Here is a 203,256-nt window from a genome sequence, read left to right as displayed (position 1 = left end):
GTGACGATAGCGACGGTGTAACACCTGTAAACATTCCGAACACAGAAGTTAAGCCCGTCCACGCCTAGAGTACTTGTCTGGAGACGGACTGGGAGGGTAGGTAGTCGCGGGGTTTTTTTTATTCCTTTGAACCTATGAACTAGGTTCTTTTTTTATTTCCTTGTCTTGTATTATGTCTTTATCTGGTTGTATGTTACTTTACTTAAATAACTCTTGATATTTTTTATATGTTTTATTCTATTTGATTTGAATTTTTATATAATTAAATAATATGTTTATATTTTTTTATATATTTTTGATATATAAATAAATTTTTGTGTTATAATAAGTCGAATATTCATTTAAAATGTCGATATTAAAGGGTAAGTTAATGAAATTTAAGAAGAAGTATTTATTAATTTTTATAGCAATTATTTTTATTTGTTTTTATTTTGTTTTTTCAAATTTTAAATATGAGTCAAATGTTTTTCCAAATGGGATAAGCATAAATGGTGTTGATTGTTCCGGACTTACAGTAAACGAAGCAGAGAAAAAAATAACCAAAGAATGGAATAATAAAGAATTTATTGTTAAATCATCAAATACTGCTTTTAAATTTGATGTTCCAAGAACTTGGTCGACAAAAGAAATATTATCCCCAAATGAACAAGTTACAAAGTTTATGGAAGAAGAATTAATTTCATCTAAATCAAATGAACAAGTATTCGGTAAAATAAGCGATTTTGGTTTTACATATGATATAGAAGATGATTTAAATAATATACTAAATAAAAGTAAATTTGAATTTTTCTTAATAAAAATTGGTTTATTTAACGATAATATTAGAATTAATATGAGTATAAGTAAAACACCTGATGAGTTTAATAAAAAAATAAGTTCTCTTGATATTTATAATTTGTCAGGAAAAGTAACAAAAACAAAAAATGCTTATATAAACTTGGAGAGTGCTAACTTTGATATAGTAAAAGAAGTTTATGGTAATAATATTGATAAAGAATTACTTACAAACGAAATAGTAAATTATATTTCAAGCGGTAAATTTTCCATGAACTTTATTCCTGAAGACTTTTATGTTAAACCTGATATTTTATCTACAGATAAAGAGCTTTTAGAAAAGCAAAGTTATTTAAGAGAATTAGACATACCATCAATTACATATAAAATGTACTGCGGAAATGTAGAAGTAAATAAAGTTGATATATTAAAAATGTATGGTATAAGCGAAGATAATTTATATGATGATTTTACTCTTGGTGAATTAAAAGTTGATGAAGAAAGTGTTAAAAATTTTGTTCATAAACTTGCTCAGAAATATGATACTGCTTGGTCTGATCATACTTTTAATTCCACAAAGCAAGGAAAAATAACCGTAAGCGGTGGGGATTATGGTTACTTTATAGATGAAGATAAAGAAATAGAAAAATTAATATCTGAATTAAAGAATAAAAAAGATATAACAAGAGAACCTAAATATTCTCAAGAGGGATATAAAAATGCTAACGACATTGGAGATAGTTATGTTGAAATTGATTTAACATATCAAACATTGTGGTTATATAAAGATGGAAAACTTATTATTTCAATGCCGGTTGTAACAGGAAATATATATGCAGGATACGATACACCTCCTGGTGTTTATATATTAAAATACAAAACAATGCATGTTACTTTAAAAGGGCAAAACGCAGATGGAAGTGATTATGCTTCTCCTGTAACTTATTGGATGCCGTTTAACGGAGGTATCGGAATGCATGATGCTAACTGGAGAAGTACATTCGGTGGAGAAATATATAAAGGTGGAGGAAGTCATGGATGTGTAAACATGCCGCCAAGTAAAGCCGGAATTGTTTATGATAATATTGAGGCTGGATATCCAATTGTAGTTCATTATTAATTTTAAAAGAGGTATTTTAAAATACCTCTTTTTTTGTTATAAATAAAGTACAGTAATAAAAAATTGTTTTATTAAAATAAAAAGGAAAAGAAAAATGAATCGTACGGAAAAATTTATACAACTTTATACTAAACTTGAACAAATCGCAGTATTAGAATATGGATTTCCAAAGGATGGAAAAAGCATTACAAGATTAATGAATTTGAAATGTTATAAAGATATAAGAAGGGAACTTGCATATTGTAAGGAAATAAGAAATATTTTACAGCATAATCCTAAAATAAATAATGAGTATGCTATTGAGCCAAATGAAGCAATTTTAGCCTTGTTAGAAAGTATTATAAAAAAAATAGAATCACCAAAAAAAGTTGTTGATTTTTATAAACCCATTGGTAAAATAATAAGTGCAAATATTGGTAATAATATAATGGAATATATGAGAAAAATGGAGCAAAACCAAATTAGTTATATACCTATTCTTAATGATAAAGGCATTGTTAGAGGAGTATTTGGAGAAAGTACGGTTTTCCAATGTGTATTGGATGAAGGTATAAATGAAATAAATGAAAATACAAAATTTTATCATATAAAGAAATATTTAAGTTTGGATAATACTATAACAGGTAGCTTTATTTTTACAAATGAAAATACGTTAATGATTGAATTGGAAGATATACTTTATAAAGCATATAAAAGTAATAAAAGAATAGGTATTATATTTATTACAAAAAACGGGAAAGAAAACGAAAGGCTTACAGGGTTAATTACTCCATATGACATAATAGGTAATTAATAGGAAAATGAGATGGAATATACTTTTACTCAACAACTTGTAAATATATGTGAAATTATAGGTATAATTGCATTTGCAATCTCTGGTGCAATGGTGGCTATTGAAAAGGATTTGGATATTTTTGGAGTAGTTGTTCTTGGGGTAACGACGGCTTTAGGTGGGGGAGTTATCAGAGATTTAATACTTGCGATAAATCCACCTACAATGTTTATAAGCAGTAATTATGCTGCACTGGCTGCAATATCGTCGCTTGTAATATTTATTTTTTCATATTTCAACTATAAATATATCCAAAAAAATAGAAAAGTATTTGAAAATGCTTTAAATTTTTTTGATAGTATAGGTTTAGGTGTGTTTGTTGTTCTTGGGGTAAACACGGCAATGTATAGTGGATATAGTGATAATAATTTTCTTATTATGTTTATAGGTGTAATAACAGGTATAGGAGGAGGAATACTCAGAGATATAATGGTTAAAGATATTCCTTTTATTCTTAGAAAACGAATATATGCTCTTGCAGCGATACTGGGAGGCGGTGTGTATATCGTTCTATTAAAAAATGGAATTAATTCGAATTTTTCATTGATCATAGGTATATTTATTACAATTTTAATTAGAGTTTTATCAAAAAAATACGAATGGTCACTTCCAAGGGTAAAAAAATAAAAGGTAAGAAATTAATCTTACCTTTTTTATTTTTGTTCAACAATTTCAAATCCTTGACTTTCAAATTGTTTTATAGTTTTTTCTAAAGATATTTTACTAACATTACTTCCATTAGTTATAAAAATATTTGCATTAGCTAGTTGTTTCATATTATCTTTTGTAAATGTAACTTCTATAGTTTCATATACTACTTTATTTTCTTCTTTTATGTCATAGGTTAGCCCTTCAATTGATTCAAATTGTTTTTTTAATATATCATTTTGATTATATAAACTTTCTATTTGCTTATCTGAATAATTAGAAATATCTATTGATGTTACTTGTTTGATTTTGTCTATTGTATCCCCCTTTGCATGTAAAGTTGCTTGTATTTCTACTCCAGCGGCATAATCACATTTTAATATTACCGTTTGTTCTTTTCCTCCGCAGCCTGTTAAAGAAAATAAAGATAAAATCAATGTACATACAAGAATAGCTTTAAATATTTTTTTCATAATTTCCCTCCGTAATATTTTGTTAAATTAATAATACAATACTTGTAAACGTTTTGCAATAAAAATATTATTTATTTATTGACAAAACTGATTATACTGTATATACTGTATATATACAGAAAACAAAGAAAGGATGAATGCTTTGGATATAATTATAAGTAATATAGACGATAAACCAATATATGAGCAAATATACATACAAATAAAAAATATGATTGTATCCGGTAAATTAAAAGAAGGTGATTCTCTTCCTTCTATAAGAAATTTAGCAAAAGATTTAAGAATAAGTGTCATAACCACCAAAAGAGCTTATGAAGAACTGGAAAAAGATGGATACATTTATACGGTTAAGGCAAAAGGTTCATTTGTAAATGAAAAGAACATAAAACTAATTAAGGAAGAAAACCTAAAAAAGATTGAATTTCATATTAAAGAGATATTGGATTTGGCAAAAATAAATGAATTAAAAATAGAAGACATTTACGAGATGTTTGATATTATTTTGGAGGAGAATGATGAACGCAATTGAAGTAAAAAATTTGACAAAAAGGTATAGTGATTTTACTCTTGATAAAATAAGTTTTACACTTCCAATGGGATGTATAATGGGGCTTATCGGAGAAAACGGAGCCGGGAAAAGTACGACAATAAAATTACTTCTTGATGCAATTACAAGAGATGATGGAGAAATATTTATTTTAGGTAAGAATAATAAAGATAATTTTAAAGCAACCAAAGAAGATATTGGCGTTGTTCTTGATGAAGCTCACTTTCCTGAAAGTATTAACCCAAAACAGGTTAATTCCATTATGAAAAACACATATAAAAATTGGGATGAAAATACATTTTTTAATTATATGAAACAGTTTGAGTTGCCTTTAAAGAAATCTTTTAAAGATTTTTCAAGGGGAATGAGAATGAAACTTATGATTGCTGTTGCATTGAGTCATGATGCAAAATTACTTATTTTAGACGAAGCAACAAGTGGTCTTGATCCAATAGTAAGGGATGAAATTTTAGAACTTTTTTATGAATTTACAAGAAGGGAAGACCACTCAATTTTAATTTCTTCACATATTGTTTCTGACCTTGAAAAGCTTTGTGATTATATAGCTTTTATTCATAAAGGTAAAATGTTATTTGTAGAGGAAAAAGATGTGCTTCTTGATAATTACAGAATATTAAAATGTTCAAAAGATGATTTTGAAAATGTTGATTCAGACTGTATTGTTGGACTAAGGAAATCTCCTTATGGAGTAGAGGCTTTAGTTTTAAAAGAAAAAATTAATCCTGTATTTAATTTAGAAAAGCCAACCATTGAAGATATTATTGTTTTTATGGCAAAGGAGGAAAAATAAGATGAAAGGTTTACTTTTAAAAGATATGTATGAACTTATAAAACAATGTAAATTTATTTTACTTTTTTGTGTAGTATATGTTTTTTTATCTTATACAGAAAGCGGATATTTTTTCTTAGCTTTTTCAATAATATTCTTCTCTTTACTGCCAACTACAATTATGGCGCTAGATGAGAGAAGTAAATGGGAAAGTTATGCGATAACAATGCCTTATACAAGAAAAGAAATGGTATTAAGCAAATATATATTGTCATTAGGCGGTGTAATATTTATGTCTGTTTTATATGAATTTGTAAATATTATTATTTATTTTATAAATTCAAGTTATGCAATGAGTATTGTAGATTCTTTTAATATTATACTTCCATTTTGTCTTATGGCAATAATAATAAGTTCAGTTAATCTTCCGATTAATTTTAAATTTGGTGCAGAAAAGGGAAGACTTGGAACTATTTTGATTTGTGTTGTTATTGGTGTAATTGGTGGAGGACTTTTTTCTCAGTCATCAGGCAGTGTTGAATTAATAAATTATTTTATGAATATACCTTCTTTTGTGTATTTAGTTTTAATCGCTCTTTTATGGATAGTATCATATTTTGTTTCGGTTAAAATATATGAAAAGAGAGCTTTATAAGAGATACTTTGGGGTATCTCTTTTTTTAATTTAATTAATTTTATGTTATAAATTTATGTGAGAAGAATGATATAATTTTTATTAATTAAAAATAGGAGGGGTATTATATGAAAAAATATATTGCCTTATTAAGAGGTGTTAATGTAAGCGGAAAAAATAAAGTGCCAATGGCAATGTTAAGAAAATATTTTGAAGAAATTGGATTTGAAGATGTAAAAACTTATTTAAATAGTGGTAATGTGATTTTTTTAAGTAATGAAGATAGCACAAAAAAGCTTAGTGAACAAATTGAGGTAATGATTAAAAATCAATTTAATTTGGATATTCCTGTTTTAGTTTTATCAAAAGAAGATCTTGTTGATATTTTACAAAATATGCCTGAATGGTGGGGAAATGATAATAAAGATATTTATGATAATTTAATTTTTATTATTCCACCTATGACTTTTAATGATGTTTATGAAAAGATTGGACAGCCTAAGAGAGAATTAGAAAAAATTCAAAATTATAAAAATGTTATTTTTTGGTCTTTTGTTCGTAATGATTATCAAAAGACAAACTGGTGGTCTAAAACAGCAAGTGGAGATATTAGCAAAAAACTAACTATAAGGACAGCAAATACTGTTAGAAAAATTGTTGGTATTTAATATGTTTAATTAAGAAATATAGATAACATATTTTATATAAGTTCATTAAATTTATTAGTATTCCAATATATTTCTTCTATTTCACTATAAAAATGTATTTATATAAAAAAATTAAAAATAATCAAATAATTTTATATTAATTGTGAGAGTTTACTAAATTTTATGATATATAACTTTTCTTATTCAAGTTTTTCTTATTCAAATTTTTATTATTTTAATTAAAAATACAAATAAAATTCAATTATATATCCCCCATTTTTCATCAAAAACGGGTGTACTCAAGAAAAAATAATTATGCTAAAATATATTTAATAGTAACTTATGAAAAAGTACAAAAAAGAATGTCTAAATATATCTTATCTTTTATTGATTTTAAGGAGAAAAGTTTGCTGTCAATTTTTAAATAGATTTTAGGAATAATAATTGACTCCAATAAACGAACAATAAGCGACAAACATTAATGATTTACGTTAAACATTTGTCGTTATTATGAAAATATGATAATAACGTCTATTTTATAAAAAGTCTGTAATTAAAAAAATATTTTATAATCATGTAAAGTATGCTTTTAACCGTGGCTTTATAAAATAAACTATTTATAATGTAAATGTTAATGTAAATGTTTTAATAACATAAAAGATAAATAGTTAAATAAAGAAGGGGGGCTGTTTTAATTGAAAAAAAAATACATTTGGAAAAGAGTAGAATTAATTTTTTTCACTTTAGTTTTTATGCTAACAATTGTATTTCAATTTAATACAAATGTTTATGCAGCTGAAAGTCCGGATATTACTGAGTTTGCAACAGTTGAGCAGTTGAGGAGTTTTAATACTGATGATACTGATGGTTCGGTTAATCCTGCTAAAGTATATTTTGGGAATAATAATCAGCAGTGGTGGATAGCAGGAAGCCAAAGTAATGATAGTATAACATTATTTGCTGCAAGTATGATGGAACAAGGTGTTGTGTTTGAATCTGAGGTAACAGACTGGGATAAGAAAGACTATGATCCAAATTGGAACTGTGAATATCCAGAGGGAAGTAATATTGAAAAAGTCAATCCAAATCATTACGGTGGGAGTCCCATAAGAAACAAGTTAGAAAATTTATTGACATCCTATTTTACAAATGAAGAGCAAAAATTTATGAAAAGTACGACCATTTATACTTTAGATAGTTATAATAGTAGAGCATATTCTACAACAGATATATTGTATCTTCCATATGGTAATCAGAATTTTGGTAGAGATCATATAAATGTAGGAACAAATGGTACATACTCAGACGTATTAAATACAGGTCTTCGTATTGATATAAATTATTGTGGAACTGAAATTTTCTGGTTACGTGCTCCAAGTTCTACTTTACCATATAAATCAACTGTAATGTATGGATATATTTCTTATGTATCGGATTGGGCTGTTGAATACGCATGTGGATTAGCTCCTGCTTTTAAATTAGATTTGTCATCTGCACTTTTTGCATCTTGTGCAATGCCTGCAACATCTAATGGAGCCATGACACTATCTGATACTGATGGTGATGGTGCCTTTACAATTAGATATCAAGGAAATGTAGGTACTGCAACACTCAGCGGAGAATATAAAAGTGTTTCAGTAAGTGGTATTACAAATGATAATACCTATCTTGTTGTGCAAAACAGTGAAGGGGCATGGGCAAAAAAAGTATCTAATAATGACTTATTGTTTGCAAGTGAAATTTCTGATTCTCTATCTTCATTTGAAAACTGCAAGGTTTGGTTAGAAACCACATCAGATAGAATAACCTATGCAAATTTGGCGGGTTATAATAAAAGAGATATTAATGTAAAATTCAAAACTGGAGTTAGTATGAATATTACATCCAATAATGGTTCTCAAACAGGTGTATGGGGTAGTATCGAGCCTATCGAAGTTACAGTAAATGACGGCTATTATCTACCGGATGATTATATTGATAAAATTATGGCTTTAAATGTATTAGAGGCATTACAAATAACAAAAACAGATAATGGCTTTATTATTCAAGGTACTCCAAATAGTGACGTATATCTTTCTTTACCTGAAGCAACTGCGTATATTGATGGAAATACTATTATAAATCCTCCAACTAATTTAACTGCTGTTTATGGACAAAAACTGTCGGATATTAATTTACCGGATGGCTGGACATGGTCAGATGAAGATACCGCGGTTTCTGTAGGAGAAAAGACATATCTTGCTCGTTTTGATGTTTCAGCTTATGAAGATGAATATGGCTTTGCAAATGTGGAAGGATATAATGCACAAGGGCATTATGTAGAACGTAATTTAACAGTTAATATTGCTAAAGCTGATAGTAAGATTACAATTAAAAACCAGAGTCTTGATAAAGAATTTGATGGAAATGCTGTAAATACTCCTGATATAGATAAAATAGGAAGCAGTAAAGATTATACAATTAGATGGTTTGAAAAAGATAATAATTCTTGGATTCAAATTGAATCTGCTCCTATTGACGCAGGGAATTATAAGGTTATTGCAAGTGTAGAGGCTGATGATAACTATAGTGGTGCTTCTGATGAGCTTGAATTTAACATTAGTAAATTATCAAACGAATGGGTAGATAATTTATCTATTACTGGTTGGACATATGGAGAGCAAGGGAATACTCCTAAAGCCGTTTCAAAATATGGTGCTGTTAAGTTTACATACAGTGACAAAAAAGACGGTACATATAAAGAAACAATTCCAATTAATGCAGGAACATGGTATGTTAAGGCTGAAGTAGAAGAAAATAAAAATTACATGGGATTAGAAGCAATTAAATTCTTTGAAATTAAAAAAGCCGTTCCCAAATATGAAGTTCCAAATCAAATAACTATTGAAAAAGGAAAATCTCTTTCAACTATAAAACTTCCTGAAGGTTTTTCATGGAAAGATGAAAATCAGATAGCTGATAGATCAGGGGTACATGCTTTTAAAGCCATTTTTATACCATCTGATACTCAAAATTATGAAGTTGTGGAAACAGATATTATCGTAAATGTTGTTGAAAAAAATGTACCACCAAGTGATACAGATAAAACCAATAATACTAATCAATCTGATACATCTGAAAAAGTATCAACAAGTGATAATACAAATGTTTTTGTTTGGTATGCATTACTTATAGTATCTGTAATTGGAATTTTATCATTAGTTTTATTTAGTAAAAGAAAACAACGTTAAATAGAAAAATAATATTTTATATTTTAATAGAAAATAAATGTAAATAAAATAGTTATATTGTATATATAAAACTATTGCAAATTTAAGATTTAATATAATTGATACGAAAATAAATACTCCTGTATAAAACAGTAATTATGCAGGAGTATTTTTATAAAAATTAAAATAATTAGCACTCATCTCTTGACAGTGCTAACAAAAAGTGATATATTATACTTGAACAAAGAGGAGAACCTCAGAAAGATTCAAACCCCATAGTTCAAAAAAACTAGTGACATAGATAGAATGTCTAAGAAAAGGAGGAATGACTTATGATGTTACCTAGTATTTTTGGAGAAAACTTATTTGATGATTTAATGGACTTGTCTTTGGATAGAGATTTCTTTGGTGGTAAAAATCCACTATACAAACAAGAAACAAATTTAATGAAAACTGATGTTAAAGAAAATGAAGATAATTATGAAGTAGATATTGACTTACCTGGATTTAGTAAAGATGAAATTTCAGCTCATTTGAAAGATGGTTATTTAACAGTAAGCGCAAGCAAAGATGTAAATAATGATGAAAAAGACGAAAACGGAAAATATATAAGAAAAGAACGTTATAGTGGTTCTTGTTCAAGAAGTTTTTATATAGGAACTGAAATTAAAGAAGATGAAATTAAAGCTAAATACGAAAATGGTATTTTGAAATTAAATGTTCCTAAGAAAGATCAAAAACAAGTTGAAGAAAAGAAAACTATAGCGATTGAAGGTTAATTGAAAAGGGCTACCGTTTAGGTAGCCTTATTTTTTTGTAAAAGATGTAATGCCGAAGCATATTATTGCTATGCTGAGTAATATAATACTATCATTTGCTGATATTTCTTTTAATATGTTTAAAACAAGAACGCCTATTCCAAGGGCTAACCCTACGCATTTTGCTGTTAAGTTAATCATTTCTGAAAAGTCTGATTTGTTTAAGTTTTTAAAATCTAACTTTTTTTGCTCTAAACCTAAAAAATCATTTGTATCCATATCAAGAATTTCGCAAAGGAGAGGTATTATTGAAATGTCAGGATATGATAAATTCCTTTCCCACTTTGACACAGCTTTATCTGTAATATTTAATTTTTTTGCAAGTTCTTGCTGTGTCATGTTTTTTTCTTTTCTTTTTTGTTTTATTTTTTCACCTATATTTGAATTCATATTTTTCTCCTTGACCAATTATTATAGATATATTTTAATTCATTATAAATAAATAGTCTATCTACTTATAAGAGAAAAAGGTAAACCGACAGTTTACATAAAAAAAGACAAAATATAATTTATATTTTGTCTTTTAATTTATTATTATTCCCAAATCTTATCTTGTTCTCTTCTAAGTTTAACAAGTAAAGAATCTTCATCCAAGATGACATCATCATAAGTTATAATTTCACCTTTTTTAACATCTTTTGCCATTTTTGTGTTTTTATTTATAAGACCTATTGGAAGTGCATTTAGTTCTTTTGCAACTTCTCTTTTATCAATTGTTCCGTAAGTAGAAAAACCTCCTATACCGTCTATTGATTCTCCTTTTTTAAGATCTTTTTTTGCAACTGTTATAGCTTCACATACAAGACCATCCATAGGAACGATTGTTGGTGCTTTATCTAAAACTGCTCTTGCTATTGTAAGTGGTGTTTCCATTCCGCATAAGTGATAAGGTCTGTATAATACGTAATTTGGACCATCTCCGATTCTTAAGTATTGCATTTCGTGATGTATAAACTCAAGATCTGATGAAACTATTACAAATACACCAGGGGCAATACCATTTACCCATTCTACAACACCGTAATTGTTTAAAATACCGCCTTCTTCTTTTAAACAAAGAACTTTATCTAAGTTTTTAATGTCGCATTTTGGGCCATGTCCACCTCTAACATCTGGAACAAGTCCTGTAGAGTTTGCCATACAGCAAAGTTCAACCATGTTTTTTGTTCCGTCAGAGAAAGAACATTGCATTTTAGGGCTTACGCCTCTGCTTATTGCATAATCTCTTATACTGTCAGGTGTGCAGCTGTGATCAACTTCATTATTTTTCCCTTTTCCTATTACTTTTATATCAAAGCCCAAAGCTTCACTAAAGTCAAACATTTCTTTAACTGCTCCGGGTTCGTCTCCTGCACTTCCTGTATAAATTACACCTGCTTTGTCCGCTTTTCTTTTTAAAATAGGACCAACAACAACATCTGCTTCAACATCAAGCATTACAATGTTTTTACCATTGTTTATTGTATCAATTGCAATTTCTGCTCCAATATCAGTAAAACCTGTTGCATCAACAACGCAGTCTGTTGCTTCAACAAAAGAAGCAATTTGTTTATCTTCACTTACTACAATTTTACCTTTTTTGATAGCATCATTTGCTTGTGATAAATTGTTTGTAATGACATAATCATTTTCTGTAATATTTGATTTTGAAAATGCATGTAAAACTTTATTTACGTCTATGTCACATACAACGCTTGGTGTCATTCCTTTCATTTTGTATAACTGGCTTATTAAACCTCTTCCCATTTGTCCGGCACCTATTATGCCGACTTTAATAGGATTATTTTTTTCATGTAAATCTTTTAATCTGTAATTCATGCCTAGCATAGATAATTTTCCTCTTTCCTTCTATATTAAATATGTTCATCCCCTCAAATGTACATATTTTAAAACAGAACAATTATAGCACTATAATATTTAAAATTATATATTTTTAATTAAATTCTAATTTTAATATGACAGGTATATACAAACTTCTTTTTTATTAAGTTTTATTATTTTCTAAAAGGAAAAGGTGAACAAGTGTTAAGTGGATTAGTTAAAAATAAAGGGTTAATTTTAATATGTTTATTAATTTTTAATTTTTCGATTCCTTTTGGTATAAAGAGTCAAATAGAGGAGAAGACTAACGGTACGACTGTTTTTAAAGACATTATAAAAAAAACTGTTGTAGTAATGAATGATGAATCAAACAGCAATGAAGAAACAGGAAGTATTTATGGTTTTACGAAAAATATTCTATCTCTTACAGTGCCTTGTCTATCTTTGAATGATATAGGGTATGAAGAAGTTGAAGTAGATAAAGATAAAGAAGAAACATCAAATAGTAGCGAGCTTAAGATTGCAAATAAAAAGATGAATGATGATAAAACCGTAAGTAAAGTTAATGATGGGAAACCTCTTGTTTTAATATATCATACTCATGCTACAGAATCTTTTAAAGACAAAACTTCAAAAGGAACTTATCGTTCAAGAGAAAATGACGAAAACATGATAAGTGTAGGGGAGGAAATGGCAGAAGTTTTAGAAAAAGAATATGGTATTATTTGTATTCATGATACTTCTTTACATGATTATCCAAGTTATAATGCAGCGTACGATAATTCTCTTGAGAGTGCAGAGAAAATATTAAAAGAAAATCCAAGTATAAAATACGTTTTTGATATACATAGAGACGGACTTCCTTCTTCTAATAATAATGAAAAATATAATGGGAAGGTTGGAAGTAAGTCTGCTGCAAAAGTTATGACTGTTCTCGGGATGAATCACAAAAATTCTAGTAAAAATTTAAGTTTTGCAAATAAAATAAATAAACAGTTTAGCAGTATGTATCCTGATATTAATCTTGGAATAATAAAAAGAGAACCATATAGATACAATCAGTGGCTTAGTCCAAACAGTCTGCTTTTTGAAATAGGGAGTAATTTAAATAATTTGGAAGAAGCAAAATATTCGGCAAAGCTTCTTGGAAGAGTAGTTGGAGAGGTTATAAAAGAGGATATGAAATAATATGTATAAACGAAATATTTCTTTTAAAACAATGATTTTTTTTCTTGTTTTGATAATTATAGCAGGAATATATATGTTCTTTTATCTGAAAAATATGTATTATGATAGTTTTAAAGAACATGAAACAAGTGTTTTTCTTGATCAAAACAGCGCTGAAGATAGCAATAATGAAAGTAATATTATTAATATTTTTGGATATGAATTAAATATTGATGACTTTAAGATTTTCACAAAATAGGATTGTGGGAATCTTTTTTTATTTTAAATTTAAATTAAATTTGGTTGACATAAACTTTATATATCAGTATAATTATACTGATAAAAAATTACTGATATAAGGAGGAAAATCATATAAAATGGATAGGAATTCTGTTTCAAAACAAGCTCTCCAACGATTACCTTCTTATTTAAATTATCTTAATTGGGCAAAGAGAGAAAATATAAAAAATATATCTTCTCCTACAATTGCAGATGATTTGAGATTAAACGAAGTTCAAGTCAGAAAAGATTTGGCGGCAATAAGTTCTACCGGAGGTAAACCAAGGCTTGGCTATGACGTTGATACGTTAATAGGAGATATAAAAAATTTCCTTGGTTATGATGAAACGGATAAAGCCGTATTAATAGGGGCAGGACAGCTTGGAAGAGCGCTTCTTTCTTATAACGGATATGCGGATTATGGACTTGAAATTGTTGCTGCTTTCGATGTAAATAAGGACATTATTGGTAAGAGATTTAAAGGTAAACCAATTTATCATGTAAACAAGCTGTATGATGTATGCAAAAAAAATAACATTCATATCGGTATAATAACAGTATCGGCAAATGAAGCTCAAGATGTATGTGATATGCTTGTTGAATGTGGGATTTTAGCTATATGGAATTTTGCTCCATCTCATTTGGTAGTTCCTGATAATATTCTTGTTCAGCATGAAAATACAGCTGCTTCTTTAGCACTGTTATCTATGCATTTACGTGAAAAAATGGATAAAGATAAATAAATAATATTGTAAAGTTTTTGATATTATTATATAATCAAAATATAAATAAAACCTTTATTTATAGGGGTTTAAATAATTAAGTTTATAAAAGTTTGGTAATATATACCAGCTTATATATAAGTTCATAGCTTTGCCTTTTGCTATGATTAAAGTTTAAATTTAGGAGGAAAAAAAATGGCAAATAAAGTAGTTATAGCAGGTGCTTGTCGTACTGCAATCGGTACAATGGGCGGTACATTAAGCACTACACCTGCTGCAAAATTAGGTTCAATTGTAATAAAAGAAGCTTTAAAGAGAGCTAATGTTCCAGCTGATCAAGTTGATCAAGTATATATGGGTTGTGTTATCCAAGCTGGTTTAGGTCAAAACGTAGCAAGACAAGCTTCAATCAATGCTGGTTTACCAATTGAAGTTCCAGCTGTTACTGTAAACGTAGTTTGCGGTTCTGGTCTTAACTGTGTAAACATGGCTGCACAAATGATTAAAGCAGGGGATGCTGATATCGTTGTTGCAGGTGGTATGGAAAACATGTCAATGGCTCCATATGCAGTAATGAATGGTCGTTATGGTTACAGAATGAACAATGGTACTTTAGTTGATACAATGGTAAATGATGCTTTATGGGATGCATTTAACCAATATCATATGGGTATTACAGCTGAAAACATTGCTGAACAATGGAATTTATCAAGAGAAGAATTAGACGAATTTGCTGCTAATTCTCAACAAAAAGCTGTAGCTGCTCAAGAAGCAGGTGCTTTCGATGATGAAATCGTACCTGTAGAAGTTAAAAAGAAAAAAGAAACAATTATCTTCAACAAAGACGAAGGTCCTCGTCCAGGAACAACAGCTGAAGGTATTGCAAGACTTCGTCCTGCATTCAAACCAGACGGTGTTGTAACAGCTGGTAACGCTTCAGGTATCAATGACGGTGCTGCTGCTGTTGTTGTAATGAGCGAAGAAAAAGCTAAAGAACTTGGTGTTAAACCAATGGCTACATGGGTAGCAGGTGCTTTAGGTGGTGTTGATCCTACAATCATGGGTATCGGTCCTGTTGCTGCTACAAAGAAAGTTTTAGCTAAAACTGGTATGAGTGTTGATGATTTCGATATTATCGAAGCAAACGAAGCTTTCGCTTCTCAATCAATCGCTGTTGGTAAAGAATTAGGATTTGACTTAAATAAATTAAATCCAAACGGTGGTGCTATCGCTCTTGGTCACCCAGTAGGTGCTTCAGGTTGTCGTATCCTTGTAACACTATTACATGAAATGCAAAAAGCTGATGCTAAAAAAGGTTTAGCAACACTTTGTATCGGTGGTGGTATGGGTTGTGCTACTATCGTTGAAAGAGACTAATTTATTGATTAAATTAAGGAGATTATAAAAATGGGTTTTGTTAGATATGAACAAGATGGTTTTGTAGGTATAGTTACTATTGACCGTCCAAAAGCTTTAAATGCTTTAAACGAAGAAGTTTTAAAAGATTTAGAAGCTACTTTTGATGCTATTGATTTAGATAACACAAGAGCAGTTATCGTAACAGGTGAAGGTAAATCTTTCGTAGCAGGTGCTGATATTGCATCTATGAGCACAATGACTGCTGAAGAAGGTGAAGCATTCGGTAAATTCGGTAATGACATCTTCAGAAAAATTGAAACTTTCCCAATTCCTGTAATCGCTGCTATTAACGGTTTTGCTTTAGGTGGCGGAAACGAACTTGCTATGAGTTGTGATATCAGAATTTGTTCTGATAAAGCATTATTTGGTCAACCTGAAGTAGGACTTGGTATTACTCCTGGATTTGGCGGAACACAAAGACTTGCAAGAATTATCGGCGTTGGCATGGCTAAAGAATTAGTATATGCTGGATACAACATTAAAGCCGATAAAGCTTTGGAAATCGGCCTTGTAAATGCTGTTTATGCTCCTGAAGAATTAATGGAACAAGCTAAAAAATTAGCAGGTAAAATTGCTAAACAAGCTCCTATTGCTGTAAGAAATTGTAAAAAAGCAATGAACGAAGGTTTACAAGTAGATATGGATCAAGCTATCGTAATCGAAGAAAAATTATTCGGAGATTGCTTCAATAGTGAAGACCAAAAAGCAGGCATGAAAGCATTCTTAGAAAAAGGAAAAGCTGAATTCCAAAACAAATAGTGTTTTAATTTAAGTAAATATAGTCCGGATTTTTCCGGACTTAAAAAAATAATTTGGAGGATAATAATGAAAGTAGGTATTATTGGTGCTGGAGCTATGGGTTCTGGTATAGCTCAAGCTTTTGCACAAACAGAAGGTTATGAAGTTTGTTTATGTGATATCAATGAAGAATTCGCTGCAAACGGTAAAAAAAGAATTGAAGCAGGATTTGCTAAAAGAGTAGCAAAAGGCAAAATGGAACAAGCTAAAGCTGATGAAATTTTAGCTAAAATTACAACAGGTGTTAAAGATATCTGTGGTGACTGCGATTTAATCGTAGAAGCTGTTCTTGAAGTTATGTCTATCAAACAAGAAACATTCCAAGAATTAGATAAAATTTGTAAAGAAGATTGTATCTTTGCTACAAACACTTCTTCTTTATCAGTTACAGAAATCGGTGCTAAAGTAAACAGACCACTTATCGGTATGCATTTCTTTAACCCAGCTCCTGTAATGAAATTAGTAGAAGTTATCGCAGGTTTAAATACTCCTGTAGAAATTGTAGACAAAATTAAAGCAATTTCTAAAGAAATCGGTAAAACTCCAGTAGAAGTTGCTGAAGCTCCAGGATTCGTTGTAAACAGAATTTTAATTCCAATGATTAACGAAGCTGTTGCTATTTATGCAGAAGGCGTTGCCAGCGTTGAAGGTATCGACGCAGCTATGAAACTTGGTGCTAACCACCCAATGGGACCTTTAGCATTAGGTGACTTAATCGGTCTTGACGTTTGTTTAGCTATTATGAACGTTTTATATGATGAAACTGGCGACCCTAAATATCGTCCACACACATTACTTAAGAAAATGGTTCGTGGCGGCAAGTTAGGTCAAAAATCTGGTCACGGATTTTATGATTATAAATAGGAGGATTCAAAACAAATGGATTTTACATTAAGTAAAGAGCATGAAATGGCGAGATCTCTATTCAGAGAATTTGCTGAAACAGAAGTAAAACCTCTAGCTCAAGAGGTAGATGAAACAGAAGTATTCCCAAGAGAAACTGTTGAAAAAATGCAAAAATTAGGATTCTTAGGAATTCCTATGCCAAAAGAATACGGCGGACAAGGTTGTGATTCTTTAACATATGCAATCTGTGTTGAAGAATTATCTAGAGTATGTGGTACAACAGGCGTTATCGTTTCTGCACATACATCTTTAGGTGCTGAACCAATTAAAAAATTCGGTACACCAGAACAAAAAGAAAAATTCTTAAGACCACTTATCAGTGGTGAAAAACTTGGTGCTTTTGGTTTAACAGAACCAAACGCTGGTACAGATGCTTCAGGTCAACAAACAAAAGCTGTTTTAGACGGAGATGAATATGTACTTAACGGTTCTAAAATCTTTATCACAAACGGTAAAGAAGCTGATACATATGTAATCTTTGCTATGACAGATAAATCAAAAGGAAATCACGGTATTTCTGCATTCATCGTAGAAAAAGGAACACCTGGATTTACATTTGGTACTAAAGAAAAGAAAATGGGTATCAGAGGTTCTTCTACATATGAATTAATCTTTACAGACTGCAGAATTCCAAAAGAAAATCTTCTTGGTCAAGAAGGTAAGGGATTTGCTATTGCTATGCAAACACTTGATGGCGGTAGAATTGGTATCGCTTCTCAAGCTCTTGGTTTAGCTCAAGGTGCTTTAGATTCTACAATTGAATTCGTTAAAGAAAGAAAACAATTCGGTAGACCTATCGCTAAATTCCAAAATACTCAATTCCAACTTGCTGATATGGCAACAAAAGTTGAAGCTGCTAGATTATTAGTTTACAAAGCTGCAAGAGCTAAAGATAATCAAAAGAGATTCTCTTTCGAAGCTGCTCAAGCTAAATTATATGCTGCAGAAGTTGCTATGGAAGTTACAACAAAAGCTGTTCAACTTCACGGTGGATATGGTTACACAAGAGAATATGATGTTGAACGTATGATGAGAGATGCTAAGATTACTGAAATTTACGAAGGAACTTCAGAAGTTCAAAGAATGGTAATCTCAGGTAACTTATTAAAATAATAGGAAAAGGAGATAATTATAGTGAAAATCGTAGTTTGCGCTAAGCAAGTTCCAGATACAAACGAAGTTAGAATAGATCAAAAAACAGGTACTCTAATCAGAGAAGGCGTACCTGCTATTATGAACCCAGACGATAAAGCTGGTCTAGAAGCTGCACTTCAAATTAAAGATAAAACAGGTGCAGAAGTAACTGTTATAACAATGGGTTTACCAGCTGCAGAAGAAATTTTAAGAGAAGCTATGGCTATGGGTGCTGATAAAGGTGTATTAGTAACAGATAGACCATTCGGTGGTGCTGATACTCTTGCAACATCTAATACATTAGCTGCTGCTTTAAAAACAATGGAATATGACCTAATCATCACAGGTAGACAAGCTATCGATGGTGATACAGCTCAAGTAGGTCCTCAAATTGCTGAACATTTAGGAATTCCAAACATTTCTTATGTTCAAAAAGTTGTTGAAGTAACAGATGACAGCATCACTGTTGAAAGACAATATGATGATGGTTATCATGTAGAAAAAGCTCAAATGCCTTGCCTAATCACAGCTCTTGGCGATTTAAACAAACCAAGATATATGACACCGGGCGGAATCTTTGATGCATTTAAAGAAGACATCCAAATTATTACAAGAAAAGATGTTGATATCGCTGATGAAAAAATCGGTAAAGCTGGTTCTCCTACAAATGTTGCTAAATCATTCCCTAAACCTGTTAAAGCTGCAGGTGAAAAAGTTGAATTAGATGCTGATGCTTCAGCTGATTACATTTTAGGAAAATTAAAAGAAAAACATATTATCTAATTAATTAGGAAAGGAAATTGAAATAATGAGTTTTGAAGAATATAAAGGCGTATTTGTCTTCGCACAACAAGTTGATGGTGTTATCAACAATGTTGCGCTTGAATTAACAAGTGAAGCTACAAAGCTTGCTGCTGCTTTAAACACAGAAGTTACAGCTGTTCTTTTAGGAAAAGATGTAAAAGGATTAGCTGATGAATTAGCAGCTTATGGTGCTGATAGAGTTTTAGTTGTAGATGATCCTGCATTAGAAACATATACAACAGAACCATATGCACATGCTATGGATGAAATTATTAAACAATATAAACCAGATATCGTTCTTTACGGTGCTACTGCAATCGGTAGAGATTTAGCTCCTAGAGTTTCTGCAAGAGTTGCTACAGGTCTTACAGCTGACTGTACAGTTCTTGAAATCGGTGAATTTAAAAATGCTTTAGGTAACGTAAACAAAGGTTATGAAGGTAAAATGTTCTTAAATGCAACAAGACCTGCATTTGGTGGTAACTTAATGGCTACAATCGTATGTCCTGACAACAAACCTCAAATGGCTACAGTAAGACCTGGCGTTATGCAAAAAATTGAACCTAAAGAAGGTGCTAAAGCTAACGTAGAAGAAGTTAAAGTTGACTTTACTAAAAACAACAAATATGTAGAAGTACTAGATGTTGTTAAAGCTGTAAAAGACAAAGTTGATATTTCTGAAGCTAAAATCTTAGTATCAGGTGGTCGTGGTGTAGGTAGTGCTGAAAACTTCAAATTATTAGAAGATTTAGCTGATGCTATCGGTGGTGAAGTTTCTGCTTCAAGAGCTTGCGTTGACGCTGGTTGGGTTCCAAAAGATATCCAAGTAGGTCAAACAGGTAAAACTGTTCGTCCACAAGTTTACTTTGCTATTGGTATTTCAGGTGCTATCCAACATGCTGCTGGTATGGAAGAATCTGATATTATCATTGCAATCAACAAAGATGAATCTGCTCCAATCTTCAGCATTGCTGATTATGGTGTAGTAGGCGATTTAAACAAAATCGTTCCATTATTAACAGAAGCTATTAAGAATGCTTAATATAATCATAAAATCTAACTAGTAAAAAGGAGTGTATTATTACACTCCTTTTTTTATGAATAAAACCACGTAATATATACGTGGTTTTTATTTAGTTATTAAATTTTTCTTTAAATCTGTTTTCGTATTCAATAATCAGTTCTTCTCTAAATTGAGGAGCAGCAATATTTATAAGATTTTTTGCTCTTGTTCTTAATGTTTCACCTTTTAAATGGGCAATCCCGTATTCGGTGACAATATAATCTACATCAGTTCTTGATGTGGTTACAGCACTTCCTTTTTGAAGAAACGGAACAATTTTTGAAATTGTGCCGTTTCTCGCGGTTGCAGGAAATGCAATTATGGATTTTCCGCCTTTTGAAAAAGCAGAACCTCTTACAAAGTCAACCTGTCCTCCAATTCCGCTAAACTGTTTTAATCCTATTGCTTCAGCACAAACTTGTCCCATTAAATCAACTTCCAATGCTGAGTTGATGGAAATCATATTATCATTTTGTCCTATTACAATTGGATTATTTACATATTCAATATCCATCATGTTTATAATAGGATTATCGTGAACAAAATCATATAATTTTTGAGTTCCCATTAAAAATGCAACAACCATTTTATTCTTATGTAAAGTTTTCTTTTTACATGTTATTACACCTTTTTCGTATAAGTCAACTACACCATCAGAAATCATTTCTGAATGTATGCCTAAATCTTTTTTATTTGTAAGAAATTTTAACACTGCATCAGGAATAGCACCTATGCCAAGTTGAAGTGTATCTCCGTCATTAATTAATTTTGCACAATTTTCTCCTATTTTCATTTCAACATCTGTTATTTTAGGATTTGGAAGTTCTGGAATTTGTTCATCGTGTTCAACTAAAATGTCAATATCACTAATATGCAAGAAATTATCTCCTAAAGTTCTTGGCATCTTTTTGTTTACTTGTGCAATTGTTAATTTTGCAGCTTGTGCTGTTGGTTTTGTGTAGTCACATGATGTCCCAAGGGAACAAAATCCATCTTTATCAGGAGGAGAAACAGTAACTAAAGCAACATCAACAGGTAGGGAAGATCTGAAAAGAGTAGGAATTTGATAAAAAAAGCATGGTGTGAAATCTCCTCTTCCTTCATAAACAGCATCTCTTGTATTCCCTCCAAGAAAGAAAGCATTTAATTTAAAGTGTTCTTTCATTTCTTCTTTTGCATAAAGAGAATGTCCCATAGGAACAAGTTGAACAATTTCAACATTCTTATATGCTTTATAATTTTCTACCATTTTATCTACAATATAAATAGGTTCTCCTACCGCATGGGCAATAACTACTCTATCGTTTGATTTTATATAATTTACAGCTTCCTCAGCGGTCTTTAATTTACTTTTATATAGTTTATTTATATCCATCTTTTACTCCTTTCCTCTTATTTTGATTAAGGTAAAAGAAAAATATAAGTTATTCTTTTATATTTGCAATATTTTTTGCAAGTTCTTTTTTCATATTTAAATTACCTTGTCTTGCTATCATGATTCTTTGAGCTTGAGGTGAGCCTGCTCCGTGTAGGGACTCTGTTCTGTAACCTACTGCTGCTGTTCCAAGTGTTAGATTTTCTATAAGTCTTAAAATTTTTAGTCTGTCTTTTGTAGGTATATTAGCTACACCTTTTAAATATTTTTCTACGTATTTTCCTACAACAGGACTTTCTAAATCTTTTTGTGAAGGAGCTGTAACCATTATTCCTCCTGCAATGTCTTCTGCAAGTCTTGAAATTTCATAAGGATATCTTGTTACATTTTGTTTACATACATTTGCAAGAAGTAAATCAATCATATAATTTCCGGACATTGTTTCATACCCTTGAGAAGAGCAAGCTATTCCGCAGCTGTATAAAGTTTCATTTAGGTGTGTCATTTCAATTAATTTATCTTTTATGTGAGAAGCTTTTGCTGCTCCGTTATATTCTGCAACCACTGCTGCTGCACCTATAAGAACATCTCCTACACCAACTTTACATCCTCCGTAAGATTGTCTGTGATAACCTGCAAATCTTTCAACAAGCATTCCTGAAAAATCATATTCTCCATTTAAAAATATTCTTTCATTTGGAACAAAAACATTATCAAAAATAACAAGAGCTTCCATTCCTCCAAATTCTGCATTTCCTACATCCATATCAGAATCTTCAAGTTTTCTGGTGTCACAAGATTGTCTGCCTACAATCATTAAAATACCTTCAGTATCTGTTGGAACCGCAAAGGAAATAGCATAGTCTTTGTCTTGTTCTGTCATATTTATCGTAGGCATAACCAAAACTTCATGAGAGTTAACCATTCCTGTTTGATGCGCTTTTGCACCTCTTACAACAACTCCGTCTTCTCTTCTTTCAACGACTCTTAAATATAAATCCGGATCTTCTTGTTTAGAAGGAGGAAGTCCTCTGTCTCCCTTAGGGTCTGTCATTGCACCGTCAATAACGAGGTCATTGTTTTGGCAATATCTTAAGAACTTTTTAAAGTTTTCATGATAATTTGTTCCATGTGCTTTATCTGTTTCGTAAGTTGTACTATATACTGCATTGAATGCATCCATTCCTACACATCTTTGGAAGCATGATGCTGTTTTTTGTCCGCATAGTCTTTGCATTTTGACTTTTTTAATTAAATCATCTGTGCTTTGATGAATATGTGTAAATCTATTTATTTTTCTGCCGTCTTCTAATGTTACTGTCATTAAATCTTCATATTCCGGCATTTGTGCTAAGTCATAAGTAGCTCTTACTGAATTCAATGAAGGTCGTAAAATTGGATTGTCTACTGGATTTTCAATTTTTTCTCCAAACATATATACTTGTAAATTTAATTTTCGTATACTTTCGATATATTCTTTACCTGTCATTAAAGCCATAATATATACCTTCCTTTCGAATGTTTTATGTTAGGGTAGTTGGGTTTTATAATATATAATGCAAATATCGTGCCAATAATTTCATCTTAAAATAGGTATATTTTAATGAAATTTATATTTTTGTTGCAAAAATGCAATGCAAAAATACAAAAAAAAAGGCGCTGGGCCTTTTAATTTGCAGGTGAGAATTTTATTTCCGTTGAAAGATTGTCTACTGTATCAAAGGTATATCCTTGTTTTTTTAGTTGTTTTATTACGTTATCAAGTCCTTTGGGTAAACTTTTATTTCTGTCAAATACATGAATTAAAACAACTGTTTCTTCATTCCATTTTGCTTGTTTTATTATGATATTATATTGTTTTGTTGAAACTTTTGATATTGTATCATTAGGGAATGCATTCCAATCTACATAATCATATCCGTATTCTTTTGACAGTTTTATTATATTTTTGATTACTTTTTTCCCTCCATAAGAGAATGATACTGTATTGTTTGTTCCTCCAGGAAATCTAAAAATTCTACAATCATATCCTGTTATGTCTTTAAAGTTTTTTCTGTTTTTTTCTAAATCTTCAATAAAAGCTTTGGGATTTTTATAAATTTTTTTGTAATCATGAGAATAAGTGTGTAGAGCAAGAAGGTGTCCGTCGTTTACTATTTCTTTAATTATTTTTTCATCTTCTTTACCTTTTGCAGCATTAAAGAAAAAGGTCGCTTTTACATCATTTTTCTCTAATACGTCTAATACTTCCTTTGTCATTTGTGTAGGGCCGTCATCAAATGTTAAATAAATTTTTTTTAACTTTATTTTTTGTATGCTGTCGCTATTAATGCTACCTATTGTTAATATATGAAAAGGGATGTTTTTCATTTTAGAAAATGTTTTTGATAGTGATATTCTTTTTGTATTTGCAAAAGCTATTATTTTTTTATCATTATTACTTTTTATTATTTTGATTTTATTACCTTTATCTATAAATCCTATGCATTCATTTCTTTCGTTTGTTAATATACTTTCTTTTACAATAATATAGTTTGAATTTTTATTTCTTTTATAATTTATAGGATTAGAAGAACTTTTGCTTATTGAAGTTATTTCATTTTTATTTTGTAAAATTTTGCATACTTTGTTATAATTATTACTATACGATATATTTAAAATCCACAAAATGAAAAGGACATATATAATAATAAAAAAATATATTAAATTGTTTTTTTTCGTTAGTTTTATTAATAAATTTTTCATACTTGTATTATTATATCAAAAAATAAAATAAATAAAATATTAAAATTATAAAAGTATAGAGGGGAAAATATTTATGATTAAAGCAGCAATATTTGATTTAGACGGAACAATAATAGATACTCTTGAAGATTTGGCAAATGCAGGTAACTATGTGTTAAAACAAAACGGATTTGAAGTGCATGATAAAGAAAAATACAGATTTTTTGTTGGAAGCGGCATAAGGAATTTATGTATAAGAATGTTACCGGAAGAAAAGAAAAGCGATGAAGAATTAATAAATAAAATATTTAATGATTTTAATTCATATTATGGTAAACATTATATGGATAATACAAAGGCATATGATGGTGTTGAAAATATGCTTAAAAAACTTGTAGATATGAACATAAAAGTAGGAGTTCTTACAAATAAAGGTCATGAATTTACTGTTCCTATGCTAAAAAAAGTTTATGGAGATTTCCCATTTAGTGTGATTTTAGGTAAGACTGATAAATTCCCAGTTAAACCAAGCAAAGAATGTATTGATTATGTAATGAATAAATTAGAAGTAAGTGGTGAAGAATGCATTTATATTGGAGACAGCAATGTTGATATGCAAACAGCAATAAACGGAAATATTAGTGAAATAATTGGTGTAAGCTGGGGCTTTAGACCTGTTGAAGAACTTAAACAAGCCGGGGCAAAATATATTGTAGATAGCCCAGAAGAAATTATTGATATAGTAAATAAATTAAATAATTAATAATATAAAAGGAGAAGAAATATGATAAAAGCAGCAGTATTTGATTTTGATGGAACGTTAATGGATACTTTGGTGGATACTGCAAACAGTATTAATCATGTATTAAAAGCTCATGGATTCGATGAAGTTCCAATTGAACAATATAAGGATGTATTTGGAGGAAGCTGTTATGATATGATAAACATGGTTACTCCAAAATCAATGAACGACCCACAACTTTTACATGAAATGGATGTTGAAGTACAATATTATTATTCAAAACATTTTAATGAAAATTGTAAACCTTATAAAAATATAAGACATGCATTAAGAGGACTTAGAAAAAAGAATATAGACTTATGTGTTATAACAAATAAGCCTTCAAGATTATTGGTTCCTTTATTAAACGAATTTTTTGAAGATATTGAATTTAAACATATTATAGCAGCAGATTCAGGATTTCCTTTAAAACCAAATCCTGCATCTTGTAATCAATTGATGCAAACACTTGATATTCATCATGATGAAGTTGTGTTTATAGGAGACAGCGAAGTTGATATCCAAATTGCAAAAAATGCGAGAGCATTTTCTATTGGTTGTGGTTGGGGATTCAGAGGTGGTGAATCATTGATTAAGGCTGGTGCCGACTATGTTATTCATGAACCTATGCATGTATTGGAAGTAGTAAATATTCTTAATAAGAGAAGTCTTAAAAATATTATGGATGAAGCTAAATTGATACTAAAAATATTAAAATAGTTTTTAATTTGATAATTTTTAAAGGTTATTTTAAGAATTGTAATTATAATGATTATTAATTGATAATTAGTATTAATTACCGAGATTTATAAAAATATAATATTTTTTACAAGGGTGTAATTTTTATAATTGGCACCCTTTTAGTTTGGAGAGATATATATAATAAAATTTTATTATACACTAAAATTTATTTTATAAATAATGCAATATATTTGATTATAAATTGTATGTAAATGAAAAAATTAATGATATAATTTAGAAAAATGTCTTAGGAATATTATGGAAACAAAAGTTTATGATTTAACAAATAATGACAATTTAATAGATATTTTTAATGAAGCAGCCAGAGTAATAAATAACGGAGGAACCGTTGTTTTCCCAACGGAAACTGTATATGGTCTTGGCGCAAATGCTTATGATGATGAAGCAGTAAAAAAGATATTTAAAGCAAAAAACAGACCTATGGATAATCCATTAATAGTCCATATTAGTGATTTTGGTATGCTTGAGGGATTAGTTAGAGAGGTAAGCGATGATGCAAAAAAACTAATGGATAAATTTTTCCCGGGTCCTCTTACTTTAATTATGAAAAAATCAGATAATATTCCAAACAGCGTATCAAATAACTTGGATACAGTCGGAATAAGAATGCCAAGTGACAAAGAAGCAAATGCTTTTATAAAAGCTTGTAATACTCCGATAGCAGCACCAAGTGCAAATATATCAAAAAGACCAAGTATAACTAATAAAAAATATTTGGTAGAGGAACTTAGTGGTAAAGTAGATATGATTCTATGTTCAAAGGAATCTCAAATAGGTTTGGAATCTACGGTTTTAGATGTTTCGACTGATAAAGTAAAATTACTTAGACCGGGAAAAATAAGTGCAAAAGAAATTGAAGAGGTAATAAACAAAAAAGTTTATGGATACAGCAAAGAAGATGCACTTCTTCCAAAATCTCCGGGAATGAAATATGAACATTATAAACCTAAAACAAAGGTGGTTGTTTTAAGCGGTGAAGATAAATCTATTATTAATTATCTAAATAATTTAAAAGAAGAACATATAGGATTTTTAGGATTAAATAATATTTTAGGTAAAATTGAAAATGATAAAGTATTCCTAAAATCTTTGGGAAAAGATATTGTTGATGCAAGCAAAAATTTATATTTTCTTTTAAGGGAAATGGATAAAGAAAATTTAAATGTGATTTATGCTCAAGCTATGGATACGGAAGGTATAGGGCTTGCGTATATGAATAGACTTCTTAAGTCTGCATCCGGAGATATAATAAATCTATAAATAGTTAATAACTGCTTTGCAGTTTAAATAAATTAATTTTAAAGGAGAAAAATTATGAAAATAGTTATTGCAAGTGATCATGGTGGTTATGAATTAAAACAATTCTTAATCGACACATTTAAAAAGGAAGGTTATGATTTTGTAGATTACGGAACAGATTCTGCAGATAGTGTTGACTATCCTGACTATGCAATTAAAGTTGGCGAAGCTGTTGCAGCAGGAGAATTTGATAGAGGTATTTTAATTTGTGGTACAGGTATTGGTATCAGCATTGCTGCTAATAAAGTAAAAGGTATCAGAGCTGCTCATTGTACAGATACATTCTCTGCTAAAATGTGTAAACAACACAACAATGCAAACATCATTGTATTAGGCGGAAGAATTACAGGTCCTGAACTTGCTGCTGAAATCCTTAGAGCTTATTTAGATGAAAAAGAATTTTTAGGCGGAAGACACGAAAACAGAATTAACAAAATTAAAGCATACGAAGAAAAAGTATACAAATAATAAAAGGAAAAAATAATGGAAAATAATCAAAGACCTTCGTGGGATGAATATTTTATGGATATGTTGGAAGTTGTAAAAACTCGTTCAACTTGTATAAGAAGACAAGTTGGAGCAATAATAGTAAAAGACCATAAAATTATTTCTACCGGTTATAACGGAGCTCCAAAAGGTCTTAAGCATTGTACAAAAGATACTTGCATAAGACTTAAAAACAATATAAAAAGCGGAGAAAGACATGAGCTTTGCAGGGCTACCCATGCAGAACAAAATGCTATTATTTCTGCGGCAACCATGGGAGTAAGTGTGGAAGGAGCAGATATTTATATAACTGATTCTCCTTGTATTCTCTGTTCAAAAATGTTAATAAATGCAGGTATTAAAAGAATTGTATATAAAGGTAATTATCCTGATGAATTTAGTATGGAATTATTAAAGGAAGCAGGAGTTGAGGTTGTTAAATATGACGGAAAATAATAAAAATAATGATATCTCAAGTATTGCAAAAGCTTTGGCGATATTTTTTCAGCTGGGCATTACTATTGTTGTAACAATAGTTTTATGTTTGTTTTTTGGAAAATTCTTAGATACAAAGTTTCAAACGGGTAATATTTGGACGTTAATATTTTTATTTCTTGGTATATTGGCAGCCATTAGGAATATGTATTATATTCTTAAAAATGTAATGAAAAAATAAAAAAATATGGTGGTTTGCTTTTGCAAACCACCATATAAGCAATACGAATAATAATGAATGAGGCTTAAAATGAATAAGGAAAATAACGAGAATTTTACCATTGAAGATTTACTAAAAGAGCAAATTCAAATAAGTATATTTACTTTGATTTTAAATTTTATTTTTATAATTTTTGTATTGCTTTTTAAATTAGATAAGAGTATAATTCTTGGAATAATATCAGGATGTCTTGTTGCTTTAATATTTCATTGGATGTTATTCAATGATTTAAGAACGGCAATAAAGATGGATAAGGACAGTGCCGTAAATTATGCCAATTTACATGCTGCCATAAGAAAAGTACTCTTGATATTGGTATTAGTTTTTCTTGTTGCTAATAAGTGGATAAAAGTAAATGTAATAGGACTAATAATAGGGTTATTATCTTTTAGAGCCGTGTTATATGTTTATAATCTTATTAGTTTAAAAAACAAGTAATAAAAAAATGGAGAAGAGAAAATGAATGTAAGTATTAGTACTGTTGATAATATTTTTAATATCGGCAAAATACCTATATCTAATACAATTATTTGGACTGTAATTATTTTAGCTTTAACCTTCGTTTTTTTAATGTATTTAGCAAAAGGTCTTGAAATTAGACCTAATTCTAAAAAACAAGTTATTGCTGAATATATGGTAAGTGCTTGCAGAGATTTTGTAAGCAGTACTATGGGTAAGAAAAACATTGGTTTTACACCATACTTTTTTGCCTTGGCTGCTTTCTTGCTTGTTGCAAACTTAAGTAGTTTTGTATTCCTTGGGATAGTAAGACCTCCTACTGCGGATTTGGCTACAACACTTACACTTGGAATTATAACTTTTGTATTAACTCAATATTATGGATTAAAAACAAAAGGTATAAAAAAATACTTGAAGGATTTTACAGAACCGGTATTTTTCTTTTTACCTATAAATATTATTGGTGAAATCGCAAATCCTGTTTCACTTGGTTTCCGTTTATTCGGTAACATTACAGGTGGACTTATAATATTATCATTGGTATATTCTATATTTGTCGGTTCCGCAAAAGTTGCAATGTTTGTTTTCTTTACATCATTGATTTTATGTCTATACTTATGTTTTGGGAAAGCAAACAAATTTACGGAAAATAAGATTGTTAGAATTGTTGCCATATTATTACTTATACCATCATTCTTTGTAGCATTCTGTCACGGTTATTTTGACTGGTTTGCCGGAATACTTCAAACATTTATATTCTGTATGTTATCGATGGTATTCATTTCATCCGCAATGGATGAAGAATAATTTGCCTTTACCCGATTTTTAATCGGATAAAATATAAAAATAGAAAAATGCTTTTTTATTCAAGGAGGAAATAATAATGAATATTTCAGGAAGTGATTTAATTTTAGCATGTTCAGCAATAGGTGCCGGTCTTGCCATGATAGGTGCATTAGGTACAGGGGTTGGACAAGGTAATGCAACAGGTAAAGCTTGTGAATCAGTTGCAAGACAACCAGAAGCAGAAGGAACAATATTAAAAACATTATTAACAGGTTGTGCTGTTGCGGAAACATCAGCTATTTATTGTTTGGTTGTCGCTTTAATTTTATTATTTGTTAAACCTTTTAGCTAAAAAAGACAACGATAATAAAGGTAAGGTGGTGATTATATGCTAGCTGGATCATTAATAAACTTTTCAACTGAAATGCTTTATCAAATGTTAATTCAGGGTGCAATATTTTTACTATTCTTTATTTTGGTAAAGAAATTCTTTTATGATAAAGTCGTAGATGTTATTGATAAAAGACAAAGTATTATAACCGAAGAATTTGACAAAGCGGAAAATGAAAATTTAAAAGCAAACGCTTTAAAACAAGAATATGAAAAGAAAGTAAAAAGTATCAATGAAGAAGCTTTAGCTATTACTAACGAGGCTACCAAAGAAGCTAAAGAAATAAAAGAAAATATTATTTCTCAGGCAAATGAGGAAGCTAGAAAGATTAAAGCTAAATCTAAAAAAGATATTGAAAGTGCAAGAGAACTTGCAATGAAAGAAATGAAAGATAATATTATTGATATTTCTTTAGATATAACGAATAAAGTTATAGATGCAAAACTTGATAAAGATGCTGATGAAGCATTGATTAAAAAAGCTATTGCAAGTTTGGATGAGGTGCATTATGAGTAATGCTGCTTACAGATATGCTTATTCTTTATCATCTTTATGTATAGAAGAAAACATAATAGATACTGTATATGATAAATTTACATCATTTTATGATTCATTATTAAGTAACGAAGAACTTTATAACGTTCTTTCAAACGAAACAATAATGAAAGAAGATAAAAAAAGTATCATTAACAATATTCTTAGTGATGAAGATAATAAAATACTTAAAAACTTTTTTAATATTTTAGTTGATAAGGATAGGATTTGCGAAATCAAAATGATATATCTTAATTTTAAGAAAATGTACTTAGAATATAAAGGTATTTTAGATGTTGAGGTTGTAAGTGCAAATCCGTTAAGTGATGAATTAAAAGAAAGTTTAAAAAATAAGTTATCAAAAAAACTTGATAAAACAATTATCTTAAATGAAAAAATAGATAAAGATATCATTGGGGGTATCGTACTATTTATTAATGGAAAAATGATTGATTTATCAGTAAAAAATGAACTTAATCAAATAAAAAGACAGTTAAAAGAAACAAAGATAGTTTAAGAAGGGAAATAAAAATGAATTTAAAACCCGAAGAAATCAGTAGAATTATAAAAGACCAAATTAAAAACTATGACCAAAAAATAGAAACTACTTCAGTAGGTACTATCTTAAGTGTTGGTGATGGTATCGCCAGAGTTCATGGTTTAGATGGCGCAATGATGGGTGAACTTATTTTGTTCCCTGGTGATGTTTATGGTATGGTTTTAAACCTTGAAGAAGACAATGTTGGTTGTGTTCTGCTTGGTGATGATACAAATATCGTAGAGGGAGACACTGTAAAATGTACAGGTAAAATTATGAGTGTACCTGTAGGAGAAGGTGTTATCGGAAGAGTTGTAAATGCTCTTGGTGAACCTATTGACGGTAAAGGAAATATCATAGCTGAAGAATACAGAAGAGCCGATGTAAAAGCCAGCGGTGTAATTGAAAGAAAAAAAGTAAGTGTACCGCTACAAACAGGTTATAAAGCCATTGACTCTTTAATTCCAATCGGAAGAGGACAAAGAGAACTTATCATTGGTGATAGACAAACAGGTAAAACTGCTTTAGCAGTTGATACAATTTTAAATCAAAAAGATGAAGACGTAATTTGTGTATATGTTGCTATCGGACAAAAAGCAAGTACAGTAGCGCAAATTGTAGGAACACTTGAAGAATACGGTGCAATGGATTATACAACAGTAGTATGTGCCACAGCCAGTGAAATGGCACCGCTTCAATATCTTTCTCCTTATTCAGGATGTGCAATTGCAGAATATTTTATGGATAAAGGAAAAGATGTATTAATAGTTTACGATGATTTAAGTAAACATGCGGTGGCTTATCGTTCAATGACATTACTACTTCGTAGACCACCTGGAAGGGAAGCTTATCCAGGGGATGTATTCTATTTGCATTCAAGACTTTTGGAAAGAGCTGCAAGACTTGAAAAAGGCGGTTCAATAACTGCTCTTCCTATTATTGAAACACAAGCAGGGGATATTTCAGCATATATTCCAACTAACGTAATTTCAATTACAGACGGACAAATATTCCTTGAAAGTGAACTTTTCCATGCCGGTGTAAGACCTGCTGTAAACCCTGGTATTTCAGTTTCAAGGGTTGGGGGAGATGCACAAATTACAACAATGAAAAAAGTTGGCGGACCTCTTAGAATAGAGTATGCACAATACAGAGAACTTGCTTCATTCGCACAATTCGGTTCTGATCTTGATAAGTCAACAAAGGCAAGTCTTGAAAAAGGGAAGAGAATTGTTGAAATGTTAAAGCAAGAGCAATATTCTCCTATGAAAGTAGAAGAACAAATACTTGTTATTTATGCTATTACAAATAACTTTGCAAGAGATGTTAAAGTTGATGATATCAAAGACTTTGAAAAAGGATTAGTTGAATATGCACATACAAATGCAGCTAGTACTTTAGAAAAATTAAAAGTTGCAAAAGGATTTGATGATCAATTAACTGAAGAATTGACAAAATTAATTAACGACTATAAAGATATTTTTCTAACTGGTCGAATATAAAGGAGCTATGAGTTATGGCTGAAAATATGGCAGACATTAAAAGAAGAATAAAAAGTGTGTCAAGTACAAAGCAAATAACTAAAGCAATGGAACTTGTTGCAAGTTCAAAACTTAGAAAAGCAAAAGAAAGAGCTATAAGCAGAAGTCATTATACAGATGCAACATATCAACTTCTTCTTAGAATAGCAAAATATACTTCTCACATAAACAATTTATATTTTAATGTAAGAGATGATGCTCATAAAATAATATATATTGTTTTAAGCGGTGATAAAGGGCTTGCCGGCGGTTTTAACTCTAATGTTATTAAAGAAACTGTAAGTCAAATAGGCGATAAAAAAGAAGATGCATATATTTTTGCACTTGGTGCAAAGGGTGCCGACTATTTTAAGAAAAACGGTTATGATGTTGTAGGTGAATATATTGGAATAAGCGATGACCCTAACTACGGTGTTGCTAAAAAGATTATCGGTACAGTAATTAATCTTTACAGCAGCAATAAAGATGTCAGAGGGGTAAGAATGATTTATTCTAAATTCAACTCAGTTGTATCTCAAGGTGTATTAAGTGCAAAAGTTCTTCCTATATCAAGAAAAGCGAAGAACAGCGACGGCACTGATGTTAAAAGTGAATTAGTCATAGAGCCGGGTGGAGAGGAATTATTGGAAGAATTAGTTCCTCAATATATAACAAGTCTTCTTTATGGTGCCATGATTGAAAATCATGCTGGTGAAGAAGCATCAAGAAGAATGGCAATGAGTGCAGCTACAGACAATGCAAACGAGCTTTTAGATGAACTTGAAATAAGATACAATTCAGCCAGACAGTCAAGTATTACAAATGAACTTATAGAAATAGTTTCAGGTGCAGAAGCCTTGAAGTAAAGGAGAAAAACAATGAATGATGAAAATTTACATTTAGAAATTGCAACTCCTACAAGGACTTTTTATAAAGATTATGTAGAGAAATTTACTTTTAGAGCTACAAGCGGAGAAATGACAGTGCTGCGTAATCACGTGCCTACAATGACTGTTGCTGATATTGGAATAATGCATATAACAAATTTAGAAGGTGAAAGGCAAGAGGCGACATTGTTTGGAGGAACTGTTTTAATAGAAAACAATAAAATCCTTGTTGTAACAGACGATGCTTTATGGCCTGAAGAAGTTGACGTAAAAAGAGCTGAAGAAGCTAGAAGAAGAGCTGAAGAAAAACTTCATTCAAGCAAATATAACCGTCAAGAATTTGTTCATGCAGAACATAAGTTAAAGAAAGCTTTAGTAAGAATAGATTTAGCAAATACGTATGAAGGTATTTCTAGACATAAGAAATATTAGTCACATGAATTAAAGGAGACAAAAAAGTCCTATGGAAAATATAAAAGGAAAAATAGTCCAAGTTGTAGGACCGGTTGTTGATGTTCAGTTTAACGACGGAGAATTACCTAAATTAAACGAAGCTATCAAAATTGATAATCACGGTGAAGAATTAATCATCGAAGTTAGCGAACATATCGGGGACAATACAGTAAGATGTATTGCTATGGATACAACTGACGGGCTAATCAGAGGAATGGAAGCTACTGCTACCGGTAATCCTATTATGGTTCCGGTAGGAGAAAAAACATTAGGCAGAATGGTTAATGTTTTAGGACAACCAATAGATGGAAAAGAAATGGATATGGATGGAGTTAAACTTTCTCCAATTCATAGAGATCCACCATCTTTTGAACAACAACAAACTGTTCCTGAAGTATTTGAAACAGGAATTAAAGTTGTAGACTTAATTTGTCCTTACACAAAGGGTGGTAAAATCGGTTTATTCGGTGGTGCCGGAGTTGGTAAAACTGTATTAATCCAAGAACTTATCAGTAATATTGCCACAGAACATGGTGGTCTTTCTGTTTTTGCCGGTGTAGGTGAAAGAACAAGAGAAGGAAACGACCTATATTATGAAATGAAAGATTCAGGAGTTTTGGAAAAAACTTCATTATGCTTTGGTCAGATGAATGAGCCTCCTGGAGCAAGAATGAGAGTTGCTTTAACAGGGCTTACTATGGCAGAATATTTTAGAGATGAAGAAAATCAAGATGTACTTTTATTCATTGATAACATCTTTAGATTTACTCAAGCCGGTAGTGAAGTTTCTGCTTTACTTGGTAGAATGCCTTCAGCCGTAGGTTATCAACCAACACTTGCTACAGAAATGGGTGCATTACAAGAAAGAATCACATCTACAAAGAATGGTTCAATTACATCGGTTCAAGCGGTATACGTACCTGCCGATGACTTAACAGACCCTGCTCCTGCAACAACATTCGCTCACTTGGATGCTACAACTGTACTTTCAAGAGCAATCAGTGAAAAAGGTATTTATCCTGCTGTTGACCCTCTTGAATCAACAAGTAGAATTTTGGATCCAAAAGTAGTTGGTGAAGAACATTATCAAATTGCAAGAGGAGTTCAAGAAATACTTCAAAGATACAAAGAACTTCAAGATATCATTGCAATTTTAGGTATGGAAGAATTAAGCGAAGAAGATAAACTTATTGTTGGAAGAGCAAGAAAAATTGAAAGATTCTTATCTCAACCATTCCATGTTGCTGAACAATTTACAGGTTTACAAGGAGCATATGTTCCTATTTCAGAAACTCTTAGAGGCTTTAAAGAAATCTTACAAGGTAAACATGATGATTTACCTGAAGCTGCATTTTTACTTGTTGGAACAATTGATGATGCAGTTAAAAAAGCAAAAGAAATTGAAGAAACTGAATAATAAAAAAAAATACATTTATGATTTTCATAAATGTATTTTTTTATTGCAATAAATAAAAAAGCCTTAAGAATATCTTAAGGCTTAAATTTCAAAAATGGTGATCCGTCAGGGGATCGAACCCTGGACACCCTGATTAAGAGTCAGGTGCTCTGCCAGCTGAGCTAACGGACCATTTATCATGCTTTATTATTATAATAAAGTATGATAAAAAAGTCAATAATTTACAAATATAAAATATTTAAAAGAGGAAGAGCTAAATATTTTTTTTCCTATAATATTGTAACCTAAGATTAAATAAAGTTTTAAAATTGTTAAATTAGATTTTTCAGTTTTTTTATGACCGTGAAATGTTTTGCTTCGAATGAAGTTTTTTTACCAAGTTTAAGGATGTTTTTCTTATGCATGAATGTAGTATATTTAATATATATCAGATTTTTCATTGTTTGTTAAATTTATTTTTATTTTGTATATGCAAAAGTCCTATGTTTTATAACATAGAACTTTTGTTTTATAATGTTTTTCTGTATTCTTTAACGATATCCATAAACTCTTTTACTCTTTGTCCGTCTACTTAATTTTCGAATTTACCGTCAACTTTGAATGTTGTTGCAACAACAGCACCATCTGCATGTTTTAGTTGTTCAATTATATTATTTTTGTTACATCCTGTATTACATAAAACTGTTGTATCAGGTACTGCATTTTTAACTTTCATTAATGTTTGCGTATCTGTTGGAGAGCCTGCCGTAAGTCCAGAAACGCAAAGTGCATCAGGTTTATGGTTAAATACGGTAGATTTTGCTATTGACTCAATAGGTCTTTCAGCTAAATATACAGCTGCTTCCGGAACAATATTATAAAGAAGTTTAACGTTTTCTGCGCCGATTTTATATTGGTGTCTTACAGTTTTCCCCTGCATTTGTGTTCCAAAGCCCAAAGTCAGAAGCATAAACACCGCTTATGATTTCTCTTATAAACTTAGCGCCGACAGATACTGCTAAATCAAGAGATGCAATGGGATCCCATAAACAGTTCACACCATAAGGTATTTTTATATCAGGCATTAATCTTCCTATTATGTAAGCCATAGCCGCTACAGTGGGAGTTTCTACTTTTGTTAAATATGGTAAACTGAATTCATTTGAGAACATTACACCGTCTACTCCTCCATCTTGTAGTGCTAAAAATTCTCTTCTGGCTTTTTCGATTACTTTTTCCATTCCTCCTTCTTTATCAAATCCGGGATCTGATGGAAGTGCAGGTAAATGGCACATTGCAATAATAGGTTTTTCTACATTAAAGATTTCTTTTGTCCAACTCATTTTATTTCCTCCTTAGTATTTAATTGGATTAAAGTTTTATTTGCATATATTTTAAGAAGAGTATTCTTCTAATGCGTTTATATAATTTTCACTTGAAAAAACATATCTTCCTACAACGGCTGTATCTATATCAAGATCTTTTATTTTTTCTATTGTTTCTTTTGATAGTCCTCCGTCTACCCATATCTTTACGTGAGAAGGTAGGACTTCCTTTGCTTCTTTTATTTTTTCGATTACAGGTTCATAAAAAGTCACTCCTTTATTATCAGGCTCTGCAGTCATTAAAATTATATAATTTATATCATTTAAAAAAGGTTTTAAATAACTTATAGGTGTAGATATGTTTAATGCAAAACCTATATTTTCAAATTTGCATTTTTTTGCAAGATTGATAAATTCCAAAGGGTATAATAAAGGTTCTATATGGCAGCTTATAGATTTTATATTTAATTTTGACAAATTTTCAACAAATTGAAGAGGTTCTTTTACAACAAGGTGTGTATCAATCTCTTTTTCAGGTGCATATTTTGATATTAATTTTGCCATTTTTATTCCAAATGTTATGTTTGGGCTAAAACTACTGTCTTCAATGTCAAGATGAAGTAAAGGCCATTCTTTTAATTTATCAAGTTCTTCTTTTATATTTAATGTGTTAGAAGAGGCTATTGAAGGATTTAATTTCATTTTCTTTCTCCTTTCCTATTTCTTGAGTAGAATATAACACATCATGAGAATAAATGCAATAGTTTGATACAAAAAATATTAAAATTTATCATTTTGTATCATAAATATTACTTTAAGTAATTATATATGTAAATTGATAAGCTTTTAAATAAAGGGTTTTATGGGTTGAAAAGAAAATCATTTAATGATATAATTTGAGAAAATAATATAAAATAATAAAGTAGGTAAGATTATGATACAAATTGAAAGATTTGATAGGATATTGGAAATAGTGGATCAGAGAGGTTATGTTAGCGTAAATGAGCTTGAAAAAATTCTCGATGTTTCCAGAGCAACTATTTACAGAGATTTGAAAGACTTGAATATTCAAGGGAAATTAAATGTAACAAGAGGAGGGGTAAGTAAAATTAATCAAGGCAGTAGTTTTGAAATGCCATATTATGAAAAGAAATCACATAATACAGAAGAAAAAATAAGAATTGCCAAAACAGCTTTGGGTTTTATTAATACAAATCAAACTATTTTTATGGATTCAAGCACGACTGTAACTGAAATGACATCTTTTATGAATGATTATAAAGATATTCAGGTTATTACAAATGATTTAAAAATTGCTTCCAATTTATCAGGTGCTAAAAATATGCAAGTTATAATTGCAGGCGGCGTTTTACGACATGGTTTTTATACTGTTTCCGGTTTTTTAACAGAGCAAAACTTAAATTCTCTTAGGGTAGATATATCATTTATGAGTTTTGATGCAATAAGTTTGGATGGGGGATGCATGATAACAAATATGGAAGAAGTTTCCATAAAAAATCTGGGAATAAAAAAAGCAAGACAGAAAATTTTGTTATGTGATCATTCAAAATTTGAAAAAAATGCTTTTGCTTCTGTTTGTGGATTAAAAGACATTGATATAATAATAACAGGAAAAGAGCTTGATGAAAATATATATAAAGAATATATTGAGAATGAAATTAATATTATAAGGGTTTAAAAAAGTGCCTTATGGCGCTTTTTTAATATATCTCATCAATGATTATTTTTGCACATTCTTCAAGTTTTCCTCTGTCTAATGCAAATTTGAATACACTGTAACGTTCTCTTATTTTATGACAGTTTAACATGCTTTCATAAAATAGATTTTTATCTATTCCGATATCTTTTGGTAAAACCGGATTTCCCATTATTTTTAACATATTTTCTATATCTTCTGGAGTATAAACATTTTCCATTATATTGTTAGGTATTATATCTTTTAATAAATAAAACATTTTTGAAACAATTGGAGTGGCAATTCCTACTTTTATTCCATGTAGCTCAGGAAATCTATTATTTTTTATAAAATCTACTTCCCAATAATGTGAAAGCATATGTTCTGCTCCTGATGCAGGACGAGAAACACCAACAAGTCCCATTGCAACTCCTGTAAGTGTAAGGGCTTCAATTAAGTATTTTATTGCATTTTCATCTCTGTCTTTTAATTTATCAGCGCTGTTAATTGTTTTTTGAACAGCTTCTTTTGTTAATTGAATACAGGTTTCGCAGTAGTATTCATCGTTTATTTCTTTTGATAATTCCCAGTCCATTAAAGCAGTTATTTTACCTATTATATCTCCATATCCGGCTCTTATAAGTTTCATTGGAGCATTTTTCATTATGTTTATATCTCCTATGATTGCATAAGCTAAAGTTGCATTAAAAGATATTTTCATTCCGTTACATATAAGAGGAGCGCCGTCTGATGCATAACCGTCCATTGAAGGAGCCGTGCATATAATTATATATGGAATACCTGTTTTTACGGATAAAAATTTACCAATATCGTTTATGGTTCCGCTTCCTATGGCTATAATAATTTTTGTATCGTTGTCCATTTCCATAAAAAGTCTGCCAACAACTTTTTCATCAGGGATTAATATTTCTTCTCCTGTTTCAATTACAAAGTTTTTATAATTATAATTGTTTTTATCTAGTTCATTTAACGTTTCTTTTCCTGCGGCGTTAAATGTATTTGTATCACTAAAAACAAATATCTTATTATCTTTAAAAGGTGATATTATTCTATCAAGTTCTTTTATTGCATTTTCTTTTATACATATATCGTGTATGTTCAAAGTATGGTGTTTTCCACATTTACAATCAAAACTTAGGTTTGACATTTCATTTATACTCATTTCTAATATATCTTTCATTTTAATCTCCTTTTTATTTTCTATGGTATACTTCCATTTCGTATCTTGTTTTGTATGCGTTTGATTTTGCTTCGACATATTCGATTGGTTCATTTGTTATTGTATAAGTTGTTGATTTTAATAAACTTATTGGATCATTTAATTTAATGTCTAAATGCATTGCATCGTATTCATCAGCTTTAATTATTACTAGTTCCTGTTTTCCCTTATAAGGTATTATGCCTATATTTGATAATGTTTTATATAAAGATGCATTTGTAAAATCTTCTTTCATTAAATATTTTGCATATTTTTTTAATAAGTAAGATGTTGTAAGGGAGAATAATTCATTGTCTATATATCTTTGTCTTTCCAGTTTAAAAACTTCATCACCTTCATTTATATTTAATTTTTTTGCAATATATTCATCAGCTTTCCATATGTTTTGAAATAAAACTTTACTTTTTATTTCCTTGCCTTGAAGTTTTGCATCACTGTAAAAACCTAATGTTGAAGTAAGTTGATGGTCTATATAAGGGCTATTGCCTAAATAGAAAGTACCTTTTCGCTCTCGTTTTTCTATTAATCCTTCTTCTTCAATAAGTTTTAATGCAGATTTTATTGTAGGCCTGCTGACGTTATATTTTTCACAAAGTTCTCTTTCGCTTGGTAATATTGAATAATATCCTAAGTTTTTAAAGTCTGTTATTAATTCTTCTTTTATTTTTTTATATAAAGGTTCTTTGCTCATTTTACCTCCTTTATATACCCAGTGGATATATTATAATTATATATTATATCAAGAAATAAAAAAAGTCAATAAAAAAAGTATATCCAGTGGATATACTTTTAATTATTTTATATTATTGGTTTTTTCATATATATATCTATATCTGTCACATAGTTTACTTTCTAAAAATTTGTTTTCAAATTCTTCAACATTTTTACAATTTTCGGCCATTTTTTCTATTTTTTCAAATAAAAAATCAGTAAATTTTTTTATTTTGCTATTATAGCAATGATTAAATATTAAATTTTTTCTTGCATCAATGGTCGCTTTTATATATGTATCCATCTCATCACTCCTTTAATATTTATATACATATGTTATCATTTCTTTTTGTAATTTAATTGTATGTTATCTGATAATTAAAAATTATTATTGTGAGATTTTATTATTGTTATAAAATTATATGACTTTTTATATTAAAGATTTGTCTTTTTTTGATATAATAAACCTATAAATTTTTAAGGAGATAAAGTTGAATAATTTTGTTGATTATTTTGAAGAAAATGAAATAAGTGAATTAAGCAGCATTAATTTTGAAAATCCCGAAATTGGTTTTGATGTGGATTTTAAAATAAATGACCATATAGAAATTATTGATGTAAATGATAAAATGTTAACCATAGAATTTACAAGAAGTCTTATTGAATTGGACCTTGATGAATTGTTCCTTGAAATAAGCGTTTTGATTACATTTAAGGTTAAGAAAGAATTTGATAATACAATTGTTTTTCTATCTAAAATAAAACAAGAGGATTTGAAAAAAGTGATACTCGAAAATGAGGATTTCTTTTTAAGCTGTTCAATTTGTACAGTTTCTCTTTTAATTTCTCAAATTTTGTCTGCATTTGGTCGAATTCCACCAATTACGCCGCCTTTATTTATAAAAGAATAAATTTTAATATTGTCTAAATTTTCAAAAAACTATTGACAATTCTTTTAAAAGGTAGTATCATCAAAACAACATTAATATAGAAAACCGTAGAGAAAGAGTAGTAGACAAGATAAGAATGATTTACAGAGAGTTATAAGACGGTGAGATTATAGCATGATTTCCTTGTTGAATGGACTTTTGAGGGTGGCTTTGAAATGAAAAAAGTATGGGCCATCGGGCACCCGACCCGTTATCATAAAGGGCGTATATGATGGTATACGAATTTGAGTGGGCATATTATATATGTCAATTTGAGTGGCAACGCGGATATTTCGCCTCAAGCAAAATTGCTTGAGGCTTTTTCTATATTAAAAATAAAAATTTTTAATAAAGAGAGGAAAGACAAATGAACATGAAAAAAGTATTAATGGTCGGACTAAGTTTAATGTGTATGGCAGGAGTGCTTGCAGGATGTGGTAATTCATCAGGATCAAGTGACGGAAATTATGAAATAGGTATTTTACAATTTGCAAATCACGGTTCTTTGGATAACTGCAGAGAAGGTTTTTTACAAGGTTTAAAAGAAGAAGGAATTGAAGAAGGAAAGAATTTAACAGTTACATATAAAAACTCAGGTTCAGATATGGCAACTGATAATCAAATTGCATCAAGTTTTGCTTCAAAAGATTATGATCTTATTTGTGCAATAGCAACACCAAGTGCACAAAGTGCATATAACGCAACTAAAGATAAGGATATTCCCGTTGTTTACACAGCTGTTACATCTCCAAAACTTGCTGGATTTGTAGACGATAATAATAAAAATGTTGGAAATATAACAGGTACATCTGATTTGATTTTGGCAGACGAACAATTAAAATTAATAAAAGATATGATGCCTGATGTTAAAAATGTAGGAATTCTTTACAGTACAAGTGAAGTTAATTCACAGTCAGGTATTGAAGCATATGAAAATGCAGCTTCAAAATATGGAATAACTATTGTTACACAAGGTATAAGCTCTTCTGCTGATATTCCTATGGCAACAGACAGTTTACTTAAAAAAGTTGATTGTATAACAAATTTAACTGATAATACTGTTGTAAGCAATCTTCCAACAATTTTAGATAAAGCAAACAAAGCGAAAATTCCAGTTTTCGGTTCTGAAGTTGAACAAATAAAAAATGGTTGTATTGCTTGTGTTGGTATTGATTATGTAAAACTTGGAAACCAAACAGGAAAAATGGCTGCAAAAATATTAAAAGGTGAAGCTACGGCAAAAGATATGGAATTTGAAACATTTAATGCTGGCGAAATTGTTATAAATACAAAAGTTGCATCTGATCTTGGAATAACAATTCCTGATAGTGTAAAATCAAGTGCTTCACAAACTTTTGATAGTGTTGCTTCTGAAGAATAATAATAATTTAATTGCCATATATAAGTTTTCTTATATATGGCAAACTATAAAAGTTTATAAATATAAGATTAATATTTAATTTCATATTTATACATTTTAAGAAAAGAGGAGAGTGTTTTGGATTTATTACTTAGTATTTTTGAACAGGGCTTTATATATGCAATAATGGGGCTTGGTGTATATATTACATATAAAATTTTGGATTTTCCGGATTTGTCCGTTGACGGAACTTTTCCCCTTGGGGCTGCAATTACTGCGGTGCTTATTACAATGGGAGTTAATCCTTATGTAACTTTAATAATTTCTCTACTTGGGGGAGCTTTAGCCGGAGTGCTTACGGGTATAATACACGTAAAGTTTAAAGTAAGGGACTTGCTTTCAGGTATTATTATGATGACAGCTTTATATACTATAAATTTACGAATAGCCGGTGGAGTGGCAAATGTTCCTATTTTTAATTATAAAACTATTTTTGATAATGATTTTATAAACGGTATTTTCCCTGATTCCATATCGCAGTTTAAAACAGTTATAGTAGTTTTTATTATACTTTTAATTGCTAAATTATTACTTGATTTATATTTAAAAACAAAATCAGGATATTTATTAAGAGCAGTAGGGGATAATGAAAAAATAGTTACTTCTCTTGCAAAAGACAGTGGAATAACAAAGATAATTGGGCTTGCTCTTGCAAATGGGCTTGTTGCTCTTGCTGGAAGTGTAATGTGTCAGCAACAAAGATTTTTTGAAATTACAATGGGAACGGGAACAATCGTTATAGGTCTTGCAAGCGTAATTATAGGTATGAATGTTTTTAAAACAAATAAGTTAAAAGCAACTACCGCAGTTGTTTTAGGTTCTGTTATTTATAAGGCATGTGTTGCAATAGCTATTGAATGTGGACTTGAAGCTTCTGATTTGAAACTTGTAACGGCTGTTTTATTCTTTGTTATTTTAGTATTCAGCATGGATAGGAAGAAGAAGGTGAAATCATGATAAAACTTGAACATATAGATAAGTATTTTAATATTGGAACAATAAATGAAATATGTTTATTTAAAGATTTTAATTTAAACATAAATGATGGTGATTTTATTTCTGTTATAGGAAGTAACGGTTCAGGAAAAACTACGGTATTAAACTTAATATGTGGAAGTTTAGAACCTGAAAATGGTAAAATTATATTAGATAATGAAGATATAACAAAACAAAAAGAATATATAAGAAGTAGAAAAATAGGAAGAGTATATCAAGATCCGTCAATGGGAACTTGTCCAAGCATGACTATACTTGAAAATATGTCCTTAGCTGATAATAAAGGAAAATCTTATGGGCTTGGAATGGGGACAAATAAGAAGAGAGTAAATTATTATAAAGATCTTTTGTCTAGATTAAACCTTGGACTTGAAAATATGCTAGATACGAAAGTTGGTGCATTATCAGGAGGGCAAAGACAGGCAATGGCTCTTTTAATGACAACAATGTCAGATATAAAATTCTTAATTTTAGATGAGCATACAGCTGCGCTTGATCCTAAAACTGCTGAACTTATAATGAAATTTACAGATGAGATTGTAAAAGAAAAGAAGATAACTACAATAATGGTAACTCATAATCTTCGTTTTGCTACTGAATATGGAAATAGAATTTTAATGATGCATAAAGGTAATGTGATTATTGATAAAGCAGGGGAAGAAAAAGAAAATATAGATATAGATGATCTTCTTTCTAAATTTAATGAAATAAGCATTGAACTTGGAAATTCAATATAAAAAAAGACCTTATATAAGGTCTTTTTTTATATTTCATCTTTTTTTGTTAAACACATTTTTACAGAATGTTTCCAGCCTGCATATAATTCTTTTCTTTTCTCTTCTGTTATTTCACTATTAAAAAGTTTGCTTGTTTTTCTTACTTCTTTTAATTCTTTTTCACTATTCCATACTCCTGTTGCAAGTCCAGCAAGGAATGCTGCTCCCATTGCTGTAGATTCTATGCAGTTTGGTTTGTTTACAGGGCAGTTTAGTATATCTGATTGGAACTGCATTATAAAGTCGTTTTGACAAGCACCTCCGTCAACCATAAGTTCTTTTAGAGGAATCTTACTGTCATCTTCTATTGCATCAAGGAGATCTTTTGTTTGATAACAGATGCTTTCAAGAGCTGCTCTTACAATATGCGCTTTTTTTGCTCCTCTTGTAATTCCGGTTATAATTCCTTTTGCATACATATCCCAATAAGGAGCTCCAAGACCTGTAAATGCAGGCACTATATATACACCATTAGTATCATTTACACTTGTTGCGATTTGATATGTTTCTGCTGCTGTTTGAATCATACCAAGTTCATCTCTTAGCCACTGAACAACAGCTCCTCCAATAAATACGCTTCCTTCAAGGGCATAAGTGATTTTTCCGTCAATACCATAAGCGATAGTTGTTAAAAGTCCGTTATGAGATTTTATTGGTTCTTCTCCTGTATTCATAAGTAGGAATAGTCCTGTACCGTATGTATTTTTTGCTTCTCCTATATTGTAGCATCCTTGACCGAATAGGGCAGATTGTTGATCTCCTGCAACGCCTGCAATAGGAATTTCTTTTCCTAAAATTTCTTTATCCATATATCCAATTATCCCACTGCTATTAACAACTTCAGGTAAGATATTTTTAGGAATATCTAAAGCTTCCATTATTTTTTCATCCCATTTTAGATTATGGATATCATAAAGCATTGTTCTTGATGCATTTGTGTAGTCTGTTGCATGTACTTTTCCTTTTGTTAGATTGTATATAAGCCATGTATCAATGGTTCCAAAAAGAATTTTCCCTTCTTCGGCTTTCTTTCTTGCTCCCTCGACATTATCTAAAATCCATTTAATTTTTGTTGCAGAGAAATAAGCATCAATCTTAAGTCCTGTTGTATTTATTATATGTTGTTCAAGACCTTTTTCTCTTAGGTCTTCGCATATATCTGCAGTTCTTCTGCACTGCCATACTATTGCGTTATATATTGGGTATCCTGTATCTTTATCCCATAAAACAGTGGTTTCTCTTTGATTAGTTATACCGACTCCTTTAATATCATCAATATTTATATTAGCTTTTTGAACACATTGTTTTATGGTAAACAATTGTGTCATCCATATTTCCATTGCGTCATGCTCAACATATCCTGCCTTTGGATAAATTTGTTTGAATTCTCTTTGTTCAACACTGACTATGTCTGCGTTTTCATCAAATAAAATCGTTCTACAGCTTGTTGTACCTTGGTCGATTGCCAATATATATTTTTTCATAGGCTCACCTCTTTATGTTTATATATACTATTATACTTCATTATGTATACGTTTAGCAATATAATAATTTTATGTAAATAGTTTGTAAATATAATATTAAGATATTTATTTTAATGATATAATATAAAATAATATGATTAAAGGTAATATAAAATGGATATATATAAATTTTTTGATAAGAACAAAAATTATACAAAATTAGAAGAAAGAATTATTGATTATTTTTATGATAATATAGATTCTATTTTTTTTATGACAATTGGTGAAATTTCAAAAGATTTAAACATTTCTCAAGCAACGATTTCTAGATTTGTTAGGCATGCTGGATATTCAAATTTTAAATCTTTAAAGAATGCAATTTTAAGTAATCTGGGAAAAAAGACACCCGGGGAAAAAATTAGAGTATCTATAGACAAAAATATTGATGATCCGATATCTTCTTTTTATTTATATCAACAGAATTGCATTAATAAAACTTTTGATATGCTTGATTTAAATGTAATTGATAATATTTCACAAAGTATTATTGATTCTAAAAATATCTTTTTATATGGTAAAGGTGCTGCAAAAAGTTTATGTGATTTATTAAAATTTAGATTAAAACGATTTGGGAAAAATGTAATTATAATGAATTCAAGCGGCTCGGAAATGTTTGAAGATTTAATTAATATTAGAAAAGATGATTTAGTTATAATTTTTTCCTTTGAAAATTTATCAAAAGAAGTTGAAGTTATTTTATCTTATGCAAAGAAGGTTTACTTTAAAACTGCAATTTTTACCAGAAGAAAACATGATAAGTTATTAGATTGCGTTGACTTTGTTGTAAATGTGTATAGAGGACAACCTAATGAATATCATTCAATGGCTGCTCCTGTTATTCTTTTAGATAGCTTGGTAATTTTAACGGCATATAAAATGGGAGAAGATGTTATAAATAAATTGGAAGAACTTCATTGCTTAAAAGATTATTATATAGATAAAATACCAAGATAAGTATTTCATACTTATCTTGGCGATACTAAAACATCAACATAATTTCCACCCATAGAATAGATTTTCTTTAAACATTTTTTTAATAATGTTGCACTCTCAACTTGTATATCTATACTTTCAGAAATATTAATTGAATATTTATTATTTTTTATTGAATATTTTAATTGTTCAATAGTATTAATATCATCAAATATACTGTTATAAATACAACCATATTGAGTTGCTTGATGAGTATCACTTCCTGCTATATAATTGATATTTAGTTTTTCACTTAATTCTTTTGTTTTATTTATTGTGTAGTCTTTATTTAAAGCAATATCTTTTCCATTTAAGTCTATAAAATCAAGTTGATTTAATAATTTAAGGGGTAGAGATGGTATATTGCTTCCTTTTCTGTAAGGGTGAGCTGCTCCTATAATTATATTATAAGATTTAAGAAGAGATATTAAATTTTCAAAAGTGAGGAAATTATCTTTATTCATATTTGGTTTTAATTTTTTGTTTAATTTTAAAATCGTTTCAAAATCTGAAATTGCTAAAATATGTCCTGATTCTTTTATGTCTATTTCCATTCCGCAAAATATTTTTAAATTATCATATATAAATGTATCATTGTCTTTTTTGCATATATGGGAAATAAAATTATATAAAGAATCAAATTCAAGTGTATTGAAATGTTCTGTTAAGCAGATTGCATCTAAATTACTATTTTTTGCTTGTTGAAAAAGCCACTTTGTATATTCTTGTGAAAAGGGTAATTTTTTTGCAAGTTTACCGTGAGTATGTATATCTAAATTCATTTTTTCTCCTTATAAAATAATTAGCTTTGAAAATAAAATACAAACGAATATCCATAAAACAGAAATTATAATAAAATTAATGTCCATTTTAGTTATGCATAATGAAGATAGTTTTAATTTCTTTACATTTTCATTATTCATAGAGTATCTATAACCTTTTATTTCTAAAGCTTCAACTGTTGTTCTTGATTTTTTTGCCATATTAAGCATTAATGGGTAAAATGATAAAATAATTATTTTTATTTGATAAATTAAATATTTTATTTTTCCAATTAGAGTGTTGTTTTGAGGTGGGTTTCCTCTAAGTTTATAAGATAGAAGAATATTTTGAAATTCTTCCATAAGTATAGGTAAAATTCTATATCCAAAAGAAATACTAAAAGAAAGAGTTTCCGGAAATTTAAACCATAAAAGTCCATTTGCAAGCCTATCTGGATCTAAGCCCGAAAAAACTGTTATTGAAGCAAGGGAAACGATTGCTATTTTTAATGTCATTATTAATAATGGGATAATCGTTGTTGTATTTCCACCAAAAAATAAAGCAACAAAAAATAAATATCCTGTTTGAGAAAATACACCAAGGCAAAATAAAAATAAAACTAAAGGTGCGATTTTAGCTAATTTTGTTGTTATGACAACCAAAATAAAAATGCCAAGCAGAATAATTATATTGTTTAAAAACCAAGGTACTATTCCAAAGAAACAATACCAACATAATAAAACTCTTGGATCTAGTTTCGCTATTTTTGTATCATCGTTTCCATATGCGTTTTTTAGAACTTGATTTCTTATATAATCAATAGATATTTTATCTAAAATATTTTCTGATAGTTTGTTTTTCATTTATGCATTACCTCCAAAAGCATTGCAAAATTCATTTATTGTATAACAATTGGATTGTTTGTCAAGCATTTTTGCCATAGAATATATTTGTGGCGGATTTATTCCCATAATATCTGTTACAATGTTATTGGAAAATACTTTATCTTTATTGCCGTCATCTATAATTTGTCCACTTGATAACACAATTATTCTATCTGCCCAGTCACATACAAGTTGCATATCGTGTGTGGCAATAATAACAGTATGAGTGATATCTTTAATATCATTTAATGTTTTCATTATTTCTTTCCTTGTAGCAATATCTAAATTTGCTGTAGGTTCGTCGAGCAATAAAATTGAAGGGTTTAACGCTATTCCTATTGCCAGTGAAGCTCTTCGCATTTGTCCACCTGATAGCATTCTGCCATCTTTGTCTTTTATTTCATTTAAATTAAATCTTTTAAGTAGTTCAATGGTTTTTTGTTTATAATTATCAATATTTCTTGATTTAAGAGCAAAGCTTATATCTTCCTCTATTGAATCTTTAATAAACATTTGTTCAGGGTTTTGGTATACCAGTGAAATTTTTTTTGATAAGTCTTTATAAGGGATATCTTTTATATTTTCTCCATCTATTAAAATATTTCCATTATCTTGTTTTATAAGCCCCATTATAAGCTTCATTATCGTTGATTTTCCAGCTCCATTAGAGCCAATTAAAGCAACTTTTTCATCTTTTTTAATGTTTAAATTCATATATTTCATTATATTGTTTCTTTTACCTTTTACAGCTCTATATGATACATCTATATTTATAAACGAGATAACATCTTTTTTTTCTTTGATTTCATGAAAATTATTTTTATTATTAAATTTATATTTGTAATTTTTAAAGAAATCTAAACCTTCCTCTAATGTTGTTGGAAGTTTTTTTGTATTATTTTTTATTATATTGTTATCAATTAATTTTTTTGCTGCAATGGTGATTTGTGGAGGGAAGATGTTATTATCTTGTAGCTTATATACATCTCTTAGTGCTTCTTTAGCATTTTTTTTCCATAAGATTTCCCCGTCTTTCATCAAAATTGCATTTTTACAATATTGTGCAATAAATTCTGTATGGTGTTCTATTACAATTATTGTCTTATTATATTTTTCATTTAGCATTTTTAATGTATCATATATTTTCTTTGCATTTTGAGGGTCAAGCTGAGCAATTGGCTCATCTAAGATTAAAATATTTGGACTAAGAGAAATTGTTCCAGCCAAGGCAAGAAGATGTTTCTGCCCTCCTGAAAGTTGCCAAATATAATCATTCATATTTTTTTCAAGACCACATAACTTTACTGCTTTTTTACCTTTTTCTTCATAATCTTCATATGCATAATTTAAACATGCATATGATGCTTCATCTAAAACAGTTGGTCTAACTATTTGATTTTCAAAGTCTTGATATACATATCCTACTTTACATGCAAGTTGTCCGATATCTGCCTCTTTTGTATTTGTTTTATCTATAAAAATATCTCCTGTTATATCACCATCGATAAAGTGAGGTATTAATCCATTTAATGTTTTACAAAAAGTTGATTTCCCGCAACCATTGTTACCAATGATTGCAAGGAAATCACCATCTTCAATATTTAGATTAATATTTTTTAATGTAGGTGTTTTTGCAGCAGGATATGTAAATGTTAAATTTTTAATTTCTATCATATCCTTTATTTAACCTCTGTATTTTTCTTTTTCTTCATTGCGAAAAGAGTAATAATTGAAATAATAAAAGCAACGATTATTCCTATAAATATTGAATTTGTATTTCCTGCCCATTCAGCTTCCCATTCAATTAATGCCATGCCGTTTTCTGCAAGAAATTCACTGATAATTGCAAGAATAAAGAATCCTATAGATGATAAAATAATTTTTGGAGAAATGCCTTCAAAAGAAGTTTGAGGATTTCTAGGTCTCATTCCAAGAAGAGGTTCTATTTTTCCATAAAGTTTAGGAGCTAGGAAAATTGTAGGTAACATACAAAATAGTATTCCTGAGAATAGAACGTCATTTAAAAATGCAAATCCTTCTGTAAAGAAGACACTTTCTGGAAGCCCCGCAACAGCTTCAAACTCTTCTATTGCAAATTGAACTTTTAAAATATCAATACAACATCCCATGAATTGTTGTATTATTACACCTGATATTGCAGCTATTGCAACCATTTTTTTGTTTTTGGGATCTTTTACCATTCTTCCTGCAATATAAATACCTATTGCTAGTGTTATAAATTTTTCAAGTTCACCTATTCCTCCAAATTGTCCAAGCATTATTTCACTAAAAACAATTTCTCCTGTTGCTGCACCAAGAGCAACTGGTAAAGGTGAAAAAAGCATTGCCAATGTTAATGGAATAAATAAGAAATATTCAACAGAAATTTCTATTATACCTATTTGAAATGAAGGTATTAGTTCTGTAAATAAAGTGGCAATCCCATATAATGCCATTGATAAAATAAAAATCATTAAATTTTGTGTTTGTTTGTTCATTTTTTTGTTTTCCTCCAAAATATATAAATCTAAAATTATTATAAATATTTTATGTAAAATAATCTTTCTTTTAACGGTAAAAAGAAAGTAAATTTTCATTATGTGTTGATATGAAAAAAATATTTCATAATCCTGTAAAAAAAAAGCACATAAAATGTGCTTTTTTTTATTATTATAATTATTCTGCAAAAGTTTCAAGGGCAAGAGTTATCATATCGTTTAGTTTTGTTTCTCTTTCTTTACTTGATAAGATAGTATCGGTATAAATAAAATGATCACTTACCGTAAAAATTCCAAGAGCTTTTTTATTTAAGGCTGCTGCAACACTATATAAGCCTGCTGCTTCCATTTCCACTCCGAGAATTCCAAGCTCTTTCCATTTCTTCCAACCGTCACTGCCTTGTGCATAGAAGTTGTCGCTTGAAAGAATATTTCCTACCTTTACATCAATATTAAGTTCTTTTGCTTTATTGTAAGTTTTAATAAGCAAATCAAAATCAGCAAGGGGAGCGAAAGTTCCGTCTAAGTGGAACTGAGAAGCAAAGTTTGAATTTGTACTTGCACCTTGTGCTATTAATACATCGTTAACTTTTACATCTTCGCTGTATCCTCCGCAGCTTCCTATTCTTACTATATTTTCAACTCCGTAAAAACTATATAATTCATGAGAATAAATTGATATTGAAGGTATACCCATTCCTGAACCCATTACGGAGATGTTTTTACCTTTATATTGTCCACTATAACCTAGCATTCCTCTTACATTTGTTACTTCTCTTGCATTTTCCAAAAAGTTTTTTGCAATATATTTTGCTCTTAGAGGATCTCCCGGCATTAAAACCGTTTTATAAAAGTCGCCGTCTTTTGCGTTAATATGAGGTGTTGTCATTTTTTATTCCTCCTAAATTCTGTAAACTTCTTTTACTCCGTTAATATTTTTAAGTTTTCTGAATAAATCTTCTAACTCTTTAGTATTATGAACATTTAAACTTATGTTTACAACGGAGCCATATTTTTTGTCTGATGAAGCAGAGAAGCTAGACATATTAAATCCTTCGTTACTTATTATTGTCGAAATTTCGGCGGACAAACCTATTCTGTCATGGGCAGTTATTCTTATATCGGCTTCAAAGGTTTTGTTTTCCTTTAATTCTTCCGTATTCCAAGATACGTTTATAAGTCTTTCTTTGTTGATTGAATTACTTACGTTTATACAATCCGCTCTGTGAATAGATACCCCTCTGTTTTTGGTTATATATCCTACTATATTGTCTCCCGGTACGGGATTGCAGCAATTTGAGAAAAATACGGCAAGATCTGTATACCCTTGAACATTGATTGCATTGCTGTTTTTGCTTTTTTTGTTCTTTACAAGTTTAATTTCTTTTTCTTTTTCTTCGTTTTCAAATTCATCTTTGAAATGTTCTTTTATTCTTTGGAAGACCATTCCGCTTTTAAGTCCGCCGTATCCAATAGCTGAATACAAGTCATCCCAAGTATTTACATTAAAACGTTTTTTTACGAATTCCAAATGACCGTTTGTAGCAATTGTATTAAGAGAGTATCCATCTTTTTTAACTTCTTTTTCAAGGGCTTCTTTTCCTCTAATGATGTTTTCTTCTCTGTCTGCCTTTTTAAAGAAAGATTTTATTTTTGTTTTTGCGTGAGAACTTTTTACGATATTAAGCCAGTCTCTGCTTGGACCTTTAGAGTTTGGAGAAGTTATTATGTTTACTATATCTCCATTTTGAAGTTTATATGTTAAAGGTACCATTTTTCCGTTTACCTTTGCTCCTACACACTGATTTCCTATATCTGAATGGATTCTGTATGCAAAGTCAATAGGGCAGGCTCCGCTTGGGAGCTGAATAACCTTTGAATTTGGAGTAAAAACGAAAACTTCATCTGTAAATAAGTCAAATTTTATTCCTTCCATAAATTCATCGGAGTTTTCGACTTCATTTTCCATTTCCATTAATTCTCTTATCCAAATGAGTCTTTTTTCAAAACTGTCTTCTTTTTTATTTGTTGTTCCTTCTTTGTATTTCCAGTGAGCAGCGATACCGTATTCTGCCGTTCTGTGCATTTCATATGTTCTTATTTGTATTTCGAAAGGTTCGGAGCCTTTTGTGAATACAGTTGTATGCAAAGATTGATACATATTTGGTTTTGGCATTGCTATATAATCTTTAAATCTTCCGGGCATTGGGTTCCATAGTGTATGAGCCATACCAAGAACTCCGTAACAGTCTTTTACTGTTTTAACTAAAACCCTTATGGCAAATAAATCGTATATTTCTTCAAAGGCTTTTCCTTTTTTCATTTTTCTGTAAATTGAATAAAAATGTTTAGGTCTTCCTTCTATTTTTGCTTCGATGTCGGATTCTTTTAAAACCTTGCCTAACATATATTTAACATTATCTATAAAAGCTTCTCTTTCTTCTCTTTTTAATGCAACTTTTCTTGCTATGTCATGATAAGCTTCAGGGTCAAGGTAAAGAAGAGCCAAGTCTTCAAGTTCCCATTTTATTTTAGAGATACCAAGACGATGGGCAATAGGTGCATAAATATCAAGAGTTTCTCTTGCTTTTTGTTTTTGTTTATCCGGTCTCATGGCTGATAGAGTACGCATATTATGAAGTCTATCGGCTAATTTTATTATAACGACCCTTATATCGTTAGCCATTGCTATAACCATTTTCCTTAGATTTTCGGCTTCTCTTTGTTCTTTTGTTATAAATTGAAGTTTGCCTATTTTTGTAACTCCGTCAACTAAATTTGCTATTGTTTGATTAAAGTTTGTTTTTATCATTTCATAACTTGCAGGAGTATCTTCTATAACATCGTGGAGAATTGCCGCACAAATGGTATCCGTATCCATGTGTAAATCCGTTAAAATAAAAGCTACTTCAAGAGGGTGAGATATATAAGGTTCCCCTGAGTATCTTGTTTGATTTTTATGTGCATCTTTTGCAAGCAAATAAGCTCTTTCTATGATTTCAAAATTTGCATCTTTTGAATATTCTCTTATACTGTTTTCAAGTTTTCTAAGAAGTTCCATAGGCATCCTCCCAACCGACTAAACATTACATGTTTAGTCCTTATTTGTATCTTTTATAATAACACAAAGTGAGCATCTGTTCAACTTTATTTAATGTAAAATAAACATGCAGATTAAATATTTATTTAGTATATAATTGATTTTAAAGGGTATATTTGGTAATATAAATTATTATAGCTTTTTATTTAAGGAGAGTGTGATAGATGAGTAAAAAACCATATTATATTTCAACAGCAATCGCCTATACATCAGGTAAACCTCATATTGGAAATACTTATGAAATTGTATTGGCGGATAGTATAGCAAGATATAAAAGAATGACTGGGTACGATGTTTATTTTCAAACAGGAACAGATGAACACGGTCAAAAAATAGAAACAAAGGCGAATGAAGCCGGAATTTCTCCAAAAGAATTTGTAGATAATGTATCAGGCGAAATTCATAGAATTTGGGATATTATGAATACAAGTTATGATAAATTTATCAGAACAACAGACCCTTATCATGAAAAGAAAGTTCAACAAATATTTAAAAAATTATATGAAAAAGGGGATATATATAAAGGCGTATATGAAGGAATGTACTGTGAACCATGCGAATCTTTCTTTACAGAAAGTCAGCTTGTTGACGGAAAATGTCCTGACTGTGGAAGAGAAGTTACTTATGAAAAAGAAGAAGCTTATTTCTTCAAATTAAGCAAATATGCTGACAGATTAATGGAATATATAGATTCACACCCTGAATTTATTCAACCTGAATCAAGAAAAAATGAAATGGTTAATAACTTCTTAAAACCTGGACTTAAAGATTTATGTGTATCAAGAACAAGTTTTAAATGGGGTATACCTGTTGATTTTGATGAAGGTCATATTGTATATGTTTGGATTGATGCTCTTTCAAACTATATTACATTCCTTGGATATGATGTTGATGGAAATCATGAAGATACATTTAAGAAATACTGGCCTGCAGATGTTCATTTAATTGGTAAAGATATTTTAAGATTCCATACAATATACTGGCCTATAATGCTTATGGCTCTTGATATCCCTCTTCCAAAACAAATTTTTGGACATCCTTGGTTACTTCTTGGTGAAGGTAAAATGAGTAAATCAAAAGGTAATGTTATTTATGCTGATGACCTTGTAGATGTATTTGGTGTTGACAGTGTAAGATATTATCTTTTAAGAGAAATGCCTTTTGCTCAAGACGGTACACTAACTTACGAACAACTTATTGACAGAGTTAACGGAGAACTTGTAAATATATTAGGTAACCTTGTAAACAGAACTTTAGCAATGAGTAAAAAATACTTTGATGGTAAAGTTACAAATCCTAATGTTAAAGAAGATGTTGATGATGATTTAATTAAACACGTTACAGATACACCAAGACTTGTTGAAGAAAAAATGAATGAATTAAAAGTTGCTGATGCAATTAATTTAATTATTGCTCTTGCAAGAAGAAGTAATAAATATATTGATGAAACAATGCCTTGGGTACTTGCTAAAGATGAAAGCAAAGCAGACAGATTAAAAACTGTTTTATATAATCTTTTAGAATCAATAAGAGTTATCGGTATTTTAATTACACCTTTCTTGCCTCAAACAGGTGAAAATATCATTAAAATGTTAAATACAAAAAATGATTCTTATGAAAGTGTGTTAAGTTTTAGTGGTTTAGAAGAAGACATAGTTTTAAATGAATCATTTGTATTATTTAACAGACTTGATCCAAAAGAAATTATGAAACAAGTTGGTAAAGAAGAAAAACAAGAAAAGAAAAAAGATAAAAAAGAAAATAAAAAAGCAAAGAAAGAAGAACAAGAAAATACAGAAATTACCATTGATGATTTTGCAAAAGTTAAGTTAAAAACGGGAAAAATAGTAAGTGCAAGAAAACATCCTAATGCTGATAAATTATTGGTATTTGAAGTAATGGTTGGAGAAGAAAAAAGACAGATTGTTTCAGGTATTGCCAAATTCTTTACCCCTGAAGAAGTTGTAGGTAAAAATGTTGTAGTAGTAGCAAACTTAAAACCTGCAAAACTTAGAGGTGAAGTTTCTGAGGGAATGTTACTTCTTGCGGAAGATAAAGACGGAAAGCTTACTTTTGTATCTCCTGAAGAAGATATTGAAAGTGGATTAGAGGTTAGATAATTTATATGGCTTATAAAGATTATACTTTACAAGATTTTGTTAATAAAACGTACAGCAAAGACCCTGCTCCCGGAGGGGGCGGGGTCTGTTCCTTATGTGGCTCTTTAGGTGTGGCATTGTCGGGAATGGTTTCTAATTTTACGACAGGAAAGAAAAAGTATGCACAGTATGAAGAGGATATTCAAAAAATAATAAAAGATGCAAAGAGACTTCAAGAACGATTTTTATCTTTAATAGATGAAGATGAAGAGAATTTTATACCTTTGTCAAAAGCATATGGTTTAAAAGCAGAAAGTGATGAAGAAAAGAAATTTAAAGATGATGAAATTTCAAGATGTTCCGTTATTGCATGTAAGGTACCAATAGAGATTATAGATATTTCCTATGAAGCAATATTACTTCATAAAGAACTTTTAACAAAAGGTTCTGTGTTGTTAATAAGTGATGTTGGAGTAGGAGTTGAATGCTTAAGAACAGCTTTAAAAGGTGCTTACTTGAATGTATTGATAAACATGAAAACAATAAAAGATTCTTCTTTTATAGAAAAAAATTTGAAAGAATGTAAAGATAAAGTTGATAATGGCATAATCTTGTGTGATGAAATATATAATAAGGTTTTGGATAGACTAAATATAGGAGAATAAATATGACAAAGAAATTACTTGGCAGTAAGGTTGTAAATGAAATTATAATAAACAGCAAAAAAGAATGTAATGAGTTAAAGGAACAAGGAATAAATCCTCAAATAGCAGTTATTAGGGTTGGAAATAATTCTAGTGATATTTCATATGAAAAAAGTATAATGAATTTCATGGAAAAAGCTGACATATCCGTAAAATCAATAGTATTAGATGAGAATATTAAGGAAGAAGAATTCATTAATATATTAAAGGAAGTAAACGAAGATGAAAGTATAAATGCAATTTTGGTATTTAGACCTCTTCCTGATCAGATTGATGAAGATAAAATAAAATATATAATTTCTCCAAGTAAAGATATTGACTGTTTCTCTCCTGTAAATATGGCAAAACTTTTTATTTCAGATACAAGTGGTTTTTATCCTTGTACACCTCTTGGAGTTATGGAAATGTTAGATTATTACAGAATAAATCCAGAAGGGAAAGAAGTTGTAATCGTAGGTAGAAGTCTTGTTGTAGGAAAACCTTTAAGTATGATGCTTTTAGACAGACATGCTACTCTTACGATTTGTCATTCAAGAACAAAAAACTTAAAAGAAGTATGTAAAAAAGCTGATATTTTAATTGTTGCTGTTGGAAGAGCAAATATGGTAGATAAAGAATATATTAAAAAAGATGCTGTTGTTATAGATGTAGGAATTAATTTTTATGATGGTAAATTGACAGGTGATGTTGATTATGAAAGTGCAAGTGAAGTTGCAGGTATGATTACTCCTGTTCCAGGCGGAGTAGGAAGTGTAACAACGGCTTGTCTTGTTAAAAATGTTTTAAAAGCATGTAAACAAAAAAACGGATAATTTATCCGTTTTTTTTATCTTGAATATTTTTTTCTTTTTCTTACAAATGTAGATGGATCCATATTTAAACTTGCCGCTGCCTGTCTTACATTTTTATATTTTTCATAAGCCTTATTTATATATGCAAGTTCAATTTGTTCTATAAGTTCTTTTAAATTGTCTGTTTTAGGAAGTTTAAAATCTTTTATAATGTCTTTATTATATTTAGGAAAGTTTAAATCTTTTGTCGTTACTACATTATCAGAAAGTATTAATCCTCTTTCTACTACATTTCTTAGTTCTCTTATGTTTCCTTTCCATTCCTGTTCTTTTAAAAATTCAAGTGCTTCCTTTGAAAATGATTTGTTAAAGCCATATTTTTTATTAAATGTATCTTTAAATAAATTTATAAGAGGTATAATATCTTCTTTTCTTTCTTTTAAAGGCGGAATATATATAGGAAAAACCATTAGTCTATAATATAAATCTTTTCTAAATAGTTTCTTTTCCACAAGTTGTTCAAGGTCTGCATTAGTTGCGGCTATTATTCTAACATTAACTTTTATGGATTTTGTTCCCCCGACTCTTTCTATTTCTCTTTCTTGAATAACTCTTAAAAGTTTCACTTGTAATGAAAGAGGAAGTTCTCCAACTTCATCTAAAAACACTGTTCCGTTATTAGCCGCCTCAAATATTCCTGCTTTTCCTTTTTTGTCTGCTCCTGTAAATGATCCTTTCTCATATCCAAAAAGTTCACTTTCCGCAAGAGATGGGGATATAGCACCACAGTTGACTTTTATAAAAGGTTCATTTTTTCTGTTACTGTTATTTAAAATATAATTTGCAAAAAGTTCTTTACCTACTCCTGTTTGTCCAATAAGCATTACCGTTGTGTCAAGGTCTGCAACTTTTTTTGCAATATTTAAAACTTGCTTTGAATTTTCATCAACACAAATAATCTTTTCATTTTCTTTAAAATCAGTTGATTCTATATTTTTATTTTCGTTTTTTAAGAAGCTGTTTTTTTCTACTTCTTTTTTTAATTTGTAAATTTCCGTTAAATCTCTTACGTTTGTTACAACCATTATTATATTACCCTTTTTGTCAAAAACAGGGGAGCTTGTTATTAGCGCTTTTTTCCCAGTTTTAAATTCTTGTTGAAGGGTTATTGGTTCTTTTTTTTGAAGAGCCAAGACCGAACCTGATATGGATATGACATTATTTTTTATAAGGTCAATCATGTTTTTACCTAAAACTTCTTCTTTTTTTAAGCCTGTAATTACCTCATAAGATTTATTTACTTTTATTGTATTTGCTTTATTATCTGTTATATAAATACCGTCAAATGAGTTTTCTATTATTGCATCAAGTCTTTCATTTGCTTCTTGGAGATTATTAAAGATATTATTTTCCATTTTACACCTCGTATATAATTGTATTTTACTATGCATGTTGCAAGAATGCAACAACCTGGTTTATTAATATAAGGAAAAAATATATTTGAAAAAAATATAATTGTTTTATATAATTTTATAGAGGTAGAGTTATGTTAAAAGATGATAAGATAATAGAAATAGAAAAAGTTTTAAATGATAAAGTTCGTCCTTATTTAAAAAATCACGGCGGTAATGTTGTTATAAAGGAATATAAAGAAGGAATACTGAAAGTAAAATTAATAGGTCAATGTGCAAACTGTGTAAGTGCAAAGACAACAAATGAAGAACTTATAAAATATAACTTATTAAAAGAAATACCAAGCATAAAAGATGTAATTCTTGTTGAGGGAGTAAATGACGAACTTCTTGATTTTGCAAAAAATTTTCTAAAAGGGAAATAAAATGAACGTATATTTAAAATACTGTGGCGGCTGCAATGAAACATATAACAGGGTTAGTGAAGTTGAAAAATTAAAAAAGGAATTCCCTGATTTATGTTTTTATTATGATGATAATCACATTTGTGATATTGCGTTTATTGTATGCGGATGTAATAATGCCTGCGTTTGTATGGATAAAATAAAAATTGAAAATAAATATATTTTAAAGGATAAGGAAGATTTTTATAAAATAAAATCTATTTTATTAAATAAATCACAAAGGAATTGATTATGGGTGAACTTAGAAAAATACCAGGTGTAGGGAAGAAAACAGAAGAAGATTTAATAATGTTAGGGTATAAAAATATTGAGTCCTTAAAAGGAGAAGATCCTGAAAAAATATATTTAAAGGAATGTGAACAAAAAGGCTGTAAAGTTGACAGGTGTCAGCTTTATGTATATAGATGTGCTGTGTATTATGCGAACGAAGGAGAAGATAGAGAGAATAAAAAGTGGTGGGATTTTAAAGATAAATAATACTAGTATTTGACATATTATGTTGTCAGTGGTAAAATATTGTGAAATCAAAATAATACAAATAAGCTAGGGGAGCCTATGGGCTGAGAGAACTATTCGTGTTTACCCTTACTACTTGATCCGGGTTATGCCGGCGTAAGGAAGCTAAATATTTTCTTAACCCCTCCTATGTTTATAAAAGGAGGTATTTTTATGTAAATTTTTGTATCATCTACACCTGACGGTTATATGCCAACAACAATAGGATATATAACTTTAGCAGTTTTACTTATTGCGGCATTGGTTATAGGTGTATATTTATCAAAATCAAATAAGAAAGAAAAACAAAAAAGTATCAGTACAAAAAAAATGGTTTTTTGTGCAATGATTATTGCTCTTGGAACAGTAGCATCAATGCTTAAAGTATATGAGTTTCCATTTGGAGGTTCCGTAACTTTATGTAGTATGTTATTTGTATGCTTGGCGGGTTATTTTTTTGGTCCTGCAACAGGTATTTTAACAGGTGCTGCATATGGTATTTTGCAACTGATTATTGAACCTTACATAGTTTTTCCTTTGCAGGTTATCGTTGATTATTTACTTGCTTTTGGGGCTCTTGGTTTATCCGGAATATTTTATAAATCAAAAAACGGTTTGTTAAAGGGATATATAGTTGGTGTTATCGGAAGATATATTTTTGCAGTCCTTTCAGGTTTTATATTTTTTGCTGAATATGCTTGGGCAGGCTGGTCGCCACTTGCTTATTCTTTGGTATATAACGGAATATATATAGGAGCTGAAGCAATTCTTACAATTATTGTAATTTCAATACCGGCTGTAAAAAAAGGATTTGAAAGAGTTAAAAATAATATTTAAGGAAGAAGTGTTTTACTTCTTCTTTTTTATTATTAAGGAGTGCTTTTTGAACTTTGTAGTATATTTATAATTTAGTTTTTAGTGTTATAATTATTTTAATATAGTTTGGAGGAATGTTATGAGTATAGGACAAAGAATAGCACGTGAAAGAAGAAATCTTAATTTGACACAAGAACAGCTTTCAGAAAAACTTGGAGTATCAAGACAAACAGTTTCAAAATGGGAGCAGGATATTATTTTAGTTGGGACAAATAAGCTTATAGAACTTTGTGATATACTTGAGGTAAGTATAGATTATTTATTAACAGGTGAAGAAAAAAATAATAAGCTTGAAGTAAAAAACGGAGAAAAAGGGCTTGAAATAGACTGGACTAAAGTTTATCCTATTTTAACTAAATATCAAGATGAAATAGATATGGATTACTATTTGTCTCATTTTGAGAATATGATAAAAGAAGCAATGAAAAAATATGATTATTCTCTTGAAGATGCTGTGCTCGTTTTAAAAGATGTGTTTTATAAAGCATTTTTAAATATTGAAAAAAAAGAAAAGGACTGTTAAACAGTCCTTTTTTATTCATCATATATTGGAGTAACTAAAGGTTTTCCGTCCTTGTTTAGTAAAGGGGTAAGTCCACTTGCTGTTCCGTCGAAATGGAATAAATAATTTACTCCTGTTTCTCTGTCAACCCAAATTTCATTACCTTTTATTGTTCCTTCACTATGAACTTTTATGAATCTTTTTTTCATTGTTATTTATTGCTTCTTCTCCAGATGTTCATTTTTTCTGCTTCTTTAATAAGTTCTTCTCTGAAGTCAGGATGAGCAACACTGATTAAAGCTTCAGCTTTTTGCCATGTAGAAAGTCCTTTTAAGTTTACTTTACCATATTCTGTTACAACATAGTGAGTATTTGCTCTTGTATCTGTAACTACTGAACCAGGGTGAAGTGTTGGTAAGATACGAGATTTTAATTCACCTTGTTTGTTTTTGAATGTAGAAGATAAGCAGATAAAGCTTTTACCTCCTTTTGATAAGTAAGCACCAAGAACGAAGTCAAGTTGTCCGCCTGCTCCAGAAATTTGTTTTGTTCCTGAAGATTCAGAGCTTACTTGTCCGAATAAGTCAATATCAACAGCATTGTTGATTGAGATGAAGTTATCATGTTCAGAGATAACTCTTACATCGTTTGTATAATCAACAGGAACTGACATACATTCTGGGTTGTCATTTAAGTAATCATATAATTTTTTTGTACCTGCTGCGAATGCATATGTTTGACGGAATCTGTTTAAGTTCTTTTTAGAACCATTGATTTTGCCTGCGTTTGCAATATCAACAAAACCGTCTACAAACATTTCTGTATGAACACCAAGGTCTTTTAAGTCTGATTCTGCGATTAAAGAACCAACTGCGTTTGGCATTCCACCGATACCAAGTTGTAAACAAGCTCCATTAGGGATTTCTTCAACGATTAGTTTTGCAACTGTTTTATCAACGTCTGTTGCAGCTCCACCGCCACCCATTTCAGCCATTGGAGGGTTGTCTCCTTCGATAATCATATCTACATTTGAGATGTGAACTGCAGATTCAAATCCTCCTAAACATCTTGGTACATTTTCGTTTACTTCAACAATAATTTTTTTTGCTGTTTCGCATACAGCCATTAAGTGTGAAGCACTTGGTCCAAAACTAAAGTATCCATGGTTATCCATTGGAGAAACTTGCATAACAGCAACATCTGCTCCTGGAGTATTTCCATCTCTATAGTATCTTGGAAGTTCTGAGTAACGAATTGGAGAATAGAATGAAAATCCTTTTGCTACAGCTTTTCTTTCAATTCCTCCCATATGCCAAGAGTTCCATGTGAAATGATCTTTTGCATCTTCCAATTTGAAGATTTCAGGTTCCCACATTAAGATACCGCCTCTTACGTTTACGTCTTTTAAGTTAGGCATTAATTTTGCTAATTCTTTGTCGAATGCAACAGGAGTTGTTGCTGTCCAACCGTAATCAATCCAATCGCCTGATTTTACTGTTTTTGCTGCTTGTTCAGCACTTACTAATTTTTGTTCATATTCTTTTTTATAATCCATATTAGTATCCTCTCGTTTATTTGAATTATTTATATTTTATCATTAATAACTATTAAGGGTCAATAGCTTAAAGTTTTAAATCAGTAAAAAATTACTTATTTTTTTCTCATTTTATTTCTTATTCTTATATCTGAACTGATAAAATGTAAATATTTAAAATTACTTACTATCCTTGAATATATTCTTGATTTGTATTTATCGCTTATTTCATTGAGATTAAGATTTGTTGTTATTATCATTTTTTTATTGTAAGTGATTCTATAATCAATTAATTTTAATATTTCATTGTTAACATATTCACTTTGGGTTTCTATTCCAAGGTCATCAAGAATTAATAAATCTGCATTTAATATATTTTGTTTATGTTCTTCTAAAGATGGATTAGAGAAATTTTTTATTGCATCTTCAAATTCTCTTGCAGTTAAACAAACAACACTATATCCTTTTTTTAATAAAACCTTTCCTGTTGCAGCTGCAAGAAAAGTCTTTCCACTTCCAACTTTACCTGACATTAGTAAACCTATGTTATTATTACTGTCATTAAATTCATTTATAAACCTTAAAGATTGTTGTTTATTTTTTAAAATATTTTCCCTTGGTGATATTTCTCCTTTTTTTGATTCATTAGTAAATAGATTTTCATTAAATTCTTCAAAGCTTCCCTTTCTAAAAAGTAAAGGGTGAGGTTTTACATTAAAATGTAAAAATTCTTTTAAGCAATCACACATATGTCCGTTTATATATCCTGTATCTTTGCATTTATTACAGTCGTATTTTACCTCCAAGAAATTTTCATCAAAACCCTTTTTTATTAATTCTTCTCTTAATTGATTATTTAGTTTTGTTTCTTTTTCTTTGTATTTTTCACTACTTAGATTACCAAGACAAGCGCTTATTCCAAGTTCGTTAATTTCGTTAAGGATTTTCTTTATTTCAGGATAATTTTGTTTTACATAATCTATTTTTCTTTCTAATTCTTTTTCTTTTAAATGTCTTTTATTGTTAAAATCAATCATTTTTTTTTCGTTAATATTCATGATTAATCCTCACTCATCATTTTTATAATATCTTCTTCATTATAATATTCATAATCAAGATCTGCTTGTATCGTTTCTTTTGTACTTGAAGGTTTATTATATTGTTTATTGCTGTTTTGAGGTTTTGTGTTTTTATCTTTGTTTATATACATGCTATAAATTACACTATCAACATATTTAAAGCTTGGTTTGTTTGTTGCAATGGTTTCGTCACAGGCTTTTAAAATTTGTTCCATACTTAATTTATATTCATCAAGCCATTTATCCACAAGATTTTCTTCAGGTTTTGTAATAAATGTTCCTCTTGTATTAAGTCCAAGATATTTAAATATTTTTTGATATTCTTGATATCTTTTATCGCTTTTGTTAAATTCCATTGCGGCTTCGTCAAAGGTTTTTATTCCTTTTGAGTGGAAGTCCATTGCCACTGCATTCCAATATTTTCTTTGTTTTATTTTCCTTTTAATAAGACATGTATTTACTATTAATTTAACGGTTTCTGTACTAAAAGAATAATCTTCCATCCAGTCAGAGAACATTTCCATTTCTTGATGTGATATCGGTCTTCCAAGTCCACCTTCCTCAATGGAAGCTTCAAATTCTTTACTAAGTTCGTCAAATAAACTTTGTTTTTTGGTGTTATATTCTATTGTTTCGCTGTAAGAACCGTTTTTCTTGAATTTTTCAGGAGTAAATATCATAGTAGATATATTTTTATATTGAATTACATAGTTTCTTTTATCTGTATGAATAAAAGTTAAAACTTGTTTTTCATGCCAATATTTAAACGCTTTTACTACATCACCTTCACTCATTCCAAGAGTGTTTGCGATTTTTTTATTTGAAGGCATTTCAGATATTGGGTTTTGTGTACATTTTAGTCCATATAAATATACTTTGACATAATCTCCTCTTGCCATTGGCATAAAGTGGTTTATAAAAATATTTTCTACTATTGTTACACCTATATCATCGTTGTTGTTTATAAATTCAAATCTATTCATTTAAAATTTCTCCAAAATAAAGTAAAACAATTATAGCATATTTTGTAACTTTAGTGTAGAATATAATATGTATTTTAATTTTACGAGGTAGTAAATGATTAGTAATTTAAAAGTTAGCGATAAGGTATTCGATAATTTTATTTTAAAGAGCGTTATGCTTAGAAAGACAAGAACAGGTAAAGATTATCTTGATATAATCCTTAAAGATAAAAGCGGTGAAATTGCCGCAAAATTATGGAATGTGGAAGAAGGTCAAAAGGATAGTTTTAAAGCCGGTGATGTTGTAAAAGTAAGCGGTGAAGTAGACAGCTTTGGTTCAAATCCTCAAGTTAAGATTGAACATATTGAAAAAGTTAAATTGAACGATGAAGAAATGAATAAGCTTGTTGAAGCCGCACCTTTTAATGCTGATAAGATGTTTGAAGAAATTATTTTAACTATAAATAATTTCAAAAATAAGGATATTAAACTTATCACAAAGACTTTAATTGATAAGTATGAATACAAATTTAAAACATATCCTGCGGCAAAATCTTTTCATCATGCAATGAAAAGTGGACTATTATTTCATACTTTCACAATGCTTACAAATGCAAAAAAACTTAGTGCTACATATACATTTTTAAATACGGATTTGCTTTTTGCAGGCGTTATACTTCATGATATATGTAAAACAGAAGAAATGGAATGTAATGATTTGGGAGTTGTTGAAAGTTATACAAAAGACGGACAACTTCTTGGACATATAATTCAGTGCATTTGTGAAATAGATAATGTAAGCAGAAACTTAAATATTGAAAGCGAAGTTCCGCTTTTGCTTAAACATATGGTTCTTTCACATCATTATCATCCTGAGTTTGGTTCTCCTAAATACCCTATGATACCGGAAGCAGAAATGCTTCATTATCTTGATATTTTGGATTCGAGAATGAATCAAATGCAGACAGCTTTTAATGCAACAAAAGAAAATGAATTCTCAAGCAGAGTAAGAATGCTTGATAACAGAAACATATATCACTATAATATAGAAAATACGGAGGAAAAATAATATGAGTGTACAGATGGCAGCTTCTCTCGTAATATTTTTTATTGGATATTTCGGGATGCTTGCAATTAAGGTTTGGGGTTTTTCAAAAAATAATAAAAAGTTGGGGAAAATGGTTTATGCAGCTCCGAAAGGGTTGGGTAACACCGATTTTAAATGGCAGCTTTTATATGTTGTTATAATAATAGCAGCTATCTTGATATTGGATATGCTTAAAATTTTAAATGCTACGATATTCTTCTATTGTATGGGACTTATAGGTGTTTATTTTGGTTTTGCCACATATTCTTTATTCATGTGTATATTGGGTGGAAGAGGATTGTATGAATATGGCATAAGAACAATGACTGGTGCATTGGTTTATGAAAAAATAGATTCTTATGCTGTAGAACACAGAAAAAATCATAAAGGTTTGTCTATAAAGGCAAAACCGAAATCAGGTATTTTTAATGCAACACAGATTATGTTTATCGATTATGATGACAGAGAAAATATGGAAAAAATATTGAGGGCTAATGTCGGGGTTAAAGGTAAAGCTGCTCATTATTACGGAGTTACTCCAAATAAGAAAAAAAGAGGAAAAAGAAGAAAATAACATTATAAAACCATGTCTATTAGGCATGGTTTTAATTTATTTTAAAAATATATTCTTTAATTTAAAAGAATATAGCTTTTTAAAAATCTGTATGATATAATTTAAAAGTTATACGGGAAATATTTATAAATTTTTAGGAAATATTTTAAAGAGGTAAATTATGTTTAAAGAAGATACAATTGCTGCTATTGCAACTCCTTCAGGTTATGGTGGGGTTTCCATAATCAGAATAAGTGGCAGTAATGCTTTTAATGTTATTAATAAAATATTTAAGATGAAAAATAAATCTATTTTTGACGTTGATAAAAACACCATAAATTATGGGCATATAATAGATTCAAAAACAAATGAAGTCGTTGACGAAGTTTTGGTGTCAAAAATGTGTGCGCCACATTCTTTTACGGCAGAAGATGTAATTGAAATAAACTGTCATGGGGGAATGAGCGTGACTTCAAGAGTTTTAGCATTGGTTTTGGAAAACGGAGCAAGACTTGCCGAAGCAGGAGAGTTTACAAAGAGAGCTTTCTTAAATGGTAGAATAGACTTGGTTCAAGCTGAGGCAATAAGTGATTTGATTATGGCTAAAACAAACAGTTTTGCAAAAAGTGCCATGAATTCTTTAAAAGGGGATTTATCGGAAAAAATAGATGAAATAAAGGCAGATATTACAAATATGCTTGCAAGGCTTGAAGTAACAATTCAATATCCTGAATATGATGAAGAAGATTTAACGGATAATGAAATTGTTGATTTAATAGAAAAAATGTCTTTTAAACTAAAGAAAATTATATCAACTTTTGAAAAAGGCGAAATTCTTAAAGAGGGGATAAAAGTTGCCATAATAGGAAAACCAAATGTAGGGAAATCTCAACTTTTGAATGCCCTTATAAACGAAAATAAAGCAATTGTAACAGACGAGGCAGGAACAACAAGGGATATCGTTGATGAAGTTGTAAATATAAAAGGTGTCCCTGTTAAATTTATTGATACCGCAGGAATAAGAAATGCCGATAATAAAGTTGAGCAAATAGGAATAGATAAGTCTATATCAATGCTTGAAGATAGTAATATAATTTTATTTTGCATAGATTCTTCCCGTGCTTTAGATAGTGAAGATATAGAAATAATAAAAATGCTTCCTGAAAATAAAGATATAATTGTTGTTTTAAACAAAATGGATTTAGATGTAAATAACGAAACAATAAATGCTTTTGAAAATTATAAAACAATAGAAATATCTGCGCTAAAACAAGAGGGGATAGAAAAAATCGAAAAAGCAATTTATGATATAGCCAAAGTAAATGATAATGACGAAGTTGGAGAAATCCTTGTAAGTAACGTAAGACATAAAAATCTTTTACTTGGAGCAAAAGAAGATTTTGATCATGCCATAGAGATGGTTCACTCCGGATTAGAAGTGGATTTGGTTGAAATAGATATAAATGCTGCTCTTTCAAAATTGGGAGAAATTACTGGAGAAACCACAAGTGAAGATATTATAGATGAAATATTTAAGAATTTCTGTTTAGGAAAGTAGAGGTAAATATGAGTTTTTTAGCTGGAGAATATGAAGTAATAGTTATCGGTGCCGGTCATGCAGGATGTGAAGCTGCTCTTGCAAGTGCAAGAAAAGGAAGCAAGACTCTTCTTTTAACATTAAATTTAGAAGCTCTTGCTATGATGCCTTGTAACCCTTCAATAGGTGGTACGGGGAAAGGACATTTGGTAAGAGAAATAGATGCCTTAGGCGGTGAAATGGGTAAAAATATAGATAAAACTTTTATCCAAATCAAAACTTTAAATACTGCAAAAGGTGTAGCCGTACAGTCTTTGAGGGCACAAGCCGATAAAAAAAGATATCAGGAAGAAATGAAATTTGTTATAGAAAATACTGATAATCTTGATTTGAAACAGCAAGAAGCCGTTGATATTTTAACAGAAGACGGAAAAGTAAAAGGTATTGTTACAAATACAGGTGCAATTTATTATACAAAAGCAATTGTTCTTTGTTCAGGAACATACTTAAAAGGAAGAATAATCATAGGTGATGTAAGTTATTCTGGAGGACCTAACGGTATATTTGCGGCAAATAAGTTAAGTGACAGCTTGAAAAATTTAGGTTTTAAACTCTTAAGATTAAAAACAGGAACTCCTGCCAGAGTAAATAGAAGAAGTATTGATTTTTCAAAAATGGAAATTCAATATGGAGATAAAGAAATAACACCTTTTTCTTTTGAGAATGAAGGCAAAGATATTGAATTTGATGAACAACCTTGTTATCTTGCTTATACTAACAAAAATACACATGATGTAATAAAAGCAAACCTTCATCGTTCTCCTTTATACAGTGGAAACATAAAAGGTGTAGGTCCAAGATACTGTCCAAGTATCGAAGATAAAATCGTTAGATTTGCAGATAAAGAAAAACATCAGCTATTTGTAGAGCCTGAAGGGTTAAATACAAATGAAATGTATCTTCAAGGGATGAGTTCTTCTTTACCTGAAGATGTTCAAGTTGCTTTTTTAAGAACTATTAAAGGACTTGAAAATGTTGAGATAATGAGAGTTGCTTATGCAATAGAATATGATGCAATAGAACCTACGCAAATAAGCCTTTCTCTTGAAAGTAAAGTACTTGAAGGTTTCTTTACAGCCGGACAAATAAACGGTACAAGCGGATATGAAGAAGCTGCGGCACAAGGTATAATAGCAGGAATAAATGCTTCTAATTATGTTCAGGAAAAAGAACCTTTAGTTCTTGACAGAGCAAGTAGTTATATAGGTGTATTGATTGATGATATTACAACAAAGGGAACAAAAGAACCTTACAGAATGTTTACCTCAAGGGTTGAATATAGATTATTATTAAGACAAGATAATGCGGATTTAAGGCTTACTCCTTATGGTTATGAACAAGGTCTTATAAGTGAAGAAAGATATAATAATTTAATAAAATATAAAAATGCCGTTGAAGGTGAAAAAGAGAGATTAAAAGGAATTAAAATAACTCCTAACAAGGAAAATAATCAAAAACTCGTTGAAATTGGAACAACTCCATTAAGAAATGCCGTTACTTTATATGATTTGATTAAAAGACCTGATCTTTCATATAAGGATACGATTGTTTTTGATGAAAACAGACCGGCTCTTTCTAAGAGAATTTGTGAGCAGGTAGAGATTCAAATAAAATATGAAGATTATATTTTAAAACAACAGGCAAGCATTGAAAAATTCAAATCGATGGAAAAGAAATTATTGCCTGATGATATAGATTATAATGAAATAAAGAATTTAAGATTGGAAGCAAGACAAAAGCTTGAAGATATAAGACCAAAAAATTTAGGTCAGGCTTCAAGGATATCAGGAGTTTCTCCTGCTGATATAAATGTGCTTTTAATCGAGCTTGCAAAAAATACCAAAAGGGGAGAATAAAGTGTCAGATAAAAATATAAAAGAAATTAATATAGAATCAATCAAAGCAAATAAAGAGCAACCAAGAAAATATTTTGATGAAGAAAGTATAAACGAACTTGCCGAATCAATAAAAAGTTTAGGTATAATTCAGCCTATTACCGTAAGAGAAAGTGAAGATGGTTTATATGAGGTTGTAAGCGGAGAAAGAAGATTAAGAGCCGCTAAGATTGCAGGATTAGAGAATATTCCTTGCATTATTGCTAATATAAACAATGAAGAAAATGATTTAATAGCTTTAATTGAAAACATTCAAAGAGAAGACTTGAATTTTTATGAAGAAGCATTAAGTTATAAAAAGATAATGAGCGAATATGGTATCAGTCAAGAGGCATTATCAAAAAAAATAGGGAAAAAACAGTCTACAATATCAAATTTAGTAAGACTTTTAAACCTTGATGAAGAGGTTTTGGAAATAATAATAAAAAACAATCTTACTCAGCGTCATGCAAGATGTCTTTTATCTCTTCCTGATAGAAAAATGAGAGTAAAGGCTGCAAAGGAAATGGCTAAAAAAGATTTAAATGTTAAAAATTCAGAGCTTTTGGTTGAAAGATTAAAACAGGAAGTTATTGTTAATTCTTCAAAGACAAACGTAAAGAATATTTTTAATTATAAAATATACACAAATACCATAAAACAGGCTTATAAAAGTATTTTTAATACAGGGCTTGACTGTGATTATAAAGAAAAAGATTATGATGACAGAATTGAAGTTGTCATAACAATTCCTAAAAAATAAAGCATACTCAGTATGCTTTTTTTAGTTAATAAAAATTTAATTTTCACTTAATTTTTTGTTTATTGCCTGTTATGTCGAAATTTGATATAATCACTTCACTGAATATGAAAGAGGCATTTGCTATGAAAATGAGAATTAATAAAAAATATGTTTTTTTTGGAATAATAGCATTAATTTGTTTAATTGGAGTGTTTAAAATTTTTATAAGTCCATTATCTTTAAAAGATAAGAGTGTTGAAGTTGAAGTTAAACATGCATATAATCCTGAAAGTAATATAAAATATGTTGTTTTCGGGGATAAAAAAGATGTTTTAATAGATAGGAAGAATTTGGATACAAATAAGATAGGGGATTATGAAATTATATATAAGTATAAAAATAAAGATTATCCCGTTACAATAAGTGTCGTTGACACAACACCTCCTTCTTTTAATGTAAAAGAAATTACCATAGAAAACAGAGTAAAATTAGACCCAAAAGAATTGGTGAAAGATGTAAAAGATGCAAGTAAAACAACCGTATCCTTTAAAGAAGATTATAATTTTGATGATGTAGGAGATTATGAGGTAGAGGTTGTTGTGAGTGATGTTTACGAAAACAGTACAAGTAAAAATACTATCGTTCATGTAATTGAAGATAATAAAGGACCTGAGATTAAAAATGTATCTGCAATTGATGTAGTTGTGGGCGGGGATGAAAGTTGGGAAAAGGATGTTATTATAAAAGATGATCATGATCCAAACCCTAAACTTATTTTGGAAAAAGGAGATTTTAATCCTAACAAAGAAGGCAAATATTTTGTTACATATAAAGCTGTTGACAGGGCAGGAAATATTAGCATTGTAAAAAGAGAAGTTAATGTTGTAAAAGCTATTGGAACAACGAGTGAAAGCGAGGAAAAAATAGTATACTTGACTTTTGATGACGGACCTTCTTCCAATACTAAGAAAATACTTGATATACTTGATAAATATGATGCAAAGGCAACTTTTTTCGTAACAGGAAACAATAAACAATATAATTATTTAATAAAAACAGCTCATGATAAAGGTCATACTATAGGGCTTCATACATATACTCATGACTATGCAAAAGTATATAAATCAAAGTACTCATATTTTGATGATTTACATAAACTTGAAAACATGTTAAAAGGCATTATCGGTTATTCTCCTAAATATATAAGATTTCCCGGAGGGTCATCCAATACTATAAGCAGTGCCTATAAAAAAGGTATAATGACTTATTTAACAAAAGAAGTTCAAAACAGAGGGTATCAATATTATGATTGGAACTGTGATTCTACAGATGCCTCCGGAAATAATGTAGAGGTAAAGATTCTTGTAAAAAATGCAACCAATTGTAGTGAAAACAATATTAATATACTTTTTCATGATACAGATGCAAAAGATACGACTGTTGAAGCTCTTCCTAAAATAATTAAGTACTACAAACAAAGAGGGTATGTATTTAGGGCTATTGATAATAACTCTTTTGCTCCACATCATGGTGTCAACAATTAAAGAACACGTTTTTGCCGTGTTCTTTTTGTTTTTATATTTAATAAAATAATGGTTGACTTTTGATTGGTTTTGATTTATTATAAGAGCATAAAAAGAACAATTTTTCAAATATTGAACAAATGTAAAAATAAATTGAATAGAAATTAATTTCAACGGAAAGGAATGAGAAGAATTTTGAAAAAGGTTTCTGATGATACTAAGTTAATGGTAAAAGTATGCGATTTGTATTACAACAACGACATGAAACAAGAAGAAATTGCTTCCAAACTTTCAATATCAAGAGCGACAATATCAAGAATTTTAAAAAATGCAAAAAGTGAAGGTATTGTCAAGATAGAAGTTATAAATCCTTTGAAAAATGATTATTACAAATTAGAAAAACAATTAGAAGAAAAGTTTAACTTAAAAGAAGTCATAATTGCAGAAGATGTTACCGATGCTTCATATGAAAGGGATGCACTTGGTAAAGCTTGTGCTGAATTTTTACAAAGGGTTTTAAAAGATGGGGAAATTGTTGGGTTATCAATGGGAAAAACAATAAAGACTATAGCACAATATGTTCATCAAGATAAACCAAGAGATATTTCTTTTGTTCCTCTACTTGGAGGTATGGGACAAGTTGGTATTGAACTTCATTGTAATCAAATTGTAATCGATTTTTTTAGAGCTTTTGGAGGAGAATATCATCTTCTTCATGCACCGGCAATGATAGCGGATCCAAATTTAATGCTTAGTTTAAAAAATGATATTCATATAAAACAAGTATTTGATTTGTTGGATAAAATTACAACCGCAGTTGTTGGTATAGGTACGGCTGTTCCCGGTTCGACAATGATGGAAACGGGGTATTACAAAAAAGAAGACATTGTTGAAATGAAAAATAGCGGAATTGTGGGAGATATATGTCTTCAAATGTATGATATAGAAGGTAATACAAATTATTCGTACAATAATGATATATTCGGTATAAATTTAGAGTCATTAAAGAAAGTAAAGAGAGTTGTTGGGATAAGTGCAGGGGAAGAGAAAGTTAAGGCAATAAAAGGAGCTTTGAACGGAAAGATTGTAAATGTTCTCGTAACAAATTCAAGCACTGCAAAATTATTGCTTGAAGATTAAATCGGAGGAATATTATGTGGAAGATTTTTGCTGTAGCTTTTGTTCTTATGGTTTTTAATTCAATTTTAACTTATAAACAAGCTAAAGATTTTACTATATCATTTAATGAGATTCGAAAATATGGAAATGTAAGCGTAGGCAAAGATAAGCAATATTTTATATATGGAGTAATTTTGATTTTGGCTTGCGACAACAACGGTTATGTTACAAAAGGTAAAATCATGAAAGGGTTTAGTGTTTTTGCCAGATTTAAAGATTTCGATGTATTAAATGGACAGTCCATTTATGACTTAAAAGAAGAAGAAGAGGAGAAAATGAAAAAAATTAGAAGTAAGAGAAGAAAGAAAAAAGGAAGCTCTTTACTTCAGGCTGTAAATGGTTTAATAGGTGTTTTAGAAAAGAATAAAACTAACAATGATGAAATTGAGTTGCAGGAAGAAATAAAAAAAGTTGTTGAGTAAATTGTATGTTAAGACAACTGTTGTCTTTCATAAATAAAAAATATAGAAAGGAGAATTTTTTATGGAATTCTTGACAAAACTTGCAGAAGGTTTTATCGGACTATTTAACGCAGGAGGTGAGACTTTTGTTGGATGGGTTACAGGTATCATACCTACTCTTATCGTTTTAATTACAGCTATTAATGCTTTAATTAAAATTATCGGTGAAGAAAGAGTGGATAAAGCTATGAAAGTATTATCTAAGAGTTTTATAACAAGATATACTTTAATGCCTGTTTTAGCTATGTTTTTCTTATGTAATCCAATGGCGTATTCATTTGGTCGTTTCTTAAAAGAAGAACATAAAGTTGCATTTTACGATTCTACGGTTTCATTCTGTCATCCAATAACAGGTTTATTCCCTCATGCAAATGCCGGTGAATTATTTGTTTACTTAGGTATTGCAAATGGTATTACAGCATTAGGTTTAAGTACTACACCACTTGCTTTAAGATATTTCTTGGTTGGTGTTGTTGTAATCTTAATCAGAGGTGTTGTTACTGAAAGATTATATGCAATTATGAGTAATAAGAAAAGTGCAGATGCGTAGAAAGGGGAAAAGATATGAGTAATTATAAAGCAGTTAAGATCGAAAAAGGTTCTCAAGGTTGGGGTGGACCGTTAATTATAAAACCAACTGAAAAGAAAAATAAAATTGCCAGTGTTACAGGTGGTGGAATTCATCCCCTTGCACAATACATTGCAGACTTAACAGGTGCAGAAGCTATTGATGCTTTCTCTACAGGTGTGCCTGATGAAGAAATGGCTGTAGTTATCGTTGATTGTGGCGGTACTGCAAGATGTGGTGTTTATCCTAAAAAAGGCGTTTATACAATTAACCTTAACGCTGTAGGAGCTGCTGGACCACTTGCACAATATATTAAAGAAGAAATATATGTATCAGACGTTAAAGAAAATAACGTAACATTATATGAAGGTGAAGTTAGTGATGAAGAACCTTCAGCTGTTACACAAGAAGTTAAACCATCATCTAGTCAAAATAACGGACCAGAACAAAAAGGTTTAGTTGGAGTTATTGCAAAAATAGGTAAAGCCGTTGGTGGAGTTGTAAATAAATTCTTCGCAGCAGGTAGAGATGCTATTGATACTACAATAAGAAATATTTTACCATTTATGGCATTCGTTAGTATGCTTCTTGGTATAATTTCTGCATCGGGTATTGGTGATGTAATAGCAAAAGCTATAAGTCCTCTTGCTGGTTCTCTTCCAGGAATGATTGTTTTATCAATAATCTGTGCGATTCCATTCTTATCACCTGTTCTTGGACCAGGGGCAGTTATTGCTCAAGTAGTAGGTGTATTAGTTGGTGCTGAAATTGCAAAAGGAACTATTCCTCCAACATATGCATTACCAGCATTATTTGCTATAGATGCTCAAGTTGGTGCTGACTTCGTTCCTGTTGGATTATCTTTAGGGGAAGCTGAACCTTCTACAGTTGAAATCGGGGTTCCTGCAATGTTATTCTCTAGACTTATTACAGGACCTATTGCGGTTATAATCGCATACTTCTGTTCATTTGGATTATATTAATAGACATAAAAAATTTTAAACGTAAGGAAAGTACATAATATGAATTATATATCAAAAATAACCGGATTTGGCGACATGGCTTTAGATTTTTTACAAGAAAATATGCTTATACTGTTTAATGATGATGCTCCAGTTGAACTTGCGGAATTATCTATTTTACATGAAAAGCAAGAATTAACAAGGGATGTTTGTGTGGGTGACATTATTTCTCTTGGTGAAGATGATTATCTTGTTACTGCCGTAGGCTCAGAAGCGAAAGAAACATTAAAAATGTTGGGACATTGTTGTTTGGTATTTGGAGGTAAAGACAGCGTAGAACTTCCCGGACAAATCCAATTAAAAGGTGAAAAACTTCCAGATTTAAAGGTGGGAGATTACATTAAAATACAATTTTTAGGAGGAAACGAATAATGTTAAGAATGAATTACAAATTAGCAGAGCTAGAAGAAAAAAATGCTCCTATTATGACCAGTATAATAGGAGCAGGACAAATGGGCAGGGGCATGACCAGTCAAATGATCAGGATGAAAGGTATGAAGCCCGCAATTGTTGCTGACATTAATATAGATAATGTCATTGCCGCATTTGAAAACTCTGGATTAACCAAAGATGATTATATTATAACAAATAAATTAAGCGAAGCCAATGCATATCTTGAAAAAGGTAAATATATTGCAACAGAAAATTCAGAGCTTGGTGCAAAAGCAAACCTTATTCAAGCTGCTGTTGATGCTACAGGGGTTCCTGAAGTAGGGGCAAGAGTTGCAATTGATGCTATAAACGAAGGTAAACATATTTGTATGTTAAATGTTGAAACTGATGTTGTTATTGGACCTATGCTTAAAAAATTAGCTGATAATGCAGGTGTAATTTATACAGGCAGTGCAGGGGATGAACCTGGTGCGGTTAAAGAATTATATGATTTTGCAACAGCTGCCGGATTTGATGTAAGAGTTATTGGTAAAGGTAAAAACAATAAAATCGACTATGATGCAAATCCTACAACATTAGCTGAATATGCAGCTAAGAGAGGCGTTAGTCCTAAGATGCAAACAGCATTTACAGACGGAACAAAAACAATGGTAGAACTTACAGCTATGGCTAATGCAACAGGATTTATCCCTGATATCAGAGGAGGTCATGGACCTGAAGCTGAAGTAAATGATTTACCTAATTTGTTTAGACCTACTGAAGAAGGTGGTATTCTTCAAAATGGATACGGAAAAGTTGAATGGGTAAATGGTATTGCTCCTGGTGTATTTGTAATCATTTCAAGCGATCTTCCTTTTGTTAAACATGAAATGAATTACCTAAGCATGGGCGAAGGTCCTAACTGGGTATTATATAGACCTTATCATTTATGTTCTTTGGAAACACCTCTAACAGTAGCAAAAGCAGTTGTTGACAATACTTCAACATTAGTTCCTATGGACGGTGGATTAGTTTGTGAAACAGTAGCAGTTGCTAAAAAAGATTTAAAAGCAGGCGAAATGCTTGACGGTATTGGTGGATATACTGTATATGGTGTTGTTGATACACACGAAAATATGCTTAAAGATAACGGAGTTCCTTTGGGAGTTATTACAAAGAATACAAAACTTCTTAAAGATGTTAAAAAAGGACAAACAATCACATATGATATGGTTGATTTAGATGATAATTCATTAATTGTACAGCTTAGAAAACTACAAGATAGATTTTTCGGATAAAATAATATAACATTTTGATTTAAATAAACCCAAATATGAGATTTAATTCATATTTGGGTTTATTATTTTAATTATATTAAAAACATAATAAATAATGTTATTAATATAAGTATATAATGAATACAGTAATAAATGATATATATTTTAATAAAATATGATTAAGAGCATTGTATATATTTTAATTTGTATTTATGGCTTTGTAAGTTTTATTTGAAGGAGAATATATATAACTAACAATCCATTAACCTATGTATTATTTATTTTGTTTAAATGGTTTTATATGGAGCTTAAATTATTAATGTTCTATAAAATAAGATATAATAAAATATATGGAATTTATTTAAATAAAATAAAAAGCGGTTTTATTATAAAACCGCTTTTTTGTAATATATCATTTGTTATTGTAATCTGTTAAATAATGCAAGAACAGCATCATATTGAGGGAAATCTGTAGGAAGTATAATAGCATATCCGTTTGCAACTGTAACATTTTCTGTTATTTCGCTTCCAAGAGATTCCATTGTTAATTTACCATCTTTTTTAGCATTTTTATATGCATTTGAATCTTTATCAAATGTATATAATTCTAAAGTTTTATCATCGGCTGTAAATTTAAATCCCGCAGTTGCACCTACAAGTTCGTACATTGTTTCTTCTTCTGTTCCTTCAATGCCAAGGTTTTTAAGTTCAGCTTTGAATTCTTCTACTGTGATTTTAGGTTCACTTGTTTGTGTTTCCTCTGTATTGTTTGTTTTTCCTCCGCATGCAACAAAAGAAACAGCCATAAGAGCAACAATTAATAATGCTAATAATTTTTTTAGTTTCATAATTTATTCCCTCCTTGAAACTTATATTATAAGTTAATGATATCACAAAGGAAGAGAAAAAATATAAAAAAAAGACCTTGAGGTCTAACATAAAAGGATGGTGCCGAAGACCGGAGTCGAACCGGTACGATCGGTAAGGATCGCAGGATTTTAAGTCCTGTGCGTCTGCCAATTTCGCCACTTCGGCTTAAGATAAAATGGAGGCGGCACCCAGACTCGAACTGGGGATACGGGTGTTGCAGACCCTTGCCTTACCACTTGGCTATGCCGCCTAAAAAAAATGGAGCGAAAGACGAGATTCGAACTCGCGACCCTCGCCTTGGCAAGGCGATGCTCTACCACTGAGCCACTTTCGCTTAAGATGGTGCCCAAGGGCGGGATCGAACCACCGACACGCGGATTTTCAGTCCGCTGCTCTACCGACTGAGCTACCTGGGCATAAAATGGCGACTCGGAAGGGACTCGAACCCTCGACCTCTAGCGTGACAGGCTAGCATTCTAACCAGCTGAACTACCGAGCCGCATTATTAATATTAATTTTTTTAATGGTGGTCGCAATAGGGCTCGAACCTATGACCCCCTGCTTGTAAGGCAGGTGCTCTCCCAGCTGAGCTATGCGACCATTTTTTTTCAGCACTTTTTCAGTGCTGATTTATTATATAACAATGCAAAGATTATGTCAAGTAAAAATTAACATTTTTTTATTTTATTTTTTCAAAAGTTTTTTCGTCATAATATATAACATTAAAACCCTTTATTTTAGCAGTATTTATGCTTTCTTTATAATTTGATGGAATGGATAAAACACTCTTATTTCCATCTGAAATATATTTTTTATCAGGATTTTTTTTATAATAATCAAAATACCAGTACATATCTTGGTGTTGTCCTTTATTTGCTATGGCTCTGCTTATATAATAAGGATTAAAGTCATTTTTTATTGGGTTTGTAAAATAAGGTTTTTCCGGTGCTGCAAGAACTGCGCTTTCTATATTGTATGAAATGTCTTTATATGTTCCGCTTTTTACAGCTTTTAATCCGTTTTTGTTTGGTTTGTCACCATAGGGATAAGCTAAATAAACAGTCTTGTTTTTATTTGTGTTGTTATAAACCAAATTATTTACTTTTCCTATTTCTTTTGTTATTTCGCTGTTACTTAGTTCATTCATATTATAATGACTATAAGTATGATTTCCTATTTCGTATCCTAATTCTTGTAAAACTCTGAATTTATCCTTATAAGAGCCTTCTGATTTGCTATTATGGTAAGCATCATATTCAAAAGGATTATTTGTTATATATAAAACTCCTCCGCTTCCAAAATCCGGATGTTCTGCTTTAAAATTTTCAAGAATCCCTATAAGTGTATCATCATTTACTACAAGTTTTCCCTCTTTATTTTTTACTAAGGAAAAACAGCTTTTTAATCCATCATCAAAAGTTAGCAAAATAGGGGTTTTCCCAGCAGGAATATCTATATCATTGCTTAAATACTCTTTCATGGAAATTAAAACATATCCGTTTTGATACATATATTCCAAATCTTCCCTAAATTCTTTTTTGCTTCTGTGCCATGGATAGTGATTCTTTTTATCATCTATACTGTGATACATAATAACTAAAATATCACCGGCTTCGTTTGGTTTAATATTTTTATAGTCAATATCTGTCTTTGATACATCCTCTTTTATTTCTACTTCGTTTTGAGTATTTATATAAGCTGAAAATTTATTTATATTAAAAGATACTAACGCGATAATAAAACAAAGAAGTACTAAAATTATAATGTAATACCTTTGTTTTTTTATAAACATATTTAGATTGGTAATCTTTTTTCTAAAATCATCATTATGTTTATTTTTATTTGACAATTGTTTTTACCTCTCTTTTTATTTGTTACATTAAAATATATGTTAAGTAGAAAAAAATATTTTCTAATTTTAAGATGTTTTTTGCTTTTTAACAAGTTATATGTTTTATAACGGCATATATAACCATTATGGTTTATTTGTTGTTTTTATTTTGTTACTTGTTAATAATATTATAACATTAAGTTGTTTTAAATAGAAATAAAAGTAAAATATAAATTATAATATTGACAAAACATAATTACCATGTTAATATAAAAGCGTAAAGACAGGACTATGTTTATAAAGTTGTTTTTACATTTAAGGGTAGACGGTTAAATACTTAAAGTTTAAGGAGGATTTTTATAATGAAACAAAAATATAACCCTTTGATGTTCCAATGTAGTGAAAGTTTAGATATGAGCAAATATATTGTTGCTACATATTATATGAGAGGTAAAGGAAATAATCCTATGGAACTTGACCTTGCCAAATTTGCAGAATCAATAGCTGCAGAACAAGCAACAGGTACATGGATTGATGTTCCTTTTGAAACAGATGACATTGTTGAAAGACATGCTGCAAAAGTTATTGGTATTTATGAAACACCTGCTTATGACAGAGAACTTCCTGACGGAATACAATACAGAGATATGATAGTTAGACTTGCTTTCCCTTGGGAAAACATAGGAACTAACTTCCCAATGATTTTTACAACTGCAATAGGTAATATTTCTGCTGCAAGATTAAAGCTTGTAGACCTTGAATTCCCTAAAGAATATACAGACCATTTCCAAGGCCCAAAATTTGGTATAAAAGGCGTAAGAGAAATTCTTGATATTCCTGAAAGACCACTTACTTGTGCAATGATTAAACCTGATACAGGTTGGACTCCTGAACAAGGTGCAATAATGGCAGGAGATGCTTATGTTGGCGGTATTGACGTAATAAAAGATGATGAACTTCTTGTTGCGGATCCTGCATGGTGCCCTATTGAAAAAAGAGTTAAAGCAATAACAGAAGCAGGTCTAAAAGCTTATGAACAAACAGGTGAAAAACATTTATATACTGTTAACTTAACAGAAGACAGCTTTAAGATTAAAGACCTTGCATACAGAGCTTTAGATGCAGGTGCAAATGCTTTAATGATTAATACATATACAGCAGGTTTCTCAGCTCTTAGAATGTTAGCTGAAGACCCTAATATTCAAGTTCCTATTATGTCACATCCTGACTATGCTGCAGCACAATCTTACTCTCCTGATACAGGTGTTGCCGTAGCATTACTTTGGGGTAAACTTGTAAGACTTGCCGGAGCTGATATGGCAATAACAACAAACTATTATGGTAAGATTCCTGTACTTAGAGATTCATACTTAAGAACTTGTAGAGATCTTAAGATGAAATTCCATAATATTAAAGATTGTCTTCCTGCACCAAGCGGAGGAATGTATCAAGGTGTTGTTCCAGAAACAATTTATGAAGTTGGTACTGATGTTATGATTGCAGCAGGTGGTGCTGTTCATGGACACAGAAACGGTGCTACAGCAGGTGCAAGATCTCTAAGACAAGCAATTGATGCTGCTATGGCTGGTATTCCATTAAGAGAATATGCAAAAGATAAACCGGATCTTCAAATCGCTCTTGATGATTGGGGATGTGGTGAAAAAGAAGATTTATTTGATATGAAAAAATAAACTTTTGAGTTTATAACATAACGTCATGTTTTCCTCTTAAAAAAGAATATAATTATTACCCCCAACTATCGTTGGGGGTTGTTTTTTTATTATTAAAAAAGTATTTTAATTGTCAAGTGAAAAACCTTGACAATGTCTTTTCCTTTTGTTATAATCCTTTAGTCAGTATAAGGAGAGTAGTATGGAAAAATATTTTAAGATGTCGTATTTAATAGATATATATGCATCTCTTCTTACTCAAAAACAGTATAAAGTGCTTGAATATTATTACAGTGATGATATATCACTAAGTGAAATTGCAAGTATTTTGAATATCTCTAGACAAGGTGTTTATGATACTTTAAAAAGGGCAGAAAAAATAATATCTGATTATGATGATAAATTACAGTTATTAAATAAATATGAACAAAACATTAAAATGCTTGAAAAAGCAGAAGCTTTGATTGATAATAAAGAGGCTTTATCTTTAATAGAGAAGGTAAAGGAAAACCTATAAGGAGGTTTCTATGTTTCAGGCTTTAGGTGATAAATTACAAGAAACTTTTAAAAAGTTAAGAGGAAAAGGAAAACTTACAGAAAAAGATATCGATGCAGCTTTAAGAGAAATAAGAATGTCCTTACTTGAAGCTGATGTAAACTATAAAGTAGTAAAAACATTTGCAAAAAATTTAAAAGAAAAATGTATGGGGGAAGAGGTTTTAAAATCTTTGACTCCGGGACAACAAGTTATTAAGATAGTTAACAATGAACTTATCGATTTGCTTGGAGGGGAAAGCAGAGATATAAACTTTTCATCCACTCCTCCGACTGTTATCATGGTTGTCGGGGTACAAGGTAGTGGTAAAACTACAAGTATCGGTAAAATGGGTAACTATTTTAAAAATAAAAAGAATAAAAAAGTTGTGTTTGTAGCTTGTGATATTCATAGAGCCGCAGCGGTAGATCAACTTAAAATTCTTGGTGAAGGTCTTGATATTGAAGTATTTTCACTTGATAGTAAAGATGCAGGAAAGATTGCAAAAAAAGGTGTTGAATATGCAAAAAGTAAAGGCGCCGATATTGTAATCGTGGATACGGCAGGTAGACAACATGTTGACAGTGAAATGATGGAAGAAGCCGTAAAGGTTAAAAAAGTTATTAATCCTGACGAAACACTATTTGTAATAGACTCTTTAATGGGACAACAAGCCGTAGATGCAGCAAAAGCTTTCGATGAAAATCTTGAAATTACAGGTTTCATTCTTTCAAAACTTGACTCTGATGCAAGAGGCGGTGCGGCACTTAGTGTTACTTATATAACAAATAAGCCTATTAAGTTTTCTGCATTTGGTGAAAAAATGGAAGACTTTGAACCTTTCCATCCTGATAGAGTAGCTTCAAGAATTCTTGGTATGGGTGACGTTCTTTCTTTGATAGAAAAAGCGGAAAGCGTATATAATGAAGAAGAAGCTAAGAAGATGGAAGCAAAATTAAGAAAGAACTCTTTTACTTTGGAAGATTTCCTTGATCAAATGGAAAGCATGAGTAAAATGGGTGGAATTGAAAGTATACTATCTATGCTTCCGGGTGCAGGAAAGCTTAAGAATTTATCAATAGATGAAAGAGAGCTTGTAAGACAAAAGGCAATAATACAGTCAATGACAATAAAGGAAAGACAAAATCCAAGTATCATCAATGCCAGCAGAAGAAAGAGAATAGCTGCTGGAAGCGGTACAAAAGTAAGTGATGTAAATAAACTTTTAACGGGATTTGAACAAAGTAAAAAAATGATGAAACAGCTTAATTCAGGTAAGATGAGATTACCTAAGATGAAATTCCCGTTTATGTAACAAGTCAAAAAAGAAATTTAATTTCTTTAATATAAAAATATAATTATTAAAATAAAAGGAGAAAAAACATGGCAGTAAAAATCAGATTAAAAAGAATGGGTTCAAAAAAACAACCATACTACAGAATCGTAGTAGCAGATGAAAGAACAGCAAGAGATGGTAAAAGCATCGACTTAATTGGTAGATATAAACCAGTTGGAGAAAAAAGCATTGAAATTAATGCTGAAAAAGCTCAAGAATGGTTAAACAAAGGTGCTAAACCAACTGATACTGTTGCTAAGTTATTCAAACAAAACGGTATTATAAAATAATAGGAGACCAATATGGTTGAATTAATTGAAACAATTGCAAAAGCTTTGGTTGACAGTCCCGAAGAAGTTTGTGTAAAACAAATTGAAAAGGAACATTTAACAGTAATTAAGCTTAAAGTTGCTAAAGATGACATGGGTAAAGTTATCGGAAAGCAAGGTAGAATTGCGAAAGCAATAAGAAATGTTTTAAAAGCTGCTGCAATAAAAGCTGATAAAAGGGTTGTTTTAGATATTGAAGAATAAAAATAAGAACTCAAACTATTATTGTTTGGGTTCTTATTTATATTCTTTTTTTATCCATTCCATTATTACTTTTACTATGTATTCTTGTTCTTCTTGATTAAGTTGTTTATTTTTTTGTATATGGTGCCATTTATATAAACAATTTCTGCAGCATGTTGCTGTAGCATGCTGAGCGATGAATACAGGGTGGTTTTTAGTTGGTGTTTGTTTTCCATCGTTTTTTATGTACTGTGGTGCTATTCTTTTTTCTATGAAGTCAAAAGCATGGCTTTTAATTGTATTTATACCTTTTTTATCAATATATTCTATATCTTTCTTCTTTAAATGAAAACTGCTTCTAAATTTAGATTTTGATAAAGCATTTAATTTATCTTGAATGTATTTTTCGTTCATTATAAGTTCCTTTTATAATATTTATTAGATATATTTATGTTATACAAGTCATTATATGTTTTGTCAATATTGTAGCTATTTTTTTAATTTATTTATTGGGGGATAAAATTTTATGATATAATAAAAATAATTAAAAGGAGGTACGAAAATGAATTTTAGATTTGGGCATACAAGCATAAGAGTCTTTGATTTAGATAAGAGCTTGGAGTTTTACGTAGGAGCTCTTGGAATGAAGGAAACAAGAAGAAAAGATTATCCTGGAGATTTTTGTTTAGTATTTTTGGAAGATGTTAACAAAACTTGTGAAGTTGAACTAACATATAATTATGATCCTGAAAAACCATATGAAATCGGAAACGGATTTGCTCACCTTGCATTTTATGTTGAAGATTTAGAAGCTGCGCACGATGAACTTGCCAAAAAAGGATACAAGGTAACAGATTTTTACGGATTAAAAGGAAATAAACCAAATTATTTCTTTGTTACAGATCCTGACGGTTATGATATAGAAATTATCAGAGAGAAAAAATAATTTAAAAATTTAAAGAGGTAAATTTTTATTTATCTCTTCTTTTTTTATTATTAATTTGTTGACATAATATTTATATAATAGTATATTGTTAAAAAATATAGTAAACAGTAAATTTTTATATGATATTGTTAGCAATAACTAATGTTTAGAATAAGGAGGGGAGTTATGTTTAACATAAATACAATAATAGGAATTCTAATTCCGTTTTTAGGCACTTCTCTTGGTGCTGGATGTGTTTTTTTATTAAAAAAAGATATGAAGCGAAGTATGCAGAATTTACTTCTTGGGTTTGCCTCAGGAGTTATGGTTGCGGCTTCTGTATGGTCTTTATTAATTCCTTCAATAGATATGTCAGAAAGCTTGGGTAAATTTTCTTTTTTACCTGCAGCAATAGGTTTTATTCTTGGAATACTTTTTCTACTTTTACTTGATAAACTTATTCCGCATATGCACATAGATAATTCTAAAGAGGGGATGGAAAGCAGTCTTAAAAAATCAACAATGCTTGTTCTTGCGGTAACTCTTCATAATATACCTGAAGGAATGGCTGTTGGGGTAGTTTTTAGCGGATTTTTAACAAACAGTGCAGGTATAACTCTTGCAGGTGCAATTGCATTATCAGTAGGTATAGCGATTCAAAATTTTCCGGAAGGGGTTGTTATTTCAATGCCTCTTATAAATGAAGGCGTAAGTAAAAAGAAGGCTTTTTCATATGGAGTATTGTCGGGGATTGTAGAGCCAATAGGTGCGTTTATTACGATTTTATTATCATCATATATAGTATCATTTTTACCGTATTTATTGTCTTTTGCTGCAGGTGCAATGATATATGTTGTTGTTGAAGAGCTTATTCCAGAGTCTTCTATTGGAAGTCACTCCAATTTGGGAACTATAGGTTTTTCTATAGGTTTTTTAATTATGATGATTTTAGACGTTGCTTTAGGTTAATATAACGAGGTATACAAATGAAAAAAAATATTTTTGTATTAAATATAAAAGATATAAATGAAATAACATTAAAGATAAAAAATAAAATTGAAACTATGGATAATGTTATTATTCAAAAAGATTTATATGAGAATAATATTCTAAAAAAAAGTATTAGTTTTGATTTTAATGATTATAATAACTTTAAAAATGAAATTGCTAATAATAAAGATATAACTGTTATTTTTGATACAAATAAATACCGTGATTTTGTTGAGTTAATGTTTGATGATAATTCACTAAATATAACTTTAGATGAAAATAATCTAGTAAATATTTTATTTGGTAAAAATAGTAATTATAAAATAATAGATTTAAGAATTGACGAAAATATAAATATAGATTTTAGCGGTATAAATATTATTAAAAATATTGATAAAAATAATTTCTCTTCTTTAAAAGAAAAACTTTTAAAAAGTTTTAGTGAAAACATAATAATATATGTAATAAAAGAAGATAAAACAGATAAAATAAAATTAAAAGATTTTGATGAATCTTTTACAGAAGAGGTTTTTACATTAGCCATAGATAAGCAGAATTTTACTGATGTAAAAGGAAGTTTTGATGCATTTATGGAACTTATTGATTATCTTAGAAGCGATAAGGGTTGTCCTTGGGATAGAAAACAGACTCATAAGAGTTTAAAGAAACATTTAATAGAAGAGTCTTATGAGGTTCTTGATGCTCTTGATAAGGAAGATATGAATGCCTTAAGCGATGAACTTGGAGATTTACTTATGCAAATAGCTCTTCATAGTCAAATCGCTAAAGAAAGTAAAGAATTTGATTATAAAGATGTAATTTTAAATGTTGCAAGTAAATTAATAAGAAGGCATCCTTATGTGTTTTCAGATACTATTTTAGAAGGTGATGACACTGCTGCTGTTTGGAATAGTGTTAAAAAGGAAGAGAAGTCTTTTGTAAATTTTAGACAGACTTTATTAGATGTTCCAAAAGGTTTTCCGGCACTTTTATATGCGCAAAAAATTCAAAAGAGAGCAGGGGATGCAAATTTTGATTTTGCAGATTATAAAGAAGCTTTAAATAAACTTTATGAAGAAATTGAAGAGTTTAAAAATGAAATAGGGAAAAATGAAGATAACCTATTTATGGAAGCCGGGGATTTGCTTTTTAGTGTAGTAAATGTTTTAAGGCTAATGGGAATAAACTCTGAAGAGGCTCTGAATTCTTCTACAAACAAGTTTATAAGCCGTTTTGTTTTAATGGAAGAACTAATCGAAAAGGATAGTAAAAATATAATGTGTTTGGACCAAGAAAATTTGGAAAAATATTGGGAAATGGCTAAAATACTATTGAAATAAATAATTTTTTTGGTAAAATATAATCTAGAGTTTAAAAGTTGATATATCAACAAAAATTAATTTGGAGGAAAATTTAGAATGAATAAATCAGAATTAGTAAGCGCTTTAAGCGAAAAAACTGGACTTACAAAAAAAGAATGTGATAGCTGTTTAGGAGCATTTATTGAAACTGTAACAGAAACATTAAAAAAAGAAGATAAAGTTTCATTAGTAGGTTTCGGTACTTTTGAAGTAAGAGAAAGAGCTGAAAGAAAAGGTATCAATCCTCAAACTAAAGAACAAATTACTATTCCAGCAAGCAAAGCTCCAGTTTTCAAAGCAGGTAAAGCTTTAAAAGATTCTTTAAACTAATTAAATTTTTTAATATAATAAAATAAAAAGATACCTAATATATAAGGTATTTTTTTATTGTTCTTTATGTTATAATAATTTTACTAAAAAATGGGAGTGATACGATGCCAGAGTACGATGCAATTATACTTAATTTAGACGGCAGTAAAAAGTTTTATGAAATAGGTTCATTTGCTGCATTTATGGAAAGTGATATGAAATTTAAGGCTGTTTGTGCGGGAGGCATGGGAGCCGTAAATGCTGCTTTTTTTTCTATGAAAGATATGGATAAGATTGTTAAATTTTGGACAATGGCAGTTGGAAAGAATTTGTTTAAAGTAAACAATCTTATAGCAGGTTTATATGAACATTCATGGTCTAAGTTATCTAAAAAAAGCTTTGTTAAAGAGTTTACAAAATTTCTATCTACAGATAAAAGATTAAAAGATCTTAAAAAAGCTTTAAGAGAATATATAAATGAAGATGATGTAAGAAATAGCGATATTAAGCTTTTTTTTGATGTAATAGATTTAAACACAATGGAGTTTTCATCTTTAAGTATTGATGATATTCCCAAAGGCCAGCTTCATTCATATATTCTACTTTGTGTATGTTTCCCTGAAATTTCAAATATGGACTCAAATATGGGGGGAATGCAAAATTATAATGGTAATTTAATTGATGTACTTGTGGAAAATGGATACGAAAATATAATATCCACAGAAGAAATGGTAGATAAATCTTCATTGAAAAAAATAACAATAATTAAAAGCAGTGACTTTTTGGAACTTGAGGATAAATACAGTACCGATATAATGAAAGAGCATATAAAAATAGGATATTTGAATACATTAAAAGTTTTAAAAAAGGTCTGTGGAAAATATTATTATATAAATTTTGAAAATGATTCTTCTTATACTTTATTTGAAAAGCATATGGGAGATAGTTTTAATGATAATAAAGATTATTTGATTATGGAGCTTTTAGATTTAGATTCTAACAATAAGAATTTAATAAGAAAAACTCTTTGTGATATGATAAGATTTTCTGAATATAGAAAAGAGAATAATGCTTTAATTTCCTTAATGGAAAATTTATCTAACATATTAGGCATTGAAGAAAAAGAAAAATATACCTTTACGAAGTTAAAAAATGAAATTGAAAAAATATATAAACACGAAGTTAATTCTCATTTAAGAAAAATTGAAGATAAGAACTATTTATCAAAAATGATAAATAGTAAAGAAGAGATTTTAAGTGTGAATAAAGATAATTTCTTGGATTATTTTTTAGTTCTTGTAAGTGCAAATCCAAGAAATTATGAAAGACTTTATGTTAATATTTTTAATAAAATAAACGATAAAATGAGACTTGGCATTGTAACATTATTATATTTACTATATTAAAAAAAGCAAGGTGGGTACCCCTTGCTTTTATTTTTTTCTTATTGTTTTAAAAAAATCTTTTATTAATGTTTTACATTTATCTTCTTCTATTCCTGCATATACTTCTATTTTCTTAGCTTTATTGTCATTTAAGAGATTATATTTGCTTCCACACGCTCCGTAGTTTATATCCATTGCTCCATATACTACTTTATCTATTTTAGCGTTTATTATAGCTCCTGTGCACATAGGACAGGGCTCTAATGTTGAATATATGGTGCAACCGCTTAAATTATATGTATTAAGTTCTTTGCAAGCCTCTTTAATTGCTATTATTTCTGCATGAGCCGTTGAATCATTTCTCTTTATAACTTCATTGTGGGCTTTTGATATTACTTTATTGTTTTTTACAATAACTGCGCCCACAGGAATGTCATCATTGCTTTTTTTAGCTTCTTCTAAAGCTAGAAGTATATATTCATTCATTAGTGAGATAAAAGTGTCCTTAATTTTTCATTTTTTTCTATTATTAATAATAGAGGAAGTCCTATAACATATAGGCTTATAGCTTGTCCAATGCATACGCTTATAAATCCTGCAATGAATGGAACTGCTGACATTTTGTATAAAACAAAACCAACAAATATACCGTTAAAAAGTATACTTGGAATTCCTACAAGGTATTTGTTTTTTATTTTACTGGCAACCATTCCCGCAAGTAAAGTAGCAAGAGAACCGAAGGCGATATCGATTATTCCAAAAGGACTTGCAAGGTTTGATAAAATGCATCCTACAAATAATCCCGGAACAGCCGATGGTGTAAAGTATACCAATACATTTAGAGCTTCAGATATTCTTACTTGATTTTCTCCAAAAGCAAGTGGAGAGATAAGCATTGTGCATACTGTGTAGATAGCTGCTATTATTGCAGCTTTTGTGATAAATTGAATTTTACTGTTTTGCATAATTGGCTCCTATCCACCACAAAAAAGCTCTTATAAAAAGAGTTCGTGGTATTTGTTATATATAATAACAAGTATAACAGCCTTAGGTACCCCTAAAGGGTATATGAAAAACCATGAAACCACGACGTTTCATATACCAGTAAAAACAAGAGGGAAGTCCCTCTTGTTTTTGCCTCTTATACTAAATGTTATTAACCTTATTATTCTACTGTAACAGATTTAGCCAAGTTTCTTGGTTTATCAACGTCACAGTTTCTTGCAACTGCAAGGTAGTATGCAAGAGTTTGAAGATATACAACTGTAGGTATTACAGTTAAATCATCAATTACATTATCTATATACATTACTTTATTTGCTTCTTTTTCAACATTTGAGTTTTGTTCTTTTGCAAAAGCTACGATATAAGCACCTCTTGCAACAACTTCTTTAATGTTGCTTAACATTTTTTCAAATAAAGCATCTTGAGTACAAAGAGCTATAATAAGAGTTCCTTCTTCAACTAATGCGATAGGTCCGTGTTTTAATTCTCCTGCTTGATAAGCTTCTGAATGAATGTATGAAATTTCTTTCATTTTTAAAGAACCTTCAAGTGATAAGAAGTAATCAAGACCTCTACCAAGGAAGAATACATCGTGTACTTTGAAATGTTCATAAGCTATTTTTTTGATTTCTTCTTCTTTTGCTAGAACATTTTCAACGTTTTTGTCTATTGTCATTAAGCCGTTTGCGATTATTTCAAAATCTTCATCACTTAATTTTCCTGTTAGCTTACCGAATAATAAAGCGATTAAGTACATACTTACAACTTGTGTAGAGTATGCTTTTGTTGAAGCAACGGCAATTTCAGGACCAGCCCATGTATATAATACATCGCTTGCTTCTCTTGAAACAGTACTTCCTACTACGTTTGTTACTGCAAGTACTCTGGCTCCTTGAGCTTTTGCAAGTCTCATTGCTGCAAGAGTATCTGCTGTTTCTCCTGATTGAGAAATTGAAATAAGAAGTGTGTGTTCATCTATAATTGGATTTCTATATCTAAATTCACTTGCTATATCAACTTCAACTGGAATTCTTGCATATTTTTCTATTACATTTTTACCTACGTTTCCTGCATAGTAAGCAGTACCGCAAGCTACAATATAGATTTTGTTGATTTTATCTAAATCTTCTTTTGTTATTGTAATATCATCAAGTTTTACTTCGTGTTTTTCAACGTCAAGTCTTCCTCTTAATGTATCTCTGATAGCTCTTGGTTGTTCGTGGATTTCTTTTAACATGAAATGTTCATATCCGCCTTTTTCTGCACCTGCAGCATCCCAGTTAACTTTTAGAATTTGTTTTCCAACTTTATTTCCTTCATTATCATAAATTGTAATATCATCTTTTGTTATTACGGCAATTTCATCATCATCAAGCAAATATATATCTCTTGTGTATTTTAAAACCGCAGGTATATCACTTGCTATAAAGTTTTCTCCTTCACCTTTACCGATTATTAATGGGCTGTCTTTTCTTACTGCAATAAGTTCTTCTGGATCATCTTTACACATTATTGCAAGAGCATAAGAACCTGAAAGTTTTTTTACTACTTTCTTTACTGTTGAAAGTAAATCGCCATCATCCATATCTTCAAGTAAATGAGCAACAACTTCTGTATCTGTATCTGAAATAAATCTAAAACCTTTTTTTACAAGATCTTCTTTTAATTCAATATAGTTTTCTATAATACCATTGTGTACAATTACAAATTTACCGTTATGACTTGCATGTGGGTGAGAGTTTATGTCTGATGGCTCTCCATGAGTAGCCCATCTTGTGTGACCAATACCTACATGACCGTTAATATCTTTTTCTCCTAAGCTTTCTTTTAAATTATCAAGTCTGCCTTTATGTTTTCTTATTGTAATTTTATCATCTTCAAAAACAGCAATTCCTGCTGAATCATAACCTCTGTATTCAAGCTTTCCAAGTCCTTCAACAAGAATGTCACTGGCTTTTTTGTTTCCTATATAACCTACTATTCCGCACATATTTTAAATAATCTCCTTAAAAATAATTGTTGTGTGATTTTTAAGTTTTAGCTTAAATTTGTCCTTAAAATTACTTTTAAGTTTTGTTAAGCATTAAGGAATAACTTTTAAATCCCAAAGGGTATCCGCCGAAATTTCGATAAACCCTTTACCTCGTCAACCTTAAAATTTTATTTAGGAATTCGGTTCGGGCGCTTTAACTAAAAATTCCTATATATAAACCTCCTTTGTACATTATATCAAAAGAGGAGTAAATATAAAACTAAATTAATTATTTTTTAATATTCAGAAAATTTGCAAATAAAAAAATGCTTAAAAAGCATTTTTATACTGCGATTACAAACGCAATGGCATATTCTTTTTCGTGAGAAATGGATATTTTAAAATCTTCTATGTTATTTTCTTTCATATATTTTTTTGCATTACCTTCTAATTTTATATAAGGACAGTTATCTTCTGTTTTAAGTATTGTTATATCTTTAAAACTTGTTTTATCCATTCCTTTTTTTAATGTTTTCATTATGGCTTCTTTTACGGCAAAATATCCTGATATGCTTTTTGCATCATATTTATTGCTTTTAAAATATTCAATTTCTTCTGTGTTAAATATTTTCTTTAAAAAAGCGTCTTTATAGGGTCTTTTTAATATTTTTCTTATTCTATCAACTTTTACTATATCAACACCATTTGATATTATTTCTTTGTCTATCATACATAATTCCTTTAACTGCAAAAAGACCTCTCTAAGATGAAAGGTCTTAAATAGTCTATATATAATACTAACCTAAAGCATTGACTTTTTTTGCTAATTGAGCTTTTTTTCTGTTTGCAGCATTTTTATGAATAATACCTTTGCTTGCAGCCATGTCAAATTTTTTGCTTGCTAATTTGCATGCTTCATTAGCTTTTTCAACATCATTAGATAAAATAGCTTTTTCAAAATCTTTTTCAACTGTTTTTAAGTTAGTTTTGATAGCTTTATTTCTAAGTCTGCTTTTTTCGTTTGTAATTGCTCTTTTCTTTGCAGATTTAATGTTTGCCACTTGCTACACCTCCACTTTAAATAGTCTCGCGAATGATATTATAGCACCTATATATACCAAATGCAAGCATTTTTTTACTTTCTTTTCATGTTTTCTTATTGTTTATATTTTACATAGCAGGTTGTTCTTTTGCTATTAAAATTTTACCTTTTTTCTTACCTGTTTCAACTACTTTATTTGTATTAAATACTTTTTGATATTCCATAAGACCTTTATCTAAAATGTTAACTGCATTTATTAAGTCTTCTTCTTTTAATACATACGCAATTCTTACTTCATTTACTCCAAGTTCTTTTGTTGAATAAAATTCGCTTGCAGGGCAAAGCATAACTGTTTCGTTGTTATAATCATAATTTTCAAGTAACCATTTTGAGAATTCATGAGCATTTTCAACAGGAAGTTTTGCTATTAAATAAAATGCGCCTGCAGGTTTTTGTACTTGGATACCTTTTATTTTCTTTAATCTTTGATATATTGTATCTCTTCTATGTTTATATTCTTTTATTACACTTTCTATGTATTCTTTGCTTGTATGTTTTAAAACAGCAGCAGCTCCGACTTGGTCGATATAAGGAGCACAAAGTCTTGCTTGTGCAAGTTTTAAAACGTGAGCCATAAATTCTTCATTTTTTGAAGCGATTAGACCTATTCTTGCTCCGCATGCAGAAAATCTTTTTGAAATGCTGTCTATTATTACAACTTTGTCTTCAACGTCTTTTATAGATGAAAAACTTATAAATTTACCGTCGTAAACAAATTCTCTGTAAACTTCATCAACTATTATAAATAAATTATTTTCCTTTGCGATGTCACATAATAATTTTATTTCTTCTTTTGTATAAACTCTTCCTGTTGGGTTTGAAGGATTTGTTATGCAAAATGCTCTTGTTCTATCTGTTATTTTTGATTTTATTTCTTTTTTGCTTGGAAGTCTGAAGTTTTCTTCAGGTCTTGTTGTTATGGAAACCATGTTTATTCCAGCTTGAGTAGCAAAAATATTGTAGTTTGTATAATAAGGTTCAAAAACGATTATTTCATCACCTTCGTTACAAAGAGTTAGGAAAGAAAATAATATAGCTTCGCTTCCTCCGTTTGTAACTATCATGTCTTCTTTTTTCATGTTTGAACCGATTTCTTTGTAATATTCTTCAAATGCTTCCAATAGTTCTGGAATACCTTTTGAGTTTGTATATGATAATATGTTTTCATCAAAGTTTTTTACCGCACTGAAAAATTCCTTTGGTGTAACTATATCAGGTTGCCCAATATTTAATTGATATACATGAGTTCCTTCGTTTGTTCTTTTTTCTTGTATTGGGGCAAATTCTCTTATTGGAGATTGTCCTATTGATGTAACTTTATTTGAAAACATAACTTTCTCCTTTATTTTATTATCTTACTATAAGATATACTATCATAAAATAAAGTATATTTCAAGTATTAATTTTATAAGTAAGGTATTTTTTTATTTATACATTATTATAATATGTAAAAACAGGAAAATGGTTAATTAAATTATGTATTATTTATTGTAAATGTTTTCTATCTTAAAAAAATTAAGTATTTACTCAAAAAAAATTATTTTTATAAGTTATTGAAATAAAATAATTTCATGATATAATGTTAGCAGTTACTAACATTATTTTGTTTGTATTTTTTTTATTTTTGGTATAAAATAGATATATTTAATAATAGAAAGAAGGGTTTTTATGACAAAAGTAAATATAATATCCGGATTTTTAGGAGCCGGTAAAACTACATTTATAAAAAAATTGGTAAGTGAAGTGTTTACGGATGAAAAAGTAATTTTAATAGAAAATGAATTTGGAGAAATTGGGATTGATTCAGGCTTTTTAAAAGATGCCGGAATTGAAATAAAAGAAATGAATTCTGGATGTATTTGTTGTTCTTTGGTAGGGGACTTTAGTAAATCTCTTGAAGAAGTAATTAACACATATTCTCCTGATAGAATTATTATTGAACCTTCAGGTGTAGGTAAACTTTCAGATGTTGAAAAGGCAATTATAGATGTAAAAGATAAACTTGATCTTTCTGTAGACAGTAAAATAACCGTTGTTGACGGAAAGAAAGCAAAAATCTATATGAAGAATTTTGGAGAATTCTTTAATAATCAAGTTGAAAATGCAAATGTTATTGTTTTAAGCAGAACTCAACTTATGAAAGAAGAAAAGATAAATGAATGTTTTGAAGAATTAAAGAAACATAATGATAAAGCAAATATTATTACAACTCCTTGGGATGAGCTAAATAAGGAAGTAATACTTGATGCATTTACAAATTTTGATAAAGAAAATAAAATGCTTGAAGAATTAAAAAGAGAAGAAATGGAAAGTCATGAACATCATCACCATCATGAACACTGCGAATGTGGGCATGACCATGAACACCATCACCACCACGAACACTGTGAATGTGGACATGACCATGAACACCATCACCACCATCATGAACACTGTGAATGTGGACACGACCATGAACACCATCACCACCATGAACACTGTGGATGTGGACATGATCACCATGGACATGATGCAGATGAAGTTTTTGAAAGCTTTGGGATGGAAACAATTCATAAGTTTACAAAAGATCAGTTAAATGATATTTTGGAAGACTTAGCAGAAGGAAGTAGTTATGGGGTTATTTTAAGAGCTAAAGGTGTTGTAAGCGGAGAAGATGAAAGCTGGTATGAATTTGATTTAGTTCCGGGTGAATACGAAATTAGAGAAAGAAATGCCGATTATATAGGTAAAGTTTGTGTAATTGGTTCAAACTTATTTAAAGATAAATTAGAAAAAATATTTAAATAACAGAGGTGATATTATGGTAACACCGGTTTTTGTTATATCGGGTTTATTAGACAGCGGTAAAACAACTTTAATAAAGAATATGTTTAGAAGTCCTGATTTTAGAAATAACGGACCTACTCTTCTTATTATGTGTGAAGATGGGGAAGAAGAGTTTGAAAGAGATTTTTTAAGTGAATGTCAAATAACAAAAGTAACCATTGATGATATAGAGAAATTTACTCCAACACTTCTTCAAAATTATGAAGCATTATATAGACCAAATCAAGTTGTTATGGAATACAACGGAACATGGAGTATGGATACGCTTCTTAAAACAGATTTTCCTGAAAATTGGCAGATTGCAAGCGTATATTCTTTGGTTAACTGTGAAACAGCAGAAATATATATGCTTAATATGAGAGCAATGTTTATGGAGCCTCTTAATCTATCGAGTCTTATAATATGTAACAGGTATGAAGATGATTTAGACAGAGCAAAGCTTAGAAGAAATATTAAAGCTTTAAATCCAACAGTTCAAATTGTATTTGAAAGAAGTGATGGAAGCGTTGTTGAAGAGACTGAAGAGGATTTACCTTTTGATATAAATGCTGATATTATAGACGTAAGTGATGTAGATTATGGTGTATGGTTTATTGATACACTTGATAATCCTGGGCATTATATGGGCAAAAAGGTAAGGTTTAAAGCTCAGGTTTATACTGATAAGAGTTTAGGCAGAAATACGTTTGTTCCTGGGAGATTTGCAATGACTTGCTGCGCTGATGATATACAATTTTTGGGACATGAATGTAAGTATTTTTTGAAAAACTTCAGTTATAAAAATAGAGACTGGGTTGAGGTACTTGTGCATGTTGAGTATGAATTTAATGTTGAATACGGCGAAGATGTTCCTGTGTTATATCTTGAAAGTATAAAAAAAGCAGCTAAACCCGAAGATGAGATTGTATATTTTATGTAGTGTTGAAAGATATATGTTTTCATATATCTTCTTTTTTATTTCTTAAAAATTGTTAAATAAAAGTTAAAAATATTGTGTTATTTGTCAAATGCATATATAATTTAATTATGCTAAAAGGAGAGGATGTATGGAAAAAAGAAAAAGAGTCGTAAAAGTAAAAAAAACGATGAGAAGACCAAAAAAGAAAAAAGTAAATAAAGATAATAATATAAATCTTATGGATAATAATCTTTTTGAAGATGAAAAAGTACTTTCTAACATTGCAGTTGATGAAGGAACAAAAGAAAATATTGATATCAAAGATGATGTGCTTTTTGAAGATGTAGATGTAAAAACAGAGGATTTTTCTAATACAAAAGAAAATCAATTTGATGATGTAAAACAAAGTAAAAAAGATGTTGTTTTAAATAACAAAAATAGCAAAACTAAGAAAAATAATAAAAAAGCAAGCAAGAAGAAATATATACTTGGAGGAATAGGGGCATTTGTTTTAATATGTATTGCAGCTATTATTGTAAGTTATAACGTTTTATTAGGAGCTGTTGATTCTTCAAATACAAATAAAATGGATGTTACAATAGAAGAAGGTTCATCTCTTTCAGGTATTTCTCAAACGCTTAAAGATAAAGATTTAATAAGAAGTGAATTTGCATTTAAAGTTTATGTTAAGTTAACAGGAAAATCAAATGACTTAAAAGCCGGATATTATTCTTTCTCTCAAAGTCAATCTGCGGGCGAAATTGTTTCTATAATGATGGAAGGCAGTAACAGTGATACAGCGACTGTTACAATAAAAGAAGGTTTAGACCTTAACAGAATTGGTGATACTTTAGAAGAGCAAGGAATATTTACAAAAGAAGAATTTTTAAGTGAAATTAAAAATAATGCAGATTATTACAGAGAAAAATATGATTTCTTATCAAGTGTTCCAAAGGATAGGGAATATATTTTGGAAGGATACTTATTTGCGGATACATATAATATCTATGTAAATTCTACACCAAGAGATTTAATAGAAAAAATGCTTGATAGATTCGATCAGGAATATACAGACGAATATAAGAAAAGAACAAAAGAAATGGGTAAAACCATTGATGAAATTGTAACCATGGCATCGGTTGTTGAAAGAGAAACGATACTTGATTCTGAACTTCCGACTGTTGCCGGAGTATTTTATAATAGACTTGAAAAAGGTATGATGCTTCAGTCTTGTGCAACACTACAATATATTTATAAGGACTATCAATTCTCTTTTACAGAATCACAAAAAAATATTGATTCTCCATATAATACATATAAATATGAAGGGCTTCCTGCAGGACCTATATCAAACTTTAGAGCAGCTTCTCTAAAAGCTGCACTTTATCCTGAAGATACCGATTATTTATATTTCTGTACAAAAAATGACGGTACGGGAGCAAGTGCTTTTGCTACTACATATGAAGAACATGAAGCAAATATACAAAAATATAGTGGGAATTGGGAATAGAAAATGATAGATGAAATAACAAAGGAATATTTAGAGGGTCTTCTTCACTTATGTAGTGAAGAAGATGCTCTTTTAGAGTTTAGAAAAGAAGCAAAAGGAAATAATATACCTATTATTACAGAAGATGTTGAAAGGCTTGTAAAAATTATTTTAAAGTCAAGTTCTTCAAAGTCTCTTTTTGAAGTAGGAAGCGCTGTAGGTTATTCTTCCTGTGTGTTTGCAGATACGATGGGTAAAGATAGTTATGTGAAAACTATAGAAAGAGATGAAATAAGATATATCGAAGCTAAAAATAATATAAAGAAATACGGTTTTGAAGATAATATTGATTTATGTCTTGATGATGCAGGAGAAGTATTGAAAAATGAAGAAAAGGTATATGATGTTGTTTTCCTTGATGGAAATAAAGGACATTATATCCATATGCTTGAAGACTGTAAAAGGATATTAAAACCAGGCGGGCTTTTGATATGTGATAATGTTTTATTTAGAGGAATGATTGATAAAAGTAAACCTTTAATCAGAAGAAAAATAACTATTGTAAAAAGGCTTAGAAAGTTTTTAGATGCTATAAGCGAAGATAGTGAATTAACTACTTCTGTTCTTCCTATAGGGGATGGCTTAAGTATAAGTATAAAAAAATAAGTAATTTGTTAAAATTTTAATAGTAATTTGATAAATTTATGTTATAATCTAATTAATACCGATAAAAGAAAAAAAATTAGGAGGAATTATATATGTATTCAAAAAATGTAACAATTACAAATCCTACAGGTCTTCATGCTAGACCAGCATCTCAATTTGTACAAACAGCTGCAAAATTCTCATCAGAAATTCTTTTAGTTAAGAATGGAAATGAAATCAATGCAAAATCTATCATGGGCGTTATGGCTGGTGGATTATCTCAAGGTACAGAATTAGAAATCAGAGCTAACGGTGCTGACGAACAAGAAGCTGTAGATACATTAGCAGCTTTAATCGAAGACGGTTTTGGTGAATAATTTAATTTTATATAAAAAATAAGACATATTGTTATATGTCTTATTTTTTTATACTTTTATTTCCAAACTTCTTTAGCAATTTCTTCTATTAATTTTAATTTTTCCCATTGGTTTTCTTCTGTTAAAATATTTCCTTCTTCAGTTGAAGCAAATCCACACTGGGGACTTAGGCAAAGATTATCTAAATCTATGTATTTTGTTGCTTCTTTTATTCTTTTCTTTATAGCCTCTTTATCTTCTAAAATTCCTTTTTTTGATGTTATAAGACCAAGTACAACAAACTTATCTTTTGGTACAAATCTTAAAGGTTCAAATCCTCCTGAACGTTCATCATCAAATTCAAGATAAAATGCTTTTACGTTTTCTTCTTTAAATAAAATTTGTGCAATAGGCTCATAACCTCCTTCACTAGCATATGTTGAGTGATAATTACCTCTACATACATGAGTGGTTATAATTAAATCTTCTGGTAAATTTTCTATTGCTTTATTGTTTAACTCTACATATAATTTTGCTGTTTTAGTTACTTCTTCTTCGCTTAGCCCTATTAGTTTTACTGCATTTTTGTCGCAAAGCATTCCCCATGTACAGTCATCAAGTTGAATATTTCTGCATCCAAGCTCATAGAATTTCAAGATTGTTTTATTATAAGCGCTTGCAATATCTTCAATTAATTTGTTTGTGTCATTATAGTATTTTTTTACTTCTGATGCATTATCCGGTCTTTGTAATTCTGCGAAAAATTGAGCAGGAGCCGGTATCGTTTGTCTTGGAAGTACATCGTTGTTTAGGGCAGTTTTATGTAAAAATTGATAACTTTCAAAGAAAGGATGGTTTTCATTATATTCTACTTTGCCTTCTAAAGATGCTGTTTCAGCTCTTGTTTCTTCATCTTTAAATTGATATCCTTTTTCAAGTTCTTTCTTTTTTACTCCGCCTAGTCCCCACATGAAATCCAAATGCCACCAGCTTCTTGTAAATTCTCCGTCTGTAACTGACTTTAATCCTACTTCTTTTTCTTTTTTTACAAGCTCTTCAATGCATTTGTTTTGGATTTTAGTTAATTCTTCTAAAGTAATTTTTCCTTTTATATAATCTTCCTTAGCATTTTTTAGTTCTAAGGGACGTAGGAAACTTCCTACGATATCGTTTCTAAATGGTACGTTTGTTCTTTTTGTCATAATTAATTCCTCCTTAAGTTGCTTTGTTAGTATATCATGTTTTTTTATTATGTGATAATATACATTTTTTATATTTTGATATAGAAAAAAGGAATATCAATATTGATATTCCTTTATATAATCTTCTAATTTTTCAATGTATTTCTTTGCCGGTATGCTAAGGCTTGCATTTTTGTGTTTTATATAACCAAGTCTTATGACTTCATCAGATTCAAGAGGAATTGAAACAAGGTTGCTTCCGTTAAGTTCAACACTTAAAATACCCGTTGTTATGGTATATCCCTGAAGACCTATAAGAAGGTTTGAAAGAGTTGCTCTGTCACTTACTAAAAGATTTTTCTTATGAGAAAGCGTACTTAAAATTTCTTCCGAGAAATAAAAAGAATTATATGTACCTTGTTCAAAGGAAACTCTTGGATATGGATCAAGGTCTTCTATAGTAAGTTTTTCTTTTTTTGCAAGGGGATTATCTATGCTTATAAAAATATGAGGTCTTGCATCGAAAAGGTGAGTAAAAACTAAGCCGTTATCTTTTAAAATTTTATTTATTACTTTTTCGTTAAAATCGTTTAAATAAATTACTCCAATTTCGCTTCTAAGATTTTTTACATCCTCTATTATTTCATGGGTTTTGCTTTCTCTTATGGCAAACTCATATTCGTCTTTATCAAATTCTTTAACCATGTTTACAAAGGCGTGAACGGAAAAAGCATAATGCTGTGTGGAAACAGAGAATATTCTTTTTGATGGAGTTTTATTCATATATCTTTGCTCCAAAAGTTCTGCTTGTTCTATAACTTGTCTTGCGTATCCCAAAAATTCGGCACCATCTGAGGACAGAGATATACCTCTGTTTGAACGGACAAATATTTCAATGCCAAGTTCGTTTTCAAGTTCTTTTACGGATTTTGAAAGACTTGGTTGAGTTATGAATAATCTGCTTGCAGCTTCGTTTATTGAGCCGCAGTTTACTATTTCTATTATGTATTTAAGTTGTTGTAATGTCATTTTGTTTTACCTAAATTTTACATTCCTTTAATTTTTCTTTAATTAGTATGCAATATATTATATCATACAAAAATATAATATACATATAAATTGTTTTAGAAAGTAAAAGAGGGGATTTATGCAAGAAACACTGTTAAGTTTTATTAGAGATTACGGATATATTGGGATAATGATTTTAATACTTGTTGAAAATATTTTTCCACCGATTCCTTCTGAGGTTGTTTTGTTGTTTGGGGGATATATGGTAGTTGCAGCAGGGTTAAACCCGATTGTTGTAATTATTTTTGCAACGATAGGTGCAATTCTTGGTGCGGTTATACTTTATATACTCGGGTATATGTTTAAAAGGGAAAAACTTAGAGATTTGTTTTCCAGTAGATTCGGAAAAATTTTACATTTAAAACCTGAATATATTGATTTAAGTTATAATTGGTTTTTAAAATTTGAAAATAAGGCTGTGTTTATATGCAGATGTATACCTGTAGCAAGGAGTCTTATATCAATTCCTGCGGGACTTTCCAGAATGGAATTTTCTTATTTTATTATATTAAGTACACTTGGTACATTGATATGGAATACTTTACTTGTTTTTCTTGGTGTTATTCTTGGAGATGCATGGGAAAGTTTTCTTCCTTATTTTAAAAGCTATTCAAACATAGTTTGGATATTGATTTTTGCTTTCATTATTATTTATATTTTAAGATACAAAAAAGGTAAAAAATAGCCGATATATAGGCAAATCTTGACAAAAAAATAAACTTAATATAAAATATTACAAAGGTACTATTTTCATAGGACCTTTGTTTTTTATAATTAAAAAGATAGGAGAAATTGTAATGGAGGCAAACCAAATAGGAATGCTTGCGGTCATATTTATTTATTTAATAGGTATGGTTGTTATTGGAGCATTTTTATCAAAACAAAACGAGACGGCTCACGATTTTTATTTAGGAGGAAGAAAACTTGGACCTTTTGTAACGGCTATGAGTGCCGAGGCCTCTGATATGAGTAGCTGGTTACTTATGGGACTACCTGGAGTTGCTTATTTATCAGGTATAGCCGATGCAGGATGGACAGCTTTAGGTCTTGCAATAGGTACATATGTAAACTGGCTTATTATAGCAAAAAGAATAAGATTATATACGGAAGTTTCAAAGAACTCTTTTACTCTTCCTGATTTCTTTTCAAATAGGTTTAGAGATAAAAAGAAGATTTTAATGCTTATATCTTCATTATTTATAATTATTTTCTTTATTCCTTATACTGCTTCAGGATTCGCTGCTTGTGGTAAATTATTCTCAAGTTTATTTGGTATTGATTATTTTACCGCAATGGTTGTAAGTGCAGTGGTTATTATTTTATATACAGCAATGGGAGGTTTCCTTGCTGCAAGCACTACAGATTTTATTCAAAGTATAATCATGTCAGTTGCTCTTGTTATTATTCTTGTTTTTGGAATAAGTGCCGCAGGCGGTATGGATATGGTAATAAGTAATGCAAAAGAACTTCCGGGATATTTAAGTATGGTTTCAACTCATAATATGACAACGGGCAGCGCTGAAAGTTACGGCTTTTTAACAATCGTTTCAAAAATGGCTTGGGGACTTGGCTATTTTGGAATGCCTCATATATTACTTCGTTTTATGGCTATTGAAGATAAAGACAAACTTAAAATTTCAAGAAGAGTTGCTTCTATATGGGTTGTAATTTCTATGTTTGCTTCTATTTTGATAGGTATAATTGGTTATGGAATGACAAAAGCATCTGTTATTCCATTCCTTGAAGGAACATCTTCTGAAACAGTAATAGTTCAAATTGCAAATGTATTAAGTACACACGGATGGATATTTGCTTGCTTTGCAGGTGTAATACTTGCAGGTATTCTTGCATCAACAATGTCAACTGCGGATTCACAGCTTCTTGCTGCTTCTTCAAGTGTATCTGAAAATATCATAGGTGGTGTTTTTGGTAAAAAACTTGACGGCAAAATGAGAATGGTTGTAGCAAGAGGATGTCTTATTGCAATTGCTGTTCTTGGTATTATTCTTGCTAAAGATCCAAACAGCTCTGTATTCTCAATTGTATCATTTGCATGGGCAGGTTTTGGTGCTGTATTTGGACCAGTTGTATTATTTGCTCTTTTCTGGAGAAGAGCTAATAAATACGGTGCAATAGCTTCAATGATTTCCGGTGGAGTTATGGTATTCTTATGGAAATATGTTATAAGTAATTTAGGTGGTTTATTTGATATTTATGAATTATTACCTGCTTTCTTAACAGGTTGTATATTTATGGTTGTGGTAAGTCTTCTTACTCCTGAACCTGAAAAAGAAATAACTGATGAATATGATAAAGTACAAAGTTTATTATAATTTTTCATAAAAGCGGAGTTATCCGCTTTTTTATTTTTGTTTAAATAATTTATATATTCTTAAGGTTGAGTTAAATAAAAATATATTATATAATTTTTATATATTTTAGGAACGAAAGGTGATAAAAATGAAGTGTCCACATTGCGGTTTTAGCGAAAGTAAAGTTATAGATTCAAGACCTACTGATGATAATACGGCTATAAGAAGGAGAAGAGAGTGTTTATCTTGTGCAAAAAGATTTACAACTTATGAAAAAATAGAAACGATACCTTTAATTGTAGTTAAGAAAAATGGTACTAGAGAAGCTTTTGACAGAAATAAACTTATGAACGGTATAATAAAATCATGTGAAAAAAGACCTGTTTCTATTGAGCAGATAGAACATGTTGTAAATGAAATAGAAAGTAATATTCAAAAAATAGCAAAGAAAGAAATACCATCAAATTTAATAGGCGAAGAAATAATGAAATATTTAAAGGATTTAGATGAAGTTGCTTATGTAAGATTTGCGTCTGTCTATAGACAGTTTAAAGATGTTAACAGTTTTATGGATGAACTTAAAAGTATGTTAAATGAGCGAGGAAATAAATAATGGAAATAAAAGAAACCGTTATTAAAACCGAAAAACTTTTAAGTGGGAATATCTTTGATGTAAAAAGAGATACAGTTATACTTCCAAACGGAAATGAAGCAACAAGAGATAATGTTGAACATATGGGAGCTTGTGCTATTTTAGCAATAGATGAATATGATAATGTTATTTTAGTAAAACAGTTTAGATGCTCTATTTATGATGTTACAGATGAAATTCCTGCTGGAAAATTAGAAAAGGGAGAAGATCCTGATGTTGCAGCTTTAAGAGAGCTTGAAGAAGAAACTGGGTATACTTCTCGTAATATAATCCCATATATGAAATTTTATCCTGATATAGGATTAGGTAATCAACTAATATATGTATATTTAGCAAAGGATTTGGTTAAAACCTGTCAAGATTTGGATGATGATGAGTTTATAAATGTATATAAAATAAATATAAAAGAATTAAAACAAAAGATTTTTGAAGGAAAAATAACAGATTCAAAAATTATTGTTCCCTTTCTTAAATATTGTTTAGAAAATAATATATAAACAGTCATAAAATAAAAATAAGGACATACCTTTTATTAATAGGGCATGTCTTTTTTTGTGTCACGAAAAAATAAGGAATAATATTTTATGGTTAGAGAATTTATAAATTATCATTTTAAGGAAAACAAAAATAAATATTTATTTTTTCTTATTGTTTTTCTTCTTGGGATTATAATAGGGGGAGTCAGTATATATTTTTTAAGTTCTACACAATTGGATGAGCTTAAAGATTACATAGGTTCATTTTTTGAACTCATTACAAAAGATACATCAAGTATTGACAGTAAAAGAATTTTTAATCAAACAATGTATTCGGATATAAAAATATATATATTTCTTCTTATTTTGGGGTTAAGTGCAATAAGTATTTTATATTCCATAAGCATAATGTTTTACAAAGGTTTTTTGTTTGGTTTTGTAATAACATTTTTTATATCTTCTTATGGATTTAAAGGATTTTTATTTTTAATAAGCGTTTTGATAATTCCAAATATAATTAAAAATTCTGCACTGATGTTTGCTTTTGTGATGTCTTCTTGTTTTAAAAGTTCAATTCAAAAAAATAATAAAAATAAATATGGTAAAGTGAGAAATTCCTCTTTTTATCTTAGATATACAATATATATAGTAATAGCTTTTTTATTTAATGTTATGGGGATATGTTTTGAAAGTTATATTGCTCCGATGCTTATGGTATTATTTTCTTCTTCTTTTTTATAATAACATTAATATTTATATTTTACTTTAATAAATATTAAAAGGGAGGAGAAAATTATGTTAAAAAGAATAAGTGCTTTAGTATTAATATTTGCTTTTTTGTTTAATATTATGCCTATTTTTGTAAAAGGGGCAGAAGAGGAAAAAGTAGATTTGAACATAAAAAGTAAGGCTGTCGTTTTAATGGATTCTTCAAGCGGAAAAGTTTTGTATCAAAAAAATATGAATGATAAACTTTCTTTGGCAAGCGTTACAAAAGTTATGACTATACTTTTGATATTAGAAGCCATTGATAATAAAATCATAAATATGTCCGATATGGTTACAATATCAGATTATGCAAGCAGTATGGGAGGAAGCCAGCTTTATCTTGAACAGGGAGAAATGCGAAGTGTCGAAGAACTTTTAAATGCCATAATAATTGAAAGTGCAAACGACGCTTGTGCCGCAATGGGTGAATTTATTGGAGGAAGCATTGAAAAGTTTATTTTAATGATGAACGAAAAAGCAAAGAGCCTTGGAATGAAAAATACTCATTTTGTAAATTCAAACGGGTTGCCGGCTGATAATCATTATTCCAGTGCTTATGATATTGCATTAATGACAAAAGAGGTATGTAAGTATCCTGATGTTTTTAAAATAAGTTCCACTTGGCAGAAGACCATAAAAATAGGTAAAAATAATGATAAAGAGAGACTTCTTAATAATACAAACAAACTTTTAAAAATGAATGATAATGTTGATGGGTTAAAAACGGGATATACTGCTGATGCGGGACACTGTATTTCTGCTACGGGTAAAAAAGGAGATCTTCGTCTGATTGCTGTTATTTTAAATGCTCCCGATTCAAATACTAGGTTTGAAGAAGCAAATAAGCTTTTAAACTATGGTTTTAGCAATTACAAAGGAACAAATATTGTAACTAAGGGAGGAGAGTTTGGAGAAATTAAAATAAACAAAGGTTATGAGGATAATGTTAAGGTAGTTGCAAAGGATAATTTTACGGTTTTAAGCGGTAAAAATGAAAATGAAAAATATACAACCGATATAAAATTAGATGGTATCGTTATGAATGCACCTGTAAAAGAAGGGCAGAAAGTTGGGGTGATAAATATAAAAGAAGGAAGTAATGTTATAGGAAGTGTAGACTTGGTTCTTTGTAAAAAGGTTGAAAAAATAAATATGATAACATATGTGTTAAATATGTTTAAAGAATTTATCAGTGTATAGCTTTAATATTTTATTACATAAGTTCATTATAAAAATAAAATCCCGAAATATATCGGGATTTTTTATGTTAGTTTAATTTTAAATTTTTTGAATGCTCGTATATTCCTTTTATAGCCTGTTCGTTATTGTCTGTTTGTACACATCCAAGTGCGTTTTTAGGTTTGAAACTTCCGTGAAAATCACTTCCACAGGTGTAAAATAAATTATTTTTTATTGCATAATTTTTGTACTTTTCACGTTGCTCGTTTGTATGAGATGTATAATATGCTTCAACACCGTCAATTCCATATTCCTTAAGCTCGTCAAGTATATGTGTTTCATCTTTTATGTCGACTCCCGGATGAGCTATTACACAGGCTCCACCTGCATTTTTTATAACTTTTATTAAATCTTTACTACTTGGCATATAAGTAGGGGCATAAAGTTCTTTGCCTACTCCGAAAGCTTCTCTGGAAAGAGTTATTATGCTTTCAATATTTGGCTGTAATCCATGTATTAATCGGTGGTTTCTGTTTTTTTCTTCAATTAATATAGCATGAATATATGCTGATAAAAGAGGTATATCGCCTGTTGCATAATCAAAGACCTCTTTTTCATTTATTTTTAGTCCTTTTTCTCTAATTAAATCAATTTGTTTTTGTATACCGTCTTTTCTTCCTTGCCATATTTTATCTATTTCTTCATTTAAAGCTTTATCGTCTACGTCTATTCCATATCCAAGCATATGAAGAAGTTTACCATTGTGTGAGACAAATATTTCCGTTGCAGGTATAACGGTTATGTCTTTGTTTTTTGCGTATTCTAAAGCTTTTTTTACGTTTGCTATGCTTTCATGGTCTGCTATTGCAATATATTTAAGTCCTTCTTCAATTGCCATATCAATTATTTTTTCGACTTCTACTTCACCATCAGAACTTGCGTTTGAATGGATGTGTAAATCTATTTTCATAATAATTCCCCTTCCAAATGTGTTTGGTTTTGGCCTGTTATTTTTACATTTACTATTTTATTAAATATGTCTTTTTCGCTTTTAACTTCAACATATATATAATTTTCACTGTAACCTTCGTAAATATTATCGCTAAGTTTCTTTTCAATTAATACTTTTTGGGTGCTTCCTTTCATATTTTCTAAAAATTCATGTCTTTTTTTAAGCATTATTTCTTTTAATTCTTTTGCTCTTTTACTTTTTGTTTCTTTTGTGTTTTGGTTTTTCATTGTACTGGCAGGTGTTCCATGTTTTGGTGAAAATGGGAAGATATGAATATATGAAAATCCAATTTCTTCTGCGAATTTTTTTGTTGTTTCAAAATCTTCATCATTTTCATTTGGGAAACCAACTATAATATCTGTTGTTATTCCGGGATTATCAAAATACTTTCTTACTTTTGTTACTATGTCAAAGTATTCTTTAGTGTTGTAATGTCTGTTCATTTCCTTCAATGTTTTATCACATCCGCTTTGAAGAGAAATATGGAAATGAGGACAGAAAGATTTAAGTTTGCTTAATCTTTCTAGAAAATTATCGCTTAATAATTTAGGTTCCAGTGACCCAAGTCTTATTCTGTCAACCTGGTTTTGGTTATCAATTATTTCAAGTAATTCTATAAGGTTTTCTCCTGTGTCTGCTTTATATGATGCAATGTGGATACCTGTGATTACAACTTCCCTATATCCTCTTTTGCTTAGTTCTTCAATTTGATTTAATACTTTTTCAACTGATGCATTTTTTAATACGCCTCTTGCGTAGGGGATAATGCAGTAAGAACAAAACATATTGCATCCGTCTTGAACTTTTATAAAAGCTCTGCTTTTGCCTTCATATGTTGTAATTCCTACTTTATCAAAATCTTTACTGTCTTCTTCTATGTTATATACTTTATTTTTACTTAATTTGAATTCATTAATATAATCTATAATTTTTTCTCTTTTATGTGTTCCGCATACGATATCCGCACTTTCTACTTTTTGTGCTTCTTCAAAGTTACTTTGAGCAAAGCATCCTGTTAATACTGTTATGGCATCTTCGTTTTGGTGCTTTAATCTTCTAACAATTTGTTTGCTTTTTCTTTCGCTTTCGTTTGTTACCGCACAGGTATTTATAACATATACATCGGCTTTTTCATGAGCATCAACTATCTCGTATCCGTTTTCTTTGAATAATTCTATCATTGCTTGTGTATCGTAACTATTTACTCTGCAACCCAGAGTGTAAAATGCTGCTTTCAAAATGTATCTCCTTTTTTTCTGTTTGTTTTATTATATCACAAATTAAAATATAATGCATTTGTAAAATGTATTACAAATGTAACAATTTAATTAAATTTTACATTACAAAAGTATTAAAAATTATTGACTATAAAAAAAATGGTGGTATAATATAGGTAATGATAACGAATTAATAAAGGAGATTTTTAAAATGAGCAAAATGAAAAGAGCCGTTGTTTACGGACCAGAAGATTTGAGAATTGAAGAAATTGATATTCCTGTTCCTGGTCCTGGTGATGTGGTAATCAAAAATGAAATATCGCTAACTTGCGGTACTGACGTAAAAAGTTATAAAAGAGGATATCCTCTTATGACACCTCCTTTCCCTTTGGGACATGAATCAAGCGGAACTGTTTATGCTGTAGGAGAAAATGTAACAAAATTCAAAGTGGGAGATAGAGTTGTTTCTCATAACTCAGCTCCATGTAATGAATGTTATTTTTGTAAAAAAGGACTTCACTCAATGTGTGAAGATTTAATTATAAACAACAAAAATAACAGTGCCTTTGCTCAATACATATTGATTCCGGAAAGAATTGTAAATCAAAATATGTTCCATATTCCTGATGATATGAGTTATAGACAAGCAGCATTATTGGAACCATTCTCTTGTGCTGTATATGGAACAGCAAATGTTCCTGTAGAACAAGGTGATTATGTTGTTGTTAACGGATGTGGACCAATAGGTTTAATGTTTGTAAGATTATTATATTTGAAAGGTGCAAGAGTTATAGCCTGTGATATGAGCGAAAACAGACTTGAAATGGCTAAAAAACTTGGTGCATTTGATATTGTAGATTTAAACAAAGTTGATGACCAAATACAAGCAGTAAAAGATTTAACACCTGATAAGAGAGGTGTTGACGTGGCTGTTGAAGCAACAGGACTTGCAAAAGTTTGGGAACTTGCAATTCAAATGGCAAGACCTGGCGGATTTGTTCTTTGCTTCGGAGGTACAAAAGCAGGAGATACAATAACAGTTGATACAAAATTACTTCATTACAGCCAAATTACAATTAAAGGCGTTTTCCATACAACACCTTTATATGTAAATCAAGCATTTGAACTTTTGAAAATGCACGTTATTGACGAAAAAGATTTTGTTCAAAACGAATATAAACTTGATGATTTGGAAAAAGCTCTTATTGAACATTCTGAAGGTAAAGTTATTAAAAACTTTATTACATACAATTAAAGTTTATTTGTTTTCTTCAAAGCAGGTCATTTTATATGACCTGCTTCCTATTGCATTTTTTTCTTTTTATAAAATTTCTCCAATGTTTCTATAGATTTTTTATGGTGTGCATGTACCGTTTGATAGGTTATTGATAAATCTTCTGAAATTTTACTCCATGTTTCATAATTTAAATAATGTTTTTTCATTATAAGTTTATCAAGTTCACTTTCAAGAGAATTTATAATATTGTTTACGTCCATTTTATGTTTATATAATGTATTTATTTCCTTTATAAGCTGTTGTTTATATAAAATTAAATTAATTATGCTTTCTGTTTTATTGTCTTTGTTTTTTTCTGCTTTTATTCCGCTTTCGTTTATATAGGAAGAAATCCTTTCTATGTACATTTCACACTCTCTTATTTGATTTGTGGTATATTCTATTTTTTCGTTCATAAGATATGGTTTTGATAATTTTTCTTTAATATTCATTTTTCCACCTTTAATTTAATTTTATTTAAAAAGGACTTAATAAATATGTTTTATCAAGTCCTTAATTTTTTCATTATAATGTTAGCATAAAGGAGATATAAAAATATATAAATTTGTCGAAAAAGTTTAAAGGTTTTATTATTTAAAATATTTTTTTCTTTTCTTTGTCTTCTTGAACCATTCTTAATACTTCTCCGAAACGTTGAAAATGAACGATTTCTCTTTCTCTTAAGAATTTTAAAGTGTTTATTAGAAGAGGGTCATCTGTCATTTTTATTAAGTTTTCATAGGTTATTCTTGCTTTTTGTTCCGCAGCCATATTTTCATACATATCTACTTCTGGATCTCCTTTTGAGCCTATATAACTTGCAGTCCATGGCACACCGTCTACATTAACATAGAAAGGATTGCATCCATGTTCTATGTTGTATCCTCCAAGACCGCTGTTTATAAGCTCGTCTTTGGTTGCTCCCTCAACGAGTTTTGAAAAAATAGTTCCTATCATTTCAAGATGTCCAAGTTCTTCGCTTCCTATATCTGTAAGTGTGGCGGTACCTTCTTTAAGCGGCATATAAAACCTTTGTGTTAAATATCTTAAAGACGCACCAAGTTCACCGTCAGGTCCGCCGTATTGTGTTAATACGTTTTTTGCCATTCTCAAATCTTTTCCCGAAACTGTAACGGGATGTTGCAACATTTTTTTATAAATCCACATTATTCATTATCCTCCCAGTTCATGTTTTGAGCGGCCCAAGGACCTTCTATATATTTCCAAAATCCCTCACTGCTACCTGTATTGTCAATAGGGTTATTGAATTTTTCATAAGCTTCGTTTACTTCTTTTAATTTCTTTGAATATTCGTTGTGTCTTTTTAGTACATCCATGTCCCCTGGATGTGTATTTAAATAAAGAGCGGTATCTTGAGTTGCAAAAGTATATATTTTTATTTTATTGTAAATTTCTTCCATGCTCATATTATTTATATTTTCGTTATTATTTGTTCCGTCTGCTCCGCTGCATCCGTGTCCCATATCTATTTGCATACTGTATCACTTCCTTTTAAATTTGTGTTAAATGGTGAATATAAAGCTTCAAACATTGTTCCTTTTTTCATTAAACCTTCTTGTGCATCATACATATCGCTGTTTAATTGAAATGGCACATATGCATTTGCAACTTTTGGAATTATAGGCATATAAGGAACCATTGGTTTGTAATTTCTTTCATTCAATTTTAAATCCTCCCGATAAATTTGATTTCAATATAATATATTCATTTATTTTTTTATTGTGATAAATTAAATTTAATTGTCGCAATTTTTTGTAAATTTTTATGTTGATAATGCTTTTAAATGGGTTTATAATATTTTTTAACGTATAGGAGGAAAAATGGAAAGTAATATTACATTTGATGAAGCCTTTGAAATATTAAAAAAATACAATAAAGATATTTTTCATATAAGACATGCAATTACGGTATCTTCGGTTATGGGGTGGTACTGTGATAAATTAGGTATAGAAGATGAAAAAAATTACTGGGAAATCGTAGGACTTCTTCATGATGTTGATTTTGAATTATATCCAAATGAACATTGTAAAAAGGCCGTTAGTATATTAAAAGAAGAAAACGTAAATGATGATATAATACATAGTGTTTGTTCTCACGGTTATGGAATATGCTGTGATATAGAGCCCACAGAAAAAATGGAAAAAGTTTTGTTTGCAATAGATGAGCTTACCGGGATAATAAATGCTGCTGCTTTAATGCGTCCTTCAAAAAGTACAAAAGATATGCCCCTTAAGAGCTTAAAGAAAAAATTTAAAAGCAGAGGTTTTGCTGCAGGGTGTGACAGAGATGTTATACAAAAAGGTGCAGAAATGATGGGTGTTGAATTAAATGAACTTTTAAGTGACACTTTGGAAGCTATGAAAGCAAATGAAGACAGAATAAATGAATTTATGGAAAATTTTGAAAAAAATTTATAAAAGAGAGGTAATAATATGAAAGTAGTATCAACAAAAAAGGCTCCTGCCGCAATAGGACCATATTCACAAGGAATTATAGTAAATGGAATGTTATATGCATCAGGTCAAATTCCAATTATTCCCGAAAGTGGAGAAATAATGGAAGGAGATATTAAGGTTCAAGCAAAGAGAGTTTGTGAAAATATTGGTGAAATTTTAAAAGAAGCAGGAAGTGATTTTTCTAAAGTAGTAAAAACTACTTGTTTCTTAAGTGATATTAATGACTTTAATGATTTCAACGAAGTATACAGCGAATATTTTGTAAGCAAACCTGCTCGTTCATGTGTAGAAGTAAGCAAGCTTCCAAAAGATGTTTTAGTTGAGGTTGAAATAATAGCTTTAGTTTAAAAGGATGATTCTTTCATCCTTTTTTATTATTTATATGATAAAAGTTTATAATATGTGGTATCATAAATTTAATGAGGTGATAGGATGTATTATAGAGTTTCTAATGTACTGGAACAAATAGACAGTATAGAAAATTTATCTGAAAGTGAAGATGTTTTAGTTGTTTTAACCCTTGAAGAGTGGAAAGAAACATGTAAACAAAATGCCATATATACTTATTATATAGATTTTGAAAATATCAGCTTTTCAAAGTCTGAAGTATATAAAGATATAATAGCGGGAACATTTTTTATTCCTAAAAAGGGAGAAGAATGTTTAAATGGTAAGTTTGGGTATTATCTAAAAAAACATAGGATTTATTTTATTGATAATGATAATATAGTTCTTCCAATTATTGAAAAAATAAGTAAACAAAGACAGTGGAAAAATCCATCAATAGCTCATTTTTTATATGATTTTTTGGATATTTTAATTAGTGAAGATTTACATTACTTAGAGCATTTTGAAAAAAATATAAATAACCTTGAGGATAAAGTTCTTGATGGGGATTTAAGAAATTTTAATTATCTTATTGTTTCAATGAAAAGACAGCTTTTGGTTATTAATAATTATTACGATCAGCTTGTAGATGTAGGGCTTGTTTTTGAAGAACATGAAGAGGATATCTTTAATAATTCTTATAAAGGACTTTTTAAAATTTTTACGAATAAAGTTAGCAGACTAAACTCTAAAGTTGATACATTAATGGAGTATACCAGACATCTTAGAGATTTATATCAAGCTCAAGCTGATATCAGGCAAAACAAGACAATGCAGACTTTAACGGTTATTACGGCTGTGTTTTCTCCACTTACGTTAATTGTAGGGTGGTATGGGATGAATTTTAAATATATGCCGGAACTTACATGGAGGTATGGATATTTTTTTGTAATAGCTCTTAGTTTATCCGTAGTGGGACTTGGATATTATCTTATAAAGAAGCATTTTCATTAAATGGAGAAGAGTATGGATTATAATTTAATAATAAACAGAAAAAAAATTAAAAATGTTTATATAAGAGTTGATGATAATGGAAATGTGGTTGTAAATGCAAATAAAAGGGTAAAAGATAAATATATTTATGATTTATTAAATGAAAAAGATGATTGGATTCAAAAACGTTTAAAAGCTATAAATAATAAAAGTGAAGTTCATGATATTAATGGAAGAAAAATTTCTGTATTCGGTAGAAAGTATATAATAAAAGTAATTAAAGATAAGAAAAACAAAATAGAATTAAAAGAAAATTATTTTTTCCTTTATACAAAGTATGATGATATGGAAAGTATGGTAAAATTAATCAATAAATATTTAAAAGAGTTGTTTTTAGATAATTTAAACTGCTATATTATTAAAGAATGTATGAAAGAAGTTAAGAATATTGGGATAGAAGATGATTTTAATATTAAAGTTCGACTTATGAAAAGCAGGTTTGGAAGTTATTCAAAGAAAACAAATTCAATATGTTTAAATCTTGCTTTAATGAAATATGATATAGAAATTATAAAAAGTGTTTTATATCATGAGATTTGTCATATAAAACAAATGAATCATCAAAAAAGATTTTATGAACTTCTTTACAAGGTTTGTCCCAATTATAAAGAATATTCAAATTATTTAAAGAGAAATTTTAATTATTCAAATAAATGGTTTTTAGTATAAAAAGGAGATAGTTATGAATTTAAAAATAGGATTTATAGGCAGTGGAAATATGGCACAAGCTATTATTGGAGGTATGATTGATAGTAATCTTGTAAGTAAAGACAATATATATGCCACTGCGGTTTCTGATAAGACAATAAATTTGGTTAAAGAAAAATATGGTGTAAATACAAGTAAAGATAATAAAGATGTTGTCAATAAAACAGATATTATTTTCTTGGCAGTTAAACCAAATGTTTATAAAACTGTTATAGATGAAATAAAAGATGTTGTTGATGAAAACAAGCTTATTGTAACAATTGCAGCAGGGCAGACAATAGAAAATATAGAAGATATGTTTGGTAAGGAACTAAGAATAATAAGAACCATGCCAAATACTCCTGCACTTGTTGGAGAAGGAATGGGACTTATAACTGCGAATAAAAAAGCTACAAATGAGGATGTAGAAAATGTAGTAAAAATATTTAATAGTTTTGGTAAGAGTGAAATAGTTGAAGAAGCACTAATTGATACAGCCGGAAGTTTAAGCGGATGTGGTCCTGCTTATACATATATGTATATTGAAGCTTTGGCAGACGCTGCTGTTGAAAGCGGAGTTAAGAGAGATTTAGCATATAAGCTTGCTGCACAAATGGTTCTTGGTTCAGCAAAGATGGTTTTAGAAAGCGGGGAACACCCAGGTGCATTAAAAGATAATGTTTGTTCTCCGGGGGGAACGACTATAAAAGGTGTAAATGTTCTTGAAAAAGCTGGTTTCAGAGGGGTTGTAATAGATGCATTACTTGCAAGTATAAATAAAACTTTAGAAATGAGTAATAATAAATAAAAATATAAAAAAAGATTAAAAAAGATATTGACAAAGTATTATCCATATGATAATATAATTAAGCTTGATGAAAACCGAGAGGTACCGAAGTGGTCATAACGGGGCGGTCTTGAAAACCGTTAGGGTGCAAGCCCACGTGGGTTCGAATCCCACCCTCTCGGCCATTAAGAATTTAATATCTTTTTTTTTATATAGAATTCGGAGAAGTACTCAAGTTGGCCGAAGAGGTGCCCCTGCTAAGGGTATAGGTCGCGTAAGCGGCGCGAGGGTTCAAATCCCTCCTTCTCCGCCATTTGCTTTTAATCTGAAAACACTTTGTTATAAAGAGTTTTCAGTTTTTTTTGTTTACATAAATTTTTAAAATATCTAAAATATCTATTCAAATATTTAAAAGTGTGGTTAAATGTCTGGTTAAAAGTGCGGTCAAAAGTGCGGTATTTTAATTAAACTTATTTTCTAATATTTCAGTAAATTTGTTATTTATAATTTGATTTGTTTTTTCCATTTCTACGTCTAATGTATGGCTAAAAGTTTTAACTGTGTTCATTGTTTTACTGTATCCCATAATATCTTTAAGAGTTTTTAAAGGTAAATCGATGTCAGTTAAACTTATAAATGTATGTCTTAGTTTTATGGATAATATGTTTTAAAAGTTTATTTTATTTAAGTAATATTTCAGCTTAATAATAGGGTATTATTAAATAAGCGTTTGTTTTGTGTGTATTTAGCTGTTTATAAAAAAAATGTTTATTTTTTATTTAATTAAAAAATGTAAGCATAATTAGAATATATATAATTTAAATTAGAATTATTCTAATTTGCTTGACTTTTTGTCTTAAAGGGAGTATACTTATGTAAACAATTAAATTAAATACAAATATACGTTAATATAGATTTGTTATTTAGGAGGTGAATAGATATGTTAAAAAATAAAGTGGCAGTAGTTACAGGGGGAACCAGAGGAATAGGTTTTGCTACTGTAAAAACATTTTTGAAAAATGGAGCTAAAGTTGTGTTATTTGGCTCAAGAGAAGAAACGGTTAATAAAGCATTAGTAAAACTAAATGAGGAAAATAAAAGTTATGATGTTATTGGAATGTATCCAAATTTAACAAGTGAAAAAGAAATTAGAGAAGCTTTTTCAGAAATAAAGAGTAAATTTGGCAAAATTGATATTTTAGTAAATAATGCAGGAATGTCTGCAAGAAATAGTATTTATGATTATAGTTTGGAAGATTTTGAGAAAATTATTAATTTGAATCTTACAGCAGCATTTAATGCATCTAAAGAAGTTGCTAAAATCATGAAAGAACAAGGAGGTGGCGTTATATTAAATACTAGTTCTATGGTAAGCATATATGGACAACCATCTGGTGTTGGTTATCCTGCATCAAAATCTGCTATTAATGGACTTACAAAATCTTTGGCTAGAGAGCTTGGCAAAGATAATATCAGAGTAAATGCTGTTGCTCCAGGTATTATTAATACAGATATGGTAGCAGCATTACCAGAAGAACTTATAAAACCTTTAATTGCAACTATTCCTTTAAGAAGGGTTGGCGAGGCTGAAGATATCGCAAATGCATTCCTATTTTTAGCAAGTGATATGGCTAGCTATATAAATGGAGCTGTTCTATCAGTTGACGGTGCTGCAATGACTTAAAAAATGTATATAAAATATAATAAAGGAAATAAGGTGAAAAAAATGAACGTAAATATTTTTAGAAAAATGTCTTATGGAGTATATATTGCTTCAACAATGGATGGTGAAAGACCAACTGGATGTACAGTAAACAGTATTATGCAAATTACTTCTGAGCCTGCAACAATAGCTTTGAGCGTAAATCATAATAACTATACGAATGGTTGTATAGAAAAAACAGGAAAATTTGCATTTTCAATTTTAAGTGAAAATTCAAATCCTGATTTGATTGGAAATTTTGGATTTAAAAGTGGTAAAGACAATGATAAGTTTGAAAATGTTGATTATGAAATGGTTGAAGGTGTTCCTGTTGTAAAAGATAGTGCCGGTTATGTTGTATGTGAAGTAATTGATAAAATGGAAACAAGCACTCATACTGTATTTTTAGGAAAAGTTATCGCAGGTGAGGTTTATGATGAATCTAAGAGACAAATGACATATGCATATTATCATGAAGTTATAAGAGGTAAAACAGCAAAAAATGCACCTACTTATATACCTGAAAAAGAAGAAGAAAAAAAATATGATGGTGTAAAATACGTATGTACTATTTGTGGATATGTTTATGAAGGAGATCCTCTTCCAGAAGATTATAAATGTCCTATTTGTGGAGCAGGACCGGATAAATTTAAAAAAGTAGAATAATAAAAAAGACACTTTAAAAGTGTCTTTTATTTTTTTATGCTGCTTATTAAGCCTCCTGTCAATGCATCCATTAATGTATCGTCAATCGTTAGATCATAACTGTAATTTTCATTTTTCGTAAGTTTTATTTCTACAGTTTGTGTAGTTGTTTTGGTTGATTTTGCTGCATCTTCTATTTCATTTGCTAGAATTTTTAGGCATTGATTGTTTAAATTTGATTTTTTTGTTTTTGATGAAGAATATAAATTGTCTACAATATAATCATAAGATTCTTTTTCATAATTTTTTAGTACATTTTTAAAACTTACATTTGTTATTTCTACTTTAATATTTGCATTTTCTGTTTTTTCATCTATTGATGTAGAAATAATTTTATAACTAAAATTTTTGAAAAGGTTCGTATATATTTTATTTAATGTTTCTTCATCTCCAGAAGAGTTTACGAGCATATTTATATATTCATTATCTGCATATCCCATCAAAATATCTTTATTCCCTGATTTTATTGCAGATAAAAATTCTTCTGTTTTTTCTTCCGGTTTTACAAAAGTACATCCGAAAAGACTTAAAATAATTAATAATGTTAATAAAAGAGATACTAATTTTTTCATGTTTTTACCTCACTTTAATAGTTATATTGTATATATAAAATTTGTATCTTTCAATAAAATAATTAAATTTTTGACATTTATTTATAAAAGAAGTAAAATATCTTCAAATAGTTCTAATTATATAAAGGAAATATAAATGAAAAATAAAAAAGTTAAAGTGAAAAAAACGATGAGGCTGAATAAAAGAGAAAAAGAATTTTTAATGCGTCATCGTATAATAAAAGATACTTTAAAAGATGAAAAAAAAGAAGTTAAAGATGAAGTTAATGAAATTACAAATAAAAATATAGCTTCTTTTGATAGTGAAGACATATCTTTTGAAAGTGCACTTTTAGACCTTGAAAATGCCGAAAAGCTAATAGAAGAAACTATCGAAGAATTTTCTCATGAAAATGAGGATAAAAAGGAAGTAGAAAATAATAATGATGTAATAATAAGTGATGTAAAAAAGATAAAAGAAGAACTGGAACATGTTGAAAAAGAATTAAAGACAGCAATTCCAAAGGAAAAACAAAAAAAGAAAATTTTAAAAATTACAGCTATAGTATTATGTGGTTGTATTTTAACGACTTGTATAGGTGTATATAAATATAATGATATAAAATATAATGCAATTGAACTTGAAAAACAAAAGGCTGTTAATGTTGCTGCTAATGCCAAAGAAGTGAATATTTCAGATAGTTTACGTGAATATACAGTAAGTAAAGTGAAGAAAGAAGAAAAGCTGAAAAGTTTTTCATTAAGTGAAATTTACAGTATGGATGTAAGTAAACCCAGCGGTGTAACAGCTAAAGAATTAAGTTATATTACAAAACAAAATCTTGTGGGGCTTGAAGAAGCTTTTGTAAAGGCGGAAGAGGATTATGGTGTTAACTGTTTATTTCTTGTAGCAATTGCATCAATGGAAAGTGCAAATGGGACAATATGTTTTAAACCCAATAATATGTTTGGTTATGGCTCAAGCGGATATTCTTCAAAAGCAGAATGTATTGATGATGTTGCAAAAGGACTTGCAAATAATTATTTAAAAGAAGGTGCATCTTTATATAATGGTAAAACTATAAGTGATGTAAATAAAAGATATGCTTCAAGTTCAACATGGGATGATAAGGTCGCAAGAAATATGTATAACTATTATAGTATTATAAGTGAAAAAAGAAATTCAGCATTAAATAAGCTATAAAAAAGAGGACTGTTACCAGTCCTCTTTTTTTATTCTTCTATTCCCATTTGTTCTGATTGATCTTTAACAATTAAGTTGTCGATGAATTCATCTATATCTCCGTCAAGTACATCATTTAATTTATATAATGTTAATCCTATTCTATGATCTGTAACTCTACCTTGAGGGAAATTGTATGTTCTGATTCTTTCAGATCTGTCTCCGCTTCCTATTTGACTTTTTCTGTCGCTTGCAATTGCTTCTTGTTGCTTTCTTTGTTCAATTTCAAATAATCTTGCTTTTAATATTTTTAAAGCTTTATCTTTGTTTTTAAGTTGTGATTTTTCATCTTGACATGCAACAACGATACCTGATGGGATATGTGTAATTCTAACTGCAGAGTCAGTAGTATTTACACTTTGTCCGCCGTTACCGCTTGAACGGTAAACGTCAATTCTTAAATCATTTTGATCAATATTTACTTCAACGTCTTCTGCTTCAGGTAAAACTGCAACTGTTATTGCTGAAGTGTGAATTCTTCCGCTTGATTCAGTATCAGGTATTCTTTGAACTCTATGTGTTCCACTTTCATATTTAAGTCTTGAGTAAGCACCTTTTCCTTGAATAGAGAATACAGCTTCTTTATATCCTCCAATACCGATTTCGTTAGTTGATAACATTTCAACTTTCCAATTCTTTCTTTCTGCATATCTTGTATACATTCTAAGAAGATCTCCAGCGAAAAGAGCAGCTTCATCTCCTCCAACCCCGGCTCTGATTTCAACGATAACGTTCTTTTCATCGTTAGGGTCTTTCGGAATTAGTAATATCTTTATTTCTTTTTCAAGTTCGTCTTTTTGATTGTTTAAATCTGCAATATCATCAAGAATCATTTCTTTGAATTCATCATCATCACTTTCATTAAGCATTTCTTTATTTTCACTTAACTGTTCCATAACACTTGCATATTTTTTATATGCATTAACAATTGGTTCTAAATGAGAATGTTCTTTTAATAACTGCGTATATAACTCGTGGTTATTCATAATTTCAGGATTTATAATATCTTTATTTACTTCATTAAATCTGTTTTCTATAGATTTTAATTTTTCTAACATATATACCCCTCCGTGTTCTCTTATGGAATTATACACCAAAAAACCTTATTTTAAAAGTATTTTTTCTTATTTACATTTTAAAAGAAATTTTTTTAAACAAATTTTTTTATGTTTTATAAGTGAATAAATAATGTTTAAAGAAGTATTCTTTGGCAATAATAAAAATATATAAAAAGACATTGATGCCGGGAGGATTTATAAGGTGAAAAAAAGAATAAGAAAAAAAATTAAAATGGGGCAAAAAGAAAAGTTTCTTTCAAAAATATGTGTTGCTTTTTCCGTGATGCTTATTTTAGGAGTAATGTTTGGAGGTATTATAAACAAAAGTAATTTAAATGTTGCTGATGTGGGCGATGATAGAGTAGAAGAAAAGTCCGTTATGAATGAAGAGTTAAATAAAGGAAGTAATAAAAATAAAAGCAGTGAATCATTAAATATAAATAATGAAGATAAAACAGAAGAGACAAAAGATGATGAAAATATTGACGTTGAAGAAAACGAAAAAACAAAAGATGTTTTAAATACTGCTAAATTAGATTTATCAAATATTTCGCGTCCAGTACAAAGTGCAGAAATAATTATGGATTATAGCTATAATACAACTCCTGTATATTCAAATACTTTACAAGAGTATATATCTGATCATAAAGGAATTGATTTAAAATCAAATAAAAATGAAAATGTAAAAAGTATCTTGTATGGAAAGGTGAAAAGAGTATATTATGATGAAAGGCTAGGGTATAGTGTTGAAATAGACCATGGGAATAATTTATACAGTATTTATTCAAATTTAAATAAGAAGTTAAATGTTGAAAAAGGAGATATAATAAATAAAGGTGAAGTTATAGGAACTGTTGGGAAAAGTTCTTCGTTTGAAATAGCTGACGATTATCATTTACATTTTGAAGTAAAACAAGGTGCAGATAATATTAATCCTTCTACATTATTAAAATAATATAAAAAGCGGTACAATAATTATAACGTATCGCTTTTATTTAATTGACATTTTATTTTATATAATATATTATTTATAAGAAATATAATATATTGGGTGGTAAAAATTGAAAAGTTTTTTTTATACATTGTTTATATCTATGATACCTATTATAGAGCTTAGAGGTGGACTTCCCATTGGTGTTGCATCGGGGCTTTCATTACTTGAAGCATATATTGCTGCCGTAATAGGAAACCTTATACCTGTGCCTTTTATAATTTTGTTTATAAGAAGAATTTTTTCTTTTATTAGAAAATATATGCCTAAATTAAATGATATGGTAGATAAACTTGAAAATAAAGCTCATTTAAAGGGAGAAAAGGTAAAAAAATATCAAAAATTAGGACTTTTTATTTTTGTTGCGATACCTCTTCCCGGTACAGGTGCATGGACGGGAGCTTTAGTTGCTGCATTTTTAGATATTAGATTAAAAGATGCAATCTTACCTATTTTTGCAGGGGTGTTAACTGCTGGTTTTATTATTACATTGTTAACTTTTGGTGTTACTACAATTGTGTAAATGCAAAATTGTATTAGGGAAATATTTGAAATTCAGATGTTTACTTTTTTTTAAATATCTGTTTTTTTTATGATAGATAATTATTTTATAACATTATATACAAAATCAATAAATTTTAACGATAAAAAGTTATTTAATATTAAATATATAAAAAAATATTATATAAAAATAAAAAAAGTATTGACAAAATAAATTATATATATATAATTAAATTATAATCATTCCAATTTAAATAAGAAAGGGGAGAAAATTAAAAATATGGATTTAAAAGAAATCATAAGAAGTCATGGGTTAAAAGCAACTCCAAATAGAATTGCAGTTTTAGAATATCTTATGTCAAGTAAAGAACACCCAAGTGCTGATATGGTAAAAGAACATTTAAATTCTTTGGGAAATAAATTCTCTCTTGCAACAGTTTATAATATTTTAGATGCATTTGTTGAAAATGGAGTGATAATAAAAGTTAGAGATGATGAAAATAATATGATGCGTTTTGATGCAAATACAAAGTTTCACATTCATGTATATAATACAAAAACAAATGAAATTATGGATTACTTTGATGAAGAACATTGCAACAATATAGAAAAAAGTTTAAAAGAAATAAAAGAAAATAACGGGTTTGATGATAATCAAAGACTTGTTGTAGAAATGTAAAAGCTTATAATAGTTAAAAAACTATTTAAATAAAAAATAAAATAAATATATATAAAAGGAGATAATTAATTATGAAAAAATGGGTATGTACAGTATGTGGTTATGTTCATGAAGGAGAAAATCCTCCAGCAGAATGTCCTCAATGCCATGTTCCTGCAGAAAAATTTAAGGAAATGAGCGGAGAAAGAGAATGGGCTGCTGAACACGTTGTTGGTGTTGCTAAAGGTGTAAGCGAAGATATTATTGCTGATTTAAGAGCAAACTTTGAAGGAGAATGTTCAGAAGTAGGTATGTATCTTGCAATGGCAAGAGTTGCTCACAGAGAAGGTTATCCAGAAATCGGTCTTTACTGGGAAAAAGCTGCTTATGAAGAAGCTGAACATGCTGCTAAATTTGCAGAATTATTAGGTGAAGTTGTAACAGACAGCACAAAGAAAAACCTTGAAATGAGAGTTGAAGCTGAAAATGGTGCAACAGCAGGTAAATTTGATTTAGCTAAAAGAGCTAAAGAAGCTAATCTTGATGCAATTCATGATACAGTTCATGAAATGGCTAGAGATGAAGCTAGACATGGTAAAGCTTTTGAAGGATTACTTCAAAGATATTTTGGTTAATAAAATACATAAAAAAAGCCTTTTTATAAGGCTTTTTTTTATGTTAAAATTATTGTCAATTTGACTTTTTTTTATAGTTATAGTATTATAATTAGATAAATTATGGTAAAAAATAAATTTATCGTGAGGAATTATAATAATGTTAAAAGAAGCAATTATTAGTTTTATTGAAATATTTAAATCGAATATTAAAAACAGAAAAAAATCTATGGCAATGGCTAAAATGACCCTTAAAAAAAGATATTCAGGGTCAGCATTAGGTGTGGGGTGGTCACTTGTAAAACCTATATTATTTATTTTTGTATATTGGTTTGGTATTCAAATCGGCATAAGAGGAGGAAAACCAATGGATGGTAATATTCCTTTTATTTTTTGGTTAATGGCAGGTATAATAGCTTGGTTTTATATTAACGATGTTATGCATATAGGTATTTCTTCTATTAGAAGAGATAGTTATTTGGTTACAAAGGTTGTGTTTCCTATAGAAACAATTCCTATATATAATGTAATGTCGTTATTTTTTACGCATTTAATACTATTAGTTCTTGTATTTATAGTACTTTTTATTTGCGGATATTATCCAAATATATATTATTTTCAGATTATATATTATACCGGCTTTTTATTCTTTTTTAGTTGTGTGTTATGTACCTTTTTATCAACTTTATCTGTAATAAGCAGAGACTTTGAACAACTTATAAAATCAACAACAATGATTTTTTTCTGGTTATCTCCAGTTGTTTGGGCACCATCAAAATTAGCAGAAGGGTCTTTATTATTTAAAATACTTAAACTTAATCCTTTTTATTATTTTATACAAGGATATAGAGATACGTTTTTATTTAAAACATGGTTTTTTGAAAGACCTGCATATACGATATATATGCTAGTATTTACTTTATTATTTACATTGTTAACTGCATATCTTTACAAAAAACTCCATAATGAGTTTTCGGATGTATTATAGGAGGGTATTATGGCAAAAAAATTTACAAGAAATTCAGTTGATGTTAATATAGAAATTACAGATGAAATGAAAGCAACTATGTTAAAAGATTGGCCTGATAATATTCCGGATGAAAATGTTGCTGTTAGCGTTAATAATGTTACAAAGATGTATAAAATATATAAAAAGGCTTGGCATAGAGTTGTTAATGCTTTTTCAGATAAAGTTAAATATGGTGAGTTTTATGCTTTAAAAGATATTAATGTCAAGTTCCCGAAAGGTGAAACAATTGGTATACTTGGAGTAAATGGTTCTGGTAAATCTACTTTACTAAAAATGATTACAGGAGTTGTTACTCCCACAAAAGGAAATATAGAAGTTCATGGTAGAATCTCAGCATTGTTAGAGCTTACATCAGGATTCGATAAAGAACTTACGGGATATGAAAATATATTTTTGAAAGCAACTACTCTTGGAATTCCTTTGGATGAAATGGAAAAAAGAATTCCGGATATAATTGAGTTTGCAGATATAGGAGATCATTTATATCAGCCTGTAAGAACTTATTCTTCCGGTATGAAGTCAAGACTTGGTTTTGCAATAAGTGTAAATGTTGAACCTGATATATTAATAGTTGATGAAGCTTTGGCAGTAGGGGATGATACTTTTAAATTAAAATGTTTATCAAAAATTGAAGAGTTTAGAAAACAAGGGAAAACAATTCTTTTTGTAAGTCATAGTTTATTTACTATTCGTGGGTTTTGTACGAAAGCTATGTGGATAAAAGATGGGGAACTAATGGCTAAAGGTGATACCGATATGGTAACGAAACTTTACGAGGACTATTTAAAAGAAGTAAGGACAAAAAAGAGGATTCAAGAAAGAGAAAGCCAGGAAAAAGAAAATGAAATTTTTGAAAAAAAAGATATTTTAGAAGTAATAAAAACGAGATTTATAAACACAGATGTTGATTTGAATAATAGAATGAGATTTCAATATGGATCATCTTTGGTTTTTGAAGTTGAATATGAAGTTAAAAAAGAAATAGAAAATGATTTAGTTGCTTCTTTTTCTATTAGAGATATCGAAGACAGAGTTATTTTTGCAACAAGTAAGCAAAATGCAGATAATACAGTTGAATCTTCAATGGGACGACATGTATATAGAATTATTTTACCAAATTTAAAATTACTTCCGGGAACTTATAGAGTGGCTGGTGAATTATGGAATAATGAAGCAGGTCTTCATTTTAAATTTGCTACTATAAGAAGATTAATAATTAATAGTAAAGATTATCATGGTGATGGTGTTTATGAAATACCGTATAAGACTATGAAAGATGAATTGTTACTCGAAGAACGAAAGAATAACGGAACCTTGACTGACGAGTTCATTGAGAATATGTTTAAATTATAGTTATATAAAGAGGAATAAACATTATGTCTAATAAAGTTGAACAAAAATCAATAACCAAAGGACAAAGTTTAAAAAGAAGAACAGCAAAATTTTTATTAAGAGCATCTTTTTATATTTCATATATTTTACCTATACAAAAAAAGGTTGTTTTTGTTGCTAATAATACAGATAAATTGGATAGAAATCCTAAATATATTTATGATGAAATAAAAAGGCAAAATTTAAATTTAAAAACTGTATGTATGTTTAATATTGCAGGAAAAAAAGGTTTAAAAAACCAGATTAAATATTTACTTAAAAATATGTTATCAGAATATCATATGGCAACTGCAAATTTTATTATTTTAGATGCCCATTATTTTCCTTTGTATGTTATTAAAACCAAGAAGAAAACAGTTGTAATACAAGTTTGGCATGCAAGTGGTGGATTTAAGAAAGTTGGTTATAGTGTTTTAGATAGAAATTTTGGTATTAGTAAAAAGGATCTTGAAATCAGCCCAATTCATACAAATTATACTTATTGCTTGATGGGTAGTCAGTATAATGCAAAATTTTATGCTGAAGCTTTTAATGTGGGAATGGATAAATTTGTTACTAATATTGGTATACCTAGAACAGATGTTTTTTTTAACGAAGAATTAAAAAGTATGCTACCTGAAAAAGTATGTAATATGTATAATCTTCCAAAAGATAAAAAAATTATATTATATGCGCCTACATTTAGAGGTGAACATAAAACAGATGCATATTTTAAAGATGATTTAGATTTTTCTGTTATGAAAGAAAATATAGGTGAAAAATATATTATATTATTAAAACTTCATCCATGGATAACGGAAAAATATAAGATTAATGATGATTTAAAAGGTTTCTTGTTTGATGTAAGCGATTATCCTGATATAAATGAATTAATGATGATAAGTGATATAATGATTACAGATTATTCATCTGCAATATTTGAATATTCTTTACTTGAAAGACCTATGATGTTTTTTGCAAGTGATTACTATGATTATATTGATGAAAGAGGTTTTTATATAGATTTTCATAAAGATCTTCCAGGAAAAGTTTATACTGATACCATATCTATGGCAATGGATATAAAAAATGGTAATTTTGAAATGGATAAAGTAAAAGATTTTAAAAATCAAACATTTGAAGTTGCTGATGGTAAAGCCAGTGAAAGATTTGTAAATGAATTAATTAAACCTAATATTATAAAATAAAATTATACTTTTAAGGAGGAGTTAAAATGTCAACAGGAATGATCATTTTAGCCGGTGGTATAGGTAAAAGAATGGGGAGACCTGTACCCAAACAGTTTTTATTACTTGGAGGAAAACCTATTATTCTTCATGTGCTTGAAAAAATTGAAAAAATTGAAGAAATAGAAAAGGTTGTTATTTGTTCGCCTAAAGAACATATTGAAGAAATGCAAAGATTAATTTTTAACCACAACATTCAAAAAAATATTTTATGTGTTGAAGGTGGTAAAAGTAGACAGGAATCAACATATATAGGATGTAAATATCTTGAAGATGTAGACAGTGTTATTGTTCATGAAGCGGTAAGACCTTTTGTAAGTAAAAAGGAATATGAAGAATTAATTAATGATGAAAATGATAATGCAATTTATGGACTAGATATCCCTTTTACAGTTTTAAAACAAAAAGATAATTTTATATCTGAAAATTTGGTAAGAGATGAGCTTGTAAATGTTCAGCTTCCACATAAATTTGAATTAAAATTATTACTTGAAGCTCACGAAAAAGCAAGAGAAGAAGAATTATTTTTTACAGAAGATGCATCTTTATTCTATCATTATAATCCTGATAAAAAAATTAAAGTTTTACCAGGTTCTTTATACAATATAAAAATAACTACGCCTGTTGATTTGGTAACATGTGAACAGATATATAAAGAATTTATAGTAGGAAAGGAATAATATAAAATGAAAACATGTATTATTACTGGAGCAAGTCAAGGTATAGGTAGAGCTACAGCTATAAAAATGAGTAATGAAGAAGGTATAGATAACATTGTCTTAATGGCAAGAAATGTTGATAATTTAAATAAAACAAAAGAAATGATGAATCCTAAATGTAATGTTATGGTTTTACCTAATGATATGATGGATTTGGATGGAATTGATAAAAAAGTCGATGAAATTTATAAACAATTTGGTTCTATAGACTTACTTATAAATGGAGCTGGTTTTGTAAATCCTACAGCTTTACTTGATACGACAAATGATAATTTCGAAAGAACATTTACAATCAATACTGTTTCTATGCTTGTAATGATTAGAGCATGTGTGAGATATATGAAAGGTAAAGACGCTAAAATTTTAAATATAGCTTCAACAGCAGGATCTACTTCAAGACCTGGTTGGGTGGCTTATGCAGCTGCAAAAGCCGGAGTAATATCTCTTTCTAAAACATTAGCTGATGAACTTAGAGATTATAAAATTAAAGTTTATTGTATTTCTCCTGGAAGATGTGCTACTGAGCTTAGAAGGATTTTAGCTCCAGAAGAAGATCCAACAACAATAATGCAACCTGAAGATGTTGCGGAAGTAATTGCAAACTTGTTAAGAACAGGAGAAAACTGTTTAGATGGACAAGATATTATTGTAAGACAAAAATAGGGGGTAATAAAATGAGTGATTGTCTTTTTTGTAAAATAATAGCAGGTGAAATTCCTTCAACTAAAGTTTATGAAGATGAACTTGTATATGTATTTAAAGATATCGAACCTATTGCACCTTTTCATGCTTTGGTAGTTCCCAAAAAACATTATTCATCTATTTTAGATGTTGATGACGAAGATAAGATAATTAATCATATTTTTGCAGTATGTAAAAAAATTGCGAAAGATCAGGGCTTTGATGAAAAAGGATTTAGAATTATAAATAACTGCGGTGAAGATGGAGGTCAAAGTGTTCATCACTTACATTTCCATTTATTAGCAGGAAAAAAATTATCTTGGGAAGCTTAAAAAGAGCATTTTATATGCTCTTTTATTTTTTATGGCAGTTACAATTTGTACAGTTGCATTCTTCGCTGTTACAATCACATATTTTATAATTACCGCCATCAATAATTAGCTTTCCACCTTTTGTTAAAAAGTTAGCAATTTTTTTTCTGGCACTTGTATATAATATTTGAATAGTTGCTCTTGAAACATTCATCCATTTTGCACATTGTTCTTGTGAAAAATTTTCGTTGTCCATAAGTCTTATTACTTCATATTCTTCTACTGTCAAAGTTGTTGTTTCGCTATTATTGTTTTGTGATATAAAAGTATTTGATATAGGCATTTTGCAAACATTTTTGCATTTTGTAGGTCTTGGCATTTTTTCACGTCCTTAATTTATTTATATATAATATTAAATAGGATTTATTTTTTTGTCAATATTTATGTAAAATAAAAGCTGACGTTATGTCAGCTTTACATATAAATAATTAGTCCATATTATTATCTACTTTATTAAAGAAACTTAGAGAATATAATCCGCTTATTCCAACTAAAGCAAAGATTATTCTGCTTACTATTGATGATTGACCACCAAATAATGCTCCAACCAAATCAAATTGAAAAAAGCCGATAAGCCCCCAGTTTATAGCACCAATGATAACTAATAATAAAAATAGCTTATTCATCTTTTTCACTCCTTTTTAGAAATTTTCTATTTTATTTTTTCCCAAAAAGAAAATTTTATGATTTTTAAATAAAAAAGACTTGTAAAATATACAAGTCTTATTTTGCAACTTCTATTAAATTATCAGGTGTATTGTTATATACTCTTGAATTCTTAGGTACACTTGTTGTCAACCAAACATTACCTCCGATTATAGAGCCTTCACCAACTGTAGTACTGCCTCCAAGAATAGTTACTCCGGCATATATAATTACGTTATCTTCAATATTTGGATGACGTTTAACTCCTTTTACAGGGTTACCATTTTCATCAAGTTCAAAACTTTTTGCTCCAAGAGTAACTCCTTGATAAAGTTTTACATTATTGCCTATAACGCAAGTTTCTCCTATAACAACTCCCGTTGCATGGTCTATAAAGAAATATTTTCCTATTTGTGCTCCTGGATGAATATCAATTCCTGTTTTTGTATGTGCATATTCTGTCATTATTCTTGGAATTAGAGGTACCTTTAAGTTAAATAGCTCATGTGCAAGTCGTTGTATTGTAATTGCTTCAAGGTAAGGATAGCTTAAAAGTATTTCTTCAATGCTCATAGCAGCAGGATCTCCGTTATAAGCAGCTACAATGTCTGTTGATAAATACTCTCTTACCTTTGGTATGCTTTCCATAAACTTAATGGTTGCTTCATCAGCTTTTTCTTTACATTTTGTACAATTTTTATTTTTATTTTCATTGTCACACATGTTTATGTAGACTTCTCTTATTATACTGTTAAGCTCCATTGCAGCAGTATTTAATCTTTTTCTAACATATATGTTTATAAATTCATTATTATCCAAATCTTTTTCATATATGGTAGGGAAGAGTCCTGCTTCAAGATTCTTTATGATTTCGTTAACTTTTAATTTCATGCCAAAGCCGCTGATGCCTTCATCTGTAAGTTCTTTTTGATTGATTTCAACAACTTGACTTGATATTTCCTTGCTTCTTGTTTCAAGCCATTGTTTCATGTTTATCATATTATGTCTCCTTTTTATTCTTCTAATAAAGGTAATGTTATTATAAATTCACTACCGACATTTTCTTTAGTCCTAACTCTTATTTTACCTTTATGGTCCAGAATAATGGATTTTGCAATACTAAGTCCAAGTCCCATTCCGCCTGTTTCTTTATTTCTTGATTTATCTGTTCTGTAGAATCTATCAAAAATATTTTTTAAATCTTCTTCTTTTATCCCCATTCCATTATCCTTAATAGATAGTATAGCATTATTGTCTTTACTTTGTAAATTGATTTTTAATGTAACATTATTATTTGAATATTTTATTGCATTATCTATTATTATTCTAATTACTTCTATTATCCTAAACTCATCAGCATTTATATATATATTTTTATCTATATTATTTATAAATGTAATATCAGGATGGGTTATTGTAAAATCTTTTATAATTAGATTTACACTGTCTGTTAAATTTACTTTATCAAAATTATAGTTTATTTTCTTTTTATCATATTTTGCTAAAAATAATAATCTGTTAACAAGATTTTTCATATTTTCAGCTTCAAAAATGATAGAATCAACACTTTCGTCTAAAATTTCTTCATCTTTTTTACCCCAGCGTTTTAACATGTTACCATATCCGGAAATAACTGAAATAGGAGTTCTAAGTTCGTGAGAAACATCAGAAACGAATCTTTCTTGTTTTTCGTATGCATCCTGGAATGAATCTATCATTTCGTTTGTTGTTTTGGCAAGTTCTTTAAGTTCATATTCTGCTTCTGATACATCAAGTCTTAAATCTAGATTTTCTGCGGTTATTTTTCTTGTTGTTCTGTTCATTTGGTTTATTGGAGCTAAAGTTTTTCCTAGTTTCATTCTTCCAAGAATAAGAATAATAAGTGCACCAAAACATAGAACAATAGAAACAGGAGGAATTACTGTTGTTAATCTTTCTATAAAAGGTTTGGCGGAATAAAAAATAAGAAGTTTATATATTCCGTTATCTGTCTTAATATCTCTTGAACTAACCAAATATCCTTTATTTAATAATGATATTCTTGGGAAGGCTTCAAATAAATAATTATATTTTAAATCTTTAATATATGTTTCTATATTATCATTTTTTTCTAAAAGATAATAATCTCCGTTTGTATTTATAATTGATATTATTGATTGTTTGTATTTTTTTTCTATGTTTTCAATATTTTCTATTATATAATTTTTATCTTCAAATCTTCCGTTTTTTAAAATTTTTGTAACGGTATTATTAATTTTACTGCTTTCATTATATGCTTCATCATATGTTGATTGTAAAAGAGAAATAGACAGCACAATAACAGCTACTACGGCAATTACCAAATAAAGGTATGTATACCATAGAGCCGTTTTTTGCTTTATGCTCTGACTATTTTTTCTCCTTCTTTTTTTCTCTTTTTTACTATTCTTCATCATCATCTTTAAATTGATAGCCTATTCCTCTTACTGTTCTAATATAATGTGTGTTGTATTTTTGATCAATTTTACTTCTTAAATATCTTATATATACATCTGTAACATTTGTTTCTGATTCATAATCATATCCCCATACATTACTAACGATTTGCTCTCTTGTTAGAACTATATTTTTATTTATCATAAGATATTCTAAAAGTTCAAATTCTTTTTTTGTAAGGGATATTTCTTCATTGTCAAAATGTGCTGAATAAGTATTTTTGTTTAAAACTATTTTACCGGCTTTAATTATTGCTTCTTTTTCTTTTTTTTCATTTTCTCGTTTTGATCTTGATAAAATTTTTCTTATTCTTGCGAGAAGTTCTTCTATTGCAAAAGGTTTAGTCATATAATCGTCTGCACCTATATCAAGCCCCATAACTTTATCTGAAACATCTGATTTTGCTGTAAGCATTATTATAGGTGTTTGAATGTTATTTGATCTTAGTCTTCTGCAAATCTCTATTCCGCTTAAATTAGGAAGCATTAAATCAAGTATAATTAGGTCGAATTTATCGTCCATAGCTTTAATAAGCCCGTCTCTTCCTTCTGTAGCTATTGTTAAGTTATATCCCTCATGTGTCAGTTCCAATTGTAAAAAACGTGCGATTTTTAATTCGTCTTCTATAAGTAATATTTCGTTCATTTTTTCCTCCTGGTTACATTATATCAATAATATTGAATCCATCTTCATCTTTTGAAATTTTTGTATGATTAACGTATGTATTTACATTATTTATATTTTTATTTGTTTTCTTTTTTATTTTATTTCGTTTATAAGGAATAATAACATCTTCACTATTTACTAAATCCATTGTGATTGATGAATTTGTTATCATTATAAATACTAAGAAAAGACCTATAAAAATTGAAGGTATTGGAACAATAATACAAATTAATATAGGTAGAAGTAATGGTATATCCATTATATTTTCATTCATATAATTAATTTTAAAACGATAACTTTTTTCTCCAAAACTTATTGATACAATATGTTTATATAGTCTTATTATATATCTTTCATCATAATTTATAATATACTCTAAAGCCTTTTCATAATTATTTCTTGAACGTATTAAAGCCTTTTCGCAAAAACCGTAATCTCTGCCAGTAGCATCTCTTAACATTTCAATTTTATTTTCATCTAACTTCATATTTTCCCTCTTTGAATTAAAATATATTTTAATTATAATATATAATCATATTTTATTAAATAATAATACAAATATATTAGATTAAAATTTGTTTATTATTAAAAACAAATTATATTAACTTGAGAATGAGTAAAAAACAATGTATAATAAATACAATTAAATAAATAATTTAGGAGTGTATTGATGGCATTTAATAAGAAAAATGTAACCATAGAATATATAGCTAACGCGGGAGTATTGTTTGAAAATAAAGGTAAAAAGATTTTAATTGATGGAGTTCATATTAAACCTGTACCACCTTATTTTAGCGTTAAAAAAGAAACAATGCAAAAAATTATAGATGGAGTTGCTCCATATGATAAAATAGATATTTTAGTTTTTACTCATCATCATATTGAACATTTTGATGCTTCTTGTGTATGTGAGATTTTAAAAAATAACAGATTAACACAACTTATTTGTACTTGTACTGTTATGGAAAGATTAAAGGAAAGTGCAAATTTTGATCCTATTATAGTTTCTCAAGTGCACGAATTTGAAATTCCTTTTTTCAAATCAATTTTAGCAAGTATCAAGAATGTATCATTTGAAGTTATTTCTTTACCTCATGACGGTAAAAATTATGAAGATGTAGAAAACTTTGCTTATTATTTTGAATTTGGTGGAAAGACTTTTATGCATCTTGGGGATAGTGCACCTGTTGTTGAGAATTTTAAAGAAGCTGGAATTTTTGAAAAAGATGTTGATGTTTTAATTGCTCCTTTCCCTTATATTGCTTTAAAAGCAGGAAGAGAAATAATAAACAGACTTAATCCAAGAAGGGTAATAATTGTTCATTTACCAGATAAAAATCTTGATAAAGGTAATTGGTTATATAATACATTTAGAGTATTTAAAAAATATGAAAGAGAACTTCCTCCAACAGATTTCTTTACAAATCCTGGGGAAGATATGACAATAAAATAAAAAAGAGCTTAATAAAAGCTCTTTTTTTTTATTCAACCTTTCCAAAGTCCGAGAAAGGTAAAATTCTAAATACTATTTTTGATTTAAAATTTTCTCTTGGAATAAAACCTATTTCTGCAGACCTGCTGTCTTTTGAGTTTGGTCTATTATCTCCAAGAACAAAATATTTTCCTTCAGGTACTGTTGTTAGAGGATAATCATCGTAAACCAAATCTTCTGAAATGTAAGGTTCATATATTTGTTCTCCGTTAACATAAACTTTAGAATTTTTAATTTCAACAGTATCTCCCGGAAGTCCTATAACTCTTTTTACATAATCATTGTTTTCATCAATTTTTACTACTGCTATATCTTGGAACTGAGGATCAGAAATAATATAAGAAATCTTACTTGCAATAACTTTATCCGAATCATTTAACGTTGGATACATGCTTGTTTGTTTAACCATTACAGGTTCAAATATAAATGTTCTTATTACAAGTGCAAGAATAATTGCAATTAATATTGTTAATCCCCAGCTGAAAATTTCTTTTATACCTTTTACCATTTTTATCTCCCTAAAAATTAGTCTTAGTATAATATACTTCTAATAAATTAATTTGTAAAGGCTTTTTTGTTATTCTAATGAAAAATCTATAGGTGTTTGACCATGTTCCATAAGAAATTTATTTGCTTTTGAAAAAGGATGGCTTCCGAAAAATCCTCTTGAAGCAGATAAAGGGCTTGGGTGATGGCTTGTTAGTATTAAATGATTAGGATTTGTTATAAGTTTCTTTTTGGAAATTGCAAAGTTTCCCCAAAGAATAAATACAAGAGGTTTTTCTCTTTCGTTTAGTAAAGATATTATTTTATCTGTAAATTCTTCCCAGCCTAGATTTCTGTGGCTTGCTGCATGGTTTGCACGTACCGTTAATACTGCATTTAAAAGAAGAACTCCTTGTCTTGCCCATGGTTCTAAACATCCTGTTGTCGGACGCTTTATTCCAAGATCATCTTCAAGTTCTTTAAATATGTTAAGTAGGGAAGGGGGAGGAGCTACACCTTTTCTGACTGAAAAAGACAAACCATGTGCTTGTCCTACTCCATGGTATGGATCTTGTCCTATAATACATATTTTTGTATCTTCATATGATGTATAGTGAAGTGCATTGAATATGTCAAACATATCAGGATAAATTTTATAATGTTTGTACTCATAAACAAGTTTTTTTCTTATTTCTTTATAATAGTCTTTTTGAAATTCGTCTTTTAATAAATCCTGCCAGTCATTTTTAAATTCAATTGCCATTTTTATTCCTCCGCATTATTATCATTAATAAAATCATTTATAACTTTATAAGCCATTGTTATACCGCAAACACTTGGTGCAAACATCATACTTGATGGCGTTTGATATTTTTTATTAACTTCATTTTTTGAATAGCATACTGTAAGTTTTTTTATATTTCTTTTCCTTAGTTCTTTTCTTATTATTTTAGCCATTGGGCAATACTTAGTTTTAAAAATATCTGTAATTACAATATTTTCAGGGGAAAGTCTGTTTCCCATTCCCATTGAAGAGATAATTTTAATATTATTTTTATAACAATATTCTATTAAATCAATCTTACTTGTCATTGAATCAATTGCATCAATAACATAATCAAATTCATTGTTTACAATTTGAGGAATATTTTCTTTATTAATAAAAGTCTTTAATTTAATTACGTTTGCATTGGGGTTTATATCCATTATACGCTGTTTTAGTACATCAACTTTATATTTACCTATTGTAGATTCTAAAGCTATAATTTGCCTGTTTAAATTCGTTATATCTACTTTGTCATTGTCAACTATTGTTATATTATATATTCCACTTCTTATTAATGCTTCTGCGCAGTAACCTCCAACGCCTCCGCATCCAATTAAAAGAACGTTTTTGCTCTTTAACATTTCGACGTTTTCTTTTCCTATAAGAAGTTCGTTTTTATAAAATCGCATTTTCTTCTCCTTATAAAAATAACCACGGGAATACCGTGGCTATTTTTTATTGATTATCTTTTTTCCAAAATTTTATTTCCACATCTCCAATTTTCATTTCTACTTTTTCATATGGATTTGGAACTTCTTTTCCATTTTCATCAATGACTGAGTCTTTATATGTTGGAAGAACTTCTTCTCTTGGATATCTTGAGTCTCTTTTTATTGTTCTTCCTGTTGAAGAGTCATTTATGATTGTCATATTAGGTTCTCTTTCCAATTGTTCTGATGTTGGAGAATATCTTCTATATTGTCTTTTTGGTCTTGTTTGTTTTTCTTGTTTATTATCGTAAGGATTATCCATAGGTATTCTTGAAGAATAATCATTAGTAGGAATCTTTGAAGATTTTCTTTCTTCGTCTTTTTCCAGCTTTGTTGTTATAGGAGTATATTGTTCTTTTTGTGGTTTTTCTTCTTCTTTATCAAAGCCAGGAGTATAAGTCATGTTTGGGATATTAGTCTTTTTTACTTGTGTTTTTGTTTCGTCTTTTGGTGGAATTTTAGGTTGAACTTTTCCGCCTTTTACTTTTGCTAATTCTCCAGAACTCATAACGTAAATTCCGTTATCATCTATTTGAGGTGAAGACACTGCTTCTTCTCTTCTTGTAGTTGTTCCTTTTTTAAATTTATAATAAGGATTTTCAACTATTCTTCCATCTGTTATTATGAATGGACTGTCTACATCTACATCAGGCATTGGATTTACAGGATCAGCTGTTTTTTCTTGTTTTTGTTTTCCTACTTTATTTAAGAAGTCTTTTGCATCTTGAATATTATTTCTTGATGCAACGATAGGTTCTTCTGTAGATACTTCCTCATCTTCATCACTTAACATGTCTTTTTGTTCTTCATCTTCTTCATATTCAACAGTTTGAGAAAGATCTTCATTTGTTACTTCTTCTATTTCATTATCATTTTCATCTTCGTCTTTAAAGAAATCATAATCAATTTCTTCATTATTTTCTTCTTCGTTTTCATCTTCTGCGATATCTAACGATTCTTCGTTTTGTTTAATGTCATTTTCAGCTGTTGTATCATCTTCTGAAAGACTTCTAAGTTCATTTAATAATTCTTGAATTTCTTCATCTTCTTCATCATCGCCTAAGGCTTCTGTTAATAAGTCTTCAAGGTCAGAATCTTTATTGTCATTTGTATCTTCATTTGCTGCCAATGCTGCGGCTTCAAGAGGAATATCTAAATCATTTTCATCATCATCAACTTCAATTTCTTCGGTTACTTCTTCAACTTCTTCAGGTTCTTCTTCTTGTTCATTATCAAGTTCATCTTCTGATAATGCATCATCTATAAGAGAATCTAAAGAGTCATCTTCAGCAAATAATTCTTCTTCACCGGCATTAAACTCGTCTTCAAGTTCTTTTAATAAATCTTCGTCTTCTAATTTTGCGCCTTCTTCTTCAATTTCTGATAAATCATCTTCATTAGTTTCTTCTTCATCATCTCTTAAATCTTCTAAATCGAAGTCTGCAAAATAGTCTGTTTCTTCTTCCGGTTCTTCATTTGATAATTCTTCTAACTCTTCATCTAGACTTACGTTTTCGGTAGTATCTTCAACATCATTATCGTTAGCTTCATTATCAAAAATGTCATCACTATCCATAGATGTATAATCTATTTCATTATCTGCTGGTTCATCATCATATTTTTCTTCTTTTGCTTCATCAAGTAATGGAGCATCTTTTTTGTCTTCACTGCTTAACTCTTTCATGTATTGTTCATATTCGTCTTCATCCATATATTCTGTTGTCATAATACTTTGAATGAAACCAAATGACGAAATTGCCATGATAATTGTTCCAGGAGTTAATACTTCCGCAAAAATTGAAGGTAATGGTAACGGAATAATTGCACCTAAATATTTCCATAGAAAAATTGTTGAATCAGTTGCAACGGACATTGTTGCGGCAAAATTTGCAGTGTACGTTGCTGCGGCATCTCCTAGGGCAATATTTAATGCTGATTCACTTACAGGCATTAAACCTCCGTTTAAAACTATAATTACAAAATTCATTAATGCCCCAATTAAAAGTGCATAAACCCATATTCCTTCTAGATTCAAGAATAGCCCGATAAATAAAAGTATGTATGCTACTATTGTTATCCAAAAAGCATAATCATTTAAAGCTGTAACTCCAGCCAATGCCAAAACTTTTTGTGACATGAATAAAATTATTGATACTAAAAAAATGTACCAACCTCTAAGTCCTCCCACAAAAAAGTTTTTTATACTACCTTTTCTTATCAGTCCCACTATTATGGAGATAATCGCGATTTCAAGTAAAAACATAATTAATTCCTTTCTTAACTGTAAAAGCTAAAGTTTTTTCTTAAAAAAATATTTATAAAACGTTTATATTTCATACAATATTATAGTAGTGTCTAAGGGTAAAACCGTAGACACTACATTTTAACATTTTTTTTAATGAAAATTCAATAGTTTTTAACAATTTAGTCTAAAATTCAGGCTCTATTAAGCCATATTGACCGTCTTTTCTTTTATATATTACATTAACGGAATCAGTTGTTGCATTTAGGAATACAAAAAATACATGATCAAGTAATTCCATTTGCAATGCTGCTTCTTCTGGAAGCATAGGTTTTATTGCAAATTTTTTGCTTCTAACGATCTTTGAATTATCTTGTTCGATTTCTTCCTCCTCTTCTTCATATCTTATTGAGTCCGTTAATTTCTTTTTAAGTTTATCTTTGTTTTTCTTTATTTGAGCTTCAAGTTTTTCAATGGCTTTATCAATTCCGTTTCTAACGTCTCTGTCTGATACTTCAACTCTTAAAAATGTTGAATCAACTGTAAGTGTGATTTCAGTTGTAACAAGGCCTCTTACTTCGCTAATCATAATGATTGCTTTAGGATCTTTAGGGAAATATTTGCTTAATCTGTCAAGCTTCTTTTCCGCTTCTTTTTCAATTAAAGCATAATCACCATTATAATTTTTAAATTTAATGTCAGTTCTCATGATCTTTACCTCGTTTCTTTAATTAATGCTTTCAGTGGTTGCAAGAGTTAAAAAATAAACTTCTTTTGCACCTGCTGATAATAATATTTCACTTAACAAATTTATGGTGCTTCCTGTTGTAAAAACGTCATCAACTATTAGAATTTTCTTGTTTTTTATTTCATTTTCTTTCTTTATTTTAAAAGCACCCCATAAATTTGTTTTGCGCTTGGTTTTACTTAGATTTTTTTGTTCTTTTGTAGATAATGTTTTTATAATTATATCATCCCTTAACTCTTTATCTGTATTGTCTTTAAAGCCTTTTGCAATAAGATAAGCTTGATTAAAACCACGTTTTTTTAATTTTGATGTGTGAATTGGCACAGGTAGTATCAAATCTACTTCTTTTAAAAAATCTAAGTGCTTGGTTTTTTCATATAAAATATTACCAAGACTAATGCACAAACCTTTATGTTTTTCGTTCTTAATTTTACTTATTATTTTTTTTGAATATTTTCCGTAATTCCATAAACTATATCCTTTTTTAAAAGAATAATTTTCGTTTTTGCAATTACTACAAATTCCTTTTTCATATATTTTTTTAGAGCATTTTTCGCATCTGTTGTTATCTTTAATCCACTCTAATTTATCATTACAGTATATGCAATATATATTGTCTTCTTTTAATAGTATTTTACCGCAAATACAACATTTTGTATTGTTTGGATAAAAAAACTTTTTTATTGTTTCTTTTATTAGTATATTAACATTATAACACGTTTTCATAAATTTTCTACTTTTTAATTGTTTTAATTGATATTTTTTTTGGAACAAACGGTTAGAAAATAAACGTTTTTTGCTTTGTTTTCTTTTAGTACTTTACTTATCTCGTTTATTGTAGATGAAGTTGTTAAAACATCATCAATTATTAATATGTTTTTATCTTTTATTTCATCTTTGTTTGTTACTTCAAAAGCTCCTTTTAAATTTTCTTTTCTTTGTTTTTCATTTAAACCAATTTGATCTTTTGTTGCTTTTGACTTAACTACAATATTTGATTTCATTGGAATATTTGAACTTTCTGAAAAGCCTTTTGCAATAAGCTTTGCTTGATTATATCCTCTTTGTTTAAATCGTTCTTTGTCTGATGGAGTTGGAATAATAAAGTCTATTTCATATAGAAAATCCACTTCATCTGTTTTTTCATATAATAGGTTTCCAAGTTCTAAGCAAAGACCTTCGCACCCTCCATATTTAATTTTTTTTATTATTCTTTTTGAATATTTATCATAATTCCATATTGAAAAGCCTTGCGTAAAATAATTGTCTTCTTCTTCGCAGCTTTTACATAAATTTGAATATGAAATAGGGGAGAGTTCTCTCGAACAAATTTCACATCTTTTTCCTTTTATCCATTCAATTTTATTATTGCATTTTTCGCAGAATATTTTATTTTCGTTTAAAAATATTCTATTGCATACGCTGCATTTTGGTGTTTTAGGATAAAAAAATCTATTATAAGATTCTTTTAAAATATTTAAAATATCCATTTAAAATTCCTTTTATAAATATTCGTTGAGTCTTTCTTTTAACATTGTTTTTCTTTTATTTTTATAAGCACTTTTAATCATGCTTTTAAGTGCATTTACTTCTCCGATTAATATCACCATTTCTTTTGCTCTTGTAATTGCCGTATAAAGTAAATTTCTGTTTAAAAATCCGCTGTATCCTCCGAAAATAGGAATTATTACTGCCTTAAATTCGCTTCCTTGACTTTTGTGTACCGTTATAGCATAAGATAGTGTTAGTTCATCTATTTGATCTTTTTGATATGTTACTCTCTTTTCTTCATCAAATACTATTTCAAGAGTTTGTTTCTCTTTATCTATTTTTTTGATTATTCCCATATCTCCGTTAAAGACACCTTCACCTTTTTTAAGAGTGTTAATATCTGTCCATTTCATTTGGTAATTGTTTTTTATCTGCATTACTCTGTCATTTTCTCTAAAAAGGGTAAGTCCAAAATTTAATTCGTTTTTTTCTTTATGTTCCGGATTTAATAATTGTTGGACGGATTTATTAAGTTCGTTAACTCCTGCAAGTCCTTTTTTTAGAGGGGATATGATTTGAAAATCTTTTAACAAATCATAATTTTTCAAAGGTGTATTTTTATAGTTGTATATTATATTTAATATATTTCTTTTAATTTTTTCTTGAGATATTGTATTAATAAAATAAAAATCTTTTGCTTCTTTGTTTAATACAGGAAGCTGTCCTTTGTTTATTCTATGTGCATTGGTTACGATAAGACTTTCTTTATCTTGTCTATAAATTGTGTTTAATTTTATTACAGGGAATATATCGCAGTTTATTAAATCTGCAAGTACGTTTCCGGCGCCTACTGATGGAAGCTGGTCTATATCTCCCACAAAAAGCAGAGATGTCTTGGGTTTTACTGCTTTTAAGAAAGCATCAAAAACCGTTATGTCAACCATGCTCATTTCGTCGATTATTATATAATCACTGTCTATTTGATTATCTTCGTTTTTACCAAAGGATAAAAAATGTTCTTCCTGTGGTGTGTATTCATATTCAAGAAGTCTATGTATTGTTTTTGCTTCACTTTTGGTGGATTCACTCATTCTTTTTGCTGCTCTTCCTGTTGGGGCAGTTAAAGTATATTTTTTCCCAATACTTCCAAGTATATAAATAATAGCATTAATTATTGTTGTTTTTCCTGTTCCGGGTCCACCTGTAATGATTGAAATTTTTGAAGTTATAGAAGTTTTTACAGCTTCAATCTGGTTTTTATCTAATTTAATCTTATTGTTTTTTTCATAGCCTTCAATCAATCTATCAAAGTCAATTTCTTGTTTATTTATATCTTCAAAGCTGTTTATGTACATAAGATTTTTTGCACATTCGCATTCACTTTCATAAAGCTGCTTTATAAAACATCTTTCTTCGTTATCTATTGTTTCCATTATTACGCTGTCGTCGAGAAATAGTGTTTTTAAATGATGATCTACTATATCCTTATCGACTCCGAGCATTCTGGCTGTTTTTTCTTCTAAATCATCTTTTAAAATATATGTATTTCCATCTTGATAACAATTGTTTAAAACATATTTTATTCCGCTTATAACTCTGTAAGGGCTTTCAAGTTCTATCCCCACACTCATTGCTATTTGATCTGCTCTTTTAAAGCCTATTCCGTAAACATCGTCAATAAGAGCATACGGATTTGTTTGTATTATAGCTAAAGTATCTGATTTGTACTCACTATAAAGCTTTCTTGCATAGTTTGGTTTTATATTGTATTTTGCAAGCTTCATTATTACATCACGCATATTTGACTGATTTTTATATTCTATTCCTACAATTAATGCTGTTTTCTTTCCGATTCCTTTTACTTCGCATAATCGAATAGGGTCATTTTCCAATATATCCATGGTTTCTTCACCAAAATGTTCTACGATATCTTTTGCTTTTTTAGGTCCGATTCCATTTAACATTCCACTTGCAAGATAATTATATATTGAGTCTGTATCAGTTGGTATTATGATTTCTATACTTTCGACTTTAAATTGTTCTCCGTATTTAATGTGGTTTGTATATTCTCCGCTTGCTTCAATATCAAGCCCTGGTTTAATATTTTCAAAATAACCTACTATGGTTACAAGTATACCGTTACAATCTACATCAGCTATTGTGTATAAATTATCGGGATTATGATAAATTATCCTGTCTATTTTTCCTCTTATTTTATCGCTCATTTCATACCTCGTTATAAAAAATTATATCATATTAAATTAAAAAAGAAATAAAGTCTATTGAAAAATTTAATATTATGGTATTATTAAAATATACATTGATAGAGGGAAAGATATGAAAAAAATAATTAGTTTGTTTTTTGTTTTGGTGTTTATAATTATCCTTTGTTATTCTTTTAATATTGATTCATCAAGTGCAAATGTAATTGACTATAAAGAAGTTCTTTATAGTATAGAAGATATCCATATTATTGATATTAAAACAAATGATAAAGTAAAAACAATATCTGGTAAAAAGGATATAATAGAATTTATAGATAAACTTGATATTGATGACTGGAAAGTTTACGAAAATGATGCAATGTATAAGGGGAAAGAAAACGAGAAAAATAACTTTTCTTATAACTATGTCTTAACCAACAAAAAATACAAAATAAATATTTTGGTTTCTGATAGTGATAATATTGTCAAATTTAAATCAGTAGATTGTGTAATGTGTTTTGAAGTTCCAAATGATGTAGTGGAATATTTAAATGATATAAATTAAAAAGATGACATTTTATGTCATCTTTTATATTATATAAAATTTATATCCCATTCTAACTTTATCTTCTTTTATGTTTTTAAATAAAATATAAGTTTCTTTTTTTTCTTTTGTTACTGGATTTATGAAGAATTTTAATATATTAATCTTCTTATATATTTCTTTTGTTGATAGGGTTGAATATTCTTTTAAGTATTTATTTTTAAATTCTTCTTTTTTAATAATTTCAAATATCTTTTCTTTATTTACTGTTTCAATATCTTCTATAAAATATTTATTTGGTTTTCTGATTTTCATATAAGATAAATAGTCAAAGCTTATTAAATTTTTAGCCAAATTATCATCAAAAGGTTTTAAGAAATAATATAAATGTTCATATAAATCTTCTTTTGAAAGACTTCTTTTATATAGCTCGTTTTTTGAAAAGTATATTGATAATTTTTCAAAAAAATCATACGGAGTTTTAGCGATTTTATCTACAAAATATTCAAGAGTATTATAAAAGTTATTTGAATTATAGTATTTGTCAACTAAAAACTCTATATCTTTCAATTTTGAAAGATCACTATAATCCATCCATTTATTTGATAATATTTCGTAAGGTGTAAAGTTATTATATTTTAAATCATATTTATCTTTTGATTTTTCCATCATTGTTCCGTGAAGAACCTTTAAAAATCCAAGCTGCAACATATGAGGTTTTAGATTATACGCATAATCAAAACTTTTTTTGAATGATTCAATATCTTCATAAGGAAGTCCTGAAATTAAGTCAAGGTGAATATGGACATTGTCGTTTTTTAAAAGTTTTGTTACGTTTTGACCTATTTTTTCTGTGTTTGTTGTTCTGTTGATTTCTTTTATTGTATTTTCATTTATGGATTGTAGTCCTACCTCTAACTGAAACATATCGTTTGGCGCACTTTGGAAAAGTTCTATTATTTCATCATCAAGTAAATTTGCACATACTTCAAAATGGAATTTAGTGTGTTTACTATTGTCTAAAATAAATCTAATTATTTCCTTAGCTCTTTTATTGTCAGCATTAAAAGTTCTGTCGATAAACTTAACAAGGGGAATGTCGTTTTTTATAAAAAACATTATTTCCTCTTTTACTTTTTTTAAGTCGCGAAATCTCAATCTTTTGTCAAGCTCTGAGAGGCAATAACTGCAATTATAAGGACATCCTCTTTGACTTTCGTAATAAATAATCTTATTTTCAAATTCTTTCATATCCACATTTTTATATGGGAATATTACATCATTAAAATTTATATGTTGTTTTATATATGTATAATCTTTTGAACTTTTATCAAATACGTTTTGAATGTTTACTTCTTCGTTTTTTTGTAATTTGCTTAACAGCTTTAAAGTTATTTCTTCTCCTTCTCCGGCGACAATATAGTCTATGAAATCATATTTGTCAAAATAATCTTTTGCATTAAAACTTACTTCACTTCCACCGAATATGATTATTGCATCTGTAATTTTTTTTAGGGAAGAGGCAATGTGTAAAATATATTCTATATTCCATATATAGCAGGAGAAAATATAAATATCGCTTTTTTGAGAGAATAAGTCATCCAAAACATTTTCTTTTGGCATGTTTATGTTGTACTGTTTTATTTCTGCATCAATACCTTTTGGTATAGAGTTATTGAATAAATAATATATTGCAAGATTTGTATGCGTATATGCGCTGTTAATTCCAACCAAAGTTGTTTTCATATTTTTTCTCCTTTTTATGTAGATATATATAGTATATTATTTTGTTTTATTATTTCAAATATAAATATAAAAAAAGAACCGATAAGGTTCTTTTTAATTCTTTTTAAACGTTGAATCTAAAGAATATTACATCACCATCTTCAACAACATAATCTTTTCCTTCGATTCTTGTATAAGCAAGTTCTTTTGCTTTAACATCGCTTCCTGCTTCCATAAGTTTATCATATTTTGTTACTTCAGCTCTAATGAATCCTCTTTCAAAATCTGAGTGGATTTTTCCTGCTGCGCCCGGTGCTTTTGTACCTTTTTTAATTTGCCATCCTTTTACTTCTTGTTTACCTGCAGTTAAGAATGTTATTAAATCAAGAAGTTTATATCCTTCTTTTATGATTTGGTCAAGTCCTGATTCTTTAATTCCAAGTTCTTCAAGGAACATGTTTTTTTCATCATCTTCAAGCTCGCTAAGTTCTGCTTCGATTTTTGCACAAACTTTTATTACTTCGATATTTGGATTTACTTCTTTTACATATTCTTTTAATGCTTTTACATAATCATTATCTTCAAGTAAATCATCTTCACTTACGTTTGCCACATACATAATAGGTTTTGTTGTAAGTAAATCTTGGCTTTTTAAATATTCGCTTTCATTTTCGTCAAAATCATCTAAATTAATAAATTTTCCTTCTTCTAAAAGCTTCTTTGCTTTATCAAGAGTTGCAAGCATGAATTTTTCTTCTTTTCTTCCGCTTTTTGCTGCTTTTTGTACTGTCGCAATTCTTTTATCAATTAGCTCAAGGTCAGAAAAGATTAGCTCATAGTTTATTGTTTCTGCATCTCTTACAGGATCGATGCTTCCGTCTACATGAGTAATGTTGCCGTCATCAAAACATCTTACTACTTGAAGTATTGCATGTACGTTTCTAATGTTTGATAAAAATTGGTTTCCAAGTCCTTCGCCTTTTCCGGCATTTTTTACAAGTCCGGCAATATCCACGAATTCAACTGTTGCATATACAGTTTTTAATGTGTCATAAAGTTTACTTAAATTATCTATTCTTTCATCAGGAACATTAACAACTCCTACATTTGGTTCTATTGTGCAAAAAGGATAGTTTTCTGCTCCTGCATTTGCTTTTGTAAGTGCATTGAATAATGTACTTTTACCTACATTTGGTAGTCCTACTAATCCTATTTTCATTTTTTTCTCCTTAATAATAATCTTTATAAAGTATATAATATAATTTTTGTTTAGTAAAGGGGAAGTTGTTTAATTATATTGTTTCTTGTATTCATTTCCCCAAACAATCATTGAATCAATTACTGGTTTTAAACTTTTTCCCGTTTGTGTAAGAGAATATTCAACTTTTGGGGGAACCTGAGCATATACCGTTCTGTTTACCAGTCCGTCATTTTCCATTTCTCTTAAGTTTGAAGTCAAAACTTTTTGCGATATTGCTCCTATTGATTTTTTCAATTCTCCGAATCGTTTTGTTTCGTTCATCAAATCCCTTAAAATCAAGACCTTCCATTTGTTACTTATTAATAAAAGTGTTGTTTCGACCGGGCATTCCGGTAAATTTTTTCGCATTTCTTTCCTCCTTGTAATCTTTTTATAATCATTATAGTTACTTTTATATACTTAAGTTACATAATTGTGCCTACTTTACAAAATATATCTTTGATAATATTATAAACTAAAACCTGAGGTTGTCAATAATTTAATAAAAAAGGAGTATAGAAATAAAATGGATGTTAGAGAAATATTATCAAAATTAAGAAATATTAAAGATGTTGTTTTTTCAAGCGTTGACTTTAACGGTGTTCCCAAAAGCAGAGTGATTGACATTATGCTTGTGGAAAATGAAAAAGTATATTTTGTTACAGCAAGAGGGAAAGATTTTTACAGAGAAATTATGAATAACAATAATGTTTCGGTTACGGCACTTACTAAAGATTATATGTCCATAACGTTGGAAGGGAAGGCATTTAAAACGGAAAATCAAAAATATTGGATAGACAAGGTATTCGAAAATAATCCGACTATGAATGATGTTTATCCTGGACAAAGCAGATATATATTGGAAGCTTTCTGTATTGAAAAAGGAATAGTTCACACTTTTGATTTATCCAAACATTCGATTGTAAGAAAAACATATTCTCTTGGAGGAGAAAAGACAAAACCCGAGGGATATATTATAACCGACAAATGCATACAATGTGGTAAATGTTTCAGATTGTGTCCTCAGTCGTCAATTAAAAAAAACGAAGATTTTGAAATAATAAGTAAAAATTGTTTAAGGTGCGGGTATTGCTATGAAAACTGTCCCGTTAAAGCAATAGAAAGGTTGTAAAAATGTTAAGTTTGTTTTTTGAAAGAAAAGAATTTTTTATGGGGCTGCTGCTTGATCATATAAAAATTTCTTTAACGGCTATCATAATCGCTTTGGTTGTCGGATTAATACTCGGAATTTTTATAAGCGAATATCAAAAAAGCTCTAAATTTGTTTTGAGTTTAGTGAATTTTATATATACCATTCCTTCCATATCATTGTTGGGATTTTTGATTCCCCTGTCCGGAATAGGAAACGTTACCGCGGTTATTGCTTTAAGCATATATGCTCTTTTGCCTATGGTTAGAAATACATACACTGGAATAACAAATATAGACGAAAAGTTTATAGAAACCGCAAAAGGAATGGGAAGTACGAATTTTCAGATATTATATAAAATAAAACTGCCGATTGCAATGCCCGTAATCATTTCTGGATTGAGAAATATGGCTACGATGACAATAGCTCTTGCCGGTATTGCTTCCTTTATAGGTGCAGGAGGTCTCGGTGTCAGCATTTACAGAGGAATAACCACAAATAATACTGCCATGACTCTAATCGGTAGTCTTCTTATAGCTGTTTTGGCAATTATGGTAGATTTTGTTTTGGGAATAATCGAAAAGGGTATTTTGAAGAGGAAAAGACAAAACAAAAAGAAAAATAAGATTGTAATTGCCGGATGTATTGTCGTATTGATTATTTTTGTATTTTCTTTTGTGCTGGATTCATTTGGAAATAAAACGATAAACATAGCATCCAAGCCGATGACTGAACAATATATAATAAGCGAAATGTTGAAAGAAGTTATAGAAAACGATACTGACTTGAATGTAAATCTTACTCAGGGAGTGGGAGGAGGTACTTCAAATATAATGCCGGGAATGGAAAGTGGAGAATTTGATATGTATCCTGAGTATACTTCCACCGGATGGAATATGGTACTGGGGCATGATGGCTTTTACAATGAAGATATGTTTGAAAAATTAAATGATGAATATAATGAAAAATATGATTTTTCATGGACTTGTTCGTTTGGGTTTAACGATACTTTTGCCATTGCGGTAAGAAAAGACATAGCCGAAAAATATAATTTAAAAACTTATTCCGATTTGGCAAGTGTATCAAATGAATTGACGTTTGCCGCAGAATATGATTTTTTTGAAAGAGTAGACGGTTATGATGCACTTTGTGCAGAGTATGGTTTTAAGTTTAAAGATACGATGGATTTGGATATAGGACTTAAATATAAAGCAATAGACGAGAAAAAAGTAGATGTAATGGATGTTTTTACTACCGACGGACAATTGAGCAACAGTAATTTGGTAGTTCTTCAGGACGATAAAGAGTTCTTTTCTTCCGCAATGTGTCAGATGGTGGTAAGAAACGACGTTTTGGATAGATACCCACAGCTTAACGACGTATTTAAAAAACTTGAAAATATTTTGAGTGATAAACAAATGGCAAAAATGAATTATGAAGTTGAAGAGAACGGAAAAGACCCAAAAACCGTAGCGCATGAATTTTTAGTCGAAAAAGGGTTGTTGGAGGATTAGCACATGGAAAAAATAATAGAATTTAAAGGTGTAAAGAAAAGTTATAACGAAAATGTCGTTTTAGACGATTTTAATTTGGATATATACAAAGGGGAGTTTTTAACCGTAATCGGTACTTCCGGGAGCGGAAAAAGTACTATGCTCAAAATGATTAATGGTCTTATCGATCCCGATTTGGGAGACGTTATGGTAAACGGTAAAAATAATAAAGATGTCGACAAAATAAGTTTAAGAAGAAATATCGGTTATGCGGTTCAGGGTAGTGTATTGTTTCCCAACATGAACGTTTTAAAAAATATATCTTACGTACCGAGATTATTAAATCGAAAAGATAAAACGAAGACGGAAAAAGCGGTTAATAAATGGATGAAAATAGTCGGTCTTGATAAAGAATTGATGTACAGATATCCCGATGAACTTTCAGGAGGGGAAGCACAAAGAGTAAGCATTGCAAGAGCTTTGGCAGCAAGTCCGGATATTCTTTTAATGGATGAACCTTTCAGTGCCGTCGATGAAATAACAAGAAGCAGGCTTCAGGATGAGATAAGAAGAATATACGAGCAAACGGGAATTACGATAGTATTTATAACTCATGACGTAAGAGAAGCCTTTAAACTTGCAAGCAGAATTTTGGTTATGAATAAAGGCAGAATAGAGCAAATAGGAACAAAAGAAGAAATTATAAATTCTCCTTCAAGTGATTTTGTAAAAAGGTTGGTAAACGGTAATGAAAAATAATTTGGCAAAGTTTTGTTTTGATAAAGATAAGTGTATTGCATGCGGGAAATGCATAAAAGTATGTCCGGGGCAGCTTCTTAAATTTAACGAGAATAAAGACGTTATTATTAAAGATATCGATTGTTTCGGGTGGGACGGTTGTTGGAAATGTCAGCATTGTATGGCTGTTTGTCCGAAATCTGCGATAAGTGTTCTCGGAAAATCTCCAGAAGAATGTGTGACTCCTCCTGAGAGTGAAAACCTTCCTCAAATTTTGGATGCTTTGATAAAAAACAGAAGGTCACACAGACAATATTTGAATAAAGACGTTGATAAAAGGGTTTTAGATGATATATTAAAAACGGTACAAAACGCACCTAACGGAGGGAATAAGGGACTTGTCGAATATACGGTTATTGACGATAAAGAACAAGTTAAATATTTTCACGATATTGTTTATTCCAAAATGGAAAAGCTTGCAAATAAGGGAATATATGCAAATGGATATGATAAAAAATCTTATGAACAGTTGAAAGAGTGGGAGAAAATCGTACGCCCTGATATGTTGTTTTGTTCGGCTCCGAATTTATGTATTCCTCATGCGCCTGTGGGAGAAGGTTGCTACATTCAGGATGTGAATATTGCGTGTGTGTATTTTGATTTATTGTGTTCTTCAAGGGGATTGGGCAGTATTATGATGACTTATCCTTTGGATGTTCTTGATTTAATGCCAAAAGAAAAATCGATGTTAGGAATTCCCGATAATCATTATATTGCCATGATTATCGGATTTGGATATCCAAAAATAAAATATAAAAGAGGCGTCGATAAATTTAATGAAAATAAAATAAAAAAATTAAAATTTAAAATTTAAATAAATAAAAAGAAGGACTACTTTGTCCTTCTTAATTATATATATTGGTTAAATTTTTGTATATTAGTTCTTTATATTCGTCATAAGCACCACTTAATCTTAAAGGATATAATCTTTCAAGAACCTCTTCGTGATACCATTTATGTTTATTTTTGTCAGGCTCGTTGAAATAACTCCATACCTTATCTTTATATGTTTCAAAATCTTTATCTATTTCACGAAGTTTTGAAAGTTCGTTTGATAAAACAAGTATTTTTATTTCTATATTTGCACTGTCGAGTTTATATAAAATATTTTTCTTTCCTTCGCTCCAGTCTTTTTCGTTGTTGAAATTTTCTTCCATATTCGTCATGAAAAGTATTTTTTCCGCTATGTTCATTCCAAAATATTTTTTTATTTCTATTATGTTTGAGTCGGAATTTTTTACCACTCCGTGAAGAAGTGCTGATATCAATATATTTTCATCGCTTGTTAAAGACGATGCAATGAGCATTGTTTCCAAGGCGTGGGAAAGATAAGGTTTGTTTAGTATTTTTCTTTTCTTCCCGGTAAAATAAAAAATTGCATAATCAAGTGCTTTTTTTATGTTTTGTGAATAAATTAAATTTATGTCTTTCATGAAGAAGTCTTCCAATACTTCTGCTTCTGCTTTGGAGATTTCAATATAATAATCGTCATTTTCTTTTAATTCGTATTCTTTTATTTCTACTCCGATTTCTTTTTTCCATGTAGTATCGTGTATGTTTATTGAAGATGTTCCAAGAATTGAATCTGCATAAATTTTATTTTCTTTTGTATAAAAGTAGAAGTTTACAAATAAGGCAAAAAATTTATTATTGCATTTAATAAATAAATCTTTTGTATTTATATTTTCATTTAATTCTTTAAGTTCTTCTAAAATTTTAGAATAAAACCATATTTGTTCAAATTTTTCTGTCTCATATTCTTTATATATATTTTCACCATAAACTTCATAATCTCTTTCAAATTGGCTTAATTGTTCAAGAAGTTGTTTTAAAATTAGTTCTTTATTAGAAAAATCACATTCTTTTATTTTATTAAGTCGTTGTCTATAACTTGCTTCTACGTTATTTAAGTATTTTATGGCTTGTTGCTTTGAAAGAGGATTTATTTTCTTTTTTGTAAAATGTTCAATAAGAAGTTCTTTATTAAAAAATTCCAATTCGTCTGTATATAAGTTCATTTTTCTCCTCCTATGTTAAATTGTATCGGCGATTTTTAGTATTTTTTTGAACCAATTATTAATTGTTGAACGGCTTATCGGAGGGTCAAACATATTAGATAGTTCATTTAAAGATGCTTGAGGGTTGTTAAGTCTCATTTTTGCCAATGATATAAGTGGTTCATCAAGATAGTCCATGCCGTATTTTTCTTTAATTTTGTTTATTGCATTAATTTGTTTAAGTGCTGTATTTATTGTTTTATCCATATTTGCCGTTTCGCAGTTTAATCTTCTGTTTACGTTGTTTCTCATTTCTTTTATTACTTTTGTGCTTTCTATTTCCAAAACGGCGTTATGTGCTCCTATATTTCCAAGTAGTTCTGTAATGGTGTTGGAATCTTTTGTATATACCACATATGATTCTTTTCTCTTTATAAATTTTAGATTAATATTTATAGTTTTTAGTAACTCTATAAAGTTTTTTGCATACTGAAATTTATTAAATACAAATTCGATTTGATATCCTTTTTTCTTTGGATCGCTGACATAACCGCATGATAGAAAAACTGCACGAAGATAATGTCTTATTTCGCTTAAAGTTGGAAGTATATCTTGTTTTATTGTACTATTTACTTCAAATCCCGAGCTGAAATCAATAATGTTAAAATAGTCTAGGATATTCATTGAGTCTTTGCTGTTTATTACAATCAAGTTATATAAATAATGTCCTTTTCTAAGATTATTTTTTTTTGCCGCTATTTCAAGGTTTATGGAAAAAACGTCTTTAATTAGAGTAAAAATCCTTCTTGTGACAGAAGGGTTTTCGGTTTCAAATATCAAATTGAATTGTCCTCTTCCTTTTAGGGAAAGGAAACTTATACAGTGTAAATATCCATATATTTCACATTCTTTTTCGTAAAGGTTGTTTAAATTAATATGGCTTAAGTTATTTTTTATATCGCTGCAAAAGCTCATTTTTTCTCCTTAGTTTATTTCTACAAATGAATTTTCGTTATCAATTACTACATTTACATTTTCTGATGTTGATGTAGGAATGTTCTTACCTACGAAGTCGGCTCTTATCGGTAGTTGTCTATGTCCTCTGTCTACTAAAATTGCAAGCTGTATTTTTTTAGGTCTTCCAAAATGAAACACATATTCAAGGGCAGCTCTTATAGAGCGACCTGTATATAAAACATCATCAACTAATATAACCAATTTATCATTTATGTTTATACCTATATCTTCAATTTTACTATCTTCTTTTTTTACATCGTCTCTAAATGGAGTTATATCCGCAAAAGTAACCGGAACAATAGTATCCTCCATACTGCTTAAGTGATTAGCAATCATTTTCGCAAGAGAAACGCCTCCTTGTTTTACCCCTACTATTACAGTATCTTCAACGCCATGATTTCTTTCAATTATTTCATAAGATATTCTTTTTATGCTTCTGTTTATATCGTTATTGGTCATTAAAATTTTCATGTTTTTCTCCAATAAAATATTTTGTTTTAAGTCTACATTATGTTATAATTGTAGCATATTTATAAAAAATTGTCCAAATATAGAGGTAATTTAATGAAGAGAATAAAATCATTTTTTATATATTTAGTAGCATTTTTGTTTTTTATATTATTGACGGCATCGTTTTTCAGTGATAACTATTTAAAAGATTCTTTTTCTGTTGATATAAATACAAAAACAATATATTATGCTTTTGCCGGAAATTTAGACGATTATCTTACTGGAAACATAACTGATGACAGCGATTTGATTAGTTCTCAAAAAGATTATTCAACCACATATAAGGAAGGGGATAGCGGAGAAGAAGTATTAAGTTATAAATTAATTTTATACTATTTAGACTTCCTTTCTGATTCTCCAAGTGATACTTTTGATGGAACAACAAAAAATGCAGTTATTGAATATCAAAAAAGCAGAGGTTTAAGTGAAACCGGTACTTTCGATAAAAACACTATGAAATCTCTTGATAATGAGGTTTATGAATATAAATCAGGAAAATCCAGTTCTGATATAGAAAAATATAATTATATTTTATATTATTTAGGATATTTGGAAAACCAGCCTAATGCTAACTTTACTGCCGAAACAAAAGTTGCTTGTGAAGAATATCAAAAAGCAAAAGGACTTTCTCAAACGGGAACAATGGATGCTCAAACGAGAAAGAGTTTGGATAGTGAGTCTTTAACTTATAAACAAGGACATAAAGGAACGATAATAAAATCTTATCAAGAAATTTTAATAAGACTTGGCTATTTGGATGGAACTGCAAGCGGTACTTATGATAAAAATACAACTGCTGCTGTAAAACAATACCAAACTGACAAAGGTCTTACAGTAAGCGGTAATATAGATGAAGATACAGCTAAGTCTTTAGATGCTGAAAATTAAAAAACAGACAGTTTAAACTGTCTGTTTTTTATTTAAAAATCTACGTCATCAGGATTTGCACATTGTCCTCCGCAGCAAGGTATATTATCTATTGTTTTCATATCATCTTCACTTATTTTAAAATCAAAAACTTGACTATTTTCAAGTATTCTGCTTGGTGTAACTGATTTTGGAAGAGGAAGAATATTATGTTGAAGAACCCATCTTATACAAATTTGAGCTGTTGATTTATTGTATTTCTTTGCAAGTTCTACAAGTGTTTCATTTTCTAAAACTTCTTTTCTCCCAAGTGGTGACCAAGCTTCTACTACTATATCATTTTCTATACAGTATTTTGCTGTTTCAATTTGAGCAAAACCAGGATGGAATTCTATTTGGTTTACCATTGGTTTGATTTTTGCAGTTTTCATAAGTTCATCTATATGATGAGGTAGGAAGTTGCTAAGCCCTATAGCTTTAACTCTTCCTGTTTCATATATTTCTTCAAATGCTTTCCATGTTTCAGCATTTATTTCTTCAGCATTATCAAATTGTTTTTTTATTGCAGGCCAGTGGATTAAAAATAAATCAAGATATTCAAGTCCTAAATTATCCATAGTCTTTTCAAATGCGGCTTTTGCACTTTCGTATCCTCTGTCGCTGTTCCATAATTTGCTGGTTACGAAAATGTCTTCTCTTTTTATTCCGCTTTCTCTTATTGCCTTTCCAACACCTTTTTCGTTTTGGTAAAAATAAGCCGTATCGATATGTCTGTATCCTATTTTTAAAGCTTCTTTTACGCCGTCTTCAACGCTTTTCCCATCGGGTGTTTGGAATGTTCCGTACCCTATACATGGAATGTCTATTCCATTGTTTAATTTGAATGTGTCGGTTAATTTGTTCATTTTAACACCTCTTTCTGTATTTTAAATTTACAATTAATTATTTGCCTATAAGAACTTTTACTCCTTTTTTTTCAATATTTTTTACGTGTTTTTCATCTATATTGTCGTCAGTTATTAATATGTCTATTTTTTCAATGCCGGGTACACAAAATTCGTTGCTCATACATATTTTTGAAGAATCCAATAATAGTATTTTTTCTCCATTCATTTCAAGAAGTTTTCTTAAAATATAGTTATCATAATCAACTCTTCCAATTAAATTATAATTTGCATTAAGTCCCATACATGAAAATACTATTTTATTTGGGTCAATTCTATTTAGATTTTCTAAAAGAGGGAATCCTCTTATTATAAGGTAAGGTCTTACGGCTTCTCCTTCAAGGCAATATAAATGTGCTACATTTTCATTTTCCGTTGTTAAAATTTGTATAGACGGAGTAAATATTGTTGTGTTTTTTCTTGTTAAATTTTGATATGCCATATAGCAAGAAGACCCTACATCAAAAAAGATAGAATCATTGTCATCTATTACTTCGTTAATCATTTTGGCTATTTTTATTTTTTTATTGGTATTTATGTTTGCATAAGAAACAATTGATGTTGGAGTATCCAATTCATTTCTTGTGATTGTTACTCCTCCGGATACTCTTTTTAATTTTCCTTCTTTATCTAAAATTTCCAAATCTCTTTTTATTGTTGAAATTGAAACTTGGAACATATCAGTAAGTTCATTTACCGATGCATAGCCTGCGTTTTTAACAAAAGAATATATTGAATTTAATCGTTCGATATTTTTTTTTGCCAAAATTTTTACCTCTTCCTGTTCATTAATTTATTACAATATAACATATTTTTGAGCTAAAAGATACCATTTTTTTTTTGATTTATAGATAAGAAAACGATATTCATTTGAAAAATATGAGCGAAATAGCTAATAAATATTGACAAAATGAACTTTTTAATATAAAATGCATTATATGGTTCACGTATATTGTCTAAATAGTTCAAAAAAAACAAAGAAGGCCTTCCTTTTTAGACAATATATAATTTTAATTTGGAATAATTAAAGGAGAGATTAAAATGCAAATTATACAAAATATTTTTACCTATATCATAGATATGGGTGCATCTGTAATGATGCCTATTATTTTTACTTTACTTGGCTTAATCATGGGTGCGAAATTTGGTGAAGCTTTAAGAGCAGGTATGACCTTTGGCGTAGGTTTTTTAGGTTTAAATACAATCATCGGATTAATGTCTGCGACAATTTCACCTGTTGCTACTGCTTTAGTTGAAAATTTAAACTTTAAATTAACTGCTATTGATATTGGCTGGGCGACGGGTTCTGCCATTGCGTGGTCAACAGAAGCTGTTCCTTTTGTGTTTATAGCAGTTATTATAACAAATATTTTAATGATTTTACTTGGTTGGACAAAAACAATGGATGTTGATATTTGGAATTACTGGCATGTTTTGTTTTCTGCATCAGCGATATTACTTGTTTGTGGTGTCAATAATGTTTTAGCATGGGTATTTGCAATAGGACAAGCAATGGTATTAATGGGTATTACATTTATAATGGCTGATTATTCGCAAGCAGATTATGCGGAGGTCTTTGGTTTAGAAGGTATTTCAATTCCACATTGTCAAACAGTATCTATTCTTTTATATACATATCCTATTGACTGGTTACTTAATAAAATACCTGGTGTAAAAGATATTCACTGGACAAGCGAAGGTATTGCAGAAAAACTTGGTTTGCTAGGTGAACCTATAATGATGGGATTTATTATTGGTGGTTTTTTAGCTGCTTTAGCACAATTTAAAACACATGGTGTAAGTATTGCTGCAGCAATTCAACAAATATTTATCGTTGGTATGAATGTTGCCGCTGTTCTTGTTCTAATTCCTAGAATGGTGTCACTTTTAATGGAAGGTTTGATGCCTATTTCTGAAATGACACAGGCATTTCTAGAAAAGAGATTTCCTGGAAGAGAACTTTATATCGGTCTTGATTCGGCAGTTGCAACAGGTCATACATTTGTAATTTCTCTTGGTTTGATTGCTATTCCTATTGTATTGATATTAGCTGTTGTGTTACCTTGGAATGTTGTTCTTCCTCTTGGTGACTTGGCAACACTTCCATTTTTTGCTGTACCATGTGTTGTTGCAAGCAAAGGTAATTTATTTAGAGGCATTATAGAGATGATAGTTATTTGTGTTGTAGTGTTAACTATAGCTTCTCTTGGTTCTGATATATTTACAGAATTAGTAAAAACTGCTAATATTACTGTTCCAGAAGGTTCGGCTCAAATCACTTGTATGGTAATAGGTACACAATGGATTACATGGATACCATTCTTATTGGCAAAATGGATTTGTCTATAATTAATAAGGAAAGGAAATATAACTATGCCATTATTATCTTCAATTGATAAATATAAAGACTATATGGGAGAAAGTCCAAGACCTGAAGATTTTGATCAGTTTTGGCAGGATTCTTTAAAAGACTTAAGGGAACATACCAAGCCGGGATATACCTTGAAAAAAAGAGAATTTTTGGAAAAGGGGATAGAGCAGTTTGATTTGTTTTTTGAAGGAACATTTGGCGCCAATATTCATTGTCTTTATATTAGACCTAAAGAAATAAAAAATAAAATACCGGGGATTGTATTTTTTCACGGATATGGTTCAAGTACAAAAGGACCTTTTGAATATTTACCTTATGTATATAATGATATTGCTGTTTTGGCAATGGATGTAAGAGGCCAGGGAGGATATTCCACGGATCCTTGGTATGGAAACGGGCCTAGTTATTACGGACAGTACATACGTGGACTTGAAGATGACGATATAACTAAACTTTTTGCGAGGAATATATATCTTGACGGTGTTAAAGCTGTGGAAACTTTAATGAGTATGGAAGAAGTAGATGAGACAAGAATAGGTATTAACGGTAAATCTCAAGGTGGTGCTTTAACAATTGCTTCTTCTGCTTTAGTAAAAGGTGTAAAAGTAATTACTCCTACATATCCTTTCATGAGCGATATAAAACATACAATAAAAGAAGATTTGCTTGATATTTCTCAATTTAATGAATTTAACGAGTTCTTTAGAAGACATGATCCAAAACACGAAAAAGAAGATGAAGTGTTTAGAAAACTAAGCTATGTTGATATACAAAACTTTGCAGATAAAATAACAGCAAAAGTTCACTGGACATTGGCTTTTAAAGATGAAAATTGTCATCCAAGCACCCAATTTGCCACTTACAATAAGATTAAATCAGAAAAAGAAATGATTATTTATCCTGATTATGGGCATGAGCCTCAGCTTTTATTCCAGGATAACGATTTATTTCAGTTCTATTTAAAGAATTTATAATTTAGCCTTTAAAATTAAAATTAATAATTAATATATATAAAGACAGCTTTTGTTTAAAGTTGTCTTTTTTTATTTTATTGACATAAAATTTTTATTCGGTTATTCTGTTTTAAAGGCGCCTTTTAATAAAATATTAGGAGGTAAATATGTACCATTCAAGATTTGGTTCATCACATTATAATGCCGGATTAAAATATGGCTTAAAACTTAAAAATAACAGAAAATATATAGATGAAAAGTTAAAACTTATAAATGCTGAAATGATGGATTTTGGTATAAAATCTTTATTGATTTGTAAAAAAGAATACCCTGAATTTTTAGACGAGTTAAAGGGTATAAGTGATGGGTTAAAGGTAGATTTAAGTTATTTTTCTTCCTTTATATTTTGTATGTATAATTTTATGTTTAATAATTATTGTAGTTGCTTTGCTTTTAAAGATTGTGAAAATATTATTTATGGAAGAAACAGTGATTATCTTGTTGAATTTAAAAATGTATGTGATAGTTGTTACTATCATTTGGATAATTCTTATTCTTTTGTTGGTAATACAACTGCAATGTCTGAAATTGAAGATGGTGTTAACGAGTATGGTTTTGCTGTAGGGCTGACATTTGTTTATCCTTCTTTAATAAACCCTGGTTTGAACAGTGGGGTAATAGTTAGAAATTTACTTGAAAAGTGTAGGGATGTTAATGAAGGAATAGAAAAAATAAAAAATCTAACTATTTCATCTTCGCAAAATATTTTAATGGCTGATAAAAATGGAGATATGGCTTTAGTTGAATGTAACTGCGAAAAAATAAACATAATAAGACCAAAAAATAACTTTTTATGTTGTTCAAATGATTTTAATTCTATTAAGATGAAAAAATATAGTTGTAGCATTGAAGATGAAATACATTCAAGGGAAAGATACAGGACGATGTATAATTTTCTTTTAAAACAGAAGAAATGTTCATTCGAATATGCAAGTTCTCTTTTAAAAGGAAAATATGGTTTTATGTGCGACTATGATAAACATTCAAAAATGGATACTTTATGGTCAAGTGTATATGTTTTAAATAAAAATGAAGTATATATTTGTGATGGAAATCCAAAAAGAAAAATATATAAAATGGATAAAAGGTTAAAATATAAAGAGCTTTAAAGCTCTTTATATTCTGTATTTGTTTCTTAAATAGTATTCGTATTTTTCTATATGAGCTTCTATATGTAATAAAATAAAGTCGTTCTCTTTAGAAAAAAATTTAAGGTGTCTAACTGATTCTTTTAAATAATTTATTCTTTTATAAATGTTTAAAACGGCATTAAAATCTTTTTTATCTAAAGAAATAATATCCATCTCTATTTTGGACATTTTACTTATAATATCATTTTTTGAGCTTTGTAAATTGAATGTATAAATATGCTTTTGATTTTCTTTTCTTTTTGTAATCATTTCCCTGCCCCCTTTGTTTCCATGAACATATTGTTTTCTTTATTATATACAAAAACTTGAGATTTTTTTTGTCGAATAATTGATATATTTTTGACAAATGATTATCTTTCAAGAATAAAATCAATAAAAAGCTTGTTTTTGTTTTTATTTTTCCTTTATAATAAAATAATTCAATAAAAATATATGTAAAATTTAACATGAGAGGTTATTTATGAATATTCAATGGTATCCGGGGCATATGGCAAAAGCTACAAGACTAATAAAGGAAGATTTAAAGAATGTAGATATTGTTGTAAAATTACTGGATTCAAGAGCTGTTATAAGAAGTGAAAATAATGATTTTAATAAAATATTAAACCAGAAAAAATTTATAAGAGTATATAATAAATGCGACTTAGCTGACGAAAATGAAACTATGAAGTGGCAAAATTATTTTAAAGAAAAGGGTGAGGATGTTTTCTTTATAGATTCTATGAGTAAAAAAGGAATAAATGAAGTATTATCTTACTTAAATAATATTAAATCAACATTTAGAGCAAATAGAGAAGTAAGAGCAATGGTAGTGGGGATTCCAAATGTGGGTAAGTCGATGTTTATTAATTCAATAACAAAAAAATCCAACGCAAAGACAGGGAATAGACCTGGGGTGACACTTTCAAAACAATGGATAAAGGTAAAAGGAGAAGTTTATCTATTGGATACACCGGGAGTTCTTCCTCCAAAATTTGAAAATTTAGAAGATGGTGTGTGTCTTGCTTCTATTGGTTCTGTAAAAGATACAATTTTGGATAGAGAAGAATTATGTCTTAAACTTATTGAATTTTTAATTGAAAGATATCCTGATAAATTAAAAGAAAGATACAAACTTGAAAGCGTTGAAAAAATGCCTATAGAAGTTTATGAAGATATAGGAAGAAAAAGAGGCTTTTTATTAAAAGGCGGAGAAATTGATTATTTGAGAACTGCCGTTACGGTTTTAGATGAGTTTAAAAACGGTCTTATTGGCAGAATTTCTTTTGACAGGGTTTGTGATTTATAGGAGTAAAAAATGATAGATGTTAAAAATACAAAAGTCAACGAATTAAGAAAAATCATAAATGAGATAAATGTTGAAGAATATGAAGAATATATTGAATTATTCAAATCCGACGGACGAAAAGAAGTTGGAAAGTTTGCTTTAAGGCTTCAAAAAAAATTAGATCAATATAATAAAGAGTTACAAAGACTTGAAAATATTAAAGAATATGAAAACAGTCTATATGATAAAGGTTATAATTTTATTGCCGGTATAGACGAAGTTGGGAGAGGTCCCTTAGCTGGTCCTGTTGTTGCCGCTGCCGTTATTCTTCCAAAAGACAGCAAAATAATGTATATGAATGATTCAAAGGCTTTAAGCTCTCAAAAGAGAGAAGAAATAGCTGCTAAAATAAAAGAAGAAGCAATAAGTTATGCTTATGGAATAGTTGATAATAATGAAATAGATAGAATTAATATTTTAAATGCAACTAAAAAAGCTATGCTTGAAGCTGTAAATAAATTAAGTGAAAAACCGGATATGATTTTAATAGATGCTGTTCATTTAGATACTAATATAAAACAGAAGTCTTTTATAAAAGGGGATGCAAATATTTATTCGATATCAGCTGCAAGCATTATTGCAAAAGTTCATAGGGATCATATGATGGATGAATATGCAAAGGAATATCCGGAATATGGCTTTGAAAAGAATAAAGGTTATGGAACTTTTGACCATGTTGAAGCCATAAGAAATATTGGTCTTTGTCCTATTCATAGAAAAACTTTTACCGAAAATATAATAGACAGCAGGGTAAAACAAGGCAGAAATTATGAAAATGTTGTTATGAATTATCTGGTTAAACATGGATACAGTATTTTAAATAAAAATTATAAATGTAAATATGGTGAAATTGATATAATAGTTAGAAAAGATAATTTAATTGCTTTTGTAGAAGTAAAAGGACGTCATAAAAATATTATAGCACCTAAAAGTTATGTGGATGAAGAAAAAAGAAAAAGAATAATAGACAGTGCAAAACAATATTTAAAAGAAAAGAGTTTAAATGATAAGTTTAAAATTCGTTTTGATGTTGTGGAAATAACTGATAAATCAAGAGGAACTTTTGATGTTAAAGTTATAGAAGATGCATTTAGAGAAAATAAATAGTATATTATTGTCTGAAAACTTAATACTTTTCAAAATATTTAGAATATTATTGAAAAGTATTTTTTTTTAGTGTAATATGGTAATAGTATATAATTTAGGAGGACATTTTTATGGAATCGATTTTGCTCGATAGAATAAGAAAGTTAAATGAGATATTAAAACTTACAGCCGTTGAAGTAGTATCTTTTGAAGAGTTAACAAATGAGTTGAGTAAAATTTTGAAGGTAAATGTATACATATCCGAAAATGACGGAACAATTCTTGCTTATTCAACAAGTGACAGATTTAAATGTGATTTGACTTATTATCCTAATGAAGAAGCACATTTTCCTCAAAATTTCACAGAAAAATTACTTTCTTATACAGACACAGTAGAAAATATATATGAAGAAAGTCCTATTTGTACTTTTGGAAGCCAAGGACCTTGTGTTTATAAAGATAGATATATGACTATAGTACCAATAAACGGTTTAGGAGAAAGAATCGGAACGTTATTATTCAGCAAATATGGCGGAAAGTTTGATGATGATGAGATTATATTATGTGAATATTCTGCTGCCATAGTTGTTATGGAACTTTTAAGATATATTCAAGATCAAAGGAAGAAAAGCAGTTCTGATATAGCGGCTGCGAAAATGGCCCTTTCAACTTTATCATATTCTGAAGTTGAAGCCGTAAAAATGATTTTTAAAGAAGTTGAAAACGAAGGACTTGTTGTTGCAAGCAAAATTGCCACAGAAGCTCAAATTACAAGATCTGTTGTATCAAATGCCCTTAGAAAACTTGAAAGTGCAGGTATTATTGAAACCAGATCTCTTGGTATGAAAGGAACGTTTATAAAAATAGTTAATCAAGAATTAAGAGCTCAATTAAATCAATAAGACACTCCTTCGAGTGTCTTATTTTATACAAATAATGATGTTATTTTTACTATAACCCATGCTATGAATTCTCCACCTCCGCTTAATGCCGATACTGACTGTGAACCTGTTTCTACCAAACCACTTGCTTGTCCGACAGAAGTAAATAAAGGAGCTAAGTCTGTAGCTATATATAGCATTCCTATAATGACAATTATGCCTATAACCAAAGATCTAAAAGAATTTCTTCTTGCCGCCAATACAGCAGGTGCCATAAAATATGTAAGAGAAGGTAAATCAGTAAAAGGAAGCAATTTGTTTCCCGGTAAAATTACCGCCAATATTAGCGTTATCGGAACCATTACCATTGCAATTGTGATTATTTCTTTGTCTCCTAAAAGTATTGCCATATCCATACCTATATTAACTTTTCTGCCTGGGAATTTTTTGCTCATGAATGACTGTGCAGCATTTGAAAGAGGGCTTAGTCCTTCCATTAAAATTTTTACCATTCTAGGTAATAAGAACATTACAGCTCCCATGCCTACTCCTGACATTAAAGCAGCTTCCCATCCTTGACCGGAAATCAGAGTCAATATAAATCCGAGTATAAAACCTAAGAATATCGGTTCGCCTAGGAAAGAAATTTTAGGGTTTAGTTTAGTCAAACTGAAATGGACTTTATTTATTCCTGGTATTTTTTCTATTAATTTATCAATACCCATGCATATATATAACACTACGGGGAAAGATTGAGTTGTTATGGTTACACCAGGATATCCCAAAAAATCTTTTATCCTTTCTGCATGTTTGTCTGCGAGTAAAAGTACTATTCCTCCATATAAGCCTCCGGCAATACATCCCATTACGAAATTACCTGTAAGAGCATATACTAAAGCTCCTCCCATAATAAAATGCCAGAAATTCCAAAGGTCAACATTTAATGTATCTGTTAATTTAAAAATCATCATTAATATATTTATTGCAATTAAAATTACGAAAAGAGCAACAACTAAACTTCCGTTGCTGAATGCTATGCCTGAAGATACAGGCCATCCCATATCATATGTATCAAGTGCTAAATGCCAATTTTTTTGTAAGCCTTCAATTATAGGTGTTAAATACGTTCCCATTGTTCCCGTAACCAAATTTATACCTATAAATCCTACACCAACCGTAAGCCCAGCTCTTAAAGCTTTAATTGGTTTCATTTTTACTATAATTCCTATTATAAATATTATTATAGGCATCATTACAGATGCGCCTAAATCTAATATTGTTTGAATTATTTCCATGTTTTTTCTCCTTTTTATTTTCTTTGTTTTAAAGTTTCTGCAATTTTTTCATAAAGTTGTTCTGTGTTTAGGTTCATTAAAATCGGTACTGCATCAAAAGTCGGAATTTCTTTTGTTTCTACACTGTCAATCGGAGTTGTATGAATGATTATATCCGGAGGATTGTTTTGTATAAGTCCGCCGGCTTCCGAAACGTTGGCTTCCTGTATGTTTACGTCATTTATTCCGAGCTCTTCAAGACCGTCTTTTAAACGCTGCGCTACTAGTGTTGATGTTGCGATTCCGCTGCCGCAGATAGATAGAATATTGTACATTTCTTTACTCCTTTCTTATAAATATTTTTTTATGGCTGCAAGAATTTCATCTTTTGTTGCTGCCGTTGAAAGCATATTCATTGATTCTTTGTCCTGTGTTATAGAAATTACGTTTGAAAGCAAAGGTAATTGCTTTTTCCCGTCCGTAAAAACAAGTCCGAAAACGTACTTTACCTGTACGGTTTCTTTTGGATTAGCCATTTCTTTAAAAGGGACGGATTCTTTTAATTGAAAAACGATTATACACGGTTTTATTACATGCTTGGGATCTGTATGTGGTATTGCAATTGACCACGGTTTTATAGGAAGACCTGTAGGACTCAATTCTTCTCTTTCTAAAAGGGCTTCTACATAACTTTTTTTTACATATCCTTTTTTATAAAGTATATTACCTATTTGAGTTAAAATATCTTGGTAATTTTTTCCTTTTACATTAAGATAAATATTTTTTTCGTCAATCATTTTTTGTTCCTTTCTTAAATGAATTTTTGTGTACTACATATAAATTCTTTATACGTTTTTGAATTTATAAGAATATCAATATTGTTTTTATCTTTTGTTAAATTATTTATAAATTTGAAAAAGTTTCGTATAAATGTTTTTTCATCTTTTTTTATAGCTAAAACAAATATCATTTTTACTTTAAAATCTCCCCATATAATCGATTGCGGGGTAGTTATAACTCCAATTTTTGTTTCGTTGGAACATGCTCTTATGGGATGGGGGATTGCTATAATTCCGTCTATCACGGTATTGGATAGTTTTTCTCTTTCGATAAGTTTGTTTAAAAAATCATTTTGTACATATCCCTTAAGATACATTGCATTTGAAATTAAAGATAAAGCGTCATTTTTAGTTTTTATATTTAAATTTGGGAAGAACAAATCTTTTTCAAATTTGTTTAAAATATTGCTGTTGTCGTTTGAATTTTGAGATTTTAAATAAATTTTTTCATTTGCCGTTTCTTCAATTAATTCCGCAAGTTTTTGTTGTTCTTCATTTGATAAAACCAAGCCTATTTGCATATACTTTATATTTTTTTTGTCAATTAACTCTTTTTCGACCTTACATGTTGATAAAATCAAATCAGATTCTTCCTGTAAGGCTTCTTGTATTTTATAAACGGGATAATGTCCTATAATTTCTATGTTTGATGAAAATATATTTTTTAGATTTGATATTAATAAATTTGTATAACTTGTTTTTAAATGCGATATTATTATTGTTTTTACTCCGCTTTCACCGTAATGAAGTTTCATTCTTTCGATTGCAGCCGCTATATGAGCGGCTATATAACTTAATTCACTTTCATTTAATGTTATGTTTAAAACTTTTTTAAATATTTCATATATGTGTAAAGAGAGTTCGAATATGAATGTATATTGTTTTTTTATTATTTCCAATATAGGACTTTCCGCTAATTGCTGATATTTTACTCTGTTAATTAAAGCTTGAATATGAAAAGCAAGTCCCGTAAACAATTCATCATCGGTACTTAAATCCAAATTATAGTCATTTTTTATGTTTAGTATTAAAGATTCCACTATTTCTATTATTTGTTTTGAGCATTCTTTTTTTGTTTCACCTGTACTTTTTTCCGTCGGATTAAGTAAATTGACAAATGATAATTTTATTGCTATCTGACATATTTCATTTTGTTTGTATTCGTTTGTTTCGATTTCTTTTCCTATAGTTTTTTCATAAATGTCATTTGATGCTTCATAAAGTTTGTCGTTTTCCTGTTTTTGCTTATCATTTATTGAAATTATTTTTTTGTTTAAATTAAGGCGTATCTGTGCAATAATGATGTATACTGATATATCTGCTATTGCGCTGTCATCTAAATTTAAAGAATACTTTATTGCAATGGATTCTATTATTTTTTTTGTTTCTTCAAAATCGTTGTTTGTGAAAAAATCGTTTGTAATAAATAAGTTTTGTTTTTTTGCATCGTATTTTAGCATTATTATTTCATTTAAAAGAAATCTCAGAGTTGTTTCATTTCCGATAAGTTCTATTCTGCTTTTTTTTCTTCTGATATCGATTGAAGGATAAATGCTTTTTATCATTTTTTTCATGTTTTGAATTTCTGTTTCAAGAGTTGTTCTGCTTATATACAATTTTTCTTCAAGTTCAAATAAATCGACACTGTTTTTTGAGCATAAAAGTATTGTAATTATTTCATAAACTCTTTCATCTTTTTGTTTTTTATATCCTTCATATTGTGAAAGGATGTTATTTAATAATTCTTTATTTTTAGATTCAAGTTTATATCCTTTTCCTCGTTTGGAAATAATCTGACAATTATATTGTTCTAAAATGTAATTTAAAATGCCTATATCATTTCTTACGGTTCTGTCGGAAATTCCCAAGAATGTCGATAACTTTGTTCCCGATACATATTCTTCTGTTATTAAAAGGTATTTAAGCATTTTTCTTTGTCTTGGCGAACAGTAGAAAAGATTCATTAGAAATACCTCCTTTCTCTTATCTTTAATTTGAAAAGTTTTGTTAATTTCTTTTGTTGTAAATTCATTATACAGAATGCTCCTTTTTATTATCAAACTTATAATTTCCGTTTACTTGCGGAAGAAAATAGATTTTTTATTATTTTATTTTTAAATTGGGAAAAACCTTTGTTTAAATTTATATTTTTAATTTATTAATGTGCATTAATAAAAATTATATAAAGATATTGTGAAATATTTTTGTTAATTGCCGTATGTATACGGAAATATTTGGTTTGTATTTTACTTTTATGTTGTTTTATACTTTCTGCAGATTTAATAATACGGAGGTGAATTTTTATGAAAGCAGCAGTACTTAATAAAGCTGAAGATTTGAAAATTATTGATTTGGAAATGCCAAAAGCAAGAGACGGTGAAATTATTATGAAAGTAAAAAGTGCCTTAACTTGCGGTACGGATGTTAAAACATTCAGAAGAGGGCATCCTACAATTCCTTTTGGAGGAAATAAAGTGGCGTTTGGGCATGAAGGAAGCGGGATTGTATATGAAGTAGGAAGTGGGGTGTCAAATTTTAAGGTAGGAGATAGAATAGCTGCACATAACACAGCTCCTTGTCATTCTTGTTATTCATGCAGGGTAGGAGATTATAGTATGTGTGATGATTTAAAACAAATACGAGGAACATGGGCGGAATATGTAAGAATACCTGCCGAAATTGTTAAAGAAAATGTTTTTAAAATTCCAGATGATATGTCACATAAGCAGGCAGCACTGTTAGAACCTCTTTCATGTGCTGTTTATGGTGTTGATTTATCAGATATTAAACTCGGAGATACAGTAGTAGTAAACGGATGTGGTCCGATAGGTTTAATGATGTTAAAATGTGCGAAGTTGAAAGGAGCTACAGTTATAGCCTGTGATTTTACGGATTTAAGACTTGAAACCGCTAAAAAACTCGGAGCCGATATGATTGTAGATTTGAAAAAAGTTGATGATCAAGTCGAAGCGGTAAGAGACCTCACTCCTTATTCAAGAGGCGTTGATGTTGCAATAGAAGCAACCGGAGTTCCCGAAGTATGGGAGAAAAATATGTTAATGGCAAGAAAAGGCGGTATGGTTATGGAGTTTGGCGGATGCAAACCTGGTACAACCATAACAGTAGATACTAAATTACTTCATTATTCTCAGCTTACAATTAAGGGGGTTTATCATACTACACCTAAACATGTAGGAATGGCTTTTGAACTTATTAAAAGAGGAGAATTTCCTGAAGATTTAATGATAAACAAAAGCTTTAAACTAGATAATGCTTTGGAGGCATTATTGTCCCACGCAAACGGAGAAGTCATAAAGAATGAAATTAAAATAGATTAGGAGTTTTTAAATATGATTAAATATAAAGAAATAAGAGAACAAGTTTTAAATGCAGCATTGAGGTCTAATGAGCTTGGTTTGATTCACGGTACATCCGGAAATATTTCCGTTCGTGATAAGGAAGATAATGTTGTGGCAATTACACCGAGTAATATCGCATATGAAACAATGAAAGTTGAAGACATTGCGATTGTGGATATAAATGGCAAGTGGATAGACGGAAATTTTAAACCTTCAAGTGAAACGCCTATGCATACTGCAGTTTTAAGACGTAGAGATGATATAAATGCAGTAGTTCATACACATTCAAAATATGCAACTGTTATGTCTATGAGATGCAAGCAACTTCCTAGAGCAACTGTTCCTTCAAATATGTATTATCCAATAGTTTGCACTACCGAATTTTTTCCTCCTGGAAGTGAAAGGTTGGCCCAAACAGCAGTTGACGCAATAGGTATGGATAATGATGTTACTCTCTTAAAAAATCACGGACTTTTGGCAACTGGATGTGATATTGATTCGGCAATGACTTGTGCAATTTATACTGAAGAATGTGCAGAAATTTCATATTTGGCATCTATTGTCGGATTTGATGATTTTATCAGTGAAGAAGATGCTTTGTATATAAGAAATATTGCAAAAGGAGGAAATGCTGTATAGCATTTATATACTATGAATAATTTTGAATATTATGCCCCTACAAAAGTCGTTTTCGGTAAAAATGAATTTGAAAATTTAGGAAAAGAAGTTGCCATATATGGTAAAAAAGCTTTGCTTGTGGAGCAAAACGGACCTTTGGATGATATGGGTGTATTTAAAAAAGCAATTAAAATAATGAAAGATTCTAATATTGCAGTATTTGAATTAAAGGGTATTGAAAGCAATCCAAAACTTTCTAAGATAGAAGAGGGAATAAAAATTGCAAAGGACAAGCAAATAGACGTTATTGTTGCAGTAGGAGGCGGAAGTACGATTGATACCGCAAAAGCCATAGGTTTTGGGGTAAAAAGTGATGGTGATATATGGGATTATTTTAGTTTGAAAAAGACCATAATCGATACTCTTCCTGTGATTGCGGTTTCTACAATTTCTGCAACGGGAGCAGAAACCTCTATGCATTGTGTGGTTACAAACGATAGAGATTCAGACAATAAAAATTGGTTAAAATGGGCTTTGCATGATGTGCATTTGTTTCCCAAAACAGCCATCATAGATCCTATTCTGTTATCTTCGGTTCCCAAAAGATTGACTGCTGCAGGTATGGCAGATACAATATCTCATATTATTGAAGGGTATTTTGACGGTGCTCCGAACAATCCTATATCAGACAGGATAGGAGAAGGTATTGTATGTACGGTTTTGGAAAATGACAATGTTTTGGATAACTTGTCAGATTTAGATGCAAGAGCAAATATTGCTTGGGCATCTACTTTGGCAATGAGTGGACTTCAGGATTGCGGTCGCTATAATGAGGGATTTCCGGCTCATTGGATTCAACATGCCGTCGGAGCAATGACTGATTCTTCGCACGGTGAGGGGCTTGCTGTTATTAATCCTTCATGGTTGTTTATGCAAAATGAGAAAAATCCTGAAAAGTTTGTTCAATTTACAAAAAGAGTTTTTAACATTGAACAGGGAACAATTTCAGATGAAGAGTATGGTAAAAAAGGTATTGAGCTTTTAAAAGAGTGTTTTGTTTCCTGGGGATTACCTTCGAATTTATCGGAACTTGGAGTAAAAGAAGAAATGATTGATGAAATTGTGGATAAAGTTATGACCAGCAAAGAAACATATGAATTTAATCGAAATGAAGTAAAAAAAGTTTTATTAAATTGTTTATATTAATTTAATATAATATTCTCCTTTAAAATTTTAAGACGCCCAAAGGCGTCTTTTTGATTCGTTCAAAATAAAAACATGTATTATATTATGTTTTAAATTAAATATATTTTGCAATAATAGTATTTATAGCTTTGTTGACTTTTAAATACATATATATTAGTATTAGTTAATAAAGAAAAAGAGGTTTTAAATGTATAATTTAGGAAAAAACGAATGTAAGAAAATTATATTGTTAATAACTTATGCAATACTGTTTTATTATTTTGTAACAAATTTTAGCAGTGTATTAGGTGTGTTAAGTACAACTTTAGGAATTTTATCGCCTTTTATAATAGGTTTTGCTTTAGCATTTATACTAAATAAACCTTTTGTGTTTTTTAGGGATAAAGTTCTTGGGAAACTAGCAGATAAAAATAAGAAAAAAGAAAGACTGGGGCTTAGAGCCGGAATTGCAATATTATTGGTATATTTATTGGTTATCATATTTTTAGTGTTAATATTTTCTTTTGTTCTTCCACAGCTTGTAAAAAGTATTTCTGGACTAATAACTTATATACCTCAATATTCAAAAGAGTTATTTGATACTATTGATAATATGGTAGATAAAGTAATAATAAATGAAACGATGCTAAAGACTATTGAGAAAACAAGTACTTCGATTGCTTCAACTATGAAAACTGTTCTTTCTAATGCGGTACCTGCAATTGTTTCTTTTATTTCAAATTTTGCATCTAACGTTATAAATATTGTTATTGCTGTTATAGTATCTATATATTTATTATTTGATAAAGATCATTTGAAATATCAATATAGAGTTATTGTAAGAGCCTTTTTAAATGAAAAAAATGCAAATAGGGTATTACGTGTTACAGAACTTACATCTAAAACTTTTTCCGATTTTATAGGCGGACAAATTATTGATGCAATAATAATTGGAGTTTTATGCTCAATAGGACTTGCTGTATTAAAGGTTCCTTATGCTTTATTAATCGGTACTATAGTTGGGTTTACCAATATAATTCCATATTTTGGACCTTGGATAGGTTCGATTCCAAGTGTGTTTATTTTGTTTATGGTAAAACCTATGTATGCGATTATATTTATAATATTTGTTGTTATACTACAACAAGTCGATGCAAATATTATATATCCTAATGTTGTAGGAAGTTCTGTTGGGCTTGGAGCGTTATTTGTGACTTTTTCAATTATTGTAGGTGGAGGTTTGTTTGGGCTTGTTGGAATGATTTTAGGGGTTCCTACATTTGCTGTAATATATACATTGGTTAAAGAAAAGGCGTATAAAAATTTAAAGAAAAAGAATATTACAAAAGTATAGTAAACCTTGACAAATACAGGCTAAAAGATATAAAATAGTATTTTAGAAAAGATAAAGGAGATGCATGATATGTTTACAATGATAAATCCCCCTATAAATGAACTTTTAGATAAAGTAGATAATAAATATGTTCTTGCAATGCTTGTTGCAAAAAGAGCAAGAGAACTTTATGAAGGAGACGAACAACTTGTTGACGAACATTTTGTAAATCTTATTACAACAGCAGTTGAAGAAGTATATGAAGATAAGATTGGATACTACTTAATTGAAGAAGGAGACAGAAAATATAGAGTACACAAGAGTGTTGATTTAAACGAAATGTTAAACAATTCTTTATAATTAATACAGGAATAACTTATGATAGCAAATGTTTTGATTGATACCTTAGGTGTGGTAGGAGATAAAATATACGATTATAAAATACCAGATAATTTAATAAAAGATATTGAAATAGGCAAGAGGGTTCTTGTCTATTTTGGTAGAGGTAAGAATTTAATTCCTGCTTTGGTTATAGGTATAAATGAAAATAGTGAATATGAAGAAGACAAAATAAAAGACATAGTAGAAGTTTTGGATGAAGAAGTAATTGTTCATCAGTATTTAATTGATTTGATTAAATATATGAGGGACAATTATTTTTGTACCTATATTGATGCATTAAGATGTGTTCTTCCGTCTTTGGAACAAGTTAAAAGAAAAGAAACTTATTCCTTAATTGAAAATGATAAACAAATAGATAAAAAATATGGGTTAATTATAGAGCTAATAAAAAAGAGAAACTCCCTTGCAAGTTTCGATTATTTAAAGTCAAAACTTAATTTATCCAAAAGTGAATTAAAAGAAGAAATATCATATTTGGTTAAAAAGGATATTATTTCAAAACAAGTATCATATTATATTCAAGAAGAAAAGAGACAAGAAGTTGTTTCTTTAAGCGGAAAATATGAAAATATTGAAGATTATTTGAAAAAAATAAGAGCAAACGCCATAAAGCAAATTAGTGTAATAAAAGCTCTTGAAAAAGGAGAGCTTTATTATGAGAAGTTAACTAAGCTTACAGGTGCAAACAGAAACATTATAACAAAATTATCTGAAATGGAATTAGTTAGGACTTATTTTATAGATAAAGATGATGAATTTGATTTAAGTCTAAAAGAAGAACATAAAGATGTTATTTTAAATGAAGAACAACAAGGAGTATTAGATTCATATTTTAATGAAAAAAATACAAATAAATTTCTTCTTCATGGAGTTACTGGAAGCGGTAAGACTGAAGTATATATAAAAATGTTTAAAGATCAGATAAATAAAGGGAAACAGTGTTTATTTCTTGTTCCTGAAATTGCTCTTACTCCTCAAATGATGAGAAATATATATTATAGATTTAATGGTGAAGTTGCAATTATGCATTCAAAACTTTCCATGTCAAAAAGAATTAAAGAGTGGGACAGGGTACGAAGCGGGAAAGCAAAAATTGTTTTAGGGGCAAGGAGTGCGTTGTTTATGCCTTTTAAAGATCTTGGACTTATGGTTATCGATGAAGAACATGAAAATACTTATAAGTCCTCTCAAACTCCAAGATACGATACAATAGATCTTGCAAATTTTATTTCTGATAAAACAGGTGCAAAACTTGTTCTTGGAAGTGCTACTCCAAGCATAGAAAGTTACTATAAGGCTTTTAGAGGAGAATATAGACTTCTTGAGATGAAGAAAAGAGCTAACGGAAAAGATTTTCCTAAAGTTCATATTGTAGATATGACTGATGAAATGAGAAACGGAAATAGATCTCCAATCAGCCGTTTATTAAAAAAAGAAATAGAATTAAGATTGAAAAAAGGAGAACAAAGTATTCTTTTTATGAATAGACGTGGATTTTCTACATATGTATTTTGTAGAAAATGCGGGTACATAGAACAGTGTCCAAACTGTGATGTGTCACTTACCTATCATGCAAATACAAATTCTTTAAAATGTCATTATTGTGGATATGAAAAAAGTTCTCCAAATATTTGCCCTGAATGTGGAAGTGATAAAATAAAAAGAGCGGGGACAGGAACACAAAAAATAGAGTCTCATGTAAGAAATATGTTTCCGGATGCAAAAATTTTAAGAATGGATTTTGATACGACAAGAAAAGCAGGAAGCATGGAAAAAATACTTTCTGATTTTAGAAATAATAAAGCGGATATATTGATAGGAACGCAAATGGTTGTTAAAGGGCATGATTTTGCAAATGTTACTTTGGTTGGTATACTTCTTGCTGATACTGCACTTAATTTTCCTGATATAAATTCACCTCAAAGGACATTTCAGCTTTGTACTCAAGCCTCAGGAAGAGCAGGAAGAGCAAGTAAAGAGGGAAGTGTAGTAATGCAGACTTATTCTCCTAAGAATAAAACACTTGTTTATTCTTCAATGCACGATTATAAAAAATTCTATGCATATGATATTGATTATAGGAAAAAGATGAATTACCCTCCTTTTTCTGAAATTCTGGGAATATTTATTGCAAATGAGTCGGAAGCAAAAAGTAATGAAGATATAAATTTCGTATATAATAAAATAAAAGAACTTTTAAAAGAAAAACAAAGAGAAGACGTAAAGCTTTATCAGCCTATGGAAGCTTTTATACATAAATTAAAAAATAAATATATTATGCATATACTTTTAAGGTATAATGTAGATGATGAAATAAAAAAAGATATTAGAAAAATTTTTAGTGAAGTAAATAAGGAAATATCTTCAACAATATTTGCTGAGATAAATCCTGTTACTTTATTATAGGAGGAATATATGGCACTTAGAACAATAAGAACAAAAGAAGATGAAATTTTAAGAAAGAAAAGTAAAGAAGTAAAAAAAATTACTCCAAGAACTCTTGAACTTATAGATGATATGCTTGAAACAATGTATGATGCAGAAGGTGTTGGTCTTGCTGCTGTTCAGGTGGGAGTTCTTAGAAGAGTTGTAGTTATAGATATTGGAGACGGTCCTGTTATACTTATAAATCCTGAAATTATAGATAAAAGTGAAAAAGAATACCTTGAAGTTGAAGGATGTCTAAGTGTTCCGGGAGAACAAGGTTTTGTATTTAGACCAGAAGAAGTTACCGTTAAAGCTTTAGATAGAGAGGGAGAAGAACAAATTATTGAAAGCAAAGAAAGATTTTTCTCTAAAGCAATTTGTCATGAACTTGAGCATTTAGATGGAATATTATATACAGATCATCTTGTTGAACCAAGTGAAGAACAAATGAAAGAAATTATAAGACAAAGAAAAATTGAGCAAGAGGACGAAGAATAATGAGAGTAGTATATATGGGAACTCCAGAGGTTGCTGTTAAACCTTTGGAAAAACTTATTGAAAGTAATCATGAAGTTTTACTTACAGTTACACAGCCTGATAAGAAAAATTCAAGAAGAGGAAACAAGGTTATATTTTCTCCTGTTAAACAATGTGCTATTGATAACAATATAGAAGTATTTCAACCTCAAAGAGTAAGTGATGAAGAAAATTATGAATATATAAAATCATTTAATCCTGATGTTATTGTTGTTTGTGCTTATGGACAAATTGTAAAGAAAAATATACTTACACTAGCAAAATATGGAGCAATAAATATTCATGCATCATTGCTTCCTCATTTGAGAGGAGCTGCTCCTCTCCATAGAGCAATTATGCAAGGGGATAAAGTAACAGGTGTTACAATTATGCAAATGGATGAAGGTCTTGATACAGGAGATATGCTTTTAAAAGGTGAAATAGAAATTGATAATAAAATGAATGTAGGAATTTTACATGATAAAGTTGCTTTGCTCGGAAGTGAACTTATAGTTGAAGCTTTAGATAAAATAGAAAAAGGCGAAATTAATCCTGAAAAACAAGATGACAGTAAATCTAGTTATGCAAATAAAATTTTAAAAGAAGATTGTCACATAAATTTTGATAATAATGTAGAAGATATATATAATATGATAAGAGGATTGAATCCTTTCCCTCTTTCATATGTAAACTTAGATGAGAAAAACATTAAAATATATGAAAGTATCATTAAAAAAGAGGAAATAAACGAAAAATGTGGTACAATTCTTTCATATAGTAAAAAAGATAAAGCGATTTTGGTTGCTGCCAAAGATGGTATTGTCGGTATAAAAGAGCTTAAAATGCAAGGTAAAAAGAAAATGGACGCGGCAAGCTTTTATAACGGCAACAGGGATATCATAGGCAAAATTTTTGAATAAAATAAAAAGGAGATAAATATATGTTTTTTAGTTATTATTATGGAGGATATTTTATAATTTTAATTCCTGCTATTATTCTTTCACTTTATGCAAGTATAAAAGTAAATTCAACTTTTAGCAAGTATTCAAAAGTTCGTAATAGCAGTGGGCTTACAGGATATGACTGTGCAAGAAGAATCCTTGATATGAATGGTTTAAGTTATATTCCAATTGAAAGAGTTTCAGGAAATTTAACTGACCATTATGATCCTGGTAAGAAGGTTTTAAGACTGTCTGAAAGTGTTTATGATGTGGCTACAATATCGGCAATAAGTGTTGCTGCTCACGAATGTGGTCATGCAATTCAACATCAACAAGAGTATGCGCCTTTAAGCATGAGAAATGCTATATTCCCTGTTGTTAATATAGCTTCATATGCTTCATGGGTATTTATTTTACTTGGAATAGTGCTTAGTTCATTCTCATTCCTTGTTCCATTGGGTATAGTTTTATTTGCAGCAACTGTTGTATTCCAACTAATTACATTACCGGTTGAATTTGATGCAAGTAACAGAGCTGTAAAAATATTATCTCAAACCGGAATGGTATTTGGTGGAGAAGCTAAGGCTGCAAAAAAAGTTTTAAGTGCTGCTGCTCTTACTTATGTTGCTGCTGCTTTATCTGCAGTTTTACAACTTCTTAGATTAGTTTTAATTTTTGGTGACAACAGATAAAAATAAAATAAAGGAAATAAATTTATGGCGAAGAACATTAAAATCTCACCTTCAAGAGTGAGTGCGTATAAAGTATTAAATGAAGTATTTTTAACCGGTGCATTTAGCAATATTTCTCTAACAAAACATTTAAGAGCAATAAATATTGAAGCTGACAGAAGACTTTGCACAAATATAGTTCATGGTGTAATAAAAAAATTTAATAAACTTGAATATATTTTGTCAAAGTTTTCAAAAATGCCCGTAAATGAACTTGATGAAAGAGTTAAGATAAGTATTTATATAGGTTTATATCAAATAGTATACCTTGATAAAATTCCAGAATATGCCCTTGTAAATGATAGTGTTAATTTAGTTAAAATGTTCGTAGGTAAAAAAGCTTCCGGCTTTGTAAACGGGATTTTAAGAAATGCTTTAAGAAAAAAATATGAATTAAAAGAAATAACTTTTAGTGATTATTATGATATAATGAATTATGAATATGGATTTAAAAGAGCTTTGGTTGAGAAGCTCTTATTGTCATATAGTAAAGAAGAACTTCTTTCGTATGCAAAATTTTCTATGTTACCTCCAAGTCTATCTCTTAGAGTAAATAATTTAAAAACAACAAGAGATGAACTTATTGAAAGATTTAATATAAAAGGTTTTGAAACAAGAAAAACTTTTGTTCCTGAAGGGGTTGAAATTACATCTTCTCTTAATGTTACGTTAACAGAAGAGTATAGAAAAGGACTTTTTTCTATTCAAGATAGTGCAGGAATGCTTGTTTCATATGCATTAGATGCAAAAGAAGGTATGAGTGTTCTTGATATGTGTTCTGCTCCTGGCGGTAAAAGTATGCATACAGCAGAAAAAATGAACAATAAAGGAAGTATTATATCTTGTGACATATATAAAAAGAAACTTGAAATAATGGATTTTAGAGCAAAACAGCTTGGTATAGATATAATAAAAGTAAGAAAACAAGACGGAACAAATTTCTGTGAAGAGTATGTTGATAGCTTTGATAGAATAATTTGTGACGTGCCTTGTTCTGGGCTTGGAGTAATTAGAAGAAAGCCGGAAATTCTAAAATATTATTCAAATGAAAAAATAGATGAATTAAAAAATATACAATATTCAATTTTATCAAATGCGGTAAAATATTTAAAAAAAGACGGAATTTTGGTTTATTCGACTTGTACTATAAATAAAGAAGAAAATGAAGATATATTAAACAAAGTTTTATCTGAAAATGAAAACTTGGTTTTAGATTCCATAAATCTGCCTTTTGAATTTGAATATGATAAAGAAATGGCAAAAAAAGGAATATTAAACGTACAAGGAGATAAAAATAATACAGATAGTTTCTTTATTTCAAAAATAAAAAGAATTTAATGGGGATATGATGAAGAATTTATTTGGACTAACGTTAGAAGATTTGGAAAAAATAGTCATAGATGAATTTAAGGAACCTAAATTTAGAGCAAAGCAAATTTTTAAATGGCTTTATTCTTCTTATGTGAAAAATATCGATGAAATGACAAATTTATCCTTAAGTTTAAGAGATAAGTTAAAAAGTAAATATTATATTTCTCATTTACAACTTGAAAAGAAATTTGTTGAAAAGGGAAGTAATACAACAAAATTTTTATTAAAAACCGAAGATGATATTTTAATTGAAAGTGTACTTTTAACTTATGAGGCAGGCTCGACTCTTTGTGTTTCTACTCAGGCAGGTTGCAGGATGGGATGTGTTTTTTGTGAGTCAGGTAAATGCGGATTACTTAGGAATCTTACAAAAGGTGAGATTTTAAATGAAATTTATCTTGTAAACGAGATTGAAGATATAAAGGTATCAAATATTGTTTTGATGGGAAGCGGAGAACCTCTCGATAATTATGATGAGGTTATTGGTTTTTTAAAACTTGTAATGGATAAAGATACACTAAATATGTCAAAAAGAAGTATTACTTTATCTACTTGTGGTTTAAAAGATAAGATTTATCTTTTGGCAGATAGCGGATTAGATATTAATCTTGCTTTATCTCTTCATGCTCCTTTTCATGAAATGAGAGAAAGTATGATGCCTGTGGAAAAAGCAAATAATATCGATGATGTTTTACAGGCAACTTTTTATTATAGATTTAAAACCGGAAGAAGAATAACATATGAATATTGCTTAATAGAGGGAAAAAATGATACAATAGAGTGTATCAATAGACTTTATGAATTATTTAAAGATACTGATGGACTTATAAATGTAATAGGGGTAAATGATAATTCCAAAGAAACGGTAAATGACAAATATATTCATATATTTGTAAATAAACTTAGAAAAAAGGGAATAAACGTTACGCTTAGAAGAAGACTAGGAAGCAGTATAAATGCTGCTTGTGGACAGCTTAGAAGCAGATATTTAAATAAAGAGGTATAAAGATGAAATTAGTTGGAACCAGTGATGTTGGTATGCTTAGAGAAATTAATCAAGACAGTTTTTTAATGCTTGAAAATAAAGAAAAAGAAATTATTGCATTTGGCGTTGCTGATGGTCTTGGAGGACATAATGCCGGAGAACTTGCAAGTGCTCTTTGTATGGATATTTTAAGAGAGTATTTTAATATTTCTAATAAATTTTATGAAGAAATGAAAAAGGAAGTAAAAGGCATTATTGAATATGCAAATAAAAGAATCTTGGATTTTGCTAATGAAAACAAAGAAGCAGCAGGTATGGGGACTACTCTTACTTTGTGTATATATCATGAGGGAGAATGTTTTATAGTTCATATTGGCGATTCAAGATGCTATAAAATAAATAAAGATGAAATAAAACAAATTACGGTTGATCATTCTTTGGTTTCACATATGGTTGCAAGCGGAGAAATTACAAAAGAAGAAGCAGAGCATCATCCAAACAGGAACATAATTACAAATGCTCTTGGTACACAAGAAGAGTTCTTTATTGATACTTATGTTGAAAAGTTAAAAAAAGGTGATATTATTCTTATTTGTTCCGATGGTCTAAGCGAACATGTTGAAAATGAAGAAATAAAAGAAATAGTAAATAGTAATGATTTGGATACAGCAAAACATTTACTTGTGGATAAAGCAAATGAAAACGGCGGAAGTGACAATATAACTGTAGTATTGTTTGACGGAGGATTAGAATAATGATGATAGGAAGAGTTTTAAACGACAGATATGAAATAGTTCAATTTGTCGGACAAGGGGGAATGGCTAAGGTTTACTTAGGTTTTGATAAAGTTTTAAACAGAGATGTAGCCATAAAGGTTCTTCAAGAGGAGTTTACGGATAATGAACAATTCCTTAATAAATTTAAAAGAGAAGCCCAAGCTGCAGGAAAATTATCTCATCCTCATATCGTAAATATTTACGATACGGGTATTGATAACAATATTTATTATATTGTTATGGAATATGTTGATGGCGGAACTTTAAAAGATTATATTAACGCAAAAGGAAAACTTAGCTATAGAGAAAGTATCAATTATGCATTGGCTATTGCATCTGCACTTAGTCAGGCACATAAAAATAACATTATTCACAGAGATGTAAAACCTCAAAATATATTACTAACCAGAGCAAAAAGACTTCCAAAAGTTGCTGATTTTGGTATAGCACGTGCCATAACATCATCAACAATGACAATGGTAGATGAAACAATGGGAAGTGTTCATTATCTTTCTCCTGAACAGGCAAGGGGAGGATATCTTGATGCAAGATCAGATTTGTATTCTCTTGGAATTTTATTATATGAAATGGTAACAGGTAAATTGCCTTTCGATTCTGATTCTCCTGTTGCTGTTGCTTTAATGCAAATACAAGAAGATATAGTACCTCTTAGAGATATAGATCCCGAAGCTCCAAAAGGTCTTGAAGTTATTATTCAAAATCTTACTGCCAAATCTCCAAATGACAGATATCAAGATGCTGCAAGTTTAATAGAAGATTTGAAAAAAGTAAGAAGTGATTTTAATGCTCATATAAACAGAATAGGAATGGATGATACATCACCTACAGAGAGAATTCCTATTATCAGAGATGAAGAAATAGAGCAAGTTCCTAAAAGGGTTCCTCTTGAAAATACTGATGACTATGATAAATTAAGAGAAGATGAAGTAGAAAAAGATAAAAAAGATAAGAAAAAGAAAAAGGATAAAGAAGGAAAAGCAAATTGGTTTAAAAAACTTCCTTTAAAAATGAAAATTCTTACAGGAGTTTTAGCTGTTATGCTTATTGCTGGTATAGTATTTGCAGGAACAAGAATTTTTGCAAAGGAAATTACAGTTCCGAGTGTTGTAAATATGACACAGGCTGAAGCTATTGCAACTCTTGAAAAGGCAGGGTTAAAAGTAGATACTCCAAAGATGCAAAGTTCTACGGAAGTTGAAGCAGGTATGGTTATTTCTCAGTCTCCTACCGCAAATACTGTAATAAAATCTTATCAAAAAGTTACTATTGTAGTTTCAAGTGGACCAAAAGATGTTGAAATTCCTAATGTTGTAGGTATGCAGCAAGAAGAAGCCGAAGCTGCCATTACGGCCCTTGAACTTGAAGTCAAAGTTGTAAGTAAATATAATGATGATGTTGAAAAAGGTGAAGTTTATAAACAAGAACCAGCTGCAAAAGAAAGCATAAAGCAAGGCGAAACCGTTACTATTTATGTTAGTAAAGGTGTAAGTAAAGTTACAATGGAAGATTTAAGTGGTTTATCTTTAAGTGAAGCTAAAAGTAAAATCACATCTCTTGGTTTAGTTGTTGGGGATATAGAATATGATACAAGTGAAAAATATGGAAAAGATGTAGTAATCAGTTCTTCACCAAGTCAATATGAAGAAGTAACAAAAGGTTCAAGTGTTGATCTTGTTGTAAGTAAAGGTTTAATTCAAACTAAAACAATGGCAATAGATATCGGTGAATTCTGTAATAGTACAGGTAAAAAAGTTAAGGTTGATATTGTTTATGTAGATCCAGATGGAAATACATCAACAGCTTACAGCGGAACAGTAAAAGATACTGATATTATAAGGGTAACTTTTAAAGGATATGGAGTTGGATATTTTAAAGTATATATTAACGGAAGCGAAAAAGGTAATGGAGGAATAGTTACTTTCTAATATGCTAAAAGGAAAAATTTTAAAAGGAGTAGGCAGTTTTTATACTGTCTACTCTTATAACGATAATAAGGAATATACACTTAAAGCCAGAGGGGTATTTAGAAAACAAAAAATAACTCCGGTTGTTGGAGATGAAGTTTTATTTTCTGCCATGAATACCGAGGACGGAAGCATTGAAAAAATAGAAAAAAGAAGAAACGAACTTATTAGACCAAGTATTTCAAATGTAGATAATATTGTTATTGTGTGTGCATTAAAGCAGCCTGACATAAGTTTTTTTTTATTGGATAAAATGCTTATTAATGCTTATAACGAAAATGTTGAAATATATATTTGTTTTAATAAATGTGATCTTTGTACAAAAGAAGAAATAGAAGAAATAAAAAATATATATAAAAATTCAGGTTTTAATTTAATATTTACAAGTAATATTACAAAGGAAGGCATAGAGGAAATTAAACCGATACTTAAAAATAAAACTACTGTTTTTATGGGAGTATCGGGAGCAGGTAAATCTTCTATGATTAATTCCTTATATGATAATTATAAACTTGAAACATCACATGTCAGCAGGAAAATAAAAAGAGGGAGACATACAACAAGACATAGTGAACTTTTCATGGAAAATGAAAATACATTTGTTGCGGATACTCCCGGATTTTCATCTCTTGAAGTTTTTGATGTAAAAAAGGAAGATTTATATCATTATTATAATGAGTTTATTGAATATATAGATTGTAAATTTCCTAATTGTGTTCATATAAACGAACCTGTGTGTGGCGTTAAGGATGCAGTTAAAGATGGAAAAATCAATATTACAAGATATAATACATATAAACAAATTTTTGAAGAAATTAAATCAAAGGAAAATAAATATTAATGAAATTTTTAATGGTCAGCGGCGGAGAAGTCAGCGATTATAATTTTTTGAAAAATGAAATAGATAAGTTTGCACCTGATTATATAGTTGCAATAGATAAAGGTGCAAATCATCTTAGTAAAATAGGAATAAAAGCAGATGTCTTAATAGGGGATCTCGACAGCATAGATATTAATTTAAAAGAAAAATATAAAGATAAAATTTTAAAACTACCTGTTGAAAAAGATGATACCGATACGGCTGTTGCTCTTGATTATGCTATGGATAATGGAGCAAAAGAAATTAAAATATATGCATCGGTTGGTTCTAGATTTGATCATACATATGCTAATGTCTTATTATTAAAAAGAGCCCTTGATAAAAATATAAAATGTACTTTAATAAACGAACAAAATAAGATTAGTTTACATAATAAAAGTTTTAGTATAAAAGAAATGGTTGGAAGTACAGCATCATTTTTTGCATTTGACAAACCTGTTACTTTAACTTTAAATGGATTTTATTATCCTTTAGATAAATATCTTATGAAAAAATATGATCCTTTAGGAGTAAGCAATAAAGTAACAAGTAATAATGCAGAAGTTATATTTGAAGAAGGAGAGCTTCTTAGTATTATTGCAAGGGATAAATAAGGGAAAAAATAAAAAAATATATAAAAATGTTTAAAAAATATACAAATAGGTTTGCATTTAGTTAAAATCTTTGTTATAATACTATGTACTGTGAATAAGTAAGAAATTATGTTTTAGATATAGGAGGAATATATTATGCCTAAAGAATGTTATGTATGCGGTAAAAAGATTACAAGCGGTAACCAAGTAAGTCACTCAAACATTCATACAAAAAGAACTTGGAAACCTAACTTAAAAAAAGTAAGAATCGTAGAAGATAATACAACAAAAAATGTACAAGTTTGTACAAGATGTTTACGTTCAGGTAAAGTAGAAAGAGCGTAAGTTTAATTTAATATACGATAAATAAAGATAGTTTTTAACTATCTTTTTTTATTACCTTCCTATATTATGAAAATTATCTTTGAACATATGGAAAAAACAATAAATTACACCTGCAATTATTAATGCATACCAAATCCATTTAGGGAAAACTAAAATAAGTAAAATAAATATGATACAGGCAAGAAGACAATCGATAATTAATCTGTCGTTGTGGCAATTCATTTTTACTCCTCCTTTGTTTATACTATATAGTATTAAAGGATTTAAAAATATGTGAATAATTAAATAAAAAAAGCCCTGGTGTAAGGGCTTATATTTTAATAGCTATTTTCTATTTCTTTTATTTTGTCATATAGATAGTCGTTAAGAGGTGTTTCTATATTATGTTTTTTACCTAATTTTTTTATAGTTCCAGCAAAAAGCTCGACTTCTGTTTTTCTTTTTGCTTTTGTATCTTGACGAAGGGATGGTGCATTGTCTGGGCTTAATGTATCCATTAAAGCCATCCAATCATTTATTTCTATATCTGTAAGTTCTATTCCTTCCGCTTTTGCGACCTTTTGAACTTCTTTCATAACATTTATAACCATTTCTCTTGGTTTGCCTTGTTTTTGAATTCCTCCGTATGTTGTTTCATATACTGCAACTACTTGGTTTACAGCATCGTTTAACATAAGTTTGCTCCAAAGGTTATGTAAAATGTTATCAGGTATTTCGTATGGAAGATTTGAATTTATAAACAGTTCCTCTACTTTTTTTACATCTTCTGTTATTATATTGTCTTTGTTTCCATAGCATATTGTTCCAACTTTTGAAAAAGAAACATTGTTATTTTCTTTTTGAGCATCCATTCCGTGTACTTCGCAGTATAAAAGATGTTTTTCTCCGTAATGTTCTTTTATAATATTTTCACTTTCTATTCCATTCATTACAGATAAGAAAATGGTATCATCTTTAACAAAATTTTTAACGGATTTTATAGCTTCATCCATTCCGGTAAATTTAACTGCGAATATTATAAGATCCGCTTTTTGCTCATTTTCTTTATCACATACAAAGTTAAAATTATATTTTTCTCCATTAATAATATAATCCATATTCTTATATTTTTTTACCCTGTCTTCATCAGCGATAAAATATACTTCATCTTTAAGATAATCTTGTAAATATGATGCATACATTAACCCTAAAGCACCTGCACCTATTATAAATACATTTTTTATTTGCATATAATTCACTCCTTATCTTTTATATTTTATCATAAAAGATGGATTTGTCTAAGATATATTAAAACTTTACAAGGTATAAAAACACAGGTATAATTAAATTAATTTAAAGTGACGGAGAAAATATGAAAAAAAGAAATTTTAAAAAGAATTTACCATACATTATACCCATATGTATTTTAGTATTATTTGTTGTATTTAAGCTTTTTACAATGGATATTTCCTTTGGAGAAATAAAATGTAATTTAAGTGATAATCCGAATATTGTAAGTTTATTAAAGGAAGCAAAAAGCAAAGAAAAAACGCTTCAAATAAATGGAGCAATAGGGGATACTTCTTACTGTTATGAATATGAAAGCAGTGATATTACAGGATATGAAAACAGTGACTTAAATTTAAAAAGTTTTGATGAATACAATAATAATTTAAAAGAAACTTTGGGATGTGAAAATATTGTATCATTTGAATACAGTGAAAATATAAAATTAAACGGAACTCCTAAGTTAGTATTTTATAATTTAAAAGAAGGCAATTATTCTTTATTTGAAATAAGAGAAGGTAATATTTATTATTTGAGCGATACAGTTACAAATAAAAATGAAGTATCTTTTGATGTATCCAATACTTCTTACGTTTATGTTTTGGCAAGTGGAGTAGATGATGATACTATTTCAAAATTAAAAAATGATAAACTTGAAATAAAAACTTCTTCAGATGAAGAAAAGACAAAACTTATTGCTGCAACAGAAAAAAAAGGCGAAGAAGAAAATAATCAAAATAAGAAAGAATATTACTTTAATTTAACTATTGAATGTAAGGAAGCAGTAGAAAATATTGATTTAATAAAAGAAGAAAAAAGAAAGTATATTCCATCAAACGGATATATATTTGGACCTAAAAAGGTTGTTTTTTATGAAGGAGAAAATCTCTATGAAGTTCTTTTCAGAGAGTTAAAAAAAGCAGGAATTCCTTTTGATGCGAGTGGGTATAGTGAGTATTCTACGGCATATGTAAAGGGAATAAATAATCTATATGAATTTGACCTTGGGGCATCTTCAGGTTGGGTTTATTATGTAAATGGAAAGCAGCCTAATTATGGTTGTTCTGATTATATTCTAAAAAGTGGTGATGAGGTCGTTTGGAAATATATTAAAGGAAGGTAAAATATGAATAACAGGGGGATGTTTGTAAGTTATAGCTCATATGTAAATATTCTATATTTTATAGGTGTAATGGTTATAAATATGTTTTTTATGCACCCTGTTATTTTATTTATTTCTTTTGTTTCTTCATTAACCTATAGCCTTTATTTAAACGGAATGAAAAGCTTAAAATTTGATTTGTTTGTTTTATTTCCTCTTTTATTATTTATCATTCTTGTAAATCCTTTGGTTAATCATCAAGGCACTACGATACTTTTTTATATAAATAATCAAATGATAACAAAAGAATCAATTTTATATGGAATATTTGCCGGAATGATGATAATAAATATGTTTTTGTATTTTTCATCTTTTAACAAAATTATGACAGGGGATAAAATAATGTCTGTCTTAAAGTTTGTTTCAAGAAAGTTATCTTTAATTTTTGTAATGACTTTAAGATTTGTTCCAAGATACAAAAACGAATTTAATAAAATTAAGGTGTCTCAACAGTGTTTAAATGAAGGGCTTAATGATGGTAATTTCTTTGACAGAATAAGACATGGTTCAAATATGATGTCTTCTCTTGTTACTTTTGCCCTTGAGGATGGAATTGATACTGCAGATACGATGATTGCAAGGGGATATGGACTAAAAAATAAAAGTAATTATAAAAGGGAAAAATTTACAAGTGATGATAAAGTATTTTTTACATTGATGATAATACTTTTTTTGATTGTAACAATTGGAATTATTAGAGGACAGTTTTATATTAACTTTTTCCCTGATTTTATTTTTACGGAATTATCTATACATAATGCTTTATATTTTGTAAGTTATTTTATTTTTGCAATGGTTCCTATGATAATTGAAATAAAGGAGGCTTTGGTTTGGAATTTATCAAAATAGATAATCTTAGTTTTTCTTATCCACATAAAAAGAATGTTTTAAAAAATATCTCTTTTAACATTGATAAGGGGGATTTTGTTTTGCTGTTTGGTAAATCAGGAAGCGGAAAGTCTACTTTATTAAAACATTTAAGCATAAGCCTTGCTCCTTACGGAGAGAAAAAAGGAAAAATATATTATAAGGGAATTGAAAGTGAGAATATTTCTTTAAAGGAAAGATGTGAAAAAATAGGGTATGTAATGCAGAATATTGATGCACAAATTGTAACCGATAAAGTATGGCATGAACTGGCTTTTACACTTGAAAACTTAGGATATGATAATGCAAAAATGCACAGCAGAATGGCAGAGATAACAAGTTTCTTTTCTATGTCATCTTGGCTTGATAAAGATACTTCGTCTCTTTCCGGAGGAGAAAAACAAAAATTAAATTTAGCTGTTAGTATGCTTACTTTTCCAGATGTTCTTCTTTTAGATGAACCTACTTCTCAACTTGACCCTGTAATGAGAGATGAGTTTATAAGGCTTTTGAAGAGAATAAATGAAGACTACGGTACGACAATTATTATAACGGAACACTCCTTTGAAGGTATTATTGAAAATGTGGATAAATGTGTACTTATTGATAATGGAAGATTCGTATTTAACTCAGATAAGCTATCCTTAACTGATGAAATAATAGAAAATAAAAAGCAATATTATGAATTTCTTCCAGCTGTTACAAAATTTGGACATGAGATTTTAAATAAAAATAATATTTTAACGGTAAATGAAGCAAAGAAGAATTTAATAAAATCAAATATTAATTTAAAAGAAAAGATTGGAAAAATAAAACATAGAAGCAAAGAAAGCATAATTGAAGTTAAAAACGTTTCTTTTAAATATAGTAAACTTGAAAGAAATATTTTAAAAGATGTATCTTTAAAAATATATAAAGGGGATTTTTTATCTATTATAGGTCCAAATGGTGTTGGTAAAAGTACATTTTTAAATTTGCTTATTGGTTCTTTGAAGCCAAATAAAGGGAAAATTATTAAAAATGGAAAAATAGCGATGCTTCCGCAAAATCCCGTAAGTCTTTTTATTAAATCAAAAGTAAAAGATGATTTATATGATATTGATGAAAATTATATGGAGCTTGTAGATGAGTTTGATGTTTCTTCATTAATCGAATCTCATCCTTATGATTTATCCGGAGGAGAGATTGAACTAATGGCTCTTATTAAGGTGCTTTTGGTTAATCCGGATATAATCATTTTAGATGAACCAACAAAGGGAATGGATGTAATATATAAACAAAAGCTTGGTGGGTTTCTTAATAAGCTTAATGAAAAAGGTATTACGATAGTTATAATAAGCCATGATTTAGAGTTTATTGGAAAATATATTCCGTACTGCTCTATTATGTTTGATATGGATATTATGCCTTTTAAAGAAACCAGAGAGGTTTTTGGGGAAAGTTATTTTTATACTACCGATATAAATAGAATTACAAAGGATAATTTAAAAAATATAATAAATTTACATGAGGTTTTTATAGATGAAAACAAAACAGTATAAATCTTTTATAATTTCCTTTGTTGTACTTTTTATATTGGTTCCTATAATTATTTTTATATCTCAAAGTAACAATTCAAATTACCTTTTACCAAGTTTTATGATAATTTTTGTTTCCTTTTTACCTTTTGTGTATATTTTTGAAAATAAAAAGATAAGAGTGAGGGAAATTGTATTAATATCAAGCATGTCTGCAATTGCAGTACTTGGGAGAATTGTATTTTTCTTTGTTCCTCAAATAAAAGTCACTTCAGCAATTATAATTGTTTCAGCGGCTACTCTTGGGAGTGAAGCAGGATTTTTTATTGGCGTTGTTTCTGCCTTTGTTTCAAATTTCTTTTTTGGACAAGGAAGTTATACAATATGGCAGATGTTTGCTTTTGGTATGGTTGGTTTTTTAAGCGGAATAATTTTTAAGTCTGAAAGGATAAAAAACAATAGAATTTTAGTTTGTATAATAGGTTTTATTTTAACATTTTTAGTTTATGGAGGTGTTGTGAATTTTCATTCACTTGTTTTATATACTTCTAAAATTAACTTTGAAAGTTTTAAGGCGGTATACCTATTATCACTTCCTTTTGACTTTATTCATGCTTTATCAACAAGTGTGTTTTTATGGTTTATACAAAGACCTTTTTTTGAAAAAATTGATAGAATAAAAGAAAAATATGGTATCATATATCATAGATAGAATAAAGTTTTTTGTTTATATAACTTATTAAATGTTAAGGGAAGCAGGTTGGAATCCTGCACAGTCTGTGCTGCTGTATTAGTGTAGTAAATATCAATATGCCACTTAAAGGGAAGGCGGTATTTACGTTGAAACTTAAGTCAGAAGACCTATTTAATAAGACCTATAAACTCTACACAGGAAATAGAGTATGGTAAAAAATTATATGGTATTTTTTACTGCTCTAAGCCTGAAAAAAGGCTTATTTTTATTTAAAATTAGAGGAGGAAAAATATGAAACAATTAAGAAAAAGAATTATTTTTGCACTACTTTCTTTATTGATGGTTCTATCTTTTAGTATGCCTGCTTTTGCATCTAATGCACAAGAAACTTTAACAACTTCACAAAAAGCATTAAATGCCATAAATTCTGCAGCAACTTTTAGACTTTCAACTCTTGAAAATCCATCAACAGGAAACAATAACGAAGGAGATTGGTTTATCTTTGCACTTCAAAGAGGTGATGTAGAAATGGCAAACAAAGAAGAATATACAAATAAGTATATTTCTAATGTAAAAAGCAATATTTCATCTCTTCAATATCCGTCAGATTACGCAAGAGTGATAATAACTCTTACATCTCTTGGTGTTGATTGCAGCAAAGAATTTGAAGGGGTAAATTTACTTGAAAAAATGCTTGCAGATAAAGCAAGTTTTGAAGGTACATTTGCTTCAAATGCAATATATGCTCTTATTGCCCTAAATTGTAATGACTATGATATTCCAAGCACATGCGATATTACACAAGATGATTTGGTATCTGCTTTACTTTCTTATAAAGATGAAAAAACAAATCTTTTCTATTTTAGTACAGATAAAACATATGGAACGGATTTAGATACAACATTTATGGCAAATCAAGCTTTAAGTTTATGTAATGTAAGTGATGATAATTTAAAAACACAAATTCAAAATGCAAAAACAGCTTGTATTGAAACAATAAAATCTTCACAAAGCGCAAGCGGAGCAATTAGTTCTTATGGAATGGATAATGCTTGTACAACAGCTCAAGCAATTGTTGCATTAACACAAATGGGAGAAGATGTTAACAGTTATCAAAAAGACGGTAAAACATTAGTAGACGGCCTTCTTTCTATGCAAGATAGCAATACAAATGGTTTTATAGGATATACAGGTAAGGCGGATATTCAAACGACTGATCAAAGTTTATATGCGTTAGTTGCTTATTCAAGAAGTGAACAAGGCTTAAATACTTTATTTGATATGAACAGTACAGATACATTATCTTTCGATCCTGATTCATTCTCTGCTAAAGTAGATAAATTCTTTGATAATATAAAAGGATTTTTCCAAAGATTATTTTAATATTTAAATAAGAAAACAGAAGTTTTAAGGCTTCTGTTTTTCTTTGAAAATTTTACAAAAAAATAATTGAAAAAATTTTAATATAGATAAAATAATACTTGTATATATAAAAAAATTGTATTATAATATGTGAAAGTTTTGAAATTTCAGACATTTTAAAGCTAAAGGTGTTAAAACATAAAATATCTAATAATAATTAAATATTTTATGTCTTAATTTGCCTTAATATATAAAATATTTAATTTGGAGGAACAAAATGGATTATATTAATAAAGTTTTAGAACAAGTAAAAGCTAAAAATCCAAACGAACCGGAATTTAATCAAGCTGTTATGGAGGTACTTGAAAGTTTAAGACCTGTTATTGAAGCTCATCCTGAATATGAAGATATGGGTATTCTTGAAAGAATGACAGAACCTGAAAGAGCAATTATGTTTAAGGTTCCATGGGTTGATGATAATGGTAAAGTACAAGTAAATAGAGGTTTTAGAGTACAATTTAATGGTGCTATCGGACCTTACAAAGGTGGTTTAAGATTCCATCCAAGTGTTAACTTAAGTGTAATTAAATTCTTAGGTTTTGAACAAGTATTCAAAAACTCACTTACAACACTTCCTATAGGTGGTGGTAAAGGTGGTTCTGATTTTGATCCTCAAGGAAAATCAGATGCTGAAATTATGAGATTTTGTCAAAGTTTCATGAGTGAATTATATCGTCATATCGGACCAGATGTTGACGTTCCTGCAGGGGATATTGGTGTAGGCGGAAGAGAAATCGGATACTTATACGGACAATACAGAAGAATCAGAGGCGCTTTTGAAAACGGAGTGCTTACAGGTAAAGGAATTCCTTATGGCGGAAGTTTAATCAGACCTGAAGCAACAGGTTATGGTGCAATGTACTATGCTGAAGAAGTATTAAAAGTTTTAAATGATTCTTTTGAAGGAAAAACTTTAATCGTAAGTGGTTATGGTAACGTTGCTTGGGGTGTATGTAAAAAAGCTAAAGAATTAGGAGCAAAAGTTGTTTCTATTTCAGGTAGAGATGGATATGTATATGATAAAGACGGAATCAATACAGATGAAAAAATTGATTTCTTACTTCAAATCAGAGAACGTAACGATGTTAAATTAAAAGATTATGCTGAAAAATTTGGTGCTGAATTCCATGCAAAAGAAAAACCATGGGGACTTAAAGGTGATATAGCTATCCCATGTGCAACTCAAAATGAAATCGGTATTGAAGAAGCTAAACAATTAAAAGCAAACGGAGTAAAACTTGTTGTTGAAGGTGCAAACATGCCAACTACTCCAGAAGCAATGGAATATTTTAAAGAAAATGACGTAATTTTAGGACCTGCAAAAGCAGCAAATGCCGGTGGTGTTGCAGTATCAGCTTTAGAAATGGCTCAAAACTCAATGAGATATTCATGGAGTGCAGAAGAAGTAGATGCAAAATTAAAATCTATTATGCAAAGCATTCATGAAAACAGTAAAAATGCAAGTGAAAAATATGGACTTGGCTATGATTTAGTAGCAGGTGCAAACATTGCAGGATTTGAAAAAGTTGTAGAAGCTATGATTGCTCAAGGTATCTATTAATTAAATTATTTAATTATAAATGATATATCATCTATTTAAACTTTAAAGGACCTTTAAAGGTCCTTTTTAATTTTGTATAAAAATAAATTTTATGTAATTTTAAATTAAATTTTTTATAAAATTAATATTAAATTTTAAAGATATAAAAATATGTAAGAGAATATTTATTGACAAAAAAATTTTTAAAGAATATAATGAAATAATTAAGAAAACGAAAAGGTGGTGAAGAAAATGGATGCAGGAAGTAGTATTGGCATTGAATCCGGGGGGCGTATGAAATCGGTATTAAATGTACTGCTTTTTTTGTGCGTTCATTTTCTACCAACATTATAAGCTCTCGTTTGATGTTTTGTATCCAATTTTTACAAAATGAACAAAGGAGAATTAATTTTAGCGTATTTAGAAAATCGTGATTTTAGAAGTATAAAAAATACGATAAAAGACATGAATTTTGCGGATATTGCTCTTCTTTTTGATGAAATATCTTTAGAGGATATACCGCTTATTTTTCGTGTTTTACCAAAAGATACGGCAAGTGATGTTTTTGTTGAACTTGATAATGAAAAAAAAGAATATTTAATAAGAAGTTTTACGGATGAAGAATTAAAAGAAGTTTTAGATTTAATGTTTGTTGACGATACTGTAGATATTATAGAAGAAATGCCGGCAAATGTTGCAAAAAGAATTTTAAAACATACTAAATCCGATACAAGAAAATTAGTTAATGAGATTTTAAAATATCCTGAAGATAGTGCCGGAAGCATTATGACAACTGAGTTTGTTTCTCTTAGAAAAGATATGGATGTTTATGAAGCTTTTTTAAAGATTAAGGCGACCGGTGTTGATAAGGAGACTATATATACTTGTTATGTAACAGATAATACAAAAAAGCTTATAGGTATTGTTTCCACTAAAGATTTACTTCTATCCGACATGGAAGAAAAAATAGAAGATATAATGGAAACAAATATAATATATGTAAATACCGTGGATGATAGAGAAGAAGTTGTAAAAGTATTCGATAAATATGACTTTTTGGCAGTTCCGGTAGTTGATAATGAAAGAAGACTTATAGGTATTGTAACAGTTGATGATGCTATTGATGTAATCGTACAGGAAGATACAGAAGACTTTCAAAAAATGGCTGCTATGGCTCCAAATGAAGATACTTATTTTAAAACTTCTGTCTTTACACATGCAAAAAAGAGATTTGGATGGCTATTATTTTTGATGCTATCTGCAACTTTTACTCAAACTATAATAACCCATTATGAAGCCGCTTTTGCAACTATACCTCTTCTTGCTGCGTTTATTCCTATGATAAGTGATACAGGCGGAAATTGTGGTTCTCAAAGCGCTACAATGATAATAAGAGGTATGTCTTTAGATGAAATAAGACCAAGAGATATTTTAAAAGTAATATTAAAGGAAAGTGAAATATCTTTAATGGTCGGTATTGTCTTAAGTGTTGTAAATGGAATAAGAATAATTATTACATATCATAGTTTTGTTTTGGCATTGGTTCTTGGACTAACTTTAATGTGTACTGTATTTATGTCGAAACTTTTAGGCGGTATTCTGCCAATGATAGCAAAACAGGTTCATTTAGACCCTGCTGTTATGGCATCTCCGCTTATTACAACCATAGTTGATGCATGTTCTTTGATAATATATTTTAATATAGCAATGCATATACTAAAAATTTAAAGGAGAGTTATATGGAAGAGAAAATATTAGAATTACTTAAACAAAGAAATTTTTTTGAGTTAAAAAAATTATTGGAAACATTGAATCCAGCCGATATAGCTTCTCTTTTTGATGAAATATCCACAGAAGATGTATTGCTTGTTTTTAGATTATTACCAAAAGAAACAGCTGCGGATACTTTTGTTGAATTGGATAATGATAATCAAGAATATCTTATAAAAGCATTTAGTGACGAAGAACTTAAAGAAGTATTAGACTTATTATTTGTGGACGATACTGCGGATTTGGTTGAAGAAATGCCTGCAAACGTAGCAAAGAGAGTACTTAAACATACAGATATTGCTACAAGAAAAATGATTAATGAGATACTTAAATATCCTGAAGATAGTGCCGGAAGCATTATGACAACTGAGTTTGTGTCTTTAAAAAAAGATATGACTGTTTTAGATGCTTTAAATAAAATAAAAGCAACAGGGGTAGATAAGGAAACGATATATACCTGTTATGTAACAGATAATACAAAAAAACTAATTGGTTTGGTTTCCACAAAAGATATTTTATTATCCGATATGGATAAATATATTGAAGATATAATGGAAACGAACATAATCTATACTCATACTCTTGCAGACCAAGAAGATGTAGTTAAAATGTTTGATAAGTATGACTTACTTGCAATTCCTGTTGTTGATAAAGAAGACAGGCTTATCGGTATTATCACGGTTGATGATGCTATCGACGTAATCAGAGAAGAAAATACCGAAGACTTTGAAAAAATGGCAGCTATGATGCCAAGTGAAGAAAGTTATTTTAAGACTTCTGCATTTAAACATGCAAAAAACAGGATAATGTGGCTTTTATTTTTGATGTTATCAGCAACAATGACTCAAGCTGTTATAACTCACTATGAGGCTGCTTTTGCAACTGTTCCTTTACTTGTAGCTTTTATTCCAATGATTACAGGAACAGGAGGAAACTGCGGTTCTCAAAGTTCTACAATGATAATCCGTGGGCTTGCTTTGGATGAAATAGAACCTAAAGATATATTTAAAGCTATGTTAAAAGAAGGAGAAATAGGTCTTTTGGTAGGTGTTGCTCTTGCTGTAGTAAACGGAATAAGAATAATGATTTTTTATCATGATTCCGTATTGGCTTTAGTGCTTGGAATAACACTTGTTGCAACCATTATTATGGCAAAATTAATGGGGTGTGTTCTTCCTATATGTGCAAAGAAATTAAAACTTGACCCTGCTATTATGGCTTCACCATTAATTACGACTCTTGTTGACACTTGTTCTATTTTAATTTATTTTAACGTTGCACTTCAAATTATGAATTTATAAAATAACCGGATAATCCGGTTATTTTTTTAATGCTTTTTTATACATATATTTTAATTCTTTTGTGATATTATCTTTTTTCCCATAATATTTTTCTCTTTCTTTTAAAGCTATATAAATGCTTAAGCTTTCGTAATATTTTTCGTTGATCTTTAACACTTGGTGCATAGATGTTATTTTTTCATTAAAATGACAATGATGGTTTTTTCTTTGTAAATCATAATAATTTCTTATATGGTTTGTAATGTTATATTTAAAGTGTTTAAAAATGTTTGTATTATATTTGTCTAGATTTTTTTTATTTGTTATTTCCCTTATTCCATTGTTTAGATAATTAAAAAAAAATTCTTTTTCTATTGATTTATTACAAAGAAGTTGTGCGTTTATCTTTATTTCTTTTATGTTCATTTTCTGTCTCCTTTAAGATAAATATACCATGTTTTAAAGAAGAAAAATTAACGACTAATTGTAAGTTTTTTATTATTAAATTAAGATTAAATTAAAGTATATTTGTTAAAAATAAAAAAATAATGTGATAAAATATAAAATAAAACTTTTATGGAGTGTAGACATGAAATTTGATATAAATAAAGAATATGCTCTTGCTTTAAGCGGAGGTGGAGTAAGGGGTGCATACCAAATAGGAGTATGGCGTGCTTTAATTGAAGAAGGAATAAAAATAAAAGCCGTTTGCGGAACCAGTATTGGTGCTATAAACGGAGCATTGATTGCACAAGATGATTTTGATATGGCTTTGAAACTTTGGAGTGAACTTACTCCTGATATTGTTTATAACAAAGAAAGTAATGTAATAGACAGAATCAGGGATATTTCAAAGCTTGAAACTCTTTTAAAAGATAATCTTGATGAAGAGAAAATTAGAAACAGTGATATTGATTTTGGACTTGTAACTTTTAATTTAACAACAAAAGAACCGGTTATAATTTTTAAAGATGAAATACCAGAAGGTAAAATGGCGGATTATATTTTGGCAAGTGCAAATTATCCTGTTTTTTATCGTAAAGAAATTGATGAAGAAATTTACGTTGACGGAGGAATATATGATAATCTTCCTAGAAAACCTCTTGCGGATAAAGGATATAAAGATATTATAGAAGTTGATATTAATCCTCCTTTAAGTGATATAACAAAGAAAAATGTATGTGATGATGTAAATATTTATAATATTACCAGTAAGCATAGTCTTCACGGACAATTTATATTTAACCAAAAACAATTAAATGATAATTTAAGTAAAGGCTATCTTGATGTAAAACTATATAACGATGAGTTTTTATCTTCACATTTTTATGTTAAAAAACCAACAAATAATTATGACATATCTTTGAAACCAAAGGATATAGCAAGGCTTATTTTAGATGATAGATTTATCGGTATATTTTTAAATAATAAAATAGTTAGAAACTGCATAATATACATTAATGATTATTATAAGTCAAAGAATGGTTATGACGATGGAGATTTATCCATTAGAGATGAAAGGTTCTTTATGGCTGCAATGGAAATAACAGCAGAGGTTTTAGATGTTGAACCAATAATGCTTTATTCATATGAAGAGTTTAGAGTCTGTGTTGTAAGAGAAATATATAAATTGATTTCTAAAGAAGAAGTAATAACTGATTTAATTAAAAATGGACCTTTTAATTCTAAAAATGATTTAAAAGATTATTTTGATAAGAAAACTATCTTGGCATTACTTATCTTTTTAAGCTATAAAAATCAAACTTTGGAAAAAATCATATATAAAATTTCACCTAAAATATTGATATCATTTATTACATCTTTTATTGTTATGAACAGACTAAATTTTGATTTAGTTATAGAAGATTAGTCAATTATCAACAAATAAACACTGCATAATTAAGGGAAAAACGTGAATTTTACTAAAAGTTATCCACATACAAACAAGTTATCCACAGTTTTCCACAATAAAACATATAATTTTAAAAGAAAATGTTTTAATAAGAATTTTATTACATTTTAAAAATTATGTGAAATATTTGTGTAATATGACTATATATTTGTCATTTTGTTTAAAGAAATAAAAAAAACTTCAAATTTTTGTTAAATTGTATTATAATTATTAAGATATTTTGTTTAAGGAGTAAGTAACGTGGGGGATGTAAAAACAAATTTTATAACCAATGAAATAGATAAAGATATAGAAAACGGAGTTTATGCAAAAGACGAAATTTATACACGTTTTCCGCCTGAGCCTAACGGATTTTTGCATATTGGTCATGCAAAAGCAATATGTATAAATTTCCTAACAGCAAAGAAATACAACGGTAAGACAAATCTTCGTTTTGATGATACAAATCCTGCAAAGGAAGATACTTTATATGTTAATGCAATAAAGGAAGATATAAGCTGGCTTGGTTTTGAGTGGGCAAAAGAACTTCATGCATCTAATTATTTTGATAAGATGTATGATTACGCCGTTGAACTTATTAAAAAAGGGCTTGCTTATGTTGATGATCAAAGTTATGAAGAAATGAAAAAGAACAGGGGAAATTTAAATACTCCCGGAGTTGATTCACCATATAGAAACAGAAGTATAGACGAAAACTTAAAGCTTTTTGAGGAAATGAAAGAAGGAAAATATGAAACAGGTTCAAAAGTTTTAAGAGCAAAAATAGATATGGCAAGTCCAAATATGAACATGAGGGATCCTGCTTTATATAGAGTTGTTCATGAAGAGCATCATAATACTAAAGGTAAGTGGTGCGTTTATCCTATGTATGACTTTGCCCATCCTATTGAAGATGCAATTGAAGGAATAACACATTCTTTATGTTCTCTTGAATTTGAAGACCATAGACCGCTATATGACTGGGTACTTGATAATCTTGATGATTACAAAGAAAAAAGACCAAGACAGATTGAATTTGCAAGACTTAATTTAACAAATCAAGTTATGAGTAAAAGATATCTTAGACAGCTTGTTGATGAAGGATATGTTGATGGATGGGATGATCCAAGAATGCCTACGATTTCAGGTTTTAGAAGAAGAGGGGTAACACCTGAAGCTATAGTTAATTTCTGTGAGGAAATTGGTGTCAGCAAGTCTAACTCAACTGTAGACAGCGGAATGTTAGAACATTTTATAAGAGATGATTTAAAACTTAAAGCTGACAGAGTAAATGCTGTTTTAAATCCTTTAAAACTTACAATTACAAATTATCCTGAAGGCGAAATTGAAATGCTTGAAATGGAAAATAATCAAGATATAGAAAATGGAGAAAAAAGAGAAGTTCCTTTTGGCAGAGAGCTTTATATTGAAAGAGAAGACTTTATGGAAAATCCTCCTAAAAAATATTTTAGATTATTCCCAGGTAATGAAGTAAGACTTAGAGGAGCATATTTTGTAAAATGCAATGAAGTTGTTAAAGACGAAAATGGAGAAGTTGTTGAAATAAAATGTACTTATGACCCTGAAACAAAATCAGGAAGTGGATTTACAGGAAGGAAAGTAAAAGGTACGATTCACTGGGTAGAAAGAAGCACAGCGATTAAAGCAAAAGCAAGGTTACTTGAACCTTTATTCAATACAGAAGTTTCAAGTGATAATTTCCTCGATATGGTAAATAAAGATTCGCTAAACGAAAAAGAAATTTATGTTGAACCATTCCTTAAAAATGCAAAAGCAGGGGATAGATTCCAATTCGTGAGAAATGGATATTTTAGTGTAGATCCTAAATTATCTAAAGATGAATTAGTGTTTAACAGAATAGTATCTCTAAAATCAAGCTGGAGACCACCTAAAAAATAAAAAGAGCCTTTAGGCTCTTTTTTTATGCTGCACCGCTTCCGAAAAGTACCTGCTCCATTTTTCTTATTGCTGCGGTTTTTATTCTTGAAGTATATTCTCTTGTAAGTTGTATTTCTCTTGATATTTGAAGCATATTTTTATTATTTATAAAAAACTCGGTTATAATTTTTCTTTCAAGATTTGTTAAGCAGTCCATTGCTTTATTAATTTTTTCTACTTTGTCTTCAATTTCTTTTTCTTCTCTAAGTTCTAAAATTTTATTATAGATAATATATTCTTTTAAAAGATGTTCTGTCTTTTTATAATTTTTGCTCTTCATTTTTTTACTCCTTAATTTTCAATTCTTCTTTATTTTCAGTTTTTTCTTTGTTTAATATGAATTATATTCATATTTTAATATGTATAACAATAAATGTCAATATTTTTATGAATAATATTCAATATTAATCAAAAATATCTTTACAATATGAATGAAATTCAATATAATATAAATATATTTTAAATATTAATAACAAAAATGACAATAAACGGAGAAATAAAAATGTTTGGTGAAAAACTTAGAGCGTTAAGGAAAAAAAATAATATGACTCAGGTTGATTTGGCAAAGGCACTTGACCTTGATAAATCTTCCATTGCAAAGTATGAGAGTGCGGGGATAATACCTTCAGTTGACACTTTACAAAAAATTGCTTCTTTGTTTAAAGTTTCCATAGATTATCTATTAAATGCACAGCTATATGATATAAACAATATAGTGAATGTTGAGATAATAGGAACTGTTGTTGCAGGAAGAGACGGTATAGCAACTTATGAATTTCTTGGTGTTTCTCAGGCTATAAACATAAATGACAAAGAAGAATATAAATATCTTAAGGTAAGAGGGGAGAGTATGTCTCCTCAAATTATGGAAGGAGATTTGGCTCTTGTAAGGCTTCAATCTGATGTGGACAGTGGAGACCTTGCTGTTGTAATAATCGACGGTGAAGAAGGCGTAATAAAAAAAGTGCAAAAGACGGAAAACTCTATTTCTCTTATTTCTTTTAATCCAATGTATGAAACAAGAGTCTTTGTAGGAAAAGATATGGAAAAAATTATGATATTTGGTAAAGTCGTTAAAGTTGAAAGATGTTATTAACATGTGGTTAATAAAAATTTGATTTGGTTAAATTTCATTCAATAGTATTTCTTTAATATTTTATGTAAAATATTATTAAGAAAATGTTTTAGAGGTATTAATTAAATGAAAATAGGAAATATTATCAAAGAAAAAAGAATTGAAAAAGGACTTACTCAGGAAAAAGTTGCAAAGTATTTAAATGTTAGTGCTCCTGCCGTAAACAAATGGGAGAAAGGATACACTTACCCTGATATAACCCTTATACCACCTCTTGCCAGACTTTTAGGTACAGATGCAAATACTCTGCTTTCTTTTAAGGACGATTTAAGTAAAAATGAAATAGCTTTTATCTTAAATGACATAACATCAAAAATGGAGAATGAGTCTTTTGTTGATGCTTATAATACTGCAATGGAAAGAATAAAAGAATATCCAAACAGTGAGGAATTGATATTTTATTCTGCGTTGGTTTTATCAGGTGGTATAGAGCTTTATTATACTTCAAATAAGGATTATTATAAAGAAGAGCTTGATAATCTTTTTAAAAGGGTAATAGATGGGGATAATGACGAAATAAGAGAACAAGCATTAAAAATAGTTTGCTCAAAATATATACAAAATAATGAGTTTAATAAAGCTGAAGAAATTATTTTGAAGTTAGATGATAAAAGTTTTGATAATAAAATGTTAAAAAATTCTTTTTATCTTAAAAAAGGAGAGTTTGATAAATCTTTAAAACTGCTTCAAGAAGAACTGTTTATAAAAATTACCGAAATACAAAATTTATTACTTTATATGATAAATAATATGCTTGAAACAGATAATGTTGAAGATAGTGAATATATAGCTGGGAAGATGGAAGAAGTTGCAGATGTTTTTAGTATGTGGGAATATAATAAATACATAGGCAAATGGCAGATTTTTGTGCATGAACAAAATGTAGATAAAACTATTGAGTTTATGGAAAAGCTTATATCCGCTATGAAATTTGAATTAAAACATGACAGTATTTTATTTTCAAAAATTAACTATAAAAATAATATGGATATATCCAAACAATTATTAAGAGGTCTTATTCAAGAAGTTAAAACCGCTGAAGAGTTAAGTTACCTAAATAAAAGCGAAAAGTTTTGGAATTTTATAGAAAAGTATTATAATGAAATAAAGAAATAAAAGGAGATAAATATCATGAAAGAAGAAAGACCTTGCAGTAACCAATATAAGGATGAATGCCCTTGTACATACCCTTGTGATAACCACGGAAGATGTTGCGATTGTGTTGCTCATCACAGAGAATGCGGAGGAATTGTAGCTTGTTTGAAACAAAATAAATAACACACTTTGGGGTGTGTTATTTTTTTACTCAATTTGTTCAGGTACTAAAATCGGCATCATCTTCACGTTTACAAGAAATTAGTTTTACAATAACTCAATTTGTTCAGGTACTAAAATGAGAACCTTTACTTTCACCTCATGGACTACGTTTTACAATAACTCAATTTGTTCAGGTACTAAAATCGAGGGTGTTGAGGTTGCCCATGTCGTCACGTTTTACAATAAGTCAATTTGTTCAGGTACTAAAATTGTCGGCGATGTGCCTGCTGTCCCTTTAACGTTTTACAATAACTCAATTTGTTCAGGTACTAAAATTTTAATACAGAAACTAAAACATTTACACCAGTTTTACAATAACTCAATTTGTTCAGGTACTAAAATTAGGGTCGTTGTATATTGTTTCTTCCGCAAGTTTTACAATAACTCAATTTGTTCAGGTACTAAAATAGAGTTCGTCTGTATATTCCATTAGATTAGTTTTACAATAACTCAATTTGTTCAGGTACTAAAATTGTTGCCATTTAATAACTCCTTTCTTCTGTGTTTTACAATAACTCAATTTGTTCAGGTACTAAAATATCTTTTTCAATTCCTAATCCTACTGTTGTGTTTTACAATAACTCAATTTGTTCAGGTACTAAAATGTCGTGGTGTAAGAGTAAAATATGCAAGCGGTTTTACAATAACTCAATTTGTTCAGGTACTAAAATACACCTACACTTTTAAGAATGGCACAAAATGTTTTACAATAACTCAATTTGTTCAGGTACTAAAATAATCTGCCCAACGTTCTACACTTGAAATAGGTTTTACAATAACTCAATTTGTTCAGGTACTAAAATAGATAGGAGGATAAAATGTCTGCATTTAGAGTTTTACAATAACTCAATTTGTTCAGGTACTAAAATAGCTGAAGTAGTAAAAGAAACTGAAAAAGCGTTTTACAATAACTCAATTTGTTCAGGTACTAAAATTGAAGATTCGGCAAAAGAATGCAAAGTTGAGTTTTACAATAACTCAATTTGTTCAGGTACTAAAATTCTCTTCCTAAAATATTAAATAATTCATCAGTTTTACAATAACTCAATTTGTTCAGGTACTAAAATAGATAGGAGGATAAAATGTCTGCATTTAGAGTTTTACAATAACTCAATTTGTTCAGGTACTAAAATAGCTGAAGTAGTAAAAGA

The 203,256-nt window shown here is 29.4% G+C and carries 215 protein-coding genes, 9 tRNA genes, 1 rRNA gene, 1 CRISPR repeat array, 2 riboswitches and 1 other annotated feature; of the genes, 144 read left to right on the top strand and 81 right to left on the bottom strand.

What is annotated here, in order from left to right; all coding sequences use genetic code 11:
* From rrf to M6G78_RS03350, 4 genes are all read left to right on the top strand, one after another.
* Positions 1-113 (top strand): 5S ribosomal RNA (gene rrf, locus M6G78_RS03365); the annotation flags it as partial.
* Positions 114-370: 257 nt separating this feature from the next.
* A complete protein-coding gene (locus M6G78_RS03360) occupies positions 371-1,894 on the top strand; it encodes a L,D-transpeptidase family protein (protein ID WP_171020584.1) in 1,524 nt (507 codons plus the stop codon).
* A 94-nt stretch (positions 1,895-1,988) separates the two neighbouring features.
* Complete coding sequence (locus M6G78_RS03355; protein ID WP_138268728.1) at positions 1,989-2,687, top strand: CBS domain-containing protein; 699 nt, start codon at positions 1,989-1,991, stop codon at positions 2,685-2,687.
* A 12-nt stretch (positions 2,688-2,699) separates the two neighbouring features.
* Positions 2,700-3,353, top strand: coding sequence for a trimeric intracellular cation channel family protein (locus M6G78_RS03350; protein WP_253229602.1), 654 nt, complete (start codon positions 2,700-2,702; stop codon positions 3,351-3,353).
* A 26-nt stretch (positions 3,354-3,379) separates the two neighbouring features.
* On the opposite strand, the gene M6G78_RS03345 is transcribed toward M6G78_RS03350, so the two are convergent.
* Complete coding sequence (locus M6G78_RS03345) at positions 3,380-3,847, bottom strand: DUF1307 domain-containing protein (RefSeq protein ID WP_138268730.1); 468 nt, start codon at positions 3,845-3,847, stop codon at positions 3,380-3,382.
* Positions 3,848-3,989: 142 nt separating this feature from the next.
* On the opposite strand from M6G78_RS03345, the gene M6G78_RS03340 reads away from it, so the two are divergent.
* The 6 genes from M6G78_RS03340 to M6G78_RS03315 all read left to right on the top strand — a co-directional run bounded on the left by M6G78_RS03340 (position 3,990) and on the right by M6G78_RS03315 (position 10,453).
* Positions 3,990-4,376 (top strand): GntR family transcriptional regulator, encoded by a 387-nt coding sequence (locus tag M6G78_RS03340; RefSeq protein ID WP_138268731.1) that lies wholly within the window; start codon positions 3,990-3,992, stop codon positions 4,374-4,376.
* A complete protein-coding gene (locus tag M6G78_RS03335) occupies positions 4,360-5,205 on the top strand; it encodes an ABC transporter ATP-binding protein (protein ID WP_253229601.1) in 846 nt (281 codons plus the stop codon). Before M6G78_RS03340 ends, M6G78_RS03335 begins: the two co-directional genes overlap by 17 nt.
* Position 5,206: 1 nt before the next feature.
* Positions 5,207-5,839 carry an ABC-2 transporter permease gene (locus tag M6G78_RS03330; protein WP_253229600.1) on the top strand — a complete coding sequence of 211 codons (633 nt, stop codon included), beginning with the start codon at positions 5,207-5,209 and terminating at the stop codon, positions 5,837-5,839.
* A 107-nt stretch (positions 5,840-5,946) separates the two neighbouring features.
* Positions 5,947-6,486, top strand: coding sequence for a DUF1697 domain-containing protein (locus M6G78_RS03325; RefSeq protein ID WP_253229599.1), 540 nt, complete (start codon positions 5,947-5,949; stop codon positions 6,484-6,486).
* Positions 6,487-7,160: 674 nt separating this feature from the next.
* Complete coding sequence (locus tag M6G78_RS03320; protein ID WP_253229598.1) at positions 7,161-9,695, top strand: MBG domain-containing protein; 2,535 nt, start codon at positions 7,161-7,163, stop codon at positions 9,693-9,695.
* A gap of 311 nt (positions 9,696-10,006) precedes the next feature.
* Positions 10,007-10,453 carry an Hsp20/alpha crystallin family protein gene (locus M6G78_RS03315; RefSeq protein ID WP_138268736.1) on the top strand — a complete coding sequence of 149 codons (447 nt, stop codon included), beginning with the start codon at positions 10,007-10,009 and terminating at the stop codon, positions 10,451-10,453.
* Between the two features lie 27 nt (positions 10,454-10,480).
* Here the strand turns inward: M6G78_RS03315 and M6G78_RS03310 are convergent, their stop codons facing one another.
* Both M6G78_RS03310 and M6G78_RS03305 read right to left on the bottom strand, forming a co-directional pair.
* Complete coding sequence (locus M6G78_RS03310) at positions 10,481-10,882, bottom strand: helix-turn-helix domain-containing protein (protein ID WP_138268737.1); 402 nt, start codon at positions 10,880-10,882, stop codon at positions 10,481-10,483.
* 144 nt (positions 10,883-11,026) lie between these two features.
* Positions 11,027-12,319, bottom strand: coding sequence for an NAD(P)H-dependent oxidoreductase (locus tag M6G78_RS03305; RefSeq protein WP_253229597.1), 1,293 nt, complete (start codon positions 12,317-12,319; stop codon positions 11,027-11,029).
* 195 nt (positions 12,320-12,514) lie between these two features.
* Here M6G78_RS03305 and spoIIP point away from each other — a divergent pair, with 195 nt between their 5' ends.
* The 9 genes from spoIIP to M6G78_RS03260 all read left to right on the top strand — a co-directional run bounded on the left by spoIIP (position 12,515) and on the right by M6G78_RS03260 (position 20,584).
* Positions 12,515-13,501, top strand: a complete 987-nt coding sequence (gene spoIIP / locus M6G78_RS03300) for a stage II sporulation protein P (protein ID WP_253229596.1) — start codon at positions 12,515-12,517, stop codon at positions 13,499-13,501.
* A 1-nt stretch (position 13,502) separates the two neighbouring features.
* Entirely contained in the window at positions 13,503-13,739 is a 237-nt protein-coding gene (locus tag M6G78_RS03295; protein WP_138268740.1) for a hypothetical protein, read from the top strand.
* 118 nt (positions 13,740-13,857) lie between these two features.
* Entirely contained in the window at positions 13,858-14,502 is a 645-nt protein-coding gene (locus M6G78_RS03290; RefSeq protein WP_253229595.1) for a redox-sensing transcriptional repressor Rex, read from the top strand.
* Positions 14,503-14,676: 174 nt separating this feature from the next.
* Positions 14,677-15,858 (top strand): acetyl-CoA C-acetyltransferase, encoded by a 1,182-nt coding sequence (locus tag M6G78_RS03285; RefSeq protein ID WP_138268742.1) that lies wholly within the window; start codon positions 14,677-14,679, stop codon positions 15,856-15,858.
* Between the two features lie 30 nt (positions 15,859-15,888).
* Positions 15,889-16,659: an enoyl-CoA hydratase-related protein gene (locus M6G78_RS03280; RefSeq protein WP_138268743.1), complete on the top strand. Its 771-nt coding sequence runs from the start codon at positions 15,889-15,891 to the stop codon at positions 16,657-16,659.
* Between the two features lie 66 nt (positions 16,660-16,725).
* A complete protein-coding gene (locus tag M6G78_RS03275) occupies positions 16,726-17,562 on the top strand; it encodes a 3-hydroxyacyl-CoA dehydrogenase family protein (protein WP_138268744.1) in 837 nt (278 codons plus the stop codon).
* A gap of 15 nt (positions 17,563-17,577) precedes the next feature.
* Positions 17,578-18,717 carry an acyl-CoA dehydrogenase gene (locus M6G78_RS03270; protein ID WP_138268745.1) on the top strand — a complete coding sequence of 380 codons (1,140 nt, stop codon included), beginning with the start codon at positions 17,578-17,580 and terminating at the stop codon, positions 18,715-18,717.
* A gap of 21 nt (positions 18,718-18,738) precedes the next feature.
* The gene (locus M6G78_RS03265) at positions 18,739-19,521 is read left to right on the top strand and encodes an electron transfer flavoprotein subunit beta/FixA family protein (RefSeq protein WP_138268746.1); all 783 of its coding nucleotides are present in this window, start codon (positions 18,739-18,741) and stop codon (positions 19,519-19,521) included.
* A 25-nt stretch (positions 19,522-19,546) separates the two neighbouring features.
* Positions 19,547-20,584, top strand: coding sequence for an electron transfer flavoprotein subunit alpha/FixB family protein (locus tag M6G78_RS03260; protein WP_253229594.1), 1,038 nt, complete (start codon positions 19,547-19,549; stop codon positions 20,582-20,584).
* Positions 20,585-20,675: 91 nt separating this feature from the next.
* On the opposite strand, the gene M6G78_RS03255 is transcribed toward M6G78_RS03260, so the two are convergent.
* The 3 genes from M6G78_RS03255 to M6G78_RS03245 all read right to left on the bottom strand — a co-directional run bounded on the left by M6G78_RS03255 (position 20,676) and on the right by M6G78_RS03245 (position 24,647).
* Positions 20,676-21,980 (bottom strand): acetyl-CoA hydrolase/transferase family protein, encoded by a 1,305-nt coding sequence (locus M6G78_RS03255; protein ID WP_253229593.1) that lies wholly within the window; start codon positions 21,978-21,980, stop codon positions 20,676-20,678.
* A 49-nt stretch (positions 21,981-22,029) separates the two neighbouring features.
* On the bottom strand, positions 22,030-23,478 hold the full coding sequence (locus tag M6G78_RS03250; RefSeq protein WP_253229592.1) for a 4-hydroxyphenylacetate 3-hydroxylase family protein: 1,449 nt from the start codon (positions 23,476-23,478) through the stop codon (positions 22,030-22,032).
* A 170-nt stretch (positions 23,479-23,648) separates the two neighbouring features.
* Positions 23,649-24,647 (bottom strand): polysaccharide deacetylase family protein, encoded by a 999-nt coding sequence (locus M6G78_RS03245; protein ID WP_253229591.1) that lies wholly within the window; start codon positions 24,645-24,647, stop codon positions 23,649-23,651.
* Between the two features lie 151 nt (positions 24,648-24,798).
* Between M6G78_RS03245 and M6G78_RS03240 the strand changes: the two genes are divergently transcribed.
* The 15 genes from M6G78_RS03240 to atpD all read left to right on the top strand — a co-directional run bounded on the left by M6G78_RS03240 (position 24,799) and on the right by atpD (position 35,732).
* Positions 24,799-25,467, top strand: a complete 669-nt coding sequence (locus tag M6G78_RS03240; protein ID WP_253229590.1) for an HAD family hydrolase — start codon at positions 24,799-24,801, stop codon at positions 25,465-25,467.
* A 21-nt stretch (positions 25,468-25,488) separates the two neighbouring features.
* Positions 25,489-26,205 carry an HAD family hydrolase gene (locus tag M6G78_RS03235; protein ID WP_138268752.1) on the top strand — a complete coding sequence of 239 codons (717 nt, stop codon included), beginning with the start codon at positions 25,489-25,491 and terminating at the stop codon, positions 26,203-26,205.
* Positions 26,206-26,484: 279 nt separating this feature from the next.
* Positions 26,485-27,507, top strand: coding sequence for an L-threonylcarbamoyladenylate synthase (locus M6G78_RS03230; RefSeq protein WP_253229589.1), 1,023 nt, complete (start codon positions 26,485-26,487; stop codon positions 27,505-27,507).
* A 54-nt stretch (positions 27,508-27,561) separates the two neighbouring features.
* Positions 27,562-28,014: a ribose 5-phosphate isomerase B gene (rpiB, locus tag M6G78_RS03225; protein ID WP_138268754.1), complete on the top strand. Its 453-nt coding sequence runs from the start codon at positions 27,562-27,564 to the stop codon at positions 28,012-28,014.
* A gap of 15 nt (positions 28,015-28,029) precedes the next feature.
* Positions 28,030-28,488 (top strand): dCMP deaminase family protein, encoded by a 459-nt coding sequence (locus M6G78_RS03220; protein WP_138268755.1) that lies wholly within the window; start codon positions 28,030-28,032, stop codon positions 28,486-28,488.
* The gene (locus M6G78_RS03215; protein ID WP_138268756.1) at positions 28,475-28,708 is read left to right on the top strand and encodes an AtpZ/AtpI family protein; all 234 of its coding nucleotides are present in this window, start codon (positions 28,475-28,477) and stop codon (positions 28,706-28,708) included. The genes M6G78_RS03220 and M6G78_RS03215 overlap by 14 nt, the downstream gene beginning before the upstream one ends.
* 69 nt (positions 28,709-28,777) lie before the next feature.
* On the top strand, positions 28,778-29,185 hold the full coding sequence (locus M6G78_RS03210; protein ID WP_171020588.1) for an ATP synthase subunit I: 408 nt from the start codon (positions 28,778-28,780) through the stop codon (positions 29,183-29,185).
* Between the two features lie 21 nt (positions 29,186-29,206).
* Complete coding sequence (locus tag M6G78_RS03205; protein ID WP_138268758.1) at positions 29,207-30,013, top strand: F0F1 ATP synthase subunit A; 807 nt, start codon at positions 29,207-29,209, stop codon at positions 30,011-30,013.
* A gap of 76 nt (positions 30,014-30,089) precedes the next feature.
* Positions 30,090-30,344 carry an ATP synthase F0 subunit C gene (atpE, locus tag M6G78_RS03200; RefSeq protein ID WP_138268759.1) on the top strand — a complete coding sequence of 85 codons (255 nt, stop codon included), beginning with the start codon at positions 30,090-30,092 and terminating at the stop codon, positions 30,342-30,344.
* Positions 30,345-30,380: 36 nt separating this feature from the next.
* Positions 30,381-30,899 carry a F0F1 ATP synthase subunit B gene (gene atpF / locus M6G78_RS03195; protein ID WP_138268760.1) on the top strand — a complete coding sequence of 173 codons (519 nt, stop codon included), beginning with the start codon at positions 30,381-30,383 and terminating at the stop codon, positions 30,897-30,899.
* Positions 30,892-31,434 carry an ATP synthase F1 subunit delta gene (atpH, locus tag M6G78_RS03190; RefSeq protein WP_171020589.1) on the top strand — a complete coding sequence of 181 codons (543 nt, stop codon included), beginning with the start codon at positions 30,892-30,894 and terminating at the stop codon, positions 31,432-31,434. Before atpF ends, atpH begins: the two co-directional genes overlap by 8 nt.
* A 14-nt stretch (positions 31,435-31,448) precedes the next feature.
* Positions 31,449-32,957 (top strand): F0F1 ATP synthase subunit alpha, encoded by a 1,509-nt coding sequence (atpA, locus tag M6G78_RS03185; protein ID WP_138268762.1) that lies wholly within the window; start codon positions 31,449-31,451, stop codon positions 32,955-32,957.
* 14 nt (positions 32,958-32,971) lie between these two features.
* Positions 32,972-33,841 (top strand): ATP synthase F1 subunit gamma, encoded by an 870-nt coding sequence (gene atpG, locus M6G78_RS03180; RefSeq protein ID WP_253229588.1) that lies wholly within the window; start codon positions 32,972-32,974, stop codon positions 33,839-33,841.
* Between the two features lie 12 nt (positions 33,842-33,853).
* Positions 33,854-34,294 carry an ATP synthase F1 subunit epsilon gene (gene atpC / locus M6G78_RS03175; RefSeq protein WP_138268764.1) on the top strand — a complete coding sequence of 147 codons (441 nt, stop codon included), beginning with the start codon at positions 33,854-33,856 and terminating at the stop codon, positions 34,292-34,294.
* 31 nt (positions 34,295-34,325) lie between these two features.
* Positions 34,326-35,732 (top strand): F0F1 ATP synthase subunit beta, encoded by a 1,407-nt coding sequence (atpD, locus tag M6G78_RS03170; protein ID WP_138268765.1) that lies wholly within the window; start codon positions 34,326-34,328, stop codon positions 35,730-35,732.
* A 95-nt stretch (positions 35,733-35,827) separates the two neighbouring features.
* Here the strand turns inward: atpD and M6G78_RS03165 are convergent.
* From M6G78_RS03165 to M6G78_RS03155, 4 genes are all read right to left on the bottom strand, one after another.
* A tRNA-Lys gene (locus M6G78_RS03165) sits at positions 35,828-35,903 on the bottom strand.
* A 400-nt stretch (positions 35,904-36,303) separates the two neighbouring features.
* Positions 36,304-36,681: a BtpA/SgcQ family protein gene (locus M6G78_RS10345; RefSeq protein WP_347559324.1), complete on the bottom strand. Its 378-nt coding sequence runs from the start codon at positions 36,679-36,681 to the stop codon at positions 36,304-36,306.
* Positions 36,620-37,054, bottom strand: a complete 435-nt coding sequence (locus M6G78_RS10340) for a BtpA/SgcQ family protein (protein WP_347559325.1) — start codon at positions 37,052-37,054, stop codon at positions 36,620-36,622. The genes M6G78_RS10345 and M6G78_RS10340 overlap by 62 nt, the downstream gene beginning before the upstream one ends.
* A 51-nt stretch (positions 37,055-37,105) precedes the next feature.
* Positions 37,106-37,738, bottom strand: a complete 633-nt coding sequence (locus tag M6G78_RS03155; protein ID WP_253229587.1) for a ribulose-phosphate 3-epimerase — start codon at positions 37,736-37,738, stop codon at positions 37,106-37,108.
* A gap of 232 nt (positions 37,739-37,970) precedes the next feature.
* On the opposite strand from M6G78_RS03155, the gene M6G78_RS03150 reads away from it, so the two are divergent.
* Positions 37,971-38,735 (top strand): DeoR/GlpR family DNA-binding transcription regulator, encoded by a 765-nt coding sequence (locus M6G78_RS03150; protein WP_138268767.1) that lies wholly within the window; start codon positions 37,971-37,973, stop codon positions 38,733-38,735.
* Positions 38,736-38,757: 22 nt separating this feature from the next.
* Here the strand turns inward: M6G78_RS03150 and M6G78_RS03145 are convergent, their stop codons facing one another.
* The 3 genes from M6G78_RS03145 to M6G78_RS03135 all read right to left on the bottom strand — a co-directional run bounded on the left by M6G78_RS03145 (position 38,758) and on the right by M6G78_RS03135 (position 40,987).
* A complete protein-coding gene (locus M6G78_RS03145) occupies positions 38,758-39,933 on the bottom strand; it encodes a sn-glycerol-1-phosphate dehydrogenase (protein ID WP_253229586.1) in 1,176 nt (391 codons plus the stop codon).
* A 13-nt stretch (positions 39,934-39,946) separates the two neighbouring features.
* Entirely contained in the window at positions 39,947-40,663 is a 717-nt protein-coding gene (locus M6G78_RS03140) for a GntR family transcriptional regulator (protein WP_253229585.1), read from the bottom strand.
* 102 nt (positions 40,664-40,765) lie between these two features.
* Positions 40,766-40,987, bottom strand: coding sequence for a hypothetical protein (locus tag M6G78_RS03135; protein WP_138268770.1), 222 nt, complete (start codon positions 40,985-40,987; stop codon positions 40,766-40,768).
* A 187-nt stretch (positions 40,988-41,174) separates the two neighbouring features.
* Between M6G78_RS03135 and M6G78_RS03130 the strand changes: the two genes are divergently transcribed.
* From M6G78_RS03130 to M6G78_RS03115, 4 genes are all read left to right on the top strand, one after another.
* A complete protein-coding gene (locus tag M6G78_RS03130; RefSeq protein WP_138268771.1) occupies positions 41,175-41,594 on the top strand; it encodes a hypothetical protein in 420 nt (139 codons plus the stop codon).
* Positions 41,595-41,672: 78 nt separating this feature from the next.
* Positions 41,673-41,916, top strand: a binding site (T-box leader).
* Positions 41,917-41,979: 63 nt separating this feature from the next.
* Positions 41,980-42,993, top strand: a complete 1,014-nt coding sequence (locus M6G78_RS03125) for an ABC transporter substrate-binding protein (RefSeq protein WP_371922819.1) — start codon at positions 41,980-41,982, stop codon at positions 42,991-42,993.
* Between the two features lie 117 nt (positions 42,994-43,110).
* On the top strand, positions 43,111-43,989 hold the full coding sequence (locus M6G78_RS03120; protein ID WP_253229584.1) for an ABC transporter permease: 879 nt from the start codon (positions 43,111-43,113) through the stop codon (positions 43,987-43,989).
* Positions 43,986-44,765, top strand: a complete 780-nt coding sequence (locus tag M6G78_RS03115) for an ABC transporter ATP-binding protein (protein WP_253229583.1) — start codon at positions 43,986-43,988, stop codon at positions 44,763-44,765. The genes M6G78_RS03120 and M6G78_RS03115 overlap by 4 nt, the downstream gene beginning before the upstream one ends.
* A 26-nt stretch (positions 44,766-44,791) precedes the next feature.
* On the opposite strand, the gene glpK is transcribed toward M6G78_RS03115, so the two are convergent.
* On the bottom strand, positions 44,792-46,288 hold the full coding sequence (gene glpK / locus M6G78_RS03110) for a glycerol kinase GlpK (RefSeq protein WP_138268775.1): 1,497 nt from the start codon (positions 46,286-46,288) through the stop codon (positions 44,792-44,794).
* Between the two features lie 153 nt (positions 46,289-46,441).
* Between glpK and M6G78_RS03105 the strand changes: the two genes are divergently transcribed.
* On the top strand, positions 46,442-47,281 hold the full coding sequence (locus tag M6G78_RS03105; RefSeq protein ID WP_138268776.1) for a MurR/RpiR family transcriptional regulator: 840 nt from the start codon (positions 46,442-46,444) through the stop codon (positions 47,279-47,281).
* A gap of 11 nt (positions 47,282-47,292) precedes the next feature.
* On the opposite strand, the gene M6G78_RS03100 is transcribed toward M6G78_RS03105, so the two are convergent.
* The 6 genes from M6G78_RS03100 to M6G78_RS03075 form a co-directional block, all read right to left on the bottom strand.
* Positions 47,293-48,081 carry a PHP domain-containing protein gene (locus M6G78_RS03100; RefSeq protein WP_253229582.1) on the bottom strand — a complete coding sequence of 263 codons (789 nt, stop codon included), beginning with the start codon at positions 48,079-48,081 and terminating at the stop codon, positions 47,293-47,295.
* A gap of 9 nt (positions 48,082-48,090) precedes the next feature.
* On the bottom strand, positions 48,091-48,924 hold the full coding sequence (locus M6G78_RS03095) for an energy-coupling factor transporter transmembrane protein EcfT (protein ID WP_138268619.1): 834 nt from the start codon (positions 48,922-48,924) through the stop codon (positions 48,091-48,093).
* Positions 48,925-50,619: an ABC transporter ATP-binding protein gene (locus M6G78_RS03090; protein WP_138268620.1), complete on the bottom strand. Its 1,695-nt coding sequence runs from the start codon at positions 50,617-50,619 to the stop codon at positions 48,925-48,927. It lies immediately after the preceding gene.
* A 5-nt stretch (positions 50,620-50,624) separates the two neighbouring features.
* Positions 50,625-51,443: a cell division protein FtsQ gene (locus M6G78_RS03085; RefSeq protein ID WP_138268621.1), complete on the bottom strand. Its 819-nt coding sequence runs from the start codon at positions 51,441-51,443 to the stop codon at positions 50,625-50,627.
* 178 nt (positions 51,444-51,621) lie between these two features.
* On the bottom strand, positions 51,622-52,332 hold the full coding sequence (deoD, locus tag M6G78_RS03080) for a purine-nucleoside phosphorylase (RefSeq protein WP_138268622.1): 711 nt from the start codon (positions 52,330-52,332) through the stop codon (positions 51,622-51,624).
* A gap of 12 nt (positions 52,333-52,344) precedes the next feature.
* Positions 52,345-54,504: a bifunctional (p)ppGpp synthetase/guanosine-3',5'-bis(diphosphate) 3'-pyrophosphohydrolase gene (locus M6G78_RS03075; protein WP_138268623.1), complete on the bottom strand. Its 2,160-nt coding sequence runs from the start codon at positions 54,502-54,504 to the stop codon at positions 52,345-52,347.
* A 203-nt stretch (positions 54,505-54,707) separates the two neighbouring features.
* On the opposite strand from M6G78_RS03075, the gene metG reads away from it, so the two are divergent.
* Genes metG through M6G78_RS03060 form a run of 3 tightly spaced genes read left to right on the top strand, consistent with a single transcriptional unit; the run spans position 54,708 to position 58,158 of the window.
* Positions 54,708-56,663: a methionine--tRNA ligase gene (metG, locus tag M6G78_RS03070; RefSeq protein WP_253229581.1), complete on the top strand. Its 1,956-nt coding sequence runs from the start codon at positions 54,708-54,710 to the stop codon at positions 56,661-56,663.
* Positions 56,664-56,668: 5 nt separating this feature from the next.
* Positions 56,669-57,307, top strand: coding sequence for a cyclodeaminase/cyclohydrolase family protein (locus M6G78_RS03065; protein ID WP_253229580.1), 639 nt, complete (start codon positions 56,669-56,671; stop codon positions 57,305-57,307).
* Positions 57,308-57,309: 2 nt separating this feature from the next.
* Positions 57,310-58,158 carry a bifunctional 5,10-methylenetetrahydrofolate dehydrogenase/5,10-methenyltetrahydrofolate cyclohydrolase gene (locus tag M6G78_RS03060; RefSeq protein ID WP_138268626.1) on the top strand — a complete coding sequence of 283 codons (849 nt, stop codon included), beginning with the start codon at positions 57,310-57,312 and terminating at the stop codon, positions 58,156-58,158.
* 14 nt (positions 58,159-58,172) lie between these two features.
* Here the strand turns inward: M6G78_RS03060 and M6G78_RS03055 are convergent, their stop codons facing one another.
* On the bottom strand, positions 58,173-59,552 hold the full coding sequence (locus M6G78_RS03055) for a sigma-54-dependent Fis family transcriptional regulator (protein ID WP_253229579.1): 1,380 nt from the start codon (positions 59,550-59,552) through the stop codon (positions 58,173-58,175).
* Positions 59,553-59,683: 131 nt separating this feature from the next.
* On the opposite strand from M6G78_RS03055, the gene M6G78_RS03050 reads away from it, so the two are divergent.
* The 5 genes from M6G78_RS03050 (at position 59,684) to M6G78_RS03030 (ending at position 61,907) form a co-directional block, all read left to right on the top strand.
* On the top strand, positions 59,684-59,974 hold the full coding sequence (locus M6G78_RS03050) for a NifU family protein (RefSeq protein ID WP_138268628.1): 291 nt from the start codon (positions 59,684-59,686) through the stop codon (positions 59,972-59,974).
* Between the two features lies 1 nt (position 59,975).
* Entirely contained in the window at positions 59,976-60,242 is a 267-nt protein-coding gene (locus tag M6G78_RS03045; protein WP_253229578.1) for a hypothetical protein, read from the top strand.
* A 2-nt stretch (positions 60,243-60,244) separates the two neighbouring features.
* Positions 60,245-60,490, top strand: a complete 246-nt coding sequence (locus tag M6G78_RS03040) for a helix-hairpin-helix domain-containing protein (protein WP_253229577.1) — start codon at positions 60,245-60,247, stop codon at positions 60,488-60,490.
* A gap of 58 nt (positions 60,491-60,548) precedes the next feature.
* A riboswitch (TPP riboswitch) is annotated at positions 60,549-60,649 on the top strand.
* 69 nt (positions 60,650-60,718) lie between these two features.
* Positions 60,719-61,345 carry an energy-coupled thiamine transporter ThiT gene (locus tag M6G78_RS03035; protein WP_253229576.1) on the top strand — a complete coding sequence of 209 codons (627 nt, stop codon included), beginning with the start codon at positions 60,719-60,721 and terminating at the stop codon, positions 61,343-61,345.
* 118 nt (positions 61,346-61,463) lie between these two features.
* On the top strand, positions 61,464-61,907 hold the full coding sequence (locus M6G78_RS03030; protein WP_138268631.1) for a helix-turn-helix domain-containing protein: 444 nt from the start codon (positions 61,464-61,466) through the stop codon (positions 61,905-61,907).
* 11 nt (positions 61,908-61,918) lie between these two features.
* Here the strand turns inward: M6G78_RS03030 and M6G78_RS03025 are convergent, their stop codons facing one another.
* The 4 genes from M6G78_RS03025 to M6G78_RS03010 form a co-directional block, all read right to left on the bottom strand.
* Entirely contained in the window at positions 61,919-62,095 is a 177-nt protein-coding gene (locus tag M6G78_RS03025) for a DUF6440 family protein (RefSeq protein WP_253229575.1), read from the bottom strand.
* Positions 62,096-62,097: 2 nt separating this feature from the next.
* The gene (locus tag M6G78_RS03020; RefSeq protein WP_253229574.1) at positions 62,098-63,441 is read right to left on the bottom strand and encodes a butyryl-CoA:acetate CoA-transferase; all 1,344 of its coding nucleotides are present in this window, start codon (positions 63,439-63,441) and stop codon (positions 62,098-62,100) included.
* Positions 63,442-63,536: 95 nt separating this feature from the next.
* Positions 63,537-64,478 carry an ATP-binding protein gene (locus M6G78_RS03015; RefSeq protein WP_253229573.1) on the bottom strand — a complete coding sequence of 314 codons (942 nt, stop codon included), beginning with the start codon at positions 64,476-64,478 and terminating at the stop codon, positions 63,537-63,539.
* Positions 64,479-64,480: 2 nt separating this feature from the next.
* Positions 64,481-65,482 carry a DnaD domain protein gene (locus M6G78_RS03010; RefSeq protein ID WP_253229572.1) on the bottom strand — a complete coding sequence of 334 codons (1,002 nt, stop codon included), beginning with the start codon at positions 65,480-65,482 and terminating at the stop codon, positions 64,481-64,483.
* A gap of 94 nt (positions 65,483-65,576) precedes the next feature.
* Between M6G78_RS03010 and M6G78_RS03005 the strand changes: the two genes are divergently transcribed.
* The 12 genes from M6G78_RS03005 to M6G78_RS02950 all read left to right on the top strand — a co-directional run bounded on the left by M6G78_RS03005 (position 65,577) and on the right by M6G78_RS02950 (position 77,737).
* Complete coding sequence (locus tag M6G78_RS03005) at positions 65,577-66,530, top strand: 3'-5' exoribonuclease YhaM family protein (protein WP_253229571.1); 954 nt, start codon at positions 65,577-65,579, stop codon at positions 66,528-66,530.
* 1 nt (position 66,531) lies between these two features.
* On the top strand, positions 66,532-67,122 hold the full coding sequence (locus M6G78_RS03000) for a DUF5673 domain-containing protein (protein ID WP_253229570.1): 591 nt from the start codon (positions 66,532-66,534) through the stop codon (positions 67,120-67,122).
* Between the two features lie 160 nt (positions 67,123-67,282).
* On the top strand, positions 67,283-68,659 hold the full coding sequence (gene mnmE / locus M6G78_RS02995; protein WP_253229569.1) for a tRNA uridine-5-carboxymethylaminomethyl(34) synthesis GTPase MnmE: 1,377 nt from the start codon (positions 67,283-67,285) through the stop codon (positions 68,657-68,659).
* A gap of 8 nt (positions 68,660-68,667) precedes the next feature.
* Entirely contained in the window at positions 68,668-70,554 is a 1,887-nt protein-coding gene (gene mnmG, locus M6G78_RS02990; RefSeq protein WP_138268639.1) for a tRNA uridine-5-carboxymethylaminomethyl(34) synthesis enzyme MnmG, read from the top strand.
* A gap of 1 nt (position 70,555) precedes the next feature.
* On the top strand, positions 70,556-71,335 hold the full coding sequence (locus M6G78_RS02985) for a ParB/RepB/Spo0J family partition protein (RefSeq protein WP_243112217.1): 780 nt from the start codon (positions 70,556-70,558) through the stop codon (positions 71,333-71,335).
* Positions 71,336-71,457: 122 nt separating this feature from the next.
* Positions 71,458-72,858, top strand: a complete 1,401-nt coding sequence (locus M6G78_RS02980; protein WP_253229568.1) for a polysaccharide deacetylase — start codon at positions 71,458-71,460, stop codon at positions 72,856-72,858.
* 174 nt (positions 72,859-73,032) lie between these two features.
* Positions 73,033-73,977, top strand: a complete 945-nt coding sequence (locus M6G78_RS02975) for a sugar-binding transcriptional regulator (protein ID WP_253229567.1) — start codon at positions 73,033-73,035, stop codon at positions 73,975-73,977.
* Between the two features lie 14 nt (positions 73,978-73,991).
* Entirely contained in the window at positions 73,992-74,438 is a 447-nt protein-coding gene (locus tag M6G78_RS02970; protein ID WP_253229566.1) for a transcriptional regulator GutM, read from the top strand.
* Between the two features lie 61 nt (positions 74,439-74,499).
* A complete protein-coding gene (locus M6G78_RS02965; RefSeq protein WP_253229565.1) occupies positions 74,500-75,027 on the top strand; it encodes a PTS glucitol/sorbitol transporter subunit IIC in 528 nt (175 codons plus the stop codon).
* Between the two features lie 14 nt (positions 75,028-75,041).
* Complete coding sequence (locus tag M6G78_RS02960; protein WP_253229564.1) at positions 75,042-76,028, top strand: PTS glucitol/sorbitol transporter subunit IIB; 987 nt, start codon at positions 75,042-75,044, stop codon at positions 76,026-76,028.
* Between the two features lie 39 nt (positions 76,029-76,067).
* Positions 76,068-76,439 (top strand): PTS glucitol/sorbitol transporter subunit IIA, encoded by a 372-nt coding sequence (locus M6G78_RS02955; RefSeq protein ID WP_253229563.1) that lies wholly within the window; start codon positions 76,068-76,070, stop codon positions 76,437-76,439.
* Positions 76,439-77,737 (top strand): NAD(P)H-dependent oxidoreductase, encoded by a 1,299-nt coding sequence (locus M6G78_RS02950; protein ID WP_138268647.1) that lies wholly within the window; start codon positions 76,439-76,441, stop codon positions 77,735-77,737. Before M6G78_RS02955 ends, M6G78_RS02950 begins: the two co-directional genes overlap by 1 nt.
* A 398-nt stretch (positions 77,738-78,135) precedes the next feature.
* On the opposite strand, the gene M6G78_RS02945 is transcribed toward M6G78_RS02950, so the two are convergent.
* The 8 genes from M6G78_RS02945 to M6G78_RS02910 all read right to left on the bottom strand — a co-directional run bounded on the left by M6G78_RS02945 (position 78,136) and on the right by M6G78_RS02910 (position 80,435).
* Positions 78,136-78,564: a hypothetical protein gene (locus M6G78_RS02945; protein WP_253229562.1), complete on the bottom strand. Its 429-nt coding sequence runs from the start codon at positions 78,562-78,564 to the stop codon at positions 78,136-78,138.
* A 98-nt stretch (positions 78,565-78,662) separates the two neighbouring features.
* Positions 78,663-78,751 (bottom strand) — tRNA-Leu (locus M6G78_RS02940).
* Between the two features lie 11 nt (positions 78,752-78,762).
* Positions 78,763-78,836 (bottom strand) — tRNA-Cys (locus tag M6G78_RS02935).
* Between the two features lie 9 nt (positions 78,837-78,845).
* A tRNA-Gly gene (locus M6G78_RS02930) sits at positions 78,846-78,920 on the bottom strand.
* A gap of 6 nt (positions 78,921-78,926) precedes the next feature.
* Positions 78,927-79,002, bottom strand: a tRNA-Phe gene (locus M6G78_RS02925).
* Positions 79,003-79,008: 6 nt separating this feature from the next.
* Positions 79,009-79,085, bottom strand: a tRNA-Asp gene (locus M6G78_RS02920).
* A gap of 25 nt (positions 79,086-79,110) precedes the next feature.
* Positions 79,111-79,186: transfer RNA gene (locus M6G78_RS02915), tRNA-Val, on the bottom strand.
* A 79-nt stretch (positions 79,187-79,265) separates the two neighbouring features.
* Complete coding sequence (locus M6G78_RS02910; RefSeq protein WP_253229561.1) at positions 79,266-80,435, bottom strand: polysaccharide deacetylase family protein; 1,170 nt, start codon at positions 80,433-80,435, stop codon at positions 79,266-79,268.
* A gap of 344 nt (positions 80,436-80,779) precedes the next feature.
* On the opposite strand from M6G78_RS02910, the gene M6G78_RS02905 reads away from it, so the two are divergent.
* The 5 genes from M6G78_RS02905 (at position 80,780) to M6G78_RS02885 (ending at position 84,491) form a co-directional block, all read left to right on the top strand.
* Positions 80,780-82,108 (top strand): RuBisCO large subunit C-terminal-like domain-containing protein, encoded by a 1,329-nt coding sequence (locus M6G78_RS02905; protein ID WP_253229560.1) that lies wholly within the window; start codon positions 80,780-80,782, stop codon positions 82,106-82,108.
* 181 nt (positions 82,109-82,289) lie between these two features.
* A complete protein-coding gene (gene ylxM, locus M6G78_RS02900) occupies positions 82,290-82,604 on the top strand; it encodes a YlxM family DNA-binding protein (protein ID WP_138268650.1) in 315 nt (104 codons plus the stop codon).
* Positions 82,605-82,614: 10 nt separating this feature from the next.
* The gene (gene ffh / locus M6G78_RS02895; protein WP_138268651.1) at positions 82,615-83,937 is read left to right on the top strand and encodes a signal recognition particle protein; all 1,323 of its coding nucleotides are present in this window, start codon (positions 82,615-82,617) and stop codon (positions 83,935-83,937) included.
* 68 nt (positions 83,938-84,005) lie between these two features.
* On the top strand, positions 84,006-84,248 hold the full coding sequence (rpsP, locus tag M6G78_RS02890; protein ID WP_138268652.1) for a 30S ribosomal protein S16: 243 nt from the start codon (positions 84,006-84,008) through the stop codon (positions 84,246-84,248).
* 12 nt (positions 84,249-84,260) lie between these two features.
* Positions 84,261-84,491 (top strand): KH domain-containing protein, encoded by a 231-nt coding sequence (locus tag M6G78_RS02885; protein WP_138268653.1) that lies wholly within the window; start codon positions 84,261-84,263, stop codon positions 84,489-84,491.
* 33 nt (positions 84,492-84,524) lie between these two features.
* On the opposite strand, the gene M6G78_RS02880 is transcribed toward M6G78_RS02885, so the two are convergent.
* Entirely contained in the window at positions 84,525-84,884 is a 360-nt protein-coding gene (locus M6G78_RS02880; protein ID WP_253229559.1) for a DUF4186 domain-containing protein, read from the bottom strand.
* 148 nt (positions 84,885-85,032) lie between these two features.
* On the opposite strand from M6G78_RS02880, the gene M6G78_RS02875 reads away from it, so the two are divergent.
* The 5 genes from M6G78_RS02875 (at position 85,033) to M6G78_RS02855 (ending at position 89,461) form a co-directional block, all read left to right on the top strand.
* Entirely contained in the window at positions 85,033-85,416 is a 384-nt protein-coding gene (locus tag M6G78_RS02875; RefSeq protein ID WP_138268655.1) for a VOC family protein, read from the top strand.
* Positions 85,417-85,581: 165 nt separating this feature from the next.
* On the top strand, positions 85,582-86,364 hold the full coding sequence (locus M6G78_RS02870; protein ID WP_207734410.1) for a ZIP family metal transporter: 783 nt from the start codon (positions 85,582-85,584) through the stop codon (positions 86,362-86,364).
* A 17-nt stretch (positions 86,365-86,381) separates the two neighbouring features.
* Entirely contained in the window at positions 86,382-87,725 is a 1,344-nt protein-coding gene (gene mazG, locus M6G78_RS02865; protein ID WP_138268656.1) for a nucleoside triphosphate pyrophosphohydrolase, read from the top strand.
* Positions 87,726-87,803: 78 nt separating this feature from the next.
* Entirely contained in the window at positions 87,804-88,076 is a 273-nt protein-coding gene (locus M6G78_RS02860) for an HU family DNA-binding protein (protein WP_138268657.1), read from the top strand.
* Between the two features lie 104 nt (positions 88,077-88,180).
* Positions 88,181-89,461, top strand: coding sequence for a hypothetical protein (locus M6G78_RS02855; RefSeq protein ID WP_138268658.1), 1,281 nt, complete (start codon positions 88,181-88,183; stop codon positions 89,459-89,461).
* 27 nt (positions 89,462-89,488) lie between these two features.
* Here the strand turns inward: M6G78_RS02855 and M6G78_RS02850 are convergent, their stop codons facing one another.
* The 6 genes from M6G78_RS02850 to M6G78_RS02825 all read right to left on the bottom strand — a co-directional run bounded on the left by M6G78_RS02850 (position 89,489) and on the right by M6G78_RS02825 (position 94,850).
* On the bottom strand, positions 89,489-89,926 hold the full coding sequence (locus M6G78_RS02850; RefSeq protein WP_138268659.1) for a nucleoside deaminase: 438 nt from the start codon (positions 89,924-89,926) through the stop codon (positions 89,489-89,491).
* On the bottom strand, positions 89,926-90,405 hold the full coding sequence (locus tag M6G78_RS02845) for a QueT transporter family protein (RefSeq protein ID WP_138268660.1): 480 nt from the start codon (positions 90,403-90,405) through the stop codon (positions 89,926-89,928). The genes M6G78_RS02850 and M6G78_RS02845 overlap by 1 nt, the downstream gene beginning before the upstream one ends.
* Positions 90,406-90,605: 200 nt before the next feature.
* Positions 90,606-92,435: a glutamine--fructose-6-phosphate transaminase (isomerizing) gene (gene glmS / locus M6G78_RS02840; protein WP_138268661.1), complete on the bottom strand. Its 1,830-nt coding sequence runs from the start codon at positions 92,433-92,435 to the stop codon at positions 90,606-90,608.
* Between the two features lie 325 nt (positions 92,436-92,760).
* Entirely contained in the window at positions 92,761-93,168 is a 408-nt protein-coding gene (gene acpS / locus M6G78_RS02835) for a holo-ACP synthase (protein WP_138268662.1), read from the bottom strand.
* A 46-nt stretch (positions 93,169-93,214) separates the two neighbouring features.
* A complete protein-coding gene (gene rpsT, locus M6G78_RS02830; protein WP_138268663.1) occupies positions 93,215-93,478 on the bottom strand; it encodes a 30S ribosomal protein S20 in 264 nt (87 codons plus the stop codon).
* A 109-nt stretch (positions 93,479-93,587) separates the two neighbouring features.
* Complete coding sequence (locus tag M6G78_RS02825) at positions 93,588-94,850, bottom strand: pyridoxal phosphate-dependent aminotransferase (RefSeq protein WP_253229558.1); 1,263 nt, start codon at positions 94,848-94,850, stop codon at positions 93,588-93,590.
* Between the two features lie 337 nt (positions 94,851-95,187).
* Between M6G78_RS02825 and M6G78_RS02820 the strand changes: the two genes are divergently transcribed.
* From M6G78_RS02820 to M6G78_RS02800, 5 genes are all read left to right on the top strand, one after another.
* Positions 95,188-96,306 (top strand): CobW family GTP-binding protein, encoded by a 1,119-nt coding sequence (locus M6G78_RS02820; RefSeq protein ID WP_253229557.1) that lies wholly within the window; start codon positions 95,188-95,190, stop codon positions 96,304-96,306.
* 13 nt (positions 96,307-96,319) lie between these two features.
* A complete protein-coding gene (locus M6G78_RS02815) occupies positions 96,320-97,264 on the top strand; it encodes a GTP-binding protein (RefSeq protein ID WP_253229556.1) in 945 nt (314 codons plus the stop codon).
* 127 nt (positions 97,265-97,391) lie between these two features.
* A complete protein-coding gene (gene mltG, locus M6G78_RS02810; protein ID WP_253229555.1) occupies positions 97,392-98,753 on the top strand; it encodes an endolytic transglycosylase MltG in 1,362 nt (453 codons plus the stop codon).
* A 3-nt stretch (positions 98,754-98,756) separates the two neighbouring features.
* The gene (locus tag M6G78_RS02805; protein ID WP_253229554.1) at positions 98,757-99,398 is read left to right on the top strand and encodes an O-methyltransferase; all 642 of its coding nucleotides are present in this window, start codon (positions 98,757-98,759) and stop codon (positions 99,396-99,398) included.
* Positions 99,399-99,490: 92 nt separating this feature from the next.
* Entirely contained in the window at positions 99,491-99,754 is a 264-nt protein-coding gene (locus M6G78_RS02800) for an HPr family phosphocarrier protein (RefSeq protein ID WP_138268669.1), read from the top strand.
* Between the two features lie 56 nt (positions 99,755-99,810).
* Here M6G78_RS02800 and M6G78_RS02795 read toward each other — a convergent pair whose 3' ends face one another.
* Entirely contained in the window at positions 99,811-100,935 is a 1,125-nt protein-coding gene (locus M6G78_RS02795; RefSeq protein WP_253229553.1) for a 5-methyltetrahydropteroyltriglutamate--homocysteine S-methyltransferase, read from the bottom strand.
* A gap of 96 nt (positions 100,936-101,031) precedes the next feature.
* Positions 101,032-101,943 carry a LysR family transcriptional regulator gene (locus tag M6G78_RS02790; protein ID WP_138268671.1) on the bottom strand — a complete coding sequence of 304 codons (912 nt, stop codon included), beginning with the start codon at positions 101,941-101,943 and terminating at the stop codon, positions 101,032-101,034.
* 118 nt (positions 101,944-102,061) lie between these two features.
* On the opposite strand from M6G78_RS02790, the gene M6G78_RS02785 reads away from it, so the two are divergent.
* The 6 genes from M6G78_RS02785 (at position 102,062) to M6G78_RS02760 (ending at position 107,390) form a co-directional block, all read left to right on the top strand.
* Positions 102,062-102,667 carry a DedA family protein gene (locus tag M6G78_RS02785; protein WP_253229552.1) on the top strand — a complete coding sequence of 202 codons (606 nt, stop codon included), beginning with the start codon at positions 102,062-102,064 and terminating at the stop codon, positions 102,665-102,667.
* A 112-nt stretch (positions 102,668-102,779) separates the two neighbouring features.
* Positions 102,780-104,315 carry a sodium/proline symporter PutP gene (gene putP / locus M6G78_RS02780; RefSeq protein ID WP_253229551.1) on the top strand — a complete coding sequence of 512 codons (1,536 nt, stop codon included), beginning with the start codon at positions 102,780-102,782 and terminating at the stop codon, positions 104,313-104,315.
* Positions 104,316-104,442: 127 nt separating this feature from the next.
* Positions 104,443-104,907: a transcriptional regulator NrdR gene (nrdR, locus tag M6G78_RS02775; protein WP_253229550.1), complete on the top strand. Its 465-nt coding sequence runs from the start codon at positions 104,443-104,445 to the stop codon at positions 104,905-104,907.
* A complete protein-coding gene (locus M6G78_RS02770) occupies positions 104,907-105,443 on the top strand; it encodes an NUDIX hydrolase (protein WP_253229549.1) in 537 nt (178 codons plus the stop codon). Before nrdR ends, M6G78_RS02770 begins: the two co-directional genes overlap by 1 nt.
* A gap of 87 nt (positions 105,444-105,530) precedes the next feature.
* On the top strand, positions 105,531-106,163 hold the full coding sequence (gene spoIIM, locus M6G78_RS02765) for a stage II sporulation protein M (RefSeq protein WP_253229548.1): 633 nt from the start codon (positions 105,531-105,533) through the stop codon (positions 106,161-106,163).
* A 54-nt stretch (positions 106,164-106,217) separates the two neighbouring features.
* Positions 106,218-107,390, top strand: coding sequence for a D-alanyl-D-alanine carboxypeptidase family protein (locus M6G78_RS02760; RefSeq protein WP_253229547.1), 1,173 nt, complete (start codon positions 106,218-106,220; stop codon positions 107,388-107,390).
* A 67-nt stretch (positions 107,391-107,457) separates the two neighbouring features.
* On the opposite strand, the gene M6G78_RS02755 is transcribed toward M6G78_RS02760, so the two are convergent.
* On the bottom strand, positions 107,458-108,339 hold the full coding sequence (locus M6G78_RS02755; protein ID WP_253229546.1) for a PHP domain-containing protein: 882 nt from the start codon (positions 108,337-108,339) through the stop codon (positions 107,458-107,460).
* Positions 108,336-109,619: a tRNA (N(6)-L-threonylcarbamoyladenosine(37)-C(2))-methylthiotransferase MtaB gene (gene mtaB, locus M6G78_RS02750; protein ID WP_138269639.1), complete on the bottom strand. Its 1,284-nt coding sequence runs from the start codon at positions 109,617-109,619 to the stop codon at positions 108,336-108,338. Before mtaB ends, M6G78_RS02755 begins: the two co-directional genes overlap by 4 nt.
* Before the next feature lie 190 nt (positions 109,620-109,809).
* Here mtaB and M6G78_RS02745 point away from each other — a divergent pair, with 190 nt between their 5' ends.
* A complete protein-coding gene (locus M6G78_RS02745) occupies positions 109,810-110,853 on the top strand; it encodes an alcohol dehydrogenase catalytic domain-containing protein (protein WP_347559335.1) in 1,044 nt (347 codons plus the stop codon).
* A gap of 47 nt (positions 110,854-110,900) precedes the next feature.
* Here the strand turns inward: M6G78_RS02745 and M6G78_RS02740 are convergent, their stop codons facing one another.
* The 4 genes from M6G78_RS02740 to M6G78_RS02725 form a co-directional block, all read right to left on the bottom strand.
* Positions 110,901-111,326: a hypothetical protein gene (locus M6G78_RS02740; RefSeq protein WP_253229545.1), complete on the bottom strand. Its 426-nt coding sequence runs from the start codon at positions 111,324-111,326 to the stop codon at positions 110,901-110,903.
* A 142-nt stretch (positions 111,327-111,468) separates the two neighbouring features.
* Complete coding sequence (locus tag M6G78_RS02735; protein ID WP_138269641.1) at positions 111,469-112,041, bottom strand: manganese catalase family protein; 573 nt, start codon at positions 112,039-112,041, stop codon at positions 111,469-111,471.
* The gene (locus M6G78_RS02730) at positions 112,041-112,370 is read right to left on the bottom strand and encodes a spore coat protein CotJB (protein ID WP_138269642.1); all 330 of its coding nucleotides are present in this window, start codon (positions 112,368-112,370) and stop codon (positions 112,041-112,043) included. Before M6G78_RS02730 ends, M6G78_RS02735 begins: the two co-directional genes overlap by 1 nt.
* Entirely contained in the window at positions 112,361-112,558 is a 198-nt protein-coding gene (locus M6G78_RS02725) for a spore coat associated protein CotJA (protein ID WP_138269643.1), read from the bottom strand. Before M6G78_RS02725 ends, M6G78_RS02730 begins: the two co-directional genes overlap by 10 nt.
* Before the next feature lie 157 nt (positions 112,559-112,715).
* On the opposite strand from M6G78_RS02725, the gene M6G78_RS02720 reads away from it, so the two are divergent.
* From M6G78_RS02720 to M6G78_RS02680, 9 genes are all read left to right on the top strand, one after another.
* Entirely contained in the window at positions 112,716-113,312 is a 597-nt protein-coding gene (locus M6G78_RS02720) for an HD domain-containing protein (protein WP_253229544.1), read from the top strand.
* A gap of 15 nt (positions 113,313-113,327) precedes the next feature.
* Positions 113,328-113,699, top strand: coding sequence for a RidA family protein (locus M6G78_RS02715; protein ID WP_253229543.1), 372 nt, complete (start codon positions 113,328-113,330; stop codon positions 113,697-113,699).
* 84 nt (positions 113,700-113,783) lie between these two features.
* On the top strand, positions 113,784-114,692 hold the full coding sequence (locus tag M6G78_RS02710; RefSeq protein WP_253229542.1) for a CorA family divalent cation transporter: 909 nt from the start codon (positions 113,784-113,786) through the stop codon (positions 114,690-114,692).
* 12 nt (positions 114,693-114,704) lie between these two features.
* The gene (locus tag M6G78_RS02705; protein WP_253229541.1) at positions 114,705-115,400 is read left to right on the top strand and encodes a M48 family metallopeptidase; all 696 of its coding nucleotides are present in this window, start codon (positions 114,705-114,707) and stop codon (positions 115,398-115,400) included.
* Positions 115,401-115,413: 13 nt separating this feature from the next.
* Positions 115,414-116,226, top strand: coding sequence for a pyrroline-5-carboxylate reductase (gene proC, locus M6G78_RS02700; RefSeq protein WP_253229540.1), 813 nt, complete (start codon positions 115,414-115,416; stop codon positions 116,224-116,226).
* 75 nt (positions 116,227-116,301) lie between these two features.
* Positions 116,302-116,390: transfer RNA gene (locus tag M6G78_RS02695), tRNA-Ser, on the top strand.
* A gap of 36 nt (positions 116,391-116,426) precedes the next feature.
* A tRNA-Ser gene (locus M6G78_RS02690) sits at positions 116,427-116,518 on the top strand.
* 627 nt (positions 116,519-117,145) lie between these two features.
* On the top strand, positions 117,146-117,889 hold the full coding sequence (locus M6G78_RS02685; RefSeq protein ID WP_253229539.1) for an SDR family NAD(P)-dependent oxidoreductase: 744 nt from the start codon (positions 117,146-117,148) through the stop codon (positions 117,887-117,889).
* A 42-nt stretch (positions 117,890-117,931) separates the two neighbouring features.
* The gene (locus M6G78_RS02680) at positions 117,932-118,573 is read left to right on the top strand and encodes a flavin reductase (RefSeq protein WP_138269230.1); all 642 of its coding nucleotides are present in this window, start codon (positions 117,932-117,934) and stop codon (positions 118,571-118,573) included.
* Between the two features lie 26 nt (positions 118,574-118,599).
* Here the strand turns inward: M6G78_RS02680 and M6G78_RS02675 are convergent, their stop codons facing one another.
* Positions 118,600-119,184 (bottom strand): hypothetical protein, encoded by a 585-nt coding sequence (locus tag M6G78_RS02675; RefSeq protein ID WP_138269229.1) that lies wholly within the window; start codon positions 119,182-119,184, stop codon positions 118,600-118,602.
* A 136-nt stretch (positions 119,185-119,320) separates the two neighbouring features.
* Here M6G78_RS02675 and M6G78_RS02670 point away from each other — a divergent pair, with 136 nt between their 5' ends.
* Positions 119,321-120,367 (top strand): glucosaminidase domain-containing protein, encoded by a 1,047-nt coding sequence (locus M6G78_RS02670; protein ID WP_253229538.1) that lies wholly within the window; start codon positions 119,321-119,323, stop codon positions 120,365-120,367.
* Positions 120,368-120,396: 29 nt separating this feature from the next.
* On the opposite strand, the gene prfA is transcribed toward M6G78_RS02670, so the two are convergent.
* The gene (gene prfA / locus M6G78_RS02665; RefSeq protein WP_138269227.1) at positions 120,397-121,464 is read right to left on the bottom strand and encodes a peptide chain release factor 1; all 1,068 of its coding nucleotides are present in this window, start codon (positions 121,462-121,464) and stop codon (positions 120,397-120,399) included.
* Between the two features lie 202 nt (positions 121,465-121,666).
* Between prfA and M6G78_RS10335 the strand changes: the two genes are divergently transcribed.
* The 10 genes from M6G78_RS10335 (at position 121,667) to M6G78_RS02615 (ending at position 129,608) form a co-directional block, all read left to right on the top strand.
* Entirely contained in the window at positions 121,667-122,419 is a 753-nt protein-coding gene (locus M6G78_RS10335; protein WP_138269226.1) for a M23 family metallopeptidase, read from the top strand.
* A gap of 106 nt (positions 122,420-122,525) precedes the next feature.
* Positions 122,526-122,978 (top strand): small multi-drug export protein, encoded by a 453-nt coding sequence (locus M6G78_RS02655; RefSeq protein ID WP_347559331.1) that lies wholly within the window; start codon positions 122,526-122,528, stop codon positions 122,976-122,978.
* A 258-nt stretch (positions 122,979-123,236) separates the two neighbouring features.
* Entirely contained in the window at positions 123,237-123,635 is a 399-nt protein-coding gene (locus tag M6G78_RS02650; RefSeq protein ID WP_207734419.1) for a Fur family transcriptional regulator, read from the top strand.
* A 71-nt stretch (positions 123,636-123,706) separates the two neighbouring features.
* Complete coding sequence (locus M6G78_RS02645; protein WP_138269224.1) at positions 123,707-124,249, top strand: NADH peroxidase; 543 nt, start codon at positions 123,707-123,709, stop codon at positions 124,247-124,249.
* Between the two features lie 139 nt (positions 124,250-124,388).
* On the top strand, positions 124,389-125,216 hold the full coding sequence (locus M6G78_RS02640; protein ID WP_253229537.1) for an ABC transporter permease: 828 nt from the start codon (positions 124,389-124,391) through the stop codon (positions 125,214-125,216).
* A gap of 9 nt (positions 125,217-125,225) precedes the next feature.
* Positions 125,226-126,611 carry an ABC transporter ATP-binding protein gene (locus tag M6G78_RS02635; protein WP_138269222.1) on the top strand — a complete coding sequence of 462 codons (1,386 nt, stop codon included), beginning with the start codon at positions 125,226-125,228 and terminating at the stop codon, positions 126,609-126,611.
* Positions 126,612-126,634: 23 nt separating this feature from the next.
* Positions 126,635-127,837, top strand: a complete 1,203-nt coding sequence (locus tag M6G78_RS02630; protein WP_138269221.1) for a CDP-glycerol glycerophosphotransferase family protein — start codon at positions 126,635-126,637, stop codon at positions 127,835-127,837.
* Between the two features lie 26 nt (positions 127,838-127,863).
* The gene (locus M6G78_RS02625) at positions 127,864-128,556 is read left to right on the top strand and encodes a 2-C-methyl-D-erythritol 4-phosphate cytidylyltransferase (RefSeq protein WP_138269220.1); all 693 of its coding nucleotides are present in this window, start codon (positions 127,864-127,866) and stop codon (positions 128,554-128,556) included.
* A 6-nt stretch (positions 128,557-128,562) separates the two neighbouring features.
* On the top strand, positions 128,563-129,258 hold the full coding sequence (locus M6G78_RS02620) for an SDR family oxidoreductase (RefSeq protein ID WP_138269219.1): 696 nt from the start codon (positions 128,563-128,565) through the stop codon (positions 129,256-129,258).
* A gap of 11 nt (positions 129,259-129,269) precedes the next feature.
* Positions 129,270-129,608, top strand: a complete 339-nt coding sequence (locus M6G78_RS02615) for a histidine triad nucleotide-binding protein (protein WP_138269218.1) — start codon at positions 129,270-129,272, stop codon at positions 129,606-129,608.
* A gap of 22 nt (positions 129,609-129,630) precedes the next feature.
* On the opposite strand, the gene M6G78_RS02610 is transcribed toward M6G78_RS02615, so the two are convergent.
* From M6G78_RS02610 to M6G78_RS02585, 6 genes are all read right to left on the bottom strand, one after another.
* Complete coding sequence (locus M6G78_RS02610) at positions 129,631-129,966, bottom strand: DUF134 domain-containing protein (protein ID WP_253229536.1); 336 nt, start codon at positions 129,964-129,966, stop codon at positions 129,631-129,633.
* Between the two features lie 109 nt (positions 129,967-130,075).
* Positions 130,076-130,282 (bottom strand): DUF378 domain-containing protein, encoded by a 207-nt coding sequence (locus M6G78_RS02605; protein ID WP_207669798.1) that lies wholly within the window; start codon positions 130,280-130,282, stop codon positions 130,076-130,078.
* 88 nt (positions 130,283-130,370) lie between these two features.
* Positions 130,371-131,291: a serine O-acetyltransferase gene (locus tag M6G78_RS02600; protein ID WP_253229535.1), complete on the bottom strand. Its 921-nt coding sequence runs from the start codon at positions 131,289-131,291 to the stop codon at positions 130,371-130,373.
* A gap of 14 nt (positions 131,292-131,305) precedes the next feature.
* Entirely contained in the window at positions 131,306-132,724 is a 1,419-nt protein-coding gene (locus M6G78_RS02595) for a cell wall metabolism sensor histidine kinase WalK (RefSeq protein ID WP_171020636.1), read from the bottom strand.
* Complete coding sequence (locus tag M6G78_RS02590; RefSeq protein ID WP_138269214.1) at positions 132,714-133,412, bottom strand: response regulator transcription factor; 699 nt, start codon at positions 133,410-133,412, stop codon at positions 132,714-132,716. Before M6G78_RS02590 ends, M6G78_RS02595 begins: the two co-directional genes overlap by 11 nt.
* Positions 133,413-133,425: 13 nt before the next feature.
* Positions 133,426-133,920 carry a hypothetical protein gene (locus M6G78_RS02585; protein WP_138269213.1) on the bottom strand — a complete coding sequence of 165 codons (495 nt, stop codon included), beginning with the start codon at positions 133,918-133,920 and terminating at the stop codon, positions 133,426-133,428.
* 183 nt (positions 133,921-134,103) lie between these two features.
* Here M6G78_RS02585 and M6G78_RS02580 point away from each other — a divergent pair, with 183 nt between their 5' ends.
* The gene (locus M6G78_RS02580; protein WP_138269212.1) at positions 134,104-134,886 is read left to right on the top strand and encodes an MBL fold metallo-hydrolase; all 783 of its coding nucleotides are present in this window, start codon (positions 134,104-134,106) and stop codon (positions 134,884-134,886) included.
* A gap of 28 nt (positions 134,887-134,914) precedes the next feature.
* Here M6G78_RS02580 and lepB read toward each other — a convergent pair whose 3' ends face one another.
* From lepB to M6G78_RS02540, 8 genes are all read right to left on the bottom strand, one after another.
* Positions 134,915-135,433, bottom strand: a complete 519-nt coding sequence (gene lepB / locus M6G78_RS02575) for a signal peptidase I (RefSeq protein ID WP_138269211.1) — start codon at positions 135,431-135,433, stop codon at positions 134,915-134,917.
* 69 nt (positions 135,434-135,502) lie between these two features.
* Positions 135,503-136,174 carry a uracil-DNA glycosylase gene (locus M6G78_RS02570; protein ID WP_171020635.1) on the bottom strand — a complete coding sequence of 224 codons (672 nt, stop codon included), beginning with the start codon at positions 136,172-136,174 and terminating at the stop codon, positions 135,503-135,505.
* A gap of 2 nt (positions 136,175-136,176) precedes the next feature.
* Entirely contained in the window at positions 136,177-136,866 is a 690-nt protein-coding gene (locus M6G78_RS02565; protein WP_138269209.1) for a ThiF family adenylyltransferase, read from the bottom strand.
* Between the two features lie 46 nt (positions 136,867-136,912).
* Positions 136,913-139,210 (bottom strand): DUF5317 domain-containing protein, encoded by a 2,298-nt coding sequence (locus M6G78_RS02560; RefSeq protein WP_138269208.1) that lies wholly within the window; start codon positions 139,208-139,210, stop codon positions 136,913-136,915.
* Between the two features lie 166 nt (positions 139,211-139,376).
* On the bottom strand, positions 139,377-139,898 hold the full coding sequence (locus M6G78_RS02555) for an HPF/RaiA family ribosome-associated protein (RefSeq protein ID WP_138269207.1): 522 nt from the start codon (positions 139,896-139,898) through the stop codon (positions 139,377-139,379).
* An 18-nt stretch (positions 139,899-139,916) separates the two neighbouring features.
* Positions 139,917-140,663: a ComF family protein gene (locus tag M6G78_RS02550; protein ID WP_138269206.1), complete on the bottom strand. Its 747-nt coding sequence runs from the start codon at positions 140,661-140,663 to the stop codon at positions 139,917-139,919.
* A 23-nt stretch (positions 140,664-140,686) separates the two neighbouring features.
* Positions 140,687-141,427 (bottom strand): ComF family protein, encoded by a 741-nt coding sequence (locus M6G78_RS02545; protein WP_138269205.1) that lies wholly within the window; start codon positions 141,425-141,427, stop codon positions 140,687-140,689.
* Between the two features lie 12 nt (positions 141,428-141,439).
* Positions 141,440-143,653: an ATP-dependent RecD-like DNA helicase gene (locus M6G78_RS02540; protein ID WP_138269204.1), complete on the bottom strand. Its 2,214-nt coding sequence runs from the start codon at positions 143,651-143,653 to the stop codon at positions 141,440-141,442.
* Between the two features lie 112 nt (positions 143,654-143,765).
* Between M6G78_RS02540 and M6G78_RS02535 the strand changes: the two genes are divergently transcribed.
* Entirely contained in the window at positions 143,766-144,197 is a 432-nt protein-coding gene (locus M6G78_RS02535; protein WP_253229534.1) for a hypothetical protein, read from the top strand.
* A gap of 24 nt (positions 144,198-144,221) precedes the next feature.
* On the opposite strand, the gene M6G78_RS02530 is transcribed toward M6G78_RS02535, so the two are convergent.
* The 3 genes from M6G78_RS02530 to M6G78_RS02520 all read right to left on the bottom strand — a co-directional run bounded on the left by M6G78_RS02530 (position 144,222) and on the right by M6G78_RS02520 (position 147,510).
* Entirely contained in the window at positions 144,222-145,922 is a 1,701-nt protein-coding gene (locus tag M6G78_RS02530) for a B12-binding domain-containing radical SAM protein (RefSeq protein ID WP_253229533.1), read from the bottom strand.
* Positions 145,923-146,025: 103 nt separating this feature from the next.
* Entirely contained in the window at positions 146,026-147,120 is a 1,095-nt protein-coding gene (gene ychF, locus M6G78_RS02525) for a redox-regulated ATPase YchF (protein ID WP_138269470.1), read from the bottom strand.
* Positions 147,121-147,189: 69 nt separating this feature from the next.
* Positions 147,190-147,510 (bottom strand): helix-turn-helix domain-containing protein, encoded by a 321-nt coding sequence (locus M6G78_RS02520; RefSeq protein WP_138269469.1) that lies wholly within the window; start codon positions 147,508-147,510, stop codon positions 147,190-147,192.
* A 157-nt stretch (positions 147,511-147,667) separates the two neighbouring features.
* Here M6G78_RS02520 and M6G78_RS02515 point away from each other — a divergent pair, with 157 nt between their 5' ends.
* Genes M6G78_RS02515 through M6G78_RS02500 form a run of 4 tightly spaced genes read left to right on the top strand, consistent with a single transcriptional unit; the run spans position 147,668 to position 151,396 of the window.
* On the top strand, positions 147,668-148,273 hold the full coding sequence (locus M6G78_RS02515; protein WP_253229532.1) for a 4Fe-4S binding protein: 606 nt from the start codon (positions 147,668-147,670) through the stop codon (positions 148,271-148,273).
* A gap of 2 nt (positions 148,274-148,275) precedes the next feature.
* Positions 148,276-149,805 carry a glycine betaine ABC transporter substrate-binding protein gene (locus M6G78_RS02510; RefSeq protein WP_138269467.1) on the top strand — a complete coding sequence of 510 codons (1,530 nt, stop codon included), beginning with the start codon at positions 148,276-148,278 and terminating at the stop codon, positions 149,803-149,805.
* A 3-nt stretch (positions 149,806-149,808) separates the two neighbouring features.
* Positions 149,809-150,543, top strand: a complete 735-nt coding sequence (locus tag M6G78_RS02505; RefSeq protein WP_138269466.1) for an ABC transporter ATP-binding protein — start codon at positions 149,809-149,811, stop codon at positions 150,541-150,543.
* Positions 150,533-151,396: a nitroreductase family protein gene (locus M6G78_RS02500; RefSeq protein ID WP_253229531.1), complete on the top strand. Its 864-nt coding sequence runs from the start codon at positions 150,533-150,535 to the stop codon at positions 151,394-151,396. The genes M6G78_RS02505 and M6G78_RS02500 overlap by 11 nt, the downstream gene beginning before the upstream one ends.
* Before the next feature lie 31 nt (positions 151,397-151,427).
* Here the strand turns inward: M6G78_RS02500 and M6G78_RS02495 are convergent, their stop codons facing one another.
* The 3 genes from M6G78_RS02495 to pyrR are packed head-to-tail and all read right to left on the bottom strand — an operon-like array spanning position 151,428 to position 154,067.
* A complete protein-coding gene (locus M6G78_RS02495) occupies positions 151,428-152,600 on the bottom strand; it encodes an HD domain-containing protein (RefSeq protein WP_253229530.1) in 1,173 nt (390 codons plus the stop codon).
* A 15-nt stretch (positions 152,601-152,615) separates the two neighbouring features.
* Positions 152,616-153,554, bottom strand: coding sequence for a DNA-binding protein WhiA (gene whiA, locus M6G78_RS02490; RefSeq protein WP_253229529.1), 939 nt, complete (start codon positions 153,552-153,554; stop codon positions 152,616-152,618).
* Positions 153,555-153,563: 9 nt separating this feature from the next.
* A complete protein-coding gene (gene pyrR / locus M6G78_RS02485; protein WP_138269462.1) occupies positions 153,564-154,067 on the bottom strand; it encodes a bifunctional pyr operon transcriptional regulator/uracil phosphoribosyltransferase PyrR in 504 nt (167 codons plus the stop codon).
* Positions 154,068-154,160: 93 nt separating this feature from the next.
* Between pyrR and M6G78_RS02480 the strand changes: the two genes are divergently transcribed.
* A complete protein-coding gene (locus M6G78_RS02480) occupies positions 154,161-154,994 on the top strand; it encodes a peptidoglycan-binding protein (protein WP_253229528.1) in 834 nt (277 codons plus the stop codon).
* Positions 154,995-155,026: 32 nt separating this feature from the next.
* Here M6G78_RS02480 and M6G78_RS02475 read toward each other — a convergent pair whose 3' ends face one another.
* Complete coding sequence (locus tag M6G78_RS02475; RefSeq protein ID WP_253229527.1) at positions 155,027-155,878, bottom strand: aldo/keto reductase; 852 nt, start codon at positions 155,876-155,878, stop codon at positions 155,027-155,029.
* A gap of 37 nt (positions 155,879-155,915) precedes the next feature.
* Positions 155,916-156,683: a DeoR/GlpR family DNA-binding transcription regulator gene (locus tag M6G78_RS02470; protein ID WP_253229526.1), complete on the bottom strand. Its 768-nt coding sequence runs from the start codon at positions 156,681-156,683 to the stop codon at positions 155,916-155,918.
* 275 nt (positions 156,684-156,958) lie between these two features.
* Here M6G78_RS02470 and M6G78_RS02465 point away from each other — a divergent pair, with 275 nt between their 5' ends.
* From M6G78_RS02465 to M6G78_RS02455, 3 genes are all read left to right on the top strand, one after another.
* Entirely contained in the window at positions 156,959-158,266 is a 1,308-nt protein-coding gene (locus M6G78_RS02465; RefSeq protein WP_253229525.1) for a PTS galactitol transporter subunit IIC, read from the top strand.
* A 24-nt stretch (positions 158,267-158,290) separates the two neighbouring features.
* A complete protein-coding gene (locus tag M6G78_RS02460; protein WP_253229524.1) occupies positions 158,291-159,262 on the top strand; it encodes an acetylxylan esterase in 972 nt (323 codons plus the stop codon).
* 146 nt (positions 159,263-159,408) lie between these two features.
* Entirely contained in the window at positions 159,409-160,410 is a 1,002-nt protein-coding gene (locus tag M6G78_RS02455; protein WP_253229523.1) for a C45 family autoproteolytic acyltransferase/hydolase, read from the top strand.
* 6 nt (positions 160,411-160,416) lie between these two features.
* On the opposite strand, the gene M6G78_RS02450 is transcribed toward M6G78_RS02455, so the two are convergent.
* Positions 160,417-160,701 carry a hypothetical protein gene (locus M6G78_RS02450; RefSeq protein WP_253229522.1) on the bottom strand — a complete coding sequence of 95 codons (285 nt, stop codon included), beginning with the start codon at positions 160,699-160,701 and terminating at the stop codon, positions 160,417-160,419.
* Positions 160,702-160,912: 211 nt separating this feature from the next.
* Between M6G78_RS02450 and ylqF the strand changes: the two genes are divergently transcribed.
* The 3 genes from ylqF to codY all read left to right on the top strand — a co-directional run bounded on the left by ylqF (position 160,913) and on the right by codY (position 163,767).
* Positions 160,913-161,740 carry a ribosome biogenesis GTPase YlqF gene (gene ylqF, locus M6G78_RS02445; RefSeq protein ID WP_253229521.1) on the top strand — a complete coding sequence of 276 codons (828 nt, stop codon included), beginning with the start codon at positions 160,913-160,915 and terminating at the stop codon, positions 161,738-161,740.
* A gap of 9 nt (positions 161,741-161,749) precedes the next feature.
* Entirely contained in the window at positions 161,750-162,886 is a 1,137-nt protein-coding gene (locus M6G78_RS02440; RefSeq protein WP_253229520.1) for a ribonuclease HII, read from the top strand.
* A gap of 110 nt (positions 162,887-162,996) precedes the next feature.
* On the top strand, positions 162,997-163,767 hold the full coding sequence (codY, locus tag M6G78_RS02435; protein ID WP_253229519.1) for a GTP-sensing pleiotropic transcriptional regulator CodY: 771 nt from the start codon (positions 162,997-162,999) through the stop codon (positions 163,765-163,767).
* Positions 163,768-163,790: 23 nt separating this feature from the next.
* Here codY and M6G78_RS02430 read toward each other — a convergent pair whose 3' ends face one another.
* From M6G78_RS02430 to M6G78_RS02415, 4 genes are read right to left on the bottom strand one after another with little or no spacing between them, the layout of a single operon-like run.
* Positions 163,791-165,041, bottom strand: a complete 1,251-nt coding sequence (locus tag M6G78_RS02430) for a PTS galactitol transporter subunit IIC (RefSeq protein WP_138268859.1) — start codon at positions 165,039-165,041, stop codon at positions 163,791-163,793.
* Positions 165,042-165,055: 14 nt separating this feature from the next.
* Complete coding sequence (locus M6G78_RS02425; protein WP_138268860.1) at positions 165,056-165,355, bottom strand: PTS sugar transporter subunit IIB; 300 nt, start codon at positions 165,353-165,355, stop codon at positions 165,056-165,058.
* 15 nt (positions 165,356-165,370) lie between these two features.
* Positions 165,371-165,817: a PTS sugar transporter subunit IIA gene (locus tag M6G78_RS02420; RefSeq protein WP_138268861.1), complete on the bottom strand. Its 447-nt coding sequence runs from the start codon at positions 165,815-165,817 to the stop codon at positions 165,371-165,373.
* 14 nt (positions 165,818-165,831) lie between these two features.
* Positions 165,832-167,823, bottom strand: coding sequence for a transcription antiterminator (locus M6G78_RS02415; protein ID WP_138268862.1), 1,992 nt, complete (start codon positions 167,821-167,823; stop codon positions 165,832-165,834).
* Between the two features lie 339 nt (positions 167,824-168,162).
* Between M6G78_RS02415 and M6G78_RS02410 the strand changes: the two genes are divergently transcribed.
* The 16 genes from M6G78_RS02410 to rpmB all read left to right on the top strand — a co-directional run bounded on the left by M6G78_RS02410 (position 168,163) and on the right by rpmB (position 184,285).
* On the top strand, positions 168,163-169,197 hold the full coding sequence (locus tag M6G78_RS02410; protein ID WP_138268863.1) for a zinc-binding dehydrogenase: 1,035 nt from the start codon (positions 168,163-168,165) through the stop codon (positions 169,195-169,197).
* 12 nt (positions 169,198-169,209) lie between these two features.
* Entirely contained in the window at positions 169,210-169,857 is a 648-nt protein-coding gene (locus tag M6G78_RS02405) for a class II aldolase/adducin family protein (RefSeq protein ID WP_207734411.1), read from the top strand.
* Positions 169,858-169,869: 12 nt separating this feature from the next.
* Entirely contained in the window at positions 169,870-171,042 is a 1,173-nt protein-coding gene (locus M6G78_RS02400; RefSeq protein ID WP_253229518.1) for an iron-containing alcohol dehydrogenase, read from the top strand.
* A 187-nt stretch (positions 171,043-171,229) separates the two neighbouring features.
* Entirely contained in the window at positions 171,230-172,375 is a 1,146-nt protein-coding gene (locus M6G78_RS02395; RefSeq protein WP_253229517.1) for an AI-2E family transporter, read from the top strand.
* A 69-nt stretch (positions 172,376-172,444) separates the two neighbouring features.
* The gene (gene rpoZ / locus M6G78_RS02390) at positions 172,445-172,714 is read left to right on the top strand and encodes a DNA-directed RNA polymerase subunit omega (RefSeq protein ID WP_243112222.1); all 270 of its coding nucleotides are present in this window, start codon (positions 172,445-172,447) and stop codon (positions 172,712-172,714) included.
* A gap of 18 nt (positions 172,715-172,732) precedes the next feature.
* Entirely contained in the window at positions 172,733-175,162 is a 2,430-nt protein-coding gene (gene priA, locus M6G78_RS02385; protein ID WP_253229516.1) for a primosomal protein N', read from the top strand.
* Between the two features lie 9 nt (positions 175,163-175,171).
* Positions 175,172-175,681, top strand: coding sequence for a peptide deformylase (def, locus tag M6G78_RS02380; RefSeq protein WP_253229515.1), 510 nt, complete (start codon positions 175,172-175,174; stop codon positions 175,679-175,681).
* Entirely contained in the window at positions 175,681-176,619 is a 939-nt protein-coding gene (gene fmt / locus M6G78_RS02375) for a methionyl-tRNA formyltransferase (RefSeq protein WP_138268868.1), read from the top strand. Before def ends, fmt begins: the two co-directional genes overlap by 1 nt.
* Before the next feature lie 20 nt (positions 176,620-176,639).
* On the top strand, positions 176,640-177,332 hold the full coding sequence (locus tag M6G78_RS02370) for a zinc metallopeptidase (RefSeq protein ID WP_138268869.1): 693 nt from the start codon (positions 176,640-176,642) through the stop codon (positions 177,330-177,332).
* A gap of 24 nt (positions 177,333-177,356) precedes the next feature.
* Complete coding sequence (rsmB, locus tag M6G78_RS02365) at positions 177,357-178,709, top strand: 16S rRNA (cytosine(967)-C(5))-methyltransferase RsmB (RefSeq protein WP_138268870.1); 1,353 nt, start codon at positions 177,357-177,359, stop codon at positions 178,707-178,709.
* A 10-nt stretch (positions 178,710-178,719) separates the two neighbouring features.
* Entirely contained in the window at positions 178,720-179,748 is a 1,029-nt protein-coding gene (gene rlmN, locus M6G78_RS02360) for a 23S rRNA (adenine(2503)-C(2))-methyltransferase RlmN (RefSeq protein WP_171020602.1), read from the top strand.
* Positions 179,749-179,750: 2 nt separating this feature from the next.
* Complete coding sequence (locus M6G78_RS02355) at positions 179,751-180,482, top strand: Stp1/IreP family PP2C-type Ser/Thr phosphatase (RefSeq protein WP_138268872.1); 732 nt, start codon at positions 179,751-179,753, stop codon at positions 180,480-180,482.
* Positions 180,482-182,449: a Stk1 family PASTA domain-containing Ser/Thr kinase gene (gene pknB, locus M6G78_RS02350; protein ID WP_138268873.1), complete on the top strand. Its 1,968-nt coding sequence runs from the start codon at positions 180,482-180,484 to the stop codon at positions 182,447-182,449. Before M6G78_RS02355 ends, pknB begins: the two co-directional genes overlap by 1 nt.
* A 1-nt stretch (position 182,450) precedes the next feature.
* Entirely contained in the window at positions 182,451-183,329 is an 879-nt protein-coding gene (gene rsgA, locus M6G78_RS02345) for a ribosome small subunit-dependent GTPase A (protein WP_138268874.1), read from the top strand.
* Complete coding sequence (locus M6G78_RS02340; RefSeq protein WP_138268875.1) at positions 183,329-183,961, top strand: thiamine diphosphokinase; 633 nt, start codon at positions 183,329-183,331, stop codon at positions 183,959-183,961. The genes rsgA and M6G78_RS02340 overlap by 1 nt, the downstream gene beginning before the upstream one ends.
* A gap of 135 nt (positions 183,962-184,096) precedes the next feature.
* Positions 184,097-184,285, top strand: coding sequence for a 50S ribosomal protein L28 (rpmB, locus tag M6G78_RS02335; RefSeq protein ID WP_138268876.1), 189 nt, complete (start codon positions 184,097-184,099; stop codon positions 184,283-184,285).
* A gap of 51 nt (positions 184,286-184,336) precedes the next feature.
* Here rpmB and M6G78_RS02330 read toward each other — a convergent pair whose 3' ends face one another.
* Together M6G78_RS02330 and M6G78_RS02325 are read right to left on the bottom strand one after the other, a co-directional pair.
* Positions 184,337-184,507 (bottom strand): hypothetical protein, encoded by a 171-nt coding sequence (locus tag M6G78_RS02330; RefSeq protein ID WP_171020603.1) that lies wholly within the window; start codon positions 184,505-184,507, stop codon positions 184,337-184,339.
* 95 nt (positions 184,508-184,602) lie between these two features.
* Entirely contained in the window at positions 184,603-185,514 is a 912-nt protein-coding gene (locus M6G78_RS02325) for a ketopantoate reductase family protein (RefSeq protein WP_138268877.1), read from the bottom strand.
* 122 nt (positions 185,515-185,636) lie between these two features.
* Here M6G78_RS02325 and M6G78_RS02320 point away from each other — a divergent pair, with 122 nt between their 5' ends.
* The 8 genes from M6G78_RS02320 (at position 185,637) to mgtE (M6G78_RS02285) (ending at position 195,824) form a co-directional block, all read left to right on the top strand.
* Positions 185,637-186,674: a DUF4430 domain-containing protein gene (locus M6G78_RS02320; RefSeq protein ID WP_138268878.1), complete on the top strand. Its 1,038-nt coding sequence runs from the start codon at positions 185,637-185,639 to the stop codon at positions 186,672-186,674.
* A 3-nt stretch (positions 186,675-186,677) separates the two neighbouring features.
* A complete protein-coding gene (locus M6G78_RS02315) occupies positions 186,678-187,562 on the top strand; it encodes an energy-coupling factor transporter transmembrane component T (RefSeq protein ID WP_138268879.1) in 885 nt (294 codons plus the stop codon).
* Entirely contained in the window at positions 187,544-189,121 is a 1,578-nt protein-coding gene (locus M6G78_RS02310) for an ABC transporter ATP-binding protein (protein WP_138268880.1), read from the top strand. Before M6G78_RS02315 ends, M6G78_RS02310 begins: the two co-directional genes overlap by 19 nt.
* Positions 189,102-189,809: an ECF transporter S component gene (locus M6G78_RS02305; protein WP_138268881.1), complete on the top strand. Its 708-nt coding sequence runs from the start codon at positions 189,102-189,104 to the stop codon at positions 189,807-189,809. The genes M6G78_RS02310 and M6G78_RS02305 overlap by 20 nt, the downstream gene beginning before the upstream one ends.
* A riboswitch (cobalamin riboswitch) is annotated at positions 189,797-189,981 on the top strand. (Overlaps the previous gene by 13 nt.)
* A 101-nt stretch (positions 189,982-190,082) precedes the next feature.
* Positions 190,083-191,174, top strand: coding sequence for a hypothetical protein (locus M6G78_RS02300; RefSeq protein WP_138268882.1), 1,092 nt, complete (start codon positions 190,083-190,085; stop codon positions 191,172-191,174).
* Positions 191,175-191,430: 256 nt separating this feature from the next.
* Positions 191,431-192,774, top strand: a complete 1,344-nt coding sequence (gene gdhA / locus M6G78_RS02295; RefSeq protein WP_138268883.1) for an NADP-specific glutamate dehydrogenase — start codon at positions 191,431-191,433, stop codon at positions 192,772-192,774.
* 369 nt (positions 192,775-193,143) lie between these two features.
* The gene (gene mgtE, locus M6G78_RS02290) at positions 193,144-194,481 is read left to right on the top strand and encodes a magnesium transporter (protein ID WP_138268884.1); all 1,338 of its coding nucleotides are present in this window, start codon (positions 193,144-193,146) and stop codon (positions 194,479-194,481) included.
* Between the two features lie 11 nt (positions 194,482-194,492).
* Positions 194,493-195,824, top strand: coding sequence for a magnesium transporter (mgtE, locus tag M6G78_RS02285; protein WP_138268885.1), 1,332 nt, complete (start codon positions 194,493-194,495; stop codon positions 195,822-195,824).
* A gap of 18 nt (positions 195,825-195,842) precedes the next feature.
* Here mgtE (M6G78_RS02285) and M6G78_RS02280 read toward each other — a convergent pair whose 3' ends face one another.
* Positions 195,843-196,229 (bottom strand): hypothetical protein, encoded by a 387-nt coding sequence (locus M6G78_RS02280; RefSeq protein ID WP_138268886.1) that lies wholly within the window; start codon positions 196,227-196,229, stop codon positions 195,843-195,845.
* Between the two features lie 163 nt (positions 196,230-196,392).
* Between M6G78_RS02280 and M6G78_RS02275 the strand changes: the two genes are divergently transcribed.
* Both M6G78_RS02275 and M6G78_RS02270 read left to right on the top strand, forming a co-directional pair.
* On the top strand, positions 196,393-197,673 hold the full coding sequence (locus M6G78_RS02275) for a patatin-like phospholipase family protein (protein ID WP_138268887.1): 1,281 nt from the start codon (positions 196,393-196,395) through the stop codon (positions 197,671-197,673).
* Between the two features lie 282 nt (positions 197,674-197,955).
* Positions 197,956-199,614, top strand: coding sequence for a glutamine--tRNA ligase/YqeY domain fusion protein (locus M6G78_RS02270; protein WP_138268888.1), 1,659 nt, complete (start codon positions 197,956-197,958; stop codon positions 199,612-199,614).
* 22 nt (positions 199,615-199,636) lie between these two features.
* Here M6G78_RS02270 and M6G78_RS02265 read toward each other — a convergent pair whose 3' ends face one another.
* The gene (locus M6G78_RS02265; RefSeq protein WP_138268889.1) at positions 199,637-199,933 is read right to left on the bottom strand and encodes a sigma factor-like helix-turn-helix DNA-binding protein; all 297 of its coding nucleotides are present in this window, start codon (positions 199,931-199,933) and stop codon (positions 199,637-199,639) included.
* A gap of 222 nt (positions 199,934-200,155) precedes the next feature.
* On the opposite strand from M6G78_RS02265, the gene M6G78_RS02260 reads away from it, so the two are divergent.
* From M6G78_RS02260 to M6G78_RS02250, 3 genes are all read left to right on the top strand, one after another.
* Positions 200,156-200,749: a LexA family transcriptional regulator gene (locus M6G78_RS02260; protein ID WP_171020605.1), complete on the top strand. Its 594-nt coding sequence runs from the start codon at positions 200,156-200,158 to the stop codon at positions 200,747-200,749.
* 105 nt (positions 200,750-200,854) lie between these two features.
* Positions 200,855-201,904: a helix-turn-helix domain-containing protein gene (locus tag M6G78_RS02255; RefSeq protein ID WP_253229514.1), complete on the top strand. Its 1,050-nt coding sequence runs from the start codon at positions 200,855-200,857 to the stop codon at positions 201,902-201,904.
* A gap of 15 nt (positions 201,905-201,919) precedes the next feature.
* Complete coding sequence (locus M6G78_RS02250; protein ID WP_253229513.1) at positions 201,920-202,066, top strand: hypothetical protein; 147 nt, start codon at positions 201,920-201,922, stop codon at positions 202,064-202,066.
* Between the two features lie 15 nt (positions 202,067-202,081).
* Positions 202,082-203,242: a CRISPR direct-repeat array (repeat unit 36 nt; unit sequence GTTTTACAATAACTCAATTTGTTCAGGTACTAAAAT).
* Positions 203,243-203,256 lie beyond the last annotated feature (14 nt).

The sequence above is a fragment of the Anaerofustis sp. NSJ-163 genome, from assembly GCF_024135845.1.
Lineage (GTDB): Bacteria > Bacillota > Clostridia > Eubacteriales > Anaerofustaceae > Anaerofustis > Anaerofustis butyriciformans.
The sequence above is the reverse complement of the archived record's forward strand: the minus strand, read 5'-3'. Positions and strand labels throughout refer to the sequence as shown.

Excerpts from the sequence above, each read along its gene's own strand:
- M6G78_RS03360 (WP_171020584.1), top strand. The coding sequence starts at position 371 with ATGAAATTTAAGAAGAAGTATTTATTAATTTTTATAGCAATTATTTTT.
- M6G78_RS03355 (WP_138268728.1), top strand. The coding sequence starts at position 1,989 with ATGAATCGTACGGAAAAATTTATACAACTTTATACTAAACTTGAACAA.
- M6G78_RS03350 (WP_253229602.1), top strand. The coding sequence starts at position 2,700 with ATGGAATATACTTTTACTCAACAACTTGTAAATATATGTGAAATTATA.
- M6G78_RS03345 (WP_138268730.1), bottom strand. The coding sequence starts at position 3,847 with ATGAAAAAAATATTTAAAGCTATTCTTGTATGTACATTGATTTTATCT.
- M6G78_RS03335 (WP_253229601.1), top strand. The coding sequence starts at position 4,360 with ATGATGAACGCAATTGAAGTAAAAAATTTGACAAAAAGGTATAGTGAT.
- M6G78_RS03330 (WP_253229600.1), top strand. The coding sequence starts at position 5,207 with ATGAAAGGTTTACTTTTAAAAGATATGTATGAACTTATAAAACAATGT.
- M6G78_RS03325 (WP_253229599.1), top strand. The coding sequence starts at position 5,947 with ATGAAAAAATATATTGCCTTATTAAGAGGTGTTAATGTAAGCGGAAAA.
- M6G78_RS03315 (WP_138268736.1), top strand. The coding sequence starts at position 10,007 with ATGATGTTACCTAGTATTTTTGGAGAAAACTTATTTGATGATTTAATG.
- M6G78_RS03310 (WP_138268737.1), bottom strand. The coding sequence starts at position 10,882 with ATGAATTCAAATATAGGTGAAAAAATAAAACAAAAAAGAAAAGAAAAA.
- M6G78_RS03305 (WP_253229597.1), bottom strand. The coding sequence starts at position 12,319 with ATGCTAGGCATGAATTACAGATTAAAAGATTTACATGAAAAAAATAAT.
- M6G78_RS03295 (WP_138268740.1), top strand. The coding sequence starts at position 13,503 with ATGTATAAACGAAATATTTCTTTTAAAACAATGATTTTTTTTCTTGTT.
- M6G78_RS03290 (WP_253229595.1), top strand. The coding sequence starts at position 13,858 with ATGGATAGGAATTCTGTTTCAAAACAAGCTCTCCAACGATTACCTTCT.
- M6G78_RS03285 (WP_138268742.1), top strand. The coding sequence starts at position 14,677 with ATGGCAAATAAAGTAGTTATAGCAGGTGCTTGTCGTACTGCAATCGGT.
- M6G78_RS03280 (WP_138268743.1), top strand. The coding sequence starts at position 15,889 with ATGGGTTTTGTTAGATATGAACAAGATGGTTTTGTAGGTATAGTTACT.
- M6G78_RS03275 (WP_138268744.1), top strand. The coding sequence starts at position 16,726 with ATGAAAGTAGGTATTATTGGTGCTGGAGCTATGGGTTCTGGTATAGCT.
- M6G78_RS03270 (WP_138268745.1), top strand. The coding sequence starts at position 17,578 with ATGGATTTTACATTAAGTAAAGAGCATGAAATGGCGAGATCTCTATTC.
- M6G78_RS03260 (WP_253229594.1), top strand. The coding sequence starts at position 19,547 with ATGAGTTTTGAAGAATATAAAGGCGTATTTGTCTTCGCACAACAAGTT.
- M6G78_RS03255 (WP_253229593.1), bottom strand. The coding sequence starts at position 21,980 with ATGGATATAAATAAACTATATAAAAGTAAATTAAAGACCGCTGAGGAA.
- M6G78_RS03250 (WP_253229592.1), bottom strand. The coding sequence starts at position 23,478 with ATGGCTTTAATGACAGGTAAAGAATATATCGAAAGTATACGAAAATTA.
- M6G78_RS03240 (WP_253229590.1), top strand. The coding sequence starts at position 24,799 with ATGATTAAAGCAGCAATATTTGATTTAGACGGAACAATAATAGATACT.
- M6G78_RS03235 (WP_138268752.1), top strand. The coding sequence starts at position 25,489 with ATGATAAAAGCAGCAGTATTTGATTTTGATGGAACGTTAATGGATACT.
- M6G78_RS03230 (WP_253229589.1), top strand. The coding sequence starts at position 26,485 with ATGGAAACAAAAGTTTATGATTTAACAAATAATGACAATTTAATAGAT.
- rpiB (WP_138268754.1), top strand. The coding sequence starts at position 27,562 with ATGAAAATAGTTATTGCAAGTGATCATGGTGGTTATGAATTAAAACAA.
- M6G78_RS03220 (WP_138268755.1), top strand. The coding sequence starts at position 28,030 with ATGGAAAATAATCAAAGACCTTCGTGGGATGAATATTTTATGGATATG.
- M6G78_RS03215 (WP_138268756.1), top strand. The coding sequence starts at position 28,475 with ATGACGGAAAATAATAAAAATAATGATATCTCAAGTATTGCAAAAGCT.
- M6G78_RS03210 (WP_171020588.1), top strand. The coding sequence starts at position 28,778 with ATGAATAAGGAAAATAACGAGAATTTTACCATTGAAGATTTACTAAAA.
- M6G78_RS03205 (WP_138268758.1), top strand. The coding sequence starts at position 29,207 with ATGAATGTAAGTATTAGTACTGTTGATAATATTTTTAATATCGGCAAA.
- atpE (WP_138268759.1), top strand. The coding sequence starts at position 30,090 with ATGAATATTTCAGGAAGTGATTTAATTTTAGCATGTTCAGCAATAGGT.
- atpF (WP_138268760.1), top strand. The coding sequence starts at position 30,381 with ATGCTAGCTGGATCATTAATAAACTTTTCAACTGAAATGCTTTATCAA.
- atpH (WP_171020589.1), top strand. The coding sequence starts at position 30,892 with ATGAGTAATGCTGCTTACAGATATGCTTATTCTTTATCATCTTTATGT.
- atpA (WP_138268762.1), top strand. The coding sequence starts at position 31,449 with ATGAATTTAAAACCCGAAGAAATCAGTAGAATTATAAAAGACCAAATT.
- atpG (WP_253229588.1), top strand. The coding sequence starts at position 32,972 with ATGGCTGAAAATATGGCAGACATTAAAAGAAGAATAAAAAGTGTGTCA.
- atpC (WP_138268764.1), top strand. The coding sequence starts at position 33,854 with ATGAATGATGAAAATTTACATTTAGAAATTGCAACTCCTACAAGGACT.
- atpD (WP_138268765.1), top strand. The coding sequence starts at position 34,326 with ATGGAAAATATAAAAGGAAAAATAGTCCAAGTTGTAGGACCGGTTGTT.
- M6G78_RS10345 (WP_347559324.1), bottom strand. The coding sequence starts at position 36,681 with ATGCTTCTGACTTTGGGCTTTGGAACACAAATGCAGGGGAAAACTGTA.
- M6G78_RS10340 (WP_347559325.1), bottom strand. The coding sequence starts at position 37,054 with ATGAGTTGGACAAAAGAAATCTTTAATGTAGAAAAACCTATTATTGCA.
- M6G78_RS03155 (WP_253229587.1), bottom strand. The coding sequence starts at position 37,738 with ATGAAATTAAATCCTTCAATAGCCTCTTCTAACACATTAAATATAAAA.
- M6G78_RS03150 (WP_138268767.1), top strand. The coding sequence starts at position 37,971 with ATGATACAAATTGAAAGATTTGATAGGATATTGGAAATAGTGGATCAG.
- M6G78_RS03145 (WP_253229586.1), bottom strand. The coding sequence starts at position 39,933 with ATGAAAGATATATTAGAAATGAGTATAAATGAAATGTCAAACCTAAGT.
- M6G78_RS03140 (WP_253229585.1), bottom strand. The coding sequence starts at position 40,663 with ATGAGCAAAGAACCTTTATATAAAAAAATAAAAGAAGAATTAATAACA.
- M6G78_RS03135 (WP_138268770.1), bottom strand. The coding sequence starts at position 40,987 with ATGGATACATATATAAAAGCGACCATTGATGCAAGAAAAAATTTAATA.
- M6G78_RS03125 (WP_371922819.1), top strand. The coding sequence starts at position 41,980 with ATGAACATGAAAAAAGTATTAATGGTCGGACTAAGTTTAATGTGTATG.
- M6G78_RS03115 (WP_253229583.1), top strand. The coding sequence starts at position 43,986 with ATGATAAAACTTGAACATATAGATAAGTATTTTAATATTGGAACAATA.
- glpK (WP_138268775.1), bottom strand. The coding sequence starts at position 46,288 with ATGAAAAAATATATATTGGCAATCGACCAAGGTACAACAAGCTGTAGA.
- M6G78_RS03105 (WP_138268776.1), top strand. The coding sequence starts at position 46,442 with ATGGATATATATAAATTTTTTGATAAGAACAAAAATTATACAAAATTA.
- M6G78_RS03100 (WP_253229582.1), bottom strand. The coding sequence starts at position 48,081 with ATGAATTTAGATATACATACTCACGGTAAACTTGCAAAAAAATTACCC.
- M6G78_RS03095 (WP_138268619.1), bottom strand. The coding sequence starts at position 48,924 with ATGAAAAACAAACTATCAGAAAATATTTTAGATAAAATATCTATTGAT.
- M6G78_RS03090 (WP_138268620.1), bottom strand. The coding sequence starts at position 50,619 with ATGATAGAAATTAAAAATTTAACATTTACATATCCTGCTGCAAAAACA.
- M6G78_RS03085 (WP_138268621.1), bottom strand. The coding sequence starts at position 51,443 with ATGAACAAACAAACACAAAATTTAATGATTTTTATTTTATCAATGGCA.
- deoD (WP_138268622.1), bottom strand. The coding sequence starts at position 52,332 with ATGACAACACCTCATATTAACGCAAAAGACGGCGACTTTTATAAAACG.
- M6G78_RS03075 (WP_138268623.1), bottom strand. The coding sequence starts at position 54,504 with ATGGAACTTCTTAGAAAACTTGAAAACAGTATAAGAGAATATTCAAAA.
- metG (WP_253229581.1), top strand. The coding sequence starts at position 54,708 with ATGAGTAAAAAACCATATTATATTTCAACAGCAATCGCCTATACATCA.
- M6G78_RS03065 (WP_253229580.1), top strand. The coding sequence starts at position 56,669 with ATGGCTTATAAAGATTATACTTTACAAGATTTTGTTAATAAAACGTAC.
- M6G78_RS03060 (WP_138268626.1), top strand. The coding sequence starts at position 57,310 with ATGACAAAGAAATTACTTGGCAGTAAGGTTGTAAATGAAATTATAATA.
- M6G78_RS03055 (WP_253229579.1), bottom strand. The coding sequence starts at position 59,552 with ATGGAAAATAATATCTTTAATAATCTCCAAGAAGCAAATGAAAGACTT.
- M6G78_RS03050 (WP_138268628.1), top strand. The coding sequence starts at position 59,684 with ATGTTAAAAGATGATAAGATAATAGAAATAGAAAAAGTTTTAAATGAT.
- M6G78_RS03045 (WP_253229578.1), top strand. The coding sequence starts at position 59,976 with ATGAACGTATATTTAAAATACTGTGGCGGCTGCAATGAAACATATAAC.
- M6G78_RS03040 (WP_253229577.1), top strand. The coding sequence starts at position 60,245 with ATGGGTGAACTTAGAAAAATACCAGGTGTAGGGAAGAAAACAGAAGAA.
- M6G78_RS03035 (WP_253229576.1), top strand. The coding sequence starts at position 60,719 with ATGCCAACAACAATAGGATATATAACTTTAGCAGTTTTACTTATTGCG.
- M6G78_RS03030 (WP_138268631.1), top strand. The coding sequence starts at position 61,464 with ATGAGTATAGGACAAAGAATAGCACGTGAAAGAAGAAATCTTAATTTG.
- M6G78_RS03025 (WP_253229575.1), bottom strand. The coding sequence starts at position 62,095 with ATGAAAAAAAGATTCATAAAAGTTCATAGTGAAGGAACAATAAAAGGT.
- M6G78_RS03020 (WP_253229574.1), bottom strand. The coding sequence starts at position 63,441 with ATGGATTATAAAAAAGAATATGAACAAAAATTAGTAAGTGCTGAACAA.
- M6G78_RS03015 (WP_253229573.1), bottom strand. The coding sequence starts at position 64,478 with ATGAATATTAACGAAAAAAAAATGATTGATTTTAACAATAAAAGACAT.
- M6G78_RS03010 (WP_253229572.1), bottom strand. The coding sequence starts at position 65,482 with ATGAATAGATTTGAATTTATAAACAACAACGATGATATAGGTGTAACA.
- M6G78_RS03005 (WP_253229571.1), top strand. The coding sequence starts at position 65,577 with ATGATTAGTAATTTAAAAGTTAGCGATAAGGTATTCGATAATTTTATT.
- M6G78_RS03000 (WP_253229570.1), top strand. The coding sequence starts at position 66,532 with ATGAGTGTACAGATGGCAGCTTCTCTCGTAATATTTTTTATTGGATAT.
- mnmE (WP_253229569.1), top strand. The coding sequence starts at position 67,283 with ATGTTTAAAGAAGATACAATTGCTGCTATTGCAACTCCTTCAGGTTAT.
- mnmG (WP_138268639.1), top strand. The coding sequence starts at position 68,668 with ATGAGTTTTTTAGCTGGAGAATATGAAGTAATAGTTATCGGTGCCGGT.
- M6G78_RS02980 (WP_253229568.1), top strand. The coding sequence starts at position 71,458 with ATGAAAATGAGAATTAATAAAAAATATGTTTTTTTTGGAATAATAGCA.
- M6G78_RS02970 (WP_253229566.1), top strand. The coding sequence starts at position 73,992 with ATGTGGAAGATTTTTGCTGTAGCTTTTGTTCTTATGGTTTTTAATTCA.
- M6G78_RS02965 (WP_253229565.1), top strand. The coding sequence starts at position 74,500 with ATGGAATTCTTGACAAAACTTGCAGAAGGTTTTATCGGACTATTTAAC.
- M6G78_RS02960 (WP_253229564.1), top strand. The coding sequence starts at position 75,042 with ATGAGTAATTATAAAGCAGTTAAGATCGAAAAAGGTTCTCAAGGTTGG.
- M6G78_RS02955 (WP_253229563.1), top strand. The coding sequence starts at position 76,068 with ATGAATTATATATCAAAAATAACCGGATTTGGCGACATGGCTTTAGAT.
- M6G78_RS02950 (WP_138268647.1), top strand. The coding sequence starts at position 76,439 with ATGTTAAGAATGAATTACAAATTAGCAGAGCTAGAAGAAAAAAATGCT.
- M6G78_RS02945 (WP_253229562.1), bottom strand. The coding sequence starts at position 78,564 with ATGAAACTAAAAAAATTATTAGCATTATTAATTGTTGCTCTTATGGCT.
- M6G78_RS02905 (WP_253229560.1), top strand. The coding sequence starts at position 80,780 with ATGAAACAAAAATATAACCCTTTGATGTTCCAATGTAGTGAAAGTTTA.
- ylxM (WP_138268650.1), top strand. The coding sequence starts at position 82,290 with ATGGAAAAATATTTTAAGATGTCGTATTTAATAGATATATATGCATCT.
- ffh (WP_138268651.1), top strand. The coding sequence starts at position 82,615 with ATGTTTCAGGCTTTAGGTGATAAATTACAAGAAACTTTTAAAAAGTTA.
- rpsP (WP_138268652.1), top strand. The coding sequence starts at position 84,006 with ATGGCAGTAAAAATCAGATTAAAAAGAATGGGTTCAAAAAAACAACCA.
- M6G78_RS02885 (WP_138268653.1), top strand. The coding sequence starts at position 84,261 with ATGGTTGAATTAATTGAAACAATTGCAAAAGCTTTGGTTGACAGTCCC.
- M6G78_RS02880 (WP_253229559.1), bottom strand. The coding sequence starts at position 84,884 with ATGAACGAAAAATACATTCAAGATAAATTAAATGCTTTATCAAAATCT.
- M6G78_RS02875 (WP_138268655.1), top strand. The coding sequence starts at position 85,033 with ATGAATTTTAGATTTGGGCATACAAGCATAAGAGTCTTTGATTTAGAT.
- M6G78_RS02870 (WP_207734410.1), top strand. The coding sequence starts at position 85,582 with ATGTTTAACATAAATACAATAATAGGAATTCTAATTCCGTTTTTAGGC.
- mazG (WP_138268656.1), top strand. The coding sequence starts at position 86,382 with ATGAAAAAAAATATTTTTGTATTAAATATAAAAGATATAAATGAAATA.
- M6G78_RS02860 (WP_138268657.1), top strand. The coding sequence starts at position 87,804 with ATGAATAAATCAGAATTAGTAAGCGCTTTAAGCGAAAAAACTGGACTT.
- M6G78_RS02855 (WP_138268658.1), top strand. The coding sequence starts at position 88,181 with ATGCCAGAGTACGATGCAATTATACTTAATTTAGACGGCAGTAAAAAG.
- M6G78_RS02850 (WP_138268659.1), bottom strand. The coding sequence starts at position 89,926 with ATGAATGAATATATACTTCTAGCTTTAGAAGAAGCTAAAAAAAGCAAT.
- M6G78_RS02845 (WP_138268660.1), bottom strand. The coding sequence starts at position 90,405 with ATGCAAAACAGTAAAATTCAATTTATCACAAAAGCTGCAATAATAGCA.
- glmS (WP_138268661.1), bottom strand. The coding sequence starts at position 92,435 with ATGTGCGGAATAGTAGGTTATATAGGAAACAAAAAAGCCAGTGACATT.
- M6G78_RS02825 (WP_253229558.1), bottom strand. The coding sequence starts at position 94,850 with ATGTTTTCAAATAAAGTTACATCAATAGGACAATCTCCAATAAGAGAA.
- M6G78_RS02820 (WP_253229557.1), top strand. The coding sequence starts at position 95,188 with ATGACAAAAGTAAATATAATATCCGGATTTTTAGGAGCCGGTAAAACT.
- M6G78_RS02815 (WP_253229556.1), top strand. The coding sequence starts at position 96,320 with ATGGTAACACCGGTTTTTGTTATATCGGGTTTATTAGACAGCGGTAAA.
- mltG (WP_253229555.1), top strand. The coding sequence starts at position 97,392 with ATGGAAAAAAGAAAAAGAGTCGTAAAAGTAAAAAAAACGATGAGAAGA.
- M6G78_RS02805 (WP_253229554.1), top strand. The coding sequence starts at position 98,757 with ATGATAGATGAAATAACAAAGGAATATTTAGAGGGTCTTCTTCACTTA.
- M6G78_RS02800 (WP_138268669.1), top strand. The coding sequence starts at position 99,491 with ATGTATTCAAAAAATGTAACAATTACAAATCCTACAGGTCTTCATGCT.
- M6G78_RS02795 (WP_253229553.1), bottom strand. The coding sequence starts at position 100,935 with ATGACAAAAAGAACAAACGTACCATTTAGAAACGATATCGTAGGAAGT.
- M6G78_RS02790 (WP_138268671.1), bottom strand. The coding sequence starts at position 101,943 with ATGACATTACAACAACTTAAATACATAATAGAAATAGTAAACTGCGGC.
- M6G78_RS02785 (WP_253229552.1), top strand. The coding sequence starts at position 102,062 with ATGCAAGAAACACTGTTAAGTTTTATTAGAGATTACGGATATATTGGG.
- putP (WP_253229551.1), top strand. The coding sequence starts at position 102,780 with ATGGAGGCAAACCAAATAGGAATGCTTGCGGTCATATTTATTTATTTA.
- nrdR (WP_253229550.1), top strand. The coding sequence starts at position 104,443 with ATGAAGTGTCCACATTGCGGTTTTAGCGAAAGTAAAGTTATAGATTCA.
- M6G78_RS02770 (WP_253229549.1), top strand. The coding sequence starts at position 104,907 with ATGGAAATAAAAGAAACCGTTATTAAAACCGAAAAACTTTTAAGTGGG.
- spoIIM (WP_253229548.1), top strand. The coding sequence starts at position 105,531 with ATGGTTAGAGAATTTATAAATTATCATTTTAAGGAAAACAAAAATAAA.
- M6G78_RS02760 (WP_253229547.1), top strand. The coding sequence starts at position 106,218 with ATGTTAAAAAGAATAAGTGCTTTAGTATTAATATTTGCTTTTTTGTTT.
- M6G78_RS02755 (WP_253229546.1), bottom strand. The coding sequence starts at position 108,339 with ATGAAAATAGATTTACACATCCATTCAAACGCAAGTTCTGATGGTGAA.
- M6G78_RS02745 (WP_347559335.1), top strand. The coding sequence starts at position 109,810 with ATGAGCAAAATGAAAAGAGCCGTTGTTTACGGACCAGAAGATTTGAGA.
- M6G78_RS02740 (WP_253229545.1), bottom strand. The coding sequence starts at position 111,326 with ATGAATATTAAAGAAAAATTATCAAAACCATATCTTATGAACGAAAAA.
- M6G78_RS02735 (WP_138269641.1), bottom strand. The coding sequence starts at position 112,041 with ATGTGGATTTATAAAAAAATGTTGCAACATCCCGTTACAGTTTCGGGA.
- M6G78_RS02730 (WP_138269642.1), bottom strand. The coding sequence starts at position 112,370 with ATGCAAATAGATATGGGACACGGATGCAGCGGAGCAGACGGAACAAAT.
- M6G78_RS02720 (WP_253229544.1), top strand. The coding sequence starts at position 112,716 with ATGGAAAGTAATATTACATTTGATGAAGCCTTTGAAATATTAAAAAAA.
- M6G78_RS02715 (WP_253229543.1), top strand. The coding sequence starts at position 113,328 with ATGAAAGTAGTATCAACAAAAAAGGCTCCTGCCGCAATAGGACCATAT.
- M6G78_RS02710 (WP_253229542.1), top strand. The coding sequence starts at position 113,784 with ATGTATTATAGAGTTTCTAATGTACTGGAACAAATAGACAGTATAGAA.
- M6G78_RS02705 (WP_253229541.1), top strand. The coding sequence starts at position 114,705 with ATGGATTATAATTTAATAATAAACAGAAAAAAAATTAAAAATGTTTAT.
- proC (WP_253229540.1), top strand. The coding sequence starts at position 115,414 with ATGAATTTAAAAATAGGATTTATAGGCAGTGGAAATATGGCACAAGCT.
- M6G78_RS02685 (WP_253229539.1), top strand. The coding sequence starts at position 117,146 with ATGTTAAAAAATAAAGTGGCAGTAGTTACAGGGGGAACCAGAGGAATA.
- M6G78_RS02680 (WP_138269230.1), top strand. The coding sequence starts at position 117,932 with ATGAACGTAAATATTTTTAGAAAAATGTCTTATGGAGTATATATTGCT.
- M6G78_RS02675 (WP_138269229.1), bottom strand. The coding sequence starts at position 119,184 with ATGAAAAAATTAGTATCTCTTTTATTAACATTATTAATTATTTTAAGT.
- M6G78_RS02670 (WP_253229538.1), top strand. The coding sequence starts at position 119,321 with ATGAAAAATAAAAAAGTTAAAGTGAAAAAAACGATGAGGCTGAATAAA.
- prfA (WP_138269227.1), bottom strand. The coding sequence starts at position 121,464 with ATGTTAGAAAAATTAAAATCTATAGAAAACAGATTTAATGAAGTAAAT.
- M6G78_RS02650 (WP_207734419.1), top strand. The coding sequence starts at position 123,237 with ATGGATTTAAAAGAAATCATAAGAAGTCATGGGTTAAAAGCAACTCCA.
- M6G78_RS02645 (WP_138269224.1), top strand. The coding sequence starts at position 123,707 with ATGAAAAAATGGGTATGTACAGTATGTGGTTATGTTCATGAAGGAGAA.
- M6G78_RS02640 (WP_253229537.1), top strand. The coding sequence starts at position 124,389 with ATGTTAAAAGAAGCAATTATTAGTTTTATTGAAATATTTAAATCGAAT.
- M6G78_RS02635 (WP_138269222.1), top strand. The coding sequence starts at position 125,226 with ATGGCAAAAAAATTTACAAGAAATTCAGTTGATGTTAATATAGAAATT.
- M6G78_RS02630 (WP_138269221.1), top strand. The coding sequence starts at position 126,635 with ATGTCTAATAAAGTTGAACAAAAATCAATAACCAAAGGACAAAGTTTA.
- M6G78_RS02625 (WP_138269220.1), top strand. The coding sequence starts at position 127,864 with ATGTCAACAGGAATGATCATTTTAGCCGGTGGTATAGGTAAAAGAATG.
- M6G78_RS02620 (WP_138269219.1), top strand. The coding sequence starts at position 128,563 with ATGAAAACATGTATTATTACTGGAGCAAGTCAAGGTATAGGTAGAGCT.
- M6G78_RS02615 (WP_138269218.1), top strand. The coding sequence starts at position 129,270 with ATGAGTGATTGTCTTTTTTGTAAAATAATAGCAGGTGAAATTCCTTCA.
- M6G78_RS02610 (WP_253229536.1), bottom strand. The coding sequence starts at position 129,966 with ATGCCAAGACCTACAAAATGCAAAAATGTTTGCAAAATGCCTATATCA.
- M6G78_RS02600 (WP_253229535.1), bottom strand. The coding sequence starts at position 131,291 with ATGATAAACATGAAACAATGGCTTGAAACAAGAAGCAAGGAAATATCA.
- M6G78_RS02595 (WP_171020636.1), bottom strand. The coding sequence starts at position 132,724 with ATGAAGAATAGTAAAAAAGAGAAAAAAAGAAGGAGAAAAAATAGTCAG.
- M6G78_RS02590 (WP_138269214.1), bottom strand. The coding sequence starts at position 133,412 with ATGAACGAAATATTACTTATAGAAGACGAATTAAAAATCGCACGTTTT.
- M6G78_RS02585 (WP_138269213.1), bottom strand. The coding sequence starts at position 133,920 with ATGAAGTTAGATGAAAATAAAATTGAAATGTTAAGAGATGCTACTGGC.
- M6G78_RS02580 (WP_138269212.1), top strand. The coding sequence starts at position 134,104 with ATGGCATTTAATAAGAAAAATGTAACCATAGAATATATAGCTAACGCG.
- lepB (WP_138269211.1), bottom strand. The coding sequence starts at position 135,433 with ATGGTAAAAGGTATAAAAGAAATTTTCAGCTGGGGATTAACAATATTA.
- M6G78_RS02570 (WP_171020635.1), bottom strand. The coding sequence starts at position 136,174 with ATGGCAATTGAATTTAAAAATGACTGGCAGGATTTATTAAAAGACGAA.
- M6G78_RS02565 (WP_138269209.1), bottom strand. The coding sequence starts at position 136,866 with ATGCGATTTTATAAAAACGAACTTCTTATAGGAAAAGAAAACGTCGAA.
- M6G78_RS02560 (WP_138269208.1), bottom strand. The coding sequence starts at position 139,210 with ATGTTTTTACTTGAAATCGCGATTATCTCCATAATAGTGGGACTGATA.
- M6G78_RS02555 (WP_138269207.1), bottom strand. The coding sequence starts at position 139,898 with ATGAGAACTGACATTAAATTTAAAAATTATAATGGTGATTATGCTTTA.
- M6G78_RS02550 (WP_138269206.1), bottom strand. The coding sequence starts at position 140,663 with ATGAAAACGTGTTATAATGTTAATATACTAATAAAAGAAACAATAAAA.
- M6G78_RS02545 (WP_138269205.1), bottom strand. The coding sequence starts at position 141,427 with ATGGATATTTTAAATATTTTAAAAGAATCTTATAATAGATTTTTTTAT.
- M6G78_RS02540 (WP_138269204.1), bottom strand. The coding sequence starts at position 143,653 with ATGAGCGATAAAATAAGAGGAAAAATAGACAGGATAATTTATCATAAT.
- M6G78_RS02535 (WP_253229534.1), top strand. The coding sequence starts at position 143,766 with ATGAAAAAAATAATTAGTTTGTTTTTTGTTTTGGTGTTTATAATTATC.
- M6G78_RS02530 (WP_253229533.1), bottom strand. The coding sequence starts at position 145,922 with ATGAAAACAACTTTGGTTGGAATTAACAGCGCATATACGCATACAAAT.
- ychF (WP_138269470.1), bottom strand. The coding sequence starts at position 147,120 with ATGAAAATAGGATTAGTAGGACTACCAAATGTAGGTAAAAGTACATTA.
- M6G78_RS02520 (WP_138269469.1), bottom strand. The coding sequence starts at position 147,510 with ATGCGAAAAAATTTACCGGAATGCCCGGTCGAAACAACACTTTTATTA.
- M6G78_RS02515 (WP_253229532.1), top strand. The coding sequence starts at position 147,668 with ATGGATGTTAGAGAAATATTATCAAAATTAAGAAATATTAAAGATGTT.
- M6G78_RS02510 (WP_138269467.1), top strand. The coding sequence starts at position 148,276 with ATGTTAAGTTTGTTTTTTGAAAGAAAAGAATTTTTTATGGGGCTGCTG.
- M6G78_RS02505 (WP_138269466.1), top strand. The coding sequence starts at position 149,809 with ATGGAAAAAATAATAGAATTTAAAGGTGTAAAGAAAAGTTATAACGAA.
- M6G78_RS02500 (WP_253229531.1), top strand. The coding sequence starts at position 150,533 with ATGAAAAATAATTTGGCAAAGTTTTGTTTTGATAAAGATAAGTGTATT.
- M6G78_RS02495 (WP_253229530.1), bottom strand. The coding sequence starts at position 152,600 with ATGAACTTATATACAGACGAATTGGAATTTTTTAATAAAGAACTTCTT.
- whiA (WP_253229529.1), bottom strand. The coding sequence starts at position 153,554 with ATGAGCTTTTGCAGCGATATAAAAAATAACTTAAGCCATATTAATTTA.
- pyrR (WP_138269462.1), bottom strand. The coding sequence starts at position 154,067 with ATGAAAATTTTAATGACCAATAACGATATAAACAGAAGCATAAAAAGA.
- M6G78_RS02480 (WP_253229528.1), top strand. The coding sequence starts at position 154,161 with ATGAAGAGAATAAAATCATTTTTTATATATTTAGTAGCATTTTTGTTT.
- M6G78_RS02475 (WP_253229527.1), bottom strand. The coding sequence starts at position 155,878 with ATGAACAAATTAACCGACACATTCAAATTAAACAATGGAATAGACATT.
- M6G78_RS02465 (WP_253229525.1), top strand. The coding sequence starts at position 156,959 with ATGCAAATTATACAAAATATTTTTACCTATATCATAGATATGGGTGCA.
- M6G78_RS02460 (WP_253229524.1), top strand. The coding sequence starts at position 158,291 with ATGCCATTATTATCTTCAATTGATAAATATAAAGACTATATGGGAGAA.
- M6G78_RS02455 (WP_253229523.1), top strand. The coding sequence starts at position 159,409 with ATGTACCATTCAAGATTTGGTTCATCACATTATAATGCCGGATTAAAA.
- M6G78_RS02450 (WP_253229522.1), bottom strand. The coding sequence starts at position 160,701 with ATGATTACAAAAAGAAAAGAAAATCAAAAGCATATTTATACATTCAAT.
- ylqF (WP_253229521.1), top strand. The coding sequence starts at position 160,913 with ATGAATATTCAATGGTATCCGGGGCATATGGCAAAAGCTACAAGACTA.
- M6G78_RS02440 (WP_253229520.1), top strand. The coding sequence starts at position 161,750 with ATGATAGATGTTAAAAATACAAAAGTCAACGAATTAAGAAAAATCATA.
- codY (WP_253229519.1), top strand. The coding sequence starts at position 162,997 with ATGGAATCGATTTTGCTCGATAGAATAAGAAAGTTAAATGAGATATTA.
- M6G78_RS02430 (WP_138268859.1), bottom strand. The coding sequence starts at position 165,041 with ATGGAAATAATTCAAACAATATTAGATTTAGGCGCATCTGTAATGATG.
- M6G78_RS02425 (WP_138268860.1), bottom strand. The coding sequence starts at position 165,355 with ATGTACAATATTCTATCTATCTGCGGCAGCGGAATCGCAACATCAACA.
- M6G78_RS02420 (WP_138268861.1), bottom strand. The coding sequence starts at position 165,817 with ATGATTGACGAAAAAAATATTTATCTTAATGTAAAAGGAAAAAATTAC.
- M6G78_RS02415 (WP_138268862.1), bottom strand. The coding sequence starts at position 167,823 with ATGAATCTTTTCTACTGTTCGCCAAGACAAAGAAAAATGCTTAAATAC.
- M6G78_RS02410 (WP_138268863.1), top strand. The coding sequence starts at position 168,163 with ATGAAAGCAGCAGTACTTAATAAAGCTGAAGATTTGAAAATTATTGAT.
- M6G78_RS02405 (WP_207734411.1), top strand. The coding sequence starts at position 169,210 with ATGATTAAATATAAAGAAATAAGAGAACAAGTTTTAAATGCAGCATTG.
- M6G78_RS02400 (WP_253229518.1), top strand. The coding sequence starts at position 169,870 with ATGAATAATTTTGAATATTATGCCCCTACAAAAGTCGTTTTCGGTAAA.
- M6G78_RS02395 (WP_253229517.1), top strand. The coding sequence starts at position 171,230 with ATGTATAATTTAGGAAAAAACGAATGTAAGAAAATTATATTGTTAATA.
- rpoZ (WP_243112222.1), top strand. The coding sequence starts at position 172,445 with ATGTTTACAATGATAAATCCCCCTATAAATGAACTTTTAGATAAAGTA.
- priA (WP_253229516.1), top strand. The coding sequence starts at position 172,733 with ATGATAGCAAATGTTTTGATTGATACCTTAGGTGTGGTAGGAGATAAA.
- def (WP_253229515.1), top strand. The coding sequence starts at position 175,172 with ATGGCACTTAGAACAATAAGAACAAAAGAAGATGAAATTTTAAGAAAG.
- fmt (WP_138268868.1), top strand. The coding sequence starts at position 175,681 with ATGAGAGTAGTATATATGGGAACTCCAGAGGTTGCTGTTAAACCTTTG.
- M6G78_RS02370 (WP_138268869.1), top strand. The coding sequence starts at position 176,640 with ATGTTTTTTAGTTATTATTATGGAGGATATTTTATAATTTTAATTCCT.
- rsmB (WP_138268870.1), top strand. The coding sequence starts at position 177,357 with ATGGCGAAGAACATTAAAATCTCACCTTCAAGAGTGAGTGCGTATAAA.
- rlmN (WP_171020602.1), top strand. The coding sequence starts at position 178,720 with ATGAAGAATTTATTTGGACTAACGTTAGAAGATTTGGAAAAAATAGTC.
- M6G78_RS02355 (WP_138268872.1), top strand. The coding sequence starts at position 179,751 with ATGAAATTAGTTGGAACCAGTGATGTTGGTATGCTTAGAGAAATTAAT.
- pknB (WP_138268873.1), top strand. The coding sequence starts at position 180,482 with ATGATGATAGGAAGAGTTTTAAACGACAGATATGAAATAGTTCAATTT.
- rsgA (WP_138268874.1), top strand. The coding sequence starts at position 182,451 with ATGCTAAAAGGAAAAATTTTAAAAGGAGTAGGCAGTTTTTATACTGTC.
- M6G78_RS02340 (WP_138268875.1), top strand. The coding sequence starts at position 183,329 with ATGAAATTTTTAATGGTCAGCGGCGGAGAAGTCAGCGATTATAATTTT.
- rpmB (WP_138268876.1), top strand. The coding sequence starts at position 184,097 with ATGCCTAAAGAATGTTATGTATGCGGTAAAAAGATTACAAGCGGTAAC.
- M6G78_RS02330 (WP_171020603.1), bottom strand. The coding sequence starts at position 184,507 with ATGAATTGCCACAACGACAGATTAATTATCGATTGTCTTCTTGCCTGT.
- M6G78_RS02325 (WP_138268877.1), bottom strand. The coding sequence starts at position 185,514 with ATGCAAATAAAAAATGTATTTATAATAGGTGCAGGTGCTTTAGGGTTA.
- M6G78_RS02320 (WP_138268878.1), top strand. The coding sequence starts at position 185,637 with ATGAAAAAAAGAAATTTTAAAAAGAATTTACCATACATTATACCCATA.
- M6G78_RS02315 (WP_138268879.1), top strand. The coding sequence starts at position 186,678 with ATGAATAACAGGGGGATGTTTGTAAGTTATAGCTCATATGTAAATATT.
- M6G78_RS02305 (WP_138268881.1), top strand. The coding sequence starts at position 189,102 with ATGAAAACAAAACAGTATAAATCTTTTATAATTTCCTTTGTTGTACTT.
- M6G78_RS02300 (WP_138268882.1), top strand. The coding sequence starts at position 190,083 with ATGAAACAATTAAGAAAAAGAATTATTTTTGCACTACTTTCTTTATTG.
- gdhA (WP_138268883.1), top strand. The coding sequence starts at position 191,431 with ATGGATTATATTAATAAAGTTTTAGAACAAGTAAAAGCTAAAAATCCA.
- mgtE (WP_138268884.1), top strand. The coding sequence starts at position 193,144 with ATGAACAAAGGAGAATTAATTTTAGCGTATTTAGAAAATCGTGATTTT.
- mgtE (WP_138268885.1), top strand. The coding sequence starts at position 194,493 with ATGGAAGAGAAAATATTAGAATTACTTAAACAAAGAAATTTTTTTGAG.
- M6G78_RS02280 (WP_138268886.1), bottom strand. The coding sequence starts at position 196,229 with ATGAACATAAAAGAAATAAAGATAAACGCACAACTTCTTTGTAATAAA.
- M6G78_RS02275 (WP_138268887.1), top strand. The coding sequence starts at position 196,393 with ATGAAATTTGATATAAATAAAGAATATGCTCTTGCTTTAAGCGGAGGT.
- M6G78_RS02265 (WP_138268889.1), bottom strand. The coding sequence starts at position 199,933 with ATGAAGAGCAAAAATTATAAAAAGACAGAACATCTTTTAAAAGAATAT.
- M6G78_RS02260 (WP_171020605.1), top strand. The coding sequence starts at position 200,156 with ATGTTTGGTGAAAAACTTAGAGCGTTAAGGAAAAAAAATAATATGACT.
- M6G78_RS02255 (WP_253229514.1), top strand. The coding sequence starts at position 200,855 with ATGAAAATAGGAAATATTATCAAAGAAAAAAGAATTGAAAAAGGACTT.
- M6G78_RS02250 (WP_253229513.1), top strand. The coding sequence starts at position 201,920 with ATGAAAGAAGAAAGACCTTGCAGTAACCAATATAAGGATGAATGCCCT.